This is a genomic window from Enterobacter sp. IF2SW-B1 (assembly GCF_001743375.1).
Lineage (GTDB): Bacteria > Pseudomonadota > Gammaproteobacteria > Enterobacterales > Enterobacteriaceae > Enterobacter > Enterobacter bugandensis.
The window spans coordinates 171843-402528 of sequence record NZ_MJAA01000008.1; the positions used below are offsets into that span (position 1 = coordinate 171843).

Here is a 230686-nt window from a genome sequence, read left to right on the forward strand (position 1 = left end):
CTATCACGTTACTGATCAAAACCGAGGGGCTGACCCAGCTGGTGCAGCCCCTGAAGCGTCCTTAAGCCTTCGCGGCGCGGGTCTCTTCCTGCGCCAGCTTTTCCGTCTGGCGCTTGTAGCGACGCGCCAGCACCGCGCAGACCATCAGCTGGATCTGATGGAAAATCATCAGCGGCAGCACCATCATCCCGATCACCGAGGTGGGGAACAGAATGTTCGCCATCGGGATGCCGTTCGCCAGGCTCTTTTTGGAGCCGCAGAAGACGATGGTGATCTCATCGGCTTTGCTGAAGCCGCATTTGCGCGCCACAAAAACGTTCACCGCAATGACAATTGCCAGCAGAACGAGGCTGACCACCACGATAAACAGCAGCGAGCCTGCGCCCACCTTATGCCAGATCCCGTTCACGACCGCTTCGCTGAAGGCGGAATAGACCACCAGCAGAATCGACGACTGGTCGGTTTTGGAGATCCATTTCTTATGCTTCGCCACGAACGCCCCGGTCCACGGACGCGAGAGATGGCCCAGGACAAACGGCAGCAGCAGCTGCAGGCAGATTTTGCCGACCTGCTCAAGGTTACCTTCCGCGCCGTGCATGTTCATCAGCAGGCCCACCAGCAGCGGGGAGACGAAAATCCCCAACAGGCTGGATGCCGATGCGGAGCAGACCGCGGCTGCAACGTTCCCTCCGGCAAGAGAGGTAAAGGCAATGGCAGACTGCACGGTGGCCGGGAGAATACAGAGATACAGGAAACCGGTGTAGAGCGCCGGATCGACGTTAACCGGTGCCCACCAGGCAAACAGCACCCCGAGGATCGGGAACAGAATAAACGTGCTGCACATCACCCAGAGGTGCAGTCGCCAGTGGCTACCGCCAGCGATAATCGCTTCGCGGGAGAGCTTTGCGCCGTGCATAAAGAACAGCAGTGCGATGGCGGCTGTCGTCAGTCCCTCAAAAAAAGGGACGAAACCGCCGCGAGCAGGGAAGAACGAGGCCAGTAAAACGGTAGCCACCAGGGTGAGCGTAAACGGATCAAGAATACGAAATAGTTTCATAATGACTCCTGAAAACAGATGTCGCTATTGTGCTTTTTTCCATTTGAGAAATAAAATTGATTTATTGCATCCATTCATGAATTAAACAGATGAATTATTCCCTACGCCAGCTTCGCATTTTCGTCACCGTCGCTCATGCCCGCAGCTTTAGCCGGGCAGGGGAGATGATCGGCCTGAGCCAGTCGGCGGTCAGCCACAGCGTGAAAGAGCTGGAAAACCAGACCGGCGTTAGGTTGCTTGATCGCACCACGCGCGAAGTGGTCCTGACCGAAGCCGGGCAGCAGCTGGCCCTGCGTCTTGAACGGCTGCTTGATGAGCTGAACAGCACGCTCAGAGACGTGGGGAGGCTGGGGCAGCAGTTGTCGGGCACCGTGCGGGTTGCGGCCAGCCAGACGATATCCGCGCACCTTATCCCGCAATGTATTGCCGAGGGAAACCATCGCTATCCTGATATTGATTTTGTCCTGCATGACAGACCGCAGCAGTGGGTGCTCGAGAGCATCCGCCAGGGGGATGTGGATTTTGGTATTGTGATTGATCCTGGCCAGGTGAGCGATCTGGAATGCGAAAGCGTTCTTTCTGAGCCTTTTTTGCTGCTCTGCCGTGACGACGACCCGCTGGCAGCGTTGCTCGAGGTCAGCTGGCAGTCCCTTCAGGGGGCGAACCTGGTTTTACAGGATTATGCCTCAGGCAGCCGCCCGCTGATTGATTCCGCGCTGGTGAATCAGGGCGTTAAGGCAACGATCGTGCAGGAGATTGGTCATCCGGCCACGCTGTTTCCGATGGTGGAAGCCGGAATTGGTATCAGCGTGTTGCCCGCTCTGGCGCTTCCCCTGCCGCAGGGAAGCCAGCTGGCGGTGAAGCGGCTGACGCCCGTTGTCGAACGAAAGCTGATGCTGGTGCGGCGAAAAAATCGTTCGCTCTCGGGTGCGGCGCAGGCCATCTGGGAAGTGGTGCGTATCCAGGCACAACGATTAACCGAGGCCCGCATACGCGATCCACTGTTTAACGCATCAGACGATTAGATGTAGATATCAATATGATTAGTGTCTGACGGGCTATTCACGCCTTCTACTTTGCCCAGTTTTTGATCCTGCTTCTTCTGAGCTTCTTCGGCTTGCTGGCGCTGCAGTGCGGCGAGCTGTGCCTGCAGCACTTTGATCTGGGTCTGAATCAGTTCCTGCTGCTTCTTCTTCTCATCTGCACTGCCGGGGCTGTTTGCCAGCTCTTTTAACTGCTGGGTCAGCTTTTTGATCTTGTCGAGAATGCGGGTGATTTGCGCAGAGATATCGTTACTGCTCGAAGAGCCACTCGCGCCGCTGGTTTGAATCTGTTGGGTTGAAGCCTGAATGGTCGTCATACTTTTTCCTCGCGTTATAAAACAGAGGTATCGGCACCGACGGGATTAGCTTGAGGAAAATGCGGCAGGTTCACATTTTTATATCGCAGATAGCAAAAAAGCGCCTTTAGGGCGCTTTTTTACATTGGTGGGTCGTGCAGGATGACTCGCTTCGCTCGCCCTTCGGGCCGTCGCCGTAAACGGCTCCGGTGCCTCACTGCGTTCGGCTCGAACCTGCTGCAGGTTCGAATCATCCAGATCGCAGATAGCAAAAAAGCGCCTTTAGGGCGCTTTTTTACATTGGTGGGTCGTGCAGGATTCGAACCTGCGACCAATTGATTAAAAGTCAACTGCTCTACCAACTGAGCTACCAATTGATTAAAAGTCAACTGCTCTACCAACTGAGCTAACGACCCGAAATGGTGGGCGATGACGGGCTCGAACCGCCGACCCCCTCCGTGTAAAGGAGATGCTCTACCAACTGAGCTAATCGCCCATTTCGGAACTGCTTTGATAAGGTGAGAATGGTGGGCGATGACGGGCTCGAACCGCCGACCCCCTCCGTGTAAAGGAGATGCTCTACCAACTGAGCTAATCGCCCAATCTCAATTCTTATCTACACTGCGAGTCTACCGAAGTAGATGGTGGGTGATGACGGGCTCGAACCGCCGACCCCCTCCGTGTAAAGGAGATGCTCTACCAACTGAGCTAATCACCCCCGCTGTGTGGAGTCGCATTATAGGGAGAGTTGAAAATGAGTCAACGCATTTTCTAAAGTTTTTATTCGTTCGTCGTAAAATTAAACAAAACGATCGCAAAACGGGCGGTGGCGCATGATTTCTAAACAAAAACAGCAAACTCCGCCACGATAAAGGGATCGACATTGAGGAATCCCCCCACAGTGATAGAATATTGCCCATCGTTTTTTCCCCGGGATTTGCCGATTGCCGGCATCTTTATAACGTAAGGCCATTTCATGAAAATCAAAACTCGCTTCGCGCCGAGCCCGACAGGCTATCTGCACGTCGGTGGTGCTCGTACTGCTCTCTATTCCTGGCTTTTTGCACGCCACAACCAAGGTGAGTTCGTGCTGCGTATAGAAGATACCGATCTTGAGCGCTCCACGCCGGAAGCAATTGAAGCCATTATGGATGGTATGAACTGGCTGAACCTGCAGTGGGACGAAGGCCCGTATTTCCAGACCAAACGTTTTGACCGCTATAACGCTGTTATTGATGAGATGCTGGTCGCGGGCACGGCGTATAAGTGCTACTGCTCCAAAGAGCGTCTGGATGCGCTGCGTGAAGAGCAGATGGCGAACGGTGAAAAACCGCGTTATGACGGCCGCTGCCGCCACGACCACAGCGAGCATGCCGCTGATGAGCCATGCGTGGTGCGTTTTGCTAACCCGCAGGATGGCTCGGTGATTTTCGACGACCAGATCCGTGGCCCGATCGAATTCAGCAACCAGGAGCTGGACGATCTGATCATACGCCGTACCGACGGTTCCCCAACCTATAACTTCTGCGTCGTGGTTGATGACTGGGATATGGAAATTACCCACGTTATCCGTGGTGAAGACCATATCAACAATACCCCACGCCAGATCAACATCCTGAAAGCGCTGAATGCACCTGTTCCGGTCTATGCGCACGTCTCCATGATCAACGGCGACGACGGTAAAAAGCTGTCTAAACGTCACGGTGCGGTCAGCGTCATGCAGTATCGCGACGACGGCTATCTGCCGGAAGCGCTGCTGAACTATCTGGTGCGTCTGGGCTGGGCTCACGGCGACCAGGAGATCTTCAGCCGCGAAGAGATGATCGAACTGTTCTCTCTGAGCTCTGTGAGCAAATCTGCCAGCGCATTCAACACCGACAAGCTGCTGTGGCTCAACCATCACTACATCAATACCATGCCGCCGGAATATGTGGCGACTTACCTGCAGTGGCACATTGAGCAGGCAAACATTGATACCCGCACTGGCCCTGAGCTGGCGGACCTGGTAAAACTGCTCGGCGAGCGCTGCAAAACGCTGAAAGAAATTGCCGAAAGCTGCCGCTACTTCTATGAAGAGTTTGATGAGTTCGACGCTGACGCCGCGAAGAAGCACCTCCGCCCGGTTGCGCGTCAGCCGCTGGAAGTGGTGCGTGACAAGCTTGCTGCGCTCACCGAGTGGACCGCTGAAAATGTGCATCACGCCATTCAGGCGACCGCAGACGAACTGGAAGTGGGCATGGGCAAAGTCGGTATGCCGCTGCGCGTTGCGGTGACCGGCGCGGGTCAGTCTCCGGCTCTGGATGTGACTGTCCATGCCATCGGCAAGTCACGCAGCGTGGCGCGCATCAACAAGGCGCTGGATTTTATTGCAGAACGTGAAAATCAGCAGTAATTAAGCCATCTATAAGAAAAACGGCAGGGTATCCTGCCGTTTTTTTTGCCTTTTATTCGGCAATACCCAGACGAGCAAGAAAACCGCGTATGCCTTCGCGCTTCAGTAAGGTATCCAGACGCTGCTGTTCAAGCTCAGTCATACTCTCCAGCGTTTCGATAATGCCCGGACGCAGACGTGAAGGCTGTTCATTGTAGGATGAGGCCACCTCAGCCAGATGATAAACCGCCTGGCGGTTACGGATAGCCGGGAGGCTCATAATATGCTCCTTCACGCGTGCATCAACGTGAATGAGCCGCGCCCGACCGCCTTTTACGCCATTGAGTCCTTCGGTTTTCCACCCCTGCTGCCGTATCCAGCGATTTACCGTTTGTCTGGCAACACCCAAATTCTCCGCCAGCTCTTCCGTGGTCATTTTGCTACGTAGTCTTTTCATATTAATTCTGGTCGCGAATCCCTAAACGTTGCAACAAACCGGTAATCCCTTCCCGCAATAGCAGCGATGTCATCTGCTTCTGCTCTTCCGGCGTCATTTCATTGGCCAGCGTCAGGAGTAGGGTATGAAGTGAACCGTCAGTGCTGATGCCGTCAGGCACAGCGGATGTTTCCGTTGCCCGACGTGCGCTGCGGATAAAGTCACGCACCTTTTCGTTCACATGCACCAGACGCGCTTTACCCCCCTGGACACCGGGCTTGGGCGACGTTATCCAACCCTCTTTGCGTACCCATTTATTGATGGTCTGTCGGCTATAGCCAGTGAGCAGGGCTAACTCTTCCGGCGTCATTCGTTCCTTGATCATGCAATTTCCTGAATATTCGTGGGGTTAATTAACGGCTCATTTTATAGCACCGTTTTACGTGAAAACGTGACAGGCTTAACTCATGACTGCGAGCAGGCTCGCAAAGTGGTTCATTTGCATGATTTTTCGGCGATTGAACCGCGGCTATTGATTTTGCCGTTGACACTCCGCGGCGGAATTCATATTATGCCGCCCGTCAACATGACAGCTTTACGATGGGGCTATAGCTCAGCTGGGAGAGCGCCTGCATGGCATGCAGGAGGTCAGCGGTTCGATCCCGCTTAGCTCCACCAAACTCTGAACCCAACAGAGTGTGGTTAGTAAAGTCACATGTGGGGCTATAGCTCAGCTGGGAGAGCGCTTGCATGGCATGCAAGAGGTCAGCGGTTCGATCCCGCTTAGCTCCACCAAAATTTTAAACCCTCGTCAAAAGACGAGGGTTTTTTTTATGTTTTTGTAACACCCCTAAACGTATTTTGTTGCCAAAATGGTTTTTTTCCATATCCCACCTCAACCGAAATCAATAAATCAGTCTATAAATAGACTTCAACTTGATTCGCGTAATTAATAAACCTATTATCCATGCGGTCAATGATATGAATGAATAATAATCTCCCCAAGCTTAATGAATAGAAAATCGTATAATAATGTAAAGATATTTATAATTGCTCTGGCGATCTGTCTGATTGCGGTTCCTGTTTCCCGTTATCTCTCCCCGCGTGCAATTGTTAATGAACACGACGTTTATTTAGCGTGGCTCCCGTTAAGCGTTATGCTGGCGATTATGCTGTTATTGGGGCGCCGCGGTATTCTGCCTATTCTGATAAGTTTTATGGTTGCTAATATATTTAACGTTAATTTAGCACCGCTACAATATTCAGTATTACTGTTCTGTCAGACTTTCTCCGTATTCGCTGCCTGCGGTGTTCTGCGCCTTCTGCTGGGCCGGCGCTGGCGCTACTGTATGCCCAACAGGCACATTGGGTTACGCATATTTTGGCTCGGCTTTATGGTGCCGATAGGCATTAAAATGTCGATGTATCTCGCTGGCTATTTCTTTGATTTTCCGGTCACAATCTCAACTTTCTTCGGCGAAGGAACGGTAATTTATAACGTTGTTGATATTCAAAGCCTGATATGCGCGGCGATGATTTTTACCATGATGTTCTATTATCCGTTAAGAATGATTATTAATCCTCGTTATGCCATCAAGTTCTGGCGGCGAAGTGTGAAGCCCGTGTTTTTACACAAGAAATCATTATATATATTCGTCTGGCTAATGCTGTTAATCGCCATCATCGCAATTTTATGTGCGCCTTTTGAGTCGCCTGTTATTGCGGGCTATTTGATGCCGATTATTTTCATTCTCTTTACGTTAGCGATTAGCCGTCTGAGCTACGCGCTTATCTCTCTGCTGTGGGCCACCTCTGCGCTTCTGCTGTTGACCTACAATTACAACTTTCTTAACGGAGTGGAGTCGGGCCATTCGCTCTCATTTATCCTGTCGGTACTGATCTCTTTTGCTATCTGCCTGCTTTATATGTCGCGTATCTATCAGCGAAGCGAATGGTTGAAGCAGGGCTGGCAGGACAGAGCGCTCACCGATCCGCTGACCGGATTACCCAACATTCGTGCGCTGGAAGATTTTCTCCTCGACCACCCGGATGCCAAAGTGTGTTGCCTGAGAATGGATAATCTGGAGTTTTTAAGCCGCCATTACGGCATTCTCATGCGGGTGCACTGCAAACGAATGATCACGTCCTCTCTCCAGCCGCTGTTGCAAAAAGATGAGACGCTTTTCCAGCTGCCGGGAAGCGAGCTGGTGCTGGTATTGCTTGGGCAGGGAACGGCCGAGCGCCTCCAGCATATGGTTGATCGGCTGAACAGCCGTAAGATTTTCTGGAACAATACCGGGCTGGATATCGAATTTGGCGCGTCCTGGGGAATGGTCGAAAACGGTGAGAAACTGCACCACACGCTGGGGCAACTGAGCTGGCTGGCCGAGCAATCCTGCGGAGCGCACAACGTTCTTGCGCTGACGAATAGCCTGGAAGCTGCATCAGGACAAACAACGGAGCGTGTCCTGATGCTGGCGCGGATTAAGCACGCCCTGGAGGCGGGGCAGTTCCATTTGTATGCGCAGCCGATCCAGAAGGCGGACGGTAGCGGGTACTACGAAATTCTGGCGCGTATGGAGAGCGAGGGCGAGATCATCACCCCTGACCGCTTTATTCCGCTGATTGCCCAATTCAACCTCAGCCACCGGTTTGATATGTGCGTCATGGAAAAATTACTGCTGTGGCTGCGCGATCACCCAGCGACGCAGGCTGGCGCCCGTTTCTCTGTCAATCTGATGCCGCTTACGCTGATGCAAAATGAGGTGGCGACTGAGATTTGTGCGCTCTTTGAACGGTACGGCGTTGCGCCTCAGGCTGTCGTGATTGAGATCACCGAAGAGCAGGCCTTCTCCAATTCCGGCTGCAGCATCCACAATATTCAGCAGCTGCGGGATTACGGTTTCAGGATTGCCATCGATGATTTTGGTACCGGCTACGCCAACTACGAGCGTCTGAGACGCCTGCAGGCAGACATCATTAAAATTGACGGCTGCTTCGTGAAAGATATTTGTACTGATGATATGGACGCAATGATCGTCCAGTCGATATGTAATCTGGCGAAGACGAAATCACTGTGCGTGGTGGCCGAATATGTTGAGACGCCAGCGCAGCGGGAGATGCTGCTACGCTTCGGCGTGGACTATCTCCAGGGCTACCTGATAGGCAAACCCAAACCGCTGGAAGAATTGCGGGCATAAAAAAACCGGGAGCAAGTCTCCCGGTTTTTTTTTACGGTAAACGTTACAGAACCAGCGCAGCGATAGAAGCAGACAGGACGCTCACCAGGGTGGAGCCGTAAACCAGTTTCAGGCCAAAGCGAGAAACCACGTTACCCTGTTCTTCGTTCAGGCCTTTAATCGCACCGGCGATAATACCGATGGACGAGAAGTTCGCGAAGGAGACCAGGAATACGGACAGAATGCCTTCCGCACGTGGAGAGAGCGTGCTGGCGATTTTCTGCAGATCCATCATCGCAACGAATTCGTTAGAAACCAGCTTGGTCGCCATGATACTGCCTACCTGCAGCGCTTCATGAGCCGGAACACCCATCACCCATGCGACAGGGTAGAAGATGTAGCCCAGGATGCCCTGGAAGGAGATGCCCAGCACTGCGGCGAACAGGGCGTTCAGTGCGGAGATCAGGGCGATAAAGCCGATCAGCATCGCGGCAACGATAATCGCCACTTTGAAACCTGCCAGGATGTACTCACCCAGCATTTCGAAGAAGCTCTGACCTTCGTGCAGGTTAGACATCTGGATGTTCTCTTCGCTGGCGTCAACACGATACGGGTTGATCAGCGACAGAACGATAAAGGTGCTGAACATATTCAGAACCAGCGCTGCAACCACATATTTTGGCTCCAGCATGGTCATATATGCGCCCACGATAGACATGGAAACGGTAGACATCGCGGTTGCCGCCATGGTGTACATGCGGTTACGGGACATTTTGCCGAGGATATCTTTATACGCGATGAAGTTCTCAGACTGACCGAGGATCAGGGAACTTACGGCGTTGAAAGATTCCAGCTTGCCCATGCCGTTTACTTTGGATAACAGGAAACCAATGCCACGAATAACGAACGGCAGAACGCGGATGTGCTGCAGAATACCGATCAGCGCGGAGATGAAGACGATTGGGCACAGTACCTTCAGGAAGAAGAAAGCCAGACCTTCGTCGTTCATTTTACCGAAGACAAAGTTTGTCCCTTCGTTGGCGAATCCGAGCAGTTTTTCGAACATTTCGGAGAAGCCTTTCACGAAGCCGAGGCCTACGTTGGAGTTCAGGAAGAACCACGCAAGTAAAACTTCAATGACCAGCAGCTGGACAACATAACGAATACGAATTTTTTTGCGGTCTGTGCTGACCAGCAATGCGAGTGCAGTAACGACAACAAGTGCCAGGACAAAATGAAGGACGCGGTCCATATTTGCTCCAAATATGAGGCAGGTTTAATTTTCGTGCACATTCTATGTAACAAGCGAAAAGAAAACGAGATCAGGGACACACTATAGTTACATCCTGTGACGAGTCTCAAAATTAGTGATCCACAATACATTTTTGTTATGTTAGGTAAATGAGTGAAAAGTTAAGTTTGTGTGCTACGCTTCACAAATGACCGCGCATTTTCACATTCTGTGATGTCGCACCACCTGCCCATCTATTGTTCTTAGCTAACAGAGAAATCATTTTAAACTCTCTAAATGATCTTGATAATCATTCTCATTTTGATAGCATTAAACATAGCAAAGGCTATATTTCCAGAGGCAGATAATGACAAACAGTCGCGTAGAGGGTAGCAGTGGTAGAGCCGCGCGCAAGTTGCGGTTCGCATTAATGGGACCTGCTTTTATTGCTGCCATCGGCTATATCGATCCGGGTAATTTTGCGACCAATATTCAGGCCGGGGCCAGTTTCGGCTATAAGCTGCTGTGGGTGGTCGTCTGGGCAAACCTGATGGCGATGCTGATTCAGATGCTCTCTGCAAAACTGGGGATTGCCACGGGTAAAAACCTGGCGGAGCAAATTCGCGATCATTATCCCCGTCCGGCGGTGTGGCTCTACTGGGTTCAGGCGGAAATTATCGCCATGGCAACCGATCTCGCTGAATTTATCGGGGCAGCGATCGGCTTTAAGCTAATTTTGGGCGTGTCGCTGTTACAGGGGGCGGTGCTGACCGGGATTGCCACATTCCTGATCCTGATGTTACAGCGTCGGGGTCAAAAACCGCTGGAGAAGGTCATTGGTGGCCTGCTGCTGTTTGTTGCTGCGGCGTATATCGTCGAGCTGATTTTCTCACAGCCTAATCTGGCGCAGCTCGCGAAAGGCATGGTGATCCCAAGCCTGCCAACCTCGGAAGCGGTTTTCCTGGCCGCCGGGGTCCTTGGGGCGACTATTATGCCGCATGTCATTTATTTGCACTCCTCGTTGACCCAGCATCTGCACGGCGGGACGCGTAAAGAACGCTACTCGGCAACCAAATGGGATGTGGCAATCGCCATGACCATCGCGGGTTTTGTGAATCTGGCGATGATGGCCACCGCAGCCGCCGCTTTCCACTTTAACGGTCATACTGGCGTCGCCGATCTCGACCAGGCTTACCTCACGCTGGAGCCGTTACTGAGTCATGCTGCTGCCACGATATTTGGTCTGAGCCTGGTTGCCGCCGGTCTCTCCTCCACGGTGGTGGGGACGCTGGCAGGGCAGGTGGTGATGCAGGGATTTGTTCGCTTCCATATTCCATTGTGGGTGCGTCGTTTTATCACCATGCTTCCGTCGTTTATCGTGATTCTGATGGGGCTCGATCCTACGCGAATTCTGGTGATGAGCCAGGTGCTGCTGAGCTTTGGTATTGCGCTGGCGCTGGTGCCGCTGCTGATTTTCACCAGCAATAAAACTCTGATGGGCGAACTGGTTAATACGACGCTGGTGAAACGGGTCGGGTGGGCCATCGTGGTGGTCGTCGTAGCGCTAAACCTGTGGCTGTTGATTGGCACCGCGCTGGGGCTATAAAAGAAAAAGGAGCCGGGAGGCTCCTTTTTGCATTAATGATGACCGTGACCGTGACCACCGCGTCCTTTTCCGCCGTGACCCCAGCCGCCGCGGCGGTCGTCACGATCTTTCCAGCCTTCGCGGTAGCCGCGCTCATAGGAGTTGTTTTTATACCAGCCGCGATGCAGGCCGTTATCGTGCCTGCGCCAGCGGTCACCCCGCCATTCATAATGACGGTGCCAGTAATCACGGTCGCGCCAGTAGCCACCGTCCCAGTATCTGCCGTAGTCGTCACGATCGCCAATTTGTAATTTTACTGATGGCAACAGGGTGATTTCGCCCGCAGTGGCGACGAGCGGGGCCGAAGCCAGTAATACCGCTGCAAGAATCAGTGACCTGAACATACTCTTTCTCCTTCACGATCGGGGCCTTCGTGGGGCCTGTTAACGCAATATTACGAGTTGGTAAAGGCTCGTTTCATCGCCTCAACTCCGAATTCCCGAGGGAGAGCACTTTTTGCTAAAAGTGGTTTTATTTTGAACAGCTCAGGATCTGGTCGATTAGAGAAAGTTCTTCTGCGGTAAACTGGCGGTTTTCCAGCATACCCACGGCATCATCAATCTGAGCCGTTTTGCTGGCACCGATCAGTACCGACGTGACCTCCTCATGGCGTAACACCCAGGCAAGCGCCATCTGCGAGAGTTTCTGGCCGCGGCTTTCTGCCAGGGCGTTTAGCTGGCGCACCTTCTCAAGCTTCTCTTCGGTGATCTGTTCCGGGTTAAGAAATTGACTGCCGCTTGCCGCACGGGAATCGGCGGGAATACCGTTAAGATACCGGTTGGTCAACTGTCCCCCTGCCAGCGGCGAGAAGGGAATACAGCCGACCCCTTTTTCCTGCAGAACATCCAGCAAACCCTCTTCCGGCGCACGTTCGAACATTGAGTATTTCGGCTGGTGGATCAGGCAGGGCGTGCCCAGGTCATTCAGGATATCAATCGCTTTTCGCGCCAGCTCGGCAGGATAGTTGGATAACCCGACATACAGGGCTTTGCCCTGGCGCACCAGATGGTCAAGCGCTTTCATGGTTTCCTGCAGCGGCGTTTCCGGGTCAGGACGGTGATGATAGAAGATATCGACATATTCCAGCCCCATGCGCTTCAGGCTTTGATCGAGGCTTGCCAGCAGATATTTACGCGATCCCCAGTCGCCGTAAGGGCCGTCCCACATGGTATATCCCGCTTTCGTGGAGACGATCAGCTCGTCGCGCCAGGGCAGGAAATCCTCCTGCAAAATACGGCCGAAATTACGCTCGGCAGACCCCGGCGGGGGGCCATAGTTATTGGCAAGGTCGAAATGCGTAATACCCAGATCGAACGCGCGCTGTAAAAGTTGACGGCTATTTTCGATGAGCGTGGCGTCACCAAAGTTATGCCACAGCCCCAGCGAGACCGCGGGCAACCTGAGTCCGCTTCGCCCACAGCGGCGATACTCCATTGTCTGATAACGATTTTTGTCCGGCTGATAACCCATTCGTATGACCTCTCGTGCTGAAGAGAAAAATCAGTGTATATGTTTACATTAACGTGAAAAAAAGCAGCATAACCCAGCATTTTTTGTAAAGCATTCTTTCCATAGCCTTCTTATCACCAATTCTGGACAGCCATCACGCTTATTTAATACTCAAAGTGAGGTCAACATCAGAAGGATACCTGTTTATGCGTACCCCGTACTGCGTCGCCGATTACCTGCTGGACCGTCTTACAGATTGTGGAGCCGATCATCTGTTTGGCGTGCCGGGCGACTATAACCTGCAGTTTCTCGACCACGTAATAGACAGCCCGGATATCTGCTGGGTGGGCTGTGCCAACGAGTTAAACGCCTCTTATGCCGCTGACGGATATGCCCGCTGTAAGGGCTTCGCCGCGCTGCTGACGACGTTTGGCGTCGGCGAATTAAGTGCCATGAACGGCATTGCGGGCAGCTATGCCGAGCACGTTCCGGTGCTGCATATTGTTGGCGCGCCGGGGATGGCGTCTCAGCAAAGAGGGGAACTGCTGCACCATACGCTGGGCGATGGTGAGTTCCGTCATTTTTACCATATGAGCGAGCCGATCACCGTTGCACAGGCGATCCTGACCGAACAAAACGCCTGTTATGAAATCGACCGGGTACTGACGACGATGCTCCGGGAACGTCGCCCCGGCTATTTGATGTTACCTGCTGATGTGGCAAAAAAAGCCGCTACGCCGCCTGTAAACGCTCTCACGCTTCGGCATGCCCATGCCGATAGCGCCTGCCTGAAAGCGTTCCGGGATGCTGCGGAGCGTCAACTGGCAGCGAGTAAGCGTACCGCGCTGTTAGCGGATTTTCTTGTCCTGCGCCATGGGCTGAAGCACGCGCTGCAGAAGTGGGTGAAGGATGTGCCGATGGCGCATGCCACGATGCTGATGGGCAAAGGCATATTCGACGAACGTAACGCTGGTTTTTACGGTACATACAGCGGTTCAGCCAGTGCCGGTCCGGTAAAAGAGGCGATAGAGGGAGCGGATACGGTGCTGTGCATCGGCACGCGTTTTACCGATACTCTGACGGCCGGGTTTACCCATCAGTTAACGCCTGCACAGACGATAGAAGTCCAGCCTCATGCCGCCCGCGTCGGCGATATCTGGTTTACCGGCATCCCGATGGCCCAGGCCATTGAAGCGCTGCTGGAGCTGTGCAAACAGCATATTCACGATAAGCCTGTCCCGGCATCGCACAGCGCGATGAATTTCCCTCAGCCGGACGGCTCACTTACGCAGGAGAATTTCTGGCAAACGCTGCAAACGTTTATTCGCCCGGGAGACATCATCCTGGCCGATCAGGGCACCTCGGCCTTCGGCGCGATTGACCTGCGTTTGCCTGCCGACGTGAATTTTATCGTCCAGCCGCTGTGGGGCTCGATCGGCTACACCCTGGCCGCGGCGTTCGGTGCGCAAACGGCATGCCCGAACCGGCGGGTGATTGTGCTAACGGGGGATGGTGCGGCACAGTTGACCATTCAGGAGCTCGGGTCAATGTTGCGTGATAAACAACATCCCATCATTCTGGTGCTCAACAACGAAGGATACACGGTTGAAAGGGCAATTCACGGGCCGGAACAGCGTTACAATGACATTGCGCTATGGAACTGGACGCAAATCCCGCAGGCCCTGAGCCTCGATCCTCAGGCCCAGTGCTGGCAAGTCAGTGAAGCGGAGCAGCTGGCGGACGTGCTGGAAAAAGTGGCGCACCACGAGCGGCTCTCGCTAATTGAGGTGATGCTGCCAAAAGCGGATATCCCGCCGCTGCTGGGGGCGATTACCAAAGCGCTGGAAGCGCGCAATAGCGCCTGATTATTTGTCGTTTCGCCAGGCCATCATCATCGGTTTGCCCGCCAGCAGGAGCCAGGCGGGCAACATCACGATGCAGAGCAGCGGGAACAGCGTCGAATCCGGCACCACCACCGCCGCCATAAACAGGCTCAGCCATGCATCGCGCGTCACCACCAGTACCAGCCCCAGAATAGAGCAGGATACGGTAATCGCCGCCGGAACCGCGTCGACATGCTCGTGCAGCATCAGCCCCAGCGCCACGCCGACAAACACCGCCGGGAAGATACGCCCGCCGCGGAAACCGCACGCTGCAGCAACGACAAGCGCCGCCAGCTTGATGACGGCAAACAACAGATAATCGGACACGCTAAACACCTGGCTGAAGGCCAGCTGCTGCATTTCGTCCAGACCTTTGAACAGGGTCACCGTTCCGCCAATTGCCCCTAAAACACCGAGGATTAGCCCCCCTGTTCCCAGAATCAATACCGGATGTTTGAGTTTATGTACCAGCCGGTGCAGGCGCGGAAGACACCATACCGCCACCATGCCCAGCGCGATGGCGATCGCGACGACGATGGCGCCGCTGAATATATCTGCAATCCGCATCTCTCCGTAGTGCGGCAGAGAGAGGGAAAAATGGGGATGGAAAAACAGGCTTGTCGTCAGCGCGCCGGCAGCCGCGGCCATCAGTGGAGCGAACAGCTTATCCCAGAGCGGGACGTCGTTATCACTGGCCAACGTCTGAGAAAAGATCAGGGCAGCAGCGACAGGCGTGCCAAAAAGCGCCCCGATGGTGCCTGCGGAGGCGAGGATGGTCCAGTCCAGCGCGCCGACGCGAGGCAGAATGCGTGCGCCGAGGAACACCGCCAGGCCAATATTCACCGCCATAATCGGATGCTCGGGACCCAGGCTGACGCCGCCCGCCAGGCCCACGATCAACGCGACGATCAGCCCCGGCAGTGCAGAGGGGGGAACCGGAGCGCCAATCAGGGGTTCCAGCGCCGGGTCCGGTCCGGCGTGACCGGGACTGAAACGGATCGCCAGACCCACCGCAATACCGGTTAACGTCAGCATCAGGATGATCCACGCCGAAGAATCCGCGGTGACCCCCAGTTTTGCCGGAAGCGCTGTCCATAAGAGAGTTTGCAGCACCGACGCGATTTTCATCACGACGATAAGGACCAGGCTTGAGGCCACGCCAATGATCAGCGCCGGAATTGCCAGCAACAGCATGGTTCTGGCTCGCGGGTGGAGCATGATGATTTCCTTGTACAAAATGCAATGACGTTACTTTGCATATTAAGCCTTATGGCAATAGTGCAAAAGGTGCTGAAACGGTAAAGTTATTCTGTGACGAAGATCGATAATCCACGGGCATTCACCTTCCGGTCGTTGTTGTTATCACGCCTTGAATTTACAGTGTCCGAAAGATTTATTCTGACTTTAGCGGAGCAGTAGAAGAATGACAAAGTATGCTTTGGTAGGCGATGTGGGCGGCACGAACGCGCGTCTCGCATTATGCGATGTAAGTAGCGGTGAAATTTCCCGGGCGAAGACCTACTCAGGGCTGGATTACCCAAGCCTTGAGGCCGTTGTTCGCGTCTATCTGGAAGAGCATCAGGTGAGCGTCGAAGACGGCTGCATCGCCATTGCCTGCCCGATAACCGGCGACTGGGTCGCAATGACCAACCATACCTGGGCATTCTCCATCGCAGAGATGAAAAAGAATCTCGGTTTTGCGCATCTGGAAATCATCAATGACTTCACCGCGGTGTCCATGGCGATCCCGATGCTGAAGCCGGAGCACCTGATTCAGTTTGGCGGCGCTGAACCGGTCGAAGGCAAGCCGATTGCGGTTTACGGCGCCGGTACCGGCCTGGGCGTATCGCACCTGGTGCATGTTGCTCAGCGCTGGGTGAGCCTGCCGGGTGAAGGCGGCCATGTGGACTTTGCGCCAAACAGCGAAGAAGAGGGCATTATCCTCGAAGAGTTACGCGCGGAGATCGGCCACGTTTCCGCCGAGCGCGTCCTGTCAGGGCCGGGGCTGGTAAACCTGTATCGTGCGATTGTGAAATCGGACGGTCGTCTGCCGGAAAACCTGCAGCCGAAAGACGTCACTGAACGCGCGCTGGCGGACAGCTGCATCGACTGCCGTCGCGCTCTTTCGCTGTTCTGCGTCATTATGGGACGGTTTGGCGGCAACCTGGCGCTGACGCTGGGCACCTTTGGCGGGGTCTATATTGCGGGCGGGATCGTGCCGCGCTTCCTCGACTTCTTTAAAGCCTCCGGTTTCCGCGGCGGGTTTGAAGATAAAGGGCGTTTCAGAAGCTACGTACAGGACATTCCCGTTTATCTCATCGTGCATGATAACCCAGGCCTTCTGGGTTCGGGTGCCCATCTGCGTCAGGTTCTCGGCCAAATCCTCTGATGCATCATTACCCTCTCCCGCGGGAGAGGGCTCTTTCGTTACAGGTGCATCAGCTGGCGGAACTCTTTCACTTTGCTGCGGCTCACCGGCACCTGAAAATCCAAATCCTTCAGGCGCAAAATATAGGTGTTGTTAAACCACGGTTCGATCTCGCGGATCTTGTTTAAATTGACGCAAAACGAACGGTGGCAGCGGAAAAAGTGGGCTGCCGGAAGCTTGCTGCAGAATTCAGTAATGTTCATCGCCATGACATACGATTCCCGCCGCGTATAGACAAACGTCATCTTTTCGTGCGCTTCGGCATAGTAGATATCGTTGACCGGGGTCACGATGATGCGCTCATCTTTGACCAGATTAATGGTGTCGTTTTCCCGTATCGTCGGGCTGGCGGTAGCCGGAGCGCTCTGTTGCTGCCATGCGGCCTCCAGCTTTTGCAGCATGCTGACAATTCGCGACTCCTGGTAAGGCTTCAGAATATAGTCAAATGCCTCCAGCTCGAAGGCTTCTACGGCATGCTCTTTCCATGCGGTAACGAACACAATAAACGGCTTATGGGCAAACTGATTGATATTTTGCGCCAGCAGCACGCCGTCCAGCGAGGGAATATTGATATCCAGAAAAATCGCGTCAACCCGGTTATGCTGCAGAAACTTCAGCACGTCCAGACCATCATCAAACGTACCCACAATCTCCATCTGGCTGTGGGTTTTGATAAGCCAGGTTAGTTCCTGTTGAGCCAGGAATTCATCTTCAACGATGATGACTTTCATATTACTCACCCTGAGGTAATAAAGATGTCGCCGCATGAACAGGGGAGCGCTCATTCGGGACGTAAAAAGCGATTTCAGTGCCTGGTTCAAGACGATGAATATGCAGCCCGTCGCCGTAGAGAAGCTTGACTCTGTGGTGCACGTTCAGCAGCCCGATTTTATTCCCGGGCATCTCGTTAGACTCCACGCGCTCAATGACTTTTGGGTCAATCCCGTGGCCGGTATCGCGTACCGCAATTCGCACCCGGTTGCCGCTTTCGGTGATGCTGATGGTGACCACCCCTTTGCCTTTACAGGGCTGAATACCGTGAACAATCGCGTTTTCAACCAGCGGCTGGATCAGCAGGCTCGGGATCACGCAGTTGACCTCTTCATCAATATCGTAAATCACCGTGAGCTTGTCGCCAAAGCGCGCCTGTTCAATCGCGATATAGTCTTTGATCTGATAAAGCTCTTTTTTAATGTCGATCTGCTCGTCATCTTTCAGTTCGATGTTGTAGCGCAGATAGCGCGACAGGTTAAAAATCAGCTGGCGCGCGGTGTCCGGATTCAAACGAATGGAAGAGGAGATAGCGTTGAGCGCGTTAAACAGGAAATGGGGATTAATTTTGCTCTGCAGCGCGCGCAGCTCTGCCTTATTTGCCATCTCACGCAGCTGTTCTGCCCGGGAGACCTCAAGCTGAGTAGAGATAATCTGCGACAGGCCAATGGCCATCTCCTGCAGCGTGGAGGTGATCTGATGCGCGTGGCAGTAATAAATTTTCAGCGTGCCCGTCACAACGCCTTTTTCCCATAGCGGGATCACCAGCATTGAGTGAATTTCCGGCGTTCGGTGAGCTTCATCATTGTTTTTAATAATGATTTTTCCGTAGTTAATCGCCTGTCTGGTGGTCGGACTAATGGTGTCGTCTCTGTCGCGATAGTTGTGCTCCCCGACGCCTACGTAGGCCAGCACGTGGTCGATATTGGTGATGGCGACGGCGTCAGCGTGAATGTCGTGGCGGATGATCTCGCAGACCTGGCGCAGCGACTCCGCGTTAACGTGGCGAAAGAGCGGCAGCGTTTTGTTGGCAATATCCAGCGCCAGCTTGGCCTGACGGGCGGCGCTGGCCTCTTTTTCCCCTTCAACGCTCTGCACCAGCAACACGATAAAACCGATGCAGACGCTGCCCAGGATCATAGGAATACCGATTTTCGAGACGATATCCAGCCCCAGCGCGGTGGTGGGGGCCCAGACGACGACAAGGATCATGGTCAGCGTTTCGCACACCATGCCCGCAGCAATCCCGGCGCGCCAGCGCTGTTTTTTTGGGATCTTACGGCCGATCCAGCCGGAAAGCACCCCGGCGATAATGCTGGTGATAAAGCATGGCACTGCCGTTACGCCACCGATATCAATCAGATAGCGATGGGTCCCGGCAATCACGCCGGTGATGACACCCACCCAAGGGCCAAACAAAATTCCGCCGGACATGACGGCGATAATGCGCACGTTAACCAGCGAACCCTCTACCGGCACCCCGGACCAGGTGCTAAACAGTGCGAACAGAGAAAAGATGGCGGTAACGGCCAGCAGCTCTTTCGGCGAGTGTGCGGATTTATGCAAAAGCTCGCGAAACAGGCGAATGCGAATCAGGAAGAACAGGCAAATCAGCATTAATGCCGCACGGTCAAAAACCGCCAGCAGCATAGTGAATATCTCGTGCACGGAGCAGACCTGGGCAAACGGGAAAGGACTATGATAAAAAACCTGGGGCGTATTGACCAGCTATCCGTCGGGTTTATCAAATGAGGAAAAACCATAGTTTACAAAGGGGATTGTCAGGTGAGGATTGATGCTACCCGATTTTTTCTCAGCGCCAAATCACCAGGTAACTGTTTTGATATCATTGTGTTAAATAACGGCTAACGGAAAGCCAATATCAGAACCCTGTTTCCACTTTCAGGCATTGCAGTGTTCCGGTTTTCACGCGGGCGCTTTTTTTTCATTTCCCTCTCGACAGCGTGATTTTTTTCAGGTTATTTTCTAAGCACGCCACATCGGTGGCAGCGTCGCTCGGACGGTCCGGGCGCTAACGTTAATCTGAGGAATCTATGGCTGAATTCAGTCCTGAACGCCGTTTTACGCGTATCGATCGTCTCCCCCCTTATGTTTTCAATATCACTGCTGAACTGAAGATGGCTGCGCGTCGGCGCGGCGAAGATATTATCGATTTCAGCATGGGTAACCCTGACGGCCCAACGCCACCGCATATCGTTGAAAAGCTCTGCACGGTTGCCCAGCGCCCGGATACGCACGGCTACTCAACCTCGCGCGGTATTCCCAGGTTACGTCGCGCGATCTCGCGCTGGTATCAGGATCGTTATCAGGTTGATATCGATCCTGAAAGTGAGGCGATTGTCACCATCGGCTCGAAAGAAGGGTTGGCACATCTGATGCTGGCCACGCTGGATCACGGTGATACGGTGCTGGTACCCAATCCAAGTTACCCAATCCATATCTACGGCGCGGTGATTGCCGGGGCGCAGGTGCGCTCTGTTCCGCTGGTGGAAGGTGTCGATTTCTTTAACGAACTGGAACGTGCCATTCGCGAAAGCTACCCGAAACCCAAGATGATGATCCTCGGTTTCCCGTCGAACCCAACGGCGCAGTGCGTGGAGCTTGATTTCTTTGAGAAAGTTGTCGCTCTGGCCAAGCGTTATGACGTGCTGGTGGTTCATGATTTAGCCTACGCCGATATCGTCTATGACGGCTGGAAAGCCCCGTCGATAATGCAGGTTCCGGGCGCGCGTGACGTGGCGGTGGAGTTCTTTACCCTGTCGAAAAGCTACAACATGGCGGGCTGGCGTATTGGCTTTATGGTGGGTAACAAAACGCTGGTAAGTGCACTGGCGCGCATCAAGAGTTACCACGATTACGGTACCTTCACGCCGCTGCAGGTTGCCGCTATTGCCGCTCTGGAGGGCGATCAGCAGTGCGTTCACGACATTGCTGCTCAGTATAAACGTCGCCGCGACGTACTCGTAAAAGGGTTACATGAGGCTGGCTGGATGGTGGAGATGCCGAAAGCGTCCATGTACGTCTGGGCGAAAATTCCGGAACCGTACGCAGCGATGGGTTCGCTGGAGTTTGCTAAAAAGCTGCTGCAGGACGCGAAGGTGTGTGTGTCCCCGGGTATCGGCTTTGGTGATTATGGCGATACCCACGTGCGCTTTGCTTTAATCGAAAACAGCGACCGTATTCGTCAGGCGGTGAGGGGCATCAAGAGTATGTTCCGGGCCGATGGCCTGCTCTCAGCAAAGAGCGTTGCTGAAAACCCCGTGTCCTCATGACAAAAAAACAGGAGCCAAATGGCTCCTGTTTTTTTGACTGCATGTTCTCACTAGATCATCAGGGCAAAGGTTCCGGCCCAGACTAAAACGATCACCGAAATGCCCATAAAGAAATATTTCACGTTTCATCGCTCCGCGTATCTTGTGGTACGCATTTAAAAACAGAGTCCAACTGATTATAGAGAACTGAAATCCCTGCTAAACAGAAATGAGAATTTTCCCGTTACGCCGATGACTCCCGCTCAGAATTCTGTGCTTTCCTGGTGCCAGACGGCGCTAATGTACGCTTAAAAATGAGGGGTGACAAGAGGGATTTTTTTAAATAATTTCCGCCACTTACGAGTGTCGTGGAACGGCGACAGTTTGATTTCACAGCGCAATAAATTCACTTTGGGCGACGCCATCAAAGACGGTTTTGCAGTGAGATGACAGGTGATTGAAAAGGCTAGTTTCTTAGCGAAACTAACCTTCATGCAGGGCTTAAATATAGAGGGAGGCTTCGCCAAGAGGACGCGTTTTGAAACGGCGATGCATCCAGAGATATTGCTCCGGTGCGCGCATGATTTCAGTTTCGATGACCTTATTGATAAACGCTGCCGCTTCACACTCGTTTTCCGGATAGTTAGCCATTTCCGGAGAGATGTGCAGACGGTAGCCTGACTTATCCGCTTTTCTCACCATCGTCACGGTCAGCATGGAGGCACCTGACAAACGCGAAATGACGAAAGTCCCGTTGGTCGTCGCTACATCCTTCACGGCAAAGAAGGGGGCAAAGCTGCTGCCTTTGCGTCCGTAATCCTGGTCAGGAGCGAACCAGACGGCCTCACCTTTCTTCAGGGCGCCAACCATACCGCGCAGGTTGTTACGGCTGATCATCGCTTTATTGGAGCGCATGCGGCCTCGCGTCTGAACCCACTCCATCAGTGCACTGTTGTGCGGTCTGTAGGTTGCCATCATTGGCTGACAAAGGCCCATCACGCGCCCGCCAAGCTCCAGGGACATAAAGTGCACGCCAACAACCATCACGCCGCGTTTTTGCAGCTGAGCGCGTTTAAGGTTGTCCAGTCCTTCTACATCAAACCATTTGCGGACGCGTTCATCCGGCCAGAACCAGGCCATGCCGGTTTCAAGCAGCGCCATGCCGATGGATTTAAAGTTTTCAGAGATCAGTTTTTCGCGCTCTTCAGCATTGTACTGAGGAAAGCAAAGCTCGATGTTTTTACGCGCGATAGATTCGCGACGCTTCAGGAAATAGCGGGATGCGCTGCCCAGTTTCGACCCCAGCATACGCAGCACAGGGTAGGGGAGCTGTACCAGCAGCCAGAGAACGCCAAGACCAAACCATGTAAACCAGTAACGCGGGTGTAAAAACGCGCGTTGAAATTTGGATTGAGACAAAATAGAGAAACCTATGTAGAGCCGGTGAAAGTAACGCTTAGTGCGATACCACGTGCCTATTAGACCGTAGTACAAGGTCATGGTTGCAGGCTTTACCGATCTTTACGGCGTTACCTGGCCATAGCTGACGTTGGGTGGGCGGTATAATGTAACACCGTTATACGATATGTGCTATTACTCGTTTTTGATTAAAAAAGCGACGATCCAGGAGGTGTTTGATTTTACAGATTTTATAAACAGCCGCATTGAGAGCATCTCTCCTTCTTGTGCGACGAGCTGAAGCCTCTGTGCAAGGATAAAGTCAATTCACGAGCAAGCACGGTATTAATGATTGACGACTCGTTAAGTATCCGGAAATGAATTTTTTACTACATATAATAAATAAGAATTTTCATAAGGAAAAATCTTATATATTATTCATGCCATCAATAAAATATTCACTTTTCATACTTCTTTCGTATCTTCTTTTTTGCGTCCCTCAATAGCTTCTTTCAGTTAATTCATGCTTTTTTGACAAAGTGTCGTGATGCAAATCAAAATAAGTTGTTTTTATTAGTATCTCACTGGTTGCGATCCTTTTAACGATATAAATATTTGGATTGCGCGAAAATAGTAGTTCCTTTTTCTGCCTTGGCAGGGCATTACACAATAATAGTTTAGCAGAAAATTCTTAAGAAATTTCTCATTGCGGGTTAATGATCTGCATATTTGATTTTGTGTCGATCATTATTCTATGATTGCGCATCAACGCGATACCGTGAAGTTGGCATAGCAAAACCAAAGAGGGATGATGAGATGGCTGACAGTTTTCAGAATGAAGTGCCTAAGGCACGTATTAACCTAAAGCTTGACCTGCATACTGGCGGAGCAAGCAAGAAAATGGAATTACCATTGAAATTGCTTGTTGCGGGTGATTTTAGTAATGGGCAGGACACAGCGCCAATATTTGAGCGCGAAAAGGTTAATATCACGAAGAACAATTTTGATAGCGTTCTTTCCGAATATTCCCCAAAAGTTAATCTGACCGTTAAAAATACGCTGGCTGATGATGGCGGTGAGGACAACATTCAGCTGACTTTCCAGAGCATGAAAGATTTCACGCCAGAGCAGGTGGCTGCTCAGATACCGCAACTGAAGGCGATGCTGGCGATGCGCAACTTGCTCCGTGATTTGAAAGCCAACCTTTTGGACAACCAGACTTTCCGAAAAGAGCTGGAAAAAATCGTTCTTGACCAGTCGCTTAGCGCTGAGTTGCGAAATGAATTATCCGCACTGGCGTCAAAAAAATCGTAACCATCAGGCTGTTTTAACGGATTAATCAAGGAATGCTCATGTCTGTACAAAATAATATTACTGGCGGTGAAAGCGTGGTGCTGGAGCGCCCAGCAGCGGGTGGGGTTTACGCTTCCCTGTTTGAGAAGATCAATCTGAGCCCGGTCTCTGAGTTGAGCGCGCTGGATATCTGGCAAGATGCGCAGGCGATGTCGGATGCCACCGCCGATGAACGTCTGACTGCAGGTATGCAGGTCTTTCTGGAGTGTCTGACCAAAGCAGGCTCGAAAGTCGAAAAACTGGATAAAAGCCTGATTGATCACCATATCGCTGAGCTTGATTTTCAGATCAGCCGCCAGCTGGACGCTGTAATGCACCATGATGAATTTCAGGCGGTTGAGAGCCTGTGGCGTGGGGTGAAGTCGCTGGTGGATAAAACCGATTTTCGCCAGAACGTGAAAATTGAGCTTCTGAGTATGTCTAAAGAAGACCTGCGCCAGGACTTTGAAGACTGTCCGGAGGTGATCCAGAGTGGTCTGTATAAACACACTTACATCGACGAATATGATACCCCGGGCGGCGAGCCGATTGCGGCGCTGATTTCCGCTTACGAGTTCGACGCTTCAGCGCAGGATGTCGCTCTGCTGCGCAATATCTCTAAAGTCTCTGCTGCGGCACATATGCCGTTTATTGGCTCGGCAGGCCCGAAATTCTTCCTCAAGGAGTCAATGGAAGACGTTGCGGCGATTAAAGATATTGGTAACTATTTTGACCGCGCCGAGTACATCAAGTGGAAATCGTTCCGCGATACGGACGACGCGCGCTACATCGGTCTGGTGATGCCCCGCGTACTGGGTCGTTTGCCGTATGGTCCGGATACCGTTCCGGTTCGCAGCTTCAATTATGTCGAAGAAGTCAAAGGTCCGGATCACGACAAATACCTGTGGACCAACGCATCGTTTGCTTTTGCGTCCAACATGGTGCGCAGCTTTATCAATAATGGCTGGTGTGTACAGATCCGTGGGCCACAGGCTGGTGGTGCGGTTCAGGACCTGCCTATCCATCTGTACGATCTCGGTACTGGCAATCAGGTAAAAATCCCGAGCGAAGTGATGATTCCTGAAACCCGTGAATTCGAATTCGCGAATCTGGGCTTCATTCCTTTGTCCTACTACAAAAACCGTGACTACGCCTGCTTCTTCTCGGCGAACTCCACGCAGAAACCGGCGCTGTATGACACCGCAGATGCAACGGCGAACAGCCGTATCAATGCGCGTCTTCCGTACATCTTCCTGCTGTCGCGTATCGCCCACTACCTGAAGCTGATTCAGCGCGAAAACATTGGCACCACTAAGGATCGCCGACTTCTGGAGCTGGAGCTGAACACCTGGGTCCGCAGTCTGGTGACCGAAATGACCGATCCGGGCGATGAACTTCAGGCGTCTCATCCACTGCGTGATGCGAAAGTGGTGGTGGAAGACATTGAGGACAACCCGGGCTTCTTCCGCGTGAAATTGTACGCTATCCCGCACTTCCAGGTGGAAGGAATGGACGTCAATTTGTCGCTTGTTTCACAGATGCCGAAAGCGAAAGCGTAAAAACAGGCAGGAAGCCGATGAAAACGGAACAACCGTTATGGGGTAGGGGCATTATGGTTTCTCCCCAGCATTTTCAGCAACAGGTCGCGTATGCGGCCTGGTCTGCCGAATGTATTGCCCGGCTGGGACTCATCTCACCCTGGGGGGTCATTGACGCCACTTTCGAACCGGAATCTCTCAAGCTTGGACGTCTCCAGGCCCGTCATCTGCATGTCCGTTTTCAGGACGGAACGCTGATTGATACAGACAATGCAGATTCTCTGCCGCCTGTGTTGTCGCTTGAAAGTGAATCGCAGGAGGTGACGGTGATGCTGGCGCTTCCGCTACTGCGGGCGAATGGCGGTAACTGCCTTAAACCCGATGAAGTGGCCGAGCGCCCGGTGCGTTATCGCCAGCGCTGGCGAGATGTACGCAATGCGTATGGAGAAGACACCCGTCAGATTGCGGTAATGCAGCCGGAACTGACCCTGCGTTTTGCGCATCAGAACAACAGCGATTACCTGACTTGTCCAGTCGCCCGGCTGGAGCAAGATTCGCAGGGTGCATGGCAATTAGATGAGACGTTTCTTCCTCCGCTGTTGACCATTCAAGGCAGCCGCTGGCTGGTGACGCAACTGGAACAGTTGATGACCCAACTGCGGGCTCGTCTCTGTCGTTTGATGGCAATGCGGCGCGAAAGCAATGAGCGTATGGCTGACTTTGCCGTGGCTGATGTCTCTCTGTTCTGGCTGCTCAACGCCCTGAATAGCGCTGAGCCCGTACTGGATCAGTTCCAGCGTAATCTGCAAAGCCCGCCGGAACGTCTGTATCCGGAGCTTTCTCGCCTGGCGGGGAGCTTGCTGACATTTTCTCTGGAGCACCAGGTGAACGCTATTCCGGTCTGGCATCATGAGCAACTCAACGCGGTATTTCCGCCGTTGTTTGATTTACTTAGCGATCTGCTTGAAGCCAGTCTGCCGTCCCGCGTGGTGGCTCTGACGCTCGACTATGACCCACGACTGCACTTCTGGCAGGCTCGCCTGCATGACCCGCGTCTGCGCGAAGGAGCGGATTACTATCTTTCTGTACGGTCGCCGATACCGGTGGCGCAGTTGCAGGAACAGTTCCCGCGCCAGTGTAAGGTCGGCAGTCCTGACCATGTGCGTGGGATCGTCAACTCATCCCGCGTGGGTGTACCGCTGATGCCGCTGCGTCATGTGCCAGCCGCCATTCCGCTGCGCCTGGAAAATCAGTATTTCAGTCTCGACCTCTCGCATCCTTTGGCAGCCGAAATGCTCCAGAGCGGGACATGCATGTTTTACGTCCCGGGCATGCTTGGTGAGCCTGAACTTGAACTCTTTGCGGTACTGAGAACATGAGTGAGCGTAAACGCGGCATTGCCGTGCCTGTTGATATTGACGCACTGCTGCAGGATACCTGGCTTCAGGTCATCAGCCTTCGCCATGGCCCGCTGTTTCAGGAAGGTGAAGGTCGGGTCTTATGGGAACGCTGTATCGCTGATGTAGAGCGCGTTCAGCGTGAACTAAAAGCGAGTGAACTCGATGAAGCCAGCTGTAGGCATATCCTCACTGCACAATGTGCATTGCTTGATGAAGCGGTAAAAGGCCGCGGTGTAGAGGATGATGCCTGTGTGCAGTGGTATGACATTCCTTTGCAGGGACACTTCCTCGGCACGATGGACGCCGGTGACACCTTGTGTGACAGGATGCGCGATGTGCTGCGTGAACCTGCACCAGACAATGCCGTACTGACCTGCTTTCAGCGGGTAATGATGCTCGGTTTTCTGGGTAGTTACCGCTCGCTAAGCGATCCTGAGCGTCAGAAGCTGGTCAGCGCCCTCAATGAACGTGTTACGCCGTTCAGCTATCCGCAGACTCACCCTGTTCTGGCAGAGAGTCGCACCGGACGGGGGACGGGAGGCTGGCTGGCGTCATGGCCCGCTCGTATCGGCCTGAGCGTGATTGTTCTTGCCGCGCTCTGGTGGGGACTGGATCAATGGCTCGATCAGATGCTGCTGACCCTGTTGCCGGGAGTCATAAAATGAGTCCTGTACAACAGCGCGGGCTTGCGCTGTGGGCCGCCCTGCTGAGTGCTGTGGTATGCCTGGCTTTTTTGCCGTTATCCCGGCTGGCTTCAGTGCTCGTTCTGCTGGCGATGATCGGGGTTATCGTCGCGTTCTGGTATATCGCCAGACCTCGTGCGGAGCATGACGCCAGCCTGCGTCTGGATGACCTTCCTGAAACCACTTACCGTCAACCTGTGGTGCTGGTTTGTGGTGATATGCCTCTGACCTGGCCGCAACAGTCACCGGTACTGACCGTCACGCAGGGATGCTGGATCCGCGTTGAGGATCATCAGGATCTGGAGCAGGTTGCCCGTCAGGTACTGTTGCAGCGCCCGGACTGGGGGCGTCAGCTGTCGGTGATGGTCAGTGTCTGTCCGCAGAAACACGTCGACAGCGAAGCCCTGACAAGTCGTCTGTTGGCTTTGCGCTGGCAAATTAGTCAGTTGCGTAAAGAAACGGGACATTCTGTGCCATTGATTCTGAATGGTCAGATAGGCAGTGCGATGACGGATGACATGCTCTGGCAGGCCGCTATTCCGGGTGAAGGGTGGACTGTCTGGCGTGAGTCGAATGCGCCTTGTTCAATTGCCGCATGGGTCACCACCGGCGGTGCGCCTGTGATGCAGCAGCAGGTGCTGATGAATAGCCTGATGAGTTGGTTCCATCAGCATGTCCAGGCGGTATTCATCGATGATAATCCTGATGTTCCGGCCATTGCACCTGCAGCAATGCTGGGGGGAATGGGGCCGATTCTTGCCGGAAGCCTTGCGTCATCGGCCTGGACGGCGTGGTTGTCGCGTCATACCGCCATGCAGCAGGTGTCTGGCTGGCACCCGGTGGGAACGGACAGTACGGTGATCTCCCCACTTCCGGATTTCATCCTGCCACAGCTACCGGAAGGGGGAGGACTCACTCCCCGTGCCCGGACCTGGCGCTGCGTCCTTGGCATTTTCACCCTGGCTGCTATTACCGCGCTGCTTTGTAGTGGCTGGAATAATCGCCAGCTATTGCATCGCGTGAGCTTCGATATTGTCCGTTACGATCGCATTTCTATGGATGACTACGGTCCGAAAGCCGACGCCGTTGCCGTCCTGCACAAGGATGCGGCATTGCTGGATGACCAGGCGCGTAACGGCGTACCGGCCCGATTAGGCCTGGGGCTTTATCAGGGGGAGCGACTCCGGATGCCGGTGCTGGAGGCCATCCGTTCGTATGTTCCTCCGCCCCCCAAACCTCAGCCGCAGCCCAAACCAGTACCGAAAATTGTGCGCCTCGACAGCATGTCGCTGTTCGATACCGGCAGATACGACCTTAAACCCGGTTCGACGAAGCTGCTGGTCAATTCTCTGGTCGGTATCAAAGCAAAACCGGGCTGGCTGATTGTTGTGTCAGGGCATACCGATAACACCGGCAATCCACAACTGAACCAGACGCTGTCCCTGAAACGTGCCGAAGCGGTACGCAACTGGATGCGTGACACCGGCGACGTGCCGGAAAGCTGTTTTGCGGTACAGGGCTATGGCGAAAGCCGTCCTGCCGCAACCAACGACACTCCGGAAGGGCGGGCGCTCAACCGTCGTGTCGAAATCAGTCTGGTACCGCAGGCCAATGCCTGTCAGATACCCGGCAAACACCCGGCGTCATCGCAGGATGATGGCGTCTCAGAAAATAAAACGGAGTAATTAACATGGCAATTCCTGTTTATCTTTGGCTGAAGGACGACGGCGGCGCGGACATTAAAGGGTCTGTGGACGTTCAGGATCGTGAAGGCAGCATCGAAGTGGTGGCACAGCAGCACAACCTGTACATCCCTACCGATAACAACACCGGCAAGCTGACCGGGACCCGTATCCACACGCCGTTCCTGTTCACTAAGGAAATCGACTCCTCCAGCCCGTACCTGTACAAGGCGGTGACCACGGGTCAGACCCTGAAATCCGCTGAGTTCAAGTGGTACAAAATCAACGATGCGGGCCAGGAAGTGGAGTACTTCAACACCAAACTTGAAAACGTCAAGGTGGTGAAAGTGAACCCGGTAATGCACGACATCAAGGATCCTTCTTTCGAGAAGCATAACCACCTTGAGCAGATCGAGCTGCGTTACGAAAAAATCACCTGGACCTACAAAGACGGCAACATCATTCATTCCGATTCCTGGAACGAACGCGCCACCGCGTAATCCTGATGCGGGCAGTTTTTTCCTGCCCGCAGTTTTTTGCTGAGCGCCTGAGACGCGGGTGCTCAGCAAAGAAAACACAACCTGCCTGCCTGACCTTATGCGCTTTGGTGAACAGCGAGGGGCGGTAGCGTGTCCAGGAACCGACAAAGAGAGAATCTCATGGAAAATCCAGCCATCCTGTTACGTCGTCTGAACCCTTACTGCGCCCGCGCGATGGAAGGGGCGGCATCGCTCTGCCAGACCCGTGCCCATGCCGAAATTCTGCCGGAGCACTGGCTGCTGAAGCTGCTGGAGCAAGGCGAGGGGGATCTCACTGTGCTGGCACGCCGCTACGAGTGGGATATGGATGGCATCTGGCAGGATCTGCTCGGCTGGCTGGATAAACAACCTCGCTCCGTGCGCCATCGGCCCCAGCTCTCAGAAGACATCCAGACTCTGATGCAGCAAGCCTGGCTACTGGCCTCACTCAATGGTGAAGAGCACATTCGCAGCGTCCATCTGCTGATGGCGCTGGTGGAAAAACCAAAACTGGCTCGTTGTGACGGCCTCTGGCCGTTGTTAACGCTTGGCCAGAGCCAGCTGGAGCGCCTGAGACCGTTGCTGGATGCGCAATCGGATGAGCGTCCGGAAATACAGCGCGAAGCTGAGCTGGCACAGAACCACGGCGGTGAAGTGGAGTTTGTCGGGCGTCCGGCTGGTGTGGAAATGGAAGAGGGGGAACTGAGTCCTGCACTGCAGAACGCGCTGGACAAATTTACGCTCGATGTCACCGCCAAAGCGAAGGAAGGGAAGATCGATCCTGTGTTTGGCCGTGACACAGAAATCCGCCAGATGGTAGACATCCTATCTCGTCGCCGCAAAAACAACCCGATTCTGGTCGGCGAGCCGGGCGTGGGGAAAACCGCACTGGTTGAAGGTCTGGCATTGCGTATTGCCGAGGGTAATGTGCCTGAATCCCTGAAAACGGTCACTCTGCGTACCCTCGACCTGGGCCTGCTACAGGCCGGCGCGGGCGTGAAAGGCGAGTTCGAACAGCGGCTAAAAAACGTCATCGATGCGGTGCAGCAATCACCGTCCCCGGTCCTGCTGTTTATTGATGAAGCGCATACCATCATCGGCGCGGGCAATCAGGCGGGCGGCGCCGATGCAGCGAACCTGCTAAAACCGGCGCTGGCGCGTGGCGAACTGCGTACCATTGCGGCCACCACCTGGTCTGAATACAAACAATATTTCGAGCGCGACGCGGCCCTGGAGCGTCGTTTCCAGATGGTAAAAGTAGATGAGCCTGATGACGACACCGCCTGTCTGATGCTCCGTGGTCTGAAGTCCCGCTACGCCGAGCACCATAACGTGCACATTACCGACGATGCGGTGCGCGCGGCAGTTACGCTTTCTCGCCGCTATCTGACGGGCCGCCAGCTGCCGGACAAGGCGGTTGACCTGCTCGACACCGCCGCAGCGCGCGTCCGCATGAGCCTCGACACCGTGCCGGAGCAGCTGACCTGCATTCGCTCGCAGATCACCTCTCTTGAAATGGAGAAGCAGGCACTGCTGGAAGATATTGCTGTCGGCAATCAGAGCCATGGTGAACGCCTGACCGTCATTGAGCAGGAAGAGAACGATCATATCGTTGCTCTCGACGAGCTTGAAACTCAATACGGGCAGGAACTGAAACTCACCGAACAACTGCTGGAAAGCCGCCAGGACATCTCCCGTCAGAGCGAGACGCTCGCGCTGCAGCAGGAACTGCACGGCATGCAGCACAGCAACCCGCTGCTCTCGCTAGATGTGGATGTGCGCACCGTTGCCAATGTGATTGCTGACTGGACAGGCGTTCCGCTGTCATCGCTGATGAAAGATGAGCAGACCGAACTGCTTACCCTGGAAGATGAAATTGGCAAACGTGTGGTCGGGCAGGATGTGGCGCTCGCGGCCATCGCGCAGCGCCTGCGTGCGGCAAAAACGGGTCTTACATCTGAGAATGGCCCTCAGGGCGTATTTCTGCTGGTGGGCCCGAGTGGGGTGGGGAAAACCGAAACCGCCCTGGCTCTGGCGGACGTGATGTACGGCGGTGAAAAATCACTGATTACCATCAACTTGTCCGAGTACCAGGAGCCTCATACTGTTTCCCAGCTGAAGGGCTCCCCTCCGGGCTACGTTGGCTACGGTCAGGGCGGTATTCTCACCGAAGCCGTGCGTAAGCGACCGTACAGCGTGGTGCTGCTCGATGAAGTCGAAAAAGCGCACCGCGACGTGATGAACCTGTTCTACCAGGTGTTCGACCGTGGCTTTATGCGCGACGGTGAAGGTCGTGAAATCGACTTCCGCAACACCGTTATTCTGATGACCTCCAACCTCGGCAGCGACCACCTGATGCAGCTGCTGGACGAACAACCTGAATCCACCGAAGGCGATCTGCACGAACTGCTGCGCCCGATACTGCGTGACCACTTCCAGCCGGCGTTGCTGGCCCGCTTCCAGACCGTGATTTACCGCCCGCTGGCGGAAGCGGCCATGCGTACCATCGTGGAAATGAAGCTGTTACAGGTTAGCAAGCGCTTGCATCGCCACTACGGCCTGATCACGCAGATTAATGAGAGCCTGTATGACGCCCTGACCGCCGCCTGCCTGCTGCCGGATACCGGGGCGCGCAATATCGACAGCCTGCTGAATCAACAAATTCTGCCGGTGCTGAGCCAGCAGTTGCTGACCCGTATGGCCGACAGACAAAAACCACGGTCGTTACATCTGAGCTGGAGCGAAGAAGAGGGCATTGGCCTGGAATTTGACGTTCAGGAGGGAGTGGACGCATGAGTAATAATCCTCCGTTAAGGTTCAGCCATAACCACCACCTGCTGGCGGTGAAAGGCTGTGAGGCCGCGCTCGACGTGCTGGCGTTTGAAGGCGATGAAGCCCTGAGCACGCCGTTCCGCTACCGTATTGAATTCACCAGCGGTGACCACGCCATCAGTAAAGAGATGATGCTGATGAAAGGGGCTTCCCTGACGCTGCAGGCCCCGGCAGACCAGGGTTACGGCATCAGAGTGCAGCAGGCCGTGCGCACCCTTCAGGGGGTGGTGACCGGCTTTGAACGCCTCGGCACCTCTAAAGATGAAACGCATTACGCCCTGACGCTCCGGCCACGCCTGGCTCTGCTCGACCGTTCGCACCGGGTTACGGCATCAGAGTGCAGCAGGCCGTGCGCACCCTTCAGGGGGTGGTGACCGGCTTTGAACGCCTCGGCACCTCTAAAGATGAAACGCATTACGCCCTGACGCTCCGGCCACGCCTGGCTCTGCTCGACCGTTCGCACCAGAACGCGATTTACCAGGACATGTCGGTCCCGCAAATCGTGGAAAAAATCCTGCGCGAACGTCACGGTATGCGCGGCCAGGATTTTCTGTTCTCGCTCACTAAAGAGTATCCGCGCCGTGAGCAGGTGATGCAGTACGGCGAGAACGACCTGAACTTCATCACCCGCCTGCTGGGTGAGGTCGGTATCTGGTTCCGCTTCACCACCGACACGCGCCTGAACATTGACGTGGTGGAGTTTTACGACGGCCAGCAGGGGTACGAGAAAGGCCTGACCCTGCCGTCGGTGCCGCCGTCAGGCCAGCACTCGCAGGGCGTGGATTCGGTGTGGGGGATGGAGAGCCATCACAGCGTGGTGCAGAAGCAGGTCAGCACCCGGGACTACAACTACCGTCAGGCCACAGAGGATATGAATACGCTGGTTGACGTCACCCGAGGGGGCGCGACCACGTACGGAGAAGCGTATCACTATGCCGACAATTATCTGACGCCGGGCAGCGCGTATGACCGCAACCCGGCGCCCGAGTCCGGGGCGTTTTATGCCCGCATTCGTCATGAACGCTACCTGAACGGCCAGACGCGGACCCGGGCCATCACCAGCTGCCCGACGCTCTTTCCGGGGCAGGTACTGAAAGTGACCGGCGGGTATGAAGTGGCGGAGGTGTTTGCACAGGGCGTGGTCATCACGGCGATGCAGACCCACGCGCGGCGGGATGAAGACTTCAGCCTTCGCTTTGACGGTATTCCGGACAGCCCGGATTTCAGCTTCCGCCCGGAACCTGGCTCACGCCCGGTGATGGCCGGTACGCTGCCGGCCCGCGTCACCAGTACCACCGAAAATGACACCTACGGGCATATTGATAAAGACGGCCGTTACCGCGTCAACATGCTGTTCGACCGTGATAACTGGGAGACCGGGTTCGAAAGCCTGTGGGTGCGCCAGTCCCGCCCTTATGCAGGGGACACCTACGGTCTGCACCTGCCGCTACTGGCGGGCACCGAAGTGGCGATTGGCTTTGAGGACGGTAACCCGGACCGGCCGTACATTGCCGGCGTGCTGCACGACTCGGCGCACGGCGACCACGTCACCATCCGGAACTACAAACGCAACGTCCTGCGTACCCCGGCGAACAACAAAATCCGCCTTGATGACGAGCGCGGGAAAGAGCATATCAAGGTCAGCACGGAATACGGCGGCAAGAGCCAGCTGAACCTCGGGCACCTGGTCGACAGCGGGAAGCAGCAGCGCGGTGAGGGCTTTGAGCTCAGGACGGACAGCTGGGGTGCGATACGGGCGCAGAAAGGGATATTTATCAGCGCGGACGCGCAGGCGAAGGCGCAGGGCCGGGTGCTGGAGATGAAGCCGGCGGTGAGCCACCTGGGTGATGCCCGGGCGCAGATGCAGGCGATATCGGATGATGCACAGACGGCGACGGCGAACCCGGCAGACCTTCAGGCGCAAATCACTCTGCTGGAACAGCAGCTGACGGACCTGAAAAAATCGGTGCTGCTGATGAGCGCCCCGGACGGTGTGGCGCTGACCAGCGGACAGCATCTTCAGGTATCGGCCGGCCAGAACCTGATTGCCACGGCCGGTAAAAATGCGGACGTCAGCGTGGTGAAAAATCTGTTCATCGGGGTGGGCAATGCCCTGAGCGTGTTTGTCCGCAAGCTGGGTATCAGGCTTATCGCGAACCAGGGGCCGGTGCAGGTACAGGCGCAGAACGATCTGATGGCACTGCTGGCACGCAAGGAAATCAGCATTGTCAGCACGGAAGATGAAATCAGGATTATCGCGAAGAAGAAGATCACGCTGAACGGTGGCGGGAGCTATATCACACTGGATGCGAATGCGATTGAATCAGCAACGGCAGGTGAGTACAGAACAAGGGCCGGGTATTACGTCAGGCGGGAAAAAGCGCATCACAAGCCTGAAATGATGGTCTTTCCGCTAATTAAGCTAAATGAATACATTCGTTTCATTGATTTCAAAAATAATATAACCGGTGAGCCTGTTCCTTTTGTGGACTATACAATAAAATTTGAAGATGGAACAATAAATACAGGGGCGGCTGATGAAGAAGGTCGCGTATTAATAAAGACTGGGGAGAGGTCTCTTCAGTTTGAAATAGTTGCAAACTTTGTGTCTGAGGATGGTTTAAATGACTCAATTAAATGAGAATTCTTTAAGGCATTCTACTGAACTGGCTGAATCAAAGCCTCATTCAATAGTGCTGATTAATGCAAATAGAATAGGTCTGGCTCGCGCAATAGACAAGCATACTGGGGAGCCTCAAAAAAATGTTGAATACTATATTAATTTTAAACTGGGAAAGGTCTGTGGTGGGAAAACCAATCAGTCTGGATATACTCAACCAATTCGATTTACAGGAAAAACACCAACGGTTTCATTTAATTTTATTTCACCCAAGAAAGAGGTTTTTTTGGGTGATGAAGTTATGTCAGATGATGATGACTTAAAGAATAATAATTTTAATTCGGAGTTTACAATAGTATCGGCGCAGCAATTAGATAAGAAATGTTATAAAATCACTCCTGTCCAATTAGATAATAGAGCCGCAGTGCGGCAAGCGATAATATTAGATGTGAGAAAAGGTGGGGGTGTATTCAAAACGCGGTCAGCCTGGAAGGCCAATGACAGTCAGAACGTTTCCCCTGACTGGAATTATACTAAAATCGCCATTCATAATGCTGGGAATAGTTATTCATGCTCGGATTTGAATAGTGATAAAATAAAAAAAATTGAAGAAGAACATATGGGTAAATTTAACCAGTTTGGTTATCATTATGCTATTGGATGCGATGGGGTAATTTTTGAAGGGCAGGATATAAGAAATAAAGGTGCTCACATCAGTTTTGGCAACACATCTATTATAGGTATTGTATTAATGTCTGACTTAAATGAACAATTGTGGGATCGTGATGATGAGGTAACCCCTTTACAAGAAAAGGCAGTAAAAAAAATCATATCCACGTTGCTTAACTATTTTAATATTACGGAGCTTGGTGGGCACAAGGAACACCAGGTTTTTTACCGTAATCCTAAAAAGCCTAACGAGGAAATAAAAAGATCCTGCCCTGGTAATTTAGGGATGGAATTTGTTGAAAAGTTGAGAAAAGAATTTAATCTGGGTAAACCAACTAAATATAAAGAATCTTAGGAGGGGGGATGGATAAAGCTAACAGGGTAAATTATTGTTGGGTTGCTGTCATAATGACATTAATATTGTCCCTTGCATGGTTTTTTGTTGGTGTTGAGCAGGTGTCTGGTGAATTCAAGGAAGAAACAGAATATGTCTTTTTTATCAAAAAGCATATGAGTACAAAATTTCTTTTTGTTGATCCAACAAATTGCAATGCAGGTTGCGATACACCATTACTTAATAATTTAAATGAAAAAAAACTCAAGCAATTCTCAGATTATTGTTTTTATAGATATGGTTTATCTTCTGAAGAGAATTGTTACAACATGTTGTATGAAAGTAACGATTGAGTTAGTAGAGGAATTAACTGCGATAGGTATATTATTCATGCAGTGGGTTGAATGCTTTTTAGTTATTCTAAAAAACAGGTGTTCAATAGCCAGAGTCAACTGTAAGAAATTTGATATTGTTCATTTTAAGTGAGTGATCGAAATAAATATTTATGGCTTGATGAAGTACGTTACTACTATTCTATATTATCAGCAGGCATTAAAAATTGGACGTGAATCAATAATCCATTTTGGCAAAGACTTTCGTAAATAATATGCGATAAAAATTAAGCAATAATTAACTTACTTTATGCATGTCTGCTTTTTTCTGAGCATAATTTTTCTGCCGATGTGAAGGAATACAATGAGCACTAATCCTCCGATCAGATACAGCCACAGCCATCATCTGCTTTCGGTGAAGGGCTGCGACGCAGGGCTTGATGTGCTGGCCTTTGAAGGCGATGAAGCCCTGAGCACGCCGTTCCGCTACCGTATTGAATTCACCAGTGGTAACCACGCCATCAGTAAAGAGATGATGCTGATGAAAGGGGCTTCCCTGACGCTGCAGGCCCCGGTAGACCAGGGTTACGGCATCAGAGTGCAGCAGGCCGTGCGCACCCTTCAGGGGGTGGTGACCGGCTTTGAACGCCTCGGCACCTCTAAAGATGAAACGCATTACGCCCTGACGCTCCGGCCACGCCTGGCTCTGCTCGACCGTTCGCACCGGGTTACGGCATCAGAGTGCAGCAGGCCGTGCGCACCCTTCAGGGGGTGGTGACCGGCTTTGAACGCCTCGGCACCTCTAAAGATGAAACGCATTACGCCCTGACGCTCCGGCCACGCCTGGCTCTGCTCGACCGTTCGCACCAGAACGCCATTTACCAGGACATGTCGGTCCCGCAAATCGTGGAAAAAATCCTGCGCGAACGTCACGGTATGCGCGGCCAGGATTTTCTGTTCTCGCTCACTAAAGAGTATCCGCGCCGTGAGCAGGTGATGCAGTACGGCGAGAATGACCTGCACTTCATCACCCGCCTGCTGGGTGAGGTCGGTATCGGATGATGCACAGACGGCGACGGCGAACCCGGCAGACCTTCAGGCGCAAATCACCCTGCTGGAACAGCAGTTGACGGACCTGAAAAAATCGGTGCTGCTGATGAGCGCCCCGGACGGTGTGGCGCTGACCAGCGGAGAGCACCTGCAGGTATCGGCCGGGCAGAACCTGATAGCCACGGCCGGAAAAAATGCAGACGTCAGCGTGGTGAAAAATCTGTTCATCGGGGTGGGCAATGCCCTGAGCGTGTTTGTCCGCAAGCTGGGTATCAGGCTTATCGCGAACCAGGTGCCGGTGCAGGTACAGGCGCAGAACGATCTGATGGAACTGCTGGCACGCAAGGAAATCAGCATTGTCAGCACGGAAGATGAAATCAGGATCCTTGCGAAGAAGAAGATCACGCTGAATGGTGGCGGGAGCTATATCACACTGGATGCGAATGCGATTGAGGCGGCGACGCTCGGGGATTACCGGACACGGGCGGGATTTTATGACCGGCAGCATAAGGCTTCAGCGAAACCTTCATTTTTAACGTTCCCCGTACTGGATGCTCCAGCGCCCGGCACAGACCACGGTAAATCAGATACAGACGAACAGGGAAGCGGAAAGGAATAGCCTGATAATCATCAACATCAACAACCCGAGGCTGGAAAACAAAGTTTGCGTTTTGCATTCCCTGGTGCCGATAGTGTAAGCCAAAGTATGGACTGGATGACAAATCAGCCGTACAACATTATTGACAGTAATGGGAAAATCCTGTCGACTGGCACGGTAGATAGTTCAGGTCGCTTCCCGAAAATAGTACTTCCTGAAAGCGATACATTAAATTTAATCATTGGGCGAGAAATCTAGAGTAAAGAAGACCTTTCTGTTTCATCAACTGAAGACGAAAGTATGGTTTTTTTGGGAGATGAAGAAACTGATGCCGATTTTTATTTAAGTGAAGTGGATTCTGAAGGTGATAGAGCATCAGCATTGACTGAATCAATGATTGCAACTTTATTAAATTTAACAAAGGCTAGTTGATAATGTTAAGTATGCTTAAGAAAATTATATTGAGTATGGCTATCTTATTCTATAACTCCGGTGCAAATGCTGCATGTCTGAAAGAGGGGGATAAGGTTGTACTCTCAGGAGTGATGAAAGAAGAGTTGTTTTACGGTCCCCCTAATTGGGGAGAAGATAGGGAACATGACGAAAAATTACTTTACTGGATCCTGCATTTAGATAGCCCGCTAAAGTGCGTGATTGATGCTAATACAGAGCAAAAAGGTTGGGACAGCAATGTTCAGCTCATTATTATCGGTGACGATTATAAAACCAAACGCAATTTACTTAATCAGCATGTCACTGTAGATGGAAATGTTATGCTTGCTGTCACAGGCTATCACATGACTTCAGTTTTACTAAAAGACAGCAGTTTTAAACCAACGGAAAAAAATAAAAAGGATGATGTATGAGATTTGTAAAAGCGACATACCATCTTGAAACCAAGACGGTTGAGTACGAAGCTGGTGATGGAACACGTTTGCTAAAAACTGCAGGGACATTAAATTGGAGATTTAACAATCCCGGGAATATTATGGCATTACCTGATGCAGGTAAGCAAAAAGGGCGGATAGGTGCTGGGACTGTATATAACCCGAAAGAAAATACATTTGCGATTTTTTCTAGCATGGAAGTAGGGGAGCGTGAAAAATGTGCATTATTGAAGCGAAAATATCGAGGCAATACTATATCAGAGATGATGTCGCAGTATGCACCAGAAGCCGCAGGCAATGATCCCGTAGCTTATGCCAATTTTATAAGCTCAGAGAGTGGAATTGCAAAAGATAAAAAAATATCTGATTTGAATGATAATGAATTCGGCAAAGTTGTGGATGCAATCAGTAAAAAAGAAGGTGGCCTGAAGCCCGGAACTGAAAAATGGGTGTATGTGACAAATGTGACTGTTTCTGATGGCTCCCGACCAGTTGCAGATGTGCCATTTAAAGTGACACTAGTAAGCACTACCTACGATTGGAAAACAGATGGTTATGGTAAGCTCAAGACAATCATCCATACGAAACAAGGAATGGCTATTGTCCTCAAATATACTAATTCTGCAGGAAAAGAGGATGTTGTTTATTCAGCTGTTGCTGGGGATGAAACGAAAAATATACTGCTCACAAGAAACTTTTCACAATTCGCTGCAAAAACACTAGCCGAAAGCCCAAAAGTTCCACGAGAGAAGAGTACTCAGGAGCCGATAGAGTACATAGTTATGTCAGGAGACACCCTCTCGAAAATTGCCGAACGTTATAAGACAAGTACTGATGAAATGGCTAAAAATAATAATATAAAAGATGTAAGTAAGATCTTCCCCGGCCAGCACTTGACGATTTATGGTGTCAATACTAGTGGCCCTTCAGTATATATAGTTTCACCGGGTGATATACTGGCAATAATAGCGGCGAAAAACGGTGTGAGTGTAGATGATATCGCACGATAGAATAATATATCGGACCCTAATAAAATATACCCGGGGCAATCCCTTTCTATTAGCACAAATGGCAGTAATGCTGCTGGTGAGACTAAGAAACCAGCAGTCAGTTCTCCAGCATCAAAATCAGTGAATAAAAGACGAAAAAATAGCGGTATAAATACCAATAAAAAAACGCTAGAATCGGTTGGGGGAAAGAATTCTGGAAATCCAATAGCTCTACTTCCTCATGACCAGAGAGAGGCTCCGTGGATGAATATTGCACTGAGTGAGGCCAGGAAATGGCATGGAACTAAAGAAGACTCTATTACCAGCAATTATCATGCATTAATAGGTCATAAATGGATAAAAAATCTAGTTGGGACATTAAATGCCTGGTGTTCGTCTTTTGTAAATTATTGTTTTCAAGAAAGTGGGTATCATAAAACAGTTCCAGATCCATATCGTGCCATTTCGTTTTTTAAAGATAGCAATAACTTTTTTGAAATCAAAAAACCTATCTATGGATGTGCCGCATCATCAGGACATCACGCAACCTTTGTATATGGTCAGTCTAAATCTGGAAAATTAATTTGTTTGGGTGGGAATCAGGGGGATACAATAAAATTTTCATCCTATAATGATTTGAGGTTTTTTTTACCGGTGGCATATAAAGGATATTACGAGTCAACTGTACAAAAAGAATTAGAGATCTTTGATGTAGATGAACTCAATGAAATGATTGGTATTAATTATAAAACAACTGGACGTGAGAGTACAAGATGATTCTAACAAACAAAATAAGACTAGCATTATTTCTGATAACTTTACCCGTAATTAATAGTTTTGCATCTACTTTTACCAAGGAGTTTGATCGAATTGATGGTGTCCATAAGGTGAGAATCGATATTCAAGAAGAAAATATTGGGGGCATTAAAAGTTCAAAAATAACCGCTTCGGAATATGTGAACAACAAAAAAATATGGAGTCTTGTAGATTATGTAAACAAATGCCCGCTTGATATAAATATGGCGTTGATTAAGGACTCATTCGAGATTAAGAAAATTAATGACTCATTAGATACAGTATTGTTTGCTTATACCATAGGTTGTGTGGGCGGCCTCGATCCAGTTGCTGTAAAATATTTTGCTTATGAAAATGGTGTGAAGCATTCTCTTCGAGGAGAAGAACGGATGATTACGCCTGTTGGGGTAATTGATGATAATGTTAGACCACTACCAGATACTAATTTGAAAAATAATATTCTATTGCATAAATACATGCTCAACAATTGGTGTAAAGCATCAACAGTTGTTCTGAAATAGATATGTTTTGATTAAATATTTAATAAATCTAGTGGGCCAAATGAAATTAGTGACAGTGGTGAAGTGGAAACTAATTGTTGTTTTTTAATTTGTATTATTCCAAACAGTTATGGGATTTTATTTCCACAACTAAAGTAAATTAGAATCTTATTATTTCTAGCCTAAGTCTGCGAAAGATGAAGAAGGTGGGCCATGAACAATTTTAAAATTATAATTGTGTTACTGTTGTTGTCATCTTGAGTGCTTGCAAGGTACCCCGGTGGAATATCCTTACGTGAGAAAATGAATGTCATATACACTTAAACATCTGCCAGAACGCTATCTCAGACCTAAGTCTCTGAATTTCTCTCGTTGGCTTATTGCTCTGGTTGCCGTGCTTTCGGTCAGTGTTATCTTAATGCGTATATTTGGGCGTTATGTTGAAAATCTGTACTTTTGGAAATTGGCTTTAGGTTTACCTGTTGCTTTATGGAGTGTCTTGTTTTTTTCTCGTCTGCTTCTTTGGGCTTTACAGGATAGTAAAGCAAACGCTTTTGACAAACAGCGAGAGCAGTGGATCCTCCGGGAAACCCGTAAGGCACGGCGTGTACTACAGGTGCTGAATGTAACATTTATTACCGGCCACTCATCAGTTAATCAGAAAGATGCGGCTATTGCTATGCAAAACAACGATAGCATTATTGTTTCACAGGTCGACCGAGATGGTAATGAAAGCACAAGAATGAGCCAGGTTGCTTCCAGCCCACATGACTTGCCAGAATTCGTGATAACTAATATTTTTTCGCAGTTGATTGCTGGCATTCCTTTTGCACAAATTCCTGAGAAAGTCCCACTGGTTGTTGTTTTTGATATAACAACATCTCTGCCCCTTGAGAATATTCGCCATTACTGGGACGAGGCCTGGCAAAAGAATAATATTCCCCATCCTGTTGAATATGGTGAAGGGAGTGGACTCAGCGTAATTGACCGCTGGTTGAATATACGTATTAAAGATAATGCAATGCTATTGATTGTGGGGCTCCAGTTTAATCCTTCCGATTCTGACAATACCGCTGAGGCCGGTGTAGCACTGCTTCTGGGCAACCGCCTCACACAGAACTCACTCGAACCCGTCGCATTGTTGCACCGGCCAGACGCTGCCCCTCCAGGTGAACTGAGCGAGGGGATGAAGATGGCCGCCTGGAACGTCCCGCTCAAAGGAAACATCGTGAAAAATTTATGGCTTGCCGGGCTGACGGGTGAGCAGCGCGCAGAAGTTATAGGGTGTCAGAATGCGCATCCTGCACAGGCTGTAGAGAACGAATCAGTCATTTCACTCGATATGTCTATGGGACATGCCGGTGCCGCAGCCCCCTGGCTGGCCATCGCGGCCGCCACTGAAATAGCCCGACAGACACAGTCTCCACAGATGATTATCTGCGGTGATACGACACAGAATGTGCTGTGGAGCACGCTTATTACTCCGATTGCTTCCCGACAGGAGATGGATCCGTGAAGCTACCTTTTTCTTTTGCACCAAAGACTACGGAAGGCCGATATCTTTCTGTCGCATTTATTCTCTTTTTAGTTTTTGCCGTAATGATGTTTATAGTCTGGAAGCATCCAGATATGGCAGGGCTTGAAGACGGCAGCCAGCAGCAGATTTACTGGCTTATTGGCGGGGGCTGCACTACCGGATGCATATCTGCCATGCTGGTTTTACTCCTGTTGCAGGCTCTCAGTGGGGGCAAAAAGGAATTTGATGCTCTCATCGACAAAACTAAGGGTGATGACGAGAAGAAACGGGAGAGTGAAAAAGCTCCTGTATCTCCGGCAGTGCTAATGTCTGCCAGGATACGTGCTCATCTGCGTTCGCGTATCGGTCTTTACTGGCGTGGCAAAGCCCGCCTGTTGTTGATAACCGGCGATGAAGCTGCGATAGAGCAACTGGTTCCCGGCCTGCAGCAAAACCAGTGGCTTGAAGGCAACCGTACCGTTCTGATTTATGGCGGGAGCCTGACGACTGAACCGGACAAGGAAAAATACACCGCGTTGCGTAAGCTGCGTCGTGGACGTCCGCTGGACGCGATTGTCCGCGTCATGCCGCCGTCGCTTAACCTGACCCCACAAATCAGTGACAACGATTTACGCGGGCTGGAAAAAATCAGCGAACTTCTCTGTTATTCCGCACCGGTCTGGCTGTGGCAACTCTGCGACAGCAAATGGTCACAGGCCACACGTCCTGAGCAGCCAGTGGGGGCAAGCTTTCCACTGCGCGCAAAAGAAGACGATGTTATCCGCCAGCTTGAGCTGATGCTGCCGGCCCTGCGGGCGCAGGGGATGAGTCAGGTCGCGGAAAACAACCGCCACGACTTCCTGCTGCGTCTGGGCCAGCACCTCAAAGACGGGGGTATCGCCCGCCGGGCTCTGCAACTGGTGCCATGGCTCTCTGTCTCTCAGCAGCGCGTTCCACTGAGGGGCCTGATGTTCAGCCTGCCGGGGAAGCAACCCGCGGAGACGTCAGAGGAAACTGCCGGAACGGAGAAATATATCCCGGAATCACAACGCCATGCCCTGACCCTGCCGGTGACATGGCAGGGTATCGTTGACGACTGCACCCGTGTGCGTGGCGGCCGTGTCGGTATGGCGTGGGAAAGAACGCTCGTCTGGACGCTAATGGCGATGATTGGCGTCTGGGGGGCGGGAACGCTGCTGTCGTTTGCGGTTAACCGGTCACAGATAGTCTCAGTTGCGCAACAAGCCCGTGCCCTGGTGGAACACCCTTCCGTATCGGACTACCAGCTGACGGCACTCCATGACCTGCGAAACGACGCCGGTCGCCTGCTGCATAATGTTGAGGAGGGCACGCCATGGTATCAGCGCTTCGGGCTTGACCATAACCAGCAACTGCTCAGTGCGATGCTGCCCTGGTATGGTGTGGCGAACAACCGCCTGATACGCGACCCGGCGAACGCCGCCCTGGCGCAAAAGCTCACAGCGCTGGTCAGTTCAGCGCCAAACAGCGACCAGCGGGCGCAGCTGGCGAAACCGGGCTATGACCAGCTGAAAGCCTGGCTGATGATGGTTCGTCCGGATAAAGCCGACGGTGCATTTTACGCGCAAGCGATGAAAACCGTGCAGCCGACGCGTATGGGCATCTCAACCGGGCTATGGCAGAGTCTGTCGCCGGATTTATGGGCTTTCTACATTAACGAATTGCCAAAGCAGCCACAGTGGAAAATCACCCCGGACGCGCAGTTGGTCAGCCAGAGCCGTCAGGTGCTGTTGCAGCAAATTGGCCACCGCAATGCAGAAAGTACCCTGTATGAGAACATGCTCAAATCCGTACGCCGTAATTTCGCCGATGTGTCTTTGGAGGACATGACCAGCGGTACCGATGCCCGTCGGCTGTTCACCACCGAAGAAGTGGTGCCGGGTATGTTTACCCGACAGGCCTGGGAAGGCGGTATCCAGCAGGCCATTGAGAAGGCGGCAACCTCGCGCAAGGATGAAATTGACTGGGTATTGAGCGATTCCCGCAAAGCCGTATCGGCGGATCTCTCCCCGGAAGCGCTCAAAGCGCGCCTGACAGAGCGTTACTTTACTGACTTTGCCGGCAGCTGGCTGAACTTCCTCAACAGCCTGCGATTAAATCCAACAAACAATATTGCCGATGTCACCGACCAACTGACGCTGATGAGCGATGTCCGCCAGTCGCCGCTGATTGCCCTGATGAATACACTCGCCTGGCAGGGGCAGACCGGCCAGAAAAGCGAAGGCCTCTCAGACTCAATCATCAAATCGGCTAAAGACCTCGTAGGCGGGAAAGACAAACCTGCGATTGACCAGTCAGCGTCAGGCCCACAGGGACCTCTGGATGAAACCTTCGGCCCGCTGCTTCAGCTTCTGGGTAAAAACAACGGCAGTAACGTCATGTCGGCTGACAACTCTCTGAGCCTGCAGACCTATCTGACCCGTATCACCCGCGTGCGCCTGCGCCTGCAGCAGGTGGCCAGCGCCTCAGACCCGCAGGAGATGATGCAGACCCTGGCGCAAACCGTATTCCAGGGCAAAAGTGTGGATCTGACCGACACCCAGCAGTACGGCAGCCTCATTTCGGCAAGCCTTGGCGAAGAGTGGAGCGGTTTTGGCAGCACGATGTTTGTGCAGCCTTTGACCCAGGCCTGGGAGACCGTGCTTCAGCCGTCGGCAGCAAGTCTGAATGACAAATGGAGTCGCTCAGTTGTGGCTACCTGGCATACGGCATTTGACGGGCGCTTCCCGTTCGCCGCGAGCAAGAGTGATGCCTCTTTGCCCATGCTGGCCGAATTTATACGTAAGGACAGCGGGCGTATTGAACGCTTCCTGACGACTGAACTCAGCGGTGTGCTGCATAAAGAGGGCAGTCAGTGGGTACCGGATAAGGTTAACAGCCAGGGGTTGAGCTTTAACCCAACGTTCCTGCGGGCGATTAATCAACTGAGCGAGCTGTCAGACATTCTGTTTACCGATGGCAGTCAGGGCATTAGCTTCGAGCTGCAGGCGCGCCCGGCACCGCAGGTAGTGGAAACTCAGTTGACCATTGATGGTCAAAAGCTGCACTACTTTAACCAGATGGCCGACTGGCAGTCCTTCCGCTGGCCGGGAGACACATACAAACCAGGAACAATGCTGACCTGGACCTCGGTCAACGCCGGAGCGCGTCTGTTTGGGGATTACAGCGGGACCTGGGGCTTTATTCGCTGGCTGGATCAGGGCAAGCGGCAGCAGCTTGACCGCAGCCAGTGGATGGTAAGTTTCACCGCCCCGGATGGTCGTACTCTGCAATGGGTACTGCGTTCACAGCTGGGCAGCGGGCCGCTGGCATTACTGGCACTGCACGGCTTCACGCTGCCGGATCAGATCTTCAGCGTTGACAGCGCGGCCACGGCTCAGGCGCTGATGGCCAACACGGAAAATAGTGACATGGATGGAATCGAATAATGAGCACTCTTCAGAATCTGGTTGCCGCCTGTCAGGCGGACGAAATTGAACTACGACAGCAGGCGCAGGTACGAACAGAAAGCTGGCGGCCCTGGCTTGCCCCTGTCAGCGACACCAATCCTACAGGGGAAGATCCGGGTTATGACGATGATTTCCAGCGTATCAGAGAGGAGGTGAATAAACTCTCCGGCATCGATACCGGGCTGATTTGTACGCTTGCCGAAAAATTGCTGACCACTACCGCCAAAGATATCCGGATTGCCACCTATTACTGCTGGGCGCGTTTGCACCAGGACGGGGAAACCGGCTTTGCCGAAGGGCTTGAACTGCTGGCAGGATTGCTGCAGCGCTACGGAGTTCAGCTTCATCCGCAGCGGGAGCGAAGCCGTAAACCGGCGCTGGAGTGGCTCGCAGGCTCTCGTCTGCTCGACAGCCTCTCCCTCTGGCCGGAAGTAGTGCGCAGCGATGCTCAGCGCACTGCCGGTGCGCTGTTGCTCATCCGCGACAGTCTGGAGACAGAGCCGGAAACGTCACGGCCAGAACTGAATGCGCTGTTCAGCGCGCTGGAATCCCGCCTGATGAAGGCTGGTGGCGTAGATGCTTTGGTTCCTCAGAACGCCAGTGACTCGTCTCAGCCACAGATCTTATCGCACGTGACAGAACCTGATGCGCCCGTCCTGAGCCGCATTACGTCCGGTCAGGATTTACTGGCCCAGGCCCGGACCCTGACGGGTTATCTGCGTGAGCAGCCCGATGGATGGCTTGCCGCACACCGGCTGATGAAAAGCCTGCGTCATGACACGCTGAGCGCTATCCCGGCTCCTGATGCAGAAGGGAAAACGCGGATCGAACCACCGCGGGCTGACCAGCGGACCATGCTCAAACGTCTGTACCTGCAGCAGAGCTGGCTGGAGATACTGGAGCACGCGGACAGCACTTTCTCCCGTGGCGCCAACCACCTCTGGCTGGATTTGCAGTGGTATATCCACCAGGCCCTGATTAAATTGGGGCAGGATGTACTGGCTGATATCATCGCCGCTGACCTGAAAGGATTGCTACGCCGCCTCACTGGGCTTGAAACGCTGGCCTTTAATGACGGTACGCCGTTTGCTGATGAGGTCACGCTGAACTGGATAAATCAGAGCGTGCTGGACGATATGTCCGGCTGGCGTGATGAGCGAGTCAGTACTGCCGGTGAGACGGACAACGATATTCTGACCCTCGAGCAGGAAGCGCTTGAGAAGGCGGACACGGATGGCCTGGATGCCACACTTCACTGGCTGCAGACTCTCCCGGGCAACGACTCCACGAAAGACAAATGGCTGCTGCGCCTGCTAATGGCCCGCGTGGCGGAGCAGAAGGGCAAAAATGAACTGGCCCTGCATCTGCTGGGGGAACTCGATGGCGCTGCACAGTCCATCACCCTCACGCAGTGGACCCCAGCGCTGCTATTTGAAGTCAAATCGCGCCGTCTCAGACTGCTGCGCATGAAAGCCACCCGCAGCGAAACCGATAAATCTCGGCTTCAGCCCGAGATGGATCAGCTTCTGGCCGGTCTGATTGCGCTTGACCCGGCAGGCAGTGCGGTACTTTGCGGGTAACCAGGACTGAATTCAGCGAAAAGGAAAAACGTATGCCAACAAAAGGCTTTTATCTGGTGCAGGGTGACAAAACAACCTGCGGCGGGAGAATTATAACGGGCGCAGAAGATCACACTCTGTTTGGTAAGCCTGTTGCCCGGGAACAGGACGGCGTGACCTGCGGTAAATTTATAGGAATTTACAAGGTAGCCGGTGGCATCGATAACGATATCATTCACGGCAGACGAATGGCCGGGACTCTCGACAGCTACAGCACCTGTCCGTGTAAGGCGAAGTTCATTCCGTCTATGATGAATGATACGTATGAGAAGAGTGGCGGGAGTGCTAATTCTGCAGGGGAGACAATGGCAGCTACAGCTACAGCACCTTCATCGGCATCTTCGCTTGCAACTTCACCGGCAACTACTCCACCAGTAACGACCACCGGGCAGTCGTCGGACCTTAAGAGTAAGCCGCATTGTCAGCATACTGATGGCGCGATAAAGGTTGCTGACTATATACTCAAAGAAATTAAGACGAATGTCAGAAGCCAGACTGCAGAAACAATCAGATATTTTATCGACGAGGATACTTTAAAACAAAGGCGTGCAGAGTGGAATAAACTTCCTTTTTATGCAAAGTTGTCTCCATATCCAAATCCAGATTTGCCTGCTGCAATGGCTGTATGGTATCAGACAGTGAAAACAGGTTCTATATGGGATCATAAACCAATAATCCGCGATAGATTTTCGTCAGTTGCTGTTGCCAGACCCCTACCCAGAAAAGGAAAACCTTCTAGATCTTATTACCACAAATTCAAACAACACGATTACTTTTATGATGTGTGGTCAAATATACATTATGGTTATGTTGGACTTAGTGTCGGTTTTTCTGAATCATTGCTCCTAAAAGGTTCTACTTGGGAACAAAATATGACGCCAGGGGCTGTTGGGGATGATACGATAGATGATGTTACGAGCATGAAAATTGGGTTTGCTCTATTTCATCAATATGGGAAGTATGCAGATAATTTAACTGTGGATAATATACTTGAGGCGCTCGAGAAAACACCAGATGTGCTACTTCCTCACTCAAGAGAAAAACATTGGTGCTGGAATACAGATAACCCAGAAAAGATAGAGGTCTGATTTTGAGAAATAAAATAGCACTTTTTATTATTATATGTTTTTTAGGGTTTCTGGTGCTGATTTCTCATGTCATCCCGATACGACCCTCCGTAACCATTATAAATTATACTAATAAATCTCTGTACATCTATGCAGGTGAGAGTATTTATAATGTAGACCCTGAGCCAGATGAAGTTGAAAAAATTGTAAAGGCAAAACCTGAAGTAATAGCACCTGGTGGGAAGGGAGAATTCAAAGCTTCATTTATATCTCTGTTCAGAAAAGACGCGGCGATCGATATCGGTTGGAGGATAGGTGGCCAGTATGAATATAATTCAACTGGCGGGGGAGGCCAGAATTTTATTCTTTCTTCAAAAGAGGGGGCTTGTTCTTTGTCGATAAAAATACAAAATGGATTTAATAATGACACGCTAGAAAATGCTCCTGGTAATATGTGTTTTAAAAAAATAAAAGCATTCAAGTATGAATATTAATCAATGTCGCTGTAATCTTGGTAGTGTTTTCTTGAATTTAATATTTCCCATTCATTAATCAATGAGAGAAATTTAATATAAAACATATGGACGACTTAACCCTGCGTTACTACGACGCTGAAATGCGCTACTTGCTGGAAGCCGGCGAAGAATTTGCCCGCGCTCACCCCGAGCAGGCAGTAATGCTCAACCTCGATAAAGCTGGCGCGCGCGACCCGTACGTGGAACGCCTTTTTGAGGGCTTTGCCTTCCTGATGGGGCGATTGCGTGAAAAGCTTGATGACGACCTGCCTGAACTGACAGAAGGGCTGGTCAGCCTGCTCTGGCCGCATTACCTGCGCACCATACCGTCGATGTCGGTGGTGGAGTTCACCCCTGAGTGGCGTGAGATGAAAGAGCAGATGCGCATCGTCAAAGGCTTTGAGGTGAACTCAAGGCCGATCGGTGAGAAGGGCACGCGCTGTCGGTATACCACAACTAAAGAGATTACTCTCCAGCCGTTGTCGCTTGAGCACGTCCGCCTGTCGACTGACCCTGACGGGCGTTCGGTTATTAGCCTGCGGTTTAACTGCAGCCATCTCGCCGACTGGAGCCGTATCGATCTCAGCCAGCTCCCGTTCTACTTCAACGCAGACGCACCACTAGCCTGCGCCATGCATGAAGCCTTTACCATGAACACGGCGCGCCTGTGGCTGCGGATGCCGGGTGATATAGACAGAAGAACGCTTGACGGCTATTTCGCTGTGCTGGGATTTGACGATGATGACGACCTTTGGCCGAAGGGGAGCAGTAGTTTTAGCGGCTATCAGCTGCTGCTGGAGTACTTCACCTTCCGTGAGAAATTCATGTTTACCGGCCTGCGTGGGCTGGAGACCGTAGTCTTTCCGGCTGAACTCCCCTGGTTTGAAATCGACGTGGTGCTGGCAGAACGCTGGGAGCATGATTTCAGCTTTACCGAAAAGCATCTGCGCCTGAACTGTGTGCCGGTGATCAACCTGTTCCCGCTGGAATCTGACCCGCTGACGCTCAACTCCCTGCAGACCGAATACATGCTGCGACCGATGCGGGTGCAGGACGGCCATACTGAGATTTACTCTGTGGACTCGGTGATGTCATCCAGCCAGCATACCTACGTGCCATTCTCGAGCTTCCGTCACAAAGGCGGCATGATGCGTCATGAAGCCCCGGAATATTATTATCACACTCGTGTGCGGCGCGGCCCGTCAGGCCTGTACAACACCTGGCTTATTCTGGGCGGCGAAGCGTTTGATAACCACACGGTACCAGAAGATGAAAGCCTGTCCCTGACGCTCACGGGCACAAACGGCCAGCTCCCGCGGCGAGCGCTCCAGAGCACCGTGCTCGATACAGTGATGAAAACGACTTCAGCCAGTATTGCCGTGCGTAACCTGTGTGCGCCGACGCTGCCCTGTTATCCCCCGGCGCAGGATCGCTTTCACTGGCGTGTGCTGAGTCATCTTGGCAGCGGCTTCCTGTCGATGATGGATAATGCCGACGTGCTGCGCGGCACGCTGGCGCTGTACGAGTGGACTGACAGCGAGATGAACCGCCGTCGTCTGGAGGCGATTATCGACGTGAAGCACAGTGAAACGGAACGCTTTGAGCAGGGATACCTGGTGCGCGGGGTGCAGATTGAGGTGACGCTGGACAGCTACGGCTTTGCCGGGCGTGGCGACATCTGTCTCTTCGGCGAGATGCTAAGCCGCTTCTTCGCGCTCTACACCGATATCTATCTGTTTAACCGCCTGATTATCATTCTGCAACCGACCGGAGAACGCCTGGAATGGCAAGAGAAGCACAACCGCCGTATTCCCGGCTGAGCCCACGGCTGGAGGCGGATCTTCACCGCATTAACTTTTACCGTTTCTGTCAACTGCTGGAGAAGCGCAATCCAGGTAAGCCGTTGATGGGCTCGACCAGCCATCCCGCCGATGACCCGGTACGTTTTGCACCGCACTCGGGGATGGGATTCCCATCCAGTGAGCTAAAGGCTGTCGAGTATGCCGAGGATGATGACAGCAGACCACCGCTCATCCGCACAACCTTTATGGGGATGTACGGTGTCGACTCACCTCTGCCGACGGCCTATCTCGATGATATTACTCAGCGTCGTGAAGGGTATGAAGCGCTGCAGGGTTTTCTGGATATCTTCAGCCATCGCATCCTGACGCAGTTTTACCGCATCTGGCGCAAATACTCCTATCCCGCAACGTTTGAGCCGGGGGGAACGGACAGCATTTCACAGTCGCTGCTGGGGCTGGTAGGGCTGGGCATACCGGGAACCGCAAACCACATTGCCACCCCGGTGTCCCGCTTTCTGGCGCTACTCGGGGTTCTGCAGCAGCCGGGCAAAACCCAGGAGGGAATGCAGGCCCTGGTGACACTGCTGGCCCCGGATACTCTCGTGAAGGTCAGTCCATACTGCCTTCGACCGGTGGAGGTCAGTCAGCAACTGGGCTTCTACGGTGATGACGATTTTCAACTGGACGGCAATACCCCGCTGGGTGACGAAGCAATGGATGCCAGCAGCCAGTTGCTGGTTGCGCTCGCGACGGAAAACGAACAGGAGGCGCAGGGCTGGAAGCCGGACGGCCAGCTGTATCAGGATTTCCTGGTCATGCTCCGGGTGTACCTGGGCTGGCGGTTCAAGGCCAGAATTACATTGACCACTTCAGTCCGGCTGCTGGCCGTTCCACCGCTGGGCGAAAGCCCTTTCTGGCTGGGAATGAACGGTGTGCTGGGAGTAGAGGGTGATACTCTTTCGGATGAAATACCCGATACCTTTACGACAGAACTGGGTGATTACCGCGGGCTGGAGCCTGCGAAACCGCAACAAGGAAATCGACGTGTTACCTACAAGTTTAATTAAGACCATGCGCTGGATTATACCTTTTATGGCGATTAGCCTGACAGGCTGCGGCGTGGCGCAGAGCGTCACCGACGGCACCAAATCGGCGTTTAATTCTGTGTTCTATAAAAAGATTAAAATACTGCATCTGGATTTCACTGCACGTGAGGCGCTGAACATTGATGCCCGAGAAAGTAATCCGCTTTCTGAACCAGTCGTGGTGCGGGTTTACCAGCTTAAAGATCGAAAAATCTTTGATAAGACGGTTTATATGCAACTGCTTCAGGATGATAGCAGCATTCTGAAAGACGCTATGCTAGCGAGCCGTGATGTCGTGGTAAAACCAGGCGGTGATGCAAGCCTTGATATGCCGATGGAAGAAGCTGCGCAGTTTGTGGCTGTGGTGGGGCTGTTCCGCCATCCGGATGAGGTCAACAGCACCTGGAAGCAGGTTATTAAACGCAGCGACCTGGATCCGGATAAACCGCGTACTCTGGAAGCTGGCGAGAATCATCTGACGCTGCAACCGCTTAAGGACAACTGATGCCCCACGGACATAACACGCCTTCACTGTATGAAATGCTAACCGGAAATTTTTCCGGTGGCCTCAACCTCAACCAGGTGAGTGAAGAAAATCAGGTCATCCTCTCAGTGTTGGATAATATGCAGCGCGTTCTCAACTGTCGCGCCGGCACGCTCGCGCATCTCCCTGACTTCGGCTTGCCCGATATGACGAAAATCCTTCAGGGTATGCCAGGGACGGCCCATGAACTTATGAGCACGCTGTCGACTGTCTTGCTCAAATATGAACCTCGACTGAAGAAGATAGATGTTGTTCTGCTGGACCAAAAAGTTCCAGGCGAACTGCGCTATGCCATTGACGCTGAACTCAAGGGGATTGGCCTGGTGCGCTATGGCACTGAGTTTATGCCCGAAGGACGGGTTCTGTTGAGGCACCTCAGGCAACAGCAGTACCTCGATACCACAGCCCGTATTTAAGGCCAGGAAACACTATGTCAGTAAAATCACAATTCATAAAAAAACTGCAGGCCAGTCAACCTTCACCCGTTCCTCCAGTCAGTAAAACTCAGGCAGATATTGCAGCGTTTCGCCTGCGAATGGAGCAACTTCAGCAGCAGATGGATGAGTGGCTCACAGGTACCGGACTGAATGTGAGCACTGTCTCTGCTTCCGTTTCGGACCTGCTGGTGGAGGGAGGGGCTTTTGAGATTTCCGGTATTGTTCTTCGTTATGACAGTCGGGCGGTAAAGTTTATGCCGATCTTTCTGTATGGACAGGGCGTCGCCGGTTGTGTCGAGGTGACTTTCTGTGCCGGAGAAAATGTTATTTCTCAAGGGCGGCTCTTTATGCGGGTAGGGGGGGGAAGTGACTGGATCTTCACTCCCCCAGATACACCATCCCGGTCAGGACAATTATTTGATGAAGGTATTTTTTTCGGTCTGATTTTAGCGCTGTTGCCATAGCGATAACATTATTTCATCAACTGACGAAATCAACTGACACGAATATGCAGGCTCTCCAGAATGACTATAGATATAACTTTAAAAACCGGCGGCGACCCGCGCACGCTTCCGGATTATGCCGCCCTTCGCGATGAACTGAGTAAATTAAGCCATCCCGCTCGACCGGACGTGAACTGGGTATACGTTGAAAAACGCTGCCTTTCATTATTCGAGCAAAACGGTGTTGAGTTGCAGACTGCAGCCTGGTACACCCTCGCCCGTACGCACCAGTCTGGAGTCGCTGGCCTGAATGAGGGGCTGGCGATCCTGGAGGCTCTGATTAGCCACCAGTGGGAGGTTTTCTGGCCGCATTCGCAACACGTGCGAATGGAAATCCTTAGCAGCCTGAGCCAGCGCCTGCAGCAACTCATGCGTATGCTCACTTTGGATGACAGCAATCTGAGTGAACTATATAACGCTGAAGCGTTGCTTGCCAGGCTGGGGGCGGTGCTCCAGACCCTTGAGCTTAAACACCTCAGCCAGTTCGAGACATTACGAACGGTGATACATTCTAATGCGGCAAGACTGGAAAAAAATCATGGAATGACAGATTCGCATGAGATGAAGCCCGACAGGGAAGCGCCTTTGGAAAAGGATGAACCGATCCAGGCGGTGAAAAGGGTATATGTTGTCCAGCAGAAAAATGAGCCGAACGGTGAGGAACCTGTGATGCCCTCCCGGATTGCCGGGCAGTGGAAGCCCTTTGTCGCCGGGATGTGTTCTATGCTGGTGGTCTGCGTCGCCGTAGCGTGGGGAGGGGGCTTTCTCTCCAGACCCGATCCCTTAACGACTCAGGCCATTGCCTCGCTGGCGCCGTTACCTGAAGTGCTTACACCTGTTCAGCAAGACGCGTTAACGCAGCGAGGAACGTTACCGTCTACGTTTATCTCAGATACGCAGCAGCAGCTTGCACGGCTGGATAAACTGTCTCCTGACTGGAATATTTCCTACAGCCTACAGCTGTTAAAGCAGCTCCAGACATTACGGCCCGAAGAGGCTAAAGCGCTGATAATACAGTGGCAAAAAAAGTTTAACGCGACGGCGTTGCCTGTAGACGCAATGAACAGCTGGTATCAGGGGATGATGACGCTTCAGCAACTGAGTGATCGGCTGAGTAGTCTGGATGAGCAAAAAGGAAAATATATAACCGTGAGTGAGCTTAAATCAGTGGTTTTTTCGACTATACAGTCATTTAACCATGCGATACCCGCTGAAGAGCAGCTCAGGCGCCTGTCGCAGTATCCTGCAGGAAGTGCGCTCCCTGAAGCAGAAAAGACCCAACTTGAGCTTCACCTAAAGCAACTGGCAACGCGTTATGCTCAAATAAAGCAGGATGCTTCTGCTCAATGAGTTTTTGCAGCGAACAGACTAATTTGGGTTAAAAACAGAGGAAGATAAAAGTGTCCCCTGCAGGAATCGAACCTGCAACTAGCCCTTAGGAGGGGCTCGTTATATCCATTTAACTAAGGGGACGAGGCGGCACGAGTATAGCGTTATTTACACTTTGCGTTAAGCGCGTTGCCGCCTGACTGCTCAAAGAGTCACCATTCAGGTTGATTTTTTTGCTGCTTTATCCTTTTCTGCCTGCGCCTTAAGCTCGGCTTTGCGTTTATTCGACATGTCGTTACGGATTTGGGCATGGCTTAACAGCGCGAAGATAAACGTTCCACCGCAGATATTCCCCGCCAGCGTCGGAATGGCGAACGGCCAGAAAAAATCGCTCCAGTGAAGCGTACCGTTAAAGACCAGATACAGTATCTCAACGGTACCGACCACGATATGCGTGGTATCCGCCAGCGCAATCAGCCAGGTCATCAGTATGATCACCACGATTTTAGCGCTACCGGCAGAAGGGAACATCCACACCATTGTGGCGATAATCCACCCAGAGATGATGGCATTTGAAAACATTTCGACCGGCGTGTTTTTCATCACATCCATACCGATCTTCACAAACGCGTCCCGGGTGGGTTCATCAAATATCGGCATATATTCAAATGCCCAGGCCGCGATGCCCGTGCCGATGATATTTCCCAGCAGAACCACGCTCCAGAGCCTCATCAATAAACCAAAATTGCCGAGGGTGGGGTTTTGCATCACCGGCAGTACGGCGGTCACCGTGTTCTCCGTAAACAGCTGCTGGCGGGCCATGATGACGATAATAAAGCCGAAGGTGTAGCCGAGGTTCTCCAGTAAAAATCCGCCGGGCACGCCCTCCAGCTGCACATGAAATATCCCTTTAGCAAGCAGCGAGGCGCCCATTGACAGTCCAGCCGCGATAGCTGACCAGAAGAGGGCCATGGCATCGCGCTCCATCTCCTTTTCACCGTCCTGGCGTATATGCTCGTGGATTGCCATCGCGCGGGAGGGGAGGCGATCCTCATCAATCTCTATCTCCTCACCACGCGCTTTTTCCTCGCTTTCAATTTCATGTTCCTCATTACTTTCGCCAATTTTGTCTTCACCCACTTCTTTCATATCTGCTCCCGGAGGTTGATCTTTCTTTTAAGCGTAGCGGCTTTTATCGGGATGCCTGTGGGGATGCTCTTAAATTGGCGGGAATGACAACAAAGGTGATACATCTTGTTCAAAGACATTATAAAATTGCCAGCGAAACGAATTCCAAAAGTCAGGCTATGCTGAGATCAGAGTCACGGTGATTACTGCCCGTAACTGTACTCATAGACATCGGTAAACGTGCTGTTACAATCACTTGCACGTTTTCAGACGGAGCGCCAGATGCTCCGTTACGGATGGCAATCAACGATAGCCATACTGAACAGGGAGATATTTATGAAACTTCGGCTGTCGGCGCTTGCGCTGGGCGCGACGATGCTTGTGGGCTGCGCCAGCTCCGGGGAGCAAACGGGACGCTCTGATCCTCTCGAAGGATTTAACCGCTCTATGTATAGCTTCAACTACAACGTGCTGGACCCGTATGTGGTTCGCCCGGTGGCAGTAGCATGGCGCGATTACGTTCCACAGCCCGCGCGTAACGGGTTAAGCAATTTTACCAGCAACCTCGAAGAGCCTGCGGTGATGGTCAACTATTTCCTGCAGGGCGATCCGTATCAGGGGATGGTGCACTTTACGCGCTTCTTCCTGAACTCCCTGCTGGGTATGGGTGGTTTTATCGATGTTGCAGGTATGGCAAACCCGAAACTGCAGCGTGAACAGCCGCACCGTTTCGGCAGTACGCTGGGGCATTATGGTGTCGGTTACGGTCCTTACGTCCATCTGCCGTTCTATGGCAGCTTCACTGTGCGTGATGATGGCGGCGATATGGTCGATACGCTGTATCCGGTTCTGTCGTGGCTGACCTGGCCGCTGTCGGTGGGTAAATGGACGGTGGAAGGGATTGAAACCCGTGCGCAACTGCTTGATTCAGACGGTCTGCTGCGCCAGTCGTCCGATCCATACATTATGGTGCGTGAAGCGTACTTCCAGAATCATGACTTTATCGCCAACGGCGGCAAGCTGAAGCCGGAAGATAATCCAAACGCGAAGGCTATTGAAAACGAACTCAAAGATATTGATTCGGAATAAATAAAAAAGGTGAGCAACGCTCACCTTTTTTGATCCCTGCGCGATTAGAACGCGTAGTTGAAGTTAGTACCGAACAGCCAGGCTTTACCTTCAGAGGTAAATTCGTACGGGCCTTCCTTGAAGGTCACTTTCTGGCCATGCATATAAGATACGCCCGCATCGACAGAAGCATTCTCGTTGAACGCGTAGGTTGCACCAGCACTCACCCAGAAGCGGTCCTGATCCGGAATGGAGATGGAGCGCTTATCAGCCGGTACCGGGCTGTCATCGAATGCGATACCGGTACGGAATGTCCAGTTATCATCCATATAATAGGTGGTACCCAACGCAATGCGATAGGCGTCGTGGAAGCTCTCGTCCTTATAGAACAGCGTTTGACCGTTGGTGCCGGTCGCTTTCAGCTCCTGGAACTGGCTCCAGCTGGTATAGGCCAGGCTATAGTGAATAGCCCACTGTGGCGCTACGCGGTTGTAACCCGAGACTTCCCACATTTCTGGCAGATGCAGTGACAGTGAGCCAGGGACAGTTTGACCGGAAGTCCCCCACGGGATAGTGGTACCCGCACCAGGGACCAGGCTGTTGACCGGCGTCAGGATACCGCTCTTGTAATCGCCGTCGAAGTCAATTTTTACTTCGGAACGATAGGTCAGGCCCCAGCGGTTGTTTTTGTCCAGCTCGTACAGAATACCGGCGTTCCAGCCATAGCCCCACTCATCGCCCTTCAGGCTGGCAATTTTGTTGCTGTTTTTCGGCAGGCGAGCCGTTTGTTCACCGGCGTAACGCTCAATTTTTGCATCGGCGTAGACGGCATCAAAGCCCAGACCGAAGCTCCAGCTGTCGTTCAGACGATAAGCACCGCTCAGGTTCAGGTTTAGCGTTGTCAGGTCGGTTTTACCGCCGTATTCGCCTGCCGGGTAGTTGTTGTTGAACTCGGTAGCAAGGCCATAGTTAGACGTGACGGATGCGCCCCAGCCAAATTGTTCATTGATTGGTGCAACGAAGTGCAGGTTAGGTACCCACGCCGTTGGCGCAATGTTATCTGCTTTCAGGCTCGCACCAGAAGGTGACGTGCCGGAAATGTTAACATCAGGATCGATATACACCGCACCAGCAGAGAAGGTCGGGCGATCGAACATCATGATTAATGCAGGGTTACGGCTTGCGTTACCCGCATCATCAGCGATTGCACCTTCCCCTGAATACGCGCGGCCAAGGCCAGAGGAAGAAAATTCGTTTAGCTGAAAGCCCGCTGACCAGGCGGAAGTAGAGACGATTGCCACTGCGACTGCCAGCGCAGTCTTGTTGAACAGGGTTTTCTGGCTCATGACCATAACCTCATTGAGTTATTTTTATTCAATAATTGTTACATACCGTAACAGGAGCGCGAAGTGTAGGGTCTGAGGTATGACAGACAAATCAGACCAGTGGCCAGAGTATAGGTCCGACCAGCCTGAATGTTGCAAGTTTGTTTATTAATATTTTCAAACATGTTTCTTGAAACGAGATCTGGTTGGCAAAATTGTGACCATCGCGGCTCACCCAAAAGGGTGGTTTTTGTTTTAGATCATTTTTTAGTGTGATATCGGTCACTTATCCGATTTTGCGCCATTAACGGCTGGAGAGAGCCAGCGCTGGGGCGTAAAATATCAGCATCGTGTTTATCTCGCGCGCTGCGCGAATACAGAGGAAATTGAGCTATGAGTAAATGCAGTGCTGATGAAACCCCGGTTTGCTGCTGTATGGATGTTGGCACCATCATGGACAACACCGATTGCACCGCGTCTTACAGCCGTGTGTTCACCAACCGCGCCGAAGCCGAAGAAACGCTGGCCGCGCTGAGCAAGCGCGCGCGTGATGTGGAGTCCGATCCGTGTGAAATCAAATCTACCTTCACGGAAGTGGAGGGCGGCGTGAAGCTGGATATCGACTTTGTGTTTGCCTGCGAAGCTGAAACGCTGATTTTCCAGCTCGGTCTGCGTTAATTCTTTTTGCCCGGCGGCGCTTCGCTTGCACGGGCCTACGATCGTGTAGGCCGGGTAAGGCACCGTCGCTACCCGGCAACAAACCGCACAATTGCCTCTGCCATGCAGGGGCATTTTCTTTTTCTTCTCTGTGTTTTACCTCGCATTTTTAAGCTTCCCCGATTGGCTGAATGTAAAAAAATGGTTAAGACTGTTATCAGGTCAGACCACTTTATAGTCATGTAAAATTTTTCACAGGGGAAGGTTATGAGTCAGGCATTACCGCTAATCACCCGACAAGGTGACCGCATTGCCATTGTCAGCGGTCTGCGTACGCCGTTTGCACGTCAGGCGACGGCGTTTCACGGTATACCGGCTGTCGATCTGGGGAAAATGGTAGTGGGGGAGATGCTGGCTCGCAGCGAAATTCCGCCTGAGGTCATCGAACAGCTGGTCTTCGGTCAGGTGGTGCAGATGCCTGAAGCCCCTAACATTGCGCGGGAGATTGTTCTCGGTACCGGCATGAACGTTCATACCGATGCCTACAGCGTTAGCCGCGCGTGCGCGACCAGCTTCCAGGCGGTAGCAAACGTGGCGGAAAGTCTGATGGCGGGCACCATTCGCGCCGGGATCGCAGGCGGCGCCGATTCTTCCTCCGTACTGCCGATTGGTGTCAGTAAAAAGCTGGCCCGCATTCTGGTGGATGCTAATAAAGCTCGCACCACCGGTGCGAAGCTCAAACTCTTCTCGCGTTTACGCCTGCGCGATCTCATGCCCGTGCCACCTGCCGTCGCGGAATACTCGACTGGCCTGCGAATGGGCGATACCGCCGAGCAGATGGCCAAAACCTACGGCATCACCCGCGAGCAGCAGGATGCGCTGGCGCATCGCTCGCATCAGCTGGCAGCGAAAGCCTGGTCGGAGGGCAAACTCACCGACGAGGTCATGACCGCCTACACGCCTCCCTATCGAGAGCCTCTTACTGAAGACAACAATATTCGTGGCACCTCGACGCTGGCGGATTACGCCAAGCTGCGTCCGGCGTTTGACCGCAAGCACGGCACCGTGACGGCGGCCAACAGTACGCCGCTGACCGATGGTGCTGCTGCGGTGATCCTGATGACGGAGTCGCGTGCAAAAGAGCTGGGCATCACGCCGCTGGGCTATTTGCGCAGCTATGCCTTTACCGCCATTGATGTCTGGCAGGACATGCTGTTAGGTCCGGCGTGGTCCACGCCGCTGGCGCTGGATCGTGCAGGGCTAACGCTGGCGGATTTAACCCTGATTGATATGCACGAAGCCTTTGCCGCGCAAACCCTGGCAAACGTGCAGCTGCTGGCAAGCGAGCGTTTTGCACGCGACGTGCTGGGCCGCGCCCATGCCACCGGCGAAGTGGATCAGAGCAAATTCAACGTGCTGGGTGGGTCGATCGCCTACGGCCATCCGTTTGCGGCCACGGGCGCGCGAATGATCACCCAGACACTACACGAACTCCGTCGCCGCGGCGGCGGATTTGGTCTCGTCACCGCCTGCGCGGCGGGCGGCCTTGGTGCAGCAATGGTTCTGGAGGCTGAATAATGGATATGCCATCTGCATTTAATCTGACGGTTCGCCTCGATAACGTCGCGGTTATCACTATTGATGTGCCTGATGAAAAGATGAATACCCTGAAGGCTGAATTCGGCACTCAGGTTCGCGCCATGCTCAAGCAGATCCGCGAAAATAAAGCGATTCGTGGTCTGGTCTTTATCTCGGCTAAGCCGGATAACTTTATTGCCGGGGCCGATATCAACATGATCGCCCGAGCGAAAAGCGCGCAGGAAGCTGAAGATCTGGCGCGTCAGGGGCAGCAGGTGATGGCTGAAATCAACGCTCTGCCGATTCCGGTTATTGCCGCGATCCACGGTGCCTGCCTTGGCGGCGGGCTGGAGCTGGCGCTGGCCTGTCACAGCCGTATCTGCACTGACGATCCGAAAACCGTTTTAGGGTTGCCAGAAGTGCAGTTAGGCCTGCTGCCGGGATCGGGTGGAACACAGCGTCTGCCGCGTCTGGTTGGGGTTAGCACCGCCCTGGAGATGATCTTAACCGGCAAGCAGCTACGCCCCCGTCAGGCACTGAAAGTGGGGTTGGTTGACGACGTCGTTCCGCACACCATTCTACTGGACGCTGCCGTTGAGCTGGCGCTGAAGGGACGTGAGACAAAACGTCCTCTCCCCGTACGCGAGCGCGTGCTGGCAGGGCCACTGGGGCGCGCGCTCCTGTTCAACATGGTAGGCAAAAAAACCGAGCAAAAAACCAAAGGCAACTACCCGGCGGCAAAGCGCATTCTGGAAGTGATGGAAACCGGGTTGTCGCAGGGAAGCAGCAGCGGCTATGCCGCTGAGGCCAAAGCCTTTGGTGAACTGGCGATGACACCGCAGTCGCAGGCGCTGCGCAGCATCTTCTTCGCCAGTACTGAGGTGAAAAAAGATCCTGGCAGCGAGGCAGAGCCTGCGCCGCTGCGCGCCGTTGGCGTGCTGGGCGGTGGGCTGATGGGCGGCGGAATCGCGTTTGTTACCGCCAGCAAAGGCAAATTGCCCGTGCGCATCAAAGACATCAGCGCAAAGGGCATCAACCACGCGCTGCAGTACAGCTGGCAGAACCTTGATCGGAAGGTCAAACGCCGCCATATCAAGGCAAGCGAGCGTGATAAAACCCTGGCGACGATCTCCGGCACGACGGATTACAGCGGTTTTGCACACCGGGACCTGGTGATTGAAGCCGTATTCGAAGACCTGGCGCTTAAGCAGCAGATGGTGGCTGACGTAGAGCAGCATTGCGCGCCGCACACTATTTTTGCCTCAAACACCTCGTCTTTACCGATTGGCGATATCGCGGCGAAAGCTGCTCGTCCGGAGCAGGTCATTGGTCTGCACTTTTTCAGTCCGGTCGAAAAAATGCAGCTGGTGGAGGTGATCCCGCACGCCACGACCAGCCCGCAGACCATCGCTACCGTGGTGAAGCTGGCGAAAAAACAGGGTAAAACCCCGATTGTGGTCGCGGACAAGGCTGGCTTCTACGTCAACCGTATTCTGGCACCCTATATCAACGAAGCGATGCGGCTGCTGACGGAAGGGGAGAAAATCGAGCACGTCGACGAGGCGCTCGTAAAGTTTGGCTTCCCCGTCGGTCCAATCCAACTTTTGGATGAGGTGGGAATAGACACCGGCACTAAAATTATACCTGTGCTGGAAGCGGCTTATGGCGATCGTTTTACCCCGCCTGCAAACATTGTTTCTGCAATTTTGAAGGATGATCGCAAAGGCAGAAAAAATGAACGCGGTTTCTATCTTTACGGCGCGAAAGGGCGTAAAAGCAAGAAACAGGTCGACCCTTCGGTTTATGGGCTTATTTCGGCCACCGGTCAGGGAAGACTGTCTGCCGTTCAGTGCGCAGAACGTTGCGTCATGATGATGCTCAATGAAGCGGCGCGCTGCTTTGGTGAACAGGTGATCAAGAGCGCACGCGATGGCGACATCGGCGCGGTATTTGGTATTGGTTTCCCGCCGTTCCTTGGCGGCCCGTTCCGTTACATGGATACGCTCGGTGCGGGTGAAGTGGTTGTCATTTTGCAACGTCTGGCCTCGCAATACGGTCCGCGGTTTACACCGTGTGACGAATTATTGCAGATGGCGGAGCGGGGCCAGACATTCTGGCCTGCAAGGGAAACTGATTTCGTAAACTGAAGTCAAAGAAGGGTAAATCCTGAGGTGAATGAACCTGTTCTGGCGATTTTGTAAACAGAGATTGACTATACTTACGCCATTGAGGTAAAAAACAGCGTTTCATTCACCGAATGGATCAGGCACAATGCCCGGCCATCGGGTTTTCTACCTCAGAGCATTAATCGCGGGTAGTTAACGCCGGTGATTCTGGTTAACAAAAGCGGTGCAATATGCAAGTTTTTATCATGCGTCACGGCGACGCGGCACTCGATGCCGCCAGTGACTCAGTACGTCCTTTAACCGTCTGTGGCTGTGACGAATCCCGTCAAATGGCGACGTGGCTTAAAGGTCAAAAAGTGGACATTGAACGCGTTCTGGTGAGTCCGTTCCTGCGTGCAGAACAGACGCTGGACGTGGTAGGGGAGTGTATGAACCTGCCATCCAGCGTGGACGTTCTCCCTGAGCTGACGCCATGCGGCGATGTCGGTCTTGTCAGCGCTTACCTTCAGGCGCTGTGCAATGAAGGTGTCGCTTCCGCACTGGTCATTTCCCACCTGCCGCTGGTCGGCTATCTGGTATCTGAGCTGTGCCCGGGCGAAACGCCGCCAATGTTCACCACTTCCGCCATTGCCAACGTCACTCTCGACGAAACCGGCAAAGGGGTCTTCAACTGGCAAATGAGCCCGTGCAACCTGAAGATGGCAAAAGCCATCTGACGTGACGTGTGACAGGGCGGGGTACTACGTGTTTCCCGCCCTTCTGTCAGGGCAACTCTGGCGGCTGCCACTCCTCAACTTCAATCAACACCAGCAATGCGGCATCGCCGCCGTACTCTTTCGGTGCCTGATGAAACGCCATCACGTGCGGGTGCTGAGCCAGCCACAGCGGCGTCTGTTGCTTCAGAATGTGTTTACCGTGGCCGTGCATCACGCAGGCGCAAAAAACGTGTTCGCGGCGACAGGCGGCAATCAACGCCCCCAGCTCCTGTTTCGCCTGCATCTGGGTTAAGCCGTGCAGATCGAGAAACAGCTCCGGCGAATAATCTCCGCGTCGTAACTTTTTCAGCTCAAAATGGCTGACGTCTTCGCGCACGTACTTCACAGCCCCTTGCGTATTGAGCAGCGGCTGAAATTCATCTGAAAAATAGTGGCTGTTATCCGCCTGCTCCTGGAGCAGCCGTTTGACCGGAACTTCGCTGATTTTTTTACGCTGCGGACGGTGGACAATCGTGTCCTGCGCGATTTTACGCGTCCCGGTCATCAACTGGCGGAAGAGAGCCTGATCCTCCTCGCTGAGCGATGTTTTCTTTTTCATTCGTCATTCTCATCTCGTATTTCCGATAGTGTACCCGACTAAACGCATTTTTTAACCTCAAGCGGTACGCGTCATTGCTGATTTATCGCCGTCTTCATGGCAAACTAGCCGCCGAAAATTATGCGAGCATGCCCTGGAGGAAAGAGTGGATAAAATATTTGTCGATGAAGCAGTAAACGAGCTGCATACCATACAGGACATGTTGCGCTGGTCGGTTAGCCGCTTCAGCGCCGCTAATATCTGGTACGGTCACGGTACCGATAACCCGTGGGACGAGGCCGTTCAACTGGTGCTGCCGTCTCTTTACCTGCCGCTGGACATTCCGGAAGACATGCGCACCGCGCGCCTGACCTCCAGCGAAAAACACCGCATCGTTGAGCGCGTGATCCGTCGCGTAAACGAGCGCATTCCGGTGGCTTACCTGACCAACAAAGCCTGGTTCTGCGGCCACGAGTTTTACGTCGATGAACGCGTGCTGGTACCGCGCTCGCCGATTGGTGAGCTGATCAACAACCACTTTGAAGGCCTGATTAACCATCAGCCGCAGCACATTCTCGATATGTGCACCGGCAGCGGCTGCATCGCCATTGCCTGCGCCTACGCTTTCCCTGAAGCGGAAGTGGACGCCGTCGATATCTCCACCGACGCGCTGGCCGTGACCGAACACAACATCGAAGAGCACGGCCTGATCCATCACGTCACGCCAATCCGCTCTGACCTGTTCCGCGACCTGCCGACGCTGCAATACGATCTGATCGTCACTAACCCGCCGTACGTCGATGCAGAAGACATGTCCGATCTGCCGAACGAATATCGTCACGAGCCGGAGCTGGGCCTGGCGTCAGGCTCTGACGGCCTGAAGCTGACCCGCCGCATTCTGGCCTGCGCGCCGGATTACCTGACCGATGACGGCGTTCTGATTTGTGAAGTGGGCAACAGCATGGTACATCTGATAGAGCAGTACCCGGATGTGCCGTTCACCTGGCTTGAGTTCGACAACGGCGGTGACGGCGTCTTTATGCTGACCAAAGCGCAGCTGCTCGACGCGCGCGAACATTTCAGCATCTATAAAGATTAATCCAGCGGGCTTCGGCCCGTTTCACAACGCTCAAACACAAACAACAACATCGGAGCCGTGATGGCAGGAAACAGTATTGGACAGTTATTCCGCGTGACCACCTTTGGCGAGTCGCACGGGCTGGCGCTGGGCTGTATCGTTGATGGCGTACCGCCAGGCATCGAACTGACCGAAGCAGATTTACAGCACGACCTTGACCGCCGTCGTCCGGGCACCTCTCGCTACACCACGCAGCGTCGCGAGCCGGACCAGGTCAAAATTCTCTCCGGCGTTTTTGAAGGCCGCACCACCGGCACCAGCATTGGTCTGCTGATTGAAAACACCGATCAGCGCTCTCAGGACTACGGTGCCATCAAGGACGTGTTCCGCCCGGGCCATGCCGACTACACCTACGAGCAAAAGTACGGCTTTCGCGACTATCGCGGCGGCGGACGCTCTTCCGCGCGTGAAACCGCGATGCGCGTGGCCGCTGGCGCGATTGCTAAAAAGTATTTGCAGCAGAAATTTGGCATCGTCATTCGCGGCTGTCTGACCCAGATGGGCGACATTCCGCTGGCGATCAAGGACTGGGATCAGGTCGAGCAAAACCCGTTCTTCTGCGCCGATGCGGATAAGCTTGACGCGCTGGACGAACTGATGCGCGGCCTGAAAAAAGAGGGCGACTCCATTGGCGCGAAAGTCACCGTGGTGGCAGATGGCGTCCCGGCTGGCTGGGGCGAGCCGGTATTTGACCGTCTCGACGCCGATATCGCCCACGCGCTGATGAGCATCAACGCGGTGAAGGGCGTCGAGATTGGCGACGGCTTCGACGTGGTGGCGCTTCGCGGCAGCCAGAACCGCGACGAAATCACGAAAGCGGGCTTCCAGAGCAACCATGCGGGCGGCATTCTCGGCGGTATCAGCAGTGGACAGCAGATTATTGCCAACATCGCGCTGAAGCCGACCTCAAGCATCACCGTGCCGGGCCACACGATTAACCGCTCAGGCGAAGAAGTTGAGATGATCACCAAAGGTCGTCACGATCCGTGCGTGGGGATCCGCGCGGTGCCGATCGCGGAAGCGATGCTGGCGATCGTGCTGATGGATCACTTCCTGCGCCAGCGCGCGCAGAACGCGGACGTGACGACCACCATTCCACGCTGGTAAACATGAAAAAAACCGCAATTGCTCTGCTGGCGCTGCTGGCCAGTGGAGCCAGTCTGGCCGCCACGCCGTGGCAAAAAATCACCCATCCGGTGGCGGGAAGCGCGCAGTCCATCGGCGCCTTCTCTAACGGCTGTATCGTGGGCGCGCAGGAGCTGCCGCTGCAATCAGATACCTATCAGGTGATGCGTACCGACCAGCGTCGTTACTTCGGCCACCCTGATCTGGTGCTGTTCATTCAGCGACTGGGGAACCAGGTGCATAACCTGGGGCTGGGGACAATGCTGATTGGCGATATGGGGATGCCTGCCGGTGGCCGCTTTAACGGCGGGCACGCCAGCCACCAAACCGGACTGGATGTCGACATCTTCCTGCAGCTGCCGAAAACGCGCTGGACGTCTGCGCAGCTGCTGAAGCCGCAGGCGCTGGATCTGGTGTCGCGCGACGGCAAAAGCGTGGTGCCATCACTGTGGTCACGGGATATTTCGAGCCTGATCATGCTGGCGGCGAAAGATAACGACGTCACGCGGATTTTCGTCAACCCGGCGATCAAGCAGCAGCTTTGCCTGGATGCGGGGACGGATCGCGACTGGCTGCGCAAAGTGCGCCCGTGGTTCCAGCACCGGGCGCATATGCACGTGCGTCTGCGTTGCCCGGCGAACAGCCTGGAATGTGAAGATCAGCCGCTACCGCCGCCAGGCGATGGCTGTGGTTACGAACTGCAAAGCTGGTTTGAGCCGGCAAAACCTGGAACCTCTAAGCCTGAGAAGAAGACACCGCCTCCGTTGCCGCCTTCCTGCCAGGCGCTACTGGATGAGCATGTACTTTAATGGATAATTTCGTCGATCTGTTTATGGTGTCACCGCTGCTGCTGGTGGTGCTGTTCTTCGTGGCCATGCTGGCCGGTTTTATCGATGCCCTTGCGGGCGGCGGCGGGCTGTTAACCGTGCCCGCGCTGCTGGCGGCAGGCATGAGCCCGGCGCAGGCGCTTGCCACCAATAAGCTGCAGGCCTGCGGCGGCTCGCTTTCGGCGTCGCTCTATTTTATCCGCCGCAAGGTGGTGAATCTCGCCGATCAAAAGCTCAATATCCTGATGACCTTTATCGGCTCAACGTCGGGCGCGCTGCTGGTGCAGCACGTGCAGTCGGATATTTTGCGCCAGATCCTGCCGATTCTGGTTATCTGCATCGGTCTCTATTTCCTGCTGATGCCTAAGCTCGGCGAGGAAGACCGGGCGCGGCGGCTGCACGGCCTGCCGTTTGCGCTGATTGCCGGTGGCTGCGTCGGCTTTTACGACGGCTTCTTTGGCCCGGGGGCAGGCTCGTTTTACGCGCTGGCGTTCGTGACGCTGGCCGGCTTTAACCTCGCTAAATCCACCGCCCACGCTAAGGTGCTGAATGCGACCTCGAACGTCGGCGGCCTGCTGCTGTTTATCATTGGCGGCAAGGTTATCTGGGCAACCGGGTTTGTGATGATGGCAGGGCAGTTTTTGGGCGCGCGCGCAGGCTCGCGTCTGGTATTAAGCAAAGGGCAAAAGCTGATCCGCCCGATGATTGTTGTCGTCTCGGCGGTGATGAGCGCCAAACTTCTTTATGACAGCCATGGACAGGAGATCCTCACCTGGTTGGGGATGAACTAATGAACAGTACGCATAAATACGAACAGTTGATTGAGATCTTCGATAGCTGTTTTGCTGATGATTTTAATACCCGTCTGATTAAAGGCGACGACGAACCGATCTATCTTCCTGCTGATGCAGAGGTTCCGTACAACCGCATCGTCTTTGCCCACGGCTTTTACGCCAGCGGTTTGCACGAGATCTCGCACTGGTGCATCGCGGGGAAAGCGCGTCGCGAGCTGGTCGACTTCGGTTACTGGTACTGTCCGGACGGGCGTGACGCCGCCACCCAGGGCCAGTTTGAAGATGTGGAAGTGAAGCCGCAGGCGCTGGAATGGCTGTTCTGCGTGGCGGCGGGCTTCCCGTTCAACGTGAGCTGTGACAACCTTGAAGGCGACTTCGAGCCAGACCGTATCGTCTTCCAGCGCCGCGTGCATGCGCAGGTGATGGAGTATCTTGAGAAAGGTATCCCGGAACGTCCGGCGCGCCTGATCGAGGCTTTACAGAATTATTACCACACGCCGGAGATCACGGCGGAATGCTTCCCTTGGCCGGAAGATCTTTAACAGAGGAAAGAAGATGATCGCAGAATTTGAATCACGCATTCTGGCGTTAATTGATGACATGGTGGAACACGCAAGTGATGATGAGCTGTTCGCCAGCGGTTATCTGCGTGGTCACCTGACGCTGGCGGTAGCCGAGCTGGAAGCAGGTGACGATCACTCTGCCGACGCCGTTCACGCTGAAGTCACGCGCAGCCTGGAAAAAGCCATTCTGGCCGGGGAGCTCTCTCCGCGCGACCAGTCTCTGGTGCTGGGGATGTGGGACAATTTATTCCAGCAGGCTAAACGCTAAGTAAATGCGTCATCTCCCTCTCCCTGTGGGAGAGGGCCGGGGTGAGGGCACCAGACCGCACCCTACTTAACCATTTTCCCCTTCAGCAGTTTCCTTACCCACAACCGGTTCGGATTCAGCCCCGCGAGCGTAACCCTGTCCAGAGGAACCGGCTCATCGCTCATTTGCGCAGCCAGCACCTCTGCCAGCAGCGGCGCGGAGCACAATCCTCGCGATCCTAATCCGCCCAGCATGAACAGTTCCGGATAAACCGGGGCACTTACCGCCGTTTCCTTGTTTTCTGCCAGATCCTGATAGAGTTCAAGCGTGGCTTCATAGTCCGGCACGTTTCCCGCCATCGGCAGGTGATCGCGGGTCGCGCAGCGCACGCCGCAGCGCGCTTCGCCCTCGCTCACGTCAACCTCTTTCGCCCACGCCGCGTCCGGGAAGCAGTCAATCAGGCGCTGGCGGTTTTGCTGCTGATCCGCTTCGCTGTAGCGCATATCCGCTTCGCCACGATGATAGCTGGCGCCGATGCAGTGATGGCCGTTAGACGGATTTTGTGGCGTCAGATAGCCGTCATAGCACAGCACCTGGCGCAGCTTGCTCAGTTCGGGCGCGGTCGGAATATGGCTTACCTGGCCGCCGACCGGATAAACCGGCAACGTCTCGGTCTGGATAAACTGGCTGATGTTATGTCCGTTTGCCAGCACAACGCTGGCATGGTGTGCCGCTTTGCCATCAGCAAAATGCAGAGTCCACCGTTCTGACCGGCTAAGCGATTCAACCTTATGAGCATAATGCACCCTTAGCCCGCGTGACTGCGCCAGGCTAATCGCCGCCGCGGTCAGTTCAGCCGGGCACAGCCAGCCGCCAAGCGGATATTGAATGCCGCCACAGCCGGTTTCCACGCCCGCGGTGTCTGCCACCTCTTGCGCACTGACCTCGCGGGCAATCTCCTCCGGCAGACCCAGCGACAGCATCTGGGCGATTTTTTGCTGGCTCTTTTCATCCCAGCCGAGCTGCGTCACGCCGCACCAGTCGTGGTCGAATGCCACTGGCAGCGCGTCGTACAGGCGACGGGCGAAGGTAAAGGCCGCGGGGAAAAACTGGAACAGGGCCGGATCGTGCGCGCTTAAAAGCGGGTAAAGCGCGCCCTGGCGGTTGCCGGACGCGCCGCTGGCTGGTGCCTCGTCAGCGCAGTAGAGCGTCACCTGCCAGCCCCGGTGCAGCAGCGCGAGAGAGAGCAGGGCGCTGGCGATCCCTCCGCCAACGATCGCCACTTCGCGCGATGCGCTGGCGCTGCGCGCAAACCAGGGAGCCCGAGCGGGAATGTCCAGCGTCCTTTCCATCGTGCCGACCAGCATGTCGCGCTTGCGGCCAAAGCCTTTGGTCTTCTGCATGGTAAAGCCCGCGTCCTGCAGGCCGCGGCGAACAAAGCCGGCCGAGGTAAAGGTGGCGAGCGTTGCGCCGGGACGCGCCAGCCGGGCCATCGCGCTAAACAGATGCTGGCTCCACATGTCCGGGTTCTTGGCGGGCGCAAAGCCGTCAAGGAACCACGCGTCCACCGTCTGGTTCATCGCGTCGTCGAGCGTATCGGTCAGGTCGTTAATGTCGCCCAGCCATAAATCCAGCGTCACCCGTCCGCCGTCCAGAATCAGACGGTGGCAGCCGCCGATATGCGGCGGCCACTGCGCCTGAAGCTGCTCCGCCCAGGCTGCAAGCTCCGGCCAGCGCTGGTGGGCGAGCCGCAGATCGTGCGCGGTAAGCGGAAATTTTTCAAAACTGATGAAATGTAATCTTTGTAGCGTAGCCTCGGGGTGTGCAGCGCGAAATCGATCGAACGCCTGCCAGAGAGTCAGAAAATTCAGTCCGGTTCCGAAGCCGCTTTCCGCAACAACGAACAGACTGCGCGGGTGCGCAGGGAAGCGGGCGCTGAGCTGGTTTCCCTCGAGGAAAACATAGCGGGTTTCTTCGAGTCCGTTATCATTAGAAAAGTAGACGTCATCAAAATCTCGGGAAACAGGTGTACCCTCAGCGTTGAATTCGAGGTTGGCGGGTTGTATAGCGTTTTGTTTCACGTAAGTTACTCGTCTGACAGGCAGTGGCACGATCTTAACGATGTGAGTCCATCGGTGCAAATTTCCGCAGAAAATGTCTGATCGGACTTGTTCGGCGTACAAGTGTACGCTATTGTGCGACTCGAAACTTTTTATAGTGCGACTTACAGAGGTATTGAATGAAACGTGCAGTGATTACTGGCCTGGGCATTGTTTCCAGCATCGGTAATAACCAGCAGGAAGTCCTGGCATCTCTGCGTGAAGGACGCTCCGGGATCACTTTCTCTGAAGAGTTTAAAGATTCAGGTATGCGTAGCCACGTATGGGGTAACGTCAAACTGGACACCACCGGTTTGATTGACCGCAAAGTGGTTCGTTTCATGAACGATGCCTCTATTTATGCTTATCTCTCCATGCAGGAAGCGATCAAAGATTCCGGCCTGAGTGAAGAGGTTTATCAGAACAACCCGCGCGTGGGCCTGATTGCCGGTTCCGGCGGTTCCTCTAAAGCGCAGGTATTCGGTGCTGACGCAATGCGTAGCCCGCGTGGTCTGAAAGCGGTAGGTCCGTACGTGGTCACGAAAGCTATGGGTTCTGCGGTTTCCGCGTGCCTGGCGACCCCGTTCAAAATCCACGGTGTGAACTACTCCATCAGCTCCGCGTGTGCGACTTCCGCACACTGTATCGGTAACGCTGTTGAGCAGATCCAGCTGGGTAAACAGGACATCGTATTTGCTGGCGGCGGCGAAGAGCTGGGCTGGGAAATGGCCTGTGAGTTCGACGCGATGGGCGCACTGTCCACCAAGTACAACGAAACCCCAGACAAAGCCTCCCGTACTTATGACGCGCACCGTGACGGTTTCGTCATCGCGGGCGGCGGCGGTATGGTTGTGGTTGAAGAGCTTGAGCACGCGCTGGCGCGTGGCGCGCACATCTACGCTGAGATCGTGGGCTACGGCGCAACGTCCGACGGCGCCGACATGGTTGCTCCGTCCGGCGAAGGCGCGGTGCGCTGCATGAAGATGGCGATGCACGGCGTTGACACCCCAATCGACTACCTGAACTCCCACGGTACCTCTACTCCGGTAGGTGACGTGAAAGAGCTGGGTGCGATCCGCGAAGTGTTCGGCGACAACAGCCCGGCTATCTCTGCCACCAAAGCCATGACCGGTCACTCTCTGGGTGCGGCGGGCGTGCAGGAAGCGATCTACTCTCTGCTGATGCTGGAAAACGGCTTTATCGCCCCGAGCATCAACATCGACGAGATGGACGAGCAGGCGGCTGGCCTGAACATCGTGACCAAACCAACGGAAGCGACGCTGACCACCGTCATGTCCAACAGCTTCGGCTTCGGCGGCACCAACGCCACGCTGGTTATGCGCAAGCTGAAAGCATAAGCGTTTGAATGTATAATAGAAGGGAGCCGGAAGGCTCCCTTTTTTTATGCCTGAACACGGAGTTATGCATGAAGGCTGTTACCCCCGAGAAGGGCACTCCTTCCGGGAACCTTTCTCTTTTCCGCATCGCCTTTGCGGTATTCCTGACCTACATGACCGTTGGCCTGCCGCTGCCGGTGATCCCGCTGTTCGTTCATCAGGAACTCGGCTATGGCAACACCATGGTCGGCATTGCTGTGGGCATTCAGTTTTTAGCCACGGTATTAACCCGCGGCTACGCAGGACGGCTGGCCGATCAGCACGGTGCAAAACGCTCGGCGCTGCAGGGCATGTTTGCCTGCGGTCTGGCGGGGGGCGCGTGGCTGCTGGCCGCTCTTCTGCCGGTCGACGCCGCGTATAAATTTGCGCTGCTGGTGGTGGGCCGTTTAATCCTTGGCTTCGGTGAAAGCCAGCTGTTGACCGGCACCCTGACCTGGGGGATGGGGCTGGTGGGGCCTGCGCGCTCCGGCAAAGTGATGTCATGGAACGGGATGGCGATTTATGGCGCACTGGCTGCAGGCGCGCCGCTGGGTTTGCTGATCCACAGCCAGTTTGGTTTTGCGGTACTGGCAGCAACCACCATGGTATTACCGCTGCTGGCGTGGGCTTTTAACGGTTCGGTACGCAAGGTGCCCGCCCATAAAGGCGAACGTCCTTCGCTGTGGAGTGTGGTGGGGCAAATCTGGCAGCCAGGGCTGGGGCTGGCGCTTCAGGGAGTAGGCTTCGCGGTGATTGGTACCTTCGTCTCCCTCTATTTCATGAGCCGCGGCTGGGCAATGGCGGGCTTTACGCTGACGGCCTTTGGCGGCGCGTTTGTCCTGATGCGTGTCCTGTTCGGCTGGATGCCGGATCGCTTTGGCGGCGTGAAGGTGGCGGTGGCATCGCTGGTGATTGAAACCGTTGGGCTGGTGTTGCTCTGGCAGGCGCCGGTCGCCTCCGTTGCGCTGCTGGGTGCGGCGTTAACCGGCTGCGGCTGCTCGCTGATCTTCCCGGCGCTTGGCGTTGAGGTGGTGAAGCGCGTGGCGCCGCAGGTCCGCGGTACGGCGCTGGGCGGCTATGCGGCGTTTCAGGATATCTCATACGGCGTAACCGGGCCGCTGGCGGGTCTGTTAGCCACCTCGTTTGGCTACCCGTCCGTCTTCCTGGCCGGCGCGGTTTCTGCGGTGGTGGGGATCGTGGTGACGCTGGTGGCGTTTCGCAGAAATTAACTGTTGTCGCCGGGTGGCGGCTGCGCCTTACCCGGCCTACGGTTCGAGCCGTTGTAGGCCCGGTAAGCGTAGCGCCACCGGGCAAATCCTCAGGCAACCAGCCAGAAAATCGCCAGCGCAATCAATAATGCAATCAACATTAATCCCAGGCGGGCAGAGAGCGTTCTGAACGTCTCCACAACGGGCGCAAACAGCGGGCTGTAGATCGGCTGAACGTTTCTTACCTCCGGCACGCCGCCTTCCCGCTCGGCGCGGCGAACAAAGATCTGATTCAGCACATCCTGCACCTGCGCGGTGGTCAGTACCGTTTGCGGCGTGGCCTGCCAGTTCTGCTGGGCGTAATCCCGAATCACCTCGAACTCGTGCGGTTCCAGCGGCTGTTTAAGCGCCGCCTGAACGGTATGCAGGGTAGGGGCGCTCTGGGTGCTGAGCGTCTGGCGCGCCTGGAGCCAGGTCACCAGATGGGTAAACTGTTTGGCCGGAATCAGCTCGCCCGCCTTCACGCCGGACAGTTCCAGCATGGATTGCCAGATAAGCTTCGTCGACTCACCGGTGGCGGCGGCCAGTTTGGTCACCATCTGGTTCAGCGTGTTGTGCTCGGCAGGCTGCAGCGGGCGCTCGGTTGAGGGGCGCACCTGAGGCTGCGGAATAGACAACTGATTGTTCTGCAACAGCGTCAGCACGGTTTTAAGCTGGTCTGGCGTCAGCTGGCTTAGGGCGGTCTGGCCATACTGCTGACGGATAAAGTCACTGACAGCCTGACGGTTATTTCCCTGGCCCAGCAGCTCGGTCAACTGCGTGACAATCTGACGCGTGGTGTGGTTCTGCTGCGCGGTCGTAATACGCTGGTTGAGATTTTGCTCGGCGGCAGGGAAATGGCGCGACTGCAGCGGTGCGTCGTTCCTCACGCCTAAATCATGCTTTACCCCGGCCCAGACTTCCGCGTTTTGCTGCGAAGTCAGCGCTATCAGGCGCGTGATCAGTCGCTCCAGCACGGTGCGCTGTTGCGTGGATAGTGGCTGTTCACCGGCAACGTTTGGCGTGACAGGGCCTTCACCCGGAGGGCGTGGCGGCGTACCTGAAATGGGCTGCATCGTCAAAAATCCTTAAAGTCAAAACTCAGCGTAAACCCGGCATACGTATATGCCTGGCGGCCAGATTATGGCACACTTGGCAGGTTTTCTTCCTCTCAAACAGGTACTCAGACGTGAAAATCCTCGTTGATGAAAATATGCCTTACGCCCGCGAGCTGTTTAGCCGCCTCGGCGACGTTAAGGCTGTCCCTGGTCGCCCGATCCCGGTTAACGAACTGGATGACGCAGACGCGCTGATGGTGCGCTCGGTGACCAAAGTAAATGAGGCGTTGCTTGCCGGTAAAGCGATTAAGTTTGTCGGAACCGCAACGGCAGGGACCGATCATGTGGATGATCAGTGGCTGAAGCAGGCCGGAATCGGTTTTTCCGCCGCGCCGGGCTGTAACGCCATTGCCGTCGTGGAATACGTTTTCTCCTCGCTGCTGATGCTGGCCGAGCGCGATGGTTTTGCGCTGAAAGACCGCACCGTGGGGATTGTCGGCGTGGGTAACGTCGGCGGGCGTCTGCAAAAGCGCCTTGAAGCGTTAGGTATCCGCACGCTGCTGTGCGATCCGCCGCGTAGAGACAACGGTGACGACGAGGATTTCCGCGCGCTGGATGAGCTGGTTGAACAGTGCGATGTGCTAACGTTCCACACGCCGCTGTTTAAAGAAGGGCCGTATAAGTCCCTGCATCTGGCGGACGAGGCGCTGATTCGCCGTCTGAAGGCTGGCACTATTCTGATTAATGCCTGCCGTGGCCCGGTGGTGGATAATGCCGCGCTGCTGAAATGTCTGAATGAAGGAAAAGATCTCAGCGTGGTGCTGGACGTCTGGGAGCCGGAGCCGGATCTCAACGTTGAGCTGCTGAACAAGGTTGACGTTGCCACCGCGCATATTGCGGGCTATACGCTTGAAGGCAAAGCGCGCGGCACGACGCAGGTGTTTGAAGCCTACAGCGCCTTTATCGGCCATCCGCAGCAGGTGGCGCTTGATACTTTACTCCCCGCGCCTGAATTTGGCCGCATTACCCTGCATGGCCCGCTCGATCAGGCAACGCTGAAAAGGCTGGTGCATTTGGTGTATGATGTGCGCCGCGACGATGCGCTGCTGCGTAAGGTGGCGGGGATCCCGGGTGAATTTGATAAGCTGCGCAAGAACTACGTTGAGCGCCGCGAGTGGTCTTCCCTGTATGTGATGTGCGACGACGCAGCGGCTGCGACGTTGCTCAAGAAACTGGGTTTTAACGCCGTTCATCACCCGGCGCATTAATGTCTTCTTAATGCTCCCTGTCGGATACGCCGACAGGGACGCTTTTTTATTTCTGGAGTAAACCACCATGTCTGAAGGCTGGAATATTGCCATTTTAGGTGCCACGGGTGCCGTGGGCGAAGCCCTGCTCGAAACTCTTGCCGAGCGTCAGTTCCCGGTGGGAGATATCTATGCGCTGGCGCGCACCGACAGCGCGGGCGAACATCTGCGTTTTGGCGGTAAATCCGTGATGGTTCAGGATGCGGCCGCGTTTGACTGGACCCAGGCGCAGTTGGCGTTTTTTGCCGCAGGTGCAGAAGCCACGGCGTCTTATACTGAAGAGGCGACCAATTCGGGCTGTCTGGTGATCGACCTGAGCGGTCTGTTCTCCCTGGAGCCGGACGTGCCTCTGGTGGTCCCGGACGTCAATCCGTTTGTGCTGGCTGACTACCGCAACCGTAACGTTATCGCGGTACCGAACAGCCTGACCAGCCAGCTGCTGACCGCGCTGAAGCCGCTGATTGACGACGGCGGCATGTCGCGCATTACCGTCACCAGCCTGCTGTCCGCGTCGGCGAACGGTAAAAAGGCCGTTGACGCGCTGGCCGGGCAGAGTGCGAAGCTGCTGAACGGTATCCCGATTGACGAAGATGATTTCTTTGGCCGCCAGCTGGCGTTCAACATGCTGCCGCTGCTGCCGGATCGTGAAGGTTCCGTGCGCGAAGAGCGTCGTCTCGTCGACGAAGCGCGCAAGATTCTGCAGGACGAGGGGCTGATGATTTCCGCCAGCGTCGTACAGTCCCCGGTCTTCTACGGCCACGCGCAGATGGTCGGCTTTGAAGCGCTGCGTCCGCTGGCGGCAGAAGAGGCCCGCGACGCGTTTGGCCGCGGTGAAGATATCGTCCTTTCCGAAGAGAGCGAGTTCCCGACCCAGGTGGGCGACGCCACCGGCAGCGCGCATCTTTCCGTTGGCTGCGTGCGTAACGACTACGGTATGCCGGAGCAGGTCCAGTTCTGGTCCGTTGCCGATAACGTTCGCTTTGGCGGCGCGCTGATGGCGGTCAAGATCGCCGAGAAGCTGGTGCAGGAGTATCTGTACTGATGTCCGAAGTGGATCAAAAGCCGGTTCATAAAATTGCCCTCGGTATTGAGTACGATGGCAGTAAATATTATGGCTGGCAGCGTCAGAATGAGGTGCGCAGCGTTCAGGAAAAGCTGGAGAAAGCGCTCTCTCAGGTGGCAAACGAGCCGATTAACGTCCTGTGCGCGGGGCGTACGGACGCGGGTGTTCATGGCACGGGGCAGGTGGTTCACTTTGAAACCACCGCCGTGCGTAAGGATGCCGCCTGGACGCTGGGTGTAAATGCGAATTTACCTGGTGACATCGCGGTGCGTTGGGTGAAATCTGTGCCGGAAGATTTTCACGCGCGCTTCAGCGCGACGGCGCGTCGCTATCGCTATGTCATCTACAACCAGCGTCTGCGTCCGGCGGTGTTAAGCCAGGGCGTGACGCATTTTTATGAACCGCTCGATGCAGAACGCATGCATCGCGCGGCGCAGTGTCTGATTGGTGAAAATGACTTTACGTCGTTTCGTGCGGTGCAGTGTCAGTCCCGTACGCCGTGGCGTAACGTCATGCACATTAACGTCAGTCGTTTTGGCGCGTATGTGGTGGTGGATATCAAAGCCAATGCCTTTGTACATCATATGGTGCGGAATATTGTAGGCAGCCTGATGGAAGTGGGCGCCGGACACCAGCCGGAGAGCTGGATTGCAGAACTGCTGGCAGCGAAGGACAGAACGCTTGCGGCAGCAACGGCGAAAGCGGAAGGGCTTTATCTGGTCTCGGTAGACTATCCGGATCGGTTTGACCTGCCAAAACCGCCAATGGGCCCGCTGTTTTTAGCGGACTAAACAAAGGTGCAATTAAGGCTTAGACAATATGGACGTAATACGTTTTCTGATTGATTTCATTCTGCATATTGATGTTCACCTGGCGGAGCTGGTCGCGCAGTACGGCGTCTGGGTTTACGCCATTCTGTTCCTGATTCTGTTCTGTGAAACCGGTCTGGTCGTTACCCCGTTCCTGCCGGGAGACTCGCTGCTGTTTGTGGCCGGTGCGTTGTCGGCGCTGCCCACCAATGATTTGAACGTGCATCTGATGGTGGTGTTGATGGTGATTGCCGCGATTGTCGGGGATGCGGTCAACTATACGATTGGCCGAGTGTTCGGTGAGCGGTTGTTCAGTAATCCGGACTCGAAAATTTTCCGCCGCAGCTATTTAGACAAGACCCATGCCTTCTATGAACGTCATGGCGGAAAAACCATTATCCTTGCGCGTTTTGTGCCTATTGTGCGCACATTTGCGCCGTTTGTGGCGGGAATGGGCCATATGTCCTATCGTCATTTTGCAATGTATAACGTGGTGGGCGCACTGCTTTGGGTGTTGCTCTTTACCTATGCAGGCTATCTGTTTGGCGACTTGCCGGTGGTTCAGGAAAACCTTAAGTTACTGATTGTAGCGATTATTGTGCTTTCCGTTCTGCCGGGTGTTATCGAAATCATTCGTCACAAACGCGCGGCAGCAAAGCAAGCGAAGTAAATGCACGCTGGCGGTTCGACCACTTTTTTATCCAAAGTTTCGGGCTGTTATGTTTTAATGTGCAACATTCATGGTCTGTTGGAGGCAAAAATGGCATTATTCGCCTCTTATAGCAAAACTGGCATACGACCAGGTTCAGGCAGAAAGGTTATCAATGAGCTGGATTGAACGAATTAAAAGCAACATTACCCCGACGCGCAAAGCGAGCATTCCTGAAGGGGTATGGACGAAGTGTGATAGCTGCGGCCAGGTTCTGTATCGCGCAGAGCTGGAACGCAATCTTGAGGTGTGTCCGAAGTGTGACCACCACATGCGTATGTCGGCGCGCAACCGCCTGCATAGCCTGCTGGACGAAGGTTCTCTGGTAGAACTGGGCAGCGAACTGGAGCCAAAAGATGTGCTCAAGTTCCGCGACTCCAAAAAATACAAAGATCGTCTGGCCTCTGCACAGAAAGAGACCGGCGAGAAAGACGCGCTGATCGTCATGAAGGGCACCCTGCACGAGATGCCGGTGGTTGCCGCTGCGTTTGAGTTCTCCTTTATGGGCGGCTCAATGGGCTCCGTGGTCGGCGCGCGTTTCGTGCGTGCCGTTGAGCAGGCGCTGGAAGACAACTGCCCGCTGATCTGCTTCTCCGCCTCCGGTGGCGCGCGTATGCAGGAAGCGCTGATGTCCCTGATGCAGATGGCGAAAACCTCTGCGGCGCTGGCGAAAATGCAGGAGCGCGGTCTGCCGTACATCTCGGTACTGACCGACCCAACCATGGGTGGCGTCTCCGCAAGCTTCGCGATGCTGGGTGACCTGAACATCGCTGAGCCAAAAGCGCTGATCGGCTTTGCCGGTCCTCGCGTCATCGAGCAGACCGTTCGTGAAAAACTGCCGCCGGGCTTCCAGCGCAGTGAGTTCCTCATTGAGAAAGGCGCTATCGATATGATCGTCCGCCGTCCGGAAATGCGCCTGAAACTGGCCAGCATTCTGGCGAAGCTGATGAATCTGCCAGCGCCTAACCCGGATGAGCCGCGCGAAGGCGTGGTGGTACCGGATCAGGAACCCGAGGCCTGATAACTGAAAAGGGCAGGGCCAGATGGCGCTGCCCTTTTGCTTTATAACCTGTTAATGACAACCGGGCATTATGGAAAATAAAAGCATTCCCCAAGCCACGTCGCCCCTGGCCGCGTGGCTTTCTTATCTGGAAAACCTGCACAGTAAAACCATCGATATGGGCCTTGAGCGCGTAAGCCAGGTTGCCGCGCGTCTCGACGTGCTGAAACCGGCTCCGTTCGTGTTCACCGTTGCAGGTACTAACGGTAAAGGGACGACCTGCCGCACGCTGGAATCTGTCCTGATGGCTGCCGGCTATAAGGTCGGCGTTTACAGCTCACCGCATCTGGTGCGCTATACCGAGCGCGTGCGGGTGCAGAACACCGAGCTGGCGGAATCTGCCCATACGGCGTCGTTCGCGGCTATCGAAGCGGCGCGCGGGGAAACCTCATTAACCTATTTTGAATACGGCACCCTGTCGGCGCTATGGCTGTTCAAACAGGCGCAGCTGGACGTGGTGATCCTGGAAGTGGGGCTGGGCGGGCGTCTGGATGCCACCAATATGGTGGATGCGGACGTGGCGGTGGTCACCAGCATCGCGCTGGATCATACCGACTGGCTGGGCCCGGACCGTGAAAGCATTGGCCGCGAGAAGGCCGGTATTTTCCGGGCGAATAAGCCCGCCGTGGTGGGCGAGCCGGACATGCCGCATACCATTGCCGACGTGGCGAAAGAGAAGGGCGCACATCTGTTGCGCCGAGGCGTTGACTGGCAGTATGAGGTGCAGGGCAACGGCTGGCGCTTCAGCGATGCGCGGGGCGTGCTGGAGAATCTGCCGCTGCCGCAGGTACCGCAGCCGAACGCGGCAACCGCGCTGGCGGCACTGCGCGCCAGCGGATTAGCTGTAAGTGAGCAGGCGATCCGTGACGGCATTCAGAATGCGCTGCTGCCGGGTCGTTTCCAGATAGTCAGCGAGTCACCGCGTCTGATTCTGGATGTGGCGCACAACCCGCATGCGGCGGCGTATCTCGCAGGACGTCTCAAATCGTTACCAAAAACCGGGCGCGTGCTGGCGGTTATCGGTATGCTTCATGATAAAGATATCGGCGGCACGCTGGCCTGCATGGAGAGTGTGGTCGATAGCTGGTATTGTGCTCCTCTGGAGGGGCCGCGTGGTGCGACTGCTGAGCAGTTGATGGAACATCTCGGCAAAGGTGCAATCTACAGTAGCGTGGCGCAGGCCTGGCATGCCGCGATGGCGGATGCTAAACCAGAAGATACCGTGCTGGTGTGTGGCTCTTTCCACACGGTGGCACATGTCATGGAAGTGATGGACGCGGGGAGAACCGGTGGCGAGTAAGTTTCAGAACCGTTTAACAGGAACCATTGTGCTGGTCGCGCTCGGGGTGATTATTCTTCCCGGGCTGCTCGACGGGCAGAAAAAACATTATCAGGACGAGTTTGCAGCCATTCCGCTGGTGCCGAAGCCGGGCGACCGCGATGAGCCGGATATGCTGCCTGCGGCGACTCAGGCGCTGCCTGCTCAGCCGCCTGAAGGGGCGGCGGAAGAAGTTCGCGCGGGCGATGCCGCTGCGCCGTCACTCGACCCGTCGCGTCTGGCGGCGAATAACAACATCGAGATCGATCCGGTACCGGTAGAGAAGCCTAAGCCTGCTGAAAAACCGAAGCCGGTAGAGAAACCGCAGCCGAAGCCTCAGCAACAGCGAGATAAAGCAGCAGAGCAGCTTGCTGCAGCGTCTGAAACTCCACCACCTGCGAAGCAAGACGCAGCGCCGACCGGCAAAGCCTACGTTGTGCAGCTGGGGGCGCTGAAAAACGCCGATAAAGTCAACGAGGTTGTGGGTAAACTGCGCAGCGCGGGCTATCGCGTTTACACTTCACCTTCCACGCCGGTACAGGGTAAAATTACCCGTATCCTCGTGGGGCCGGAGGCGTCGAAAGACAAGCTGAAAGGGTCGCTGGGCGAGCTGAAGCAGATCTCCGGGCTGAGTGGTGTGGTGATGAGCTACAGCGCGAACTAAGTACGACCTGCTCCTTTAGAGAGAGGCGATAAGCCACGGCGTTGAACATTTTTTCAACGCTTTTTTTATTTACGCGCGGGAAGGAAATCCCTACGCAAACGTTTTCTTTTTCTGTTAGAATTCGCCCCGAACTGGATGACAGGGCGTTTAATCGTGGGACACATATGGTCTGGATTGATTACGCCATCATTGCGGTGATTGGTTTTTCCTGTCTGGTTAGCCTGATCCGTGGCTTTGTTCGTGAAGCGTTATCGCTGGTAACCTGGGGTTGTGCTTTCTTTGTTGCCAGTCATTACTACACTTACCTGTCTGTCTGGTTCACGGGCTTTGAAGATGAACTGGTCCGAAATGGAATCGCCATCGCGGTGCTGTTTATCGCGACGCTGATTGTCGGCGCTATCGTGAATTACGTGATAGGTCAGCTGGTCGAGAAAACCGGTCTGTCAGGAACGGACAGGGTACTCGGGATCTGTTTCGGGGCATTACGAGGCGTGCTGATTGTGGCCGCGATCCTGTTCTTCCTGGATACCTTCACCGGGTTCTCCAAAAGCGAAGACTGGCAAAAATCGCAGCTCATTCCAGAGTTCAGCTTCATCATCAGATGGTTCTTTGACTATCTGCAAAGCTCGTCGAGTTTTTTGCCCAGGGCATAAACCCTGAGATGTGGCTTAACGAGGAAAAGACGAATGTGCGGTATTGTCGGTATCGCCGGTTTCATGCCGGTAAACCAGTCGATTTATGACGCGTTAACGGTGCTTCAGCACCGTGGGCAGGATGCTGCGGGTATCATCACCATTGATGCAAACAACTGCTTCCGTTTACGTAAGGCCAATGGCCTGGTAAACGATGTGTTTGAAGCCCGCCATATGCAGCGTCTGCAAGGTAATATGGGGATCGGTCACGTTCGTTATCCTACTGCTGGCAGTTCCAGCGCCTCTGAGGCACAGCCTTTCTACGTCAACTCACCGTATGGCATCACGCTTGCCCATAACGGCAACCTGACCAACGCTCATGAGCTGCGTAAGAAGCTGTTCGAAGAGAAACGTCGCCACATTAACACCACCTCTGATTCAGAAATCCTGCTCAATGTGTTCGCCAGCGAGCTGGATAACTTCCGTCACTACCCGCTGGAAGCAGACAATATCTTCGCTGCCATTGCCGCGACCAACCGCCAGATCCGCGGTGCGTACGCCTGCGTGGCGATGATCATCGGTCACGGCATGGTCGCCTTCCGCGATCCAAACGGCATTCGTCCGCTGGTTCTGGGCAAGCGCGACCTCGGCGATGGCCGTACCGAATATATGGTTGCCTCTGAGAGCGTGGCGCTGGATACCCTGGGCTTCGAATTCCTGCGCGACGTTGCGCCGGGCGAAGCGGTGTATATCACCGAGAAGGGCCAACTGTTCACCCGGCAGTGTGCCGACAACCCGGTCAGCAACCCGTGCCTGTTTGAATACGTCTATTTTGCCCGTCCGGATTCGTTCATCGACAAGATTTCCGTCTACAGCGCGCGCGTCAATATGGGCACGAAGCTCGGCGAGAAGATTGCCCGCGAGTGGGACGATCTCGACATCGACGTGGTGATTCCTATCCCGGAAACCTCCTGCGATATCGCCCTGGAGATCGCCCGAATTCTGGACAAGCCGTACCGTCAGGGCTTCGTGAAGAACCGCTACGTTGGCCGCACGTTTATCATGCCGGGCCAGCACCTGCGCCGTAAGTCCGTTCGCCGCAAGCTGAACGCCAACCGCGCGGAATTCCGCGACAAAAACGTTCTGCTGGTGGATGACTCCATCGTTCGCGGCACCACCTCTGAGCAGATTATCGAGATGGCGCGCGAAGCGGGTGCGAAGAAAGTCTACCTGGCGTCTGCAGCGCCGGAGATTCGCTTCCCGAACGTGTACGGCATTGATATGCCAACTGCCAACGAGCTGATTGCTCACGGCCGTGAAGTGGATGAGATTCGCCAGATCATCGGGGCCGACGGCCTGATTTTCCAGGATCTGAACGATCTCATCGACGCGGTGCGCGCCGAGAATCCGGAGATTCAGCAGTTCGAATGCTCCGTGTTCAATGGCGTCTACGTGACGAAAGACGTTGACCAGCAGTACCTCGACTACCTTGATTCGCTGCGCAACGACGATGCGAAAGCCGTTCAGCTGCAAAACGATCTCGAAAGCTTAGAGATGCACAACGAAGGTTAATCTCTCCGCAGGTGAGGGCGCTCGCCCTCACTTGCAACTCCCCGCAAAATCCTGCACAGTCAGCCCAGAATTCAGCAAGGGCGAAATCATGAAACGACTCATAATAGGCATCAGCGGTGCCAGCGGCGCGATTTACGGCGTACGCCTGCTACAGGTTTTGCGTAACGTGGCAGAAGTGGAAACGCATCTGGTGATGAGCCAGGCGGCGCGGCAAACCCTCTCCCTTGAAACGGATCTCTCCCTGCGCGATGTCCAGGCGATGGCGGACGTGGTTCACGATGCCCGCGATATCGCCGCCAGCATCTCCTCAGGCTCGTTTAAAACCGCCGGTATGGTGATCCTGCCCTGTTCAATCAAAACGCTCTCCGGGATTGTGAACAGCTATACCGACACGCTGGTAACGCGCGCGGCGGACGTGGTGCTGAAGGAGCGCCGCCCGCTGGTGCTCTGCGTGCGGGAAACGCCGCTGCACCTGGGCCATCTGCGCCTCATGACTCAGGCCGCTGAGCTGGGCGCGGTGATCATGCCGCCGGTGCCGGCGTTCTATCACCGACCGCAGTCGCTGGACGATGTGATCAATCAGACCGTCAATCGCGTGCTGGATCAGTTTGACATCGACCTGCCCGAAGACCTCTTCACCCGCTGGCAGGGAGCCTGATTCTGTGCACAAATGCTGTGCATGAAAAGAGACGTTGCCCTGTTTCAGGGCAATTATGCAACGGCGATCATATCCTCGACATTTAATTCGCTTTTTCCCTTTTTCTCTTTCCGGTTCGTTCGGCAGACCTGCTATCTTTCACCATTAAGGCAATATCGCAACGTTTTATTAACATATTTAACGTCGAACTTTTGACCAGACGGCAATGTGGCATAAGACCTGCAAGAGAAGCCTGCAACACAACACACAACACAATACATAATAAAATCACGGTACTTGAGGGTAAATGTATGAAGAAGACGGTTCTGGCTCTGTCTTTGCTGGTGGGGTTAAGTGCGGCGGCAGGTAGCTACGCAGCGCTTCCACAGACGGTTCGTATCGGTACAGACGCAACCTACGCGCCATTCTCTTCCAAGGATGCGAAAGGCGATTTCGTGGGGTTTGATATCGATTTGGGAAATGAAATGTGCAAACGTATGGAAGTGAAATGCACATGGGTGGGCAGCGACTTCGACGCATTAATCCCGTCGCTGAAGGCAAAGAAAATCGACGCCATTATCTCTTCTCTCTCCATCACCGAAAAACGCCAGCAGGAGATTGCCTTCTCTGACAAGCTCTACGCTGCGGATTCGCGTCTGATTGCCGCGAAAGGTTCCCCGATCCAGCCGACCATCGACTCGCTGAAAGGCAAGCATGTGGGCGTGCTCCAGGGCTCAACCCAGGAAGGTTACGCGAATGCCAACTGGCGCGAGAAGGGCGTCGACGTGGTGGCTTACCAGAACCAGGATCTGATCTACTCTGACCTGGCGGCAGGCCGTCTGGATGCCGCATTCCAGGATGAAGTCGCGGCGAGCGAAGGCTTCCTGAAGCAGCCGGCCGGTAAAGATTACGCCTTTGCGGGCCCGTCCGTGAAAGACAAAAAATACTTTGGTGACGGCACCGGCATCGGCCTGCGTAAGGACGATAAAGAGCTGAAAGCCGCCTTTGACAAAGCATTCACGGAGCTGCGCAAAGACGGTACCTACGACAAACTGGCGAAGAAATACTTCGACTTCAACGTCTACGGTGACTAACGCACCAGCGTGGTGCGTCGCGGGTGTGAATGATTCAATATGGTGCAATTTGTGCACCATATTGGGTCGCTACGTGCATACTTAAGCATTTATAATGCAAAAATTCCCGTCTGAAAGGCATTATTCTTTGCCTGACAGCGTGGATTAATGGCACATTAACCCCACCCCGTCGTCGTAAAAAAACCGTATGAAGACAGTTTGTTGAGGACAAATATGAAAAAACTCGTGTTGTCATTATCTCTGGTACTGGCCTTTTCCAGCGCCACCGCGGCCTTCGCAGCCATTCCGCAGAAAATTCGTATTGGCACCGATCCAACCTACGCGCCGTTTGAATCGAAGAATTCAAAGGGTGAACTGGTGGGTTTTGACATCGATCTGGCCAATGAGCTGTGCAAACGCATCAAAGCACAGTGTACTTATGTAGAGAACCCGCTGGATGCGCTGATCCCTTCACTGAAAGCTAAAAAAATAGACGTGATTATGTCCTCGCTTTCCATCACCGAGAAACGTCAGCAGGAGATTGCCTTCACCGACAAGCTCTATGCTGCCGATTCACGTCTGGTAGTGGCTAAGTCTTCTGACATTCAACCGACCCTCGAGTCGCTGAAGGGGAAACGCGTAGGCGTACTGCAGGGCACCACGCAGGAAACCTACGGTAACGAACACTGGGCGCCGAAGGGGATCGAAATCGTCTCCTATCAGGGCCAGGAAAATATTTACGCAGACCTGACGGCAGGCCGTATTGATGCCGCATTCCAGGATGAAGTCGCGGCAAGCGAAGGTTTCCTGAAGCAGCCGGTAGGCAAAGATTACAAGTTCGGCGGTCCGTCCATTAAGGACGAGAAGCTCTTTGGCGTGGGTACCGGTATGGGCCTGCGTAAGGAAGACAACGAACTGCGTGAGGCGCTGAACAAAGCGTTTGCTGAAATGCGCGCTGACGGTACCTACGACAAGCTGGCGAAAAAGTACTTCGATTTCAATGTGTACGGCGGCTAATCGCTCCGTCAAATAACGTGCGGCCCCTCCCGCTGGGGGAGGGGATAAGACACGGTTTACCACTCACGATACGACAGGGCTCGCGGTATGCTGTACGGATTTTCTGGCGTTATTTTACAGGGCGCGCTTGTCACCCTTGAGCTGGCTATCAGCTCCGTGGTGCTGGCGGTGCTGATAGGTCTGGCGGGCGCAGGGGCGAAGCTTTCGGCTAACAAACCGCTGGCGCTCATTTTCGAAGGCTATACCACGCTCATTCGCGGCGTACCCGATCTGGTGCTGATGCTGCTTATTTTTTACGGCCTGCAGATTGCCCTGAACAGCGTGACGGATGCAATGGGCATGGGACAAATTGATATCGACCCGATGGTGGCCGGTATTATCACCCTCGGTTTTATCTACGGTGCCTACTTCACGGAAACCTTCCGTGGCGCTTATATGGCGGTTCCCAGAGGACACATTGAAGCGGCAACCGCATTTGGTTTTACCTCTTCACAAACGTTTCGCCGGATTATGTTCCCGGCCATGATGCGCTATGCGCTGCCGGGCATCGGCAACAACTGGCAGGTTATCCTCAAAGCGACGGCGCTGGTCTCGCTGCTCGGTCTGGAAGACGTCGTGAAAGCGACTCAGCTGGCGGGCAAGAGCACCTGGGAGCCGTTCTACTTTGCGGTGGTCTGCGGCGCGATCTATCTGGTCTTTACGACCGTCTCCAATGGTGTGCTGCTTCTGCTCGAGCGTCGCTACTCCGTGGGTGTGAAGAGGGCTGACCTGTGATTGAGATTATTCAGGAATACTGGAAATCCCTGCTGTGGACGGATGGCTACCGCTTTACCGGCGTGGCGATCACGCTCTGGCTGCTGATTTCTTCCGTGGTGATGGGCGGCATTCTGGCGGTGTTTCTCGCCATCGGTCGCGTGTCGAACAATAAATTTATTCAGTTCCCGATTTGGCTGTTTACCTATGTGTTTCGCGGCACGCCGCTGTACGTGCAGCTGCTGGTGTTCTATTCGGGGATGTATACGCTGGAGATCGTAAAAGGCACGGAAATGCTGAATGCGTTCTTCCGCAGTGGCCTGAATTGTACGGTGCTGGCGCTAACGCTCAATACCTGCGCCTATACCACCGAGATTTTCGCCGGGGCCATTCGTTCCGTGCCGCACGGTGAGATCGAGGCGGCGCGCGCGTACGGCTTCTCGTCGGTGAAGCTTTACCGCTGCATTATTCTGCCGTCGGCGCTGCGCATTGCGCTACCGGCCTACAGCAACGAAGTGATTTTGATGCTGCACTCCACCGCGCTTGCCTTTACCGCGACGGTGCCGGACCTGCTCAAAATCGCGCGCGATATCAACTCCGCGACCTATCAGCCGTTTACCGCGTTTGGCATTGCGGCGGTGCTCTATTTAATTATCTCTTATGTTCTGATTAGCCTGTTCCGTAAGGCTGAAAAACGCTGGCTGCAGCATATAAAACCTTCTTCGACGCACTGAGAAAGATGATGGCTGAGAACAAATTAAACGTTATTGATTTGCACAAACGCTACGGCGAACATGAAGTGCTGAAAGGGGTGTCGCTGCAGGCTAACGCAGGCGACGTAATCAGTATAATCGGTTCATCCGGCTCGGGTAAAAGTACCTTCCTGCGCTGCATTAACTTCCTCGAAAAGCCGAGCGAAGGCTCGATTGTGGTGAGCGGGCAGAACATCAACCTGGTGCGTGACAAAGACGGCCAGCTGAAGGTGGCGGATAAGAATCAGCTGCGCCTGCTGCGTACGCGCCTGACGATGGTGTTCCAGCATTTCAACCTCTGGAGCCACATGACGGTGCTGGAGAACGTGATGGAAGCGCCGGTTCAGGTGCTCGGCTTAAGCAAGCAGGAAGCCCGGGAACGCGCGGTGAAATACCTGGCGAAAGTGGGTATCGACGAGCGCCAGCAGATGAAGTATCCGGTACACCTTTCCGGCGGCCAGCAGCAGCGTGTCTCCATCGCCCGCGCGCTGGCGATGGAGCCTGAAGTGCTGCTGTTCGACGAACCGACCTCCGCGCTGGACCCGGAACTCGTCGGCGAAGTGCTGCGCATCATGCAGAAGCTGGCCGAAGAGGGCAAAACGATGGTGGTGGTGACGCACGAGATGGGCTTCGCCCGTAACGTCTCGAACCACGTGATTTTCCTGCATCAGGGGAAAATTGAAGAGCAGGGGCACCCTGACGAGGTGCTGGCAAACCCGCAGAGCCCGCGTTTGCAGCAGTTCCTTAAAGGATCTCTGAAATAAAGAGGGCATCAGCCCGCAGTGCAGCCCAATCGCCCGGTGACGCTTCGCTTACCGGGCCTACAAAACCCCAGGCCGGGCAAACGCAGTACCGCTCGGCATTCAGGCCGCACCACACTCCAGGCGATACACCCAGTCGTCATACCGCACGCCGTCAATCTCATACGCCTTTTCAAGCACCTGCGTGCGCACAAACCCGGCTTTCTCAAGCACCCGTACAGAGCCGCCGTTGTCCGCCAGCACGTACGCGTTAATCGCCTTCACGCCGGTCTGGTTGAACGCATAATCACACACCGCGCGCAGCGCTTCGCTGGCGATCCCTTTTCCCTGCGCGGCAGGCACAACCGTATAACCGATATCCGCCTCTTCACGATTCTCAGGACTGATTTGCAGGCCAATATCGCCCAGCGGCGTATCTTCATTCAGAAAGCGGATCACGAAGACATGCTCCGCCATCAGGCGTGCGGCAAACACGCGTCGGGTCTCTTTCTCAGGCGCAATCGCGGCCATATAGCGCATAATATCGCGGTTTTCGCGCAGCGAACGGAAGAACGCCCAGTCAGAGGGTTCGAAAGGGGTGAGATGAAGCCGGGGAGTGGTGATGGTTGCCATTGTTACGCCATTTCATCGGAACATGGCGTATCACTGTAACATATTCAGCGTACCACATCCCCCAGCGCCTCTTCTAAGTCATACCAGCGAAACGCAAACCCGGCCGCTTCCAGCCGTTTTGGCAGCGCGCGCTGACCGCCCAGCACCAGCACGGACGCTTCACCCATCAACAGCCGAATTGCCGTCGCAGGCACGCGTAATATCGCCGGGCGATGCAGGGCATGCCCCAGCGCGTGGGCAAACTGTTCATTTCGCACCGGATACGGCGCAACCATGTTAAACGGCCCGCGCAGATCGTTATCCAGCAGCCAGATAATGCCGTTCACCATATCGTCGATATGGATCCAGGCCAGGTACTGTCGACCGTTGCCGATCGGCCCGCCGAGCCCCAGCCTGAAGGGCGGAAGCATTTTACCCAGAATGCCGCCTTTCGGCGCAAGCACTACGCCGGTACGCAGCAGGCAGACGCGGGTATTATCGCTTTGCGCCGCGCAGGCGATGCGCTCCCACTGGGCGCAGAGTTTATGGGTGAACTCGTTGTGGGGCGGCTCTTCCTCGGTCACCACCACTTCGCCGAGATCGCCGTAATAGCCCGTTGCAGAGCCTGAAATCAGCACCGACGGCGGGGTCTGGCTGTTGCGAATCAGCTCAACCAGTTTCTCAGTTATGTTCCAGCGGCTGCTGCACAACCGCTGTTTCTGCTCTTCGGTCCAGCGCTTATCGGCGATGGGTTCACCCGCAAGGTTGATGACGGCGTCGAAGCCGTCCAGATTCTGCCGATCGGCCAGCCCTTTCCAGATATCGACCCCCGCGCCCAGCACCTGGCGCGCTTTCTCCGGGCTGCGGGTCACTACGGTAATGTCGTGATGCAGCGCCTGCAAACGCGCAATGAGATGGCGCCCAATCAGGCCTGTACCGCCGGTCAGCAGAATCTTCATACAACCTCCAGGTTTACGCCTGGCGTCGCCAGCTTAACGTCATGGAGACGGAGTCGGCATAGCGCAGGGCGTGAAGTTTATCGATCTCTACTTCAGCATAAGTGACCCAGTGATGGTCGCGTGCGATATCGAGCACATCCTGAGTTAATTTCTCCAGCAGCGAGAAGCGGTTATTTTCCACGTACTGGATGATGTTTTTGGTTATCGTGCGATAGTTCAGCGCGTCATTGATGTCTTCGCTGGCCCGCGCTTTGTCTGCCGGGTAGTGAATCACCACATTAATGACAATATCCTGACGGTTGGCAATCTCTTCCTCTTTGATACCAATGAACGTGCGCAAGCGTAAATTTTTTATACGAATAATAGCGTCTGGCTGTGACATTGCAGGTCTTCTCCGTGTCAGTATTTCCCGCCCATAATACATGAGAGCCTCTCAGCCACCCAGCCTCATAGGTGATTAAACCTGCTGGATTTTTTGCATTGCGCGTTCGGTGGCCGGGCGGGTCCGGATACGCTCAAACCAGTTGTTCACCGCCGGGTAAGACGCTAAGTCAATCCGGTGTTTATCATGCGTATTTACCCACGGCCAGCAGGCGATATCGGCAATGCTGTAATGGTCGCCCCCAAGCCACGGCGTTTTCTCCAGCCGCTGGTTCAGAACGCCGTAAAGACGCTGGGTTTCAACCTGATATCGCTCAATGGCGTAAGGAATGGTCTGAGGCGCGAAGGCGGTGAAGTGGTGGTTCTGCCCCAGCATCGGCCCAAAGCCGCTTGACTGCCAGAAAAGCCACTGCAGAGTGTGGTGACGCTCGCGCAGTTCACCGCTCAGCAGCTTGCCGGTTTTCTCTGCCAGATAAAGCAAAATTTCACCGGATTCAAACAGGCTTAACGGCCTGCCTCCGTCCGCCGGCTGGCTATCAATAATGGCCGGAATTTTATTGTTGGGCGAGATAGCCAAAAACACAGGGTTGAACTGTTCGCCTTTGCTGATATCCACGCGGATGATTCTGTAATCCAGTTCGGCTTCTTCGAGAAAGAGGGTGATCTTGTGGCCGTTTGGGGTAGGGGCGTAATAAAGGTCAATCATTCTCAACTCCTGTCCATGCAAATAGTGGTGCCATGACAAATGAGTATAGGTGCTTGTTGTAAATCGTGAGTTTTCATCAAGTGACAGCGAAGCAAAGAGATTATATGTTGAGTAAAAACCGATCAGCCGATGAGGATGTTATGAACCAGCCCGTAATTACATTGTGGTCCGATGCAAATTTCTTTTCTCCCTATGTTATGAGCGTTTACGTCGCGCTGGCCGAAAAGGGACTCTCTTTTACGCTGAAGACTGTCGATCTCGACGGTGGTGAACACCTCAAACCCCAGTGGCAGGGTTACGACCTGACGCGACGCGTGCCGGTGCTGGAACTGGATGGTTTTGCACTGAGCGAATCCTCGGCTATCGATGAATATCTGGAAGATCGTTTTGCGCCGCCGGAGTGGGAGCGCATCTATCCTCACGATCTGCAAAAGCGCGCCCGCGCCCGGCAGATCCAGGCGTGGCTGCGTAGCGACCTGGTGCCGATTCGCGTCGAGCGCTCCACGGATGTCGTGTTTGCCGGTGTGAAAAAGCCAGCGCTCAGCGCAGAAGGCGTCGAAAGCGCGCAAAAGCTGATTGAAACTGCAGCCTCGCTGCTCGCTCACGGCAACCCGAACCTGTTCGGTGAATGGTGTATTGCGGATACCGATCTGGCGCTGATGCTGAACCGTTTGATTCTCAACGGCGATGAGGTCCCTCAACTGCTGGTGGACTATGCGGCGTTCCAGTGGCAGCGAGCCTCCGTACAGCGCTATGTGGCACTCTCCGCTAAGCGCGCGGGCTGATAAGCCCTGACGCTTCAGGTATGATAAGGGGAGTTTTTTTACCAGGGAGTGACGGATGAAACTGATGTTTGCGTCAGATATCCATGGATCGCTGCCCGCGACCGAGCGAGTGCTTTCTCTGTTTTCGCAAAGCGGGGCCCAATGGCTGGTGATTCTGGGGGATGTGTTAAATCATGGTCCGCGTAATGCGCTGCCGGAAGGCTATGCCCCGGCGCAGGTGGCGGAAAAGCTTAACCCGTTTGCCTCGCGCATTATCGCCGTTCGCGGTAATTGCGACAGCGAAGTCGACCAGATGCTGCTGCATTTTCCCCTTACCGCGCCATGGCAACAGGTTCTGCTGGAAAACAGCCGCCTGTTTCTGACCCACGGACACCTTTTCGGCCCGGATAATCTCCCGGCGCTCGCGGCTGGCGATGTCCTGGTTTACGGCCATACTCATATTCCGGTGGCTGAAAAACGCGGTGAGATTTATCACTTTAATCCGGGGTCGGTCAGCATCCCGAAAGGCGGATATCCTGCGAGCTATGGCCTGCTGGATGGAAATACCCTGAGCGTTATCGCACTTAATGATCAGCAAGTTATTGCGCAGGTAGCGATTAATCCGTAAGTTACACCACAACTGCAAACGCGCCGAAAGAGCGCTTAGACGAGAAGGTTTCCCGATGGTGGAGCAGAATCATTTGGCAAGTACTGAATGGGTTGACATTGTCAGCGAAGAAAATGAAGTGATCGCGCAGGCGAGCCGCGAACAAATGCGTGCAGAGCGCCTGCGTCACCGTGCAACGTACATCGTTGTGCATGACGGCATGGGCAAGATTCTGGTCCAGCGCCGCACGGACACCAAAGATTTTCTTCCGGGCATGCTTGATGCCACCGCAGGCGGCGTCGTGCAGGCCGATGAAGTGCTGCTGGATTCCGCACGTCGTGAAGCGGAAGAAGAGTTAGGTATCGCCGGGGTGCCGTTTGCCGAGCACGGGCAGTTCTATTTCGAAGACGAACATTGCCGCGTCTGGGGTGGACTGTTTAGCTGCGTTTCCCATGGGCCTTTCGCCCTGCAGGAAGAGGAAGTGAGCGAAGTCTGCTGGATGACGCCGGAAGAGATTACCGCCCGCTGCGACGAGTTCACGCCGGATTCGTTAAAAGCGCTGGCGCTGTGGATGACCCGCAACGCCAAAAACGAATCCGCTAAGCCGGAAAACAAAGCGGAAAAAGAGGAAGAGGCTGAGTAAGCCTTAACAGCTTTCCCGCAGACACAGGCTGGACGCGATGGGTTTTTGGTCGCGCCAGTCTCCGTCATTCAGACGTTCCAGTAGCGCTTTACCTGCCTCAATCCCAATCTTTCGATGCGGTACCGCCATCGTCGTCAGCGGCGGCTGGCAGACGCGGCTCACGTCGCTATCGCCAAAGCCCACGACAGCCAGATCGTCCGGCACTTTAATGCGTCGACGCTGACACTCATACAGCGCGCCGCAGGCCAGCTCATCTGATACGCACACCAGCGCATCCAGCTCCGGCCACGCCAGCAAGAACTCTGGCAGTTGTGCCGCGCCGGTCGAGAAGCTCGGCGGGATCGCCGCGTTAATCACCCGGTTCGGCGACAGATGATGGCGCAGCATCGCCTTGTACCAGCCCTGCAAATGCTGCTGGAAAATCCACTGCTCCTGGTTTGCGCACAGCAGGCCGATATTCTGGTAGCCGCGCCTAATCACCATTTCCGTCAGCTCGTACATGGCCGCCACGTTATCGATCCCGATATTCATATCGATCGGATCGGCGCGCATCGCACCCATCTCCATTACCGGAATCGAGGCGTTTTTCAGCCAGTGGCGAACGGTGTCGGTGTGCTCGACGCTGAGCAAAATCGCGGCGGCGATATTTGACGCCAGCAGGGTCTCAAGCAGCTTCTCTTCCTGCTCAAGCCGATGCTGGGACTCTGCCAGCATAATCTGGTATCCGGCGGGCTGCAGCACCTGCTGTAGGCCCGCAAACATTTCAGAGCAACCGGCTTCGGAAAGGTTGGGAACAACCATCGCAATCGTCCATGAGGACGCGGATGCCAGTGCGCTGGCGGCGAGATTGGGCATATAACCCAGCTCCTGCACCGCAGCTTCAATTTTTTCACGCAGTTTATCGGAAACCTGTTCGGGCGTGCGGAGCGCACGGGAGACGGTCATCGTGCCGACTCCGGCAAGCTGCGCGACATCAGCGAGCGTGACTTTTCCGGTACTGCGCCGTTTTCGGGTTAAAGACATACACCTTCCTGCTGACCAGACGCGTTCTTTTTTCCTTCATTTCAGGTGACAGGCAGTATACGCCTTAAATCCCTTTTTTTGCTGTGATTTCACACCATGATTACATTTTGATAGCGCTATCACATTTCTGCATGTTGGTAATTGGTAGCGCTATCTTTGTGATCCCGATCGCAGTCAATGATTGATGGGTTGAATAAAGTTTGCCCATCTTTAGCGTTTGGCGGGAGGGAAAATGCTCAAAAATTGGATATATGATACAACCATCACGCTGCAGGATAGCGTGGAAAGCTGGCCACAGGCGCTGGAGATATGCGCGAAACCGCTGCTGGATCTGCAGGTGATTGCACCGGAATACGTGACGGCAATCATTCAGCAGCACCATACGTTAGGACCCTATTATGTGCTGGCACCAGGGCTAGCCATGCCGCATGCGCGGCCGGAGGAAGGCGCCAAAGGACTGGGCTTGTCATTACTAAAACTAAAACAGGGCGTCTCTTTTGGTGCCGGAGAGTTTGACCCTGTCGATCTGATTATTATGCTTGCGGCACCGGATAAACATAGCCATATCGAAATGATATCCGCGCTCGCTGAATTATTTTCCAGCGACGAAGATATGGAGAAATTACATCAGGCGAATACCCTGGAGGACATTAAAACCATTATTGACCGCTTCTGATTTAATTTTTTAATCCGATTATTCACAACATTACGCGCCAGCGTGATGGGGCGTGCTCTACTCAAAATAAGGGGACAACGATGAAAATCATGGCTATTTGCGGTTCTGGCCTGGGCAGCAGTTTTATGGTCGAAATGAACATTAAAAAAGTGCTTAAAAAGCTGGATATTGAGGCCGAGGTTGAACACTCCGATCTCTCCTCCGCCACGCCGGGCGCGGCGGACCTGTTCGTGATGGCGAAAGACATTGCGGCCAGCGGCAGCGTGCCGGAAAGCCAGCTGGTGGTGATCAACAACATCATTGATATCAACGAACTCGAAGCGCAGCTGCGCGCCTGGTTCGACAGACAATAACCCTGATAAGGCGAGGTGGATATGTTTATCCTTGAAACGCTGAATTTCGTTGTCGATATTTTAAAAGTCCCTTCGGTGCTGGTGGGTTTAATTGCGTTAATTGGTCTGGTCGCGCAGAAAAAAGCATTTTCTGATGTCGTAAAAGGCACAATTAAAACGATTCTCGGCTTTATTGTACTGGGCGGTGGCGCCACGGTGCTGGTGGGGTCGTTAAACCCGTTAGGCGGCATGTTTGAGCACGCTTTTAATATCCAGGGCATTATTCCAAACAATGAAGCGATTGTGTCGATCGCGCTGGAAAAATACGGTGCCTCGACCGCGCTGATCATGGCCTTCGGCATGGTGGCGAACATTGTCGTCGCGCGCTTTACCCGCCTGAAGTACATCTTCCTGACCGGGCACCACACCTTCTACATGGCGTGCATGATCGGCGTGATCCTGACGGTCGCGGGCTTTGAAGGGGTGGGGCTGGTCTTTACCGGTTCACTGATCCTCGGCCTGATTATGGCCTTTTTCCCGGCGATTGCGCAGCGCTATATGAAGCGTATTACCGGCAACGATGAGATCGCCTTCGGTCATTTCGGTACGCTGGGCTACGTGCTGTCCGGCTGGATTGGCAGCAGGGTCGGCAAAGGCTCGCGCTCCACCGAAGAGATGAACCTGCCGAAAAACCTCAGCTTCCTGCGCGACAGTTCGATCTCCATCTCCCTGACCATGATGATTATCTACCTGATCATGGCGGTAAGCGCCGGGCGTGAGTACGTGGAGTCCACCTTCAGCGGCGGGCAAAACTACCTGGTCTACGCCATCATCATGGCGATCACCTTCGCGGCGGGCGTGTTCATCATCCTGCAGGGCGTGCGCCTGATTCTGGCGGAAATCGTCCCGGCCTTTACCGGCTTCTCAGAAAAACTGGTGCCGAACGCGCGTCCGGCGCTGGACTGCCCGGTGGTCTACCCGTATGCGCCAAACGCGGTGCTGATTGGCTTCCTGTTCAGCTTCCTCGGGGGAATTGTGGGGTTGTTGATCTGCGGTCAGTTTAGCTGGGTGCTGATCCTGCCGGGCGTAGTGCCGCACTTCTTCACCGGCGCAACGGCGGGCGTGTTCGGTAACGCCACCGGTGGACGCCGCGGGGCAATGATAGGCGCCTTTGCTAACGGCCTGCTGATTACCTTCCTCCCGGTCCTGCTGCTGCCGGTACTGGGTGCGATTGGCTTTGCTAACACCACCTTCTCGGACGCCGACTTCGGCGCGGTCGGGATTGTGCTGGGCAACCTGGCGCGCTTCCTGTCACCGCTTGCCATCACCGGGCTGGTTGTGGCGCTGTTCGCGCTGCTGGTGGCCTACAACATCTTCGCGAAAAACAAACCTGCGGGTAGTAACGCGCAGGAAAATACCGGAGCCAAATCATGAATGAGAACGAGATAACCGAACTGGCGCGTCAGATCCGTCTTGAAACCCTCAAATCCCTGACGCAGCTGGGCTTTGGGCACTACGGCGGCAGCATGTCGGTGGTGGAAACCCTGGCGGTGCTGTACGGCGCCGTGATGAAGATCGACCCGGCGGATCCGGACTGGCCTGAGCGCGATTACTTTGTGCTGTCGAAAGGTCATGCAGGCCCGGCGCTCTACAGCACCCTGGCGATTAAGGGCTACTTCCCGGTTGAAGAGTTGAGTACGCTGAACCAGAACGGCACGCGTCTGCCCAGCCACCCGGACCGTCTGAAAACGCGCGGCGTGGATGCCACCACCGGCTCGCTGGGGCAGGGGATCTCCATTGCGGGCGGTATGGCACTCTCGCACAAGCTGGCCGGGCGACCGAATCGGGTCTTCTGCATCGTTGGCGACGGCGAGCTGAACGAAGGCCAGTGCTGGGAAGCGTTCCAGTTTATCGCTCACCATCGTCTGAACAACCTGACCGTGTTCGTGGACTGGAACAAACAGCAGCTCGACGGCGAACTGGACGAAATCATCTGTGCCTTCGACCTGGAGGGCAAATTCCGCGCCTTTGGCTTTGACGTGGTGACGGTCAAAGGGGACGACATTCCGGCACTGCTGAAGGTGACTTCAAGGGTACCGGAGGCCGATGCGCGTCCGCGGGTGGTGATCCTCGACAGCATCAAAGGGCAGGGCGTGTCTTACCTGGAACAGCTCAGCAACTCGCACCACCTGCGATTGACCGCGGAGAGCAAAGCGGCCCTCAATGAGACGATTCGCCAACTGGAGGCTTCACATGATTAAGGTTGCACCGGCAGGACAGAAAGACGCCGTTGAGATGCGCAAGGTCTACGCGGGCTTTGTGGCAAAGCAGATTGAGGCCGGCAGCGAGATTATCGCCCTGGAAGCGGACCTGATGAGTTCAATGGCGATGGACGGCGTAGCGCGCGATTATCCGCAGCACGTGATTAACTGCGGCATTATGGAGGCCAACGTCATCGGCACTGCGGCGGGGCTGTCGCTCACCGGCCGTAAGCCGTTCGTGCACACTTTCACCGCGTTTGCCAGCCGTCGCTGCTTCGACCAGCTGTTTATGTCCCTGGACTACCAGCGCAACAACGTGAAGGTGATTGCCTCGGATGCGGGCGTGACGGCCTGCCACAACGGCGGGACGCATATGTCCTTCGAGGATATGGGCATCGTGCGCGGTCTGGCGCATTCGGTGGTGCTGGAAGTCACCGATGCGGTGATGTTCGAGGATGTGCTGCGCCAGCTTATCGATCTCGAAGGCTTCTACTGGGTACGCACCATCCGCAAGCAGGCGCCGAGCGTCTATGCGCCGGGCTCAACCTTTACCATTGGCAAAGGCAACGTGTTGCGCGAGGGAAGCGATATCACGCTGATTGCCAACGGCATCATGGTGGCGGAAGCGCTGGAAGCGGCGCGCCAGCTTGAACAGGAGGGGGTTAGCGCAGCGGTCATCGACATGTTTACCCTGAAGCCTATCGATCGGATGCTGGTGAAAAACTATGCCGAGAAAACCGGGCGCATCGTCACCTGCGAAAACCACAGTATTCACAACGGTCTCGGGTCAGCGGTGGCGGAAGTGCTGGTGGAGACCTGCCCGGTGCCGATGCGTCGCGTGGGCGTGAAGGAGCGTTACGGCCAGGTGGGCACACAGGACTTCCTGCAAAAAGAGTATGGCCTGACGGCGCATGACATTGTGTCGGCGGCGCGGGAGCTGCTGTAATAAAAAAAGGCGACCAATTAAGTGGTCGCCTTTCTTGCCGGATGGCGCTTCGCTTATCCGGGCTACAAGACCGTAGGCCCGGTAAGCGCTAGCGCCACCGGGCTTTTTAACATTACTGCTGCTGCGAAGACTGAATTGCTGTCAGCGCGATGGTGTAGACGATATCGTCAACCAGCGCACCACGGGACAGGTCGTTCACAGGCTTGCGCATGCCCTGCAGCATTGGCCCGATGGAGATCAGGTCGGCAGAACGCTGTACCGCTTTGTAGGTGGTGTTACCGGTGTTCAGATCCGGGAAGATGAACACGGTAGCGCGACCGGCAACCGGCGAGTTCGGCGCTTTGGATTTCGCCACGTCAGCCATTACCGCGGCGTCATACTGCAGCGGGCCGTCGATCATCAGATCGGGACGTTTTTCCTGCGCAATACGGGTCGCTTCACGGACTTTCTCTACGTCGCTACCTGCACCAGAGGTGCCGGTGGAGTAGGAGAGCATCGCTACGCGTGGTTCAATACCGAAGGCAGTCGCGGAGTCCGCAGACTGGATAGCGATTTCTGCCAGCTGTTCTGCGGTAGGATCCGGGTTGATCGCGCAGTCGCCGTAAACGTAAACCTGTTCAGGCAGCAGCATGAAGAACACGGAGGAGACCAGCGAGCTGCCCGGTGCGGTTTTGATCAGCTGCAACGGTGGACGGATGGTGTTCGCGGTGGTGTGAACCGCACCGGAAACCAGACCGTCAACTTCGTCCTGCTCCAGCATCAGCGTGCCCAGCACGACGTTGTCTTCCAGCTGCTCGCGCGCAACGGCTTCGGTCATGCCCTTGTTCTTACGCAGCTCAACCAGACGGGCAACGTAGCTTTCGCGAACCACTTCCGGGTCAACGATTTCAATGCCAGCACCCAGCTCAACGCCCTGAGACGCCGCAACGCGGTTGATCTCATCCGGGTTACCCAGCAGCACGCAGGTCGCGATACCGCGCTCTGCACAGATGGCCGCCGCTTTAACGGTACGTGGCTCGTCGCCTTCTGGCAGAACCACGCGTTTGCCCGCTTTACGCGCCAGCTCGGTCAGTTGGTAGCGGAAGGCTGGAGGAGACAGACGGCGGCTGCGCTCGGAGGTCGCGGTCAGGGATTCGATCCAGTCTGCGTTGATGTAGCCCGCAACGTATTCCTGAACTTTCTCGATACGCTCATGGTCATCAACCGGCACTTCCAGGTTGAAGCTTTGCAGGCTCAGAGAGGTCTGCCAGGTGTTGGTGTTCACCATGAAGACTGGCAGGCCGGTAGCGAACGCACGCTCGCACAGCTTGCTGATGCGCGCGTCCATTTCGTAGCCGCCGGTCAGCAGAATTGCACCGATTTCCACGCCGTTCATCGCCGCCAGGCAGGCAGCAACCAGCACGTCCGGACGGTCTGCGGAGGTCACCAGCAGGGAACCTGCGCGGAAGTGCTCCAGCATGTGAGGAATGCTGCGCGCGCAGAAGGTCACGGACTTCACGCGGCGGGTGTTGATATCGCCTTCGTTAACGATGGTCGCGTTCAGGTGACGCGCCATATCGATTGCACGGGTGGCAATCAGATCGAAGCTCCATGGCACTGCGCCGAGTACAGGCAGCGGGCTGGATTCCTGCAGCTTTGCCGGATCAACCTTGATGACTTTCGCTTTGGAAGAGTCGTCGAAGATTTCGGACAGGTCAGGACGCGTACGGCCCTGCTCATCCACTGGCGCGTTCAGCTTGTTCACGATCACGCCGGTGATGTTGGTATTTTTCGCGCCGCCGAAGCTGCTGCGCGTCAGTTCGATACGCTCTTTCAGCTGCTCTGGGGTATCAGTCCCCTGAGACATCACGAAAACGATCTCTGCGTTCAGGGTTTTCGCGATTTCAAAGTTCAGGGACTGGGCAAACTGGTGTTTGCGGGTCGGGACCAGGCCTTCAACCAGCACCACTTCCGCGTCCTGCGCGTTAGCGTGGTAGTTGGCGATGATCTCTTCCATCAGCACGTCTTTCTGGTTGCTGGAGAGCAGAGACTCAACGTGGCTCATCTTCAGCGGTTCAGCCGCAGGAAGATTGGAATTCTTACGCACGATGGTGGTGGTCTGGTCTGGCGCATCGCCACCGGCACGAGGCTGGGCAATAGGCTTAAAGACGCTCAGACGAACGCCTTTGCGTTCCATAGCGCGGATCACGCCGAGGCTGACGCTGGTCAGGCCGACGCTGGTTCCGGTAGGGATCAGCATAATAGTACGGGACACGGTTTATCCTCTTTCGTTACCGCCGCATTGGGCGGGTTACAAAACAGCACCGCCAGCATTGCTGGCGGTGTGGAATCAGGCAGTCAGGCGGCACGCGTCTTGCGCGATGACCAGCTCTTCGTTAGTTGGGATAACGATAGCCGGGCGGGTGCCTTCTTTGTTGATGAAGCCAGACTTGCCGAAGCGGGCAGCCAGGTTACGCTCGTGATCGACTTCGAAGCCCAGAACGCCCAGTTTGCCCAGGGACAGTTCACGTACCATTGCCGCGTTCTCACCAATGCCACCGGTGAAGATAACCGCGTCCAGACGACCGTCCATCAGCGCGGTGTAAGAACCGATGTACTTCGCCAGACGGTGGCAGTAAACGTCCATTGCACGCTTCGCGTCTTCTTTGCTGTCGTAGTTGTCTTCAACGTAACGGCAGTCGCTGGTGACTTCGGTCAGACCCAGCAGGCCAGACTCTTTGGTCAGCATTTTGTTGATGTCGTCAACGCTCATGCCCAGAGTGTCGTGCAGGTGGAAGATGATCGCCGGGTCGATATCACCGGAACGGGTACCCATCACCAGACCTTCCAGCGGGGTCAGACCCATAGAGGTATCAACACATTTACCGTTGCGGATAGCAGAAACAGAACCACCGTTGCCCAGGTGGCAGGTGATGATGTTGACTTCTTCAACCGGCTTGTTCAGGACTTTTGCGGCTTCCTGAGTCACATAGAAGTGGCTGGTGCCGTGCGCGCCGTAGCGACGTACGCCGTGCTCTTTGTACAGGCTGTACGGCAGGGCATAGAGGTAAGACTCTTCCGGCATGGTCTGATGGAACGCGGTGTCAAACACGGCCACGTTTTTGTCTTTCAGATTCGGGAAGGACTTCAGCGCTTCAGCGATACCGATCAGGTGCGCCGGGTTATGCAGCGGAGCAAAAGAGGCAGAGTCTTTGATGCCCTGGATAACAGAGTCGTCGATGACAACGGAGCTGGTGTATTTTTCGCCGCCGTGGACGATACGGTGACCAATCGCAGTCAGCTGAGCAGACAGTTCTGGTTTTTGTGCCAGAATAGTGTTAACGATAAAGTTCAGCGCTTCACTGTGAGCGGCGCCTGCACCTAAAGCCGCTTCTTGTTTGCTGCCGTCCATCTTCCACTTGATACGTGCTTCAGGCAGATGGAAACATTCGGCCAAACCAGAGAGGTACTCGTCACCGTTGAGCGCATCGATGATGGCGAATTTCAGTGAAGAGCTACCGCAGTTCAGAACCAGTACTAACTTACTCGACATGGAAGTACCTATAATTGATACGTGGCTAAAAAAACGTCAATGAGCCTAAAAGCGTAACGCAAGCTGACCCAGACGTTTATGATTAACATCATGCCAAACGAACATTCTGGCAGGATGGAAGAAATACCTATGATTTTAAGCCATTTTGAACATTTTTCAGACAATGGCATAATATGCGATAATTTGACGAGTTAACGCTTCTCGTCTACGGCCCTATCAGGCTGGCACAGAATACCCGATACGGGGTAGCGATGACAAAATATTTTGAACGTTGTCATAGCCTGTTGTGGTTTTGCACAAAAATTTTAATTTTTATATGTGAAGTTGAGGTACAGCCATGTCGACACCCGAAATCCCGTCCGTGAGCTTTTTCAGTCTGTTTCGTCGGGGACAGCATTACGCAAAGACGTGGCCAATGGAAAAGCGCCTTGCGCCAATGTTTATTGAGAATCGCACGATCCGCGCCACGCGCTATGCGATTCGCTTTATGCCTCCGGTCGCTATCTTTACTCTGTGCTGGCAAATCGCCCTCGGTGGACAGCTTGGTCCTGCCGTCGCAACGGCGCTCTTCGCGTTAAGCCTGCCGATGCAGGGGCTGTGGTGGTTAGGCAAACGCTCCATTACGCCGCTTCCGCCTTCAATTTTACACTGGTTTTATGAAGTGCGTGGAAAACTGGAGGAGGCCGGGCAGGCGCTGGCCCCGGTTGAAGGCAAGCCGGATTACCAGGCGCTGGCGGACACGTTAAAGCGTGCTTTTAAGCAGCTGGATAAAACATTCCTCGATGACTTGTGATTGATCATCGAAACGACTAACAAAAGAAGGCACAGTAACACACCGTTACCGTGTCTTTTTTTTACAGTGCAATGCGCTACAGGAGTCGAAAGATGGAAATGACCCATGCTCAACGTCTGATTTTGTCTAACCAGTACAAGATGATGACTATGCTTGATCCCGATAACGCTGCGCGCTACAGCCGCCTGCAAACCATCGTCGAACGCGGTTTTGGTTTGCAAATGCGCGAACTGGACCGCGAGTTTGGCGAGCTGAAAGAAGAAACCTGCCGCATCGTGATCGACATTATGGAGATGTATCACGCTCTGCACGTCTCCTGGACGAACCTCAAAGACCAGCAGACCATTGATGAACGTCGCGTGACCTTCTTAGGCTTTGATGCCGCGACGGAAGCGCGCTATCTGAGCTATGTTCGCTTTATGGTGAACACCGAAGGGCGCTACACCCATTTTGATGCGGGAACGCACGGCTTCAACGCCCAAACCCCCATGTGGGATAAATATCAACGTATGCTGAGCGCGTGGCACGCCTGCCCGCGTCAGTACCATTTAAGCAGCAACGAAATTCAACAAATCATTAATGCCTGACGGAGGTGCGTGTGCAGTGTAAAGGTTTTCTGTTTGATCTGGACGGTACGCTGGTGGATTCGCTGCCGGTGGTGGAGCGTTCTTGGTGCCACTGGGCCGACCGGCACGGCATCGACCATAAGGACGTGCTGAATTTTATCCATGGCAAACAGGCCATTACCTCATTGCGGCACTTTTTAGCGGGGCGTTCTGAGGAAGAGATCCAGGCGGAGTTCAGATACCTGGAGCAGATTGAGGCCACCGACACCGAGGGCATTACCGCGCTGCCCGGGGCGCGCGAACTGCTTGAGCATCTGAATGAAGCGCAAATCCCGTGGGCTATCGTCACCTCCGGCTCTGTTCCGGTCGCGCATGCCCGCCATAAGGCGGCCGGTTTACCGAAGCCTGAGGTGTTCATTACGGCTGAGCGCGTTAAACGCGGCAAGCCGGAGCCGGATGCGTTTCTGCTTGGTGCAGAAATGCTGGGCTTCGCGCCTGCAGAGTGTGTGGTGGTGGAAGATGCGGCCGCTGGCGTGCTGGCCGGGCTGAACGCCGGGAGCCACGTCATTGCCGTTAACGTTCCGGCGGGATCTCCACGCCTGGACGAGGCGGACTTTGTGATTCATTCTCTGACGGCGCTGGCGGTGTCAAAAGCGCCCGACGGAGTTGTAACCGTCTCGCTAAAAATGTAATCCCATGATATAGCCCCACGCTGCTGGGGCTTTTTTATGGCAAAATTTCTCATCTTCCACTGACAAGGATAGGTTGTGAACGGTGAACTGATCTGGGTTCTGAGCCTGCTTTTAATCGCCATTATTCTCTTCGCCACAGGCAAGGTGCGCATGGATGCCGTCGCCCTGTTTGTCATCGTCGCGTTTGTGCTGAGCGGCACGCTCACGCTACCGGAAGCCTTCTCCGGGTTCAGCGACCCCAACGTTATCCTTATAGCTGCCCTGTTTATCATCGGCGACGGCCTTGTTCGCACCGGCGTGGCGACCATCATGGGCGCGTGGCTGGTTAAGGTGGCCGGCAGCAGTGAAACCAAAATGCTGATCTACCTGATGCTGACGGTCGCCGGATTGGGGGCGTTTATGAGCTCAACGGGCGTGGTCGCTATTTTTATCCCGGTGGTGCTGAGCGTTTCAATGCGGATGCAGAGCTCGCCGTCGCGCCTGATGATGCCCCTGAGCTTTGCCGGTTTGATCAGCGGAATGATGACGCTGGTGGCGACGCCGCCGAACCTGGTTGTCAACAGCGAGCTGATTCGTGAAGGGTTTCAGGGCTTCAGCTTTTTCAGCGTCACCCCGCTTGGGCTGGTGATTCTGGCGATGGGCGTGGTCTACATGCTGCTGACCCGTTTTGCCCTGAAGGGCGACAAACAGGATAAGAACAAAGAGGGGTGGAAGCGACGTACCTTCCGCGATCTGATCAAAGAGTACCGCCTCACCGGGCGGGCGCGCCGTCTGGCCATTCGCCCCGGCTCGCCGATGGTCGGCCAGCGGCTCGACGACCTTAAGCTGCGCGAGCGTTATGGCGCGAACGTGATCGGGGTTGAGCGCTGGCGTCGTTTTCGCCGGGTGATCGTTAACGTGAACGGGGTATCAGAGTTCCGCGCGCGTGATGTCCTGCTTATTGATATGTCAACGGCGGACGTGGATCTGCGAGAGTTCTGTAGCGAGCAGCTGCTGGAGCCGATGGTGCTACGCGGCGAGTATTTCTCCGACCAGGCGCTGGATGTGGGGATGGCCGAAGTGTCGCTGATACCGGAATCGGAACTGCTGGGTAAAACCGTGCGTGAAATGGGTTTCCGTACCCGCTATGGCCTGAACGTAGTGGGGCTGAAGCGTGATGGCGTGGCGATGGAAGGGGCCGTCGTCGATGAGCCGATCCTGCTGGGAGATATCTTTCTCGTGGTCGGCAACTGGAAGTTGATAAGCCAGCTCGGGCAAAAAGGGCGTGATTTTGTGGTGCTCAACATGCCGGTCGAGGAGAGCGATGCCTCCCCGGCGCACAGCCAGGCGCCTCATGCGATTTTCTGTCTGGTGCTGATGGTGGCGCTGATGCTGACCGATGAAATCCCTAATCCGGTCGCGGCCATTATCGCCTGCCTGCTGATGGGGAAATTCCGCTGCATTGACGCCGAAAGCGCGTATAAAGCCATTCACTGGCCGAGCATTATTCTTATCGTCGGGATGATGCCCTTTGCCCTGGCACTGCAAAAAACCGGCGGGGTGGATCTGATCGTAAAAGGCTTGATGGACGTGGGCGGCGGGTATGGACCGTACATGATGATGGTCTGTCTGTTTGTCATGTGCGCCACGATAGGGTTATTTATCTCGAATACCGCGACGGCGGTGCTGATGGCGCCCATTGCGCTGGCGATGGCGAAATCCATGGGGGTGTCGCCGTACCCGTTTGCGATGATGGTCGCGATGGCGGCATCCGCGGCGTTTATGACGCCGGTTTCATCGCCGGTGAACACGCTGGTGCTGGGGCCGGGGAATTATAAGTTCAGCGATTTCGTGAAGCTGGGCGTGCCGTTCACCGTGCTGGTGATGGTGGTGTGCGTGGTGTTAATTCCGGTTTTATTCCCGTTTTAGCGTGAGCGCAGAAACGTAGGCCGGGTAAGGCGAAGCCGCCACCCGGGTAAAATTACAACGGTGAATCCTGGCTAATCTCGTCCAGCGATAGATGGAAGCTCGGCACAAATACCTGCATGAAGTAGTCCATCTCTTCGCTACGGCGGGATTCCAGCGTTTTTTCCAGACGCGTTTTCGCCAGTAAAAACTCATTATTGCCCGCAGACAGCTCTTCCAGACACTTCAGATAGGCGCACAGCGCGTCGGCCTGTTTGACCAGCGACTTTTCATCTTCCGTATACTGATGCTCGTCGATGAGCGGTTCAAAGATATCGCGCAGCTCTTCGGGCACCATCTCGATAAGCTTCTGCTGGGCAATCTTCTCGATAGCCTTATATTCCTGAGCAATCTGAGAATTGAAATATTTCACTGGGGTAGGCAGGTCGCCGGTCAGCACCTCTGATGCGTCGTGGTACATCGCCAGCAAAGCGATGCGCTCGGCATTCACCTGCCCGTTAAATTTGCGATTCTTAATGGCAGCCAGCGCATGAGCAACCATAGCAACCTGCAGGCTATGCTCAGACACGTTCTCTGTACGCACGTTGCGCATCAGCGGCCAGCGGTTGATCAGTTTCAGGCGGGAGAGGTGGGCAAAGAAATGGCTCTGACTCATAGGTTACCTTTTGTCTTCACTGCGACAGGACTTCATTGTGCGGGGAGGGGAGGGAAGATGCAAATCAGGCTACCGAAGTAGCCTGATTTTAAGATTACTGATGGTATCCAGAGAGGAATCGCCCGAAGCGGCTGATAGCCATTTCGAGATCGTCTTCACGTGGCAGGGTCACGATACGCACGTGGTCCGGCCACGGCCAGTTAAACGCCGTCCCCTGAACCAGCAGCACTTTTTCCTGCAACAGGAAATCGAGCACCATTTTCTGATCGTCGTGGATATTGAAGCGCTTCGCGTCAATTTTCGGGAACATATACAGTGCCCCGTTCGGCTTCACGCAGGAGACGCCCGGGATATCGTTGATCAGTTCCCATGCGCGGTTACGCTGTTCGTACAGGCGACCGCCAGGGACGATAAACTCACTGATGCTCTGGTAGCCGCCCAGCGCCGTCTGGATCGCGTGCTGCGCAGGCACGTTGGCGCAAAGACGCATCGACGCCAGCATCTCAAGCCCTTCAATATAGCCTTTTGCGTGCTTTTTCGGGCCGTTCAGCACCATCCAGCCCTGACGGAAACCGGCCACGCGGTAGGTTTTAGACAGTCCGTTAAAGGTGACGGTCAGCAGGTCGGGCGCCAGCGCGGCGATAGAGTGGTGCTGCGCCGCGTCGTACAGGATCTTGTCGTAGATTTCGTCAGCGAAGATGATCAGGTTGTGCTGGCGGGCGATCTCCACGATCTCCATCAGCAGCTCTTTTGAATAGACCGCGCCCGTCGGGTTGTTCGGGTTGATGATCACAATCCCACGCGTGTGAGGCGTGATTTTCGCGCGAATGTCATCCAGATCCGGGAACCAGTCAGAGGATTCGTCGCAAAGATAATGTACCGCTTTACCGCTGGAGAGCGATACGGCAGCGGTCCACAGCGGATAGTCCGGCGCGGGAACCAGCATTTCGTCACCGCTGTTCAGCAGCGCCTGCATGGCCTGAACGATAAGTTCGGAGACGCCGTTGCCGATATAGATATCTTCGACGGTAACGTCACGCATACCGCGCGCCTGGTAGTGCTGCATAATGGCTTTACGGGCGGAGTAAAGTCCCTTTGAGTCACAATAGCCTTGTGCCGTAGGCAGGTTGCGGATCACATCAACCAGAATTTCATCCGGCGCTTCAAAACCAAATGGCGCGGGGTTGCCGATGTTGAGCTTCAGAACCTTGTTGCCTTCTTCTTCAAGGCGTTTTGCCTCTTTCAGAACCGGGCCACGGATGTCATAACAGACGTTATCTAGCTTGCTGGATTTTTCGATAGGGGACATGAACCTTTAACCTTTTCGCTATTATTGCCACTCCCTGCCGTGGAAGTCAGCACGGAATAATGTACTCCCCCCACGCTTCGTTTTGAAGGGTGTGCAGAAGAAGATTTTGTGCCCATAGCGAAATTGTGATGAATCTTTTTAACTATTGACTGTCGCTTTCACCGCCTTAACGTCATGTACAAACCATAAATAAAGGTTGATTGTGCTAAGAATTTATGTGAATTATGTATATTGTTCTGATGGAAAATAAAAAACGCGCAGACAACAAGCAGAAGTTGCGCTGGGTGACATTTCGTAAAACCTGAGTGTTGAAGGGACCTTGCAGTAATAGCCCGGAGCGGCTAAAAGTTAATCATGTGAAATTAATGTTAAGTGTTATTAATGAATGACCATAATCTAAATTAAAATTTATTTATTATTAACCAACAAAATGCAACTTTAGTTAATTCTAATAAAATTAGTTTAGAAGCTTAACAAACCTCTTTAATCCCGAATATTGCAATAAGACTTATAAATAAAGTGGATTTGGGTTAAGATGTCTATACGGAAAGCAGTAGAAAGATGCAGTGGTTTTGCATTTTTGAAACTGATTTTTCGGTTTAATTGATTGTTATTGTTGGAGTTATCTCTGGCTGGAATGTGTCAAACATCTCCTGCTACGTTGACAGCGCTGCGAAAAAGATGGCAGAAAAAGTGTTACGCCTTTAATGTAATTTACATAACCCTGCGAACATCTAAATATCCTGAACGTTTAAGAGAATAAAATAACGTCATGAAACGTGCTTTCTGACTGTTGATATAAAGCAGCACAATAACTATCTGTCAGGCAGTCTGCCGGGCCGGGATGCGAGGGAAAACCTTCAGAAGGAATTGCTTAACTGTTACACACAGCTTCAACCCGGGCAGCTCCGCACGAGCAACCTGAAAGTGAATAGATATGATAAATGCAAATCGTCCGATAATGAATCTCGACCTCGATCTGCTGAGAACGTTTGTTGCGGTCGCCGATCTCAACACTTTTGCAGCAGCTGCTGCCGCCGTCTGCCGAACTCAGTCCGCCGTTAGCCAGCAAATGCAGCGGCTGGAGCAACTGGTTGGGAAAGAGCTTTTTGCCCGTCACGGGCGTAATAAGCTCTTAACGGAACACGGTATTCAGCTACTGGGTTATGCCAGGAAAATTCTTCGCTTTAATGATGAAGCATGTATGTCATTAATGTTTAGCAACCTTCAGGGGGTGTTAACCTTAGGGGCATCTGATGAGTCAGCGGATACAATATTGCCGTTTCTTCTCAACCGAATTAGCTCGGTTTATCCGAAGCTTGCGCTGGATGTGAGCGTAAAACGTAATGCCTTTATGGTTGAGATGTTAAATGAGAACAAGGTCGACCTGGTGGTCACGACGCATCGTCCCGGACAGTTTGATTGTCTGACCTTGCGCACATCGCCAACGCACTGGTATTGCGCAGCGGAATACGTGTTGCAAAAAGGGGAACCCGTACCGCTTGTTTTACTGGACGATCCGAGTCCTTTCCGGGATATGGTGCTTACGGCGTTAAATGAAGCCAACATTCCGTGGCGTCTGGCCTATGTAGCGTCCACGCTGCCTGCGGTGCGTGCCGCCGTGAAAGCGGGTCTTGGCGTAACGGCCCGTCCGGTAGAGATGATGAGCCCCGATCTGCGCGTTCTCGGTAAATCTGATGGTCTCCCAGCGCTGCCGGATACCGAGTATCTGCTTTGCCATAACGCGTCCAGTCATAACGAGCTGGCGAAGGTGGTGTTTGAGGCGATGGAAAATTACCATAACCCATGGCAGTTCGAGCATGTTACCTCCGAAGGGGGGGATGATTCCCTGATCGTTGAAGGTGACTTTGAGTGATCAAAAGCTCAAAATTCTGGTAACAAATTGTAAGTGTAAAAAAAAGCCACTCGTGCCGTTTTCGCACGCAGTGGCTTTTTTTTGCCATTATTATCCTCTTTCGTAACAGGGTTTTCATAAATAAAACATACATATCAAGGGAATAAATGCTTCTGCTTAAATCTTGTTCACTTTCCGTTCTAACTTCATCCATAACCCCTTGATGTTAAAAAAGCAGCAAATATGTTGCCGGTTTTTTGGGTGAATTAACAAAAGCGTGTCTCAGATCAAGAAAATACTCCTATTTGGGGGGAGGAATCGTTGGCAAATCCTGTCAAAATAGGAGGGTTATTTTTTTTACTTCCAAAACGGACACGATTCAACAACATGCATTTGACGAAAAGTCAGGTAACCACCAGGGTTAAAGGGCACCAAATGTTAATGAGAATCGCTCGATGTAATTTAATGTGAAGAAACCTTTGTTAAAGTTGACAATAGGTTATAGAAAGGAGTAAAAAACCCCATCATTTTGCTGTCTACGTCTCATTTCAGACAGTTAGTGTAAGGTTATTTGTTCCTCCCCATGAATCGATGTGATGCCCATCTGCCAGCAAGAGCAGTGTCGTCGGTATCACTTTTGATGAGTAAGCAATGAGTATGTCAACATCCACAGAAGTCATCGCTCATCACTGGGCATTCGCAATCTTTCTTATTGTAGCCATTGGCCTGTGCTGCCTGATGTTAGTCGGCGGCTGGTTCCTGGGCGGTCGCGCCCGTGCAAGGCACAAAAACACACCTTTCGAATCAGGTATTGATTCAGTAGGTTCCGCTCGCTTACGCCTGTCTGCCAAGTTCTATCTGGTAGCGATGTTCTTCGTCATCTTTGACGTGGAAGCGCTCTACCTGTTCGCATGGTCGACCTCCATTCGCGAAAGTGGTTGGGTGGGCTTTGTCGAGGCCGCAATTTTCATTTTAGTGCTACTGGCCGGTCTGGTTTATCTGGTGCGTATTGGCGCGCTTGACTGGACGCCTGCGCGTTCACGTCGTGAACACATCAACCCGGAAAACAGTATCTCTAATCGTCAGCAGTAACAGCGAGGCAATAAGATGGATTATACGCTCACCCGCATAGATCCTAACGGTGAGAATGACCGTTACCCCCTGCAAAAACAGGAGATCGTAACCGACCCCCTGGAGCAAGAAGTCAACAAAAGCGTGTACATGGGCAAACTCGAACATGCCATGCACGATATGGTCAACTGGGGTCGTAAGAACTCCATCTGGCCATACAACTTTGGCCTTTCTTGCTGCTACGTTGAAATGGTGACGTCATTCACTGCGGTGCATGACGTTGCGCGTTTTGGGGCCGAGGTACTTCGTGCTTCCCCGCGTCAGGCTGACCTGATGGTGGTGGCCGGTACCTGCTTTACCAAAATGGCACCTGTTATTCAGCGTCTGTATGACCAGATGCTGGAGCCAAAATGGGTTATTTCCATGGGCGCATGTGCAAACTCCGGCGGTATGTACGACATTTATTCCGTTGTACAGGGCGTTGATAAGTTCATTCCGGTGGATGTTTACATCCCGGGCTGCCCGCCGCGCCCAGAAGCCTATATGCAGGCGCTGATGCTGCTGCAGGAGTCTATCGGTAAAGAACGTCGCCCACTCTCATGGGTTGTTGGCGATCAGGGTGTCTATCGCGCGAACATGCAGTCCGAGCGCGAGCGTAAACGTGGTGAACGTATTGCCGTCACCAACCTGCGTACGCCTGACGAAATTTAATTTGCGCCTGTAGGCCTGGAGAAAACCTTCGCATATCACTACTCAAATAGCGCGAAGCCAGGCTTAACAGTCACCACGGACCATTTGCAATGGTGAACAATATGACCGACTTAACCGCGCAAGAAGCCGCCTGGCAGACCCGGGATCATCTTGATGACCCCGTTATTGGCGAACTGCGCAACCGTTTTGGGCCGGATGCCTTTACCGTTCAGGCGACCCGCACCGGGGTACCCGTTGTTTGGGTGAAGCGTGAACAATTGCTGGAAGTTGTCGATTTCCTCAAGAAATTGCCAAAACCTTACGTCATGCTGTTTGACTTACACGGCATGGACGAACGTCTGAGAACGCACCGCCAGGGTCTCCCTGCTGCGGATTTTTCCGTTTTCTACCACCTGATCTCAATAGACCGCAACACGGATATCATGCTCAAGGTGGCATTGTCTGAAAACGACATGCATCTGCCGACGATCACCAAACTTTTCCCGAACGCTAACTGGTATGAGCGTGAAACCTGGGAAATGTTCGGCATGACCTTCGACGGCCACCCGCACCTGACGCGCATCATGATGCCGCAGACCTGGACCGGCCACCCGCTGCGTAAAGACTACCCGGCACGTGCGACCGAATTCGATCCGTTTGAGCTGACCAAAGCCAAGCAGGATCTGGAGATGGAAGCGCTGACCTTCAAGCCGGAAGACTGGGGCATGAAGCGCGGTACTGAAAACGAGGACTTCATGTTCCTCAACCTCGGTCCGAACCACCCGTCTGCGCACGGTGCATTCCGTATTATTCTTCAGCTTGATGGCGAAGAGATTGTCGACTGCGTCCCTGACATCGGCTACCACCACCGCGGTGCTGAGAAGATGGGCGAGCGTCAGTCCTGGCACAGCTACATTCCGTATACCGACCGTATCGAGTACCTCGGCGGGTGCGTAAACGAAATGCCATACGTGCTGGCCGTTGAGAAACTGGCAGGCATCACCGTACCGGATCGCGTTAACGTGATTCGCGTTATGCTGTCAGAACTGTTCCGCATCAACAGCCACCTGCTGTACATCTCTACGTTCATTCAGGACGTGGGCGCGATGACCCCAGTCTTCTTCGCCTTTACCGATCGTCAGAAAATCTACGATCTGGTGGAAGCGATTACCGGCTTCCGTATGCACCCGGCCTGGTTCCGTATCGGCGGTGTGGCACACGATCTGCCGCGCGGCTGGGACCGCCTGCTGCGTGAATTCCTCGACTGGATGCCGAAGCGTCTGGCGTCTTACGAGAAAGCCGCGCTGCGCAACACCATCCTGAAAGGCCGTTCCCAGGGCGTTGCTGCCTATGGCGCGAAAGAAGCGCTGGAGTGGGGGACTACAGGTGCTGGCCTGCGCGCGACCGGTATTGATTTCGACGTGCGTAAAGCCCGTCCTTACTCTGGCTACGAGAACTTCGACTTTGAAGTGCCGGTTGGCGGCGGTGTGTCCGACTGCTACACCCGCGTGATGCTGAAAGTGGAAGAGCTGCGCCAGAGTCTGCGCATCCTTGAGCAGTGCCTCAACAACATGCCGGAAGGCCCGTTCAAGGCGGATCACCCGCTGACCACGCCGCCGCCGAAAGAGCGCACGCTGCAGCATATCGAAACCCTGATCACCCACTTCCTGCAGGTTTCCTGGGGCCCGGTCATGCCGGCGCAAGAATCCTTCCAGATGATTGAAGCGACCAAGGGTATTAACAGTTACTACCTGACCAGTGACGGCAGCACCATGAGCTACCGTACCCGCGTGCGTACGCCGAGCTTTGCGCACCTGCAGCAGATCCCGTCCGCCATCCGCGGCAGTCTGGTCTCTGACCTGATTGTGTATCTGGGTAGTATCGATTTTGTTATGTCAGATGTGGACCGCTAATTATGCACGAGAATCAACAACCACAAACCGAGGCTTTTGAGCTGAGTGAAGCAGAGCGTGCCGCCATTGAGCACGAGATGCACCACTACGAAGACCCGCGTGCGGCGTCCATTGAAGCGCTGAAAATCGTACAGAAACAGCGTGGTTGGGTGCCGGATGGGGCGATTTACGAGATCGCAAAAGTGCTGGGCATTCCGGCAAGTGACGTAGAGGGCGTAGCTACGTTCTACAGCCAGATCTTCCGTCAGCCGGTAGGCCGCCATGTGATCCGCTACTGTGACAGCGTCGTCTGCCACATTACCGGCTATCAGGGCATTCAGGCTGCGATTGAGAAAAAGCTCAATATTAAGCCGGGCCAGACCACGTTCGATGGACGCTTTACTCTGCTGCCAACCTGCTGCCTGGGTAACTGCGACAAGGGGCCGACCATGATGATTGATGAGGACACTCACAGCCATCTGACGCCGGAAGCGATTCCTGACCTGCTGGAGCAGTACAAATGAAAACTGTAATTCGTACTGCTGAGACGCATCCGCTGACCTGGCGTCTGCGCGATGACAAACAGCCGGTATGGCTCGACGAATACCAGAGCAAAAACGGCTATGCCGGTGCGCGTAAAGCCCTCGGCGGCATGGCGCCGGACGACATCGTTAATGCGGTGAAAGATTCCGGCCTGAAAGGCCGCGGCGGTGCGGGCTTCTCCACCGGTCTGAAGTGGAGCCTGATGCCGAAAGACGAATCCATGAACATCCGTTACCTGCTGTGTAACGCCGATGAAATGGAGCCAGGCACCTATAAAGACCGCCTGCTGATGGAGCAGCTGCCGCACCTGCTGGTGGAAGGCATGCTGATCTCCGCGTTTGCGCTGAAAGCGTACCGTGGCTACATCTTCCTGCGCGGTGAGTACATCGAAGCGGCAGAAAACCTGCGTCGCGCGATTGCCGAAGCCACCGAAGCCGGCCTTCTGGGTAAAAACATCCTGGGTACCGGGTTTGACTTCGAACTGTTCGTGCACACCGGTGCCGGGCGTTACATCTGCGGTGAAGAAACTGCGCTGATTAACTCCCTGGAAGGCCGCCGTGCGAACCCGCGTTCCAAGCCACCGTTCCCGGCAAGCTCCGGCGTTTGGGGTAAACCGACCTGCGTTAACAACGTCGAAACCCTGTGTAACGTCCCGGCTATCCTCGCCAACGGCGTGGAGTGGTATCAGGGCATCTCCTCAAGCAAAGATGCCGGTACCAAGCTGATGGGCTTCTCCGGTCGCGTGAAGAACCCTGGCGTCTGGGAACTGCCGTTCGGTACCACCGCACGCGAAATTCTTGAAGACTACGCCGGCGGCATGCGCGATGGCCTGAAATTCAAAGCCTGGCAGCCGGGTGGGGCAGGGACAGACTTCCTGACCGAAGCCCACCTTGACCTGCCGATGGAATTCGAAAGCATTGGGAAAGCAGGCAGCCGTCTGGGTACGGCGCTGGCGATGGCCGTCGACCACGAGATCGGCATGGTATCGCTGGTGCGTAACCTGGAAGAGTTCTTCGCCCGTGAGTCCTGCGGCTGGTGTACACCGTGCCGTGACGGTCTGCCATGGAGCGTGAAGATCCTGCGCGCCATCGAGCGCGGCGAAGGCCAGCCGGGCGATATCGAGACACTTGAGCAACTGTGTCGATTCTTAGGGCCAGGTAAAACCTTCTGCGCCCACGCACCGGGTGCCGTCGAGCCGCTGCAGAGCGCGATTAAATATTTCCGCGACGAATTCGAAGCAGGCATCAAGCAGCCGTTCAGCAATACCCATTCGATCAATGGTATTCAGCCGAACCTGCTGAAAGCGCGCTGGTAACGACAAGAATTTTGATTAACGCTCGGTTTCGACTGAGCCAACTGGAAGCATGCTAATGGCTACGATTCATGTAGACGGCAAAGAATACGAAGTCAACGGGGCGGACAACCTGCTGGAAGCTTGTCTGTCTCTTGGCCTCGATATTCCGTACTTTTGCTGGCATCCGGCGCTGGGCAGCGTCGGTGCTTGCCGCCAGTGTGCGGTGAAGCAATATCAAAACGCGGAAGACACGCGTGGTCGCCTGGTGATGTCCTGTATGACGCCAGCCACCGAAGGCACCTTTATTTCGATTGATGACGAAGAAGCCAAACAGTTCCGTGAAAGCGTGGTGGAGTGGTTGATGACCAACCACCCGCACGACTGTCCGGTTTGTGAAGAGGGCGGTAACTGCCACCTTCAGGATATGACCGTGATGACCGGTCACAGCTTCCGTCGCTATCGCTTTACCAAGCGTACCCACCGTAACCAGGATCTGGGGCCGTTCATCTCTCACGAAATGAACCGCTGCATCGCCTGCTACCGCTGCGTGCGTTACTACAAAGACTACGCGGATGGTCAGGATCTGGGCGTGTATGGCGCACACGACAACGTCTACTTCGGCCGTCCGGAAGACGGCGTGCTGGAGAGCGAATTCTCCGGTAACCTGGTAGAAATCTGTCCGACCGGCGTATTCACGGATAAAACCCACTCCGAGCGTTACAACCGTAAATGGGACATGCAGTTTGCACCAAGCATCTGCCAGCAGTGTTCCCTCGGCTGTAACACCAGCCCGGGTGAGCGCTACGGCGAACTGCGTCGTATCGAAAACCGTTACAACGGTACCGTTAACCACTACTTCCTGTGCGACCGCGGTCGTTTCGGCTATGGCTATGTGAACCTGAAAGACCGTCCGCGTCAGCCGGTTCAGCGCCGTGGCGACGACGTTATTACCCTGAACGCTGAACAGGCGATGCAGGGCGCGGCAGATATCCTGCGCCAGTCGAAGAAAGTGATCGGCATCGGCTCCCCGCGCGCCAGTATCGAAAGCAACTTCGCGCTGCGCGAGCTGGTCGGGGCGGAAAACTTCTATACCGGAATCGCCCAGGGCGAGCAGGAACGTCTGCAGCTGGTACTGAAAGTGCTGCGTGAAGGTGGTATCCATACCCCTGCGCTGCGCGAAATTGAATCCTATGATGCGGTTCTGGTGCTGGGTGAAGACCTGACGCAGACCGGCGCCCGCGCGGCCCTGGCGGTTCGTCAGGCGGTGAAGGGTAAAGCACGTGAAATGGCAGCGGCGCAGAAAGTGGCTGACTGGCAGATTGCGGCGATCCTCAACATCGGCCAGCGCGCGAAGCATCCTCTGTTTGTGACTAACGTCGACAATACCCGTCTGGATGATATCGCGGCGTGGACCTACTGCGCGCCGGTTGAAGACCAGGCGCGTCTTGGCTTTGCCATTGCCCACGCGCTGGACAACAGCTCACCGGCCGTTGAACTGGATCGCGACCTGCAAAACAAGGTCGACGTGATTGTTCAGGCCCTCGCAGGTGCGAAGAAACCGCTGATTATCTCCGGTACCAACGCCGGTAGCGCTGAAATCATTCAGGCCGCCGCGAACGTTGCCAAAGCCCTGAAAGGCCGCGGTGCAGACGTCGGCGTGACCATGATTGCCCGTGCGGTAAACAGCATCGGTCTGGGCATGATTGGCGGCGGCTCGCTGGAAGAAGCGTTAAGCGAACTGGAATCCGGTTCCGCTGACGCCGTGGTGGTGCTGGAAAACGATCTGCATCGTCATGCGTCTGCCGCTCGCGTTGACGCCGCGCTCTCCAAAGCGCCGCTGGTGATGGTCATTGACCATCAGCGCACCGCGATCATGGACAAAGCGCACCTGGTGCTCTCTGCGGCAAGCTTCGCAGAAAGCGACGGTACCGTTATCAACAACGAAGGCCGCGCCCAGCGTTTCTTCCAGGTTTATGACCCGGCGTACTACGACAGCAACACCGTGATGCTGGAAAGCTGGCGCTGGCTGCACTCCCTGCACAGCACCGTGCAGAGCCGTGAAGTGGACTGGACGCAGCTCGACCACGTTATCGACGCGGTGGTGGAAAAACTGCCTCAGCTGGCAGGCATTAAAGATGCCGCACCTGAAGCAAGCTTCCGCATCCGCGGCCAGAAGCTGGCGCGTGAACCGCACCGCTACAGCGGCCGTACCGCGATGCGTGCCAACATCAGCGTGCACGAACCGCGCCAGCCGCAGGATAAAGACACCATGTTCGCCTTCTCCATGGAAGGGAACAACCAGCCGTCTGCCCCGCGTTCGCAAATCCCGTTCGCATGGGCTCCGGGCTGGAACTCCCCGCAGGCGTGGAACAAGTTCCAGGCGGAAGTGGGCGGCTCCCTGCGCCACGGCGATCCGGGCGTGCGTCTGATTGAAGCTTCCGAAACCGGTCTGGACTTCTTCACCACCGTACCGGCGAGCTTCCAGGCGCAGGACGGTAGCTGGCGTATTGCCCCGTACTACCACCTGTTCGGTAGCGACGAGCTGTCCCAGCGTTCACCGGTCTTCCAGACCCGTATGCCGCAGCCTTACATCAAGCTCAACCCGGCGGATGCCGCGAAGCTTGGCGTTAACGCGGGCGCGAACATCGCCTTTAGCTATGACGGCCAGACCATCAGCCTGCCGCTGATTATTTCTGAAAATCTGACAGCAGGGCAGGTCGGTCTGCCGATGGGTATGCCTGGCATCGCGCCGGTTCTGGCGGGTGCGCGTCTTGATAATCTGCAGGAGGCAAAAGCATGAGTTGGTTAACGCCGGATCTTATCGACATCCTGCTGAGCATTCTGAAAGCGATTGTGATCCTGCTGGTGGTGGTCACCTGCGGCGCGTTCATGAGCTTTGGTGAACGTCGTCTGCTCGGTCTGTTCCAGAACCGTTACGGACCGAACCGCGTGGGCTGGGGTGGTTCACTCCAGCTGGTCGCGGACATGATCAAGATGTTCTTTAAAGAGGACTGGATCCCGCGCTTCTCGGATCGCGTGATCTTTACTCTGGCACCGATGATCGCCTTCACCTCGCTGCTGCTGGCGTTTGCTATCGTTCCGGTCAGCCCGACCTGGGTGGTCGCTGACCTGAACATCGGCATTCTGTTCTTCCTGATGATGGCAGGTCTCGCGGTTTACGCGGTCCTGTTCGCAGGCTGGTCCAGTAACAACAAATACTCGCTGCTGGGTGCGATGCGTGCTTCCGCGCAGACGCTGAGCTACGAAGTGTTCCTGGGACTCTCCCTGATGGGCGTGGTGGCGCAGGCCGGTTCATTCAACATGACCGACATCGTCAACAACCAGGCCGACATCTGGAACGTTATCCCGCAGTTCTTTGGGTTTATTACCTTTGCTATCGCGGGCGTGGCCGTGTGTCACCGTCACCCGTTTGACCAGCCGGAAGCCGAACAGGAACTGGCCGACGGTTACCACATCGAATATTCCGGCATGAAGTTCGGTCTGTTCTTTGTGGGCGAGTACATCGGTATCGTCACCATTTCCGCGTTGATGGTAACGCTGTTCTTTGGTGGCTGGCATGGCCCGTTCTTACCGCCGTTCATCTGGTTCGCGCTGAAAACCGCGTTCTTCATGATGATGTTCATTTTGATTCGCGCAGCGTTACCGCGTCCACGTTATGACCAGGTAATGTCCTTCGGCTGGAAAGTGTGCCTGCCGCTGACGCTCGTCAACTTGTTGGTAACGGCAGCTGTCATTCTCTGGCAGCAGCCATAAGGGGCTATAGACCATGACCTTAAAAGAATTACTGGTAGGTTTCGGTACCCAGGTACGCAGTATCTGGATGATCGGCCTGCACGCGTTTGCTAAACGCGAAACCCGGATGTACCCGGAAGAGCCGGTATATCTGCCGCCGCGCTACCGTGGCCGTATCGTGCTGACGCGCGACCCGGACGGTTCCGAGCGCTGCGTTGCCTGTAACCTGTGTGCGGTAGCGTGTCCGGTCGGCTGTATCTCTCTGCAGAAAGCCGAGACGGTAGACGGCCGCTGGTACCCTGAGTTCTTCCGCATCAACTTCTCACGCTGCATCTTCTGCGGTCTGTGTGAAGAAGCGTGCCCAACCACGGCGATTCAGCTGACTCCAGACTTCGAGCTGGGTGAGTACAAGCGTCAGGACCTGGTGTACGAGAAAGAGGATCTGCTGATTTCCGGTCCGGGCAAATACCCGGAATATAACTTCTACCGGATGGCGGGTATGGCAATCGACGGCAAAGATAAGGGCGAAGCAGAGAACGAAGCTAAGCCTATCGACGTCAAGAGCCTGTTACCGTAAGGAGAGGGCAATGGAATTCGCTTTTTATATCTGTGGCCTTATCGCCATCCTGGCTACGCTGCGAGTGATTACGCACACCAATCCGGTGCATGCGCTGCTGTACTTAATCATTTCGCTGCTGGCTATTTCCGGGGTGTTCTTCGCGCTGGGCGCGCACTTCGCCGGTGCGCTGGAGATCATCGTTTACGCCGGGGCCATCATGGTGCTGTTCGTGTTCGTAGTGATGATGCTGAACCTGGGCGGCTCTGAAATTGAGCAGGAACGTCAGTGGTTAAAACCGCAGGTGTGGATTGGCCCGGCAATTTTGTCGGCCATCATGCTGGTGGTGATCGTTTACGCCATTCTGGGCGTCAACGATCAGGGCATCGACGGCACGCCAATTGGTGCGAAAGAGGTGGGTATCACGCTCTTTGGCCCATACGTTCTGGCGGTGGAACTGGCCTCTATGCTGCTGCTGGCAGGCCTGGTTGTGGCTTTCCACGTTGGCCGCGAAGAGCGTGCTGGCGAGGTGCTGAGCAACCGCACTGACGACCGCGCGAAAAGAAAAACGGAGGAGCGCGCATGATCCCCTTAACACATGGACTGATCCTCGCTGCGATTTTATTCGTTCTGGGTCTGACCGGTCTGGTTATCCGCCGCAATTTGCTGTTTATGCTGATCGGCCTGGAAATCATGATTAACGCCTCCGCGCTGGCCTTCGTGGTCGCCGGAAGCTACTGGGGCCAGACCGATGGTCAGGTGATGTACATTCTCGCCATCAGCCTCGCGGCTGCTGAAGCGAGTATTGGCCTGGCGCTGTTGCTGCAGCTCCATCGTCGCCGCCAGAATCTGAACATCGATTCAGTAAGTGAGTTGCGTGGATGAACATGCTTGCCTTAACCATTATTTTTCCGCTGATTGGCTTCGTGCTGCTGGCGTTTTCTCGCGGCCGCTGGTCTGAGAATCTGTCCGCGACCGTTGGCATGGGCTCTGTCGGCCTGGCTGCGCTGGTCACAGCGTATGCGGGTATCGACTTCTTTAACAACGGACGCCAGCCTTTCAGCGTGCCGCTGTGGACCTGGATGTCGGTCGGTGATTTCAACATCGGTTTCAACCTGGTGCTGGACGGCCTCTCGCTGACCATGCTCTCCGTGGTCACCGGCGTCGGCTTCCTGATCCACATGTTTGCCTCCTGGTATATGCGCGGTGAAGAGGGTTACTCCCGCTTCTTCGCCTACACCAACCTGTTTATTGCCAGCATGGTGGTTCTGGTGCTGGCCGATAACCTGCTGCTGATGTATCTGGGCTGGGAAGGCGTGGGCCTGTGCTCTTACCTGCTGATCGGTTTCTACTATACCGATCCGAAGAATGGCGCAGCGGCCATGAAAGCGTTTGTCGTGACCCGCGTGGGTGACGTCTTCCTCGCGTTCGCGCTGTTCATTCTCTACAACGAACTGGGCACGCTGAACTTCCGCGAGATGGTGGAACTGGCGCCAGCACACTTCGAGGCAGGCAATAACATGCTGTGGTGGGCAACGCTGATGCTGCTGGGTGGTGCCGTGGGTAAATCCGCGCAGCTGCCGCTGCAGACATGGCTGGCCGACGCGATGGCGGGTCCAACCCCTGTCTCCGCGCTGATCCACGCCGCGACCATGGTAACCGCCGGTGTTTACCTGATTGCGCGTACCCATGGCCTGTTCCTGATGACTCCGGAAATTCTGCATCTGGTGGGTATCGTCGGTGCGGTCACACTGGTGCTGGCAGGCTTTGCCGCGCTGGTGCAGACCGACATCAAGCGCGTTCTCGCGTACTCCACCATGAGCCAGATTGGCTACATGTTCCTGGCGCTGGGCGTTCAGGCGTGGGACGCGGCCATTTTCCACCTGATGACGCACGCGTTCTTCAAAGCGCTGCTGTTCCTCTCATCCGGTTCCGTGATTCTGGCCTGCCATCACGAGCAGAACATCTTCAAGATGGGCGGACTGCGTAAGTCCATCCCGCTGGTCTATGTCTGCTTCCTGGTGGGCGGCGCGGCGCTGGCGGCACTGCCGCTGATCACCGCGGGCTTCTTCAGTAAGGACGAAATCCTTGCGGGTGCCATGGCGAATGGTCATATCAATCTGATGGTTGCGGGTCTGGTCGGTGCGTTCATGACTTCCCTGTATACCTTCCGTATGATTTTCATCGTATTCCACGGTAAAGAACAAATTCACGCTCACGCAGGGAAGGGGATTACCCACCACCTGCCGCTGATTGTGCTGCTGGTACTGTCCACCTTCGTTGGCGCGATGATTGTGCCACCGCTGCAGGGCGTACTGCCAGACACCACCGAGCTTGAGCACGGTCGCGTTCTGACGCTTGAAATCACCTCCGGTGTGGTCGCTATCGCGGGTATCCTGATTGCGGCATGGCTGTGGCTGGGCAAACGTACGCTGGTCACTGCCGTGGCCAACAGTGCGCCGGGCCGCCTGCTGGGCACCTGGTGGTACAACGCGTGGGGCTTCGACTGGCTGTACGACATGATCTTCGTTAAGCCGTTCCTGGGCGTTGCGTGGCTGCTGAAGCGCGACCCGCTGAACAGCCTGATGAACATCCCGGCGATCCTCTCCCGCTTTGCAGGTAAAGGCCTGCTGTACAGCGAGAACGGTTACCTGCGCTGGTATGTGGCGTCCATGAGCATCGGTGCGGTTGTTGTGCTGGCGCTGCTGATGGTATTGCGTTGATCGTTAAGTGAATTTTATTCGAATTCGTTGAAAATCAGGCCCCTTCTGGGGGCCTTAAAAAGGAATGTAAATCGCCATGTTACTACCCTGGCTAATATTAATTCCCTTCATCGGCGGCTTCCTGTGCTGGCAGACCGAACGCTTTGGCGTGAAGATGCCGCGCTGGATCGCGCTGATCACCATGGGATTGACGCTCGCGCTTGGCCTGCAACTGTGGTTGCAGGGCGGTTACTCACTGACCCAGTCTGCGGGCATTCCGCAGTGGCAGTCTGAGTTCATCCTGCCGTGGATCCCGCGTTTCGGCATTACGATCCACCTGGCGATTGACGGTCTGTCGCTGCTGATGGTGGTGCTGACCGGTCTGCTCGGCGTTCTGGCGGTACTCTGCTCCTGGCGAGAAATCGAAAAATACCAGGGCTTCTTCCACCTGAACCTGATGTGGATCCTGGGCGGCGTGATCGGCGTGTTCCTTGCCATCGACATGTTCCTGTTCTTCTTCTTCTGGGAGATGATGCTGGTGCCGATGTACTTCCTGATCGCGCTGTGGGGCCACAAGGCGTCCGACGGTAAAACGCGTATCACGGCGGCAACCAAGTTCTTCATCTATACCCAGGCGAGCGGTCTGGTAATGCTGATTGCCATTCTGGCGCTGGTGTTCGTTCATCACAACGCAACCGGTACCTGGACCTTCAACTACGAAGACCTGCTGAAGACGCCAATGTCACACGGCGTTGAATACCTGCTGATGCTGGGCTTCTTCATTGCCTTCGCGGTGAAAATGCCGGTGGTTCCTCTGCACGGCTGGCTGCCAGACGCGCACTCCCAGGCACCAACGGCGGGTTCCGTTGACCTGGCGGGCATCCTGCTGAAAACGGCGGCCTACGGTCTGCTGCGTTTCGCACTGCCGCTGTTCCCGAATGCCTCCGCGGAGTTCGCCCCGATTGCCATGTGGCTGGGTGTGATCGGTATCTTCTACGGTGCCTGGATGGCCTTCACGCAATACGACATCAAGCGTCTGATTGCTTACACCTCCGTTTCCCACATGGGCTTCGTGCTGATTGCTATCTACACCGGCAGCCAGCTGGCGTACCAGGGCGCGGTGATCCAGATGATTGCGCACGGTCTGTCCGCAGCCGGTCTCTTCATCCTGTGCGGCCAGCTGTACGAACGTCTGCATACCCGCGACATGCGTATGATGGGTGGTCTGTGGAGCAAAATTAAATGGCTGCCAGCGCTCTCCATGTTCTTCGCGGTGGCTACCCTGGGGATGCCGGGTACCGGTAACTTCGTCGGCGAATTCATGATTCTGTTCGGCAGCTTCAAAGTGGTACCGGTGATTACCGTGATCTCCACCTTTGGTCTGGTGTTCGCTTCCGTGTACTCGCTGGCGATGCTGCACCGCGCTTACTTCGGTAAAGCGAAGAGCGAAATTGCTGCACAAGAACTGCCGGGGATGTCGCTGCGTGAGCTGTTCATCATCCTGCTGCTGGTCGTACTGCTGGTGCTGTTGGGCTTCTTCCCGCAGCCGATTCTGGATACCTCGCACAGCGCGATGGGCAATATCCAGCAGTGGTTTGTTAATTCTGTTTCTACTACAAGGCCGTAATTCGCCATGACAATAACTCCACAACAACTGATCGCGCTGCTACCGCTGCTGATCGTCGGATTGACGGTGGTGGTTGTGATGCTCTCCATTGCGTGGCGACGCAATCACTTCCTGAATGCCACGCTGTCGGTCATCGGCCTGAATGCCGCGTTAGTTTCACTCTGGTTTGTTGGCCAGGGCGGGGCGATGGACGTCACGCCGCTGATGCGCGTTGACGGTTACGCCATGCTGTATACCGGGCTGGTGCTGCTGGCGAGCCTGGCAACCTGTACCTTTGCTTACCCGTGGCTCGAAGGCTACAACGACAACAAAGAAGAGTTTTACCTGCTGGTACTGATTGCCGCGCTGGGCGGCATTCTGCTGGCGAATGCCAACCATCTGGCCGCGCTGTTCCTCGGTATTGAGCTGATCTCTCTGCCGCTGTTCGGCCTGATTGGTTACGCCTTCCGTCAGAAGCGCTCTCTGGAAGCGAGCATCAAGTACACCATTCTGTCTGCTGCCGCGTCGTCCTTCCTGCTGTTTGGTATTGCGCTGCTGTACGCACAGTCCGGTAACCTCTCCTTCATGGCGCTCGGCAAGAGCCTCGGCGACGGCATGCTCCATGAGCCGCTGCTGCTGGCGGGTCTGGGCATGATGATCGTTGGCCTCGGCTTCAAGCTCTCTCTGGTTCCATTCCACCTATGGACACCAGACGTATACCAGGGGGCGCCTGCTCCGGTGTCGACCTTCCTGGCGACGGCGAGCAAAATCGCTATCTTCGGTGTGGTCATGCGTCTGTTCCTGTACGCGCCGGTGGGTGATAGTGAAGCCGTTCGCGTGGTGCTGGGCATCATCGCGTTCGTCTCCATCATCTTCGGTAACCTGATGGCGCTGAGCCAGACCAACATCAAGCGTCTGCTGGGCTATTCGTCCATCTCTCATCTGGGCTACCTGCTGGTGGCGCTGATTGCGCTGCAGAGCGGTGAGATGTCGATGGAAGCCGTGGGCGTGTATCTGGCCGGTTACCTTTTCAGCAGCCTCGGCGCCTTCGGCGTGGTGAGCCTGATGTCCAGCCCGTACCGTGGTCCGGATGCCGATTCACTGTTCTCCTACCGTGGTCTGTTCTGGCACCGTCCAATTCTGTCCGCGGTAATGACCGTGATGATGCTCTCTCTGGCGGGTATCCCGATGACGCTGGGCTTTATCGGTAAGTTCTACGTGCTGGCCGTCGGTGTGCAGGCGCACCTGTGGTGGCTGACTGCCGGTGTCGTTATCGGCTCCGCGATTGGCCTCTACTACTACCTGCGTGTGGCCGTGAGCCTGTACCTGAGCGCCCCTCAGCAGCTCAACCGCGATGCTCCAGGCAACTGGCAGTACAGCGCCGGTGGTATCGTGGTGCTTATCTCCGCGCTGCTGGTGCTGATCTTCGGTATCTATCCGCAGCCGCTGATTGATATCGTGCAGCGAGCGATGCCATTAATGTAAAAACAAAAAACCCGCCTCGGCGGGTTTTTTATGGTTTGCGCCCTCTCCCTGTGGGAGAGGGATGGGGTGAGGGCACCAGCCCGCACAGGACTTAAGCCAGCTGCTTCCGGCTAATCAACGGCCCGCCAATCTTCTTCATCGAACGATCCAGCACTTCCTCAATCACCGACGACAGCTCGTTCAGCTCAAACTTCGCCACGTACCCGTCCGCCTTCACCTTGCGAATATGATCTTCGTTGGCGTTGCCGGAAAGGGAGGAGTGGATCACTACCGGAATATCCTTCAGAACCGGGTCGGTTTTGATTTTGCGCGTCAGCGTAAATCCGTCCATCTCCGGCATTTCGAGGTCGGTCAGCACCAGCGCGATCTTATCGGTGATCGGCACACCCTCAGCCTGAGCCTGTGCGGCCAGCACGCCAATTTTTTCCCACGCGTCTTTGCCGGTGATGTGCAGCTGCGCTGGGATCTCCATCGCCTGCAGACCTTTCTCCAGCATCGAACGCGCCACTTTGGAATCTTCCGCCACAATCGCGACTGCGCCCGGCTTGATGTTGAACTTGGTGGTTTTCAGATTGGTGGCGTGCAGATCGTGGTTGGCCGGGGTGATGTCATACAGGATCTGCTCAACGTCCAGCACCATCGCCAGATCGTTGGTATCCGTTTTCTCATCCAGGCAGGCAATGCTGGTGATGTAGCGACCGCTGACGGCGGTCTCCGCCGCGTGCACCTGCTTCCAGTCCAGACGCATGATGTTTTCAACCGACTCCACGGCAAAGGCCTGCACGCTGCGGGCATATTCGGTGATAAGCAGGATGTTCAGCCCGGTGGTAGGCTTACAGCCCGCCACGGCGGCCAGGTCGATCACCGGGATCACCTGATCGCGAATATTCACCATCCCCATCAGCGGTGATTTCATCCCGGCGGGTTTTGTGAATTCCGGCATCGGCACAATTTCACGCAGCTTAAAGACGTTAATGCCAAACAGCTCGGATTTATTTTCGTTCAGAGAGGTGCCAAGACGGAACAGCAACAGTTCAAAACGGTTCGACAGGGTGAGATTCGCCCTGTCATCAATATCTTTCTGGAAATTATCCATTCTACCCTCGAGAGAAATGCTGACCTTTTAATCGTTATCGGCATTCTGAGAGAAAAATGAAGGGCTAAACGCTGACCTTAGCGAAATCTTCGGCCAGCTCGCACGCCGGGAACACCGCCAGGCACTCTGCCAGCAGGCTTGCACACCCCCGCGCGTCGTAGCGGGAACTGACGTGAGTGACGATCAGCCTCCCGACGCCTGCGTCGCGGGCAAGCTGCGCCGCCTGACGCGTGGAGCTATGGCCGCGGCCGTTGGCTTTCTCTTCCATCGCCGTTTCCAGTGTGGCTTCGTGCACCATCACGTCAACGCCTCGGGCAAGCTGAAGGGCGGCAGGGCAAGGGGCCGTGTCGCCAAAGATAGCCAGCTTCTTGCCCGGCTCGGGCGCGGCGAGATAATCCTGACCGTTGATGACGCGACCGTCCTCCAGCGTGACGGTCTCGCCGTGCTTCAGGCGCTGGAACAGCGGTCCGGGTTTTACGCCCGCGGCCATCAGCGCGGCGGCGTCCAGCGCGCCGGGTTTGTCATGCGCTTCAATGCGATAGCCATAGCACTCAACGGGATGATTCAGCGGCTGCGCGCTCACCTTATAATCACCGTCATCGAAAACCTGGCCTTCGCTAATCTCAACGATCTCCAGCGGATAATCCGTCCATGATCCGCTCAGGCGCAGCGCGGTTTCAACAAATTCACGCACACCCGCAGGACCGTAAATCGTCAGCGGATTGGCGTTGCCGGCCATGGAGCGGCTGCACAGCAGGCCCGGCAGGCCAAACAGATGGTCGCCGTGCAGGTGAGTAATAAAAATTTTATCCAGCTTGCCGGGGTGATACGCGGTGTGCAGCAGCTGATGCTGCGTCCCTTCACCGCAGTCAAACAGCCACAGCCCGCCGCGGGTGGGGTGCTTAAGATCCAGCAGAATTGCCGTCACGTTTCGTGAGCGGGTTGGCACGCCAGCGGACGTACCCAGAAAAATCAGTTCCATAACGCAATCAGCCCTTTGCCGAACGGGGAGGGGTTTAGTATAACGTGATGAACCCCAGGAAGGAGAAAGAGATGATCCAGTGGCAAGATTTACATCATAGTGAGCTCACCGTTCATTCGCTCTACGCGCTGCTTAAACTGCGCTGCGAAGTGTTTGTGGTTGAACAGACGTGCCCGTATCAGGACATCGACGGCGATGACCTCGTTGGCGAAAACCGCCATATCCTCGGCTGGAAGGATAACGAGCTGGTGGCGTATGCGAGGATTCTGAAAAGCGAGGACGATGTCGAGCCCGTGGTGATAGGCCGCGTCATTATCAGCGGTCACGCGCGGGGTGAAAAACTGGGTTATCAGCTGATGGAAAAAACGCTGGAGTCATGCCAGAAACAGTGGCCGGATAAGGCGTTATACCTGGGCGCGCAGGCGCATCTGCAATCCTTCTACGGTCATTTCGGTTTTATGCCGGTCACCGACATATACGACGAAGACGGTATTCCGCACATCGGCATGGCGCGGGAAGCGAAACAGGCGTAATGGCGCGTCGTTGTCTATAGTTAGCGGACTGGTGTACTAACATGGAGAAAAATATGTCATTTCAATCCTGGGATACCCGTATCGACGACGACCTGACCTTACTGAGCGAAACGCTGGAAGAGGTGTTACGTTCCTCGGGCGACCCTGCCGATCAGAAATATATCGAGCTGAAAGCCCGTGCCGAGCAGGCGCTCCACGACGTTAAAAACCGCGTCAGCCATGCGTCTGATACTTACTACTACCGCGCCAAAAAAGCGGTTTATCGTGCCGATGATTACGTCCATGAAAAACCGTGGCAGGGCATTGGGGTGGGCGCAGCCGTAGGGCTGGTGCTGGGTCTGCTGCTGGCCCGTCGTTAAGCCGTTTAACCACTCCCTATACGTGGGTACTGATATTTCTTATGGTACCCCGTATAATATGAGGTTTTAACAGGGAGAGGTTCGCGTGAATTCGATTTTCCTCGCGCTGGAACAATTGCGTAGCCATCTTTCGCAAGCGTTACCTGCCACATCCGGCCTGCGTCATTTCGACGTCTCTTTCCCGTTAAACGATGCCTTCGATCCCCTCGCCTGGCTGGGCGAGCAGCAGTGCTATCCCCAGTTTTACTGGCAACAGCGTAACGGCGATGAAGAGCTGGCCGCGCTGGGAGCGGCGGTCCAATTCTCCTCTCTGGCGTTAGCCTCGCAGTTTTTAAGTGCGCAACACGCCCCTGATGATACCCGAATCTGCGGCCTGAACGCGTTTAACCCGGAGCAGGGCAGCCTCTTTTTACCGCGTCTGCTGTGGCGACGTACCGCTGGCAACGCCACGTTGCGTCTGCAGCTGTGGAGCGACAGCTCGCTTGAGGACGATGCCGACACCGCGCGGGCGTTCTTACAGCAACTGCTTCCCGCCAGACCGATCCGTCCGCTCTCCGTGCAGGTTGAGCGCGAAACCCATCACCCGGAAAAACCGCAATGGCTTAGCCTTATCGGCAAAGCGACAGAGACAATTGCACGCGGTGATTTCGAAAAGGTCGTTCTCGCCCGAGCCACCGACCTGCAGTGTAAACAGCGCGTTAACCCCGTCGCGCTGATGGCCGCCAGCCGCGCCCTGAATTTAAACTGCTATCATTTCTGCATGATATTTGACGCCAGCAACGCGTTTCTCGGCTCCACGCCCGAGCGTCTCTGGCGGCGGCGCGGCAATCTGCTGCGCACCGAAGCGCTGGCGGGCACCGTCGCCAGCCATACTGACGATAAACAGGCGCAGCGTCTGGGCGAGTGGCTGCTGAATGACGATAAAAACCAGCGCGAAAATATGCTGGTGGTGGAAGATATCTGCCAGCGTCTTCAACACCATACGCAGACGCTGGAGGTGTTGCCGGCTCAGGTCGTCCGCCTGCGCAAAGTGCAGCACTTACGCCGCTGTATCTGGACCGAGCTCAAGCAGGCCGACGATGAACTGTGCCTGCACGTGCTACAGCCGACGGCGGCGGTTGCCGGGCTTCCGCGACAGCCAGCGCGCGAGTTTATTCAGCACGTTGAACCCTTTAACCGCGAGTGGTACGCCGGTTCGGCCGGGTATTTATCCCCCGAACAAAGCGAATTCTGCGTGGCGCTGCGCTCGGCGCGCGTACAGGAAGACGCTCTGCGGCTTTACGCCGGAGCGGGCATTGTCAGCGGCTCTGACCCGGAGCAGGAGTGGCAGGAGATCGAAAACAAAGCCGCCGGATTGCGCTCTCTGCTCCTAAGGGATTAATACTGATTCGCGCAATCCCGATTCATATCAAAATTCCAATTTTTTCTATTATTTATACTGTGTCGCATTCTTGATACCGGACAATCTCATGTCAGTAAGTTCTTTTAACCGACGCTGGGCGGCGGTGATCCTTGAAGCCCTGACGCGCCATGGCGTCAGGCACGTGTGTATTGCACCGGGTTCTCGCTCAACGCCGCTGACGCTTGCGGCGGCTGAAAACCGGGCGTTTGTTCACCACACCCACTTTGACGAGCGAGGTCTGGGACATCTCGCGCTCGGGCTGGCGAAGGTCAGCAAAGAACCCGTGGCGGTGATTGTCACTTCCGGTACCGCCGTGGCGAACCTCTATCCGGCCCTGATTGAAGCCGGGTTAACCGGTGAAAAACTGATCCTGCTGACGGCCGACCGTCCGCCTGAGCTAATCGACTGCGGCGCCAATCAGGCTATTCGCCAGCCCGGACTTTTTTCTACGCACCCTTCGCAGACGGTTTCGTTACCGCGTCCCACCCAGGATATTCCTGCAAGCTGGCTGGTCTCCACCGTCGATCACGCCATGGCGACATTGCGCAGCGGGGCGCTGCATATCAACTGCCCGTTTGCCGAGCCGCTGTACGGCGAGCTGGACGGTACCGGCCTTGACTGGCAGCGGTCGCTCGGCGAATGGTGGCAGAGCGAAAAGCCGTGGCTGCGCGAGCAGACGCATCTTGAGAGCGCGAAACAGCGCGACTGGTTCTTCTGGCGGCAGAAGCGAGGCGTGGTCATCGCCGGGCGCATGAGCGCCGCCGAAGGCAGGCTGGTCGCCGAATGGGCGCAAACACTCGGCTGGCCGCTGATTGGCGACGTGCTTTCCCAGACTGGCCAGCCGCTGCCGTGCGCCGATCTCTGGCTGGGTAACGCGAAAGCGGTTACTGAGCTTTCGCAGGCGCAGATTGTGGTCCAGATCGGCGCAAGCCTGACCGGAAAACGTCTGCTGCAGTGGCAGGCGACCTGCACGCCGGAAGAGTACTGGGTGGTGGACGCGCTGGAAGGGCGGCTCGACCCGGCGCACCATCGCGGCCGTCGTCTGGTGAGCAAAATTGATAGCTGGCTGGAACTGCACCCGGCGGAAAAACGTCAGCCCTGGGCGGTGGCGATCCCTGAGCTGTCGCGTCAGGCGTGGGAAATCACCAAAGCGCGCTGTGAGACATTCAGCGAGGCCGGGCTGGCGCACCGTATTCGCCAATACCTGCCAGAACAGGGGCAGCTGTTTGTCGGCAACAGCCTGGTCGTGCGGCTGATCGATGCCTTTTCGCAGCTGCCGGTGGGCTACCCGGTGTACAGCAACCGCGGTGCCAGCGGCATCGACGGGCTGATCTCGACGGCGGCGGGGGTGCAGCGCGCTAGCGCGAAATCGACGCTGGCGATCGTGGGCGATCTCTCCGCGCTCTACGATCTTAACGCGCTGGCGCTACTGCGTCAGGCGTCCGCGCCGTTTGTGCTGATTGTGGTCAACAACAACGGCGGGCAGATTTTCTCCCTGTTGCCAACGCCCCAGAGCGAGCGCGAGCGCTTCTACCTGATGCCGCAGAACGTGCAGTTTGAACACGCCGCGGCGATGTTCAGCCTGAAATACCATCGCCCGGAAAGCTGGGAACAGCTGGAAGCGGCGTTAAGCACCGCCTGGAAGCAGCCGGGCGCGACGCTGATTGAGCTGGTGGTGAACGAGGCTGACGGCGCGCAGACCCTGCAAAGCCTGCTGGCGCAGGTGAGCCAGCTGTGATCCTCTCGGGCGTGCAGCAGGCCGGAAAACCGGGCTATCCCTGGCTGGTCTTTTTGCACGGTTTTTCCGGCGACTGCCGCGAGTGGCAGGCTGTCGGGAAGCAACTCGGCGAATATTCCCGGCTCTATCTTGACCTGCCGGGCCACGGTGCGTCCGGGGATGTTGCCGTGACGGGGTTCGACGGGATGAGCACGTTGCTTACCCGAACCCTGCTTAGTTACAACATACTGAACTTTTGGCTGGTGGGGTACTCCCTCGGCGGCCGCATTGCGATGTTTCATGCCTGCCAGCAGCCAAAGGGGCTGCTGGGGGTGATCGTTGAAGGTGGACATCCGGGCCTGCAGGATGAGGATGAGCGTCACGCGCGGTGGACATCCGACCGCCGCTGGGCGACGCGTTTTCGCACCGAACCGCTGGAAAAGGTCTTTACCGACTGGTATCAACAGCCGGTATTTGCTTCCCTCACTGACCACCAGCGCAAGGCGCTTATCGCCCTGCGCAGCCAGAACAACGGCGCGACGCTGGCGAAGATGCTCGAAGCAACGTCGCTGGCCGTGCAGCCCGATTTGCGTGCCGCGATTAGCGTATGCAATTTCCCTTTTGACTATATCTACGGTGAACGTGACCAGAAGTTCGCGGCCCTGGCCGCTGAACTGGACGCCGTTCGCCATGCGATTCCAAACGCCGGACACAACGCCCACCGGGAAAACCCCGACGCGGTTGCCGCGAGTCTGGCTCAGATACTGCGTCTTCGAATAAAGGACACTCTATGATCTATCCTGATGAACACATGCTTTATGCGCCGGTTGAATGGCAGGACTGCTCCGAAGGCTACACCGACATTCGTTACCACAAATCCGCCGACGGCATTGCCAAAATCACCATCAACCGTCCGCAGGTGCGTAACGCCTTCCGTCCGCTGACCGTCAAAGAGATGATTCAGGCCCTGGCGGATGCGCGCTACGACGACAGTATCGGCGTGATCGTGCTGACCGGTGAAGGCGAGAAGGCCTTCTGCTCCGGTGGCGATCAGAAGGTGCGCGGCGACTACGGCGGATACCAGGACGATGCGGGTACGCACCACCTGAATGTCCTCGATTTCCAGCGCCAGATCCGCACCTGCCCGAAACCGGTTGTCGCGATGGTGGCGGGCTACTCCATCGGCGGCGGCCACGTGCTGCACATGATGTGCGACCTGACCATCGCTGCTGAAAATGCCATCTTCGGCCAGACCGGCCCGAAAGTGGGCTCCTTCGACGGCGGCTGGGGTGCCTCTTACATGGCGCGCATCGTCGGGCAGAAAAAAGCCCGCGAAATCTGGTTCCTGTGCCGCCAGTACAACGCACAGGAAGCGCTGGATATGGGCCTGGTGAATACCGTGGTGCCGCTTGCCGATCTCGAAAAAGAGACCGTGCGCTGGTGCCGAGAGATGCTGCAAAACAGCCCGATGGCGCTGCGTTGCCTGAAAGCGGCACTTAATGCCGACTGTGACGGTCAGGCGGGTCTGCAGGAGTTGGCGGGTAACGCCACCATGCTGTTCTACATGACCGAAGAGGGTCAGGAAGGGCGCAACGCGTTCAACGAAAAACGCCAGCCAGACTTCAGCAAATACAAACGGAATCCGTAATGCGTCGCGCGCAGGTTTACCGCTGGCAGATACCGATGGACGCGGGCGTGGTGCTGCGTGAACGGCGTTTAAAAACCCGTGACGGCTTCTTCGTGCATTTGCAGCAGGGCGAGCGGGAAGGCTGGGGCGAGATTTCGCCTCTGCCAGGCTTTAGCCTGGAGTCGCTGGATGAGGCGCAGTCTGCATTGCTGACGTGGGTAAAGGCGTGGCGTGAGGGCGCAAACCCAGCATTACCGGACGCACCTTCCGCCGCCTTTGGCATCAGCTGCGCGCTGGCGGAGCTGGACGGTAGCCTGCCGGAAGAGGCTAACTATCGCGCGGCACCGCTCTGCACGGGCGACCCGGACGAGCTGTTCGCGCTGCTCGCCGCCATGCCGGGCGAGAAAGTGGCGAAAATCAAAGTCGGTCTCTACGAAGCGGTGCGTGACGGCATGGTCGCCAACCTGCTGCTGGAAGCAATCCCCGATCTGCACCTGCGTCTGGATGCCAACCGCGCGTGGACGCCGCTTAAGGCGCAGCAGTTCGCCAGGTACGTCAACCCGGCGTACCGCAGCCGCATTGCCTTCCTCGAAGAACCGTGCAAAACCCGCGATGACTCGCGCGCCTTTGCCCGCGAAACGGGGATCGCCATCGCCTGGGATGAAAGCCTGCGCGAGGACGATTTTGAATTTGTCGCCGAGCCCGGCGTCAGCGCGGTGGTGATTAAGCCGACGCTAACCGGCAGCCTGGCGAAGGTGCGCGAGCAGGTCTCGGCGGCGCACGCGCTGGGGCTGACGGCGGTGATCAGCTCGTCGATAGAGTCCAGCCTGGGGCTGACCCAGCTGGCGCGCATTGCCGCCTGGTTAACGCCGGACACGGTTCCCGGCCTCGACACGCTGAACCTTATGCAGGCTCAGCTTCTCCGCGAGTGGCCTGCCAGCACGCTGCCGTGCCTCGACGCAGAGGCGCTGGAGCCGTTGCTATGAGTTTTACCGACTGGCCCTGGCGTCACTGGCGCGGGCTTTTTGCCGATAAACCGGCTCTGCGGCTGAATGATGAAGCGCTCACCTGGCAGCAGTTGTGCGTGCGCGTCGACCGCCTTGCGGCAGGGTTTCACCTGCAGGGCGTGGCGGAGGGCGATGGCGTAATGCTGCTGGCCTATAACCACCCGCAAACGCTGCTGGCATGGCTGGCGCTGCTTCAGTGCGGGGCACGTATTCTTCCCGTTAATCCGCAGCTGCCGCGCCCGCTGCTCGACGTGCTGATCCCGCAGATGACGCAGCGCTTTGCGCTGGTGCTGGACGGCAGCTACGACGGCCTTCATGGCCTGAGCATGTGCGAGCCAGCGGATGCGTACTGCGCTGCGTGGCAGCCGGCGCGGCTGGCCACCATGACGCTCACCTCCGGCTCCACCGGGCTGCCGAAGGCGGCGGTGCATACCTGCGCCGCCCATCTTGCCAGCGCCCGCGGCGTGCTGTCGCTGATGCCCTACGGGGATAATGACGACTGGCTGCTTTCGCTGCCGCTGTTTCACGTTTCCGGCCAGGGGATTTTATGGCGCTGGCTGCAGGCCGGTGCGCGCTTAACCGTGCGCGAGAAGCAGCCGCTGGAGCAGGCGCTACGCGGCTGCACCCACGCCTCGCTGGTGCCGACCCAGCTCTGGCGTCTCCTCAATAGCGAAAGCCACATCGCACTGAAAGCGGTGCTGCTCGGCGGGGCGGCCATTCCCGTGACGCTGACGCAAAAGGCCCGGGAACAGGGCGTTCGGACGTACTGCGGCTACGGCCTCACCGAGTTTGCCTCTACCGTCTGCGCAAAAGAGGCTGACGGCGATCCGGACGTGGGCCGTGCGCTGCCGGGCAGAGAGGTGCAGGTCGTTAACGGTGAAGTCTGGATCAAAGCGCAGAGCATGGCTTCCGGCTACTGGCGGGACGGCGCCCTGATACCGCTGACCAACGCGCAGGGCTGGTTTGCCACTCGCGATCGCGGGGAATGGCATGGCGACCGTCTGACGATTTTAGGCCGCATGGACAATCTCTTTTTCAGCGGTGGAGAGGGGATCCAGCCGGAATCGCTGGAGCGCGTTATCGCCGCGCATCCGCAGATTAACCAGGTGTTTATCGTCCCGCTGGATGACGCCGAGTTTGGACAGCGTCCGGTGGCGGTGGTGGAGTGCGAGCCGGGAACGGATATCACCCGTTTCCCGACCTGGGTACAGGGCAGGTTGGCGCGCTTTGAGCAGCCCGTTCACTGGCTGGTGCTGCCGTCTGAGCTAAAAAATGGCGGGATTAAGATCTCCCGCCAGGCGTTAAAGCAGTGGGTCAATGCCCAGCTGTCCGTATAGTTAGCCGATATCCGGCTCCGGTTTGCGCTGGCGACGACGCAGCAGGCGCAACACCGGCGGCACCACAATCACCATGACCGCGAGCGCTAACAGAACCTTCGCGACGCTGCTGTCCCACAGTATCGACACATTACCGTTGCTGATGGACAGGGCGCGGCGCAGGTTCTGCTCCAGCATCTCACCCAGCACAAAGCCCAAAATCAGCGGAGACATTGGGAAGTGCATTTTTCGCAAGATGTAGCCGAACACGCCGAGGACCACCATCAGCACGAGGTCAAACGTGGTGCTGTGCACCGCGTAAACCCCCACCGCAGAGACGGCGGCAATGGCGGGCACCAGGAACCACAGCGGAATCGTCAGCATGCGGGTGAACAGCCCAATCAGCGGGATATTCATCACCAGCAGCATGACGTTGGCGATCAGCAGCGCGGCAATCAGCCCCCAGACAATATCAGGCTGCTCGGTAAACATCGCCGGGCCGGGCGTGATGTTATAGAGCGTCAGCGCGCCCATCATCACCGCCGTGGTGCCGGATCCCGGCACGCCCAGGGTCAGCATCGGGATAAACGAGCCGCAGGCCGAGGCGTTATTGGCCGCCTCAGGCGCGGCGACGCCGCGAATATCGCCTTTACCAAAGCTGTCGCTATTGCCGCTGAGCTTCTTCTCGGTCATGTAGGTGATGGCGCTGGCGATAGTGGCCCCGGCACCCGGCAGGATGCCGACAAAGAAGCCAATCACCGACGAGCGCAGCGTGGCGCCGATGCACTGCGCGCCCTCTTTAGCGCTAAAGAGCATCCGGCCGGTTTTGCGCACCAGCGTCTGCCCGCTGCTGGTATGCTCCAGCATCAGTAAGATCTCAGAGACAGAGAACAGGCCGATCACGACGACAATGAACTGCACGCCATCGGACAGGTGAACGCTGTCGAAGGTAAAGCGATAGACCCCGGTGTTGGCATCCACGCCGACGGTGGCTAACCCTAAGCCAATCAGCGCGGATAAAAACGACTTCAGCGGATTTTGCGCCATCATGCTGCCGAGGCAGGCAATGGCGAACACCATCAGGGCAAAATATTCTGCCGGACCAAACGCCAGCGACCACTGGGCCAGCGCAGGAGCGAACAGAATAATGCCGCCAATGGCAATCAGTGAGCCAAAGAATGAACTGACCGCAGAGATGGAGAGCGCCACGCCGCCGCGTCCCTGCCGCGCCATTGGGTAGCCGTCCAGCGCGGTCATGATCGCCGCCGCATCCCCCGGCACGTTAAGCAGGATCGACGAAATGCGTCCGCCATATTCACAGCCGATGTAGACCGTTGCCAGCAGGATCAGCGCCGATTCCGCAGGCAGATGCAGGGCAAACGCCAGCGGGAGTAAAATCGCCACGCCGTTGATCGGCCCAAGGCCCGGCAGCAGGCCGACAATTGTGCCCACGAAACAGCCGATCAGGGCGATCACCAGGTTTTCCGGGGTCATCGCCACGGCGAACCCCTGCGAGAGGTAAATCCAGGTATCCATAGCGTGCTCCGTTAATTAAGCCAGGCGCCGAGCGGTAACGTCACGTCCAGCAGGCGGTCAAAGGCGTACCACAGTAAAATCCCCATCACCACGCCTGAGATCCCCGCCGCGGGGAGGGTGGCGTTAAACAGCATGCCGATGACCATCGTCAGAATGGCGGTCGCCACCGGGAAGCCGAGCCACTCAAAGCCCCAGGCATACATCAGCAGGACAATCACCATCACCAGCAGACGCTGCAGAATGCGGCGCGGCGGCCACTCGACGGTATCCGGGTGGCGAAGCAGCAGCGCCACCGAGCAGAGCAGCATCAGGCCGACGATGCCCATCGGGAAGGGACGGGGTCCCACGGGTTCATAGCTGTATTCGCTGTGGATCTGCCAGGCGACAAACATCCCGCCAACGCAGAGCAGCAGCCATATCCCGGCAAAAATACGATCGCTCATAGCGCCTCCGGTTATTTCGCCAGGCCAAAGGCTTTCGCCTGTTCGCGGTAGTCATTCACCTGTTTTTTGACGTACTCATCCAGTGGCTTACCGGTCAGGTTAAACTCAAACAGTCCGCGCAGATCGCGCTGTTTCTTAAACTCTTCGGTCTGCTGGAGCTTGTTGAACGCGTCGACCCACCACTGGTACTCGGCGTCGGTCACTTTTGGCCCGACGAAGAAGCCGCGGATGATCGGCCAGACCAGGTTATAACCCTGCTCTTTGGCGGTCGGGACGTTCGCCAGCTGGCCTGGCAGACGGTTTTCCGAGAAGACCGCCAGCACGCGGATTTTATCCCCGCTCAGGTACGGCACCATCTCGCTGAGATCGCCGGAAACGGCCTGAACGTGGTTGCCCATCAGCGCCGTGACCGGTTCGCCGCCGCCCTCAAAAGCCACGTAGCGCATCTTGTGCGGGTCAACCTTCGCCTGCTGGGCGAGAAGGGCCGCTTTCATCCAGTCCTGGCTGCCGATAGACGCCCCTGCGCCAATCACCACGCTGTTCGGATCTTTTTCCATAGCGGTCAGCAGATCTTTCAGGGATTTCCACGGGGAATCGGCACGCACGGCAATCATTCCGTAGTCGGTGCCGACGGTCGCCAGCCAGCGCACGTCGTCCACACCGTAGCGGCCAAACTTGCCCTGCGACAGGTTCAGCAGCGAGCCGCCGGAGAAGGCCACCACCGTTCCCGCTTCCGCCGGACGTTGCGCGACAATCGCGTTATAGGCCACCGCGCCCACGCCGCCTGGCATGTAGGTGACGCGCATCGGTTTCTCAATGGCCTTCGTCTCCAGCAGGCTGACCTGAATAAGCTTGCAGGTGAGATCGAAACCGCCGCCCGGTTTGGCCGGGGCGATACATTCGGTACGGGACGGAGCGTCCTGGGCCTGAACGACAGAGGTACTCAACAGCAACACGCTTGCAGCAAGGGTAGAAAGTAATTGTTTTTTCATCGTTTATCCTCACGCCGGGGGTACGGGTCTTTTTTTCTGATTATGTGAACCACCTTGTAGCGGTTCCGTTGCGTGATTGTTAAAACAATAACCTTTCATTTCCCTTTCAACGGGACACCAACTTTACAGGATGTGACATGCGTCTCTTACTCGCAGAAGATAATCGTGAGCTGGCTCACTGGCTGGAGAAAGCGCTGGTGCAGGAGGGCTTTGCCGTGGACTGCGTCTCCGACGGACGTGCCGCCGACCATCTGCTGCAGGGTGAAAACTACGCGGTCGCTATTCTGGACATCGGCATGCCCGGTTTTGACGGCCTGGAAGTGGTCCACCGCCTCAGAAAACGGGGGCAAACGCTGCCGGTGCTGTTTCTTACCGCCCGCAGCAACGTGGCGGATCGGGTGAAGGGACTGAACGCCGGGGCAGATGACTATCTGCCAAAACCGTTTGAGCTGGAGGAGCTTGACGCGCGTCTGCGCGCCCTGTTGCGCCGAAGCGAGGGTCGAACGCAGGAGCGCCAGCGCCTTGGGGAGCTGGAGTATGACGACGAGGGCTTTTTCCTGCTGCGCGATGAACCGCTTTCCCTGACGCCGCGGGAGCTCTCCCTGCTGAAAGTGCTAATGCACCGCCGGACCCGTCCGGTTTCACGACAGCAGCTTTTCGACCAGGTGTTCAGCCTGAACGACGACGTCAGTCCTGAAAGCATCGATCTCTATATTCACCGGCTGCGTAAGAAGCTGACCGGCAGCGGCGTGCGGATCACCACCCTTCGGGGGCTTGGGTACGTGCTGGAGTGCGGCGATGAGGTGGGTTAAGCCGCAGTCGCTCTATCTGCAGCTGTTGCTTTTCCTGGGTCTGCCGCTGCTGCTGCTGTGGGGATTGTCGGCCTTTAACAGCTACGTTAGCGCGCTGCAGGCGGCCACGCAGGCCTACGATCGCACGCTGTTATCCTCTGCCCGCACCATCTCCGAGCGGCTGGAGGTGCGCAACAGCAGGCTGGCGGTGGACGTGCCCTGGGTGGTGCTCGACAGCTTTGAGCTCAACATGAACGACCGGCTCTACTATAAGGTGGTCGACCCCGACGGACGGGTGATCTCCGGCTATGACGATCTGCCGAAGATGCCGCCTGCGACGTCGCGCACCACGCTCTATCCGGCGCTGGCCTGGTTTTACCACACCGAATATCGCGGCCAGGCGATTCGGGTGGCGCGCCTGCTGCAGCCCGTAAATGAAGATAATGTTTTTGGCATGGCGGAGATTTACGTCGCCGAGACGCTCCAGTCCCGCCGCTATCTCGCCAGCCAGTTGCTCTTTTCATCCTGGGTTTCACAGGGGCTGCTGGTGCTGCTGACGCTGGTGCTGACCGCATGGCTGCTGCGCCGCGTGCTGCGCCCAATGCGCCAGCTTTCGTCACTGATGGTGCGGCGCGAGCCGGGCCTGCTCGCACCGCTGCCGGAGCTGCTGCCCTGGTCCGAGACCCGGCTGCTGATAGTCGCCTTTAACCGCTATATCGACCGGCTGCGCGGCGTGCTTTCGCGTCAGGAACGCTTTAACGCGGATGCGTCGCACCAGCTCAAAACGCCGCTGGCGGTGCTTAAAACCCAGGTCTCCGTCGCCCTCGCGCGTCAGGATCCCGCCCTGTGGCAGGAGAGCCTGCGGGCAATGAATGCCACCCTGGATGACACTATCGTGCTCACCGAGCGGCTGCTGCAGCTTTCAGCGGTGAAGGGAAAAGAGCAGGGGGATCGTCATTTTACGCCTGTGGATCTGGTTCAGGTGGTGCAGAACTGCTGCTTTTCCCGGCTGGCGCAGGCGCGGAGCAAGGCGATTGATTTAGGATATGACGGTGTACAGCAGCCGGTCACGATCGAAGGCGATGACGTTCTGCTGGGCGAGCTGTGCGCCAACCTGCTGGAGAACGCGATTAAATATACGCCTGCAGGCGGGACCGTGACCGTTTTCCTGCGCGTGGATGGCGGCGCCGTTGAGCTGAGCGTTGAGGACAGCGGCCCCGGCATTGAAGAGGATCAGATCTACCAGGCGATGCAGCCTTTCCACCGTCTGGACAACGTCGGGAACGCCGCCGGTTCCGGGATTGGGCTGGCGCTGGCGGGGGATATCGCCCGGCTGCACCGCAGCCATTTGCAGCTGACTCGCAGCGAAACGCTGGGTGGCCTTTGCGTCAAAATGCGCTTTCTGCTGCTTACGTAAAAAAGCCGGGGTTTCAAATCGTTACAATCTTCCTGTCCGCCGCACGCAGAGTGCTTGATCCCCCGCAGACTCAGGTTAAAATCTCGCGGTTTTGGGGACTTCTCTATAATTATGCAGGATCGCGACAATGAAAAAAGTGGCATTACTGGGCCTCGGCCTGATGGTTGTATCTGCGGCGGCTAACGCCATTAGCATTAATGGTTCGGCGGCTCAGGACTATACCCACCTCGGTTTTGGCATGGGTACTGAGACCTCCGGTCTGGCAATGACCGGCGGCTGGACGCACAACGATGACGACGGCGACGCGGCAAGCCTCGGCCTCGGTCTGAATATTCCTCTTGGCCCATTCCTGGCCACCGTTGGTGGTAAAGGTATCTACACCAACCCAAATGACGGTGATGAAGGGTATGCAGCGGCAGTGGGCGGCGGCCTGCAGTGGAAAATTGGCGACAGCTTCGGCCTGTTTGGCGAGTACTACTACTCTCCGGATTCCCTCTCCAGCGGCATCGACAGCTATGAAGAAGCCAACGCCGGCGCGCGCTGGACCATCATGCGTCCGATTACCATCGAAGCGGGCTACCGTTATCTGAACCTGGCCGGTAAAGACGGCAACCGCGATAACGCGCTGGCTGACGGCCCGTACGTGGGCGTGAGCGCAGGCTTCTAATCGTTCCGGCGCGGCGTTCCGTCGCGCCAGTTTCTCTCATCTCCACCCCGCGTTTGCGCTATAGTGTTTTGACCAAATAAGCGGGAGAACACAATGATTAACGTGGAGATGTTATCCACCGGCGACGAAGTGCTGCACGGACAGATTATTGATACCAATGCTGCCTGGCTTGCCGATCTTTTCTTTGAGCAAGGATTACCGTTAACGCGCCGCAATACCGTGGGCGACAATCTGGAGTCACTGGTCGCTGTTCTGCGCGAGCGCAGTGAACAGTGCGACGTGCTGATCGTGAACGGCGGGCTCGGCCCCACCGGTGACGACCTCAGCGCGCTGGCCGCCGCGACCGCAAAAGGCGAAGGGCTGGTGCTGCACGAGGCGTGGCTTTCGCAGATGGAGCGCTTTTTCACCGAACGTGGCCGCGTCATGGCCCCCAGCAACCGTAAACAGGCTGAAATTCCCGCCAGCGCCGAGCTGGTTGATAACCCGGTCGGTACCGCCTGCGGGTTTGCCATGCATCTGAACCGCTGCCTGATGTTCTTCACGCCGGGCGTACCCTCCGAATTTAAGGTAATGGTCGAGCAGCAGATCCTGCCGCGCCTTCGCGACCGTTTTACCCTGCCTGAACCTCCGCTGTGCCTGCGTCTGACCACCTTTGGCCGCTCGGAAAGCGATCTGGCCCAGAGCCTTGACCACCTTCCGCTGCCCCCGGGCGTGTCCATGGGCTATCGCTCCTCTATGCCGATCATTGAACTCAAATTAACAGGACCGGCCACGCAGAAAGAGGCGATGCTGGCCCTGTGGCCTGAGGTGCAGCGCGTGGCGGGCGAAAGCCTTATTTTTGAAGGGACGGAAGGGTTGCCTGAGCAGATTGCAAAACATCTGCAGACTCGCCAGCTCAGCGTGACCTTAAGCGAGCAGTTCACCGGTGGCCTGCTGGCGCTGCAATTGTCGCGCGTCAACGCGCCGCTGCTCGCCAGCGAAGTGGTGCCGTTTCAGCAGGAGACCCTGGCGCAAACCGCCCGCTGGGCTTCCGAAAGAAGGGTGAAGCATTTTGCCGGTCTGGCGCTGTTTGTCGGCGGGCTGGATGAGGATTACCTCAACTTCGCGCTGGCGACGCCGGAAGGCACCTGGGCGCTGCGGGTAAAAATGAGCATCACCCGCTACAGCCTGGCGGTGCGTCAGGAGGTGTGCGCCATGATGGCGCTGAATATGCTGCGCCGCTGGCTCAACGGCAAAGAGGTCGCCAGCGAGCACGGCTGGATTAACGTTGTCGAGTCGCTGTTCGTTGAGTAATGCCTGTGCCGGGGCCTTTCGCCCCGGCAACGTTCAGCCCAGCGCTTTCGCCAGCAGGGTAATCGGATGTTCGCAGCGCTTGCTGGTGGACATCTCAATCTGCCATTTACAGGTTTCGCAGTCCGTCACCACGATATCCGCGCCGCTCTCTTCAATCTGGCGGAACAGCGGGGCGCCAATTGCCTGCGAGGTTTCGTAGTTTTCACGCTTAAAGCCGTAGGTGCCTGCGATGCCGCAGCAGCGCGAATCCAGCACCGTCAGCTCCAGCCCCGGAATTAACCGCAGCAGCTCCAGCGTATAGAGCGACCAGCCCATTTTCTCCATATGACACGGGGTGTGATAGACCACCTTCAGCGGCAATGTTCCCAGCGGCAACGTCTTTCCGCTGTCCAGCTTGCGCCAGAGGAAGCGCGTCGCCAGCTCGATGTGCTCTCGCAGGCCGGTGTTGTCCACGTCCAGCAGGTGCGGATACTCATCGCGCAGGGTGAAGGTGCAGGTGGACGACGTCGCCAGCACCGGCATGCCTTTATCGACAATCGCTTCGCGCAGGGAGGTGACGTTGCTTTTGGCCTGCCTGCGCGCTTTATCGGTAAACCCGTTGGCAATCAGCGGCACGCCGCAGCACTTCTCTTTGCTAAGCAGCTGTACGCCGGTTCCCATGGCGTTCAGCACCTTCAGCAGGTCTTTTCCCAGCTGCGGGTGGTTGTAGTTCACATAGCAGCCGTGGAAAAAGGCTACCCGATCGTCGTACTGCGCCTGCTGTTCCGCGACGGTTTTATACCAGCGACGGAAGGTGCCGTGAGAATATTTTGGCAGGCTGCGGTGATGGTCTATTTTAAGCGTGGCATCCAGCAGCTGACGCACCGGCTTGAGTGAGGTTGCGGCATTCACCAGCGGGGCAAACGGCGTGGAGACGCTGCCCATCAGATCGGTATGGCTCAGGATCGCATCGCGCAGTGTCGGCTTTTGCGTGCTGTAGCGCGCCCGGGCGCGCTGGATGATGTCGCCGATTTTCACGTCCGACGGGCAGGCGACCTCGCAGCGCTTGCAGTTGATGCAGTATTTCAGCGCCTCGTCGTACAGCCTGCCGTCCTTCAGGCGCAGGCGCTCGCCGTCCGGCCCGGCCTGCTTTGGCCCAGGGTAGCGCGGGTTTACCCCGCTGACCGGGCAGACGGTGGTACAGACCGTGCATTTAATGCAGCTTTCGAAACGGGTGTCGTTCATTGTTCAGCCTCCACGCGCTGGATAATCTGCTCGGCTACATACAGCGCCGTGACGGCGCAAACCCCGCCGCCGCATCCCTGGGGGATCGGATCGTATCCGCCCAGCAGCGAGCCGATGGCAAAAAGATTACCGACGGGCATACCGGAAAGCTGCGGATGTAGCCGGTTATCGACAATTACGCCAAACTGCTGCCAGGGCTGCGGCGTGAAGAAATCACACTGATACCAGTCCGCGCGGGAAGCGGTTTGCCGCACATCCAGCCCCATAATCGCTTCCCGGATGCCCTCCCGGCAGCTCAGCAGCCCGTTGCTGAAGAAGCTCCCGCTCGCCAGCACCGTATAGCGGGCGCGAAGCGGAATATCCTCGTGGTTGCGCGTCCAGATTTCGCTCACCGCGCCGTCGGTCAGGGTGATTTTTTTCACCTCGTCACCCGCCATCCACACGCCGCCCTGCGCAACAAACTGGCGCTGAAGCTGGGTGTGCAGACGAATGCCGGGTACGGAAGGGGGAAGCGTCGGCAGTAAACCGAGCGTGCAGGGCAGACGATCCGAGAGCCAGCGCCAGAGCCGGTTGTCGTTTAAACCAAAGCAGGCGGGCATTAACAGGGCATCGCAGGTTTCACCGAGCGGCCTGAGCGCGTCATACAGCAGCGGCCATTTGTCCTCGTTATCCAGAAAACGGGCGATATTCACCGCGCGAAACTCGCTCGGGTTATCGCGCAGGATATCCAGCTCGGGCAGCTCTATTTCTGCCGTGTCGGCGTTGATGCCCTGGCGACAGAGCGAGGCCGCCGCGAGATGGGGTTGAAAATCCAGAAAGCCGCTAATACCCACCACCCGCACTCGTCCCGCGCTGACGGGGGCCACGGGGACTTCCTCCGGGCTGAGCCACGCGGAGCGCAGGGTGCCGAGCGGTGTGATGCGCTGGTGATTTTGCCTGGCGCTTCCCTTCAGACGCGCGCCGCAGCCCGCCAGCAGCGCTTCGGCTTCCAGCGCAAAGCGGTCAATATGCTGCGCGCCAACCAGGTGATAGGGGTGCTCCGGCGGCAGCCTGTCGCGGTACGCTTCGTCCACCAGATCCAGCGATCCCGACGAGAAGTGCAGGGCGCTCTGGCCGCGGGTGATAATGGCGCAGCGCAGCCCCTGCTTCGTGAGTTTGATGCCGCAGAGCAAGCCTGCCAGCCCGCCGCCGACGATTACGGTATCAAATTTCATCGTGTTGCTCCTTCTCCAGGCCGCAAAGTCCCTGATAGACCCAGCGGGTAAATTCGCTTTCGCGCAGAGCATCGCCCCAGGCGACAGGCTGAATGCCTTTCCAGCGCTCGTTCAAAAACGCGCTGAGCTGATCGAGCGACTGGGTGGCGGTGGTGGTATGAAAACGCTGCAGCAGCCCGGCGGCACGGCAGGCGCACAGCTCGCCCTGACAGGTCCCCATTCCGACGCGGGTGCGGCGGCGGAGATCCAACAGGCTGTTGACCGTCAGGTTCTCTACCGCGTACTGCACTTCGCCTGCGGTAACGGCTTCGCACTCGCACACCAGGCTGCGGCTCAGTCGTCCTTCACCGAGCCACTGCGGCGTCCTGTCGCCGTGGCGGTAGATGGCCGAACCGCGCAGCGGCGCGGGCAGGGAGATGATTTTTTGCAGCGTTTTTTCGGTAGACTGGCGCGATCCCGGCAACGGCTGTTCTGCGGTAACGCACGGTTCGGTATTTCCGAGCTTGCGGCAGACGGCATCGGTCGCCCACTCGGCCATCAGCCGGTAGGTCATCAGCTTGCCGCCGGTAATGGTGATAAACCCGTCCATGCCGTCGCGCTCGGCGTGATCGAGCAGCACGATGCCCCGGCTGACGTTACGTCCGCTCGGATCGTTATCGCTGGCGACAAGGGGACGCACGCCCGCGTAGGCGCGCAGGATACGCGTCTGCGCCATCACCGGCGCCAGCTTTTCCCCTTCGCGCAGCAGAATATCCACTTCTTCGGCGGTGACCCGGTTGACGTCAATGTCGCTGTAGTCAACGTGCGTTGACGTCGTACCGATGAGCGAAATGGTGTCGCCCGGCACCAGAATGTCGGCGTCAGACGGTTTGCGGCAGCGGTTGATGACGTGGTTATTGATGCGGTGGTCAAGGATCAGCAGCGAACCTTTGGCCGGGAACATGCGGATGGATAAATCGGCGTATTCCGCGATGCGCTGGCCCCAGATCCCCGCCGCGTTGACCACCACGGCGGCGTGCAGCTCGCTGTGCTCGTTGTACTGCGTATCAAACACCCGCACGCCGCAGATGCGATGACCCTCGCGGATAAGCCCGGTCACTTCATGTCCGGTCAGAATGCGCGCGCCATGCTCGCGGGCGTCCAGCATGTTGGCGGCGGTCAGGCGGAACGGATCGACGGTGCCGTCAGGCACCTTCACCGCGCCGATCAGCGTCGGGTTCACCGACGGCTCCAGCCGCCGGGCCAGCGCCGGATCCATAGCCTCAGCCTGAATGCCCGCTGCAGTACAGGCGGTTATAAAGTTTGACTGAAAGGCAAGGTCATCTTCGGGAAGGGTAATAAAGAGGCCGTCGGTTGGCTCTATGCAGTGTCGGGCGATACGCTTGAGGATCTGGTTTTCAGCGATACATTCGCGCGCGGATTCACCGTCGGTGACCGCATACCGCGCGCCGCTGTGCAGCAGGCCGTGGTTACGCCCCGTCGCGCCGGTGGCGATATCGTGGCGCTCCAGAAGCGTGACGCTTAAGCCGCGAAGGGCGCAGTCGCGTGCGATGCCGGCGCCGGTTGCGCCACCGCCAATGATAATCACATCGCTGTAGCGTGGATCGTGAATTGTCATTGCCTTTCCTCTATGTTCGTTTTTTAGCATTTAGCCACATAGATCGTGTGGTTTGTTTGATTTCGAACATAAACGCGCGAAATTCGAAACTGAAACGTGATTTCATGCGCTTTTTTGCGCATTCTGTCATATTTCTGTAACAATCTGTGCGTTGATTCACAGTAACAAACCGCATGTTTTTTTAACATCCCCGCCTCTGTAACCGGGCGCGAGATGCCTGGTCATTTTTTGAAAGGCCACGGAGGCTGTTATGCTCAGTATCTTCAAACCTGCGCCGCATCGGGCGCGACTGCCAGAGGCAGAGATCGATCCTCTCTACCGCCGTCTGCGTTGGCAAATCTTCCTCGGGATCTTCTTCGGGTATGCGGCGTACTATCTTGTACGTAAAAACTTTGCGCTCGCCATGCCGTATCTGGTGGAGCAGGGCTTCTCTCGCGGCGACCTGGGCTTCGCGCTGTCGGGGATCTCCATCGCCTACGGTTTTTCTAAATTCATCATGGGTTCCGTGTCGGACCGCTCGAATCCGCGCGTGTTCCTGCCCGCCGGTCTGATCCTCGCGGCAGCGGTCATGCTGTTCATGGGCTTTGTGCCGTGGGCGACGTCCAGCATTGCCATCATGTTCGTGCTGCTGTTCCTCTGCGGCTGGTTCCAGGGGATGGGGTGGCCGCCGTGCGGACGTACTATGGTGCACTGGTGGTCGCAGAAGGAGCGTGGCGGCATTGTGTCGGTGTGGAACTGCGCGCATAACGTCGGGGGCGGGCTTCCACCTCTGCTGTTCCTGCTGGGGATGGCCTGGTTCAACGACTGGCACGCGGCGCTCTACATGCCTGCCTTTGGTGCTATTCTGGTGGCGATTATTGCCTTCGCCCTGATGCGCGACACGCCGCAGTCCTGCGGGCTGCCGCCAATCGAAGAGTACAAAAACGACTATCCGGATGACTACAGCGAGAAGCACGAAGAAGAGCTGACCGCGAAACAGATCTTCATGAAGTACGTGCTGCCGAACAAGCTGCTGTGGTACATCGCGGTGGCGAACGTGTTTGTATACCTGCTGCGCTACGGCATCCTCGACTGGTCCCCGACCTACCTGAAAGAGGTGAAGCACTTCGCGCTGGATAAATCCTCCTGGGCGTACTTCCTGTATGAATACGCCGGGATCCCGGGCACGCTGATTTGCGGCTGGATGTCGGACAAAGTGTTTAAAGGCAACCGCGGCGCAACGGGCGTGTTCTTTATGACCCTGGTGACCATCGCGACTGTCGTTTACTGGCTTAACCCGCCGGGTAACCCATCAGTAGACATGGCCTGTATGATCGTTATCGGCTTCCTGATTTACGGCCCGGTGATGCTGATCGGTCTGCACGCGCTTGAGCTGGCGCCGAAAAAAGCGGCGGGCACGGCGGCAGGCTTTACCGGTCTGTTTGGCTACCTCGGCGGTTCCGTCGCGGCGAGCGCTATCGTGGGCTACACCGTTGACTTCTTCGGCTGGGACGGCGGCTTTATGGTGATGATCGGCGGCAGCGTGCTGGCGGTTCTGCTGCTGGTTGTTGTGATGATCGGCGAGAAACGTCACCACGCGGAAGTGCTGGCGCGTCGTCAATAAGGAGCATTGCGATGAAATTAACTCCATTAACCACCGGCCTGCTGCTGGCAGGCCTTATGACAGGCTCTGCCCTGGCGGCGGATAAAATCGTTATCGCCCACCGCGGTGCCAGCGGCTATCTGCCGGAGCATACGCTGCCGGCGAAAGCGATGGCCTATGCCCAGGGCGCGGATTATCTGGAGCAGGATCTGGTGATGACGAAGGACGACCAGCTGGTCGTCCTGCATGACCACTATCTTGATCGCGTCACGGACGTGGCGGAGCGTTTCCCGGACCGCGCGCGCAAAGACGGTCGTTACTACGCCATCGACTTTACCCTGGATGAAATTCGCTCTCTGAAGTTTACCGAAGGCTTTGAGATTGAAAACGGCAAGAAGGTGCAGGTCTACCCGGGACGCTTCCCGATGGGCAAATCTGACTTCCGGATCCATACCTTCCAGGAAGAGATTGAGTTTGTTCAGGGGCTGAACCACTCCACCGGGAAAAACATCGGTATCTACCCGGAAATCAAAGCGCCGTGGTTCCACCATCAGGAAGGGAAGGACATTGCCGCGAAGACGCTGGAGGTGCTGAAACAGTACGGCTACACCAGCAAGAAGGACAAAGTTTACCTGCAGTGTTTTGACGCCGCCGAGCTGAAGCGCATCAAAACCGAGCTGGAGCCGAAGATGGGGATGGATCTCAATCTGGTGCAGCTGATTGCCTACACCGACTGGAACGAAACCCAGGAGAAACAGCCGGACGGGAAGTGGGTGAACTACAGCTACGACTGGATGTTCAAGCCGGGCGCGATGAAGCAGATTGCGCAGTACGCTGACGGCATCGGGCCGGATTATCACATGCTGGTGGCGGAAGGCTCAACGCCTGGCCACGTGAAGCTGACGGCGATGGTGAAAGAGGCGCACGCCAGCAAGATGCAGGTGCATCCGTACACGGTGCGTGCCGACCAGCTGCCGCCATATGCCACCGATGTGAATCAGCTTTACGAGGTGTTGTATAAGCAGGCGGACGTGGACGGGCTGTTTACGGATTTCCCGGATAAAGCGGTGACGTTCTTAAAATAGAAAAAGGGCCGTAAGGCCCTTTTTTACATCTCGATCTCAATATCGCCTTTTGCCCGACAGCAGCAGGGCAAAATTTCCCCTTCACTGATAAAGGCCAGCGGTTCGGTCAGCCAGTCCACCTGGCCTGCGACCAGACGGCAGCGGCAGGAGCCGCAATAGCCTTCACGACACTGGTACTCTACCTCCACCTGATGCGCTTCAAGCGCCACCAGCAGGGAAGGGTGCTCTTCCTGGCACAGCACTTCGGTGCCAGAAAGGCTCAGCGTTACGCGCGTCATCAGAGCTGGAAGTCGCTCAGGTCGTCGGTGTTGACTTCAGAATCAATCTGACCGACCAGATAAGAGCTCACTTCCACTTCCTGCGGCGCAACCTGCACGTTATCGGATACCAGCCAGGTGTTGATCCACGGAATCGGGTTAGAGCGCGTCTGGAACGGCAGGTCCAGACCAACCGCCTGCATGCGGATGTTGGTGATGTACTCCACGTACTGGCACAGAATATCTTTGTTCAGGCCAATCATGGAGCCGTCGCGGAACAGGTAGTCAGCCCACTCTTTCTCCTGCTGAGCCGCCAGCACGAACAGGTCGTAGCACTCCTGCTTGCACTCTTCGGCGATTTCCGCCATCTCCGGGTCGTCCGTACCGCTGCGCAGCAGGTTCAGCATGTGCTGGGTGCCGGTCAGGTGCAGGGCTTCGTCACGAGCGATCAGACGGATGATTTTGGCGTTGCCTTCCATTAGCTTGCGCTCGGCAAAGGCGAAGGAGCAGGCGAAGCTCACGTAGAAGCGGATCGCTTCCAGGGCGTTAACGCTCATCAGGCAGAGGTACAGCTGCTTTTTCAGCGCGCGCAGGTTCACGGTAACGGTTTTGCCGTTCACGCTGTGGGTGCCTTCGCCCAGCAGATGCCAGTAGCTGGTCATCTCGATCAGCTCGTCGTAGTAGTGCGCAATGCCTTCCGCGCGCTTCTGGATCTGCTCGTTAGTGACGATATCGTCAAACACCACCGCCGGATCGTTCACGATGTTGCGGATGATGTGGGTGTAAGAGCGGGAGTGGATCGTCTCAGAGAACGCCCAGGTTTCCACCCAGGTTTCCAGCTCAGGAATCGAGATCAGCGGCAACAGCGCCACGTTCGGGCTACGGCCCTGAATGGAGTCCAGCAGCGTCTGGTACTTCAGATTGCTGATGAAAATATGCTTTTCGTGATCCGGCAGCGACTGGTAATCAATACGGTCGCGGGAAACGTCAACTTCTTCCGGACGCCAGAAGAAGGAGAGTTGCTTTTCAATCAGCTTTTCGAAGATGTCATATTTTTGCTGATCGTAGCGTGCCACGTTGACCGGCTGGCCGAAGAACATTGGCTCTTTGAGCTGGTCGTTTTTCGTCTGTGAAAAGGTGGTATATGCCATGAGTGTGTCCTGTCTTACGAAATAAAGGCGGGGATATCCCCGCCCTTCATTAGATCTTACATGCGCCGCTTTCGCAGCCATCGTCCTGAATTGACGGTACCAGGTCGTCCTGCGCGTCTTCTGCACCGTCACGGGTGTTGTGATAGTACAGCGTTTTCACGCCAAATTTGTAGGCGGTCAGCAGGTCTTTCAACAGCTGCTGCATTGGTACCTTGCCGGACGGGAAGCGCGTCGGGTCGTAGTTAGTATTGGCAGAGATCGACTGGTCGATAAACTTCTGCATGATACCCACCAGCTGCAGGTAGCCGTCGTTGTTTGGCATCTCCCACAGCAGCTCGTAGTTGTTGCCTAGCGTTTCGTAATCCGGCACCACCTGACGCAGCACGCCGTCTTTCGACGCTTTAATGCTGACGTGGCCGCGCGGTGGCTCAATACCGTTGGTGGCGTTAGAGATCTGCGAAGAGGTCTCGGACGGCATCAGGGCAGAGAGCGTGGAGTTACGCAGGCCGTGCGTTTTGATGGACTCGCGCAGGCCTTCCCAGTCCAGGTGCAGCGGCTCGCTGACGATCGCATCCAGGTCTTTCTTATAAGTGTCGATCGGCAGAATGCCTTTTGCATAGGTGGTTTCGTTGAACCACGGGCACGCGCCTTGCTCTTTCGCCAGCTCGTTAGAGGCTTTCATCAGGTAGTACTGAATCGCTTCGAACGTCTGGTGCGTCAGGTTGTTAGCGCTGCCGTCGGAGTAACGCTTGCCGTTTTTCGCCAGCCAGTAGGCGAAGTTGATCACGCCGATACCCAGGGTACGACGGCCCATTGCGCCGCGTTTAGCGGCCGGGATTGGGTAATCCTGGTAGTCCAGCAGGGCATCCAGCGCACGTACCGCCAGCACGGCCAGCTCTTCCAGCTCGTCCAGGCTCTTAATCGCACCCAGGTTGAACGCGGAGAGCGTACACAGGGCGATTTCGCCGTTTTCGTCGTTCACGTCTTCCAGCGGTTTGGTCGGCAGGGCGATCTCCAGGCACAGGTTAGACTGGCGCACTGGCGCAACCGCCGGATCAAACGGGCTGTGGGTGTTGCAGTGGTCAACGTTCTGGATGTAGATACGGCCGGTAGAGGCGCGCTCCTGCATCATCAGGGAGAACAGGTCTACCGCCTTCAGGCGCTGTTTACGGATGCTGTCGTCTTTTTCATATTTGGTGTACAGACGCTCGAACTCGTCCTGATCGGCGAAGAACGCGTCGTACAGGCCCGGGACGTCGGACGGGCTGAACAGGGTGATGTCTTCCCCTTTCAGCAGACGGGTGTACATCAGCTTGTTGATCTGCACGCCGTAGTCCATGTGACGCACGCGGTTGCCTTCCACGCCGCGGTTGTTTTTCAGTACCAGCAGGCTTTCCACTTCCAGATGCCACATTGGGTAGAACAGGGTCGCTGCGCCGCCGCGCACGCCGCCCTGAGAGCAGGATTTTACCGCCGTCTGGAAGTGCTTGTAGAACGGGATACAGCCTGTGTGGAACGCTTCACCGCCGCGAATCGGGCTGCCCAGCGCGCGGATGCGACCGGCGTTGATGCCGATACCGGCACGCTGGGAGACGTATTTCACGATGGCGCTGGAGGTGGCGTTGATGGAATCCAAGCTGTCACCACACTCGATCAGTACGCAGGAGCTGAACTGACGGGTAGGGGTGCGCACGCCAGACATGATCGGCGTTGGCAGAGAAATTTTGAACGTCGATACCGCATCGTAGAAACGCTTCACGTAGTCCAGACGGGTGTCGCGCGGGTAGTTTGAGAACAGGCAGGCAGCCACCAGAATATAGAGGAACTGGGCGCTTTCGTAGATCTCACCGGTCACACGGTTCTGAACCAGGTATTTGCCTTCGAGCTGCTTCACCGCCGCGTAGGAGAAGTTCATGTCGCGCCAGTGATCGATAAACCCGTTCATCTGCTCGAACTCTTCTTCCGTATAGTCTTCCAGCAGATGCGTGTCGTATTTGCCCAGCTCAACCATTTTCACCACGTGATCGTAAAGCTTCGGCGGCTCGAACTGGCCGTAGGCTTTCTTACGCAGGTGGAAAATCGCCAGACGCGCAGCGAGGTACTGATAATCCGGTGCGTCGCGGGAGATCAGATCCGCCGCTGCTTTGATAATGGTTTCGTGGATATCAGACGTTTTGATGCCGTCGTAGAACTGAATGTGAGAACGCAGTTCAACCTGGGATATAGATACGTTATTCAGTCCTTCTGCTGCCCAGTCGAGAACTCGATGGATTTTGTCCAGATTGATACGCTCGGTAGTACCGTCGCGCTTTGTCACCAGCAGACTCTGATTCATGTGGGTTTTACCTGTCCGTGAAATAAAAAATATCCCCCGCTTATCCACAGATCCGTCTTGTGACTAACTCTGTGGATAAATACTACATATAGGGGGTTTGCGATAAGAAAAACGCTATATGGTGAGTATTCTAGTATCGAATCTTTTCAGCACAAGGGTTGATTTTGAGGTTAAATTGAGGTTGTGAAAGGGTAAAAAAGCGTAAGTCCTCGTACCGTAAGGCCTGGAAGAGATGTCAATAATTTAGAAAAAAAATTCAAAATTTGATCGAGTGCTGATTTCTTCAACGGGAGGTCAGAATTGCGCAACATGATGTCGCGCAATCATTATAAGAATAACGGATGACGTTAGTCGTTTTTGGCGGTTGTATGCAACATATAGTTAACATCCACGCCCGGGGCAAGTTTGAATTTATCCGTTAGCGGGTTGTAGTGCAGGCCCGTGATGTGCTGCTCCTTAAGCCACGTCTGGTCAACCCAGCCCAGCAGTTCGGCAGGCTTGATAAACTTCTTCACGTCGTGCGTCCCTTTCGGCACCATGCGCAGCACATATTCTGCGCCGACCACGGCCATCAGCCAGGCTTTACCGTTGCGGTTAATTGTCGAGAAGAAGACCTGGCCGCCCGGCTTCACCAGTTTTGCACAGGCGTTTACCACGGACTGCGGATCCGGAACGTGCTCCAGCATCTCCATGCAGGTCACCACATCGTACTGGTGGGCATGTTTTGCCGCGTGCTCTTCCACGGTTTCCTGCACATATTCCACCTGTATACCGGACTCCAGCGCATGAAGACGGGCAACCTGTAGAGGCTCGAAGCCCATGTCCAGGCCGGTGACGGTGGCCCCTTCGCGCGCCATGCTCTCCGCCAGGATGCCGCCGCCGCAGCCGACGTCGAGCACTTTCTTACCGAACAGACCGCCGGAACGCTCCGCGATATAGCCCAGACGCAGCGGGTTAATGCGATGCAGCGGTTTGAACTCACCTTCGAGATCCCACCAGCGGGACGCCACCGCTTCAAATTTGGCAATCTCTTCGTGGTCAACGTTGTGTGCCACCGGGGATTTTTCGGCATTCATGGGCGCTTTTACTCCTTATTTAGCAAGACAAATGAGTATATCAGGCAATCCCTGTGAATAAAGCGTATAGGTTTACCTGTATCACCGCGGCTGTGTTATAATTTGCGACCTTTGAATCCGGGATACAGTAGAGGGATAGCGGTTAGATGAGCGACCTTGCGAGAGAAATTACACCGGTTAACATCGAGGAAGAGCTGAAAAGCTCCTATCTGGACTATGCGATGTCGGTCATTGTTGGCCGTGCGCTGCCGGACGTCCGCGATGGCCTGAAGCCGGTACACCGTCGCGTACTATACGCCATGAACGTATTGGGCAATGACTGGAATAAAGCCTACAAAAAATCTGCCCGTGTCGTTGGTGACGTAATCGGTAAATACCATCCCCATGGTGATTCCGCGGTGTACGACACCATTGTCCGTATGGCGCAGCCGTTCTCGCTGCGTTACATGCTGGTAGATGGTCAGGGTAACTTTGGTTCTATCGACGGCGACTCCGCCGCGGCAATGCGTTATACGGAAATCCGTCTGGCGAAGATTGCCCATGAGCTGATGGCCGACCTGGAAAAAGAGACGGTTGATTTCGTTGATAACTACGACGGCACGGAAAAAATTCCTGACGTTATGCCAACGAAGATCCCTAACCTGCTGGTGAACGGCTCGTCCGGTATCGCCGTGGGTATGGCGACCAACATTCCGCCGCACAACATCACGGAAGTGATCAACGGCTGCCTGGCCTATATCGACGATGAAGACATCAGCATTGAAGGGCTGATGGAACACATCCCGGGCCCGGACTTCCCGACGGCGGCGATCATCAACGGTCGTCGCGGCATTGAAGAAGCGTACCGCACCGGTCGTGGCAAGATTTACATCCGTGCTCGCGCCGAAGTGGAAGCGGACGCCAAAACCGGCCGTGAAACTATCATTGTTCACGAGATCCCGTATCAGGTGAACAAAGCGCGTCTGATTGAAAAAATCGCCGAGCTGGTAAAAGAGAAACGCGTTGAAGGCATCAGCGCGCTGCGTGACGAGTCTGACAAAGACGGTATGCGCATCGTGATTGAAATCAAGCGCGACGCGGTGGGTGAGGTTGTGCTGAACAACCTGTACTCCCAGACTCAGCTTCAGGTCTCCTTCGGTATCAACATGGTTGCGCTGCACCATGGTCAGCCGAAGATCATGAACCTGAAAGAGATCCTGAGCGCGTTCGTGCGTCACCGCCGCGAAGTGGTGACCCGTCGTACCATCTTCGAACTGCGCAAAGCGCGCGATCGCGCTCATATCCTTGAAGCACTGGCCGTTGCGCTGGCGAACATCGACCCGATCATCGAGCTGATCCGCCGTGCGCCGACGCCGGCAGAAGCGAAAGCGTCGCTGGTTGCGCGTCCGTGGGATCTGGGCAACGTGGCGGCGATGCTGGAACGTGCGGGCGACGACGCCGCGCGTCCTGAGTGGCTCGAGCCTGAATTCGGCGTGCGTGACGGTCAGTACTACCTGACTGAACAGCAGGCCCAGGCGATTCTGGATCTGCGCCTGCAGAAGCTGACCGGCCTTGAGCATGAAAAACTGCTCGACGAGTACAAAGAGCTGCTGGAGCAAATTGCTGAGCTGCTGCACATCCTGGGTAGCGCCGAGCGCCTGATGGAAGTGATCCGCGAAGAGCTTGAGCTGGTCCGCGATCAGTTCGGCGACGAGCGCCGCACCGAAATCACCGCCAACAGCTCTGATATCAACATTGAAGATCTGATCAACCGCGAAGACGTGGTAGTGACCCTGTCTCACCAGGGCTACGTGAAGTATCAGCCTCTGACCGACTACGAAGCACAGCGTCGTGGCGGTAAAGGTAAATCTGCGGCACGTATTAAAGAAGAAGACTTCATTGACCGTCTGCTGGTGGCTAACACCCACGATACGATCCTCTGCTTCTCCAGCCGTGGCCGTCTGTACTGGATGAAGGTCTATCAGCTGCCGGAAGCGAGCCGCGGTGCGCGCGGTCGTCCAATCGTCAACCTGCTGCCGCTGGAAGCGAACGAACGTATCACCGCCATCCTGCCGGTACGCGAGTACGAAGAGGGCGTGAACGTCTTTATGGCGACCGCCAGCGGTACCGTGAAGAAAACCGCGCTGACCGAGTTCAGCCGTCCGCGTTCTGCCGGTATTATTGCGGTAAACCTGAACGAAGGCGACGAGCTGATCGGTGTGGATCTGACCTCTGGTTCTGATGAAGTGATGCTGTTCTCTGCGGCCGGTAAAGTGGTGCGCTTCAAAGAGAACGCCGTGCGCGCAATGGGTCGTACGGCGACCGGCGTGCGCGGTATTAAGCTGGCGGGTGAAGACTCCGTTGTTTCCCTGATCGTTCCACGTGGCGAAGGCGCAATCCTGACCGTCACCCAGAACGGCTACGGTAAACGTACGGCGGAAAGCGAATACCCGACCAAGTCACGCGGCACGCAGGGCGTTATCTCCATCAAGGTCACCGAGCGCAACGGTTCCGTTGTGGGCGCGGTGCAGGTGGACGATGCAGACCAGATCATGATGATCACCGATGCCGGTACGCTGGTGCGTACGCGCGTATCCGAGATCAGCGTGGTGGGCCGTAACACCCAGGGCGTTATCCTCATCCGTACGGCGGAAGATGAAAACGTGGTCGGTCTGCAGCGCGTTGCTGAGCCGGTGGACGACGAAGAGCTCGATTCCATCGACGGCAGCGTCGCGGAAGGTGATGATGAAATCGCACCGGAAGCAGAGAGCGACGACGACGCAGCGGATGACGCTGAAGAGTAATCTCTTCTGAAACATAAAGGGCCGGATTCCGGCCCTTTTCTTTTGCAGATGCAGATACGTGAACGTTGCGACAAGCCGCGTTTACCGCTACCTTAACCACATTCTTTTGACCCCGACGGCGGAGCCTCGCCCCTTTGAAATACCTCGTCTCCTTTCGTACCACGCTGAAAGTTTCTCGCTATCTGTTCCGGGCGCTGGCGCTCCTGCTTTGGCTGCTGGTGGCCTTGCTGTCGGTGTTTTACATCGTCAATGCGCTGAACCAGAAAGAAGCGGAGATCCGCCAGGAGTTTAATTTAAGCTCCGATCAGGCCCAGCGCTACATTCAGCGAACGTCTGACGTGATGAAGGAGCTGAAGTATATTGCCGAAAATCGGCTGACGGCAGAAAACGGGATCCTTGCCCTGCGCGGGCGCAATGACAAAACCGAAGTGCCGGACTTCCAGCCGCTGTTCCCGGACTCCGATTGCTCCACCATGAGCAGCACCTGGCGCGGGTCGCTGGAATCCCTCGCCTGGTTTATGCGCTACTGGCGCGACAACTTCTCCGCCGCTTACGATCTCAACCGCGTATTCCTGATTGGCAGCGAAAACCTCTGCATGGCTGACTTTGGCCTGCGCGATGTGCCCGTCGAGCGCGATGATGAGCTGAAAAGCCTGCACGAGCGTATTGTGAAATATCGCAATGCGCCGCAGGACGAGCGCGGGAACAACATTTTCTGGATTAGCCAGGGGCCGCGCATGGGCGTGGGCTATTTCTACGCGCTGACGCCGGTCTACCTGGGCAATCGCCTGCAGGCGCTGTTGGGGATTGAGCAGACCATCCGCATGGAAAACTTCTTCACGCCGGGCAGCCTGCCGATGGGCGTGACCATTCTGGATGAAAACGGGCATCAGCTGATCTCACTCGCCGGGCCGGATAAAAGTTTGAACGTCGATCCGCACTGGATGCAGGAACGCTCATGGTTTGGCTACACCTCCGGCTTCCGCGAGCTGGTGCTGAAAAAAAGCCTGCCGCCATCGTCGCTGAGCATTGTTTACTCGCTGCCGGTGGATATGGTCCTTGAGCGGATACGCATTCTTATTATGAATGCGATCCTGCTGAACCTGCTGGTGGGCGGGGCGCTGTTTACGCTGGCGCGCATGTATGAGCGGAGAATCTTTATTCCCGCCGAAAGTGACGCCCAGCGTCTGGAGGAGCACGAGCAGTTCAACCGCAAGATTGTCGCTTCGGCTCCGGTGGGGATCTGCATTCTTCGTACCCAGGACGGGACCAACATCCTGAGTAACGAGCTGGCGCACAACTACCTGAACATGCTGACGCACGAGGACCGGCAAAGGCTGACGCAAATCATCTGCGGCCAGCAGGTGAACTTTGTCGACGTGCTCACCAGCACCCACACTAACCTGCAGATCAGCTTTGTTCATTCCCGCTATCGCAATGAAAACGTAGCGATTTGCGTGCTGGTGGATGTCTCCGCGCGCGTGAAGATGGAAGAGTCGCTGCAGGAGATGGCGCAGGCCGCGGAGCAGGCCAGCCAGTCGAAATCCATGTTCCTGGCTACCGTCAGTCACGAGCTGCGTACGCCGCTGTACGGGATTATCGGTAACCTCGATCTGCTGCAGACGAAGGAATTGCCGAAAGGCGTCGACCGGCTGGTAACGGCGATGAACAACTCCTCCAGCCTGCTGCTGAAGATCATCAGCGATATTCTCGACTTCTCTAAAATTGAGTCTGAGCAGCTGAAAATTGAGCCGCGCGAGTTTTCGCCGCGTGAGGTCATGAACCACATCAGCGCCAACTATCTGCCGCTGGTGGTGCGTAAACAGCTGGGGCTCTACTGCTTCATCGAACCGGACGTGCCGCTGACGCTGCACGGCGACCCGATGCGCCTGCAGCAGGTCATCTCTAACCTGCTCAGCAATGCCATCAAATTCACCGATATTGGCTGCATTGTGCTACACGTCTGCCGGGCGGGAGATTACCTCAGCATCCGCGTGCGCGACACGGGGGTGGGCATACCGGCCAAAGAGGTGGTGCGTCTGTTCGATCCGTTCTTCCAGGTCGGCACCGGCGTGCAGCGTAACTTCCAGGGCACCGGTCTGGGGCTGGCGATTTGCGAGAAGCTCGTCAGCATGATGGACGGTGACATTTCCGTGGATACCGAGCCCGGCATGGGCAGCCAGTTCACCATCCGCATTCCGCTCTATTCCGCGCAGTATCCGGCAAAAGCCACGGTTGACGGGCTGAACGATAAGCGCTGCTGGCTGGCGGTCAATAATGCCTCGCTGAATGACTATCTGACGGCGCTGCTCGCCCATAGCGGCGTGAGGGTCTGCCGCTATGAAGGCCAGACGCCGGACGTGGACGATGTGCTCATCGCCGACGAGATGCCGGAACAGTCGTGGCAGGGGAGAGGAATGGTGCTCTTCTGCCGTCGCCACATTGGCATACCGGTTGAACGTGCGCCGGGGGAATGGGTGCACAGCGTCGCAACGCCGCATGAGCTGTTGAGCCTGCTGGCCCGTATCTATAAAGTCGAGCTGGAAGAGAACGACGGTGCAGTCGCGCTGCCGTCACCGGAAGGTCTGGCGTCAGTGAATGACGATATGATGATTCTGGTGGTGGATGACCATCCGATTAACCGCCGCCTGCTGGCTGACCAGCTCGGATCGCTGGGCTATCAGTGCAAAACCGCCAATGACGGCGTGGATGCGCTGAATGTGCTGAGTAAAAATCATATTGATATCGTGCTGAGCGACGTCAACATGCCTAACATGGACGGCTACCGGCTGACGCAGCGCATCCGACAGCTTGGCCTGACGCTGCCTGTCGTGGGCGTAACGGCGAACGCGCTGGCGGAAGAGAAACAGCGCTGTCTGGAGTCGGGCATGGACAGCTGCCTGTCGAAACCGGTGACGCTGGACGTGCTCAAACAAACGCTGTCTGTTTATGCGGATCGCGTGAGAAAAACCAGAATATAAAAAAGGCCCGTAAGGGCCTTTTTTATTTGCCCGGCGGCGCTGCGCTTGCGCGGGCCTACGGGTTCTGTAGGCCGGGTAAGCGTGAGCGCCATCCGGCATTTACAGTGGGGGATCAATCCTTATCCGATGCGCTCAGCGTAACGGAGGAGAGATAGTTCAGCAGGGCAATATCGTTGTCCACGCCCAGCTTCATCATTGCTGATTTTTTCTGGCTGCTGATGGTTTTAATGCTGCGGTTCAGCTTCTTGGCAATCTCGGTCACCAGGAAACCTTCGGCGAACAGGCGCAGAACTTCGCTCTCTTTCGGCGACAGGCGTTTGTCACCGTAGCCACCCGCGCTGATTTTTTCCAGCAGACGAGAGACGCTCTCAGGCGTGAACTTCTTGCCTTTCTGCAGCGCAGCCAGCGCTTTTGGCAGATCGGTCGGGGCGCCTTGCTTCAGCACAATCCCTTCGATGTCCAGATCCAGCACGGCGCTCAGGATCGCCGGGTTGTTGTTCATGGTCAGAACAATAATCGAGATGTCCGGGAAGTGACGTTTAATATATTTGATGAGCGTGATCCCATCACCGTATTTGTCTCCAGGCATAGAGAGATCGGTAATGAGCACGTGCGCATCAAGCTTTGGGAGGTTATTGATCAGTGCTGTAGAGTCTTCAAATTCACCGACTACATTCACCCACTCGATCTGTTCAAGTGATTTGCGAATACCGAACAGTACAATCGGATGGTCATCGGCAATAATTACGTTCATATTGTTCATGTATAAGGCTACCTTGCTACAGCAAGCTTTTGACGTAGGCGTCAATGTCGCTGATGTATTTTTCAATGCCAGAGGCATCTTTCTCACGAATTAGATGTTCCAGCGTTTCACATAACTGCTTGCCGGGAACCAGATTAAGCATGGCAAACACCCCTTTAAGCCGGTGTGCTGTCTGTGCCAGCGCTGCAAAATCATTCGCAGCGGACTCAGTATACAACCGCTTCACATCATCTGGTACTGTATCAACAAAGAGGGAATAGTATCCGCTGGCGTGAAGCTCGGCATTTTCATTACCGCCTAACGGGGATTCCGTTATCTCTTCCTGCGCCAGTTGCTCTTCTATTAGTTGTAGTACAGCTTCCTGCATCGCATTGCTTATATTAAAGTTGACGCGCAGCTGGCCAGGGCCGATTTTCCGCACGCGTGACTCATCATCGCTTAAAAGCAAGCCCGAGGCAGTAAGATTAGACGGATTATCAGTTAAAAACAGATCAAATTCTTGACTTGCCAGCCTTTCATCCGGCGTGATGCAGGCCGCGCCCCAGTTTTCGAGCTGACGAACCACAATATTGCGGATCTCGTTTGAGGTTACATCCACCATCACCACGACGTCATCCAGCAGGCGTTCTTCATCTTCTTCCTGTGGATTGGCGGCCATTTTCACGTGCAGAGAGTAACGGGTGCCGAGCGATTCACGGGCCTTGATATTCAGATGGCCGCCGAGCTTACGCGCCAGCTGATCGCACAGCCAGAAGGTCAGGGCGTTAGCCTTGCCGTAATGATCGCTTTGCGTGTCATTCAGGAACGGGAAGTGCAGATTATCAATTTCACTCGCCGTCACGCCTTCCCCGGTGTCCAGAATGCGGAACGTCAGGCGATCTTCCGCCGACTCGTCGGTGCTCACTTCAAGGGTGATCTTGCCGATCTGCGTGGTGGTCACGGCGTACTGAATGATCATCAGCAGAATACGACGCAGCGCCTCGCGGTCGCCGTGACGTTCGTCATTGGCGGGTAAATGGTTGTTGATTAGCAGCTGCAGCCCTTTGCGCTTAATTACGGGCAGGACTTCCGGAACCACTTCATCGATCAGATCCTGAATGGAGAAGAGAGAAGGGGTGCCTTTCCAGAAATCATTCTCCAGCATGTTTGCCAGCTGGATCTCATCCACCATGCGGACCAGCGAGTCGGCCTGGCAGGCGAGCTGGTGGCTTTCAGACGTGTTTAACGCTGCCGCCTGGGTCGCCAGCGTTTTTAACGGCTGCTTGAAGGCATCGCCAATATTCTGCATGAATGCCGCGCGCCCCTGCTGGTTCTTCTCATACAGCCTTTGCGCCTGCTTGAGCTTTTTATTCACCAGCACTTCGCGATCCTGATCGCGAATGATGAAGATTTGCGTACGCGGTGCCACCTGGCTGCGGAACTGACGGATCTCGTACAGTTCATTGTTAATCGTGGCCTGAATAACCCCTTGGTGCTGATCCGCCATAGTGGTGATGTTCTGCAGGTTAAGGTGCGGCAGCAGATGGTCAGCAATTTTATTGCTCATCACCGTGCGATTCGATTCCTGATCGTGAACTAACACCCCTAGCGGCAGCACGGAGACAATCTCTTCATTGAGCGCGCGCAATACGCGCAGCTCGTTGGTGTTGCCTGCGGAGACCGCAGACGCGTCGCTCTGGCGTCCCGGCTGGAAGCGGAAGGTGCTGTAGCCAAACAGGGCCAGCGCCAGCAGACCAATATTCAGCAGCAGTGGCAGCAGAATATTTTGCAGGGTATCAAGCAGCAGCGTGCCGAACGGTACCTGCCACACCAGACGCATGCCGGTTGAGTTCAGCGACGAGGCAATTTCAATTTTCGAGCCGTTAAAGGAGATGGTGACGCTCTCTGCGGCCTCTTTGTCGGACGCCGCACGCATGTTCTGGGTGCTGCTGTCCGGCTCCAGACGGAAGCTGTCGAGCGGCATATCCGGCGGGATCAAATCATTAATGGGTAAATCGAAGGCCACGACCGTCGCCAGATGACCCGGCTGGTTAAAGGTGGTACGCAGGGTAAAATAGTGACCATTCTGCCAGGCAAGACGGCGCAGCGATGAGAAGCTCTCACGTTCATCAAGGGCGTTGGCCTGCTGCAGCATTTCTGCCCGGCGGGAGTCGACAATGCTGCCGACCGTCGTCTCTTTAAATCCGGAAGAGAGATCTTTCAACGGCAGCGTCGAGATCAGGATCATGCTGTTGTCCTGACCGTTCAGATAGTACATCGACCACGGCACCGTTTCGGCGCCCCAGAGGGTATCCAGGTAGGTCGAAATACGCTGCGTCATCTCAAGGGTTGCGCTGTCGTGAGAGCCAAAGATAAGCGCTTCAGTCTTACGCTGCGGTTTTTCGAGATAGTAGACATCCTGCTTCAGCCGCGTCTCCTGAAGTCCATCCCCGGATGAGCTGGCAGGCGCTGCCGCAATGTTGTCGTAAATCTGCCAGGTGGCGTAGCGCCAGGTATCAATGCGCTTGTGTACGGCGTGGGTAATATCCACCACCTGATAGCTCTTATCCTTCAGCCAGGCGTTAACCGCGCTCTGCACCATCACGCCCATTGTGACTAACAGCACCACGATCAAAAGAAGAAAGAAACGGGTGATGCTCCCGGGCAGAAGGGAGAATTTGCTTTGGGCGGTAGTTTCAGTCTGACTCATTGATATCTTTAACCCGTGATGGTCGTGCTCTGTGGCGATAGGGCAGTATAAAGGGTAATAACTGAATTTCCAGCGCCACTGTCCTTGAACAAGCGACTTTTTCGATGACCCGTGCGAGAGAGGAAGTACGCCTTAAATGTGTACAAGCACATAATGCATGTACAAATAAAAAAAGCATTTCGTCAGAAAATAGCACGAATTAACAAGAAATTAAGTTTTGAGCAAATTTTCCCGTTATGCACAGGGGCGAGCGTGAATTTAGTTAATAGTCGTTACAATTACGCGGCGGTAGCACAAAAAAGGAAAAGTTACGTAAAGAAGGGTAAAAAAAAACCGAATGCGACGCATCCGGTTGAATTAGGGATAAACAGACATTCAAAGCTGAATGACGGTAATAAATAAAGTTAATGATGATAGCGAGAGTTATTTTAGAGACTGGAGTCGATCTTGTTTTGTCATTCAGTGCGGTAACGTTTTTTATTTTAACTCTTTGATATGTATTGGGTCATTTTTCGTTTTGATTATAAGTGCTAAATTTCTAAGCTTTTTGTGCTTTGTAAAAGTTCCTTTTCATTTACATCTTGAAACATGTTGATGGATAAATGAAACATCTTCAAAGTTTTCGTATCATATTCGCATTGGATTATTCTGTAATTTTGCGGAGAATGAATTTGCCGACTGGTTAATGAGGGTTAACCAGTAAGCAGTGGCAATTATAAGGCATATAACAGAGGGTTAATAAAATGAAAGTTAAAGTACTGTCCCTCCTGGTACCAGCACTGCTGGTAGCAGGCGCAGCAAATGCGGCCGAAATTTATAACAAAGATGGCAACAAATTAGATCTGTACGGCAAAGTTGATGGTCTGCACTATTTCTCTGACGACAAGAGTGCTGACGGCGACCAGACCTACATGCGTCTTGGCTTCAAAGGCGAAACTCAGGTTAACGATCAGCTGACCGGTTACGGCCAGTGGGAATACCAGATCCAGGGCAACACGACTGAAAGCGACAACCAGTCCTGGACGCGTGTGGCGTTTGCTGGTCTGAAATTCGCTGAAGCGGGCTCTTTCGATTACGGTCGTAACTACGGCGTGATCTACGACGTAACTTCCTGGACTGACGTTCTGCCAGAATTTGGCGGCGATACCTACGGCTCAGACAACTTCCTGCAGTCTCGTGCTAACGGCGTGGCGACCTATCGTAACCAGGACTTCTTTGGTCTGGTGGATGGCCTGAACTTTGCGCTGCAGTATCAGGGTAAAAACGGTAGCGTAAGCGGCGAAAACGTCGGTGGACGCAGCCTGCTGAAACAGAACGGCGACGGCTACGGTGCATCCGTAACTTATAACCTGGGCGAAGGCTTCAGCGTGGGTGGTGCGATGTCCTCCTCCAAACGTACCGCTGACCAGAACGCACCGGGCGTTTACGGTAACGGCGATCACGCAGAAGTCTATTCTGGCGGCCTGAAATATGATGCCAACAACATCTACCTGGCTGCGCAGTACTCTCAGACCTACAACGCAACCCGCTTCGGTACCTCTAACGGCAGCAGCCCGACTACCGCTTACGGTTTTGCTAACAAAGCGCAGAACTTCGAAGTGGTTGCTCAGTACCAGTTCGATTTCGGCCTGCGTCCATCCGTGGCTTACCTGCAGTCCAAAGGTAAAGACATCGAAGGTTACGGCGATCAGGATCTGCTGAAATATGTTGATGTGGGTGCGACTTACTACTTCAACAAAAACATGTCCACCTACGTGGATTACAAAATCAACCTGGTTGATGAAAATGAGTTCACCCGTCAGGCCGGTATCGGCACTGATGATATCGTCGCGCTGGGTCTGGTTTACCAGTTCTAATCGCGTCATCGTGTGACTAAGGGGCCTGAAGGCCCCTTTTTTGTGCTTTTTTTTGGCCTCACAACGCAACCGTTTTGGTGTACTCTTGCCGCCCTGGCATGAGGATAATAATGAATGGACATGACTTTTTTACGCGCCAGCTTTCTGGCTATGCTTTTTTTCCTGACCGCGTGTGACGATTCCGCGCCCGTGGCGAAAACCGATGCACCCGCCGCGACGGTGCTCGAAGGCAAAACGATGGGCACCTTCTGGCGCGTCAGCGTGATGGGCCTGGATAAAACGCGCGCTGATGAACTTCGCGGTAAAATCCAGTCTCAGCTGGACGCCGACGACCAACTGCTCTCAACCTATAAAAATGACTCGGCGCTGATGCGCTTCAATCTTTCCACCAGTACCTCCCTGTGGCCGGTGAGCGAAGCGATGGCCGATATCGTCACCGAATCAATGCGCGTGGGATATAAAACCAACGGCGCGATGGATGTCACCGTCGGGCCTCTGGTCAATCTCTGGGGATTTGGCCCGAACAAACAGCCGGATACCACACCCGATCAGGCGGCCATTGATGATGCCCGCGCCCGGACAGGGCTAAAGCATCTGACGGTGATCAACCAGTACGGCCAGCAGTATCTGCAGAAAGACATCCCCGATCTGTTTGTCGATCTGTCGACGGTAGGTGAAGGTTACGCGGCGGATCACCTTGCCGAGCTGATGACGCAGGAAGGGATATCGCGCTACCTGGTCTCCGTGGGGGGCGCGTTAGTCAGCCGGGGCATGAACGCCAGCGGTAAACCGTGGCGCGTGGCGATTCAAAAACCGACCGATCGGCAAAACGCCGTACAGGCCATTGTGGATATTAACGGGCACGGCATCAGCACTTCCGGGAGCTACCGTAACTATTACGAGCTCGACGGGAAGCGTATTTCGCACGTGATCGATCCGCTGACCGGACGTCCCATCACGCATAACCTGGTCTCGGTGACCGTGATTGCCCCCACTGCGCTGGAAGCCGACGCCTGGGATACCGGATTAATGGTTCTCGGCCCGGAAAAAGCCAAAGAGGTGGTTCGTCAGGAAGGACTGGCGGTTTATATGATCACTAAAGAGGGCGACGGGTTCAAAACCTGGAGCTCGCCGCAGTTCAACAGCTTCCTGGTGAGCGACAAAAATTAAAAAGCAAGGTTGCGGGTTTTTTATCACTGGCACTCGGGCACGCTAAATGTATGCTTGTAAGAGGAGCTGATGATGAAAAATCCAACCTATATGAATGATGAGGATCGCTGGCAGGCCGTTCTGGCTCGCGATCCGCGCGCTGACGATCGGTTTGTCTTTGCCGTGCAGACGACGGGGATTTTCTGCCGCCCGTCATGCCGCGCCCGTCACGCGCTGCGTAAAAACGTCTGCTTTTATCCCGATGTCCAGCATGCCGTTCAGGCAGGGTTTCGCCCGTGCAAGCGCTGCATGCCGGACAAACGCGATCCGAATCAGCAAAAGCTGGCGAAAGTGGAGCACGCCTGTCGCCTTCTGGAGCAGGATCCCGCGCTGACGCTTGAAGGTCTGGCGCAGCAGGTCGCCATGAGTCCTTTCCATTTCCACCGGCTGTTTAAGTCCGTCACCGGGATGACGCCAAAAGCCTGGCAGCAGGCGGCGCGGGGGCAGCGTCTGCGCGCGGCGCTTGCGCAGGGAAACAAAATTACCGATGCCGTGCTGGCGGCAGGGTTTCCCGACAGCAGCAGCTATTACCGCAAAGCCAACGATGCGCTGGGCATGACGGCGAAGCAGTACCGCAAAGGCGAGGTGGCGGTGCGTTACGCCATTGGCGACTGTTCGCTGGGACGCTGCCTGGTTGCGGAAAGCGAGCGGGGGATTTGCGCGATACTGCTGGGCGACAACGATACCAAACTGGCAGAAGAATTTGCGACGCTGTTTCCAAACGCGGAGCATGCCCCGCAGGAAGATGCCTTTGCCCAGCGTATCAGCCAGGTCATTGCCAGTATTGATAACCACGCGGTGCCGCTGGCGCTGCCGCTGGATATACGCGGCACCGCGTTCCAGCAGCGGGTCTGGCAGGCCCTTCGTGACATCCCCTGCGGGGAAACGGCCAGCTATCAGCAGGTGGCGAAGGCGATTGGCCAGCCCAACGCGGTGCGTGCCGTCGCGGGTGCGTGTGCGGCAAACAGGCTGGCGATTGTGATCCCCTGTCACCGCGTGGTCCGCAACGACGGCGCGCTGTCGGGCTATCGCTGGGGGGCGGCGCGAAAAGCGCTATTACTGAAACGTGAGGCGAAACGCCGGGAGGGATAATGCTCGATCTTTTTGCGGATGCTGAACCGTGGCAGGAGCCGCTTGCGCCCGGGGCAGTGATCCTGCGCCGCTTTGCACTCTCCCGTGCGGCGGCATTGCTTGCCGGTATTGAAGAGGTCACGGCGGTTTCACAGTTTCGCCATATGGTGACGCCGGGCGGCTACACCATGTCGGTGGCCATGGCCAACTGCGGCGAACTGGGGTGGGCGACGAACGAACGTGGGTATGTGTATGCCCCGAACGATCCCACGACCGGCCGGCCGTGGCCTTCCATGCCTGCGGTGTTTCAGGCGCTTTGTCACGAGGCTGCCGTTGCAGCAGATTACCCTGACTTCCGGCCGGATGCCTGCCTGATTAACCGCTACGCCATCGGTGCGAAGCTCTCGCTGCATCAGGACAAAGATGAACCCGATCTGCGCGCGCCCATCGTCTCGGTATCGTTGGGTCTGCCCGCCGTCTTCCAGTTTGGCGGATTGCGCCGCAACGATCCGCTCAGGCGCATTATGCTGGAGCACGGCGACGTGGTGGTGTGGGGCAGGGAGTCACGGCTGTACTATCACGGCATTCAGCCCCTGAAGCCCGGGGTTCATCCCCTTACTGGCGAATACCGATTTAACCTTACATTCCGTCAGGCGGGTTTGAACAAACAAAAATAAGAATTATTCTTGATGTCCGCGCCGGGCAGTTTACACTGCTGGCTGATTTTTATTGTCCGGATTGCCTGCATGCAACTACTTCTTCTTGTCTGGCGTCAGTACCGCTGGCCCTTCATTGCCGTAATGGCCTTAAGCCTTGCCAGCGCGGCGCTGGGTATTGGCCTGATTGCGTTTATAAACGTGCGGCTGATCGAAATGGTCGATACCTCACTCTCGGTTCTGCCGGAGTTTCTCGGCCTGCTGCTGCTGTTGATGGCGGTTACGCTCGGCTCTCAGCTGGCGCTGACCGCGCTTGGTCACCATTTCGTTTTCCGCCTGCGCAGCGAGTTCATCAAGCGGATCCTCGACACGCAGGTTGAGCGCGTGGAGCAGCTCGGCAGCGCCTCCCTGCTGGCGGGGCTGACCAGCGACGTGCGCGCGATTACCATCGCGTTTGTCCGCCTGCCGGAGCTGGTGCAGGGGATCATCCTGACCTTTGGCTCGGCGGCCTATCTCGCCTGGCTTTCGACCAAAATGCTGGCGGTGACCGCGGTGTGGATTGCCATCACCATCTGGGGCGGTTTCATGCTGGTGTCGCGCGTCTATAAACACATGGCGGTCCTGCGCGAAACGGAAGATAAGCTCTATAACGATTACCAGACGGTACTGGAAGGGCGCAAAGAGCTGACCCTCAACCGCGAGCGTGCCGAGCATATCTTCAATAACCTCTATGTCCCGGACGCGCGCGAATACCGGCACCACATTATTCGCGCCGATACCTTCCACCTGAGCGCGGTGAACTGGTCCAACATTATGATGCTGGGCGCCATTGGCCTGGTATTCTGGATGGCGAACAGCCTGGGCTGGGCGGACACCAACGTGGCGGCGACCTACTCACTGACCCTGCTGTTCCTGCGTACGCCGCTGCTCTCGGCCGTCGGCGCATTGCCCACCTTGCTGAGCGCGCAGGTGGCGTTTAACAAGCTTAAGAAGTTCGATCTGGCGCCATTTAAGGCTGAATTCCCGCGCCCGCAGGCCTTTCCGAACTGGCAGACCCTGGAGCTGCGCGACGTGACGTTCCGCTATCAGGACAACGCCTTCTCCGTGGGACCGGTCAACCTGACGATTCACCGCGGCGAACTGCTGTTCCTCATCGGCGGCAACGGTAGCGGAAAATCCACGCTGGCGATGTTACTCACCGGACTTTACCAGCCGCAGTCGGGCGAGATCCTGCTGGACGGTAAGGCGCTGAGCGCGGAGAAACCCGAGGATTACCGCAAGCTTTTCTCAGCGGTATTCACCGATGTCTGGCTGTTTGACCAGCTGCTGGGGCCGGAAGGGCAGCAGGCCAATCCGGCGCTGGTTGAGAAATGGCTTGCGCAGCTGCAGATGTCACACAAGCTGGAGCTCCAGGACGGCAAAATCCTGAACCTCAAGCTCTCTAAGGGGCAGAAGAAGCGCGTGGCGCTGCTGCTGGCGCTGGCGGAAGAGCGTGACATCATCCTGCTGGATGAATGGGCGGCGGATCAAGACCCGCACTTCCGCCGCGAGTTTTATCAGGTGCTGCTGCCGATGATGCAGGAGATGGGCAAGACCATTTTCGCCATCAGCCACGACGATCATTACTTCATTCACGCCGACCGTCTGCTGGAGATGCGCGACGGCAGGCTGAGCGAGCTGACCGGCGACGAGCGCGATGCGGCGTCGCGTGACGCGGTGGCGCGCACGGCCTGATGCCCTTACCCTAACCCTCTCCCACAGGGAGAGGGGATAATCGTGGCCGTAATGCCGCTTTTTTCTCCATCCCGCCTCGCTGTTTATTCTTATTTACATATCCTCGCGCTATGCTTAGTCTCAACTCATTTAATGGATTTATGATTGATGTCGGTATTAAAGAAAAACAGCGCCAGGCAGCGTGACCAGGAACGTGCGCGACTCATCTGGCTTCTCACGACCGATAAAGCGGTCACGTCTACGCTATTAGGCAAACTGACCCTGGCTGAGCAATATGATGTCGGCACCTTAGCCGACGATATTGCTGAGGTAGGTGCGCTGGTTGCTCATTTACCGCCGCCGGATCTGGCGGATACCCTGGAAGCGCTTCCTTCGGAAGAGCGTCACGCCCTCTGGCGCCTGGTACAGGATCACGAGCGCGGCCAGGTTCTGCTTGAAGCCTCGGAAAACGTCTGGGATGACCTGATCGACGAGATGAGCGATCGGGATATCCTCGACGCCCTGCAAACCCTGGATATCGACGAGCAGATTTACCTTGTACAGCATCTGCCGCGTAACCTGACCGGCCGCCTGCTGGCCTCTCTGCCTGCCGATGAACGTGCGCGCGTGCGTCAGGTGATGCACTACGAGAAAAACAGCGTTGGCGCGATCATGGAGTTCGGCGTTATCACGGTACGTCCGGACGTCACGCTCGGTACCGTGCAGCGCTACCTGCGCCGCCTGGGCAAAATGCCGGACAACACCGATAAGCTGTTTGTCACCTCGCGGGATAAAACCCTGCTTGGCGAGCTGGAGCTGAAAACCATCCTGCTCAACAGCGCCCAGCAGCGGGTGAGCGAGGTGATGGAAAACGAGCCGATGGTCTTCTCCCCGGAAGACGATGCGGAAAAAGCGGCGCGTACCTTTGAACGTGATGACCTTGTGAGTGCGGCGGTCGTAGATTCCGTTGGCAAGCTCATGGGCCGTCTGACCATCGATGAAATCGTTGACGTGGTTTATGAAGAGACCGATAACGATCTGCGCGCGCTAGGCGGGATCAGCGCCGAAGATGACGTCCACGCCTCCGTCGGTAAGGCGGTGAAAACCCGCTGGGCCTGGCTGGCTATTAACCTGTGTACTGCCTTCATCGCCTCCCGTGTGATTGACGGCTTTGAACACACCATCTCGCAGCTGGTGGCGCTGGCCTCGCTGATGCCGATTGTGGCCGGAATTGGCGGCAACACCGGAAACCAGACCATCACCATGATCGTCCGCGCGCTGGCGCTGGAAAATATTCAGCCCGGTAACTTCGCCTTTCTGATCTTCAGGGAAATGGGCGTGGCGCTGATTAACGGCCTGGTATGGGGCGGCATTATGGGCGGCATCACGTGGTGGCTGTATGACGATATGGCCTTAGGCGGCGTGATGATGCTGGCGATGGTGCTGAATTTGCTGGTGGCATCGATGATGGGCGTCATTATCCCGCTGACGATGACCAAACTGGGGCGCGACCCCGCGGTGGGGTCGAGCGTGATGATCACCGCCATCACCGATACCGGCGGTTTCTTTATTTTTCTTGGGCTGGCAACGATTTTTCTGCTTTAATCCGACGCTTAATGCGGGCGGGGATCAGTGCCATGACGATAATCCCGCCCAGCACGCCAACCGCCAGATTGCCGGTTGATACCGTGGCGGCGACCGTCACCAGCATCACCACCGTTTCGGCAACCGGGGCATTTTTTATCGTGGCGGGCTGAAGGCTGTGCCAGCTGAAGGTTTTGACGGCAACAATCGCCATAATCCCCGCCAGCACCGCCATCGGGATTTTGGCCATCACTTCGCTGAGCGCCGTTACCAGGAGCAGCAGCACGATGCCCGCCGCAATGGTTGAAATGCGGCTTCGTCCTTTCCCCATCTCCACGTTAACGATGGTTTGTCCGATCATCGCGCAGCCCGCAATGCCACCGTAGAGCCCGGCCATGATATTCCCCACGCCCAGCCCGATGCTCTCGCGACGCTTGCTGGAGGGCGTAACCGTCAGTTCATCCACGAGTTTTGCCGTCAGCAGGGACTCCAGCAGACCGACGAAGGCAATACTCAACGCGCACGGCCAGATAATGTTCAGCGTCTGTAAATTAAGCGGCACCAGCAGCTCGGTAAATCCAGGCAGACCGCCAGTCATTGAGCCTTCATCACCGACAGTCGGCAGGATCTGACCGGTGGTGACGGTGAAAAGGGTTAACAGCACAATCGCAATCAGCGGGGAAGGGACGCTTTTAATATAGCGCGGCACCCACAGCACAATCAGCAGCGTCAGCACGAACAGGCCCACAATCAGCGGGCTTCGGCTCCAGAAATGCGGCACCTGAGCGAAGAAAATCAAAATGCCAAGGGCGTTAACAAATCCGGTCATCACCGACTGGGGAATAAAGCGCATCAGCCTTGCCATGCCCAGCACGCCAAACAGAATCTGGATCACGCCAGCCATCAGCACGGCGGGAAGAATGTATTGCACCCCGTGCTGATGCACCATCGGGCCAATCACCAGCGCTACGGAACCGGCCGCAGCCGTGACCATCGCCGGACGACCGCCCAGCACGGAGAGAGCAAGACACAGCACCACGGAGGCGATCAGGCTGACCTTCGGGTCAACGCCCGCCACCACGGAAAATGAGATCACTTCGGGGATCAGCGCCAGAGCGGTAATCACGCCCGCCAGCGTTTCACGCGCCAGTTGTTTAGGGGAGTGCAGCACGCTGGCTACACTGTCTTCAGGGGATACGGCAGAATGAGGTAAGGACATAACAGTTCGCTGGTTAGGGCAGGCTTCCGTGCGCGCGATCACAAAGTGCAGCATAGTAGCCATAAATTCCTCCTTATACCAGTTGCGCGCCGCAATCCCCTACAAACAATCCATCATTAAATTTCACAATTACAATAATTTCGTAACCTTTAAACAATATTTAAAAGTTGTTACCGTGCCCACGCAGCTTTTTTCACCTGCAATTTCCACGCATCAAGCACTTTTACACTAAGGCATAAATTATGAAAAAAATGACTGCCATGCTCTTTTCTCTGGCCGTCGGGCTCAACGCCGTCTCAATGGCAGCGAAAGCAGACGCACCAAAAGAGCAGGAAACGGACGTCCTTTTAATTGGTGGCGGCATCATGAGCGCCACGCTGGGAACCTATCTGCAAGAACTGCAGCCGGACTGGTCCATGACCATGGTCGAGCGCCTCGATGGCGTGGCGCAGGAGAGTTCGAACGGCTGGAATAACGCTGGTACGGGCCATTCGGCACTCATGGAACTGAACTATACGCCGCAGAAAAAGGACGGTTCCATTAGTATCGAGAAGGCGGTAGAGATCAACGAAGCGTTCCAGATCTCGCGTCAGTTCTGGTCCCACCAGGTCAACAGCGGCGTGATGCACGACCCGCACTCCTTCATCAATACCGTGCCGCACATGAGCTTTGTGTGGGGCGAGCAAAACGTGAATTTCCTGCGCGCGCGCTACGCTGCGCTGCAGCAGAGCACCCTGTTCCGCGGGATGAAATACTCCGAAGACCACGCGCAGATTAAAGAGTGGGCGCCGCTGGTCATGGAAGGCCGTGACCCGAACCAGAAAGTGGCGGCGACCCGTACCGAAATTGGCACCGACGTGAACTACGGCGAAATTACCCGTCAGCTGGTGGCGTCCCTGAAGAAGAAAGATAACTTCAATTTGCAGCTCAGCACCGAAGTGCGCGGCTTTAAGCGCAATGCGGACAACAGCTGGAGCGTGACGGTTGCCGATCTGAAAAACAATGAAGCCGAGCACGTCATTAAGGCGAAATTTGTCTTCATCGGTGCGGGCGGCGCGGCGCTGAAGCTGCTGCAGGAATCCGGTATTCCTGAAGCTGACGACTACGCGGGCTTCCCGGTCGGCGGCCAGTTCCTGGTGTCCGAGAACCCGGAAGTGGTGAACCGTCACCTGGCAAAAGTGTACGGTCAGGCTTCCGTCGGTGCGCCACCGATGTCCGTCCCGCATATCGATACCCGTATGCTTGACGGTAAACGCGTGGTGCTGTTCGGACCGTTCGCGACCTTCTCAACCAAGTTCCTGAAAAACGGCTCCCTCTGGGATCTGCTGAGCGCGACCACCACCTCTAACGTCAAACCGATGATGGACGTGGGCCTGGATAATTTCGACCTGGTGAAATACCTGATTAGCCAGGTGATGCTTTCTGATGAAGAACGCTTCGAGGCGCTGAAAGAGTACTATCCGCAGGCGAAGAAAGAAGACTGGCGTCTGTGGCAGGCGGGTCAGCGCGTGCAGATCATCAAGCGCGATCCGAAAGAGGGCGGCGTGCTGCGTCTGGGTACCGAAGTGGTGAGCGATAAGGATGGCACGATTGCCGCGCTGCTGGGTGCGTCACCGGGTGCATCTACCGCTGCGCCAATTATGCTGCACCTGATGGAAAAAGTGTTTAAAGACAAAGTCGCCAGCCCGGAATGGCAGGCGAAGCTGAAAACCATTATTCCATCCTACGGCACGAAGCTGAACGGTAACGTGGATGCGACGGAACAAGAGCTGGAGTACACCAGCCGCGTGCTGCAGCTGCAGTACGTGAAGCCGCAGGCTGCGGATGCTGCGCCGAAGGCGGAACTGAAGCCTCAGCCGGAAAACAAGCCGGTTGCGGATATCGCGCTGTAAGGTAAAAGCAAAACGGTAACATCTGTTACCGTTTTTAGTTTAGCAGGTCGGGTAAGGCGAAGCCGCCACCCGACTTGTTTTTAACGTACTACCGCTTGTCCGACCGTCTCTTCTGCCTTCCACACGCGATATTTTACTTCCACGTTTTCAGGCGTATATACCACGATCGGCAACTTGCTGTTGTAGCGCAGCAGGCTGTTGTCGCCCAGATAGGCCGTCACAAATTTCTTCTCTTTCTTGCCGTCCGGGCAGGCCATCATGGTAGAGACCGGAGAGGTCACTTTATCAAAGACGTAATAGTCATAACCCCAGCCTTCCAGGGTTTTGCTTTCCAGCTGGCCGCCCAGACGATGCTGATTGCAGTCCACTTCCAGCGTCTTGCCAATTAACAGTTCGACTTTGTAATTCGCTTCGTCCTGCTGAACCGGCAGTTGAATCACCTGACGCTTCATGCCTTTTTCCGCTTGCGGATAGGGTGCAACTTTTTCCAGCGGCTGCGCTTTTTGGGCGTCGCTGGCGAAAGCGCTGGTGCTGACGCACGCGGCGGCGAGAAGCGCGATGGCAAATTTAGGTGCGTTTTTCATTGTCATTCCTTTATGTCAAAACGGTCCTGAACAGACTAACATAACGAGTATGAATGATTGGTGTGATTTACTTACATTTTCATTATATGCAGCGTAATAAACTTAGCATTAACCGTTTTGGCAGGTGTTTGTACTGGTGTGGAGTGTGACGGGCGTTCGTGTTATTTTAGTCCATCGATAATGTTATTCATCTGTGAAAGGGAAGAGAGATGGTTCGTGCAAAACTGAAAACACCTGAAGGCCGCAAGTTCCTCCTGGCGCTACTCGTCGTGTTTATGATTGCTGCCGCGTGCGTCGGGCGGGCCACCATTGTTGGCGTCATTGAACAGTACAACATTCCTCTCTCCGCCTGGACCACCAGCATGTATGTGCTGCAGTCGGCGATGATCTTCGTTTACAGCCTTGTCTTCACCGTTCTGCTGGCCATTCCGCTGGGCATTTTCTTCCTGGGCGGACGTGAAAAACACTGAGCATTCACCTGCTATAAGAAGCCAGCCTGCGGGCTGGCTTTTTTATATGTGATGATATTTATTCGCATTTCCAGGGTATTCTGTGTCGAACAAGGTTGTTCGACATAAATCAGGAGATGTTCAATGTTATCCCGGTTTGCAACGCTCAGCCGGATCCCGAAAGGCGTCTGGGTTGTGGGTGGGGTCAGTATGCTGATGGATATCTCCTCGGAGATCATTCACAGCCTGCTGCCGCTGTTTATGGTCACGACGCTGGGAGCCAGCGTGATTTTCATTGGCTTGATTGAAGGCCTGGCTGAAGCCACCGCGCTGTTTATCAAAGTTTTTTCCGGTGCCATCAGTGACTACCTGGGTAAACGTAAAGGACTGGCGGTGCTGGGCTACGGTCTTGGCGCGCTGAGTAAGCCGCTGTTCGCTATCGCCTCTTCGTCGGGCATGATTCTGGGGGCACGCTTAATCGACCGGGTAGGGAAGGGGATCCGGGGCGCGCCGCGCGATGCGCTGGTCGCTGACGTTACGCCGCCGGAACTTCGCGGCGCGGCCTTTGGGCTGCGTCAGTCGATGGATACCGTCGGCGCATTTCTCGGGCCGCTGCTGGCCGTAGGCTTGATGCTGCTGTGGAACGATGATTTCCGCACGATTTTCTGGATTGCGGTGATCCCCGGCGTCCTCGCCGTGGCGCTGCTTTTCTTCGGCCTGCATGAGCCGAAAACGCCCGTCGAACATAAACGCACGAACCCCATCAAAAAAGAGAACCTCAGGCGCCTCGGGAAAGGCTGCTGGTGGGTTATTGGCCTGGGCGCCATCTTCACGCTCGCACGTTTCAGTGAAGCCTTTCTTGTCCTGCGCGCACAGCAGTCGGGGGTGCCGCTGGCGCTGATCCCGCTGGTGATGGTGGCCATGAATTTGCTCTATTTCCTTTCAGCCTATCCGTTTGGCAAGTTATCGGACGGGATGAGCCACACCCGACTACTGCAGTGGGGCCTGGTGATGCTGATTGGGGCAGATATTGTGCTGGCGCTAAGCACCCACTGGGCTGGAATGCTTTTGGGCGTTGCGCTTTGGGGAGTGCATATGGGGATGACGCAGGGGCTGCTGGCGGCAATGATCGCAAAAACAGCACCTGCGGATCTGCGCGGTACCGCCTACGGCATTTTTAGTCTGGTCAGCGGCGTGGGATTGTTAGTCGCCAGCCTGGGCGCCGGGGCCATCTGGGAAACGTTTGGCGCGGAATATACGTTTTATGCCGGAGCCGTGATTTGTCTGGTTACGCTGATGTATCTGCGCAAAACACCGGACGAGGCAAAATTAAAAACCAGCCGTAAGAGGCTGGTTTTTAATGTTTTTTTGGTCGGCACGAGAGGATTTGAACCTCCGACCCCCGACACCCCATGACGGTGCGCTACCAGGCTGCGCTACGTGCCGACGCATAGAAAGAATACTACTCGATTCCGTTTCGAATGCAAGGGAATCCGTCGCTAACTGGTTTATTATTAATCAGTTAGCGATGAAGCGCTTCTCATCCGTCAGAACCTGTAACAGCAGGCTAAGCTGTGGTTTCTGGTCCTTCAGCCGTTCACCCTGCAGATTATAGGTCTGATAGTTCCCGTTGCTGTTCAGCACCAGCGTCAGCTTCGGCGTGGTCACCACCAGCGTGTTGCCGTCAGCTGCAGTCACCCAGTTATGGCGGCGCGTGGCGCTGAAGAGATCCTGCCCCTGCGAATACTCGTTTGCTGGCGTACTGACGTGCAGCAGGCGCTGCATCAGGGTCGTCATGACGTCTTTATGTTCTGTGAGCATATTGATGCGCTGCGCCGGCGTTCCCGGCCAGTGGATCACCAGCGGAACATGCAGGTTTGGACGTGACCAGCTCATGCTCTTCGTCTCGTCGCCTAACGGTACGCCATGCCCCGCGGTCACGATCACGACCGTGTTATCAAGCTTGCCTGATTCACGTAGCGCGTCAAGCACACGGCCAATCTGTGCGTCAACATCGCTGGCCGCGCGGCCGTAGCGGCGCGCAAAGCCAGCCTGGTTGCTGTCGTTAAGCGTTGTGCCGTTAAAGGCCACCCACGAGAACCAGCGGTTATCTTCCTGCGCGTAGCGCTGCAGCCAGTTTATCCACTGGTTTGCGGTCTGGGCATCAGACTGGCTCTGCGCGGCAGGCAGTGAGAAATCAGAGAGCAGCGCCTGGCGGTACAGTGAACTGTTGAAGCCGTCCGATGAGAACAGCCCTAACTGATAGCCCTGCTGATTAAGCCCGGTGATCAGCGCCGCAGGAATGCGCGCAGACAGCACGCCGTCCATGTATCCGGCAGAAATGCCATAGAACAGGCCAAAGATACCCGCATCGGTTGAGTTACCTGAACTCATATGCTGGGTAAACGACACGTTCTGACTCGCGAAATCGGCCAGCGCAGGCATCTGCTTCTCGTAACGAGAATAGTTGAGGCCATCGACGGTAATCAGCAGGACGTTTTGCCCGCGACCCATATCGCGATAGCGCAGATCGCTCAGTGGATACTGTACGCTAACCGCTTCCGGATTACCCTGTTCGACCAGACGGCGCTGGTACTCCTGGGCATCAAGCAGGCCGTGTTTCTCAAGGAAACGACGGGCCGTCATCGGATAAGAGAGCGGCAGGTTAGCGCGCTGCATGGTAATAGGGCGATAGAAGTTCGCATCCGCCCAGATATACATGAGGTGCGAACTGATAAATGAGACGAAAAAGAGCGCGGCGACGGGCTTCGCGTAATGGCGGCGTCGGGTCAGGCTGCGGAGCTTTTGCCAGCTCCAGGTGGCAAACAGCATCTCGATCAACAGGATCACCGGAACGCTGATGAACATCAGCTGCCAGTCGCGGGCCGTTTCGTTCTGGTCGGGGTTGATCACCAGTTCCCAGACGATAGGGTTGAGATGCAGGTGGAACCGGGTGAACACTTCACTGTCGATAAGCAGCAGCGTCATCCCCACCGTCGCAAGGATTGCGGACAAGAACCGCATCAAACGCTGCGACATGACAATAAACGTCAGAGGAAACAGGATCAGCAGATAGGTGGCGAATACCAAAAAGCTAAAGTGACCAACAACGCTTATCCAGGAGTAGATACGCCCGGTTAGCGTTGTGGGCCAGTCTGCGACAAACAGATAACGACAGCCAATTACCGTCGCTAGCAGAATGTTGAACAGGGCAAACCAGTGTCCCCAGCTGACCATCTGGGAGACTTTTTCACGGTAGCGCTGACGATTCGTCACCATAAACTGTTGTTCGTTTCCCTTAATGGGCCTGGTCGTTGCTGACGGATGACTGTAACGCCTGGGCGAAAGATTTGGCGATCGCCTGACGCTGAGCCGGAGCAACGCTGGTGTTGATAAGGTTGGTGACCATATTTCCCAAAACCATCAGGGAGAGATCGGTCGGCGTTTTATGTTTTTCCAGTACGTTGACCAGCTCACTGAGCAGTTGTTCAACGTGTTCATCACTGTAGCGGGAATGTTGTGGCATAAATCAAAATCAGTTTGTTGATGAAAGGGCAACATATTACCGTAGCAACAGCTTTTTTTCCCCTTTTTTATCTGTTGTTGCACACATGTCCTGGTGGTGGTTGAATACCGCCCGGTCTAAAAGGAGAGTTTATCATGAGTCTGGAAATCAACCAGATTGCCTTGCACCAGCTTATCAAGCGTGATGAGCAAACCCTTGAAGTGGTGCTACGCGATTCGTTACTGGAACCCACGGCAACCGTTGTGGAAATGATGGCAGAGCTGCATCGCGTCTACAGCGCTAAAAATAAAGCCTATGGTCTGTTCAGCGAAGAGAGTGAGCTGGCCGATAGCCTGCGCCTGCAGCGTCAGGGTGAAGAGGATTTCCTGGCGTTTAGCCGCGCGGCAACCGGGCGTCTGCGCGACGAGCTGGCGAAATATCCGTTCGCCGACGGCGGTATTGTCCTGTTCTGCCACTATCGTTACCTGGCGGTCGAGTACCTGCTGGTTACCGTGCTGAATAACTTAAGCAGCATGCGCGTGAACGAGCAGCTGGACATCAGCTCAACGCACTATCTGGATATCAACCATGCGGATATTGTGGCGCGTATTGATTTGACCGAGTGGGAAACTAACCCGGAGTCGACCCGCTACCTCACCTTCCTGAAGGGGCGGGTGGGCCGCAAAGTGGCGGATTTCTTTATGGACTTCCTCGGTGCCAGCGAAGGCCTGAACGCCAAAGCGCAGAACAAAGGGCTGCTGCAGGCCGTTGATGACTTCACGGCGGAAGCGCAACTCGATAAATCTGAACGCCAGACCGTGCGTCAGCAGGTTTACAGCTACTGCAACGAGCAGCTGCAGGCCGGGGAAGAGATTGAGCTGGAGTCCCTGTCAAAAGAGCTGGCGGGCGTCAGCGAAGTGAGCTTCCAGGAATTCACCGCGGAGAAGGGCTATGAGCTTGAGGAGAGCTTCCCGGCGGATCGCAGCACGCTGCGTCAGTTAACCAAATTTGCCGGCAGCGGCGGTGGGTTAACCATCAACTTTGACGCCATGCTGTTGGGGGAACGCATCTTCTGGGATCCGGCCACCGATACCCTGACCATCAAAGGTACGCCGCCGAACCTGCGCGATCAGCTTCAGCGCCGCACGTCTGGCGGTAAATAGCAGCCATAAAAAAACCCCGCCGAAGCGGGGTTTTCTCGACAGGTTTGCGATTACGCGCGAACGAAGTCGATGTGAGTCAGTTTTGGCTTGAACGCGTGACGCTGAACAGCCTGAACCTTCACTTTTTCTTCTTTACCGCCAACAACGATGGTCAGAACTTCGCTGTAGAACTCAGCTTTGGTCTGCATGTTCCACACTTTGTCGTGATCCAGTTCGATAGCAACTGGAGCAGCTTCGCCACCGTAAACGATAGCCGGGAACTTGTTAGCGTTACGCAGGCGGCGGCTCGCACCCTTACCCTGCACGTTACGTACTTCTGCTTCGATAGTGAACATTGATTTCTCTCTGTATTTAAAACCCTACTACAGGCGACCCAGCAGCAGGTGAGTGTTCTGCCCCACGGATGTGAAGCGGGCGGCATTTTATACTCAAATGCCCCGCACATCAATGAAAAGTCCCGTTAACCGCGCAATTCATTTGCCCGACGGAAGCGACCTTCATAGTCAAAGACCTTCTCGCGAACCTGCCAGAACTGGCCTTTCTTACGGGCGACCACGAAGTCGGGGTGGCGCAGCAGCGCCTGCTGATGCACGATATCCGCCACGGTTATCCAGCGCAGCGGCACGCCAGGCGTGCGGGTATGCGGCCGGATAAACAGCTGCTCAAATGCCGTGCGCTGGGCAGGCGTCTGAACCCTGAACCGTTCGCTGACGTCAGCGCCATCCTCGTCGTAATAGGTGATTTTCAGCCATTCGCCTTTTTCATCCGCGCCGGGCTGCAGCGCCATGCCGGAGCAGCGCAGCACCAGCGCATCTTTCAGCTTCAGCGCCGCTTTCAGCATGTCGTCCGGGTCCACCAGCACCGTGTCGCACTCGCGGCAGCGGCGGGCGGCGATGTCATTTTCGGCGTTGCACTGCGGGCAGTTTTTGAAGCGGAAGCGGAAATCGCACTGCTCGCGATGTCCCTCATCATCCTCAAACCAGCCCTGACAGCGGCGGCCAAAGTGTTCAATCAGCGTGCCGTCGGCGGTGGTTTTTCCCCAGAAGGTGTTGGCAAAGCCGCAGGCCGGGCAAAACACCTGTACCGGCACGTTGTCGCTTTTGCCTTTTGGCGCGCCCACTTCCGGGGAGTACAGATCGTGCGGGTTGCCGGCGTAATCCAGTATCAGGCAGTCGGTTTTGCCCGGCGCCAGGCGCAGGCCACGGCCGACAATCTGCTGATACAGGCTGACGGATTCCGTCGGGCGCAGAATCGCAATCAGGTCGACGTGCGGGGCGTCAAACCCGGTGGTTAATACGGAGACATTCACCAGGTAGCGGAACTGCTGGGCTTTGAAAGCCTCAATCAGCCTGTCGCGCTCCGGGCCGGGCGTTTCGCCAGTGATCAGCGCTGCGTCGTCAGCGGGTAGCAGTCCCGTGATTTCGCGCGCGTGTTCGACGGTGGCAGCAAAAATCATCACCCCTTTACGCGTTTGCGCGAACTCTTCAATCTGGCTGATGATATGCGGCGTGATCCGCTTCTGTTTTTTCAGCTCATGGTTAAGATCCGCCTCGCTGAACAGCCCGTTGCTCTGCGCCTGTAAGCGGCTGAAATCGTACTGCACGACCGGCATATCCAGCCGCTCGGGCGGCGTCAGGTAGCCGTGCTTAATCATGTAGCGCAGCGGAAGTTCATAGATACAGTCGCTGAACAGCGCTTTCTCGTCGCCGCGCACCATGCCGTGATAATGAAAGCGGTAGATCCAGCCTTTGCCCAGACGAAACGGGGTTGCCGTCAGGCCGAGCAGGCGTAAGTGAGGGTTCACCTCTTTAAGGTGAGTGAGGATTTGCTGATACTGGCTGTCGTCGTCATCGCTGATGCGGTGACATTCGTCGACAATCAGCAGCGAAAACTCGCTGCGGAACAGATCCAGGTTACGGGCCACCGACTGTACGCTGCCGAAAACCACTTTGCCGTGGCTCTCTTTGCGCTTCAGCCCAGCGGCGAAAATGTCGGCTTCCAGCCCCAGCGCACAATATTTGGCATGGTTTTGCGCCACCAACTCTTTGACGTGGGCCAATACCAGCACGCGACCACGCGCCAGGCGCGCCAGTTCGGCAATGACCAGGCTCTTGCCTGCACCGGTCGGGAGGACAATGACCGCCGGTTCCCGGTGTTTACGGAACCAGGCGAGCGTCGCGTCAACGGCTTCCTGCTGATAGGGACGAAGTGTAAAAGTCATGGGGTCTCGGTTTCGTTAATCCGCATATAGTATGCCACGAAACTTTTTCCCTTGAGTGGCGCAACCAGACCATTATACTGAACCGTTCCTGACTGCTTCTTTTTTCGGACGCACGGTCCGACATCCAGCACCATTAAGGCTAAAAAGATTTCATGCGACTTGATAAGTTTATCGCTCAGCAACTCGGCGTAAGCCGCGCTATTGCCGGGCGCGAAATTCGCGCCAACCGCGTTACCGTGGATGGCGACATTGTGCGAGACAGCGCGTTCAAACTGCAGCCTGACCATCAGGTTGAGTACGACGGCAATCCGCTGACCCAGCAGCACGGTCCCCGCTATTTCATGCTCAATAAGCCGGAAGGCTATGTCTGCTCAACGGACGATCCGGATCACCCGACGGTGCTCTATTTCCTCGACGAGCCGGTGGCGCATAAGCTGCACGCCGCGGGCCGCCTCGACATCGACACTACCGGTCTGGTGCTGATGACCGACGACGGTCAGTGGTCGCATCGCATCACTTCCCCGCGCCACCACTGCGAGAAAACCTATCTGGTCACGCTGGAGTCACCGGTTGCGGATGACACGGCAGAGCAATTCGCGAAAGGCGTTCAGCTGCATAATGAAAAGGATCTGACCAAACCCGCCGTGCTTGAGGTCATCACCCCGACGGAGGTCCGTTTGACCATCAGCGAAGGACGCTACCATCAGGTGAAACGCATGTTTGCCGCCGTGGGTAACCACGTTGTGGGCCTGCACCGTGAACGCATCGGTGCGATTGCGCTCGATCCCGACCTGGCGCCTGGTGAATATCGTCCGCTGACGGAAGAAGAGATTGCCAGCGTCGGTCTGCCTTCGCACTAATTTCAGGAGAACCCTGTGACCACCAGGCCACACTCGTCGTTCAAAATTGTCTTCATTCTTGGCCTGCTGGCGATGCTGATGCCGCTGTCTATCGACATGTATCTGCCTGCGCTGCCGGTGATTTCCGCCCAGTTTGGCGTACCGGCAGGCAGCGCGCAGATGACGCTCAGCACCTATATTCTCGGTTTCGCGCTCGGACAGCTGCTGTATGGCCCAATGGCCGACAGCCTGGGGCGTAAGCCGGTTATTCTTGGCGGGACGCTGGTCTTTGCGGCCGCAGCGGTCGCCTGTGCGCTGGCGCAGAGTATCGATCAGCTGATTATCATGCGCTTCCTGCACGGGTTGGCCGCCGCTGCCGCGAGCGTGGTGATCAACGCCCTGATGCGTGATATCTACCCGAAAGAAGAGTTCTCCCGCATGATGTCGTTCGTCATGCTGGTGACGACGATTGCGCCGCTGGTGGCACCGATGGCCGGTGGTGCGGTGCTGGTGTGGTTTAGCTGGCACGCGATTTTCTGGATCCTGGCGCTGGCCGCGCTGCTGGCCTCGGCGATGATTTTCTTCTTTATTGATGAAACGCTGCCCGTCGAGCGCCGCCAGAAATTTCATATTCGAACCACGATAGGCAACTTTGCCTCGCTGTTTCGCCACAAGCGGGTGCTGAGCTACATGCTGGCGAGCGGGTTCAGCTTCGCCGGAATGTTCTCCTTCCTGAGTGCCGGGCCGTTTGTCTATATCGAGCTGAACCACGTTTCGCCGCAGCACTTTGGCTATTATTTTGCGCTCAATATCGTCTTCCTGTTTGTCCTGACCATCATTAACAGCCGCTTTGTCCGGCGGGTGGGCGCGCTGAACATGTTCCGCGCCGGGCTGTGGATCCAGTTTGTGATGGCGGTCTGGCTGGTGGTGAGCGCGTTTCTGGACGTGGGCTTCTGGGCGCTGGTGATCGGCGTGGCGGCCTTTGTCGGCTGCGTGTCGATGATCTCATCCAATGCGATGGCGGTGATCCTCGACGAATTCCCGCATATGGCGGGAACCGCATCGTCACTGGCGGGAACCTTCCGCTTCGGGATTGGTGCCATCGTCGGGGCGTTACTCTCTATGGCGACCTTTACTACGGCCTGGCCTATGCTGTGGGCGATGGCTTTTTGCGCAACCAGCTCTGTGCTTTTCTGTCTTTACGCCAGCCGGCCGCGAAAAGCGGCGCACTAACGCGCAGATAAGGCCCGAAAGGGCCTTTTTTGTTGACGCATATCAACCAAACTCGCGTTCGTTTATTCCGTGTTTGTTTATTTTATGTAAAATCTATTTATGTAAAAAGTCACATCATTGTATTCAAAAAGGTTGAGTTAGATCGCAGAAACGGGTACATATAGCGCCGACGCGAGCCTCGATACCGATAAAAAAGCGCTGAATAGTGCAGGTTGGCGATGATGTGTTACTATAAATGTAAATAAATTGTGAAGTAAATTTTGCTTCCGGGGAACGAACGTGAATACATTACAACTCTCCATTGTCCATCGCTTGCCCCAGAGCTATCGCTGGTCGGCGGGTTTTGCAGGTTCGAAAGTTGAACCGATTCCGCAAAGCGTCGCGGGCTGTGAGAATTGCCTGGTGGCGCTCAAGCTGCTGAGCCCGAGCGACGAAAATGCGTGGCGGGTGATGGAGCGTCTCAGCCAGGCCCTGACGGATATCGAAGTGGACAGCTCCGTACTGGAGTGCGAAGGGGAGCCGTGCCTGTTTGTCAAAAGCCAGGACGAATTCGCCGCGACCTGCCGCCTGAAAAACTTTGGCGTTGCGATTGCTGAACCTTTCTCCGGCCAGTATCCGTTTTAAGCGCTAGTCTGTCGCGAGCAGCTGGCGCGTGTAGCTCTGCGTTGGCGCAGTAAATACGCGCTGGCAATCACCCTGTTCGACCACCTCACCCTGTCGTAGCACAATCACCTGATGGCATAGCGCCCGAACCACCTGTAGATCATGGCTGATAAAGATATAGGCCAGCCGGTGCTTTTCCTGTAGCCCTTTGAGTAGCGCCAGGATCTGCGCCTGTACGGTTCTGTCCAGAGACGAGGTCGGTTCATCCAGAATAATCAGCTCCGGTTTCAGGATCAGCGCGCGGGCGATGGCGATACGCTGGCGCTGTCCGCCGGAAAATTCCGCAGGGTAGCGGTGGCGAGTGTCGGGATCTAAGCCCACTTCCGCCATCACCCGCATGACCTCCTGTTCCCGCTGTTGCGCACTCAGGCCAGGCTGGTGAACGCGCAGGCCCTCTTCGATAATCTGCAACACGCTGAGGCGCGGGTTAAGCGAGGAGTTGGGATCCTGAAATACCACCTGCATGCGGGGCCGCACGGGCAGCATCTGGCGGCGGTTCCAGCGGTGCAGTGGCATATCGTCAAACAGGATCTCGCCCTGAGAGGCAATTAAGCGCAGCAGCGCCAGACCGGTAGTGCTTTTCCCCGAACCGGATTCGCCCACCAGCCCCAGGGATTCACCCGGTCGCAGCGAGAAGCGGATATTTTTCAGCACCGGGTTCTGGTCAACGATGCGCCGCAGAACGCCTTTGCGGATCGGGAACGAGACGGATAAATCATCGACGCGCAGCAGCGGTGTGCTGTCTGCCGTGAGAGGCACCGGGTCGCCGGAAGGTTCGCTGTCGAGCAGGCGCTGCGTATAGGGATGCTGCGGCGCGTTCAGCAGCGTGGACGCGGTATTCTGTTCAACGCAGCGCCCGTTTTGCATGACCGCGACGCTGTCGGCCAGCTTTTTCACGATGCTCAGGTTGTGCGTGATAAACAGCAGGCTCATGTCCAGCTCGTCACGCAGCTCCCTCAGGAGCGTCAGAATTTGCGCCTGCACCGTGACGTCCAGCGCCGTCGTCGGCTCGTCGGCAATCAACAGTTCGGGGCGCGTGAGCAGGGCCATGGCAATCATTACCCGCTGGCGTTCGCCGCCGGAGAGCTGATGCGGAAAATCATTCAGCCGTTTGGCCGCGTTGCGTATGCCTGTTCGTTCCAGACAATCCAGAATTTCGCCCCGCGCGGCCTCTTTGCGCATCCCCCGATGAAGTGACAGCACTTCATAGAGCTGTTTTTCCAGCGTATGCAGTGGGTTGAGCGACACCATCGGCTCCTGGAAGATCATGGCAATCTTATTGCCGCGAATACCGCGCAGGGTATGTTCATCAGCGTGCAGCAGCGAACTGCCGTGGAACAGAATATCCCCTTGCGGATAGCTCACGGGCGGGGAGGGCAGCAGACGCAGGATGGAGAGCGCCGAGACGCTCTTGCCCGAACCGGATTCACCCACCAGCGCCAGCGTTTCACCGCGCTGGATCTGCAGCGACAGGTCGGTGACCACGGTACGGGTCTCGCCCTGCTTCGAGAAGGCAATCGACAGGCGATCAATACTGAGAAGAGGCTGCGTCATCTTATACCGCCTTGTTGGGATCGAAGGCATCGCGCACGGCTTCGCCAATAAAAATCAGCAGCGAAAGCAGCACGGCCACGGAAAGAAAGGCGGTGATGCCCAGCCACGGCGCCTGCAGGTTGTTCTTGCCCTGCAGCAGCAGTTCGCCGAGCGACGGCGACCCCAGCGGCAGGCCGAAGCCCAGAAAGTCCAGCGAGGTGAGGGTGGTGATGGAGCTGCACAGAATAAAGGGCAGGAAGGTGAGGGTCGCCACCACCGCATTGGGAAGCATATGGCGGAAGATGATTGCGCGATCGCTCACGCCTAACGCCTGCGCGGCGCGAATATAGTCGAAATTACGGGTGCGCAGAAACTCTGCCCGCACCACGCCCACCAGCGCCATCCAGCCAAACAGAACGGTGATGCCCAGCAGCCACCAGAAGCCCGGCTGTACCACGCTGGAAAGCAGAATGATCAGAAACAGGGTTGGCATACCGGACCAGACTTCGATGATACGCTGCCCCCACAGGTCAATTTTTCCGCCGTAGTAGCCCTGAACGGCACCGGCCACTACGCCCATTACGCTGGAGAAGACGGTCAGCATCAGTCCAAAAAGAATAGAAATCCGCGTACCGTAGAGGATGCGCGCCAGCACGTCGCCGCCGTTGGCGTCTGTTCCCAGCCAGTTTTGCGCAGAGGGCGGAGAAGGGAAGGGGGTTGTGGTCGCGAAGTTAATGCTGTTGGCGCCAAAGCGCACCGGTGCCCAGAGGGCCCAGCCGTGCTGTTCGATCTGCTGGCGCAGCCACGGATCCTGGTACTCCGCCGGGGTGGCAAACGGGCCGCCGAAGTCGCTTTCACTGTAGTTAGCCAGTACCGGCACGTACCAGCGGTCGTTAAAGTGCACCAGCAACGGTTTGTCGTTGGCGATCAGCTCTGAACACATGCTCAGGACAAACAGGACAGCAAAAATCCACAGCGACCAGTAGCCGCGGCGGTTATGGCGAAAACGGGCCCAGCGGGCCTGGTTAACGGGGCTTAAACGCGGCATCAGCGGCCCTCAAAATCAATTCGGGGATCGACCAGCGTATAGCTGATATCGCTGATGATATTCAGCAGCAGGCCAATCAGGGTGAAAATATAGAGCGTGCCAAACATTACCGGATAATCGCGCGATACGGTGGCTTCGTAGCCCAGCAGGCCGAGACCGTTGAGCGAGAACATCACCTCAATCAGCAGCGAGCCGGTAAAAAACATGCTGATGAACGTGGCTGGAAATCCGGCAATCACCAGCAGCATGGCGTTGCGGAAAACGTGTTTCCACATAATCTGCTTCTCGCTGACCCCTTTGGCGCGGGCGGTCACGACATACTGCTTGCGGATTTCATCGAGAAAGGCATTTTTCGTTAACATGGTCAGGGCGGCAAACCCGCCGATCACCGTCGCCAGCACCGGCAGCGTGATATGCCAGAGATAGTCGGTGATTTTCTGGTACCACGGCAGCGTGCTGAAATCGGCGGAGACCAGCCCCCGCAGCGGGAAGATGTCGAAATAGCTGCCTCCGGCAAAGAAGACAATCAGCAGAACGGCAAACAGAAACGCCGGAATAGCATAGCCGATGATGATGAAGGTGCTGCTCCAGATATCGAAGCGGCTGCCGTTATGCACCGCTTTTCGGATCCCGAGCGGTATAGAGACCAGATAGATAATCAGCGTCCCCCACAGCCCCAGCGTGACCGAAACCGGCAGGCTTTGCTTGATCAACGTTAATACGGACGCACTGCGGAACAGGCTATCGCCAAAATCAAAGCGGATATAATCCCAGAGCATCTTGAAATAGCGCTCGTGTATCGGCTTATCAAAGCCGTAGCGATGGGTGATCTCGGCGATCACTTCAGGATCTAGCCCGCGCCCGCCGCGGTAGTGGCTTTCACTGATATTCCCCACGCCGGTTCGCGCATGGCTGGCACCCATGCCTTCTCCGCCGCCGCCGGGCATGCCGCCGCTGTTGCCAAACTCAATGGCGGCAATGGCCTGGTCGACCGGCCCGCCCGGGGCAATTTGCACGATAAAAAAGTTAATGGTGATAATGGCCCACAGCGTGGGAATGACCAGCAGAAGACGGCGTATTAAATAGGCACCCATGATAATTCCTTATCGCCGCTCGGCGGGCAGTCTGGCGGCTTTATTCACGTCATACCACCAGGTGTCAAAGCCCAGAGAATAGACAGGGCGCACGGCAGGCACGGAGAACTTGTCCCAGCGCGCAAGGCGGTCTTCGCCCATATACCACATGGGCAGCATGTAGTAGTTCCAGGTTAACACCCTGTCGAGGGCGCGACCAAGCGGCAAGAGCTTATCTTTATCGCCCTGCGCAGCCACAATTTTTGCAATCAGGGCATCAATCGCCGGGCTTTTTACGCCTGGCGCATTGTACGAGGAGTCGATGTAGCTGGAGGCCCAGGAGATTTGCAGATCCGAGCTGGGCCACGGCTGCGCGGGCCACAGGCGTTGCATCATGTCGTAATCACGGCTGCGCATGCGGTTGGTGATCTGCGCGTTATCGACCTGGCGAATGTTCATGGTGATCCCCAGCCGCGCAAGGTTGTGCTTAAACGGCAGCACCCACTGATCGTTGCCACCGGAGGAGAGCAGCAGTTCAAAGCTTAAAGGCTTGCCGGTTTTCGCATTGACGCGTTTCTGGTTCTTCAGCTGCCAGCCTGCCTCATCCAGCAGCTTGCTGGCCTTCAGCAGGTTGTCGCGGTCGTAGCCGTCACCCTTTGAAGCGGGCGGCTGAAACACCGTGGTAAACACCTCCGGCGGCACTTCCGCTTTCAGCGGCGCCAGCAGGAGCAGTTCGTCGGCTTTAGGGTAGTCGCGTGCGGCATATTCGGTGTTCTGGAAATAGCTGTTCGCGCGGCTGTACGCCCCGTAAAACAGGGCTTTGTTCATCCATTCAAAATCGAAGGCCAGGGAAATGGCTTCCCGAACGCGGCGGTCGGTAAATACCGGGCGCTGAATATTAAACGCCAGCCAGCGCGTGTCCTGGGCGGATTCGTTTTTGTGCTCGTCTTTGACGATGTAGCCTTTCGTGAAGTTTTTGCCGATATAGCGGGTCGCCCAGTTTTTGGCGCTGTTCTCCACGCGTAAATCGAAGGCGCCGGCCTTGAACGCTTCAAACGCCACGTTATCGTCGAGGTAGTAGTCATAGCGAAGGGTGTCGAAATTCCAGCGCCCGCGGTTTACCGGCAGGTTAGCCGCCCAGTAATCTTTCACCCGGGAATAGACCACGTACTGCCCCATGCGCCAGTCGGTAATGCGGTAAGGGCCACCGGCCAGCGGCGGTGTGGAGAGCGGGTCGCTTAACTTATGGTTTTTCCAGAATGATTCAGGCATAACCGGCAGCGAGAACAGGCTAAGCATATTCTCTTTGTTCGGTTCGCTCAGCTCAATGCGTACGGTGAGGGGCGCAATGGCGCGCACCGTTGCGCCTTTATACACAATGCGGAACTGAGGAACGCCTTCGGTCATAAATTTATGAAACGTAAAAGCGACGTCGCTGGCCTTGACCGGCGTGCCGTCGTGAAAGCGGGCCCGGGGGTTTAGGGTAATTTCGGCCCAGGCGAAATTATCCGCGTAGCGCACGTTATCGGCAATCAGCGGGTAATAGCTGCCGGGTTCATCATCCGACGTGACAAAAAGCGTGTCATAGAGCGATTCCGTTCGCGCCGCGGCCACGCCGCGCAGGGCGAAGCGGTTAAAGTTGTCGAACGTTCCCGTAGCCGAGAGCGTGACCTTTCCACCCTTAGGGGCGGCAGGATTGACGTAATCGAAGTGCGTAAAATTGACCGCGTATTTTGGCTCGCCAATCACGGCGAACGCGATGTTCTCTTTGATGGTTTGCGCCTGGCTGGACAGGCTCACGACTGCCAACCAAAGCAACATAAAGCGCATAAACATCTCGCGGCGGCTCCCTCTTTTACAGACCGGCTCAGTTAAGCTGAATAATAAGTGACGCCACGGGCAATGTGAAATTATTCCCCGTCAGGCGACACCGTATTTTGCCACGTGCGGAACTGCTCCAGCGGCATCGGGCGGCTAATCCAGTAACCCTGCAGATAATTAACCCCATGCTCGCGCAGCCAGGCCGCCTGTTCCGGTGTTTCCACCCCTTCCGCAACGGTCGACATATTCAGTCGTCTTGCCAGCGTCAGTACGGCATCCAGCACCGGGGAGGTCACGGTTTCTGTGCCAATGGCGTTGACAAAGCCACGGTCGATTTTCAGGTAGTCCATGGTGAAATGTTCAAGATAAATCAGCGCGCTGTGGCCGGTGCCGAAATCGTCGATGGCAATTTCAAACCCTTCGTTATGCAGCCATTCGAAGAGGCTGTTAGCTTCCCGATGGTTCAGCATATCGCGCTCGGTAATTTCCAGTACGATCTGGAAGTAATCAGGCGGCAGCAGGGCTTTGAAGGTGCGCATATCGTCTTTGAAACTTTCCGCATGCAGATGCCCCGGCGCGATATTAATGCCCACTTTGGCACCCGGCGGCAGCACGGTTTGTAGCACTGGCGCATCGTGAATAATCAGGTCAAAAAGATGCAGCGTGAGCGGAACAATCAGCTTCTGCGCTTCGGCAAAATTGATAAAGGCGTCCGGCGGGATCTCACCCATGGTCGGGTGCTTCCAGCGCATCAGCACTTCAAGCCCGGTCATCCTGAGCGATTTGGCGTCGACAACGGGCTGATAAACCACATAAAACTGGCCGCGCTTGATGGCGCTCAGAATCTCTTTGCCCGGATTGAGACGCGTCGTGAGGATGTAGAAGTTAAGCGACCCTGCCGCAATCCCGCACACCAGCCCGAAGAACAGGGCGTAAAGTATCTCATCGGTCGTCCACTCCTCGGCGTACAGGTTGATGGTCAGAGGAACGTCTTTGAGCGTCGCGGTGCGCGCCGGCGTTTCATGTAAATCCTTCGCTTTGACGAGGGCGCTTGAGGCAGTGGATAACGCATTGTCGCCGATGACGATCGCGATGCCTGCAAACTCGTCCTGCCGCGCGGTGTAAAGCAGGTAAGGCGTCAGGTTGAGATTCACCGAGGTGAATACGCCGCCGTCCTTCACAAGCGGATTACGATACCAGATGGCAATCGCGGGCTTATTGGGCAGCATGGGCGTGCCGGGGAGCAGTGCGATATCAACCTGCTTGTTGATGTGCAGCTCGGGTATCAGCTCCTCCATCGGGGCATTCATTGGCCCTGTGGCTGACGAGCAGAACGCCATTTTGTCTCTGACCAGCAGGAAGGCGCGTACGTTGAGGCTGAAGGCCGCGCGCGAGGTCAGCTCCGCGTTAACGTCCTGGCAATTATTGAGCGTCAGCGGCTGGAGCACGTCGATGGAGGCTTTCAGCTCGTCAAAATAGCTCTCCATGTAGATGCGCACATCCATGATCAACGTATCGAATCGGATTTCCCGCTTGTGGTAGCTCCAGAAAAATTGCAATGAACCCAGGAGCAGGGCGGCGATCAGGCCGGTAATGATACTGAGGAACAGTATCTTTCGATGACTGGAGAAGTAGCGGGTGAGCATAAACGTCGTGGTTCCTGAATTGCCGCTGATTGTATTCATTGTAACGGGCAAAAAAAAACACCGCCGAAGCAGTGCTTTTTTTTATTGTATCGCCAGCCAAGGGATAACCAACGATACAATTATCATATTAACTGCGGGTCAGTACGCGGCGCGCTTCGTTGTAGCGCTTCTTCCAGTACGGTTCATTCATGCTGGAAATGGTCACACCGCTGCTGGTGGAGGCATGTACAAACTGGTCATTACCAATGTAGATGCCCACATGTCGACCGGTAGAACCTGCACGGAACAGCACTAAATCGCCGGTGCGCAGTTTGGTACGTGAAATTGACTTGCCCATCTCCTGCTGTTCGTAGGTCGAACGCGGAAGATCTAACCCAAATTGCTCGCGGAAGGTACGCTGTACAAAGCCGGAACAATCAATGCCTTTTTTAGTGCTGCCGCCAAGACGGTAACGCACGCCTTTCCAGTCAGCATACTGGTCCATAATGCGGGACTTCACGTCCAGATTACGTACCATATTTTCAAATTCATCCTGAGAGGCTTGCAGTGAAGAGGAATCTTCCATTCCCACAACACGCGTCTCAGGATGCATATTCTTTGCGGTGTTCGATGTACTACATGCAGATAACAGTACCGCGACTGCTATCGCCGGGATCCCCCGTAAGATATATCTCAGAAACGGTTGAGATTTGACCATTTTGTTTATTTTCCCTTGAAGTCCTTAACGACAAATATCGTTATAAAAATGCCAAACGTGACGAGACTAATTATCTGTTCACATTGAGACAATTGTTTCTGGTGACATTTGTGGTGCAGCGCACAAAATTATTCACCATCGAAATAATTATCTCCATGGGGCAAAACGAGTTCGAGATTAACCGATTGCCAGGGCTATTGCGAGTAAAAAGAGCCTTTTTTTTATAAGAAATTGTGATACAGAAAGTAAAAATTTGTCATTGCACAAAATAGCGGCAGATCCGCCGCGTAATCGTGCAATTGATTCATTTTTATCACGAATGTGATGACAAGAATATGACAGCGCAGAAAGATCGCGGGAAGGGCATTATCAGGGATCGTGATGATCCCCGATAGTTTGCGTTAAAAAACGGTAATTATTTGTTCAATTTTTGTTGCTTTCTACGCGGAAGATAGCGATCGAAAAGGGTAATTAGGCGATCGCTCAAAGGCGTCATCAGAACCCACGGCAGACCAATCAGCACCGCGGAAAGGGAACCCACGACAATATCCGTCAGCCAGTGCGCGCCAATCATCACGCGTGGGAAGGCAAATATCACCACAATAAGCAGGGCGATTGCGAACGCCTTCTTACCGAAATAGCGCAGCATGAACCCAGAAAAAATAAGCAGCATCATGCCGTGATCGCCCGGGAAACTGTCCTTCGAGGCATCTTTTGTTGGAATATGCAGCAGTTCACTCACGCGATAAATATTCGGGAAAGAGAGCGAAGGACTAGCACGTTTTACCGGCATCAGATGTTGCGCCAGCTGATTAATGATCACCGCAGCCAGAAGCATCACCAGTCCGATAATCAGGATGCGGCGACGCCCCGTGTCATCCTCTTTGAGCCAGAAAGAGAGCATCAGGCAGCCCATGGCCAGCAGGGAAAAGCCGTCAAAGGCGCGGTTATTGGTAATCGCCACCAGCCACAGAAAGGCGTCACTCTTCACCAGCCCCTGGTTGAAGAAATGAAACAGGGATGAATCCAGCGGGAACCAGAAACCGTGATTCACCGGGATATACCAGGAGAAAAAGAGCGCCAGACCGGCGACATTAAGCAGTAGTATCTGGGGAATTCGAGTCGTCATAACGTTCTGCATTGAGTGAAAACTGGGGCAACGTTAGCCGCCCGAACTTAAACGAAGCTTCAACAGGCTGGACTGCAGGGCATTCCAGTCGGCGTTAACCGCACTAATTAACTCTATTCGGCTGTCAGGTGGCGCGACGTTTTGCGTTTCGATAAAGAAATCGTCGCCCTGGCGGTTGATCCGCACCAGCCCGTCTGGCGTGCGCATGATCCCTTTCACGCGGTCGACCGGCGCAAGCCTGGCCCACTCAAGGATGCCAATGGTATCGAAAACGGTATCGGCATCGAAAATCCATCCGCAGGCCTGATACCCCTGACCGCTGTTAAGGTTACGACGCCAGCGCTGGTGTTCCGGCAGGCTAAGCGCGGCCAGACCCTGCTTTGCAGAATGGTGATGCGCATGCTCTGCACTGGCCGGGAGTTGCGCCAGGTTCAGGCGGGGAAGATCCAGCAGGGCGCTATCAATATTCCCCTGCGTGGCCTGCACCCGCGTCCGATTGCCGCCGAAATGCTGCCACCACGCGTCCAGCGCGGCCCGGCTTTCCGCCGTGGCGCGATCTTCTTTATTGGCGACAATAACGTCTGCTGCGGCGAGCTGATCGCGAAAGTTCTCATTGGCCACCGCTTTTTCATCCAGAAGCTGACGCGGATCGAGCAGGCACAGCGTGGCGCGAAGATCGATCCACGGCTCGTAAACCGGGGCGGTCAGTAAATCGAGGATCTGCTTCGGGTGGCCCAGACCGGTAGGTTCAATCAGCAGGCGGTCCGGTTTGCCCTGACGCAGCAGCGTATTGAGGCCTACCTGCATCGGTAAGCCGTTTACGCAGCACATGCATCCGCCGGGGATCTCTTTAATCATTGCGCCGCTGGATGACAGCAACGCGCCATCAATGCCCACTTCGCCGAATTCATTGACCAGCACGGCCCATTTCTCGGCGGGATCTTTATTCGCCAGCAGATGAAGAATAGAGGTGGTTTTACCGCTGCCGAGAAAACCGGTGATGAGGTTGGTTTTGGTCACGTGCGCTCCGCAAGAGAATTGTGATGCTATAACACTATGCTCTTATCCTGGCGAAAAACGGGCGCAATGAGAAGGGGGAGGGCGAACGGAGGCAATGTCCGTTCGCATTAAGCGCAATAATCGCTAAAGATTTAACGTTTCAATAACAGCCTGGCGTGCGCCACGGTGGATGATGCGCTGGTAGGCCTGGCTGACAGCCTCAGCGAAAACGCTATTTTGCGCGAGATCGTGACCGAAGACCTCGCTCAGCCCCAGCAGCGCATTGACGCGCTCAGCGTCGCTGCTGGCCTCGACAATCGTGCGGATTTTATCGCTGAGGGGATCGCGAACGTCAATCGCGTTGCCGCGTTCGTCGAACCCGCTGACGTAGCGTATCCAGCCAGCGACGCCCAGCGCCAGCAGCGGCCATTCTGTTTTACGCTCAAGGTGGACGCGGATGCCATCCAGCATTCGCTGCGGCAGCTTCTGGCTACCGTCCATCGCGATTTGCCAGGTACGGTGCTGCAGCGCCGGGTTAGCAAAGCGCTCAATCAGGCTGTCGGCATAGGCAGTCAGGTCGACATCCTTTATACGCAGCGTAGGCGCCTGTTCATCCAGCATTAGCCGCCGGGCGGCTTCGCGGAAGGTGGCGTCCTCCATGCATTCATTAATATGCGCGTACCCGGCGAGATACCCCAGATACGCCAGGAAAGAGTGGCTGCCGTTAAGCATGCGTAATTTCATCTGCTCCCAGGGCAGAACGTCCTGCACCATCTGAACGCCCGCCACTTCCCACTCCGGACGCCCGGCGACAAAATTATCTTCCACTACCCACTGAATAAACGGCTCGCAGCTTATGGCGCACGGATCGTCAACGCCGAGCGCGTCGGCGATTTCCGCAAGCGAGGCCTCCGTCGCGGCGGGAACAATTCTGTCGACCATCGTTCCCGGAAAACTCACGTGACCCTCGATCCACTCCGCCAGCGCCGGGGAGCGCTTTTGCGCCATGCCAAGCACCGCATTTTTCACCACGTGGCCGTTGTCCGGAATGTTGTCGCAGGAAAGCACGGTAAACGCAGGCAAGCCGCGCTCGCGGCGGCGATTAAGGGCTTCGACCAGGATCCCCGGCGCGGAATGCGGCTCAGCGGGATTTTCCAGATCGTGGACGATCCGGGCGTTTTGTAAATCCAGCTTACCGGTCGCGGGATCGATGCAGTAGCCTTTCTCCGTAATGGTGAGCGACACAATCGCCACCTGCGGCTCGCAAAACTTCTCTATTATCGCGGGCAGAGAGTCCAGCTTTGCATTCAGGCATTCATGTACGGCCCCGACAATAATCGGCTGATTTCCTTCAGCTCCTTTCTCCAGCACGGTAAACAGGTGATCCTGCGCGCGCAGCTGGCTCATCAGCACGTCGCCGCTGAACAGGCTAATCTCACAAATTCCCCAGTCGCCGCCTTTTTCATTCAGCACCCGGTTTGTTAACAATGCCTGATGCGCGCGGTGAAACGCACCGAAGCCGAAATGGACGATGCGGGAGCGCAGTTGATGACGATCGTAGCGCGGTTGTTGAACCTGGGCTGGAAGGGCGGTTGAGGCAATTGTCTTCATGAAATACACACCTGATTAACCATTAATTAACAATGCCAGTCTAAAGTTATATGACAGCAAATAAAATTGGTAAGCCGTAAATATCCCCGTTCTGTGAGTTTGATCAATCAATGTGTGGCGGCGTGTTGACCCTTCACGGCAAACATGTATGGTAGTCGTCATTGCAGTAACCCATATTGGTATAACAACTTGAGAGGATGAGGCAATGGAACAAACCTGGCGTTGGTACGGGCCGAACGATCCGGTTTCTCTTGATGATGTGCGTCAGGCTGGCGCAACGGGTGTCGTCACGGCGCTGCATCACATTCCTAACGGCCAGGTATGGCCGGTTGAGGAGATTCAACAGCGTCAGGCGCTGCTGGCGGAGAAGGGGTTAACCTGGTCTGTGGTAGAAAGCATTCCAGTTCACGAAGATATCAAAACCCATTCCGGGGAATACCGGACCTGGATTGCAAACTATCAGCAGAGCATTCGCAACCTGGCGGCCTGCGGCATTGATACGGTCTGCTATAACTTCATGCCGATTCTGGACTGGACGCGTACCGACCTGGAATATCAGATGCCAGACGGCTCGAAAGCGCTGCGTTTTGACCAGATTGCCTTTGCGGCGTTTGAGCTGCACATTCTGAAACGCCCGGGCGCCGAAGCGGATTACACCGCTGAAGAGCAGCAGCAGGCCCTTGAATGGTTCAATGCCGCCAGTGAAGCGGACGTTGAGAAGCTGACCCGCAATATCATTGCTGGCCTGCCGGGTGCGGAAGAGGGGTACACGCTGGATCAGTTCCGCGCGCGTCTGGCGGAATACGGCAATATTGATAAGCAGCAGCTGCGTGAAAACATGGCGTATTTCCTGCGCGCTATCGTGCCGGTTGCGGAAGAAGCCGGCGTGCGTCTGGCGGTACACCCGGACGATCCGCCGCGTCCTATCCTCGGCCTGCCGCGTATCGTGTCCACGATTGAAGATATGCAATGGCTGAAAGAGACGGTCGACAGCATCTATAACGGCTTTACCATGTGTACCGGCTCCTACGGCGTGCGCGCTGATAATGACCTCGTGCGGATGATAGAAACCTTTGGCGATCGTATTCACTTTACGCATCTGCGTGCGACCTGCCGGGAGGAGAATCCAAAGACCTTCCACGAGGCCGCGCATCTGGGTGGCGACGTAAACATGGTGGCGGTGGTCGACGCTATTCTGGCTGAAGAGGCGCGTCGCAAGCAGGCGGGCGATATGCGTCCTATTCCGTTCCGTCCGGATCACGGACACCAGATGCTGGACGATCTGCGTAAGAAAACCAACCCGGGCTATTCGGCGATTGGCCGCCTGAAGGGGATGGCGGAAGTGCGAGGGGTCGAGCTGGCGCTCAAGATGACGAAGTATCCGGAGCTTCTGTAACCGGAATTGTCGGGTGGCGAAGCCGCCACCCGACAAATGCCATAATCAGTCAGCACGACCCATATAGCGTTTTTCTTCAATATGGATGCGGATCTTCTCGCCAGCGGAGAGATATTCCGGCACCTGCACAACCAGCCCGGTAGTCAGGGTCGCTGGTTTGTTGCGCGCACTTGCTGACGCGCCTTTAATGCCCGGCGCGGTTTCAACGATTTCCAGATCCACGGTCTGCGGCAGTTCAAGCGCCAGCAGCACGCCGTCCCAGGTCAGTACCTGCATGTCTGGCATACCGCCTTCAGGAATGAACAGCAGCTCTTCTTCGATCTGATCTTTGGTGAAGATGTACGGGGTGTAATCTTCTTTATCCATGAACACGTATTCGTTGCCGTCGATGTAGGAGAAATCAACGTAGCGGCGGGTCAGGGTCACGGTATCAACGATATCGTCACCTTTAAAACGTTCTTCCACCTTCAGGCCGGTACGCACATCGGCGAAACGCATTTTGTACAGCGTCGCTGCACCACGGGCGCTTGGTGCCTGAATGTCGATGTCTTTCACAATCAGCAATTTGCCGTTGTAATTCAGTACCATACCTTTCTTAATTTCGTTCGCTCTTGGCATTGCAGTAATCCTGTCTACGGGAGGTAAAAAATATCGCGCCAAATTACTCGCGCGCGGCCTTTCAGGCAAGTGGAATTCGTGGCTTTTGCTATCAATACGCAAAAGGTGTTACTGTGCGCCCGATGCCCGACTGTACGGGTGTTCGCCACCGAGAGAGCATGTATGGATTGTCGTCCAGATTGCGGCGCGTGCTGTACCGCTCCGTCCATTTCAAGCCCCATTCCAGGCATGCCTGAAGGCAAGCCCGCCAATACCCGCTGCGTTCAGCTCTCTGAATCCAACCTGTGTATGATCTTTGAGTCTCCCCTGCGCCCGAAGGTCTGTTCCGGGCTTCAGCCATCAGCTGAAATGTGCGGCAGCACGCGCGCGCAGGCAATGACATGGCTGCTGGAGCTGGAAGCGCTCACCGCGCCTTAAACGTCTTTGATCCTCGCCAGACAGCCAATCGTCAGCGTACACATCACCAGCGCAATCCAGAACACCGTGTGGTAGTTCCAGATCTCGGCAACGATACCGGCCATCGAGCCCGCGATAATCCAGCCCACGCGGGTGGTATTAGTATAAAGGGTGGTGGCGGCACCTGCCTGCCCCGGCATCAGATCCTGGAAGTAGAGCATGCCAATCCCCGCCAGGATGCCGATATACACGGCGTTCAGCAGCTGTAAAGCAAGAAGCAGGGCTGGCGTATGGACCGTCAGCATGCCAACGTAGAATAGCAGCCCGGCGACGGCCGCGATGCGCATTAAAAAACGCTTTCCAAAACGCTTCGCATAATAGCCTGCAATCAGCATGGTCGGGATCTCAAGACCCGCGGCGGTGCCCATCATAATGCCGGCCAGCTTCTCCGGCAGGTGTAGCTCATCAATAATAAACAGCGGCATGTTAATGATATACAGGCTGTTGGTGCCCCACATCAGCGTGCAGATAACAAACAGGAGCAGGGCATCGCGGCGGTTACGACGCGGCGCTTCCAGCACGCCCGTTGCCACTTTGGGCTCTTTGCGCATTGACGGCAGAAAAAACCATACCATTGCGCCGCACGCCACAAACGCGACCGCCGCGCTCAGGTACATCACCGTAAAGCCAAACCCCATCGCCAGCGCGTAGGCCAGCGGCGGGCCAATTACCCATGCCAGCGACACCTGAGCGCGCAATATCGAGCTGAACATCACCGCTTCCCGCCCGGTATGGTTGGCATGTTCGCGGGCAAGGGCAAACAGCTGAGGGTTGGCGGTTGAGCCAAAGCTGCTCAGAAAAACACCGATGAACAGCAGAATGAAATAGTTACGGTTCCAGGCAAACAGGACGCAGGCCAGCACCCCCAGCAGACAGCAGAAAATGATCAGGCTTTTACGATCGCCTTTGCGGTCGGAACGACCGGCAAGAAACTGGCTGACGAGAATGCCGATGATGGCGCTTCCGGTAAAAAAGAAGCCAACCATCGCCGGACGGGCGTGAACTTCGTTGGTCAGGAACAGGCTCAGCGTCGGGGTTTGCAACGCACCGGCGATGCCCGTAAAGAAGGCAACAATCAGGAACGCCGTTGACGTCAAATCAAAGGGCTTCGGCGCGGTGGCCGCAGGGGTGTTATGCATGTTTTATAATTAGCGAGTAACAGAGAGGGGCGGAGTTTACGCCGTCAGTTAAAAAATAAACAGTGGGTGAAGTCAATTACCCCACGAAAAATCAAAATGGCATTTCAACTTACTCCCCACCTGGCTGAACTTAGCTGAAAACTGGTTTGCTGAAGTTCAGCAAAATTTAGCTGAACGCAGAAGAAATGTGCAGTATCTCTAAATTCTGATATCGGAAATACGACATTTCTTGCAAGCCAATGCAGAAAGCGCAAGACTTTTTGAAACGTTTCAGCGCTATCTTGTTTTAACAAACGGAGCAGGCTAGCGCATTTTTTCTCATGTAAGCTGAAACGATTCACTTTCAGCAGGAGAGGAGAACCATGTTCCAGTTATCTGTTCAGGATATTCACCCGGGCGCTCAGGCCGGGGATAAAGAAGAGGCTATTCGTCAGGTTGCCGCTGCCCTTGTGCAGGCGGGTAACGTCGCGGACGGCTACGTAAACGGTATGCTGGCGCGCGAGCAGCAGACCTCCACCTTCCTCGGCAATGGCATTGCCATTCCGCACGGCACAACCGACACCCGCGACCAGGTGCTGAAAACCGGCGTTAAGGTCTATCAGTTCCCGCAGGGCGTGCTCTGGGGCGACGGCCAGGTGGCTTATGTTGCTATCGGTATCGCGGCGAGCAGCGACGAACACTTAGGCCTGCTGCGTCAGCTGACGCATGTCCTGAGCGATGACTCCGTGGCGGAACAGCTGAAGTCTGCAACAACCGCTGAAGAGCTGCGGGCGTTGCTGATGGGCGAAAAACAGAGTGAAGCGCTGAAGCTGGATAACGACACGCTGACGCTGGATGTTGTGGCCTCCGACCTGGTCACGCTGCAGGCGCTGAACGCGGGTCGCCTGAAAGAAGCGGGTGCCGCTGATGCCACCTTTGTGACGCGCGTGATTAACGATAAACCGCTGAATCTCGGCCAGGGCATCTGGCTGAACGATAGCGCTGAAGGCAACCTGCGCAGCGCAATTGCAGTGAGCCGCGCCGCCACCGCGTTCGAGGTTGAGGGCGAGACAGCAGCCATGCTGGTGACCGTGGCGATGAACGATGAGCAGCCGGTTTCGGTGCTGAAGCGTCTGGGCGATCTGCTGCTGAACAATAAAGCTGAAAAACTGCTGAACGCTGATGCGGCGACCGTGCTGGCGCTGCTGACCAGCGACGACGCGCTAACGGACGACGTGCTGAACGCCGAGTTCGTGGTGCGTAACGAACACGGCCTGCATGCCCGTCCGGGCACCATGCTGGTCAACACCATTAAACAATTTGAAAGCGAGATTACCGTGACCAACCTGGATGGTTCGGGCAAACCGGCCAACGGCCGCAGCCTGATGAAAGTCGTCGCGCTGGGCGTGAAGAAAGGCCATCGCCTGCGCTTCACCGCGCAGGGCGCAGATGCTGAACAGGCGCTGAAAGCAATTGGCGACGCCATCGCGGCAGGTCTGGGGGAGGGCGCATAATGAGCAGACGTGTTGCGACTATTACGCTGAACCCGGCTTATGACCTGGTGGGGTTTTGCCCGGAAATTGAGCGCGGCGAAGTTAACCTCGTGCGTACCACTGGCCTGCATGCTGCGGGCAAAGGGATTAACGTCGCGAAGGTGCTCAAGGATCTCGGTATCGACGTCACCGTAGGCGGATTCCTCGGTAAAGATAACCAGGATGGCTTCCAGCAGCTGTTCAGCGAGCTGGGCATTGCCAACCGTTTCCAGGTCGTTCAGGGCCGTACCCGCATCAACGTTAAGCTGACGGAAAAAGACGGCGAAGTGACCGATCTTAACTTCTCCGGTTTCGAAGTGACGCCAGCTGACTGGGAGCGCTTTGTGACCGACTCCCTGACCTGGCTGGGCCAGTTCGACATGGTGTGCGTCAGCGGCAGCCTGCCGTCCGGCGTCAGCCCGGAAGCGTTTACCGACTGGATGACGCGCCTGCGCAGCCAGTGCCCGTGCATTATCTTCGACAGCAGCCGCGATGCGCTGGTGGCGGGTTTGAAAGCCTCTCCGTGGCTGGTGAAGCCAAACCGCCGCGAGCTGGAGATCTGGGCAGGCCGTAAGCTGCCGGAATTAAAAGATGTGATTGAGGCCGCCCATGCGCTGCGCGAGCAGGGTATTGCTCACGTGGTGATCTCGCTGGGTGCAGAAGGGGCGTTGTGGGTTAACGCTTCAGGTGAATGGATTGCCAAACCGCCGTCAATGGAAGTAGTGAGCACCGTTGGCGCAGGGGATTCTATGGTTGGCGGCCTGATTTACGGCCTGCTGATGCGTGAATCCAGTGAACATACGTTACGTCTTGCCACCGCCGTTGCAGCCCTGGCCGTGAGCCAGAGCAATGTCGGTATTACCGATCGTACCCAGTTAGCCGCGATGATGGCGCGCGTTGACTTAAAACCTTTTAACTAACAGCAGGAGAGGAATAATGAAAACGCTGCTGATCATTGACTCCGGTCTCGGACAGGCTCGCGCCTACATGGCGAAGACCCTGCTGGGCGCGGCGGCACAAAAAGCACACCTGGACATCATTGATAACCCAGGCGATGCCGAACTGGCGATTGTCCTGGGCGATAAAATTCCCGCTGACAGCGCGCTGAACGGCAAAAAAGTGTGGCTGGGCGATATTAATCGCGCGGTGGCACACCCGGAACTGTTCCTGAGCGAAGCGAAAGGTCACGCGACCGTCTACAGCGCGCCTGTCGCGGCGGCTCCGGCTGCGGCCTCGGGTCCGAAACGCGTTGTCGCGGTCACGGCCTGCCCGACGGGCGTGGCGCACACCTTTATGGCGGCTGAAGCCATTGAAACCGAAGCGAAAAAACGCGGCTGGTGGGTGAAGGTTGAAACCCGTGGCTCCGTGGGGGCGGGCAATGCCATTACGCCGGAAGAGGTCGCTGAGGCCGATCTGGTGATTGTGGCGGCAGATATCGAAGTGGATCTGGCGAAATTTGCCGGCAAACCGATGTACCGCACCTCTACCGGCCTGGCGCTGAAAAAGACCGCGCAGGAGTTTGATAAGGCCCTGGCAGAAGCCAAACCGTATCAGGCCACCGGCGCAGTAAAAACGCCGACCGAAGGCAAAAAAGAGTCTGCGGGCGCATACCGTCACCTGCTGACCGGCGTGTCCTACATGCTGCCGATGGTGGTTGCGGGCGGCCTGTGTATCGCACTGTCGTTCGCGTTTGGTATTACGGCATTTAAAGAAGAAGGGACGCTTGCGGCTGCGCTGATGCAGATCGGCGGCGGTTCAGCGTTCGCGCTGATGGTGCCGGTGCTGGCGGGCTTTATCGCTTTCTCCATCGCTGACCGTCCGGGTCTGACCCCGGGTCTTATCGGCGGTATGCTGGCAGTGAGCACCGGCTCCGGCTTTATTGGCGGTATCATCGCCGGTTTCCTCGCGGGTTACGTCGCGAAGCTGATTAGCTCGAAGCTGAAGCTGCCGCAGAGTATGGAGGCGCTGAAGCCAATCCTGATCATTCCGCTCATCTCCAGCCTGGTGGTCGGTCTGGCGATGATCTACCTGATTGGTAAGCCGGTTGCGGGTATCCTGGCGGGCCTGACCCACTGGCTGCAAACCATGGGCACGGCGAACGCGGTGCTGCTGGGCGCAATCCTCGGCGGCATGATGTGTACCGACATGGGTGGCCCGGTGAACAAAGCGGCATACGCCTTTGGCGTTGGCCTGCTGAGTACCCAGACCTACGCGCCGATGGCGGCGATCATGGCGGCCGGTATGGTGCCACCGCTGGCGCTTGGCCTGGCGACGATTATTGCCCGTCGTAAGTTCGACAAAGCGCAGCAGGAAGGCGGTAAAGCGGCGCTGGTGCTGGGCCTGTGCTTCATCACCGAAGGTGCGATTCCGTTCGCGGCGCGTGACCCAATGCGTGTTCTGCCGTGCTGTATCGTCGGCGGCGCGGTAACGGGTGCCATCTCCATGGCGATTGGCGCGAAGCTGATGGCACCGCACGGCGGTCTGTTCGTCCTGCTGATCCCTGGCGCCATCACCCCGGTACTGGGTTATCTGCTGGCGATTGTTGCCGGTACGCTGGTGGCAGGCCTGTCTTACGCGGTGCTGAAACGTCCGGAAGCGGAAGTTGCGGCAAAAGCAGCGTAAGCACTAAGCAATAAAAAAGCCGGGTGCTAATGCAACCCGGCTTTTTTTATGCCGCCTGTTCTGCGGTTTGCTGTGCCTTCAGCCAGGCAATCTCTTCCGCCCAGATATCCGGATTGATGGTTTCCAGCACCATCGGAATACCGTCGAAGCGGGCGTCCTGCATAATAAAGCGGAAGGCATCGTGACCGATATTGCCTTCGCCCAGGCTGTGGTGGCGGTCAACGCGGCTGCCGAACGCGCTTTTCGCATCGTTCAGGTGCATACCGCGAAGATATTTAAAGCCAACAACGCGCTCGAACTCCTCGAAAGTATTTTTCGTGGCCTCGGTTGTGCGCAGGTCATACCCGGCGGCAAACGCGTGGCAGGTATCAATGCATACGCCCACGCGAGACTTATCTTCCACGCCGTCAATGATTGCCGCCAGATGTTCAAACCTAAAGCCGAGGTTGCTGCCCTGACCAGCGGTGTTTTCAATCACTGCGGTGACGCCTTTGGTCTTATCCAGCGTCATGTTGATGGATTCGGCAATGCGCGCCAGACAGGCATCTTCATCAATCTGCATCAGATGACTACCCGGATGGAAGTTCAGCAGCGTCAGCCCGAGCTGTTCGCAGCGCTGCACTTCATCAAGGAACGCCTCGCGGGACTTAACCAGCGCTTCCTGCACCGGATGCCCGAGGTTAATCAGATAGCTGTCGTGGGGAAGGATCTGGCCCGGCCCGTAATGGTTTTTTTCACAGGCGGCTTTGAAATCGTCAATGACCTCAGCGGTGAGCGGCGCGGCGCGCCACTGGCGCTGGTTTTTGGTGAACAGGGCAAAAGCGGTCGCCTCAATTTCGGCGGCGCGAATGGCGGCATTCGCCAGGCCACCTGCAGCGCTGACGTGCGCTCCAACGTATTTCATATAAAAACTCCTGTTAACCCGAAACGCTTATGATAGCGGGTTAACAGGAGAAGGACGAGATGGTTTATGCCATCAGGCTGTGCACGGCGAGGTTAATCGCACCGCCGCCGACAATCAGCCAGATGAAGAGCACCAGCGCCATCAGCAGCGGCTTCGCACCGGCTTTTTTCAGCGCGCTGACGTGCGTGGTTACCCCCAGCGCCGCCATCGCCATCGCCAGCAGCACCGTATCCAGCGTCACCAGCATCTCCACTACCGCTTTCGGCAGCAGGTGGAAGGAGTTAAAGATAGCGACCACGATGAACAGGATCGCAAACCACGGAATGGTGATTTTGCTCTTCTCGCTGCCGCCAGCCGGTGCCAGCTGTTTAACACGGGCCGCTAGGAAAATCAGGAACGGGGCCAGCATCATCACGCGCAGCATTTTGGCAATGACCGCTGCGTTTTCCGCTTCCGGGTTAATGGCGTGACCTGCCGCCACCACCTGCGCCACTTCGTGCATGGTTGAGCCAATGTAGATGCCGTAGGTTTCCGGGCTAAACCAGTGCGCCACCAGCGGGTACATGGCCGGATACAGGAAGATTGCCAGCGTACCGAAGATAACCACCGTCGCGACCGCCACCGTCACTTTACTGGCTTCGGCTTTAACGACGGGTTCTGTTGCCAGCACTGCCGCCGCGCCGCAGATGCTGCTGCCTGCGCCGATTAACCAGCTGGTTTGCTTATCCAGGCCAAACACTTTCTGACCGATAAAGCACGCCAGTAAAAAGGTGCTGGTCAGCGTCAGGACGTCAATGGCAATCCCGCTGACGCCCACGTCCGCAATCTGCGAAAAGGTGAGACGGAAGCCGTAAAGGATAATCCCGAGACGTAATAAATGCTGCTTGGCGAAAATCACGCCGCCGTCGCAGGATTTCCAGATATGGGGGTAAACGGTGTTCCCGACCACCATGCCGAGCAAAATGGCCAGCGTTAACGCGCTGAACCCTGCACCAGCCACTGCCGGAATACTGCCGCCCCATAAGGCCACGCCGGTGACGACGGCGCTGAGCGCAAGGCCGGGCACGAAGTGCCACACTGTACGATGATGTTGTAAGGTGATTTCTGACATAACCTTCTCCTTTGTCTGGCTAAAGGTTACGGCGCGCTGGCTTAAAAATAAAATTGATTATATATTTATAATCAATCTTTATAAGTGGTAAGCAACCATGCACATTACATTGCGTCAGCTGGAAGTGTTTGCCGAGGTGCTGAAAAGCGGCTCGACGACCCAGGCGTCACAAATGCTGGCGCTCTCGCAGTCTGCCGTCAGCGCGGCGTTGACCGATCTCGAAGGCCAGTTGGGCGTCCAGCTGTTTGACAGGGTAGGGAAGCGACTGGTGGTCAACGAACATGGCCGCCTGCTTTACCCGCGCGCGCTGGCGCTGCTGGAGCAGGCTATTGAAATCGAGCAGCTGTTCCGCGAGGACAACGGCGCGATCCGCGTATTTGCCAGCAGCACCATCGGCAACTACATCCTGCCGGAAGTGATTGCCCGCTACCGCCGGGATTTCCCGACCCTGCCGCTGGAGTTGAGCGTGGGTAACAGCCAGGACGTGATCAACGCGGTGATTGATTTCCGCGTGGATATCGGACTTATCGAAGGTCCTTGCCACAACGTCGATATCATTGCCGAGCCCTGGCTGGAGGATGAGCTGGTGGTGTTTGCGTCTCCGGCCTCGTCGTTATTGCAGGGCGAGGTGACGCTGGAGCGGCTGGCGCAGGCGCAGTGGATCCTCCGCGAGCAGGGTTCCGGCACGCGCGAGATTGTCGACTACCTGCTGCTGTCGCATCTGCCGCATTTCCAGCTGGGAATGGAGCTGGGAAACTCAGAGGCGATTAAGCACGCGGTGCGTCATGGCCTGGGCATCAGCTGTCTTTCCCGGCGGGTGATTGCCGAACAGCTGGAGACCGGATCGCTGGTGGAAATCCCTGTTCCGCTGCCAAAACTGGTGCGCACGCTGTGGTGCATCCACCATCGTCAGAAACACCTGTCCAGTTCGCTGCAGCGTTTTCTGCGCTATTGCGAGATGTAAAAGCGCCCCTCACCCCAAAGGGGAGAGGGAAAAATAATGCGTTACTTATAATCCTGGACGCGTCATGAAGCTCTCTTATAACAGGGTATTTCTGCCGGAAGGAACGCAGATCGTCTGCTACAATCGCGCCTCATTTATTAAATGGACAGCATTTTCACATGGTTTCAGAAACTAAAACCACAGAAGCGCCCACGCTACGTCGTGAACTCAAGGCGCGTCACCTGACGATGATCGCCATTGGCGGCTCAATCGGTACAGGTCTTTTCGTTGCCTCTGGCGCAACGATTTCGGCAGCCGGCCCGGGTGGGGCATTATTCTCTTATATCCTGATTGGCCTGATGGTTTATTTTCTGATGACCAGCCTGGGCGAACTGGCGGCATACATGCCGGTGTCAGGTTCGTTTTCGACCTACGGACAAAAATACGTTGAAGAAGGCTTCGGCTTCGCGCTGGGCTGGAACTACTGGTACAACTGGGCCGTCACCATCGCCGTGGACCTCGTCGCTGCGCAACTGGTGATGACCTGGTGGTTCCCGGACACGCCGGGCTGGATCTGGAGCGCCCTGTTCCTCGCCGTCATCTTCCTGCTGAACTACATCTCCGTGCGCGGCTTTGGCGAAGCGGAATACTGGTTCTCTTTGATCAAAGTGGCAACCGTCATCATCTTTATCGTCGTCGGCGTGGCGATGATCGTGGGTATTTTCAAAGGGGCTGAACCTGCGGGCTGGAGTAACTGGACCATCGGCGACGCGCCGTTTGCCGGGGGCTTCTCGGCGATGATTGGCGTGGCGATGATTGTCGGCTTCTCCTTCCAGGGCACGGAGCTGATTGGTATCGCGGCCGGTGAATCCGAAAACCCGGAGAAGAACATTCCGCGCGCGGTGCGTCAGGTGTTCTGGCGTATCCTGCTGTTCTACGTGTTCGCTATTTTGATTATCAGCCTGATCATTCCGTATACCGATCCAAGCCTGCTGCGTAACGACGTGAAAGACATCAGCGTCAGCCCGTTCACCCTGGTCTTCCAGCACGCGGGCCTGCTCTCAGCGGCGGCGGTAATGAATGCGGTGATCCTGACGGCGGTGCTGTCGGCGGGTAACTCCGGCATGTACGCCTCCACCCGTATGCTTTATACCCTGGCCTGCGACGGTAAAGCGCCGCGCATTTTCTCGAAACTGTCCCGCGGCGGCGTACCGCGCAACGCACTGTATGCCACCACGGTGATTGCCGGCCTGTGCTTCCTGACCTCCATGTTCGGCAACCAGACGGTGTACCTGTGGCTGCTTAACACCTCCGGGATGACGGGCTTTATCGCCTGGCTGGGCATTGCCATCAGCCACTACCGTTTCCGTCGCGGCTACGTCATGCAGGGTCATGACCTGAATAACCTGCCGTACCGTTCAGGGTTCTTCCCGCTGGGGCCGATTTTCGCCTTCGTTCTGTGCCTGATCATTACTCTGGGTCAGAACTATGAGGCCTTCCTTGCGGACACCATTGACTGGGGTGCCGTCACGGCGACCTACATTGGTATTCCGCTGTTCCTGATCATCTGGTTTGGCTACAAACTGACGAAAGGAACCCGCTTCGTTCGCTACAGTGAAATGGATTTCCCGGAACGATTTAAACAATAACCGCGCTTCCTCTCTTTCAGCCCGCTCAACCGAGCGGGCTTTTTTATGGGCAGATCAGAAGCTGTAGGTCATGCCAACCGTATAGCGACGCCCGTCCAGCACGGTGTCATACGTGTCGTAGTCAATCTGCTTATCCAGCACGTTATACACACCGGCGGTAACCAGCAGGTTTTTGTTCGCGTTGTAGCGCAGACCGACATCAACCTGAGTGTAGGACGGTGTGCCCTGGGACATTGACGTGCGGCTCAGGTACTCAGACGTTTTACCGCGAAGGTTCAGACGGCTCCAGAAACCTACGTCGGGTGTCGCCTGCCAGTCCAGGGTAGTGTTGAACATGTGCTTCGGCATCTTGTTCAGCGGCTTGCCTGAGAACTGACCGCTCTTCTGCTCAGATTCGGTATAAGTATAGTTTGCGGTCCAGTTTACATCGCGCGAGATTTTCCAGCCGAAGGAGGACTCCACGCCGCGCATGTTGGCTTTGTCCACGTTAACGCGGTCGCTCACGAAATCATAGCTGTGATCGCCAATCGTACAGGCGGGATCGGCGCTGCTGTTACAGCGGCGAACTTCCGTAATCTTGTCCTTGAAGTCGGTATTAAACAGCGTCACGCCGGCATTCAGGTTATCGTTGTTATCCCAGAGCAGGGCGAGCTCTTCGCTCAGGCTCTTCTCTGGTTTCAGATCCGGGTTGCCAACGATGATACCGTCAAGACGGCCGCCACCCGTTACCTGGCCCCAACTGGCAGACGACTGCCGCAGATCCGGCGCACGATAGCCAGCCGAAACCCCGCCTTTCAACGTCCAGTGATCGGCCAGGTGCCATACGCCGTAACCGCGCGGCGTCCAGTTCGTCCCGTAGTTTTGGTCTTTGTCCATACGCAGGCCGCCGGTCAATGTAAAGCTTTCCGTCATTGACCATTCATCTTCGGCAAACAGGGCCCAGCTCCAGCGCGTCAGTTTGTTCAGGCCGTCCGCAGCTTCCAGCTGATTGCCCTCGTCGCGCAGTTTCTCATACCGATACTGCCCGCCGAGGGTCAACGTATGATCGCCGAGGAAAATCTGGTTCTGGTTGTTGAAGGTGGTGTTATACGAGCGCATTTTGCGACCTGGATTATTGGTCTCTTCCTGCTGGATATAGCTGGTGGTATTGAAGTCGTCGTAATACCCGCTGTGGGTTAAGGAGTAAGTTGTGTGCTCATAGCGTGAGTCGCTTTTAGTATTTGGCTTACAGGTCGTTCCCCGGCAGGTTTCAGCCGCTTTCGACATCCCTGGCGTGCTGTTTCTGTCCTGAAGCTCGCGAGCAAAATCAAGATCGAAATCGTTCTTCTCATCCGGGGTGAAGTTCAGGGTAATGCCACCGTTACGCATTTTCTGCTCGTTATACCCGTTCACGATTTTATCTTCGGCGCGGCGTGACAACAGCCCCGTCACTTTTGCGCCAAGCAGACCGTCAATCAGGGGACCAGAAGCGTAGGCGTTGGTCTGGAAGATATCGCCGGAATCATGGTTTTCCTGGAAGGTTGCATCGCCGTGCAACGAACCGGTCCAGGCTTTAGTGTTTGAGACTTTTTTGGTAATGACGTTGATGACGCCACCCATCGCATCGGAGCCGTAAAGTGAGGACATCGGGCCGCGTATAACCTCAATGCGCTCAATGGACTCCAGCGGCGGCAGCCAGCCTTGTTCAATACCCGAGTTGTCGCTGTTTGGGCGGGTGCTTCGCGTACTGACGCGTTTGCCGTTCACGAGGAACAAGGTGTACTGAGATGCCATGCCGCGAATGCTGATATCACTGCTACTCCCGCCGCCGGTGACGACCACACCCGGGACGTCTCTCAGGGCATCGGTAACATCACGGTAGGCTTTATCTTCAATCTGCTGTTTCGAAATAACAGAGATGGAGGCGGGGGCATTCTGGATCTTTTGTTCAAAACCCGTCGCGGTGACGACAACGGTGTCCTGATCGGCTGCGTGAACGAGAGGGGTGAATGTGGCAGCGCCAACGGCGACGGCCAGGAGCTTAATGCGGGGTATTGTCATTTGTACATTCCGTATAAAAATGAATAAAACTCCATCGGGATAACCCTGAGAACTGTATGTTTTTGTCTTTTAAGAACTCTTTAAGATGGAGAAGAGCCTGGAATTGTACAAAAGAATGAAGAATTGTAAACACAAATGATAATTGAAATCATTTGTGTTTGAAGGGAGTGAAAGGAAACCAGCCTGGATTCAAGCGGATAGAACTATGTAAATGAGGGGGAGGGGAAAGGCCCGGTATGCAGGAGGCTACCGGGCAAAAAGGCTGAACTTACCTGAACAGATGTACCGCATGGAAGCGGAGATGATCTTCAATAAAGGACGCCATAAAGTAATAGCTGTGATCGTATCCCGCCTGAATGCGCAGCGTCAGCGGCCAGTCCTTCTGGCGCGCCGCTTCAGCCAGAACCGCAGGCTGTAACTGTCCGGCGAGGAACTGATCCGCATCACCCTGGTCGATAAGCATCGGAATCGCATCTTCCGGCCGGCTTGCCAGCATCAGCGCGCAGCTATCCCATTCCTGCCATTTTTGACTGTCGTCACCCAGATAGTGTGTAAAGGCTTTTTGCCCCCACGGCACCTGCGTTGGGTTCACAATCGGTGCGAATGCCGACACGCTGGCGTACTTGCCCGGATTTTTCAGCGCCATGATTAACGCCCCGTGCCCGCCCATGGAGTGCCCGCTGATGGCGCAGCGGTCGCTCACCGTAAATTCGGCCTTAATCAGCGCTGGCAGCTCGTCGCGAATGTAGTCATACATGCGGTAATGGCTCGCCCACGGCTGCTCGGTGGCGTTGAGATAAAATCCGGCACCTTTGCCCAGGTCGTACCCGGCATCGTCCGCCACATCATCGCCGCGCGGGCTGGTGTCGGGCATCACCAGCGCAATGCCCAGCTCGGCCGCAATACGCTGCGCGCCCGCTTTGGTAGTGAAGTTTTCGTCATTACACGTCAGGCCTGAAAGCCAGAACAGAACCGGCGGATTTTCCGTCGGGGGCAGGAAAATGCTGAACGTCATGGCGCAGTTCAGCGTGGTGGAGTCGTGCCGCCAGCGCTGCTGTCGACCTTCAAAACAACGGTGCTCTTCGAGCAGTTCCATGCAGGGCTCCTTAATGAGAATAGCTATTCATTAGAGCCATAATACAGCGTTTTCATTTACCTGTGAGCAACTTTCACTTTCGCGGAGCGGCGAGATGCTGCATCATAAATTTACTTTTCTTTAACAATTGGAGCGGTCATGGCGCTGCGTATTGCGCTTAGTGGGTTTGTCGTTCTGGTGGTGGCGATGGGGATAGGGCGCTTCGCCTTTACGCCTCAGGTGCCACTGATGATTGCCGCCGGGCAACTCACGCTCACCAGCGCAGGTCTGGTGGCGGCGATGAATTATCTGGGCTATCTGGTGGGCGCATGGGATGCCATGCGGGCGCACCGCTTTGTTGAAACGCGACTCTGGCTTGGCATCACCGGTGCGGTTGCGCTGACCTTGCTCTCCGCCGCCGCGGATAACGCCGTTGTGCACGGCCTGCTGCGCTTTGTGATTGGCTGCATGAGCGGCTGGTCAATGGTGCTGATTGCCGCCTGGAGCAACGAGCGGCTGGGGCAGCTGGGTAAACCGGGGCTCAGCGCTGCCGTGTTTGCCGGTCCTGGCGCGGGCATCGCCCTGAGCGGCCTGCTCGCGGTCTATATTCAGGCGAAATCCCTTTCGGCCGGTGCGGCGTGGCAAATCTACGGCGTGCTGGCGCTGGTATTGGTCGCGCTGGTGGCGCGCTATCTGCCGCGTTCCGGACAGCTTCATCGACCCGGCAGCGCGCCAGAGCCGCTGTTGCTGACGACGGATCTCAAGCGCCTGGTCTGGAGCTACAGCCTGGCGGGATTTGGCTATATCCTTCCGGCGACCTTTCTTTCGCAAATGGCGGCGGTGCGTTTTCCCGGCAGCCTGTTTGCCCAGTTTGTCTGGCCGATTTTTGGTGCCGCGGCCGTGGTGGGGATTGCGCTCAGCATTCTTTTGCGCCACACCTCAACGGCTAACCGCAGGCTGGCGATAGTGCTGTGGTTACAGGGGGCGGGCGTGCTGGCGGCCTGGCTGCTGCCGGGCATTGGCGGCTTGCTGACGGGCGGGCTGCTGGTCGGCGGCGGGTTCCTCTGCGCGGTGCAGCTCTCTCTTTTATACGGCCGCGAGCTGGCACCACACCACACGCGCTATATGGCGGGGCTGCTCACCACCGGGTATGCCATCGGGCAATTGGTGGGGCCGGTGACCTCGGCGTTATCAACCTGGCTAACCCACCGGCTGGAGCCTGCGCTGGGGCTGGCTGGCGTTGCGCTGTTTGTCGCGGGTGCCCTGGTCTGGAATCGCCACGCTGAAAGGCAACAGCAATTGCAATAATTATCGTCGTGAATACTGGATTATGTGCGTCGCCTCACGCACAATGAGCGCATACTTTTGCCACAACGAGGGCGAAAGACGCCACACCTGCAGGAGAACAAAATGTCATCACTCAGTAAAGAAGCTGCCCTGGTCCACGAAGCCCTGCTCGCGCGCGGTCTTGAAACGCCACTGCGTCCGCCCGTTCAGGATATGGACAATGAAACCCGTAAAAGTCTGATTTCCGGGCATATGACCGAGATCATGCAACTGCTGAATCTCGATCTGAGCGATGACAGCCTGATGGAGACGCCCAAGCGTATCGCGAAAATGTACGTTGACGAAATTTTCTCCGGACTGGATTACGCCAACTTCCCGAAAATTACCGTCATCGAAAACAAGATGAAGGTGGATGAGATGGTGACGGTCCGTGATATTACGCTGACCAGCACCTGCGAGCACCATTTCGTGACCATCGACGGTAAAGCGACCGTGGCGTATATCCCGAAAGACACGGTGATTGGCCTGTCGAAGATCAACCGTATTGTGCAGTTCTTCGCGCAGCGCCCTCAGGTGCAGGAGCGTCTGACGCAGCAGATCCTGATCGCGCTGCAAACGCTGCTGGGTACCAACAACGTGGCGGTCTCTATTGATGCGGTGCACTACTGCGTGAAAGCGCGCGGCGTGCGTGATGCGACCAGTGCGACCACCACCACCTCGCTGGGCGGCCTGTTTAAATCGAGCCAGAACACCCGCCAGGAGTTCCTGCGCGCCGTGCGTCACCACAACTAATCAGACAGGGCAGGGACCATGGAGCGAAACGTCACGCTCGATTTTGTTCGCGGCGTCGCCATTCTGGGTATCCTGCTGCTGAATATCAGCGCCTTCGGTCTGCCGAAGGCCGCTTACCTCAATCCCGCCTGGTACGGCGACATCACCCGAAGCGATGCCTGGACGTGGGCGATCCTCGACCTGTTTGCTCAGGTTAAATTCCTCACGCTGTTTGCGCTGCTGTTTGGCGCGGGCCTGCAGCTTCTGCTCAAACGCGGCACGCGCTGGATCCAGTCGCGCTTAACGCTGCTGGCAATTCTCGGCTTTATCCACGGCCTGTTCTTCTGGGATGGTGATATTCTTCTCGCTTATGGGTTAGTCGGGCTAATCTGCTGGCGGCTGATTCGCGACGCGCACAGCGTGAAAAGCCTGTTTAACACCGGCGTGATGCTCTATCTCATGGGACTCGGCGTCCTGCTTTTGCTGGGGCTGATCTCCGGTGACGCGACAAACCGTTCCTGGATCCCGGACGCCGCTAACCTCCAGTACGAGCAGTACTGGAAGCTGAAGGGCGGTACGGAAGCGATAAGCAACCGTGCGGATATGCTGGGCGACAATCTGCTTGCCCTGGGGGCGCAATACGGCTGGCAGCTGGCGGGCATGATGCTGATGGGCGCGTCACTGATGCGCACCGGCTGGCTGAAAGGGGAATTCAGCCAGCGGCACTACCGCCGCACCGGCGCGGGGCTGGTCCTGCTGGGCGTGCTGATTAACCTTCCGGCGGTAATGGCACAGTGGCACCTTCACTGGGATTACCGCTGGTGCGCGTTCCTGCTGCAGGCGCCGCGTGAATTGAGCGCGCCGTTCCAGACCATCGGTTATGCGGCGCTGATCTATGGTTTCTGGCCACAGCTTTCTCGCCTGTGGATCGTCAGCGCCGTAGCCTGCGTTGGGCGGATGGCGTTAAGCAATTACCTTCTGCAGACGCTGATCTGCACCACGCTTTTCTATCGCTTTGGCCTGTTTATGAAATTCGACCGCCTCGGACTACTGGCGTTTGTTATTCCGGTCTGGATAGTAAACCTGGCGTTTTCTGTCATCTGGCTGCGTTATTTCCGCCAGGGACCGCTGGAGTGGGTGTGGCGTCAGTTAACCGCACATGCTTCGGGGGTATCATTGAGTAATACATCCAGATAACGATCTGGATCACAATCATTAACAAAACGGATGTAAGCGTTTTCATGAGTGTGAGCTTCTTCACGTAGTCCCCTTTCTCTCGCTGCCAAAATAGCCACCTTGCTAAACACAGGGGGTGTCTGTGAGTTGCTGCAATTCTTTGAAGGATGGTGAATATGATCACCATTCGTGACGTCGCCCGTCTGGCGGGCGTTTCTGTGGCTACCGTTTCCCGCGTGCTGAATAACAGCGCGCTGGTCAGCCCTGAAACCCGTGAAACCGTAATGAAAGCCGTGACCCAGCTCGGGTACCGGCCAAATGCCAACGCGCAGGCGCTGGCAACACAGGTCAGCGATACCATCGGCGTGGTGGTAATGGATGTCTCGGACGCCTTTTTCGGTGCGCTGGTGAAAGCGGTCGATGTGGTCGCCCAGCAGCATCAGAAATACGTGCTGATTGGCAACAGCTATCACGAGGCGGAAAAGGAGCGTTATGCCATTGAAGTGCTGATCCGCCAGCGCTGCAACGCCCTGATTGTTCACTCAAAAGCCTTAAGCGATGAAGAGCTGGTCGGGTTTATGGAGCAGATCCCGGGCATGGTGTTAATCAACCGCATCGTCCCGGGCTATGCCCACCGCTGTGTCGGGCTGGATAACGTCAGCGGCGCCATGATGGCCACCAAAATGCTCATCAATAACGGCCATCAGCGGATCGGCTATCTGGCCTCCAGCCATCACATTGAAGATGACGAGCTGCGGCGTGAGGGGTGGCAAAACGCCCTGAAAGAGCACGGTATTACGCCATCAGAAAGCTGGATTGGCACCGGCACGCCGGATATGCAGGGCGGTGAGGCGGCAATGGTGGAACTGCTGGGCCGTAATCTGCAGCTTTCTGCGGTGTTTACCTATAACGACAGCATGGCGGCAGGCGCGCTGACTGCGCTGAAGGATAACGGCATTGCGGTGCCACAGCATTTGTCATTGATTGGTTTCGATGATATTCCGATTGCCCGTTACACCGACCCGCAGCTGACTACGGTGCGCTATCCCATTGCTTCTATGGCAAAACTGGCGACCGAGCTGGCGCTACAGGGAGCGGCAGGGCTGCTGGATCCGGGGGCAACTCACTGCTTCATGCCGACGCTGGTGCGTCGTCATTCCGTCGCCGCCCGGCAAATTGTGGTTCCGATCACTAACTGATTACACCAGGTGATGTAACCGTTTTCAATCTGTGAGTAAATTCACAGTATCTTAACAAGGCGCTGACTATGATGTCAGCGTTTTAGGGGCTGAAACGCTATGTAACGGTGATTATTCGCTTTCACCATAGCCAATGTGCCGCAAACAACGAATAAAACGCATTTCTGGAGCGTTACCGACCACGGAAGATAGAAATTTTATAAGTGAACGTCGGCTGTCAGTAACGTTTTATTAACACCTGCCTGCCGATCGTTATTCACAAGAACTACCCTGCATAAAAAAACCGGAGATACCATGAATAAGAAGGTGTTGACCCTGTCTGCTGTAATGGCAAGCATGCTTTTTGGTGCAGCAGCGCACGCTGCGGATACCCGTATTGGTGTGACCATCTATAAATACGACGACAACTTCATGTCTGTTGTGCGTAAAGCAATTGAGAAAGATGCGAAAGCAGCGCCAGACGTACAGCTGCTGATGAATGACTCCCAGAACGACCAGTCCAAACAGAACGATCAGATCGACGTTCTGCTGGCTAAAGGCGTTAAGGCCCTGGCGATCAACCTGGTTGACCCGGCTGCAGCAGGCACGGTTATTGAGAAAGCGCGCGGCCAGAACGTGCCAATCGTCTTCTTCAACAAAGAACCTTCCCGTAAAGCGCTGGACAGCTATGACAAAGCGTATTACGTCGGTACTGACTCTAAAGAGTCCGGCATTATTCAGGGCGATCTGATCGCGAAGCACTGGGCGGCGAACCCGAACTGGGACCTGAACAAAGACGGTCAGATCCAGTTCGTGCTGCTGAAAGGCGAGCCTGGCCACCCGGATGCTGAAGCGCGTACCACCTATGTTATCAAAGAGCTGAACGACAAGGGCCTGAAAACCCAGCAGCTGGCGTTAGATACCGCGATGTGGGACACCGCTCAGGCGAAAGATAAGATGGACGCGTGGCTGTCTGGCCCGAACGCGAACAAAATCGAAGTGGTCATTGCCAACAACGATGCGATGGCAATGGGTGCGGTTGAAGCGCTGAAAGCTCACAATAAATCGTCCATCCCGGTATTTGGCGTGGATGCCCTGCCGGAAGCGCTGGCGCTGGTTAAATCTGGCGCAATGGCTGGTACCGTTCTGAACGATGCCAACAACCAGGCGAAAGCGACCTTCGATCTGGCGAAAAACCTCGCCGACGGTAAAGGCGCGGCGGATGGCACCAACTGGAAAATTGACAACAAAATCGTTCGCGTGCCTTACGTGGGCGTAGACCAGTCCAACCTGGCTGAGTTTATCGGTAAATAAGATCTTTGTTTTGTCTTCACTGGGCGCAATTCGTTGCGCCCTTTTATAACGCGATATGCGAGGCCAACAAGGTATAATTATGGTCAGCACAACTACTCAGTCGTCCGGTGAATACTTGTTGGAAATGACAGGCGTCAACAAGTCCTTCCCCGGTGTTAAGGCACTCGATAATGTTAATTTAAAAGTCCGTCCTCACTCTATTCATGCATTAATGGGGGAGAACGGTGCGGGTAAATCAACGTTATTAAAATGTCTTTTTGGGATCTATCAAAAAGATTCTGGCAGCATTCTTTTTCAGGGGAAAGAGATCGATTTCCATTCAGCGAAAGAAGCGCTGGAAAACGGTATCTCGATGGTTCACCAGGAATTAAACCTGGTACTGCAACGCTCGGTAATGGATAACATGTGGTTGGGACGTTACCCAACCAAAGGTGTGTTTGTCGATCAGGATAAAATGTATCGCGACACCAAAGCGATTTTCGATGAGCTGGATATTGATATCGATCCGCGCGCCCGCGTGGGGACATTATCCGTTTCCCAGATGCAGATGATCGAAATTGCCAAAGCGTTCTCCTATGATGCGAAAATCGTCATCATGGATGAACCTACCTCGTCATTAACGGAAAAAGAGGTTAATCACCTTTTTACCATTATTCGTAAGCTGAAAGAACGCGGCTGCGGCATTGTGTACATCTCGCACAAAATGGAAGAGATCTTCCAGCTGTGCGATGAAATTACCATCCTGCGCGACGGCCAGTGGATTGCCACGCAGCCGCTTGAAGGGCTGGACATGGACAAGATCATCGCCATGATGGTCGGCCGTTCCCTGAACCAGCGCTTCCCGGACAAAGAGAACAAGCCAGGAGAAGTAATCCTGGAAGTGCGCAATCTGACCTCGCTGCGCCAGCCGTCCATCCGCGATGTTTCTTTCGACCTTCACAAAGGCGAAATTCTTGGCATTGCTGGCCTCGTAGGAGCAAAGCGTACCGACATCGTGGAAACCCTGTTTGGCATCCGCGAGAAGGCCGACGGCACCATCACGCTGCACGGGAAGAAAATTAACAACCATAATGCCAACGAAGCCATTAATAACGGTTTTGCGCTGGTGACGGAAGAACGTCGTTCGACCGGTATTTATGCTTATCTGGATATTAACTTTAACTCGTTAATCTCTAATATTCGCAATTACAAAAACAAAGTCGGGCTGCTGGATAACTCCCGTATGAAGAGCGATACCCAGTGGGTAATTGACTCCATGCGCGTGAAAACGCCTGGCCACCGTACCCAAATCGGTTCGCTTTCCGGTGGTAACCAGCAAAAAGTTATTATTGGCCGTTGGTTATTAACCCAGCCAGAAATTCTGATGCTGGATGAACCGACCCGCGGTATTGACGTCGGCGCGAAGTTTGAAATTTATCAGCTGATTGCCGAGCTGGCGAAAAAGAATAAAGGGATCATTATTATTTCTTCCGAAATGCCGGAACTGTTAGGGATCACGGACCGTATTCTGGTTATGAGCAATGGTCTCGTTGCCGGTATTGTTGACACCAAAACGACAACGCAAAACGAAATTTTGCGTCTTGCGTCTTTGCACCTTTAAGATCAGGGGCTCCTCATGAGTGCGTTAAATAAAAAAAGTTTTCTCACTTACCTGAAAGAAGGCGGTATTTACGTTGTTCTTTTAGTCCTGCTGGCCATTATTATTTTCCAGGACCCTACGTTCTTAAGCCTGCTGAACCTGAGTAATATTCTGACTCAGTCCTCCGTGCGTATCATCATTGCGCTGGGCGTGGCGGGCCTTATCGTCACCCAGGGGACGGACCTTTCTGCCGGTCGTCAGGTCGGCCTGGCGGCGGTTATTGCGGCAACCCTGCTGCAGTCGATGGAAAACGCCAACAAGGTGTTCCCGGAGATGGCGACCATGCCGATTTTCGTGGTGATCCTGATTGTCTGCGCCATCGGGGCGGTGATTGGCCTGATCAACGGTATTATCATCGCTTACCTGAACGTGACGCCATTTATCACCACGCTGGGTACGATGATCATCGTTTACGGTATCAACTCCCTGTACTACGACTTTGTGGGCGCGTCGCCGATTTCGGGCTTTGACAGCGGCTTCTCCACCTTCACGCAGGGGTTTATCGCGCTGGGCAGCTTCCGCCTGTCGTACATTACCTTCTATGCGCTGATTGCGGTGGCGTTCGTCTGGATCCTGTGGAACAAAACGCGCTTCGGTAAAAACATCTTCGCTATCGGCGGTAACCCGGAAGCGGCGAAAGTGTCCGGGGTAAACGTTGCCCTGAACCTGCTGATGATTTACGCGCTGTCCGGTGTGTTCTACGCCTTCGGCGGGATGCTGGAAGCAGGCCGTATCGGCTCCGCAACGAACAACCTTGGCTTCATGTACGAGCTGGATGCGATTGCGGCCTGCGTGGTCGGCGGCGTCTCCTTCAGCGGCGGGGTGGGTACCGTGCTCGGCGTGGTCACCGGTGTGATCATCTTTACCGTCATCAACTACGGGTTGACCTACATCGGCGTGAACCCGTACTGGCAGTACATCATCAAGGGCGCCATCATTATCTTCGCGGTTGCTCTGGATTCACTGAAGTACGCCCGTAAGAAGTAATCGTCACTCGCCATACCCGGCCCGCTCACCGAGCGGGCTTTTTTATGGCCTATGCCAGATGGGACTCTTCTTGCGTCACAATGCGCTCAAACCACTCGAGTTCAGAAAGCTTGCAGGCGACCCACTGTTCGGAAAAGGCGTCGCCCAGGCTGTCGGTGAGATACTGACAGCGGGCGAAGGCCTCAATTGCCTCCTGCTGGAACAGCGGGAGTTCCGGTTGGTCCTGCTGCGGTTCCGGGAGTTCCCCCTCGTCGATATGTTCCAGCCCGTACAGCATGCCGGTCAGGATTGTGGCCGCCACCAGATACGGATTCGCATCGGCTCCGGCCAGTCGGTACTCGATACGACGGTTGCTCTCTTCCGAGCAGGGAATGCGCAGGGCAGCGGAGCGGGTGTTATAGCCCCACGAGTTAAAGACGGGTTCCGTCAGGTTTTTTCGCAGGCGACGAAACGCGTTGACCCCCGGCGCAAGAATGGCGACGGAGGCGGGCATCAGCGCCAGCTGGCCCGCGATGCACAAGCGCATCATGCTGCTCAGCGCGTTCACCGGCGAGGCAAAAACGTTCTCGCCACGGCTGTTGTTAAGGCTGAAATGGATGTGCAAACCGCTGCCGGAGAGCTGGCTGAAAGGCTTAGCCATAAAGTTAGCCTGAAGACCGTGCTTTTCAGCGACATAGCGGGTCAGGCGGCGCAGGGCCAGCACGTTATCACAGACCTCTACGACGCGCTGGCTGTGCTTCAGGTTTAATTCGTACTGTCCGGACTCGGCTTCCGCTACCACCCCTGACAGCGGGATGCGCTGAAGGTGCGCCAGCTGTTCCAGCTCGTCAAAAAGCGCCGCGTGCGCCGACGAGTTGTCCATGTGAAAACAGCCCTGATTTTGCGGATCGCGATCGCCCTGTCCCGTCAGGTAAAACTCGATTTCCGGGGCAATGACCGGGAAAAGGCCGTGCTGGTGGAAGCGGGCCACGACGTTCTGCAGTATCGCGCGTGGCTCAAGCGGGCAGGGGTTACCGTCGCTGTCCTTCATCGTCAACAGGATCTGCGCGGTATGCTCCGGATCCTGCGGACAGGGACGCAGAGAACCGGCGACCGGGACGCACAGCCGGTCGGGTTCATCATAAAGCGGGGCGGCGATTTTTCCCTTCTGATCCATGGAGTAGACGGAAAGCGGAAAATAACAGCCTTTTTCCAGACTCAGCATGCTCTCGACCGTGAGGCGCTTGCCGCGCATCGTGCCGTTGATATCGTTCAGGTAAACGTCAACGTGTTTCGTCTGCGGGTAGCGTTCCAGATAGTCGGCCACTTCCACGGCAATATTGTGCTGCAGGGCGTCAATTTTTTCATCCAGCCAGAGACCAGAATTAAGTGCGCCGGGGAGTGATAATCCGGGAAAGTTAAAGTAAGGGCGGAGACTTTTGAGGAAAAACGCATTCATTATCGAGTTCATAGTCATTCTTCAATGAAGCCGTAGCGGCAGTGAACTCAGGTTAAAAGAGCTGGCGTAAAGGGGGGATAAAAAGCGTCAGTGCCGGCGTAAAGAAAGTATAAAGGCAGGCCTACTTTTTCTCTTTTTTCTGCATATCCAGCAGCTGCTCTGGCGTCACCGCCGGGTAACCTTGCGCGTCTTCCGGCACTTCATGCATCGCCGGAATGGGCACCAGAGGGCCTAAAAAGCGCGGTTCGCGTTTGAAGATATAGAGATCGGCCAGGGCACCAAAGCGGGCACCAAACTCGCGGACGCGCACGCTCAGCATATCTTTCGGCGACGGCACCGCGTAGCACTGGGCCTGAATGCCCATGTGCAGGGCGATAAACAGCGCGCGCTCGCAGTGGAAGCGCTGGGTGATGATGATGAAGTCGTTGGTGTCGAAGACTTTGCGCGTGCGCACGATGGAGTCGAGGGTGCGGAAGCCCGCGTAGTCGAGCACGATGTCGGCCGGATCGACGCCTGCGGCAATCAAATCCTTCCGCATCGTCACCGGCTCGTTATAGCTTTGCAGCGCGTTATCACCGCTCAGCAGCAGGTAGTTCACCTTGCCGCTGTTGTAGGCGTTCAGCGCGCCCTGAATACGGTAGCGATAATACTGGTTGATCACCCCTGTGCGGTAATACTTGGCGGTGCCGAGCACCACGCCCACCTGGCGATAGGGGAGATCCTGCAGGTCATCAAAGATGTAGGGGGCCGTTTTCCAGCTCATCCAGCGGTCGAGACCCAGCACGATAAACAGCAGTATGCCGACCAGGACAGACAGGCTGTAAAAAACGCGCTTTAACATGAAGATGGCTCGTTCGTGGATGAAATTTAACTCAGGCTACTTTACCCGCCTGGTTAGCGCAAGAAACAGCGACTCAACTGAGGGGTTTTTCAGCAACGTGGCGGACATTTCTGTCCGCCGGAAGGTTTACGCCAGCAGGACGCGGTCGATCGTCGTGCAGCCTAACGCCTTGAGCGTTGCGGCGGTGGCATCCCACTGAATCAGCGGCGCATCGGCCCTTTCGGCCAGAACGGCACGCTGAATGTCCGGATAATCGTAGCCGTTCAGGCTCAGCAGGTTGAGTGCGCCCTGCAGCGGCGGCAGCGTTGGGTTAAACGCGGCGTTTTCCGCATAGCTGCCGGTGAAGATACGGCCATCGCGGCACTGCAGTGCCACGCCGCTCGGGGAGTTGCTGTACGGAGTGTGGCTCTTGTTCGCCGCGCGTATGGCCGCCTGGTTCAGGTCATCGCCGGACAGGGCGAAACCGTGATCCTGCTCGTCCATCAGCAGCGTTTTAATCTCAAGATCTTTCGGGCCGAAGGCGTCAGGCAGGTAGTCCCCCAGCGTGTGCGGCGCGCGGCCCGGCAGGTTAATGCGCAGCTGCAGCCCGCTGTTCAGCTCGTTCATAAACTGGCGGCAGTGGCCGCATGGGGTGTAGTTTACGGTGATGGCGCTCAGGGCTTTCTCACCGCGCAGCCAGGCGTGGCTGATGGCGCTCTGCTCGGCGTGAACGGTCTGCTGCATGGTTGCGCCGAGGAACTCCATGTTCCCGCCGAAGTACCAGGTTCCGCTGACGCCGCGCGCGATAGCACCGACGTTGAAGTGGGAAAGATCGGCCCGGGCGCAGGCGGCAGCCAGGGGCAGCAGTGCGAAAGCCAGCGCGTCTTCATCCAGCCCGGTTGCCTGTTTAAGCACCGTGACCTGCTCCGCCGTCAGCAGGGCGGGGAAATGTGCATCTGCCAGAACGGGAGCCAGGGCTGACTGCAAATTCTCTGCAAGCTGAGCGAAGGCAGCTTGAAAACGTGGGTGCATGGCGTTTGCCTCATAAAGGTTAATGGATCGGTAGTTTACGGAGCCGTAAGGCCTTTATATGTGATCCACTTCTCATTATGTGTGCAACTTATGAAATCAAAATGAAATTTGCGCGACGCATCGCAAATTTTAGCCCATCACCGCCAGAATCAGCGGGAAAATGAACGGGGCGAGCAGGGAGGTGATAATCCCGCAGATCACCAGCGCAAGCGAGCTAAACGCCCCTTCCTGATAGTCCAGCTCCGCGCAGCGGGCGGTACCCAGCGCGTGCGAGGCGGTGCCCATCGACAGCCCGCGCGCTGCTTTGGTGTGAATACGCATCCCGTTCAGCAGAGTGTGGCCAAACACCGCGCCGAGAATACCGACGAAAATCACGCACATCGCGCTGATGGCCGGAATACCGCCGAGGCTGCCGCCTACCGCCATCGCGATAGGCGTGGTCACTGATTTAGGCAGGATAGAGGCGGCAATTTGCGGGGAGGCCCCCATCAACAGCGCCACCGACGTGCCGGTAATCATCGCCACCAGGCTTCCCACAAAACAGATAGTAATGATGGACTTCCACCGTGCGCGGATCTGGTGCAGCTGCTCATATAAAGGAAAGGCAAGCGCGACAACGGCGGGCTGCAGGAGGTCGTTTAAAATTTTGCTGCCCGCAAAGTAACGCTCATAAGGAATGCCGGTGAGCAGCAGGAAGGGAATAATCACCACCATCGCCACCAGCAGGGGGTTCAGCAAGGGCATTTTAAATCGTGCGGCAAGCTTGCGCGCGGCGAAGAATACCAGCAGGGTTAACGGCAGTGACCACCAGATATTAGCCATCATTTTTTTGTTTTCTCCCCGACCACGTTACGTTCTCCATGTACCAGATGAGAACTCCAGCTCACCACCAGGAAAACCACCAGCGTACTGACCGCGCAGGAAACGACAATCGGGCCGAACTGCGCCTTGAGCAAATCAAAATACTGCATGACGCCCACGCCGATAGGCACGAACAGCAGCGCCATGTAGCGGATAAGAATGAAGCAGCCTGGGTTGACCCACTTTGCAGGCAGAATTTGCAGCGCCAGTAAAACGAAGAGGATCAGCATACCGATAATGCTGCCGGGAATGGTGATGGGCAGCAGCGACGCGATGAAAATGCCGGCATACAGGCAGGCGTAAATCAGGACGAATGCGCGCAGATATTGCCAGATAATGTTCAATGATTTGCTCATGGTGATAGTCCTTGCTGAAACGCATTCATCATACAATTAAACCTAAAAATGTGCCACGGATCACATCATGAATTTTGAGCATACCAGACATTCCGGAATGGAACGTCCGGTATCACCTTACTGGTGCAGGCTACAGTTTAGAGGAAAGGGATTGCGCTGGCGAAGTCACGCGCCAGAGAAGGCATCAGCGTCAGGCGGTCAGTTTATCGAGAAAAGAAAACAGCACCTGGTTCATTTCGCGATAATCATGCGAGCGGAGTTTTTCCGCCGTTTCGACAAAACGGAACTCACCCGCACGGCGGAGGTCATTCTGCGAATGCTCAATCAGCAACTCTACCACCTCCGGCGTCAGCTCCATATGGCACTGGAAACCGTAAACCCGTTCGCTGTATTGCACGATCTGGCGGGGACAGCCCTCGCTGTAAGCCAGAACCTTAGCCTGCGGCGTCAACCCAGGCATATCGTTATGCCAGTGACCGACGTTCAGCACGCTGCCAAAGTCCTCAAACAGCGGGTTCGCCTTGCCTGCATCTGTGAGCCTGACGGGAAATTTGCCAATCTCTTTTTCCGGGCTGTGGCAAAACGCTGCGCCCAGCGCTTCGCCGATAAGCTGTGAGCCCAGACAAACGCCTATCACCGTTTTACCTGCCTCTATCGCGCGGCTGATGAGTGCCTTTTCCGCCTGCGCATCAAACCAGGGGCATTCCTCAAGCGTGGTTGCGGGGGATTGCGGGCCTCCCATGATGATAAGCAGGTCTGTGCCCCCCAGTTCCTCAGGTAAAGGTTCGCCCTGATACACTCTGGTGTAGCTCAGACTGCAGCCGCGGCTTTTCCCCCAGATTTCATAGGCGCCTGGCGCCTCGAAATGTTCATGAATAATAAAATGGATGTGCATTGCGTCTCTCTCTGGTTACGTGTACAAGCAGCATCATAAGAGGAAGGGGGGAATGTGAAATGCCAACCGTTATCGATAAAACGCCAATTCACGACGATGCTATCGGATGGTCAAGAGGGGCAATTCGCTATACGCGCGGCGAAGTCGATCCGCCTCACCAGCATTCGCAGGGACAACTTTTGTTTGCCATTAAGGGGGTTATGCTGGTTGAAACCGGCAGCAAACGCTGGGTCATACCGCCGCAGCGCGCGCTGTGGATCCCTCCCTTTCAGGAGCATACCTACAGCGTGTTATCCGCAACGGAGCTTCGCGCGGTCTGGTTTAGCCCGGCACTGATTTCGCAATGCGAACCTTTTAAGCGGAAAGACGAGGTTCACGTGATTATGGCCACAGCGTTGTTCAAAGAGCTGATTGCCGGGCTGTTCAGCGCGGAATACCGGCCGGCAAGCCAGCGCAGCATGGCCGTTTTGCTGCTCGACATCCTCAGCGAGACGCAGCAGATTTCTGCCGAACTGCCGATGCCCGTGGATGAGCGCTTACATCGCGTGGCCTGTGACATCATTGCCAACAATCTCTGGGATCTCTCTCTGGAAAGGCTGGCGGAACGGGCCGCGATGTCTGAACGCACATTTTCACGTGCGTTTATCAACGATACCGGCTTTAGCTTCCGGGCCTGGCGACAGCGCGCAAGGATTTGTGCCTCGCTGGATCTCCTCGCCAACGGATACCCGGTTAAGCAGGTGGCCTGGATGCTGGGGTTTTCCGGCCCGGCGGCATTTGCGGCGGCGTTTCGCGCTATTGTTGGGGCAACGCCGGGTGATTTTCTGCCTGAACAGAAGCGCTTCCCAGCGATATAGAGAGCGGCTACTATAGCGCGTCTTTTTTCACAGGTACTGCTATGCGTGTTTTACTGGCCCCAATGGAAGGCGTGCTCGACTCCCTCGTGCGCGAGCTTCTGACCGAGGTGAACGATTACGATCTCTGCGTGACGGAGTTCCTGCGCGTGGTCGATATGTTGCTGCCAGAAAAGTCATTCTATCGTCTCTGCCCTGAACTGCATCGCCAGAGCCGGACCCCTTCCGGCACGCTGGTACGTATTCAGCTGCTCGGCCAGTATCCTGAATGGCTGGCGGAAAATGCCGCCCGCGCGGTAGCGCTTGGCTCTTACGGGGTGGATCTCAACTGCGGCTGTCCGTCGAAGCTGGTGAACGGCAGCGGCGGCGGAGCGACGTTGCTGAAAGATCCTGAGCTGATTTACCGCGGCGCGAAAGCCATGCGTGAGGCCGTGCCCTCGCATTTGCCGGTGACGGTTAAGGTGCGCCTGGGGTGGGACAGCGGCGCCCGACAGTTTGAAATTGCCGATGCGGTGCAGCAGGCCGGGGCCACCGAGCTGGTGGTGCATGGCCGCACTAAAGAAGACGGCTACAAAGCCGAGCGCATTAACTGGCAGGCGATTGGTGAGATCCGCAAACGACTTACTATTCCGGTGATCGCCAACGGCGAAATCTGGGATTACGTGAGCGCGCAGGCGTGCCTGAAAGCCACCGGCTGCGATGCGGTGATGATTGGCCGCGGCGCGCTGAACGTGCCGAACCTTAGCCGGGTGGTGAAATATAACGAGCCGCGTATGCCGTGGGCAGATGTCGTCACGCTGCTGCAAAAATACAGCCGTCTGGAAAAGCAGGGCGATACCGGTTTGTATCACGTCGCGCGTATTAAGCAGTGGCTGAGTTATTTACGCAAAGAGTACAGCGAAGCGCTGGAATTATTTCAGGAGATCCGCACGCTGCAAACGTCGGCTGATATTGCGCGGGTTATACAGTCAAAATAACAGGCAGTTATATTTAAAAATAAATAATTCACTCGGTGAATATTTTGCCGAGTATGTAAGTGTATGACAATTTGCGGATTGCCACGCGTTACTAAAAAATAGCGCGTCATCAAGCGTAAGTTGCGCCTTTATTTTTTTGAGTGCATGGCGTAATGAAACGTTTTCTTATTTTATCTCTGAGTGCTCCCCTTGTTTTTATGCTGGCTGCCTGCGCACCGGAACATTCCACGGTGTCGCCAATTCAAACGCAAACGACAGCCGCGTCCGTTAATACCCAACTTCGTCATGCGGACTGGCCGAAAAATGAATGGTGGAAAGAATATAACGACCCGCAGTTAAATTCGCTTATTGCCAAAGCCATAGCGGATGCGCCCGATATGCAAATTGCCCGGCAGCGCATTACGCTTGCCGAAGCGCAGGCCAGAGCCGCTATCGCAGCCGATGGCCCACAAATGGATTTTTCAGCGGATGTTGAACGGCAAAAAATGTCGGCAGAGGGGCTGATGGGGCCGTTTGCCCTAACCGACCCGGCGGCGGGCACCACCGGCCCATGGTATACCAACGGCACCTTTGGCCTGACGGCGGGCTGGGATCTCGATCTGTGGGGAAAAAACCGCGCCCGGATTGCAGCGCGTATCGGTAAAGTGAATGCGCAAAAAGCGGAGCTGGAGCAGACCCGCCAGCTGCTTTCAACCAGCGTTGCGCGCCTTTACTGGGCGTGGCAGACCCAGGCCGAAGCAGGGGAAGTTCTTACCCGGATTAAACAGGAGCAGGAAAATATTATCGACGCCGATCGCGAACTGTATCAGCACGGTATTACCTCCTCGGTGGAGGGCGTCGAAACCGATATACACGCCAGTAAGACTAATGAACAGCTGGCCGACGTAAAGGGCAAAATGAAGGCCATTGAAGCGCGTCTGGATGCGCTGACCGGCACCCCGGCGACACACCTTACGCGCCACCCGTTGCCTGTAGCAGAAGCCTCGTTACCGTCGACGCTCGGCTATGAACTGCTGGCTCGCCGACCGGATCTGCAGGAGGCGCACTGGTATATCGAAGCCTCCATGAGCGAGGTGGAAGCCGCCAGAGCGGCGTTCTATCCTGACGTGAACCTGATGGCGTTCTTACAGCAGGATGCCCTGCACCTGAGCGATCTGTTCCGCTCTTCAGCCCAGCAGATGGGCGTGACTGCCGGACTGACGCTGCCGATCTTCGACAGCGGCAGGCTGAACGCTAATCTGGATATCGCCCAGGCGCAGAATAACCTCTCGGTCGCGAACTACAACAAAGCGGTGGTGGAGGCGGTCAATCAGGTGGCGCGTACGGCAAGTGAAGTTGAAACCCTGACGGCAAAAAATCGTCACCAGCAGCAGATCGAAAAAGACGCGGCGCGCGTGGTGGCGCTGGCGCAGGCGCGTTTTAGCGCAGGTATTATTGCCGGTTCGCGGGTCAGCGAAGCCAGAATCCCGGCACTGAAAGAGCATCTCGAAGGCGTCATGTTGAAAGGCCAGTATCTCGACGCCACGCTGCAGCTGACGTCAGCGCTGGGCGGCGGCTATCATCATGGCTAAACAGGGCCATTATCTATACTTACCTCTTTGTAGTTTTTCAGGAGGTGAGTATGAACAGAGTAGCGATTGTAACCGCATCGGATTCCGGGATCGGTAAAACCACGGCGCTGATGCTGGCAGAGCGCGGGTTTGATATTGGCGTCACCTGGCATTCGGATGAAAAAGGGGCTCTGGAAACCTGCCGTGAAGTTGAAGCGCATGGGCAGCGCGCAGAGGCTATCCATCTTGATTTAAGCACGCTCCCGGACGGCGCTGATGCTATTGAAACGCTGATTGCACGTTTCGGCCGGCTGGACGTGCTGGTTAACAATGCCGGAGCGATGACCAAAGCGCCATTTCTTGAGATGGCGTTTGACGACTGGCGGAACATTTTTACCGTCGACGTGGACGGCGCGTTTCTCTGCTCGCAGATTGCGGCACGGCAGATGGTGAAGCAGGGGGAAGGCGGGCGGATTGTGAACATCACCTCGGTGCATGAGCACACGCCGCTGCCTGATGCCAGCGCTTACACGGCTGCGAAACATGCGCTCGGCGGCTTAACCAAATCGATGGCGATGGAGCTGGTGAAGCACAAGATTCTGGTGAACGCCGTCGCGCCGGGGGCCATTGCCACGCCGATGAACGATATGGACGACAGCGAAGTGAAGGAAGGGGCAATGCCGGAAATCCCGCTGGCAAGGCCGGGCCACACCAAAGAAATCGCCAGCCTGGTGGCGTGGCTGTGTGACAGCGACGCCAGCTATACCACAGGGCAATCGTTTATCGTCGACGGGGGCTTTATGCTGGCGAACCCGCAGTTTAAGCCGGAAGGGTAACAGGTTTCCCCTCTCCCCAAAGGGGTGAGGGGCACCAGGCTGACTCACTCCTCATCCCGCTTCTTCTCTCTGTGCCGCATCCACAGCCTGACCCCAATCACCGCCACAACCACCAGAATCAACCACGCCCAGTGCTTCAGGTGTTGGTCAAGGTTGTGCAGCCACGGGCCAATCACCTCGCCACCCACGTAACCAAGCGTCGTGAAGATCAGCG

At 55.7% G+C, this 230686-nt stretch carries 203 protein-coding genes, 7 tRNA genes, 1 other RNA gene and 4 pseudogenes (2 of these 215 only partly in view); 141 read left to right on the forward strand and 74 right to left on the reverse strand.

Going from position 1 to position 230686, the window contains the following annotated elements; genetic code table 11:
• Positions 1-65, forward strand: the 3' portion of a protein-coding gene (locus A6013_RS16715) for a DUF3820 family protein (RefSeq protein ID WP_003861328.1). The gene continues 151 nt to the left of window position 1, outside the view; 65 of the gene's 216 nt are visible here — the last part of the coding sequence; its start codon lies off the left edge, out of view; it ends in the stop codon at positions 63-65.
• Here A6013_RS16715 and A6013_RS16720 read toward each other — a convergent pair.
• Complete coding sequence (locus A6013_RS16720; protein ID WP_041908807.1) at positions 62-1057, reverse strand: bile acid:sodium symporter family protein; 996 nt, start codon at positions 1055-1057, stop codon at positions 62-64. The two genes, A6013_RS16715 and A6013_RS16720, sit on opposite strands and share 4 nt — an antisense overlap.
• 89 nt (positions 1058-1146) lie before the next feature.
• On the opposite strand from A6013_RS16720, the gene A6013_RS16725 reads away from it, so the two are divergent.
• On the forward strand, positions 1147-2082 hold the full coding sequence (locus A6013_RS16725; RefSeq protein WP_041908810.1) for a LysR family transcriptional regulator: 936 nt from the start codon (positions 1147-1149) through the stop codon (positions 2080-2082).
• On the opposite strand, the gene A6013_RS16730 is transcribed toward A6013_RS16725, so the two are convergent.
• The 5 genes from A6013_RS16730 to A6013_RS16755 all read right to left on the reverse strand — a co-directional run bounded on the left by A6013_RS16730 (position 2079) and on the right by A6013_RS16755 (position 3114).
• Positions 2079-2417: a FlxA-like family protein gene (locus A6013_RS16730; protein WP_069733453.1), complete on the reverse strand. Its 339-nt coding sequence runs from the start codon at positions 2415-2417 to the stop codon at positions 2079-2081. The two genes, A6013_RS16725 and A6013_RS16730, sit on opposite strands and share 4 nt — an antisense overlap.
• Before the next feature lie 125 nt (positions 2418-2542).
• Positions 2543-2671, reverse strand: a non-coding RNA gene (locus A6013_RS16735) — RtT sRNA.
• 145 nt (positions 2672-2816) lie between these two features.
• Positions 2817-2892, reverse strand: a tRNA-Val gene (locus tag A6013_RS16745).
• A gap of 29 nt (positions 2893-2921) precedes the next feature.
• Positions 2922-2997 (reverse strand) — tRNA-Val (locus A6013_RS16750).
• Between the two features lie 41 nt (positions 2998-3038).
• A tRNA-Val gene (locus A6013_RS16755) sits at positions 3039-3114 on the reverse strand.
• Positions 3115-3372: 258 nt separating this feature from the next.
• On the opposite strand from A6013_RS16755, the gene gltX reads away from it, so the two are divergent.
• The gene (gene gltX / locus A6013_RS16760; protein WP_045631029.1) at positions 3373-4788 is read left to right on the forward strand and encodes a glutamate--tRNA ligase; all 1416 of its coding nucleotides are present in this window, start codon (positions 3373-3375) and stop codon (positions 4786-4788) included.
• A gap of 52 nt (positions 4789-4840) precedes the next feature.
• Here the strand turns inward: gltX and A6013_RS16765 are convergent, their stop codons facing one another.
• Both A6013_RS16765 and A6013_RS16770 read right to left on the reverse strand, forming a co-directional pair.
• A complete protein-coding gene (locus tag A6013_RS16765; protein ID WP_032644902.1) occupies positions 4841-5224 on the reverse strand; it encodes a YfeC-like transcriptional regulator in 384 nt (127 codons plus the stop codon).
• 1 nt (position 5225) lies between these two features.
• On the reverse strand, positions 5226-5588 hold the full coding sequence (locus A6013_RS16770; protein ID WP_047364140.1) for a YfeC-like transcriptional regulator: 363 nt from the start codon (positions 5586-5588) through the stop codon (positions 5226-5228).
• Positions 5589-5805: 217 nt separating this feature from the next.
• On the opposite strand from A6013_RS16770, the gene A6013_RS16775 reads away from it, so the two are divergent.
• The 3 genes from A6013_RS16775 to A6013_RS16785 all read left to right on the forward strand — a co-directional run bounded on the left by A6013_RS16775 (position 5806) and on the right by A6013_RS16785 (position 8403).
• Positions 5806-5881: transfer RNA gene (locus A6013_RS16775), tRNA-Ala, on the forward strand.
• A gap of 41 nt (positions 5882-5922) precedes the next feature.
• Positions 5923-5998: transfer RNA gene (locus tag A6013_RS16780), tRNA-Ala, on the forward strand.
• 215 nt (positions 5999-6213) lie between these two features.
• The gene (locus A6013_RS16785) at positions 6214-8403 is read left to right on the forward strand and encodes an EAL domain-containing protein (protein ID WP_045631031.1); all 2190 of its coding nucleotides are present in this window, start codon (positions 6214-6216) and stop codon (positions 8401-8403) included.
• Positions 8404-8446: 43 nt separating this feature from the next.
• Here the strand turns inward: A6013_RS16785 and A6013_RS16790 are convergent, their stop codons facing one another.
• The gene (locus A6013_RS16790) at positions 8447-9634 is read right to left on the reverse strand and encodes a NupC/NupG family nucleoside CNT transporter (RefSeq protein WP_008501591.1); all 1188 of its coding nucleotides are present in this window, start codon (positions 9632-9634) and stop codon (positions 8447-8449) included.
• A 346-nt stretch (positions 9635-9980) separates the two neighbouring features.
• On the opposite strand from A6013_RS16790, the gene A6013_RS16795 reads away from it, so the two are divergent.
• Positions 9981-11219, forward strand: a complete 1239-nt coding sequence (locus tag A6013_RS16795) for an Nramp family divalent metal transporter (protein ID WP_083264090.1) — start codon at positions 9981-9983, stop codon at positions 11217-11219.
• Positions 11220-11251: 32 nt separating this feature from the next.
• On the opposite strand, the gene A6013_RS16800 is transcribed toward A6013_RS16795, so the two are convergent.
• Positions 11252-11602, reverse strand: coding sequence for a DUF2502 domain-containing protein (locus A6013_RS16800; protein WP_069733455.1), 351 nt, complete (start codon positions 11600-11602; stop codon positions 11252-11254).
• A gap of 127 nt (positions 11603-11729) precedes the next feature.
• Positions 11730-12728: an L-glyceraldehyde 3-phosphate reductase gene (gene mgrA / locus A6013_RS16805; protein WP_069733456.1), complete on the reverse strand. Its 999-nt coding sequence runs from the start codon at positions 12726-12728 to the stop codon at positions 11730-11732.
• 185 nt (positions 12729-12913) lie between these two features.
• Between mgrA and ipdC the strand changes: the two genes are divergently transcribed.
• Positions 12914-14572: an indolepyruvate decarboxylase gene (gene ipdC, locus A6013_RS16810; protein WP_028013983.1), complete on the forward strand. Its 1659-nt coding sequence runs from the start codon at positions 12914-12916 to the stop codon at positions 14570-14572.
• On the opposite strand, the gene A6013_RS16815 is transcribed toward ipdC, so the two are convergent.
• Complete coding sequence (locus A6013_RS16815; RefSeq protein ID WP_041908826.1) at positions 14573-15808, reverse strand: ion channel protein; 1236 nt, start codon at positions 15806-15808, stop codon at positions 14573-14575.
• Positions 15809-16013: 205 nt separating this feature from the next.
• On the opposite strand from A6013_RS16815, the gene glk reads away from it, so the two are divergent.
• A complete protein-coding gene (gene glk / locus A6013_RS16820) occupies positions 16014-16979 on the forward strand; it encodes a glucokinase (RefSeq protein ID WP_028013981.1) in 966 nt (321 codons plus the stop codon).
• A gap of 38 nt (positions 16980-17017) precedes the next feature.
• On the opposite strand, the gene A6013_RS16825 is transcribed toward glk, so the two are convergent.
• Positions 17018-17749, reverse strand: a complete 732-nt coding sequence (locus A6013_RS16825) for a LytTR family DNA-binding domain-containing protein (RefSeq protein ID WP_028013980.1) — start codon at positions 17747-17749, stop codon at positions 17018-17020.
• Between the two features lies 1 nt (position 17750).
• Entirely contained in the window at positions 17751-19457 is a 1707-nt protein-coding gene (locus tag A6013_RS16830; RefSeq protein WP_048959743.1) for a sensor histidine kinase, read from the reverse strand.
• Between the two features lie 386 nt (positions 19458-19843).
• Between A6013_RS16830 and alaC the strand changes: the two genes are divergently transcribed.
• On the forward strand, positions 19844-21082 hold the full coding sequence (gene alaC, locus A6013_RS16835; protein WP_028013978.1) for an alanine transaminase: 1239 nt from the start codon (positions 19844-19846) through the stop codon (positions 21080-21082).
• Between the two features lie 50 nt (positions 21083-21132).
• On the opposite strand, the gene ypdK is transcribed toward alaC, so the two are convergent.
• Positions 21133-21204, reverse strand: a complete 72-nt coding sequence (gene ypdK, locus A6013_RS26900) for a membrane protein YpdK (RefSeq protein ID WP_099458937.1) — start codon at positions 21202-21204, stop codon at positions 21133-21135.
• A 358-nt stretch (positions 21205-21562) separates the two neighbouring features.
• Positions 21563-22483 carry a kdo(2)-lipid IV(A) palmitoleoyltransferase gene (lpxP, locus tag A6013_RS16845; protein WP_028013977.1) on the reverse strand — a complete coding sequence of 307 codons (921 nt, stop codon included), beginning with the start codon at positions 22481-22483 and terminating at the stop codon, positions 21563-21565.
• Positions 22484-23275: 792 nt separating this feature from the next.
• Between lpxP and tssB the strand changes: the two genes are divergently transcribed.
• From tssB to A6013_RS16980, 30 genes and pseudogenes are all read left to right on the forward strand, one after another.
• Positions 23276-23773, forward strand: a complete 498-nt coding sequence (tssB, locus tag A6013_RS16850) for a type VI secretion system contractile sheath small subunit (protein WP_041908834.1) — start codon at positions 23276-23278, stop codon at positions 23771-23773.
• A 32-nt stretch (positions 23774-23805) separates the two neighbouring features.
• Positions 23806-25350: a type VI secretion system contractile sheath large subunit gene (gene tssC / locus A6013_RS16855; protein ID WP_047368046.1), complete on the forward strand. Its 1545-nt coding sequence runs from the start codon at positions 23806-23808 to the stop codon at positions 25348-25350.
• A 17-nt stretch (positions 25351-25367) separates the two neighbouring features.
• Positions 25368-26708, forward strand: coding sequence for a type VI secretion system baseplate subunit TssK (gene tssK / locus A6013_RS16860; RefSeq protein ID WP_049138774.1), 1341 nt, complete (start codon positions 25368-25370; stop codon positions 26706-26708).
• A complete protein-coding gene (gene tssL / locus A6013_RS16865) occupies positions 26705-27394 on the forward strand; it encodes a type VI secretion system protein TssL, short form (RefSeq protein ID WP_041908837.1) in 690 nt (229 codons plus the stop codon). The genes tssK and tssL overlap by 4 nt, the downstream gene beginning before the upstream one ends.
• Entirely contained in the window at positions 27391-29097 is a 1707-nt protein-coding gene (locus A6013_RS16870; RefSeq protein ID WP_049138773.1) for an OmpA family protein, read from the forward strand. The genes tssL and A6013_RS16870 overlap by 4 nt, the downstream gene beginning before the upstream one ends.
• 5 nt (positions 29098-29102) lie before the next feature.
• Complete coding sequence (hcp, locus tag A6013_RS16875) at positions 29103-29594, forward strand: type VI secretion system effector Hcp (protein ID WP_028019678.1); 492 nt, start codon at positions 29103-29105, stop codon at positions 29592-29594.
• A gap of 159 nt (positions 29595-29753) precedes the next feature.
• On the forward strand, positions 29754-32408 hold the full coding sequence (gene tssH, locus A6013_RS16880) for a type VI secretion system ATPase TssH (RefSeq protein WP_069733457.1): 2655 nt from the start codon (positions 29754-29756) through the stop codon (positions 32406-32408).
• Positions 32405-32752: pseudogene (locus A6013_RS16885) on the forward strand (contractile injection system protein, VgrG/Pvc8 family); the annotation flags it as partial. The gene tssH and the pseudogene A6013_RS16885, both read left to right, overlap by 4 nt.
• Before the next feature lie 29 nt (positions 32753-32781).
• On the forward strand, positions 32782-35085 hold the full coding sequence (locus tag A6013_RS16890; protein ID WP_370738793.1) for a type VI secretion system Vgr family protein: 2304 nt from the start codon (positions 32782-32784) through the stop codon (positions 35083-35085).
• Positions 35069-36088 (forward strand): peptidoglycan recognition family protein, encoded by a 1020-nt coding sequence (locus A6013_RS16895; RefSeq protein ID WP_069733458.1) that lies wholly within the window; start codon positions 35069-35071, stop codon positions 36086-36088. Before A6013_RS16890 ends, A6013_RS16895 begins: the two co-directional genes overlap by 17 nt.
• 8 nt (positions 36089-36096) lie before the next feature.
• Positions 36097-36420, forward strand: a complete 324-nt coding sequence (locus tag A6013_RS26905; protein WP_139128233.1) for a hypothetical protein — start codon at positions 36097-36099, stop codon at positions 36418-36420.
• 343 nt (positions 36421-36763) lie between these two features.
• Positions 36764-37111: pseudogene (locus A6013_RS16900) on the forward strand (contractile injection system protein, VgrG/Pvc8 family); the annotation flags it as partial.
• 39 nt (positions 37112-37150) lie between these two features.
• Positions 37151-37455, forward strand: a pseudogene (locus A6013_RS26910) (contractile injection system protein, VgrG/Pvc8 family); the annotation flags it as partial.
• On the forward strand, positions 37412-38068 hold the full coding sequence (locus tag A6013_RS25360; protein WP_102863656.1) for a DUF2345 domain-containing protein: 657 nt from the start codon (positions 37412-37414) through the stop codon (positions 38066-38068). The pseudogene A6013_RS26910 and the gene A6013_RS25360, both read left to right, overlap by 44 nt.
• 279 nt (positions 38069-38347) lie before the next feature.
• Positions 38348-38479, forward strand: coding sequence for a hypothetical protein (locus A6013_RS27785; RefSeq protein ID WP_256099417.1), 132 nt, complete (start codon positions 38348-38350; stop codon positions 38477-38479).
• Positions 38480-38481: 2 nt separating this feature from the next.
• On the forward strand, positions 38482-38913 hold the full coding sequence (locus tag A6013_RS16915; RefSeq protein ID WP_049137229.1) for a DUF4431 domain-containing protein: 432 nt from the start codon (positions 38482-38484) through the stop codon (positions 38911-38913).
• Positions 38910-39944 carry a LysM peptidoglycan-binding domain-containing protein gene (locus A6013_RS27605; RefSeq protein ID WP_248040658.1) on the forward strand — a complete coding sequence of 345 codons (1035 nt, stop codon included), beginning with the start codon at positions 38910-38912 and terminating at the stop codon, positions 39942-39944. Before A6013_RS16915 ends, A6013_RS27605 begins: the two co-directional genes overlap by 4 nt.
• A gap of 243 nt (positions 39945-40187) precedes the next feature.
• Complete coding sequence (locus A6013_RS27610) at positions 40188-40700, forward strand: TIGR02594 family protein (protein ID WP_224065883.1); 513 nt, start codon at positions 40188-40190, stop codon at positions 40698-40700.
• Positions 40697-41239: a M949_RS01915 family surface polysaccharide biosynthesis protein gene (locus tag A6013_RS16925; RefSeq protein ID WP_069733460.1), complete on the forward strand. Its 543-nt coding sequence runs from the start codon at positions 40697-40699 to the stop codon at positions 41237-41239. The genes A6013_RS27610 and A6013_RS16925 overlap by 4 nt, the downstream gene beginning before the upstream one ends.
• 286 nt (positions 41240-41525) lie before the next feature.
• Positions 41526-42734 (forward strand): hypothetical protein, encoded by a 1209-nt coding sequence (locus tag A6013_RS16930; RefSeq protein ID WP_069733461.1) that lies wholly within the window; start codon positions 41526-41528, stop codon positions 42732-42734.
• Entirely contained in the window at positions 42731-46201 is a 3471-nt protein-coding gene (locus A6013_RS16935) for an ImcF-related family protein (RefSeq protein WP_069733462.1), read from the forward strand. Before A6013_RS16930 ends, A6013_RS16935 begins: the two co-directional genes overlap by 4 nt.
• The gene (tssA, locus tag A6013_RS16940; RefSeq protein WP_069733463.1) at positions 46201-47802 is read left to right on the forward strand and encodes a type VI secretion system protein TssA; all 1602 of its coding nucleotides are present in this window, start codon (positions 46201-46203) and stop codon (positions 47800-47802) included. Before A6013_RS16935 ends, tssA begins: the two co-directional genes overlap by 1 nt.
• Positions 47803-47834: 32 nt before the next feature.
• Positions 47835-48929 carry a polymorphic toxin type 44 domain-containing protein gene (locus A6013_RS16945; protein ID WP_069733464.1) on the forward strand — a complete coding sequence of 365 codons (1095 nt, stop codon included), beginning with the start codon at positions 47835-47837 and terminating at the stop codon, positions 48927-48929.
• Between the two features lie 53 nt (positions 48930-48982).
• A complete protein-coding gene (locus A6013_RS16950; protein WP_248040660.1) occupies positions 48983-49402 on the forward strand; it encodes a hypothetical protein in 420 nt (139 codons plus the stop codon).
• Between the two features lie 86 nt (positions 49403-49488).
• Positions 49489-51243: a type VI secretion system baseplate subunit TssF gene (gene tssF / locus A6013_RS16955; protein WP_069733465.1), complete on the forward strand. Its 1755-nt coding sequence runs from the start codon at positions 49489-49491 to the stop codon at positions 51241-51243.
• Positions 51207-52292, forward strand: a complete 1086-nt coding sequence (gene tssG, locus A6013_RS16960; protein WP_063155677.1) for a type VI secretion system baseplate subunit TssG — start codon at positions 51207-51209, stop codon at positions 52290-52292. The genes tssF and tssG overlap by 37 nt, the downstream gene beginning before the upstream one ends.
• Positions 52270-52815 carry a type VI secretion system lipoprotein TssJ gene (tssJ, locus tag A6013_RS16965; protein WP_069733466.1) on the forward strand — a complete coding sequence of 182 codons (546 nt, stop codon included), beginning with the start codon at positions 52270-52272 and terminating at the stop codon, positions 52813-52815. The genes tssG and tssJ overlap by 23 nt, the downstream gene beginning before the upstream one ends.
• Positions 52815-53270 carry a type VI secretion system baseplate subunit TssE gene (gene tssE, locus A6013_RS16970; protein WP_041908863.1) on the forward strand — a complete coding sequence of 152 codons (456 nt, stop codon included), beginning with the start codon at positions 52815-52817 and terminating at the stop codon, positions 53268-53270. Before tssJ ends, tssE begins: the two co-directional genes overlap by 1 nt.
• Positions 53271-53284: 14 nt before the next feature.
• Positions 53285-53755, forward strand: coding sequence for a hypothetical protein (locus A6013_RS16975; RefSeq protein ID WP_069733467.1), 471 nt, complete (start codon positions 53285-53287; stop codon positions 53753-53755).
• A 60-nt stretch (positions 53756-53815) separates the two neighbouring features.
• Complete coding sequence (locus tag A6013_RS16980) at positions 53816-55144, forward strand: VasL domain-containing protein (protein WP_069733468.1); 1329 nt, start codon at positions 53816-53818, stop codon at positions 55142-55144.
• A gap of 51 nt (positions 55145-55195) precedes the next feature.
• Here A6013_RS16980 and A6013_RS16985 read toward each other — a convergent pair.
• Positions 55196-55267, reverse strand: a tRNA-Arg gene (locus A6013_RS16985).
• A gap of 75 nt (positions 55268-55342) precedes the next feature.
• A complete protein-coding gene (locus tag A6013_RS16990) occupies positions 55343-56272 on the reverse strand; it encodes a formate/nitrite transporter family protein (protein ID WP_041908869.1) in 930 nt (309 codons plus the stop codon).
• Between the two features lie 315 nt (positions 56273-56587).
• Between A6013_RS16990 and mlaA the strand changes: the two genes are divergently transcribed.
• Positions 56588-57340, forward strand: coding sequence for a phospholipid-binding lipoprotein MlaA (gene mlaA, locus A6013_RS16995; RefSeq protein WP_041908870.1), 753 nt, complete (start codon positions 56588-56590; stop codon positions 57338-57340).
• Positions 57341-57384: 44 nt separating this feature from the next.
• Here mlaA and fadL read toward each other — a convergent pair whose 3' ends face one another.
• Complete coding sequence (gene fadL / locus A6013_RS17000) at positions 57385-58665, reverse strand: long-chain fatty acid transporter FadL (RefSeq protein WP_041908871.1); 1281 nt, start codon at positions 58663-58665, stop codon at positions 57385-57387.
• Positions 58666-59037: 372 nt separating this feature from the next.
• Between fadL and A6013_RS17005 the strand changes: the two genes are divergently transcribed.
• The 4 genes from A6013_RS17005 to sixA all read left to right on the forward strand — a co-directional run bounded on the left by A6013_RS17005 (position 59038) and on the right by sixA (position 63721).
• Positions 59038-59322, forward strand: a complete 285-nt coding sequence (locus tag A6013_RS17005) for a YfcZ/YiiS family protein (RefSeq protein ID WP_023336445.1) — start codon at positions 59038-59040, stop codon at positions 59320-59322.
• Between the two features lie 246 nt (positions 59323-59568).
• Positions 59569-60879 carry an acetyl-CoA C-acyltransferase FadI gene (gene fadI, locus A6013_RS17010; RefSeq protein WP_041908875.1) on the forward strand — a complete coding sequence of 437 codons (1311 nt, stop codon included), beginning with the start codon at positions 59569-59571 and terminating at the stop codon, positions 60877-60879.
• A complete protein-coding gene (gene fadJ, locus A6013_RS17015) occupies positions 60879-63026 on the forward strand; it encodes a fatty acid oxidation complex subunit alpha FadJ (RefSeq protein ID WP_069733469.1) in 2148 nt (715 codons plus the stop codon). Before fadI ends, fadJ begins: the two co-directional genes overlap by 1 nt.
• A gap of 209 nt (positions 63027-63235) precedes the next feature.
• On the forward strand, positions 63236-63721 hold the full coding sequence (gene sixA / locus A6013_RS17020) for a phosphohistidine phosphatase SixA (protein ID WP_003861375.1): 486 nt from the start codon (positions 63236-63238) through the stop codon (positions 63719-63721).
• A gap of 46 nt (positions 63722-63767) precedes the next feature.
• On the opposite strand, the gene smrB is transcribed toward sixA, so the two are convergent.
• Positions 63768-64319 (reverse strand): endonuclease SmrB, encoded by a 552-nt coding sequence (smrB, locus tag A6013_RS17025; RefSeq protein WP_008502613.1) that lies wholly within the window; start codon positions 64317-64319, stop codon positions 63768-63770.
• A gap of 145 nt (positions 64320-64464) precedes the next feature.
• Here smrB and prmB point away from each other — a divergent pair, with 145 nt between their 5' ends.
• Genes prmB through A6013_RS17055 form a run of 6 tightly spaced genes read left to right on the forward strand, consistent with a single transcriptional unit; the run spans position 64465 to position 69013 of the window.
• Positions 64465-65397: a 50S ribosomal protein L3 N(5)-glutamine methyltransferase gene (gene prmB / locus A6013_RS17030; RefSeq protein ID WP_023312578.1), complete on the forward strand. Its 933-nt coding sequence runs from the start codon at positions 64465-64467 to the stop codon at positions 65395-65397.
• Between the two features lie 60 nt (positions 65398-65457).
• Positions 65458-66543, forward strand: coding sequence for a chorismate synthase (gene aroC / locus A6013_RS17035; RefSeq protein ID WP_028013970.1), 1086 nt, complete (start codon positions 65458-65460; stop codon positions 66541-66543).
• A 2-nt stretch (positions 66544-66545) separates the two neighbouring features.
• Positions 66546-67370 carry a penicillin-insensitive murein endopeptidase gene (mepA, locus tag A6013_RS17040; RefSeq protein ID WP_069733470.1) on the forward strand — a complete coding sequence of 275 codons (825 nt, stop codon included), beginning with the start codon at positions 66546-66548 and terminating at the stop codon, positions 67368-67370.
• Positions 67370-68179, forward strand: a complete 810-nt coding sequence (locus tag A6013_RS17045) for a sulfite exporter TauE/SafE family protein (RefSeq protein ID WP_041908882.1) — start codon at positions 67370-67372, stop codon at positions 68177-68179. Before mepA ends, A6013_RS17045 begins: the two co-directional genes overlap by 1 nt.
• Positions 68179-68724: an elongation factor P hydroxylase gene (locus tag A6013_RS17050; protein WP_045259677.1), complete on the forward strand. Its 546-nt coding sequence runs from the start codon at positions 68179-68181 to the stop codon at positions 68722-68724. Before A6013_RS17045 ends, A6013_RS17050 begins: the two co-directional genes overlap by 1 nt.
• Before the next feature lie 13 nt (positions 68725-68737).
• Positions 68738-69013 (forward strand): YfcL family protein, encoded by a 276-nt coding sequence (locus tag A6013_RS17055; protein ID WP_028013966.1) that lies wholly within the window; start codon positions 68738-68740, stop codon positions 69011-69013.
• 62 nt (positions 69014-69075) lie between these two features.
• Here the strand turns inward: A6013_RS17055 and mnmC are convergent, their stop codons facing one another.
• Positions 69076-71073 carry a bifunctional tRNA (5-methylaminomethyl-2-thiouridine)(34)-methyltransferase MnmD/FAD-dependent 5-carboxymethylaminomethyl-2-thiouridine(34) oxidoreductase MnmC gene (mnmC, locus tag A6013_RS17060; RefSeq protein ID WP_069733471.1) on the reverse strand — a complete coding sequence of 666 codons (1998 nt, stop codon included), beginning with the start codon at positions 71071-71073 and terminating at the stop codon, positions 69076-69078.
• Positions 71074-71231: 158 nt separating this feature from the next.
• Here mnmC and fabB point away from each other — a divergent pair, with 158 nt between their 5' ends.
• On the forward strand, positions 71232-72449 hold the full coding sequence (fabB, locus tag A6013_RS17065; protein WP_023336433.1) for a beta-ketoacyl-ACP synthase I: 1218 nt from the start codon (positions 71232-71234) through the stop codon (positions 72447-72449).
• 68 nt (positions 72450-72517) lie between these two features.
• Positions 72518-73696 carry an MFS transporter gene (locus A6013_RS17070; protein ID WP_045259679.1) on the forward strand — a complete coding sequence of 393 codons (1179 nt, stop codon included), beginning with the start codon at positions 72518-72520 and terminating at the stop codon, positions 73694-73696.
• Between the two features lie 89 nt (positions 73697-73785).
• Here A6013_RS17070 and flk read toward each other — a convergent pair whose 3' ends face one another.
• A complete protein-coding gene (gene flk / locus A6013_RS17075; protein WP_069733472.1) occupies positions 73786-74790 on the reverse strand; it encodes a flagella biosynthesis regulator Flk in 1005 nt (334 codons plus the stop codon).
• Between the two features lie 113 nt (positions 74791-74903).
• On the opposite strand from flk, the gene pdxB reads away from it, so the two are divergent.
• From pdxB to hisP, 15 genes are all read left to right on the forward strand, one after another.
• Entirely contained in the window at positions 74904-76040 is a 1137-nt protein-coding gene (pdxB, locus tag A6013_RS17080; protein ID WP_069733473.1) for a 4-phosphoerythronate dehydrogenase PdxB, read from the forward strand.
• Positions 76041-76107: 67 nt separating this feature from the next.
• Entirely contained in the window at positions 76108-77121 is a 1014-nt protein-coding gene (locus A6013_RS17085) for an aspartate-semialdehyde dehydrogenase (RefSeq protein WP_069733474.1), read from the forward strand.
• Positions 77121-77933: a tRNA pseudouridine(38-40) synthase TruA gene (gene truA / locus A6013_RS17090; protein ID WP_069733475.1), complete on the forward strand. Its 813-nt coding sequence runs from the start codon at positions 77121-77123 to the stop codon at positions 77931-77933. The genes A6013_RS17085 and truA overlap by 1 nt, the downstream gene beginning before the upstream one ends.
• Before the next feature lie 28 nt (positions 77934-77961).
• Positions 77962-78621, forward strand: coding sequence for a DedA family protein (locus tag A6013_RS17095; RefSeq protein WP_008502599.1), 660 nt, complete (start codon positions 77962-77964; stop codon positions 78619-78621).
• A gap of 154 nt (positions 78622-78775) precedes the next feature.
• A complete protein-coding gene (accD, locus tag A6013_RS17100; protein WP_003861408.1) occupies positions 78776-79681 on the forward strand; it encodes an acetyl-CoA carboxylase, carboxyltransferase subunit beta in 906 nt (301 codons plus the stop codon).
• A 70-nt stretch (positions 79682-79751) separates the two neighbouring features.
• Positions 79752-81020: a bifunctional tetrahydrofolate synthase/dihydrofolate synthase gene (gene folC, locus A6013_RS17105; RefSeq protein WP_069733476.1), complete on the forward strand. Its 1269-nt coding sequence runs from the start codon at positions 79752-79754 to the stop codon at positions 81018-81020.
• The gene (dedD, locus tag A6013_RS17110; protein ID WP_045631481.1) at positions 81010-81702 is read left to right on the forward strand and encodes a cell division protein DedD; all 693 of its coding nucleotides are present in this window, start codon (positions 81010-81012) and stop codon (positions 81700-81702) included. The genes folC and dedD overlap by 11 nt, the downstream gene beginning before the upstream one ends.
• A 164-nt stretch (positions 81703-81866) precedes the next feature.
• Complete coding sequence (gene cvpA / locus A6013_RS17115) at positions 81867-82355, forward strand: colicin V production protein (RefSeq protein ID WP_000262116.1); 489 nt, start codon at positions 81867-81869, stop codon at positions 82353-82355.
• A gap of 33 nt (positions 82356-82388) precedes the next feature.
• Positions 82389-83906 carry an amidophosphoribosyltransferase gene (gene purF, locus A6013_RS17120; protein ID WP_014884664.1) on the forward strand — a complete coding sequence of 506 codons (1518 nt, stop codon included), beginning with the start codon at positions 82389-82391 and terminating at the stop codon, positions 83904-83906.
• A gap of 88 nt (positions 83907-83994) precedes the next feature.
• Positions 83995-84564, forward strand: coding sequence for a UbiX family flavin prenyltransferase (locus A6013_RS17125; RefSeq protein ID WP_028013957.1), 570 nt, complete (start codon positions 83995-83997; stop codon positions 84562-84564).
• Between the two features lie 290 nt (positions 84565-84854).
• Positions 84855-85637: a lysine/arginine/ornithine ABC transporter substrate-binding protein ArgT gene (gene argT, locus A6013_RS17130; protein WP_028013956.1), complete on the forward strand. Its 783-nt coding sequence runs from the start codon at positions 84855-84857 to the stop codon at positions 85635-85637.
• Between the two features lie 213 nt (positions 85638-85850).
• Positions 85851-86633, forward strand: coding sequence for a histidine ABC transporter substrate-binding protein HisJ (gene hisJ / locus A6013_RS17135; protein WP_047367997.1), 783 nt, complete (start codon positions 85851-85853; stop codon positions 86631-86633).
• An 87-nt stretch (positions 86634-86720) separates the two neighbouring features.
• Entirely contained in the window at positions 86721-87407 is a 687-nt protein-coding gene (locus A6013_RS17140; RefSeq protein ID WP_028013954.1) for a histidine ABC transporter permease HisQ, read from the forward strand.
• Positions 87404-88120, forward strand: coding sequence for an ABC transporter permease (locus A6013_RS17145; RefSeq protein ID WP_028013953.1), 717 nt, complete (start codon positions 87404-87406; stop codon positions 88118-88120). The genes A6013_RS17140 and A6013_RS17145 overlap by 4 nt, the downstream gene beginning before the upstream one ends.
• A gap of 8 nt (positions 88121-88128) precedes the next feature.
• Positions 88129-88902 carry a histidine ABC transporter ATP-binding protein HisP gene (gene hisP / locus A6013_RS17150; RefSeq protein ID WP_028016220.1) on the forward strand — a complete coding sequence of 258 codons (774 nt, stop codon included), beginning with the start codon at positions 88129-88131 and terminating at the stop codon, positions 88900-88902.
• 99 nt (positions 88903-89001) lie between these two features.
• On the opposite strand, the gene A6013_RS17155 is transcribed toward hisP, so the two are convergent.
• The 4 genes from A6013_RS17155 to yfcG form a co-directional block, all read right to left on the reverse strand.
• Positions 89002-89511, reverse strand: a complete 510-nt coding sequence (locus tag A6013_RS17155; protein ID WP_047367996.1) for a GNAT family N-acetyltransferase — start codon at positions 89509-89511, stop codon at positions 89002-89004.
• 44 nt (positions 89512-89555) lie between these two features.
• A complete protein-coding gene (locus A6013_RS17160) occupies positions 89556-90449 on the reverse strand; it encodes a TIGR01777 family oxidoreductase (protein ID WP_047367995.1) in 894 nt (297 codons plus the stop codon).
• Positions 90450-90462: 13 nt separating this feature from the next.
• On the reverse strand, positions 90463-90831 hold the full coding sequence (gene folX / locus A6013_RS17165) for a dihydroneopterin triphosphate 2'-epimerase (RefSeq protein ID WP_028013950.1): 369 nt from the start codon (positions 90829-90831) through the stop codon (positions 90463-90465).
• 75 nt (positions 90832-90906) lie between these two features.
• Positions 90907-91536 carry a GSH-dependent disulfide bond oxidoreductase gene (yfcG, locus tag A6013_RS17170; protein ID WP_028013949.1) on the reverse strand — a complete coding sequence of 210 codons (630 nt, stop codon included), beginning with the start codon at positions 91534-91536 and terminating at the stop codon, positions 90907-90909.
• Between the two features lie 140 nt (positions 91537-91676).
• Between yfcG and yfcF the strand changes: the two genes are divergently transcribed.
• The 3 genes from yfcF to yfcD are packed head-to-tail and all read left to right on the forward strand — an operon-like array spanning position 91677 to position 93550.
• The gene (gene yfcF, locus A6013_RS17175; RefSeq protein WP_069733477.1) at positions 91677-92321 is read left to right on the forward strand and encodes a glutathione transferase; all 645 of its coding nucleotides are present in this window, start codon (positions 91677-91679) and stop codon (positions 92319-92321) included.
• Between the two features lie 55 nt (positions 92322-92376).
• Entirely contained in the window at positions 92377-92928 is a 552-nt protein-coding gene (gene yfcE, locus A6013_RS17180; protein ID WP_028013947.1) for a phosphodiesterase, read from the forward strand.
• Positions 92929-92983: 55 nt separating this feature from the next.
• On the forward strand, positions 92984-93550 hold the full coding sequence (yfcD, locus tag A6013_RS17185) for an NUDIX hydrolase YfcD (RefSeq protein ID WP_006811396.1): 567 nt from the start codon (positions 92984-92986) through the stop codon (positions 93548-93550).
• 3 nt (positions 93551-93553) lie between these two features.
• On the opposite strand, the gene A6013_RS17190 is transcribed toward yfcD, so the two are convergent.
• On the reverse strand, positions 93554-94573 hold the full coding sequence (locus tag A6013_RS17190) for a LacI family DNA-binding transcriptional regulator (RefSeq protein WP_069733478.1): 1020 nt from the start codon (positions 94571-94573) through the stop codon (positions 93554-93556).
• A 232-nt stretch (positions 94574-94805) separates the two neighbouring features.
• On the opposite strand from A6013_RS17190, the gene A6013_RS17195 reads away from it, so the two are divergent.
• The 5 genes from A6013_RS17195 to A6013_RS17215 all read left to right on the forward strand — a co-directional run bounded on the left by A6013_RS17195 (position 94806) and on the right by A6013_RS17215 (position 98788).
• The gene (locus A6013_RS17195; RefSeq protein ID WP_069733479.1) at positions 94806-95249 is read left to right on the forward strand and encodes a PTS sugar transporter subunit IIA; all 444 of its coding nucleotides are present in this window, start codon (positions 94806-94808) and stop codon (positions 95247-95249) included.
• 80 nt (positions 95250-95329) lie between these two features.
• On the forward strand, positions 95330-95602 hold the full coding sequence (locus A6013_RS17200; RefSeq protein ID WP_069733480.1) for a PTS sugar transporter subunit IIB: 273 nt from the start codon (positions 95330-95332) through the stop codon (positions 95600-95602).
• Positions 95603-95623: 21 nt separating this feature from the next.
• The gene (locus tag A6013_RS17205; RefSeq protein ID WP_045631476.1) at positions 95624-97015 is read left to right on the forward strand and encodes a PTS ascorbate transporter subunit IIC; all 1392 of its coding nucleotides are present in this window, start codon (positions 95624-95626) and stop codon (positions 97013-97015) included.
• Complete coding sequence (locus A6013_RS17210) at positions 97012-97842, forward strand: transketolase (protein ID WP_069733481.1); 831 nt, start codon at positions 97012-97014, stop codon at positions 97840-97842. Before A6013_RS17205 ends, A6013_RS17210 begins: the two co-directional genes overlap by 4 nt.
• Positions 97835-98788, forward strand: coding sequence for a transketolase family protein (locus tag A6013_RS17215; RefSeq protein WP_045259691.1), 954 nt, complete (start codon positions 97835-97837; stop codon positions 98786-98788). The genes A6013_RS17210 and A6013_RS17215 overlap by 8 nt, the downstream gene beginning before the upstream one ends.
• Positions 98789-98900: 112 nt before the next feature.
• Here the strand turns inward: A6013_RS17215 and pta are convergent, their stop codons facing one another.
• Both pta and ackA read right to left on the reverse strand, forming a co-directional pair.
• Positions 98901-101042: a phosphate acetyltransferase gene (gene pta, locus A6013_RS17220; RefSeq protein ID WP_069733482.1), complete on the reverse strand. Its 2142-nt coding sequence runs from the start codon at positions 101040-101042 to the stop codon at positions 98901-98903.
• 75 nt (positions 101043-101117) lie between these two features.
• A complete protein-coding gene (gene ackA, locus A6013_RS17225; RefSeq protein ID WP_041908924.1) occupies positions 101118-102320 on the reverse strand; it encodes an acetate kinase in 1203 nt (400 codons plus the stop codon).
• A gap of 337 nt (positions 102321-102657) precedes the next feature.
• On the opposite strand from ackA, the gene yfbV reads away from it, so the two are divergent.
• The 4 genes from yfbV (at position 102658) to A6013_RS17245 (ending at position 106279) form a co-directional block, all read left to right on the forward strand.
• The gene (gene yfbV / locus A6013_RS17230; RefSeq protein WP_028013938.1) at positions 102658-103113 is read left to right on the forward strand and encodes a terminus macrodomain insulation protein YfbV; all 456 of its coding nucleotides are present in this window, start codon (positions 102658-102660) and stop codon (positions 103111-103113) included.
• 92 nt (positions 103114-103205) lie between these two features.
• Positions 103206-103700 carry a YfbU family protein gene (locus tag A6013_RS17235; protein ID WP_003861461.1) on the forward strand — a complete coding sequence of 165 codons (495 nt, stop codon included), beginning with the start codon at positions 103206-103208 and terminating at the stop codon, positions 103698-103700.
• Between the two features lie 11 nt (positions 103701-103711).
• Positions 103712-104371: a sugar phosphatase gene (locus A6013_RS17240; protein WP_063437057.1), complete on the forward strand. Its 660-nt coding sequence runs from the start codon at positions 103712-103714 to the stop codon at positions 104369-104371.
• A gap of 75 nt (positions 104372-104446) precedes the next feature.
• Positions 104447-106279 carry an SLC13 family permease gene (locus tag A6013_RS17245; RefSeq protein ID WP_028013936.1) on the forward strand — a complete coding sequence of 611 codons (1833 nt, stop codon included), beginning with the start codon at positions 104447-104449 and terminating at the stop codon, positions 106277-106279.
• 52 nt (positions 106280-106331) lie between these two features.
• Here the strand turns inward: A6013_RS17245 and yfbR are convergent, their stop codons facing one another.
• Entirely contained in the window at positions 106332-106931 is a 600-nt protein-coding gene (yfbR, locus tag A6013_RS17250; protein WP_028013935.1) for a 5'-deoxynucleotidase, read from the reverse strand.
• Positions 106932-107025: 94 nt separating this feature from the next.
• Positions 107026-108240: an alanine transaminase AlaA gene (alaA, locus tag A6013_RS17255; RefSeq protein WP_069733483.1), complete on the reverse strand. Its 1215-nt coding sequence runs from the start codon at positions 108238-108240 to the stop codon at positions 107026-107028.
• 937 nt (positions 108241-109177) lie between these two features.
• Here alaA and lrhA point away from each other — a divergent pair.
• The 14 genes from lrhA (at position 109178) to nuoN (ending at position 125687) form a co-directional block, all read left to right on the forward strand.
• Positions 109178-110116 carry a transcriptional regulator LrhA gene (gene lrhA / locus A6013_RS17260; protein WP_028013934.1) on the forward strand — a complete coding sequence of 313 codons (939 nt, stop codon included), beginning with the start codon at positions 109178-109180 and terminating at the stop codon, positions 110114-110116.
• A 630-nt stretch (positions 110117-110746) separates the two neighbouring features.
• A complete protein-coding gene (gene nuoA, locus A6013_RS17265) occupies positions 110747-111187 on the forward strand; it encodes an NADH-quinone oxidoreductase subunit NuoA (protein ID WP_014171000.1) in 441 nt (146 codons plus the stop codon).
• A gap of 15 nt (positions 111188-111202) precedes the next feature.
• Positions 111203-111877 carry an NADH-quinone oxidoreductase subunit NuoB gene (gene nuoB / locus A6013_RS17270; protein ID WP_003861482.1) on the forward strand — a complete coding sequence of 225 codons (675 nt, stop codon included), beginning with the start codon at positions 111203-111205 and terminating at the stop codon, positions 111875-111877.
• 89 nt (positions 111878-111966) lie between these two features.
• Positions 111967-113769, forward strand: a complete 1803-nt coding sequence (gene nuoC / locus A6013_RS17275; protein WP_028013933.1) for an NADH-quinone oxidoreductase subunit C/D — start codon at positions 111967-111969, stop codon at positions 113767-113769.
• Positions 113770-113771: 2 nt separating this feature from the next.
• A complete protein-coding gene (nuoE, locus tag A6013_RS17280; RefSeq protein WP_006176513.1) occupies positions 113772-114272 on the forward strand; it encodes an NADH-quinone oxidoreductase subunit NuoE in 501 nt (166 codons plus the stop codon).
• Complete coding sequence (gene nuoF / locus A6013_RS17285; protein ID WP_006811381.1) at positions 114269-115606, forward strand: NADH-quinone oxidoreductase subunit NuoF; 1338 nt, start codon at positions 114269-114271, stop codon at positions 115604-115606. Before nuoE ends, nuoF begins: the two co-directional genes overlap by 4 nt.
• A 55-nt stretch (positions 115607-115661) precedes the next feature.
• Entirely contained in the window at positions 115662-118385 is a 2724-nt protein-coding gene (gene nuoG / locus A6013_RS17290; protein ID WP_069733484.1) for an NADH-quinone oxidoreductase subunit NuoG, read from the forward strand.
• Positions 118382-119359, forward strand: coding sequence for an NADH-quinone oxidoreductase subunit NuoH (nuoH, locus tag A6013_RS17295; protein ID WP_008500211.1), 978 nt, complete (start codon positions 118382-118384; stop codon positions 119357-119359). Before nuoG ends, nuoH begins: the two co-directional genes overlap by 4 nt.
• Positions 119360-119372: 13 nt before the next feature.
• A complete protein-coding gene (nuoI, locus tag A6013_RS17300; protein ID WP_003861491.1) occupies positions 119373-119915 on the forward strand; it encodes an NADH-quinone oxidoreductase subunit NuoI in 543 nt (180 codons plus the stop codon).
• 10 nt (positions 119916-119925) lie between these two features.
• Positions 119926-120480 (forward strand): NADH-quinone oxidoreductase subunit J, encoded by a 555-nt coding sequence (gene nuoJ, locus A6013_RS17305; RefSeq protein ID WP_008500212.1) that lies wholly within the window; start codon positions 119926-119928, stop codon positions 120478-120480.
• Positions 120477-120779: an NADH-quinone oxidoreductase subunit NuoK gene (gene nuoK, locus A6013_RS17310; protein ID WP_003861496.1), complete on the forward strand. Its 303-nt coding sequence runs from the start codon at positions 120477-120479 to the stop codon at positions 120777-120779. Before nuoJ ends, nuoK begins: the two co-directional genes overlap by 4 nt.
• Positions 120776-122617 carry an NADH-quinone oxidoreductase subunit L gene (nuoL, locus tag A6013_RS17315; protein WP_028013930.1) on the forward strand — a complete coding sequence of 614 codons (1842 nt, stop codon included), beginning with the start codon at positions 120776-120778 and terminating at the stop codon, positions 122615-122617. The genes nuoK and nuoL overlap by 4 nt, the downstream gene beginning before the upstream one ends.
• 76 nt (positions 122618-122693) lie before the next feature.
• The gene (gene nuoM / locus A6013_RS17320; protein WP_008500214.1) at positions 122694-124223 is read left to right on the forward strand and encodes an NADH-quinone oxidoreductase subunit M; all 1530 of its coding nucleotides are present in this window, start codon (positions 122694-122696) and stop codon (positions 124221-124223) included.
• A gap of 6 nt (positions 124224-124229) precedes the next feature.
• On the forward strand, positions 124230-125687 hold the full coding sequence (gene nuoN, locus A6013_RS17325; RefSeq protein ID WP_028013929.1) for an NADH-quinone oxidoreductase subunit NuoN: 1458 nt from the start codon (positions 124230-124232) through the stop codon (positions 125685-125687).
• A gap of 91 nt (positions 125688-125778) precedes the next feature.
• On the opposite strand, the gene A6013_RS17330 is transcribed toward nuoN, so the two are convergent.
• Together A6013_RS17330 and rbn are read right to left on the reverse strand one after the other, a co-directional pair.
• On the reverse strand, positions 125779-126783 hold the full coding sequence (locus tag A6013_RS17330) for a chemotaxis protein (RefSeq protein ID WP_028013927.1): 1005 nt from the start codon (positions 126781-126783) through the stop codon (positions 125779-125781).
• A gap of 64 nt (positions 126784-126847) precedes the next feature.
• Positions 126848-127765: a ribonuclease BN gene (gene rbn, locus A6013_RS17335; RefSeq protein WP_069733485.1), complete on the reverse strand. Its 918-nt coding sequence runs from the start codon at positions 127763-127765 to the stop codon at positions 126848-126850.
• A gap of 71 nt (positions 127766-127836) precedes the next feature.
• On the opposite strand from rbn, the gene A6013_RS17340 reads away from it, so the two are divergent.
• The 8 genes from A6013_RS17340 (at position 127837) to menE (ending at position 135747) form a co-directional block, all read left to right on the forward strand.
• Positions 127837-128298, forward strand: coding sequence for a GNAT family N-acetyltransferase (locus tag A6013_RS17340; protein ID WP_069733486.1), 462 nt, complete (start codon positions 127837-127839; stop codon positions 128296-128298).
• Positions 128299-128351: 53 nt separating this feature from the next.
• Positions 128352-128657: a stress response protein ElaB gene (gene elaB / locus A6013_RS17345; protein ID WP_028013924.1), complete on the forward strand. Its 306-nt coding sequence runs from the start codon at positions 128352-128354 to the stop codon at positions 128655-128657.
• Positions 128658-128742: 85 nt separating this feature from the next.
• A complete protein-coding gene (menF, locus tag A6013_RS17350; RefSeq protein ID WP_069733487.1) occupies positions 128743-130038 on the forward strand; it encodes an isochorismate synthase MenF in 1296 nt (431 codons plus the stop codon).
• Positions 130039-130126: 88 nt separating this feature from the next.
• On the forward strand, positions 130127-131797 hold the full coding sequence (gene menD / locus A6013_RS17355) for a 2-succinyl-5-enolpyruvyl-6-hydroxy-3-cyclohexene-1-carboxylic-acid synthase (protein ID WP_069733488.1): 1671 nt from the start codon (positions 130127-130129) through the stop codon (positions 131795-131797).
• The gene (menH, locus tag A6013_RS17360; protein WP_069733489.1) at positions 131794-132570 is read left to right on the forward strand and encodes a 2-succinyl-6-hydroxy-2,4-cyclohexadiene-1-carboxylate synthase; all 777 of its coding nucleotides are present in this window, start codon (positions 131794-131796) and stop codon (positions 132568-132570) included. The genes menD and menH overlap by 4 nt, the downstream gene beginning before the upstream one ends.
• Positions 132567-133424, forward strand: coding sequence for a 1,4-dihydroxy-2-naphthoyl-CoA synthase (gene menB / locus A6013_RS17365; RefSeq protein ID WP_028013920.1), 858 nt, complete (start codon positions 132567-132569; stop codon positions 133422-133424). The genes menH and menB overlap by 4 nt, the downstream gene beginning before the upstream one ends.
• A complete protein-coding gene (gene menC / locus A6013_RS17370) occupies positions 133424-134389 on the forward strand; it encodes an o-succinylbenzoate synthase (protein WP_047367985.1) in 966 nt (321 codons plus the stop codon). The genes menB and menC overlap by 1 nt, the downstream gene beginning before the upstream one ends.
• Positions 134386-135747 (forward strand): o-succinylbenzoate--CoA ligase, encoded by a 1362-nt coding sequence (gene menE / locus A6013_RS17375; RefSeq protein WP_047367984.1) that lies wholly within the window; start codon positions 134386-134388, stop codon positions 135745-135747. The genes menC and menE overlap by 4 nt, the downstream gene beginning before the upstream one ends.
• On the opposite strand, the gene A6013_RS17380 is transcribed toward menE, so the two are convergent.
• From A6013_RS17380 to A6013_RS17390, 3 genes are read right to left on the reverse strand one after another with little or no spacing between them, the layout of a single operon-like run.
• On the reverse strand, positions 135748-137262 hold the full coding sequence (locus tag A6013_RS17380; RefSeq protein WP_041908947.1) for a tripartite tricarboxylate transporter permease: 1515 nt from the start codon (positions 137260-137262) through the stop codon (positions 135748-135750).
• Between the two features lie 11 nt (positions 137263-137273).
• Positions 137274-137705: a tripartite tricarboxylate transporter TctB family protein gene (locus tag A6013_RS17385; protein ID WP_014884622.1), complete on the reverse strand. Its 432-nt coding sequence runs from the start codon at positions 137703-137705 to the stop codon at positions 137274-137276.
• Between the two features lie 11 nt (positions 137706-137716).
• A complete protein-coding gene (locus A6013_RS17390) occupies positions 137717-138697 on the reverse strand; it encodes a tripartite tricarboxylate transporter substrate binding protein (RefSeq protein ID WP_047363034.1) in 981 nt (326 codons plus the stop codon).
• Positions 138698-138834: 137 nt separating this feature from the next.
• Between A6013_RS17390 and tctD the strand changes: the two genes are divergently transcribed.
• The 4 genes from tctD (at position 138835) to A6013_RS17410 (ending at position 142865) form a co-directional block, all read left to right on the forward strand.
• Entirely contained in the window at positions 138835-139509 is a 675-nt protein-coding gene (tctD, locus tag A6013_RS17395; RefSeq protein WP_028013915.1) for a transcriptional regulator TctD, read from the forward strand.
• Positions 139496-140905: a sensor histidine kinase gene (locus A6013_RS17400; protein ID WP_041908953.1), complete on the forward strand. Its 1410-nt coding sequence runs from the start codon at positions 139496-139498 to the stop codon at positions 140903-140905. The genes tctD and A6013_RS17400 overlap by 14 nt, the downstream gene beginning before the upstream one ends.
• Before the next feature lie 127 nt (positions 140906-141032).
• Positions 141033-141572: a YfaZ family outer membrane protein gene (locus A6013_RS17405; RefSeq protein ID WP_069733490.1), complete on the forward strand. Its 540-nt coding sequence runs from the start codon at positions 141033-141035 to the stop codon at positions 141570-141572.
• 93 nt (positions 141573-141665) lie between these two features.
• Entirely contained in the window at positions 141666-142865 is a 1200-nt protein-coding gene (locus A6013_RS17410) for a nicotinamide mononucleotide deamidase-related protein YfaY (protein ID WP_069733491.1), read from the forward strand.
• A gap of 33 nt (positions 142866-142898) precedes the next feature.
• Here the strand turns inward: A6013_RS17410 and glpC are convergent, their stop codons facing one another.
• Genes glpC through glpA form a run of 3 tightly spaced genes read right to left on the reverse strand, consistent with a single transcriptional unit; the run spans position 142899 to position 146921 of the window.
• A complete protein-coding gene (gene glpC / locus A6013_RS17415; RefSeq protein WP_069733492.1) occupies positions 142899-144089 on the reverse strand; it encodes an anaerobic glycerol-3-phosphate dehydrogenase subunit GlpC in 1191 nt (396 codons plus the stop codon).
• Entirely contained in the window at positions 144086-145303 is a 1218-nt protein-coding gene (gene glpB / locus A6013_RS17420) for a glycerol-3-phosphate dehydrogenase subunit GlpB (protein ID WP_069733493.1), read from the reverse strand. The genes glpC and glpB overlap by 4 nt, the downstream gene beginning before the upstream one ends.
• Positions 145293-146921 carry an anaerobic glycerol-3-phosphate dehydrogenase subunit A gene (gene glpA / locus A6013_RS17425; RefSeq protein WP_069733494.1) on the reverse strand — a complete coding sequence of 543 codons (1629 nt, stop codon included), beginning with the start codon at positions 146919-146921 and terminating at the stop codon, positions 145293-145295. Before glpA ends, glpB begins: the two co-directional genes overlap by 11 nt.
• 250 nt (positions 146922-147171) lie before the next feature.
• On the opposite strand from glpA, the gene glpT reads away from it, so the two are divergent.
• Entirely contained in the window at positions 147172-148524 is a 1353-nt protein-coding gene (glpT, locus tag A6013_RS17430; protein WP_028013908.1) for a glycerol-3-phosphate transporter, read from the forward strand.
• A gap of 11 nt (positions 148525-148535) precedes the next feature.
• Positions 148536-149588, forward strand: a complete 1053-nt coding sequence (gene glpQ, locus A6013_RS17435; protein ID WP_041908960.1) for a glycerophosphodiester phosphodiesterase — start codon at positions 148536-148538, stop codon at positions 149586-149588.
• 23 nt (positions 149589-149611) lie between these two features.
• Here the strand turns inward: glpQ and yfaE are convergent, their stop codons facing one another.
• The 4 genes from yfaE to ubiG all read right to left on the reverse strand — a co-directional run bounded on the left by yfaE (position 149612) and on the right by ubiG (position 154407).
• Entirely contained in the window at positions 149612-149866 is a 255-nt protein-coding gene (gene yfaE, locus A6013_RS17440) for a class I ribonucleotide reductase maintenance protein YfaE (protein WP_010433414.1), read from the reverse strand.
• Entirely contained in the window at positions 149866-150996 is a 1131-nt protein-coding gene (gene nrdB, locus A6013_RS17445) for a class Ia ribonucleoside-diphosphate reductase subunit beta (protein ID WP_041908962.1), read from the reverse strand. Before nrdB ends, yfaE begins: the two co-directional genes overlap by 1 nt.
• A 49-nt stretch (positions 150997-151045) precedes the next feature.
• On the reverse strand, positions 151046-153331 hold the full coding sequence (gene nrdA / locus A6013_RS17450; protein ID WP_028013905.1) for a class 1a ribonucleoside-diphosphate reductase subunit alpha: 2286 nt from the start codon (positions 153329-153331) through the stop codon (positions 151046-151048).
• A 347-nt stretch (positions 153332-153678) separates the two neighbouring features.
• Positions 153679-154407 (reverse strand): bifunctional 2-polyprenyl-6-hydroxyphenol methylase/3-demethylubiquinol 3-O-methyltransferase UbiG, encoded by a 729-nt coding sequence (gene ubiG, locus A6013_RS17455; protein ID WP_020690665.1) that lies wholly within the window; start codon positions 154405-154407, stop codon positions 153679-153681.
• A 146-nt stretch (positions 154408-154553) separates the two neighbouring features.
• On the opposite strand from ubiG, the gene gyrA reads away from it, so the two are divergent.
• Both gyrA and rcsC read left to right on the forward strand, forming a co-directional pair.
• Complete coding sequence (gyrA, locus tag A6013_RS17460) at positions 154554-157190, forward strand: DNA topoisomerase (ATP-hydrolyzing) subunit A (protein WP_069733495.1); 2637 nt, start codon at positions 154554-154556, stop codon at positions 157188-157190.
• Positions 157191-157324: 134 nt separating this feature from the next.
• The gene (gene rcsC / locus A6013_RS17465; protein WP_069733496.1) at positions 157325-160171 is read left to right on the forward strand and encodes a two-component system sensor histidine kinase RcsC; all 2847 of its coding nucleotides are present in this window, start codon (positions 157325-157327) and stop codon (positions 160169-160171) included.
• 112 nt (positions 160172-160283) lie between these two features.
• Here the strand turns inward: rcsC and rcsB are convergent, their stop codons facing one another.
• Both rcsB and rcsD read right to left on the reverse strand, forming a co-directional pair.
• Positions 160284-160934 (reverse strand): response regulator transcription factor RcsB, encoded by a 651-nt coding sequence (gene rcsB / locus A6013_RS17470; RefSeq protein ID WP_006176468.1) that lies wholly within the window; start codon positions 160932-160934, stop codon positions 160284-160286.
• A gap of 16 nt (positions 160935-160950) precedes the next feature.
• Positions 160951-163623, reverse strand: coding sequence for a phosphotransferase RcsD (gene rcsD, locus A6013_RS17475; RefSeq protein WP_028013900.1), 2673 nt, complete (start codon positions 163621-163623; stop codon positions 160951-160953).
• A 743-nt stretch (positions 163624-164366) separates the two neighbouring features.
• Here rcsD and A6013_RS17480 point away from each other — a divergent pair.
• From A6013_RS17480 to mgtE, 6 genes are all read left to right on the forward strand, one after another.
• Positions 164367-165479, forward strand: a complete 1113-nt coding sequence (locus A6013_RS17480; protein WP_028013899.1) for a porin OmpC — start codon at positions 164367-164369, stop codon at positions 165477-165479.
• A gap of 114 nt (positions 165480-165593) precedes the next feature.
• The gene (gene apbE / locus A6013_RS17485) at positions 165594-166649 is read left to right on the forward strand and encodes an FAD:protein FMN transferase ApbE (RefSeq protein WP_048958745.1); all 1056 of its coding nucleotides are present in this window, start codon (positions 165594-165596) and stop codon (positions 166647-166649) included.
• Between the two features lie 72 nt (positions 166650-166721).
• Positions 166722-167780 (forward strand): bifunctional DNA-binding transcriptional regulator/O6-methylguanine-DNA methyltransferase Ada, encoded by a 1059-nt coding sequence (gene ada / locus A6013_RS17490; RefSeq protein ID WP_047363052.1) that lies wholly within the window; start codon positions 166722-166724, stop codon positions 167778-167780.
• The gene (gene alkB, locus A6013_RS17495) at positions 167780-168436 is read left to right on the forward strand and encodes a DNA oxidative demethylase AlkB (protein ID WP_069733497.1); all 657 of its coding nucleotides are present in this window, start codon (positions 167780-167782) and stop codon (positions 168434-168436) included. The genes ada and alkB overlap by 1 nt, the downstream gene beginning before the upstream one ends.
• 69 nt (positions 168437-168505) lie before the next feature.
• A complete protein-coding gene (locus A6013_RS17500; protein ID WP_069733523.1) occupies positions 168506-170149 on the forward strand; it encodes a multidrug ABC transporter permease/ATP-binding protein in 1644 nt (547 codons plus the stop codon).
• 147 nt (positions 170150-170296) lie between these two features.
• Positions 170297-171733 (forward strand): magnesium transporter, encoded by a 1437-nt coding sequence (mgtE, locus tag A6013_RS17505; protein ID WP_028013894.1) that lies wholly within the window; start codon positions 170297-170299, stop codon positions 171731-171733.
• Here mgtE and A6013_RS17510 read toward each other — a convergent pair.
• The gene (locus A6013_RS17510) at positions 171696-172985 is read right to left on the reverse strand and encodes a SulP family inorganic anion transporter (protein ID WP_047368129.1); all 1290 of its coding nucleotides are present in this window, start codon (positions 172983-172985) and stop codon (positions 171696-171698) included. The genes mgtE and A6013_RS17510 overlap by 38 nt on opposite strands.
• Before the next feature lie 188 nt (positions 172986-173173).
• Here A6013_RS17510 and mqo point away from each other — a divergent pair, with 188 nt between their 5' ends.
• A complete protein-coding gene (gene mqo / locus A6013_RS17515) occupies positions 173174-174823 on the forward strand; it encodes a malate dehydrogenase (quinone) (RefSeq protein WP_028013892.1) in 1650 nt (549 codons plus the stop codon).
• An 80-nt stretch (positions 174824-174903) separates the two neighbouring features.
• Here the strand turns inward: mqo and eco are convergent, their stop codons facing one another.
• Entirely contained in the window at positions 174904-175407 is a 504-nt protein-coding gene (eco, locus tag A6013_RS17520; RefSeq protein ID WP_028013891.1) for a serine protease inhibitor ecotin, read from the reverse strand.
• Positions 175408-175616: 209 nt separating this feature from the next.
• Between eco and A6013_RS17525 the strand changes: the two genes are divergently transcribed.
• A complete protein-coding gene (locus A6013_RS17525) occupies positions 175617-175877 on the forward strand; it encodes a DUF2534 family protein (protein ID WP_008500962.1) in 261 nt (86 codons plus the stop codon).
• 123 nt (positions 175878-176000) lie between these two features.
• Positions 176001-177176 (forward strand): annotated as a pseudogene (locus A6013_RS17535) (MFS transporter); the annotation flags it as partial.
• A gap of 49 nt (positions 177177-177225) precedes the next feature.
• On the opposite strand, the gene A6013_RS17540 reads toward A6013_RS17535, so the two are convergent.
• The 3 genes from A6013_RS17540 to A6013_RS17550 form a co-directional block, all read right to left on the reverse strand.
• Positions 177226-177302: transfer RNA gene (locus tag A6013_RS17540), tRNA-Pro, on the reverse strand.
• A 72-nt stretch (positions 177303-177374) separates the two neighbouring features.
• Positions 177375-179135, reverse strand: a complete 1761-nt coding sequence (yejM, locus tag A6013_RS17545) for an LPS biosynthesis-modulating metalloenzyme YejM (protein ID WP_028013888.1) — start codon at positions 179133-179135, stop codon at positions 177375-177377.
• Between the two features lie 19 nt (positions 179136-179154).
• Positions 179155-179382 (reverse strand): YejL family protein, encoded by a 228-nt coding sequence (locus A6013_RS17550; RefSeq protein WP_014884596.1) that lies wholly within the window; start codon positions 179380-179382, stop codon positions 179155-179157.
• A 134-nt stretch (positions 179383-179516) separates the two neighbouring features.
• On the opposite strand from A6013_RS17550, the gene yejK reads away from it, so the two are divergent.
• Positions 179517-180524: a nucleoid-associated protein YejK gene (gene yejK / locus A6013_RS17555; protein WP_008500957.1), complete on the forward strand. Its 1008-nt coding sequence runs from the start codon at positions 179517-179519 to the stop codon at positions 180522-180524.
• 50 nt (positions 180525-180574) lie between these two features.
• On the opposite strand, the gene rplY is transcribed toward yejK, so the two are convergent.
• Entirely contained in the window at positions 180575-180859 is a 285-nt protein-coding gene (gene rplY / locus A6013_RS17560) for a 50S ribosomal protein L25 (protein ID WP_028013887.1), read from the reverse strand.
• A 125-nt stretch (positions 180860-180984) separates the two neighbouring features.
• Positions 180985-182745, reverse strand: a complete 1761-nt coding sequence (locus A6013_RS17565; RefSeq protein ID WP_049137289.1) for a DEAD/DEAH box helicase — start codon at positions 182743-182745, stop codon at positions 180985-180987.
• 152 nt (positions 182746-182897) lie between these two features.
• On the opposite strand from A6013_RS17565, the gene rsuA reads away from it, so the two are divergent.
• The 3 genes from rsuA (at position 182898) to A6013_RS17580 (ending at position 185441) form a co-directional block, all read left to right on the forward strand.
• Positions 182898-183605 (forward strand): 16S rRNA pseudouridine(516) synthase RsuA, encoded by a 708-nt coding sequence (rsuA, locus tag A6013_RS17570; protein ID WP_028013885.1) that lies wholly within the window; start codon positions 182898-182900, stop codon positions 183603-183605.
• Between the two features lie 15 nt (positions 183606-183620).
• A complete protein-coding gene (locus A6013_RS17575) occupies positions 183621-184817 on the forward strand; it encodes a Bcr/CflA family multidrug efflux MFS transporter (protein ID WP_041908984.1) in 1197 nt (398 codons plus the stop codon).
• Between the two features lie 279 nt (positions 184818-185096).
• Positions 185097-185441, forward strand: coding sequence for a YejG family protein (locus tag A6013_RS17580; RefSeq protein ID WP_028013883.1), 345 nt, complete (start codon positions 185097-185099; stop codon positions 185439-185441).
• Between the two features lie 3 nt (positions 185442-185444).
• Here A6013_RS17580 and yejF read toward each other — a convergent pair whose 3' ends face one another.
• The 9 genes from yejF to A6013_RS17625 form a co-directional block, all read right to left on the reverse strand.
• Positions 185445-187034, reverse strand: coding sequence for a microcin C ABC transporter ATP-binding protein YejF (gene yejF / locus A6013_RS17585; protein ID WP_069733499.1), 1590 nt, complete (start codon positions 187032-187034; stop codon positions 185445-185447).
• 1 nt (position 187035) lies between these two features.
• Positions 187036-188061: an ABC transporter permease gene (locus A6013_RS17590; RefSeq protein WP_028013881.1), complete on the reverse strand. Its 1026-nt coding sequence runs from the start codon at positions 188059-188061 to the stop codon at positions 187036-187038.
• The gene (locus A6013_RS17595; RefSeq protein ID WP_028013880.1) at positions 188061-189155 is read right to left on the reverse strand and encodes a microcin C ABC transporter permease YejB; all 1095 of its coding nucleotides are present in this window, start codon (positions 189153-189155) and stop codon (positions 188061-188063) included. Before A6013_RS17595 ends, A6013_RS17590 begins: the two co-directional genes overlap by 1 nt.
• Positions 189156-189164: 9 nt before the next feature.
• Positions 189165-190970: an extracellular solute-binding protein gene (locus A6013_RS17600; protein WP_028013879.1), complete on the reverse strand. Its 1806-nt coding sequence runs from the start codon at positions 190968-190970 to the stop codon at positions 189165-189167.
• A 74-nt stretch (positions 190971-191044) separates the two neighbouring features.
• Positions 191045-192601 (reverse strand): cyclic di-GMP phosphodiesterase, encoded by a 1557-nt coding sequence (locus A6013_RS17605; RefSeq protein WP_047367968.1) that lies wholly within the window; start codon positions 192599-192601, stop codon positions 191045-191047.
• Positions 192602-192728: 127 nt separating this feature from the next.
• Positions 192729-193298, reverse strand: a complete 570-nt coding sequence (gene mepS / locus A6013_RS17610; RefSeq protein ID WP_028013877.1) for a bifunctional murein DD-endopeptidase/murein LD-carboxypeptidase — start codon at positions 193296-193298, stop codon at positions 192729-192731.
• A gap of 415 nt (positions 193299-193713) precedes the next feature.
• On the reverse strand, positions 193714-194427 hold the full coding sequence (locus A6013_RS17615; RefSeq protein WP_028013876.1) for a phosphatase PAP2 family protein: 714 nt from the start codon (positions 194425-194427) through the stop codon (positions 193714-193716).
• A 33-nt stretch (positions 194428-194460) separates the two neighbouring features.
• A complete protein-coding gene (locus A6013_RS17620) occupies positions 194461-195447 on the reverse strand; it encodes a GTP-binding protein (protein ID WP_048960965.1) in 987 nt (328 codons plus the stop codon).
• Positions 195448-195570: 123 nt separating this feature from the next.
• Complete coding sequence (locus tag A6013_RS17625) at positions 195571-197037, reverse strand: mannitol dehydrogenase family protein (protein WP_069733500.1); 1467 nt, start codon at positions 197035-197037, stop codon at positions 195571-195573.
• A 205-nt stretch (positions 197038-197242) separates the two neighbouring features.
• Between A6013_RS17625 and uxuA the strand changes: the two genes are divergently transcribed.
• Positions 197243-198433 carry a mannonate dehydratase gene (gene uxuA / locus A6013_RS17630; RefSeq protein WP_069733501.1) on the forward strand — a complete coding sequence of 397 codons (1191 nt, stop codon included), beginning with the start codon at positions 197243-197245 and terminating at the stop codon, positions 198431-198433.
• Positions 198434-198478: 45 nt separating this feature from the next.
• Here the strand turns inward: uxuA and yeiP are convergent, their stop codons facing one another.
• Positions 198479-199051: an elongation factor P-like protein YeiP gene (yeiP, locus tag A6013_RS17635; protein WP_008500940.1), complete on the reverse strand. Its 573-nt coding sequence runs from the start codon at positions 199049-199051 to the stop codon at positions 198479-198481.
• Positions 199052-199213: 162 nt separating this feature from the next.
• Between yeiP and A6013_RS17640 the strand changes: the two genes are divergently transcribed.
• Positions 199214-199468, forward strand: coding sequence for a YkgJ family cysteine cluster protein (locus A6013_RS17640; RefSeq protein ID WP_028013872.1), 255 nt, complete (start codon positions 199214-199216; stop codon positions 199466-199468).
• On the opposite strand, the gene setB is transcribed toward A6013_RS17640, so the two are convergent.
• Positions 199465-200646 carry a sugar efflux transporter SetB gene (gene setB, locus A6013_RS17645; protein ID WP_069733502.1) on the reverse strand — a complete coding sequence of 394 codons (1182 nt, stop codon included), beginning with the start codon at positions 200644-200646 and terminating at the stop codon, positions 199465-199467. The two genes, A6013_RS17640 and setB, sit on opposite strands and share 4 nt — an antisense overlap.
• A 362-nt stretch (positions 200647-201008) precedes the next feature.
• Between setB and fruB the strand changes: the two genes are divergently transcribed.
• The 3 genes from fruB to fruA are packed head-to-tail and all read left to right on the forward strand — an operon-like array spanning position 201009 to position 204779.
• Positions 201009-202139 carry a fused PTS fructose transporter subunit IIA/HPr protein gene (gene fruB / locus A6013_RS17655; protein ID WP_069733503.1) on the forward strand — a complete coding sequence of 377 codons (1131 nt, stop codon included), beginning with the start codon at positions 201009-201011 and terminating at the stop codon, positions 202137-202139.
• Positions 202139-203077: a 1-phosphofructokinase gene (gene fruK, locus A6013_RS17660; protein WP_010433510.1), complete on the forward strand. Its 939-nt coding sequence runs from the start codon at positions 202139-202141 to the stop codon at positions 203075-203077. Before fruB ends, fruK begins: the two co-directional genes overlap by 1 nt.
• 16 nt (positions 203078-203093) lie before the next feature.
• Positions 203094-204779 carry a PTS fructose transporter subunit IIBC gene (gene fruA, locus A6013_RS17665; RefSeq protein WP_069733504.1) on the forward strand — a complete coding sequence of 562 codons (1686 nt, stop codon included), beginning with the start codon at positions 203094-203096 and terminating at the stop codon, positions 204777-204779.
• Between the two features lie 46 nt (positions 204780-204825).
• Here fruA and nfo read toward each other — a convergent pair whose 3' ends face one another.
• Together nfo and A6013_RS17675 are read right to left on the reverse strand one after the other, a co-directional pair.
• Positions 204826-205683: a deoxyribonuclease IV gene (nfo, locus tag A6013_RS17670; protein ID WP_069733505.1), complete on the reverse strand. Its 858-nt coding sequence runs from the start codon at positions 205681-205683 to the stop codon at positions 204826-204828.
• 64 nt (positions 205684-205747) lie between these two features.
• The gene (locus A6013_RS17675; RefSeq protein WP_028013867.1) at positions 205748-206794 is read right to left on the reverse strand and encodes a YeiH family protein; all 1047 of its coding nucleotides are present in this window, start codon (positions 206792-206794) and stop codon (positions 205748-205750) included.
• A 97-nt stretch (positions 206795-206891) separates the two neighbouring features.
• On the opposite strand from A6013_RS17675, the gene yieE reads away from it, so the two are divergent.
• Positions 206892-207758 (forward strand): DNA-binding transcriptional regulator YeiE, encoded by an 867-nt coding sequence (yieE, locus tag A6013_RS17680; RefSeq protein ID WP_028013866.1) that lies wholly within the window; start codon positions 206892-206894, stop codon positions 207756-207758.
• Positions 207759-207916: 158 nt separating this feature from the next.
• Positions 207917-209386: an amino acid permease gene (locus tag A6013_RS17685; protein ID WP_028013865.1), complete on the forward strand. Its 1470-nt coding sequence runs from the start codon at positions 207917-207919 to the stop codon at positions 209384-209386.
• Between the two features lie 54 nt (positions 209387-209440).
• Here A6013_RS17685 and A6013_RS17690 read toward each other — a convergent pair whose 3' ends face one another.
• Together A6013_RS17690 and fghA are read right to left on the reverse strand one after the other, a co-directional pair.
• On the reverse strand, positions 209441-211426 hold the full coding sequence (locus tag A6013_RS17690) for a ligand-gated channel protein (RefSeq protein ID WP_028013864.1): 1986 nt from the start codon (positions 211424-211426) through the stop codon (positions 209441-209443).
• Between the two features lie 268 nt (positions 211427-211694).
• Positions 211695-212522 carry an S-formylglutathione hydrolase gene (fghA, locus tag A6013_RS17695; RefSeq protein ID WP_069733506.1) on the reverse strand — a complete coding sequence of 276 codons (828 nt, stop codon included), beginning with the start codon at positions 212520-212522 and terminating at the stop codon, positions 211695-211697.
• Between the two features lie 138 nt (positions 212523-212660).
• On the opposite strand from fghA, the gene A6013_RS17700 reads away from it, so the two are divergent.
• The 7 genes from A6013_RS17700 to mglC all read left to right on the forward strand — a co-directional run bounded on the left by A6013_RS17700 (position 212661) and on the right by mglC (position 220853).
• The gene (locus A6013_RS17700) at positions 212661-213809 is read left to right on the forward strand and encodes a YbfB/YjiJ family MFS transporter (RefSeq protein WP_063943449.1); all 1149 of its coding nucleotides are present in this window, start codon (positions 212661-212663) and stop codon (positions 213807-213809) included.
• Positions 213810-213911: 102 nt separating this feature from the next.
• Positions 213912-214580, forward strand: a complete 669-nt coding sequence (gene folE, locus A6013_RS17705; RefSeq protein WP_023330924.1) for a GTP cyclohydrolase I FolE — start codon at positions 213912-213914, stop codon at positions 214578-214580.
• A gap of 18 nt (positions 214581-214598) precedes the next feature.
• Positions 214599-215756 carry a DUF418 domain-containing protein YeiB gene (gene yeiB / locus A6013_RS17710; RefSeq protein ID WP_069733507.1) on the forward strand — a complete coding sequence of 386 codons (1158 nt, stop codon included), beginning with the start codon at positions 214599-214601 and terminating at the stop codon, positions 215754-215756.
• 155 nt (positions 215757-215911) lie between these two features.
• Entirely contained in the window at positions 215912-216934 is a 1023-nt protein-coding gene (gene galS, locus A6013_RS17715; protein WP_047367960.1) for an HTH-type transcriptional regulator GalS, read from the forward strand.
• 294 nt (positions 216935-217228) lie between these two features.
• Entirely contained in the window at positions 217229-218227 is a 999-nt protein-coding gene (mglB, locus tag A6013_RS17720; RefSeq protein ID WP_008500923.1) for a galactose/glucose ABC transporter substrate-binding protein MglB, read from the forward strand.
• A gap of 79 nt (positions 218228-218306) precedes the next feature.
• On the forward strand, positions 218307-219827 hold the full coding sequence (gene mglA, locus A6013_RS17725; protein ID WP_028013859.1) for a galactose/methyl galactoside ABC transporter ATP-binding protein MglA: 1521 nt from the start codon (positions 218307-218309) through the stop codon (positions 219825-219827).
• A gap of 15 nt (positions 219828-219842) precedes the next feature.
• Positions 219843-220853 (forward strand): galactose/methyl galactoside ABC transporter permease MglC, encoded by a 1011-nt coding sequence (gene mglC / locus A6013_RS17730; protein WP_013097952.1) that lies wholly within the window; start codon positions 219843-219845, stop codon positions 220851-220853.
• Positions 220854-220902: 49 nt separating this feature from the next.
• Here mglC and A6013_RS17735 read toward each other — a convergent pair whose 3' ends face one another.
• The 6 genes from A6013_RS17735 to A6013_RS17760 form a co-directional block, all read right to left on the reverse strand.
• Positions 220903-222291, reverse strand: a complete 1389-nt coding sequence (locus A6013_RS17735) for a glutamine synthetase family protein (protein WP_069733524.1) — start codon at positions 222289-222291, stop codon at positions 220903-220905.
• A 121-nt stretch (positions 222292-222412) separates the two neighbouring features.
• Positions 222413-223132: an outer membrane permeability protein SanA gene (gene sanA, locus A6013_RS17740; RefSeq protein WP_028013857.1), complete on the reverse strand. Its 720-nt coding sequence runs from the start codon at positions 223130-223132 to the stop codon at positions 222413-222415.
• Positions 223133-223258: 126 nt separating this feature from the next.
• Positions 223259-224143, reverse strand: coding sequence for a cytidine deaminase (gene cdd, locus A6013_RS17745; RefSeq protein ID WP_069733508.1), 885 nt, complete (start codon positions 224141-224143; stop codon positions 223259-223261).
• Positions 224144-224272: 129 nt separating this feature from the next.
• Positions 224273-224968 carry a CidB/LrgB family autolysis modulator gene (locus A6013_RS17750; protein WP_041909023.1) on the reverse strand — a complete coding sequence of 232 codons (696 nt, stop codon included), beginning with the start codon at positions 224966-224968 and terminating at the stop codon, positions 224273-224275.
• The gene (locus tag A6013_RS17755; protein ID WP_047363090.1) at positions 224965-225360 is read right to left on the reverse strand and encodes a CidA/LrgA family protein; all 396 of its coding nucleotides are present in this window, start codon (positions 225358-225360) and stop codon (positions 224965-224967) included. The genes A6013_RS17750 and A6013_RS17755 overlap by 4 nt, the downstream gene beginning before the upstream one ends.
• 190 nt (positions 225361-225550) lie before the next feature.
• Positions 225551-226255, reverse strand: coding sequence for a type 1 glutamine amidotransferase (locus tag A6013_RS17760; protein WP_028013853.1), 705 nt, complete (start codon positions 226253-226255; stop codon positions 225551-225553).
• A 59-nt stretch (positions 226256-226314) separates the two neighbouring features.
• Here A6013_RS17760 and A6013_RS17765 point away from each other — a divergent pair, with 59 nt between their 5' ends.
• From A6013_RS17765 to A6013_RS17780, 4 genes are all read left to right on the forward strand, one after another.
• The gene (locus A6013_RS17765; protein WP_045259735.1) at positions 226315-227112 is read left to right on the forward strand and encodes a helix-turn-helix domain-containing protein; all 798 of its coding nucleotides are present in this window, start codon (positions 226315-226317) and stop codon (positions 227110-227112) included.
• A gap of 41 nt (positions 227113-227153) precedes the next feature.
• Positions 227154-228086 carry a tRNA dihydrouridine(16) synthase DusC gene (gene dusC / locus A6013_RS17770; RefSeq protein ID WP_069733509.1) on the forward strand — a complete coding sequence of 311 codons (933 nt, stop codon included), beginning with the start codon at positions 227154-227156 and terminating at the stop codon, positions 228084-228086.
• Positions 228087-228238: 152 nt separating this feature from the next.
• Positions 228239-229657 (forward strand): multidrug resistance outer membrane protein MdtQ, encoded by a 1419-nt coding sequence (mdtQ, locus tag A6013_RS17775; RefSeq protein WP_047367957.1) that lies wholly within the window; start codon positions 228239-228241, stop codon positions 229655-229657.
• A 50-nt stretch (positions 229658-229707) separates the two neighbouring features.
• Positions 229708-230472 (forward strand): SDR family oxidoreductase, encoded by a 765-nt coding sequence (locus tag A6013_RS17780; RefSeq protein WP_069733510.1) that lies wholly within the window; start codon positions 229708-229710, stop codon positions 230470-230472.
• 44 nt (positions 230473-230516) lie between these two features.
• Here A6013_RS17780 and A6013_RS17785 read toward each other — a convergent pair whose 3' ends face one another.
• Positions 230517-230686, reverse strand: the 3' end of a protein-coding gene (locus A6013_RS17785) for a DedA family protein (protein ID WP_028013848.1). It continues 403 nt past the right edge of the window; 170 of the gene's 573 nt are visible here — the last part of the coding sequence; the start codon falls outside the window, past its right edge; its stop codon occupies positions 230517-230519.

Bases quoted from the DNA above. Each gene is read 5' to 3' on its own strand.
- A6013_RS16720 (WP_041908807.1), bottom strand. From the start codon at position 1,057: ATGAAACTATTTCGTATTCTTGATCCGTTTACGCTCACCCTGGTGGCT.
- A6013_RS16725 (WP_041908810.1), top strand. From the start codon at position 1,147: ATGAATTATTCCCTACGCCAGCTTCGCATTTTCGTCACCGTCGCTCAT.
- A6013_RS16730 (WP_069733453.1), bottom strand. From the start codon at position 2,417: ATGACGACCATTCAGGCTTCAACCCAACAGATTCAAACCAGCGGCGCG.
- gltX (WP_045631029.1), top strand. From the start codon at position 3,373: ATGAAAATCAAAACTCGCTTCGCGCCGAGCCCGACAGGCTATCTGCAC.
- A6013_RS16765 (WP_032644902.1), bottom strand. From the start codon at position 5,224: ATGAAAAGACTACGTAGCAAAATGACCACGGAAGAGCTGGCGGAGAAT.
- A6013_RS16770 (WP_047364140.1), bottom strand. From the start codon at position 5,588: ATGATCAAGGAACGAATGACGCCGGAAGAGTTAGCCCTGCTCACTGGC.
- A6013_RS16785 (WP_045631031.1), top strand. From the start codon at position 6,214: ATGAATAGAAAATCGTATAATAATGTAAAGATATTTATAATTGCTCTG.
- A6013_RS16790 (WP_008501591.1), bottom strand. From the start codon at position 9,634: ATGGACCGCGTCCTTCATTTTGTCCTGGCACTTGTTGTCGTTACTGCA.
- A6013_RS16795 (WP_083264090.1), top strand. From the start codon at position 9,981: ATGACAAACAGTCGCGTAGAGGGTAGCAGTGGTAGAGCCGCGCGCAAG.
- A6013_RS16800 (WP_069733455.1), bottom strand. From the start codon at position 11,602: ATGTTCAGGTCACTGATTCTTGCAGCGGTATTACTGGCTTCGGCCCCG.
- mgrA (WP_069733456.1), bottom strand. From the start codon at position 12,728: ATGGGTTATCAGCCGGACAAAAATCGTTATCAGACAATGGAGTATCGC.
- ipdC (WP_028013983.1), top strand. From the start codon at position 12,914: ATGCGTACCCCGTACTGCGTCGCCGATTACCTGCTGGACCGTCTTACA.
- A6013_RS16815 (WP_041908826.1), bottom strand. From the start codon at position 15,808: ATGCTCCACCCGCGAGCCAGAACCATGCTGTTGCTGGCAATTCCGGCG.
- glk (WP_028013981.1), top strand. From the start codon at position 16,014: ATGACAAAGTATGCTTTGGTAGGCGATGTGGGCGGCACGAACGCGCGT.
- A6013_RS16825 (WP_028013980.1), bottom strand. From the start codon at position 17,749: ATGAAAGTCATCATCGTTGAAGATGAATTCCTGGCTCAACAGGAACTA.
- alaC (WP_028013978.1), top strand. From the start codon at position 19,844: ATGGCTGAATTCAGTCCTGAACGCCGTTTTACGCGTATCGATCGTCTC.
- tssB (WP_041908834.1), top strand. From the start codon at position 23,276: ATGGCTGACAGTTTTCAGAATGAAGTGCCTAAGGCACGTATTAACCTA.
- tssC (WP_047368046.1), top strand. From the start codon at position 23,806: ATGCTCATGTCTGTACAAAATAATATTACTGGCGGTGAAAGCGTGGTG.
- tssK (WP_049138774.1), top strand. From the start codon at position 25,368: ATGAAAACGGAACAACCGTTATGGGGTAGGGGCATTATGGTTTCTCCC.
- tssL (WP_041908837.1), top strand. From the start codon at position 26,705: ATGAGTGAGCGTAAACGCGGCATTGCCGTGCCTGTTGATATTGACGCA.
- A6013_RS16870 (WP_049138773.1), top strand. From the start codon at position 27,391: ATGAGTCCTGTACAACAGCGCGGGCTTGCGCTGTGGGCCGCCCTGCTG.
- hcp (WP_028019678.1), top strand. From the start codon at position 29,103: ATGGCAATTCCTGTTTATCTTTGGCTGAAGGACGACGGCGGCGCGGAC.
- tssH (WP_069733457.1), top strand. From the start codon at position 29,754: ATGGAAAATCCAGCCATCCTGTTACGTCGTCTGAACCCTTACTGCGCC.
- A6013_RS16895 (WP_069733458.1), top strand. From the start codon at position 35,069: ATGACTCAATTAAATGAGAATTCTTTAAGGCATTCTACTGAACTGGCT.
- A6013_RS26905 (WP_139128233.1), top strand. From the start codon at position 36,097: ATGGATAAAGCTAACAGGGTAAATTATTGTTGGGTTGCTGTCATAATG.
- A6013_RS25360 (WP_102863656.1), top strand. From the start codon at position 37,412: ATGACCTGCACTTCATCACCCGCCTGCTGGGTGAGGTCGGTATCGGAT.
- A6013_RS27785 (WP_256099417.1), top strand. From the start codon at position 38,348: ATGGTTTTTTTGGGAGATGAAGAAACTGATGCCGATTTTTATTTAAGT.
- A6013_RS16915 (WP_049137229.1), top strand. From the start codon at position 38,482: ATGTTAAGTATGCTTAAGAAAATTATATTGAGTATGGCTATCTTATTC.
- A6013_RS27605 (WP_248040658.1), top strand. From the start codon at position 38,910: ATGAGATTTGTAAAAGCGACATACCATCTTGAAACCAAGACGGTTGAG.
- A6013_RS27610 (WP_224065883.1), top strand. From the start codon at position 40,188: ATGAATATTGCACTGAGTGAGGCCAGGAAATGGCATGGAACTAAAGAA.
- A6013_RS16925 (WP_069733460.1), top strand. From the start codon at position 40,697: ATGATTCTAACAAACAAAATAAGACTAGCATTATTTCTGATAACTTTA.
- A6013_RS16930 (WP_069733461.1), top strand. From the start codon at position 41,526: ATGTCATATACACTTAAACATCTGCCAGAACGCTATCTCAGACCTAAG.
- tssA (WP_069733463.1), top strand. From the start codon at position 46,201: ATGAGCACTCTTCAGAATCTGGTTGCCGCCTGTCAGGCGGACGAAATT.
- A6013_RS16945 (WP_069733464.1), top strand. From the start codon at position 47,835: ATGCCAACAAAAGGCTTTTATCTGGTGCAGGGTGACAAAACAACCTGC.
- tssF (WP_069733465.1), top strand. From the start codon at position 49,489: ATGGACGACTTAACCCTGCGTTACTACGACGCTGAAATGCGCTACTTG.
- tssG (WP_063155677.1), top strand. From the start codon at position 51,207: ATGGCAAGAGAAGCACAACCGCCGTATTCCCGGCTGAGCCCACGGCTG.
- tssE (WP_041908863.1), top strand. From the start codon at position 52,815: ATGCCCCACGGACATAACACGCCTTCACTGTATGAAATGCTAACCGGA.
- A6013_RS16975 (WP_069733467.1), top strand. From the start codon at position 53,285: ATGTCAGTAAAATCACAATTCATAAAAAAACTGCAGGCCAGTCAACCT.
- A6013_RS16980 (WP_069733468.1), top strand. From the start codon at position 53,816: ATGACTATAGATATAACTTTAAAAACCGGCGGCGACCCGCGCACGCTT.
- A6013_RS16990 (WP_041908869.1), bottom strand. From the start codon at position 56,272: ATGAAAGAAGTGGGTGAAGACAAAATTGGCGAAAGTAATGAGGAACAT.
- mlaA (WP_041908870.1), top strand. From the start codon at position 56,588: ATGAAACTTCGGCTGTCGGCGCTTGCGCTGGGCGCGACGATGCTTGTG.
- fadL (WP_041908871.1), bottom strand. From the start codon at position 58,665: ATGAGCCAGAAAACCCTGTTCAACAAGACTGCGCTGGCAGTCGCAGTG.
- A6013_RS17005 (WP_023336445.1), top strand. From the start codon at position 59,038: ATGAGTAAATGCAGTGCTGATGAAACCCCGGTTTGCTGCTGTATGGAT.
- fadI (WP_041908875.1), top strand. From the start codon at position 59,569: ATGAGTCAGGCATTACCGCTAATCACCCGACAAGGTGACCGCATTGCC.
- fadJ (WP_069733469.1), top strand. From the start codon at position 60,879: ATGGATATGCCATCTGCATTTAATCTGACGGTTCGCCTCGATAACGTC.
- sixA (WP_003861375.1), top strand. From the start codon at position 63,236: ATGCAAGTTTTTATCATGCGTCACGGCGACGCGGCACTCGATGCCGCC.
- smrB (WP_008502613.1), bottom strand. From the start codon at position 64,319: ATGAAAAAGAAAACATCGCTCAGCGAGGAGGATCAGGCTCTCTTCCGC.
- aroC (WP_028013970.1), top strand. From the start codon at position 65,458: ATGGCAGGAAACAGTATTGGACAGTTATTCCGCGTGACCACCTTTGGC.
- mepA (WP_069733470.1), top strand. From the start codon at position 66,546: ATGAAAAAAACCGCAATTGCTCTGCTGGCGCTGCTGGCCAGTGGAGCC.
- A6013_RS17045 (WP_041908882.1), top strand. From the start codon at position 67,370: ATGGATAATTTCGTCGATCTGTTTATGGTGTCACCGCTGCTGCTGGTG.
- A6013_RS17050 (WP_045259677.1), top strand. From the start codon at position 68,179: ATGAACAGTACGCATAAATACGAACAGTTGATTGAGATCTTCGATAGC.
- A6013_RS17055 (WP_028013966.1), top strand. From the start codon at position 68,738: ATGATCGCAGAATTTGAATCACGCATTCTGGCGTTAATTGATGACATG.
- fabB (WP_023336433.1), top strand. From the start codon at position 71,232: ATGAAACGTGCAGTGATTACTGGCCTGGGCATTGTTTCCAGCATCGGT.
- A6013_RS17070 (WP_045259679.1), top strand. From the start codon at position 72,518: ATGAAGGCTGTTACCCCCGAGAAGGGCACTCCTTCCGGGAACCTTTCT.
- flk (WP_069733472.1), bottom strand. From the start codon at position 74,790: ATGCAGCCCATTTCAGGTACGCCGCCACGCCCTCCGGGTGAAGGCCCT.
- A6013_RS17085 (WP_069733474.1), top strand. From the start codon at position 76,108: ATGTCTGAAGGCTGGAATATTGCCATTTTAGGTGCCACGGGTGCCGTG.
- truA (WP_069733475.1), top strand. From the start codon at position 77,121: ATGTCCGAAGTGGATCAAAAGCCGGTTCATAAAATTGCCCTCGGTATT.
- A6013_RS17095 (WP_008502599.1), top strand. From the start codon at position 77,962: ATGGACGTAATACGTTTTCTGATTGATTTCATTCTGCATATTGATGTT.
- accD (WP_003861408.1), top strand. From the start codon at position 78,776: ATGAGCTGGATTGAACGAATTAAAAGCAACATTACCCCGACGCGCAAA.
- folC (WP_069733476.1), top strand. From the start codon at position 79,752: ATGGAAAATAAAAGCATTCCCCAAGCCACGTCGCCCCTGGCCGCGTGG.
- cvpA (WP_000262116.1), top strand. From the start codon at position 81,867: ATGGTCTGGATTGATTACGCCATCATTGCGGTGATTGGTTTTTCCTGT.
- purF (WP_014884664.1), top strand. From the start codon at position 82,389: ATGTGCGGTATTGTCGGTATCGCCGGTTTCATGCCGGTAAACCAGTCG.
- A6013_RS17125 (WP_028013957.1), top strand. From the start codon at position 83,995: ATGAAACGACTCATAATAGGCATCAGCGGTGCCAGCGGCGCGATTTAC.
- argT (WP_028013956.1), top strand. From the start codon at position 84,855: ATGAAGAAGACGGTTCTGGCTCTGTCTTTGCTGGTGGGGTTAAGTGCG.
- hisJ (WP_047367997.1), top strand. From the start codon at position 85,851: ATGAAAAAACTCGTGTTGTCATTATCTCTGGTACTGGCCTTTTCCAGC.
- A6013_RS17140 (WP_028013954.1), top strand. From the start codon at position 86,721: ATGCTGTACGGATTTTCTGGCGTTATTTTACAGGGCGCGCTTGTCACC.
- hisP (WP_028016220.1), top strand. From the start codon at position 88,129: ATGGCTGAGAACAAATTAAACGTTATTGATTTGCACAAACGCTACGGC.
- A6013_RS17155 (WP_047367996.1), bottom strand. From the start codon at position 89,511: ATGGCAACCATCACCACTCCCCGGCTTCATCTCACCCCTTTCGAACCC.
- A6013_RS17160 (WP_047367995.1), bottom strand. From the start codon at position 90,449: ATGAAGATTCTGCTGACCGGCGGTACAGGCCTGATTGGGCGCCATCTC.
- folX (WP_028013950.1), bottom strand. From the start codon at position 90,831: ATGTCACAGCCAGACGCTATTATTCGTATAAAAAATTTACGCTTGCGC.
- yfcG (WP_028013949.1), bottom strand. From the start codon at position 91,536: ATGATTGACCTTTATTACGCCCCTACCCCAAACGGCCACAAGATCACC.
- yfcF (WP_069733477.1), top strand. From the start codon at position 91,677: ATGAACCAGCCCGTAATTACATTGTGGTCCGATGCAAATTTCTTTTCT.
- yfcE (WP_028013947.1), top strand. From the start codon at position 92,377: ATGAAACTGATGTTTGCGTCAGATATCCATGGATCGCTGCCCGCGACC.
- yfcD (WP_006811396.1), top strand. From the start codon at position 92,984: ATGGTGGAGCAGAATCATTTGGCAAGTACTGAATGGGTTGACATTGTC.
- A6013_RS17190 (WP_069733478.1), bottom strand. From the start codon at position 94,573: ATGTCTTTAACCCGAAAACGGCGCAGTACCGGAAAAGTCACGCTCGCT.
- A6013_RS17195 (WP_069733479.1), top strand. From the start codon at position 94,806: ATGCTCAAAAATTGGATATATGATACAACCATCACGCTGCAGGATAGC.
- A6013_RS17200 (WP_069733480.1), top strand. From the start codon at position 95,330: ATGAAAATCATGGCTATTTGCGGTTCTGGCCTGGGCAGCAGTTTTATG.
- A6013_RS17205 (WP_045631476.1), top strand. From the start codon at position 95,624: ATGTTTATCCTTGAAACGCTGAATTTCGTTGTCGATATTTTAAAAGTC.
- A6013_RS17210 (WP_069733481.1), top strand. From the start codon at position 97,012: ATGAATGAGAACGAGATAACCGAACTGGCGCGTCAGATCCGTCTTGAA.
- A6013_RS17215 (WP_045259691.1), top strand. From the start codon at position 97,835: ATGATTAAGGTTGCACCGGCAGGACAGAAAGACGCCGTTGAGATGCGC.
- ackA (WP_041908924.1), bottom strand. From the start codon at position 102,320: ATGTCGAGTAAGTTAGTACTGGTTCTGAACTGCGGTAGCTCTTCACTG.
- yfbV (WP_028013938.1), top strand. From the start codon at position 102,658: ATGTCGACACCCGAAATCCCGTCCGTGAGCTTTTTCAGTCTGTTTCGT.
- A6013_RS17235 (WP_003861461.1), top strand. From the start codon at position 103,206: ATGGAAATGACCCATGCTCAACGTCTGATTTTGTCTAACCAGTACAAG.
- yfbR (WP_028013935.1), bottom strand. From the start codon at position 106,931: ATGAGTCAGAGCCATTTCTTTGCCCACCTCTCCCGCCTGAAACTGATC.
- alaA (WP_069733483.1), bottom strand. From the start codon at position 108,240: ATGTCCCCTATCGAAAAATCCAGCAAGCTAGATAACGTCTGTTATGAC.
- lrhA (WP_028013934.1), top strand. From the start codon at position 109,178: ATGATAAATGCAAATCGTCCGATAATGAATCTCGACCTCGATCTGCTG.
- nuoA (WP_014171000.1), top strand. From the start codon at position 110,747: ATGAGTATGTCAACATCCACAGAAGTCATCGCTCATCACTGGGCATTC.
- nuoB (WP_003861482.1), top strand. From the start codon at position 111,203: ATGGATTATACGCTCACCCGCATAGATCCTAACGGTGAGAATGACCGT.
- nuoC (WP_028013933.1), top strand. From the start codon at position 111,967: ATGGTGAACAATATGACCGACTTAACCGCGCAAGAAGCCGCCTGGCAG.
- nuoE (WP_006176513.1), top strand. From the start codon at position 113,772: ATGCACGAGAATCAACAACCACAAACCGAGGCTTTTGAGCTGAGTGAA.
- nuoF (WP_006811381.1), top strand. From the start codon at position 114,269: ATGAAAACTGTAATTCGTACTGCTGAGACGCATCCGCTGACCTGGCGT.
- nuoG (WP_069733484.1), top strand. From the start codon at position 115,662: ATGGCTACGATTCATGTAGACGGCAAAGAATACGAAGTCAACGGGGCG.
- nuoH (WP_008500211.1), top strand. From the start codon at position 118,382: ATGAGTTGGTTAACGCCGGATCTTATCGACATCCTGCTGAGCATTCTG.
- nuoI (WP_003861491.1), top strand. From the start codon at position 119,373: ATGACCTTAAAAGAATTACTGGTAGGTTTCGGTACCCAGGTACGCAGT.
- nuoJ (WP_008500212.1), top strand. From the start codon at position 119,926: ATGGAATTCGCTTTTTATATCTGTGGCCTTATCGCCATCCTGGCTACG.
- nuoK (WP_003861496.1), top strand. From the start codon at position 120,477: ATGATCCCCTTAACACATGGACTGATCCTCGCTGCGATTTTATTCGTT.
- nuoL (WP_028013930.1), top strand. From the start codon at position 120,776: ATGAACATGCTTGCCTTAACCATTATTTTTCCGCTGATTGGCTTCGTG.
- nuoM (WP_008500214.1), top strand. From the start codon at position 122,694: ATGTTACTACCCTGGCTAATATTAATTCCCTTCATCGGCGGCTTCCTG.
- nuoN (WP_028013929.1), top strand. From the start codon at position 124,230: ATGACAATAACTCCACAACAACTGATCGCGCTGCTACCGCTGCTGATC.
- A6013_RS17330 (WP_028013927.1), bottom strand. From the start codon at position 126,783: ATGGATAATTTCCAGAAAGATATTGATGACAGGGCGAATCTCACCCTG.
- rbn (WP_069733485.1), bottom strand. From the start codon at position 127,765: ATGGAACTGATTTTTCTGGGTACGTCCGCTGGCGTGCCAACCCGCTCA.
- A6013_RS17340 (WP_069733486.1), top strand. From the start codon at position 127,837: ATGATCCAGTGGCAAGATTTACATCATAGTGAGCTCACCGTTCATTCG.
- elaB (WP_028013924.1), top strand. From the start codon at position 128,352: ATGTCATTTCAATCCTGGGATACCCGTATCGACGACGACCTGACCTTA.
- menD (WP_069733488.1), top strand. From the start codon at position 130,127: ATGTCAGTAAGTTCTTTTAACCGACGCTGGGCGGCGGTGATCCTTGAA.
- menB (WP_028013920.1), top strand. From the start codon at position 132,567: ATGATCTATCCTGATGAACACATGCTTTATGCGCCGGTTGAATGGCAG.
- menC (WP_047367985.1), top strand. From the start codon at position 133,424: ATGCGTCGCGCGCAGGTTTACCGCTGGCAGATACCGATGGACGCGGGC.
- menE (WP_047367984.1), top strand. From the start codon at position 134,386: ATGAGTTTTACCGACTGGCCCTGGCGTCACTGGCGCGGGCTTTTTGCC.
- A6013_RS17380 (WP_041908947.1), bottom strand. From the start codon at position 137,262: ATGGATACCTGGATTTACCTCTCGCAGGGGTTCGCCGTGGCGATGACC.
- A6013_RS17385 (WP_014884622.1), bottom strand. From the start codon at position 137,705: ATGAGCGATCGTATTTTTGCCGGGATATGGCTGCTGCTCTGCGTTGGC.
- A6013_RS17390 (WP_047363034.1), bottom strand. From the start codon at position 138,697: ATGAAAAAACAATTACTTTCTACCCTTGCTGCAAGCGTGTTGCTGTTG.
- tctD (WP_028013915.1), top strand. From the start codon at position 138,835: ATGCGTCTCTTACTCGCAGAAGATAATCGTGAGCTGGCTCACTGGCTG.
- A6013_RS17400 (WP_041908953.1), top strand. From the start codon at position 139,496: ATGAGGTGGGTTAAGCCGCAGTCGCTCTATCTGCAGCTGTTGCTTTTC.
- A6013_RS17405 (WP_069733490.1), top strand. From the start codon at position 141,033: ATGAAAAAAGTGGCATTACTGGGCCTCGGCCTGATGGTTGTATCTGCG.
- A6013_RS17410 (WP_069733491.1), top strand. From the start codon at position 141,666: ATGATTAACGTGGAGATGTTATCCACCGGCGACGAAGTGCTGCACGGA.
- glpC (WP_069733492.1), bottom strand. From the start codon at position 144,089: ATGAACGACACCCGTTTCGAAAGCTGCATTAAATGCACGGTCTGTACC.
- glpB (WP_069733493.1), bottom strand. From the start codon at position 145,303: ATGAAATTTGATACCGTAATCGTCGGCGGCGGGCTGGCAGGCTTGCTC.
- glpA (WP_069733494.1), bottom strand. From the start codon at position 146,921: ATGACAATTCACGATCCACGCTACAGCGATGTGATTATCATTGGCGGT.
- glpT (WP_028013908.1), top strand. From the start codon at position 147,172: ATGCTCAGTATCTTCAAACCTGCGCCGCATCGGGCGCGACTGCCAGAG.
- glpQ (WP_041908960.1), top strand. From the start codon at position 148,536: ATGAAATTAACTCCATTAACCACCGGCCTGCTGCTGGCAGGCCTTATG.
- yfaE (WP_010433414.1), bottom strand. From the start codon at position 149,866: ATGACGCGCGTAACGCTGAGCCTTTCTGGCACCGAAGTGCTGTGCCAG.
- nrdB (WP_041908962.1), bottom strand. From the start codon at position 150,996: ATGGCATATACCACCTTTTCACAGACGAAAAACGACCAGCTCAAAGAG.
- nrdA (WP_028013905.1), bottom strand. From the start codon at position 153,331: ATGAATCAGAGTCTGCTGGTGACAAAGCGCGACGGTACTACCGAGCGT.
- ubiG (WP_020690665.1), bottom strand. From the start codon at position 154,407: ATGAATGCCGAAAAATCCCCGGTGGCACACAACGTTGACCACGAAGAG.
- gyrA (WP_069733495.1), top strand. From the start codon at position 154,554: ATGAGCGACCTTGCGAGAGAAATTACACCGGTTAACATCGAGGAAGAG.
- rcsB (WP_006176468.1), bottom strand. From the start codon at position 160,934: ATGAACAATATGAACGTAATTATTGCCGATGACCATCCGATTGTACTG.
- rcsD (WP_028013900.1), bottom strand. From the start codon at position 163,623: ATGAGTCAGACTGAAACTACCGCCCAAAGCAAATTCTCCCTTCTGCCC.
- A6013_RS17480 (WP_028013899.1), top strand. From the start codon at position 164,367: ATGAAAGTTAAAGTACTGTCCCTCCTGGTACCAGCACTGCTGGTAGCA.
- apbE (WP_048958745.1), top strand. From the start codon at position 165,594: ATGGACATGACTTTTTTACGCGCCAGCTTTCTGGCTATGCTTTTTTTC.
- ada (WP_047363052.1), top strand. From the start codon at position 166,722: ATGAAAAATCCAACCTATATGAATGATGAGGATCGCTGGCAGGCCGTT.
- alkB (WP_069733497.1), top strand. From the start codon at position 167,780: ATGCTCGATCTTTTTGCGGATGCTGAACCGTGGCAGGAGCCGCTTGCG.
- A6013_RS17500 (WP_069733523.1), top strand. From the start codon at position 168,506: ATGCAACTACTTCTTCTTGTCTGGCGTCAGTACCGCTGGCCCTTCATT.
- mgtE (WP_028013894.1), top strand. From the start codon at position 170,297: ATGTCGGTATTAAAGAAAAACAGCGCCAGGCAGCGTGACCAGGAACGT.
- A6013_RS17510 (WP_047368129.1), bottom strand. From the start codon at position 172,985: ATGCTGCACTTTGTGATCGCGCGCACGGAAGCCTGCCCTAACCAGCGA.
- mqo (WP_028013892.1), top strand. From the start codon at position 173,174: ATGAAAAAAATGACTGCCATGCTCTTTTCTCTGGCCGTCGGGCTCAAC.
- eco (WP_028013891.1), bottom strand. From the start codon at position 175,407: ATGAAAAACGCACCTAAATTTGCCATCGCGCTTCTCGCCGCCGCGTGC.
- A6013_RS17525 (WP_008500962.1), top strand. From the start codon at position 175,617: ATGGTTCGTGCAAAACTGAAAACACCTGAAGGCCGCAAGTTCCTCCTG.
- yejM (WP_028013888.1), bottom strand. From the start codon at position 179,135: ATGGTGACGAATCGTCAGCGCTACCGTGAAAAAGTCTCCCAGATGGTC.
- A6013_RS17550 (WP_014884596.1), bottom strand. From the start codon at position 179,382: ATGCCACAACATTCCCGCTACAGTGATGAACACGTTGAACAACTGCTC.
- yejK (WP_008500957.1), top strand. From the start codon at position 179,517: ATGAGTCTGGAAATCAACCAGATTGCCTTGCACCAGCTTATCAAGCGT.
- rplY (WP_028013887.1), bottom strand. From the start codon at position 180,859: ATGTTCACTATCGAAGCAGAAGTACGTAACGTGCAGGGTAAGGGTGCG.
- A6013_RS17565 (WP_049137289.1), bottom strand. From the start codon at position 182,745: ATGACTTTTACACTTCGTCCCTATCAGCAGGAAGCCGTTGACGCGACG.
- rsuA (WP_028013885.1), top strand. From the start codon at position 182,898: ATGCGACTTGATAAGTTTATCGCTCAGCAACTCGGCGTAAGCCGCGCT.
- yejF (WP_069733499.1), bottom strand. From the start codon at position 187,034: ATGACGCAGCCTCTTCTCAGTATTGATCGCCTGTCGATTGCCTTCTCG.
- A6013_RS17590 (WP_028013881.1), bottom strand. From the start codon at position 188,061: ATGCCGCGTTTAAGCCCCGTTAACCAGGCCCGCTGGGCCCGTTTTCGC.
- A6013_RS17595 (WP_028013880.1), bottom strand. From the start codon at position 189,155: ATGGGTGCCTATTTAATACGCCGTCTTCTGCTGGTCATTCCCACGCTG.
- A6013_RS17600 (WP_028013879.1), bottom strand. From the start codon at position 190,970: ATGTTTATGCGCTTTATGTTGCTTTGGTTGGCAGTCGTGAGCCTGTCC.
- A6013_RS17605 (WP_047367968.1), bottom strand. From the start codon at position 192,601: ATGCTCACCCGCTACTTCTCCAGTCATCGAAAGATACTGTTCCTCAGT.
- mepS (WP_028013877.1), bottom strand. From the start codon at position 193,298: ATGGTCAAATCTCAACCGTTTCTGAGATATATCTTACGGGGGATCCCG.
- A6013_RS17615 (WP_028013876.1), bottom strand. From the start codon at position 194,427: ATGACGACTCGAATTCCCCAGATACTACTGCTTAATGTCGCCGGTCTG.
- A6013_RS17625 (WP_069733500.1), bottom strand. From the start codon at position 197,037: ATGAAGACAATTGCCTCAACCGCCCTTCCAGCCCAGGTTCAACAACCG.
- uxuA (WP_069733501.1), top strand. From the start codon at position 197,243: ATGGAACAAACCTGGCGTTGGTACGGGCCGAACGATCCGGTTTCTCTT.
- yeiP (WP_008500940.1), bottom strand. From the start codon at position 199,051: ATGCCAAGAGCGAACGAAATTAAGAAAGGTATGGTACTGAATTACAAC.
- A6013_RS17640 (WP_028013872.1), top strand. From the start codon at position 199,214: ATGGATTGTCGTCCAGATTGCGGCGCGTGCTGTACCGCTCCGTCCATT.
- setB (WP_069733502.1), bottom strand. From the start codon at position 200,646: ATGCATAACACCCCTGCGGCCACCGCGCCGAAGCCCTTTGATTTGACG.
- fruB (WP_069733503.1), top strand. From the start codon at position 201,009: ATGTTCCAGTTATCTGTTCAGGATATTCACCCGGGCGCTCAGGCCGGG.
- fruK (WP_010433510.1), top strand. From the start codon at position 202,139: ATGAGCAGACGTGTTGCGACTATTACGCTGAACCCGGCTTATGACCTG.
- fruA (WP_069733504.1), top strand. From the start codon at position 203,094: ATGAAAACGCTGCTGATCATTGACTCCGGTCTCGGACAGGCTCGCGCC.
- nfo (WP_069733505.1), bottom strand. From the start codon at position 205,683: ATGAAATACGTTGGAGCGCACGTCAGCGCTGCAGGTGGCCTGGCGAAT.
- A6013_RS17675 (WP_028013867.1), bottom strand. From the start codon at position 206,794: ATGTCAGAAATCACCTTACAACATCATCGTACAGTGTGGCACTTCGTG.
- yieE (WP_028013866.1), top strand. From the start codon at position 206,892: ATGCACATTACATTGCGTCAGCTGGAAGTGTTTGCCGAGGTGCTGAAA.
- A6013_RS17685 (WP_028013865.1), top strand. From the start codon at position 207,917: ATGGTTTCAGAAACTAAAACCACAGAAGCGCCCACGCTACGTCGTGAA.
- A6013_RS17690 (WP_028013864.1), bottom strand. From the start codon at position 211,426: ATGACAATACCCCGCATTAAGCTCCTGGCCGTCGCCGTTGGCGCTGCC.
- fghA (WP_069733506.1), bottom strand. From the start codon at position 212,522: ATGGAACTGCTCGAAGAGCACCGTTGTTTTGAAGGTCGACAGCAGCGC.
- A6013_RS17700 (WP_063943449.1), top strand. From the start codon at position 212,661: ATGGCGCTGCGTATTGCGCTTAGTGGGTTTGTCGTTCTGGTGGTGGCG.
- folE (WP_023330924.1), top strand. From the start codon at position 213,912: ATGTCATCACTCAGTAAAGAAGCTGCCCTGGTCCACGAAGCCCTGCTC.
- yeiB (WP_069733507.1), top strand. From the start codon at position 214,599: ATGGAGCGAAACGTCACGCTCGATTTTGTTCGCGGCGTCGCCATTCTG.
- galS (WP_047367960.1), top strand. From the start codon at position 215,912: ATGATCACCATTCGTGACGTCGCCCGTCTGGCGGGCGTTTCTGTGGCT.
- mglB (WP_008500923.1), top strand. From the start codon at position 217,229: ATGAATAAGAAGGTGTTGACCCTGTCTGCTGTAATGGCAAGCATGCTT.
- mglA (WP_028013859.1), top strand. From the start codon at position 218,307: ATGGTCAGCACAACTACTCAGTCGTCCGGTGAATACTTGTTGGAAATG.
- mglC (WP_013097952.1), top strand. From the start codon at position 219,843: ATGAGTGCGTTAAATAAAAAAAGTTTTCTCACTTACCTGAAAGAAGGC.
- A6013_RS17735 (WP_069733524.1), bottom strand. From the start codon at position 222,291: ATGAATGCGTTTTTCCTCAAAAGTCTCCGCCCTTACTTTAACTTTCCC.
- sanA (WP_028013857.1), bottom strand. From the start codon at position 223,132: ATGTTAAAGCGCGTTTTTTACAGCCTGTCTGTCCTGGTCGGCATACTG.
- cdd (WP_069733508.1), bottom strand. From the start codon at position 224,143: ATGCACCCACGTTTTCAAGCTGCCTTCGCTCAGCTTGCAGAGAATTTG.
- A6013_RS17750 (WP_041909023.1), bottom strand. From the start codon at position 224,968: ATGATGGCTAATATCTGGTGGTCACTGCCGTTAACCCTGCTGGTATTC.
- A6013_RS17755 (WP_047363090.1), bottom strand. From the start codon at position 225,360: ATGAGCAAATCATTGAACATTATCTGGCAATATCTGCGCGCATTCGTC.
- A6013_RS17760 (WP_028013853.1), bottom strand. From the start codon at position 226,255: ATGCACATCCATTTTATTATTCATGAACATTTCGAGGCGCCAGGCGCC.
- A6013_RS17765 (WP_045259735.1), top strand. From the start codon at position 226,315: ATGCCAACCGTTATCGATAAAACGCCAATTCACGACGATGCTATCGGA.
- dusC (WP_069733509.1), top strand. From the start codon at position 227,154: ATGCGTGTTTTACTGGCCCCAATGGAAGGCGTGCTCGACTCCCTCGTG.
- mdtQ (WP_047367957.1), top strand. From the start codon at position 228,239: ATGAAACGTTTTCTTATTTTATCTCTGAGTGCTCCCCTTGTTTTTATG.
- A6013_RS17780 (WP_069733510.1), top strand. From the start codon at position 229,708: ATGAACAGAGTAGCGATTGTAACCGCATCGGATTCCGGGATCGGTAAA.